Source organism: Sinomonas sp. B1-1, assembly GCF_050474465.1.
GTDB lineage: Bacteria > Actinomycetota > Actinomycetes > Actinomycetales > Micrococcaceae > Sinomonas > Sinomonas flava.
In genome coordinates this window covers 1-184730 of record NZ_JBCHVF010000006.1, presented here as the reverse complement: position 1 = coordinate 184730, position 184730 = coordinate 1, and the positions used below count along the sequence as shown (strand labels likewise).

Genomic DNA, 184730 nt, shown 5'->3' with positions numbered 1-184730 from the left:
GGAACGGACGGCAACCGGACGGCTGGCACCCGCACACCACCGCACCCCTACCGGCACAGCACCTGCACCCCCACCCCCCCCCCCCCCCCCCCCCCCCCCCCCCCCCCCCGCCCCCCCCCCCCCCCCCCCCCCCCCCCCCCCCCCCCCCCCCCCCGCGCGGGGCGGGCGGCCGACGTCGTGCGCGGGTGCGTTCTGCGTGGGCGGGTGCGTGTGCGCGCGGGTGCGTCCCCACTCCATCGACTGCTCCGTAGGTGTCGTTCTGGGGCTCCAGAACGACACTTGTGGAGCAGTCGATGGAACGGGAGGGGAGGATCAGGGCTCGAACTTGTAGCCCAGACCCCGGACGGTGATGAGGTAGCGGGGGCTCGAGGGATCCGGCTCGATCTTGGAGCGGAGGCGCTTGACGTGGACGTCGAGCGTCTTGGTGTCGCCCACGTAGTCCGAGCCCCACACCCGGTCGATGAGCTGGCCCCGGGTGAGCACGCGGCCGGAGTTGCGCAGGAGCATCTCCAGGAGCTCGAACTCCTTCAGCGGCAGCGCGATCTGCTCGCCGTCGACGCTCACCACGTGCCGCTCGACGTCCATCCGCACCGGTCCCGCGTGCACCGTGGAGGAGATGAGCTCCTCCGGCTCGCCGTGGCGGCGCAGGACGGCGCGGACGCGCGCCACGAGCTCGCGCGAGGAGTACGGCTTGGTCACGTAGTCGTCGGCGCCCAGCTCGAGGCCCACGACCTTGTCGATCTCCGAGTCCTTGGCCGTGAGCATGATGACGGGAACGCTCGAGCGCGCGCGCAGCTGCCGGCAGACCTCGGTGCCGGGCGTGCCCGGGAGCTGGAGGTCGAGGAGGACGAGGTCGGCACCGTTGCGGTCGAATTCGACGAGCGCCTCGCTGCCGTTGTCCACCACCTCGACCTCGTACCCCTCCTTCGCGAGGAGGAAGGACAGGGGGTCGCTGAACGACTCCTCGTCCTCGACGATCAGGATCCTGCTCAAGCGATAGCTCCTTGCTCGGGCGGCCGGGCGGCCGCGCTCTCTTCTTCCGGTTCCTTCTCCAGATCCGGCAGCCTCACCGTGAAGGTCGAACCCTTCCCGGGCTGGGACCACACCGTGACCTCGCCGCCGTGGTTCTCGACCACGTGCTTGACGATGCTCAGGCCGAGCCCCGTTCCCCCGGTCTGCCGCGACCGCGCGGCGTCCACGCGGTAGAACCGCTCGAACACCCGCTCCTGGTCTTCGGGCTTGAGGCCCTCGCCCTGGTCCGTGACGGACACGCTCACAAGACCGTCCTTGTGGCGGATGCCGACCCCGACCTTCGTGTTCTCGGGCGAGTAGCGGATCGCGTTGTCGATGAGGTTGCGGAAGGCATTGGCCAGCAGGTCGGCATCGCCGAACACGGGCACGTCCGTGCGCCCGCCCACCCGGACCTCGATGTTCTTGGCCTCGGCGGCGAGCCGGGAGCGGTCGACGGCGTCCGCCACCACGTCGTTGATGTCCACCGGCTTGCCCTGGTGGACGACGTCGGCGCCCTGGAGCCTGGAGAGCTCGATGATGTCCTGGACGAGGGCCGCGAGGCGGCTTGCCTCCTTGTGCATGCGCTGCGCGAAGCGGCGCACGGTGTCCTCGTCGTCCGGGCTGGTCTCGAGCGCCTCGGCGAGCAGGGAGATCGCGCCGACGGGCGTCTTGAGCTCGTGGGAGACGTTTGCGACGAAGTCGTTGCGGATGCGCTCGGTGCGCGTGATCTCGGTGCGGTCGTCCGCGAGCAGCAGGATGTACTCGTCGCCGAGCACGGCGGCGCGGACGCTGACGATGATCGTGCCCTGCCCGAGCGGGCCCCGGGGCAGTTCGAACTGCTTCTCGAGGATGACGCCGTTCCCGCGCACCTTCGCCGTCATCTGCAGCAGCTCCCGGTGCACCACCGTATGGCCGCGCACGAGCCCGTACGCGTACGCCGCGGGGCTCGCGCGGACGACGCCGTCGATCGCGTCCACCACGACGAAGGCCTTGCCGAGCACCGAGAGCACGTCCGCGGCGCCCTCGGGGAATCCTGGCTCCGGGGTAGGGCCCTCCAGGAGCTGGCGCTGGCGCTGGCTGGCCCGGAACGCGAGGACGCCGAAGGCGCCGAATGACAGGCCGAGAAGGCCCGCCACGATGCCGACGACGAGAGGATCCACTCCCCTAGCTTAGGCCCGGCACCACGGGCCTCCGGGCCCGCCAGCTGGCCGCAGACCCCCGGTTCAACTAACGTTCACTTGCAGGCGGGCAACAATTCATCCGCCGCTGACAGTGTGACGGATCGAGCGTCGGGTCGATCGCCCGAATCGGAGCACCCAGTGAAAGGACGTCCTGTGCGCAAGGTATTCCAGGCAGAACTCCAAGAGGTCCGCGAGGAGCTCGCGGAGATCGCCAAGCTTGTCGCGGAAGCACTCAGCAAGGCGGTCACGTCCTTCGAGACGGCGGATGTCGAGCTCGCCCAAGACGTCATCGCGGCGGACGCGCACATCGACTTCAAGCAGACCGCCCTCGACGAGAAGGCCATCGAGATCCTGGCCCTCCAGGGCCCCGTGGCGTCGGACCTGCGCATCATCGTAGGGTCGCTGCGCATGAGCGCCTCGCTCGAGCGCATGGGCGACCTCGCCCGGCACATCGCGCAGCTGGCCCGACTCCGCTACCCCGAGAACGCGGCCCCCGCGGCGGTGCGCCCGACGTTCAGCCGTATGGCCAAACTCGACCAGCTCATCATCGAGTCGGTTGCCGAGCTCCTCGAGACCCACGATATGAGCCTCGTGGCGAAGATCCAGGGCGCCAACGCGGAGATCGACGAGCTCCACGCAAGCGTCTTCCGCTCGGTCGCCGACCCGTCATGGTCGGAGAGCCCCAGCAGCACCGTCGATGCCGCGCTCGCGAGCCGCTACCTCGAGCGCTTCGCCGACCACGGCGTCTCGGTGGCCCGCAAGGTCTCCTACCTCGTCACCGGCGAATGGGACGGCGACAGCGCGGCCAACTGAGGCCACCACGCACGACGGCGGCCGCTCACCTCGCGAGGTGGGCGGCCGCCGTCGTCTGCGCTGCCGTCAGGGGAGGCCGGGGCTGCTACTTGCGGCCCTGGTTCTTGACCGCCTCGATCGAGGCAGCCGCGGCCGCGGGGTCGAGGTAGGTGCCGCCGCGCGTGATGGGCTCGAAGTTCTCGTCGAGCTCGTACACGAGCGGGATGCCGGTGGGGATGTTCAGACCGGCGATGTCGTCGTCGCTGATGCCGTCGAGGTGCTTGACGAGGGCGCGCAGCGAGTTGCCGTGCGCCGTCACGAGGACCTTCTTGCCGGCGGTGAGGTCCGGCTTGATCTCGGACTCCCAGTACGGCATGAGGCGCGTCAGGACGTCCTTGAGGCACTCGGTGCGGGGCATCTCGTCGCCGAGGTCCGCGTAGCGCGGGTCCCCGACCTGGCTGAACTCCGAGTCGTCCGCGAGGGCGGGCGGCGGGGTGTCGTAGGAGCGGCGCCAGACCATGAACTGCTCCTCGCCGAACTCGGCGAGCGTCTGGGCCTTGTCCTTGCCCTGGAGCGCGCCGTAGTGGCGCTCGTTGAGGCGCCAGGAGCGCTTGACGTCGATCCATCCGCGGTCCGCCGCGTCGAGGGCGATGTTCGCGGTGTTGATAGCGCGCTTGAGCCGCGACGTGTGCAGGATGTCGGGCAGGTAGCCCTTCTCCACGAGGAGCTCGCCGCCCCGGCGCGCCTCCTCGCGGCCCTGGTCGTTGAGGTCCACGTCCACCCAGCCGGTGAACAGATTCTTGGCGTTCCACTCGCTGTGCCCATGGCGCAGCAGGATGAGCGTGTAGGTCATGGGCTCATGCTATCGGGCGCCGGGGCGGGGTCCGTTTCCGTGACGAACCCGCACGGGACGGCGTCAGCGCAGGCCGTCGGGGGCGACCGCGCCCCACGTCACCGTGATCTCCCCCAGACGCCAGCGGCTCGGGCGGTGCAGGACGGGCCAGCCCGTCGCCTTGACCGTGTGGCACATCGCGACCCAGCGCTGCCGGGCGCCGAACGCCGCGAGCGGGGCGGCGGCCAGCCACGCGGCGTCGAGCGCGGAGAGGAACGCGTGGATGCGCTCGCCGGGGACGTTGCGGTGGATCAGCGCCTTGGGGAGCCGCTCGGCCACGTCGGAAGGCCGCTCGAAGGACCCGAAGCGGACGGCGAGGGACAGCGCGCGGGGGCCGACGGCGTCGAGCGTCACCCAGGCGGCGCGGCGGCCGATCTCGTCGCACGTGCCCTCGACGAAGATCCCCGTGGGGGCGAGCCGGGAGCGCACGAGGTCCCAGACGGCCGGGACGTCGGCCTCCTCGTACTGGCGCAGCACATTGAAGGCCCGCACGAGGACGGGCGGCTGGTCGACGGGGAGCTCGAATCCGCCCACGCGGAAGTCGAGGCCCTCGCGCTCGAGGGGCTTGGCGGCGGCCACGCGGGTGGGCTCGATTTCGACGCCCGTGAGGCGCACGTCGGGGCGCAGCGCGCGGAGGCGGAGGAACAGCTCGACCGCGGTGATCGGGGAGGCGCCGTAGCCGAGGTCGACGGCGAGCGGTGCTGGCGGCGGGGCGAGGAGCCGCCGCGCTTGGGTGCCGGTGATCCACCGGTCGACGCGGCGCATGCGGTTGGGGTTGGTGGTGCCGCGGGTGACGTTGCCGACGACGCCGCGCACGCGCTGCCCGGGCGCGGTCCGGATCGGCCTCGCCTTCTGCACCACGCAGGCAAGTCTAGGTGCTGCACGGGGTGACCTCGGCGCCACACGGGATGACCTCGCGCCCACACGGGGTGACCTCGGCGGGGGTGGGGGGTGGTTCAGCGGGACATGACCGCGGGGCGCACGTCGGCGAGGTACACCCCGGCCGCCGTCACGGCGGCGATGTTGAACAGGCCGTAACCGCCGAACGCGAAGATGAACCCGCTCCCGGGGAACAGCAGGCCGAGGAGCGTCACGAGCGCCGCTCCGCCGGTGAGCCCCAGCCAGAAGCCCTTGGTGCGCTTGAAGTTCGCCTCGAACGCGGGCCCCCTGCGGATGAGGCAGTCGATGAAGGCCCAGACGGCGATGGCAGCGCAGATGAACCCCGTCACGTAGAACGAGGCGAGAGTGATCAGGTCGATGAGGGCCTTGCCGTCCACAGTCTCAGCCTACAGCCCGGCGTCGAGGGCCTGCTCGAGGTCCGCCCACAGGTCGTCGGCATGTTCGATCCCGACGCTCAGCCGCACGAGCCCCTCGGGCACGCTGAGCGGCTCGGCGGCGTGCCGCCGACGGCGTTCGATCGTGGATTCCACCCCGCCCAGGCTCGTGGCCGGGAGCCAGAGGGCGAGCCGGCCGACGAAGGCGTCGGCGGCCCGGGCCGTGTCCAGCTCGATGCTCACGATCGACCCGAAGCCCTCGAACTGTGCCGCGGCACGCTCGTGGCCCGGGTCGGTGGGGAGGCCCGGGTAGCGCACACGCGTCACCGCCGGGTGCTCGGCCAGGCGCCGGGCCAGCTCCCCCGCGGTGGCCTGGGACCGCTCGACGCGCAGCGCGAGGGTGCGCAGGCCGCGCAGTCCCAGCCATGCCTCGACCGGCCCGGCGATGGCCCCGTGCAGGGTGCGGTGCTGGTGGAGCCGCGCGCGCAGCGTCTCGTTCGCCGTCACGGCCAGGCCGAGGAGCACGTCCGAGTGGCCCGCGAGGTACTTGGTCGCCGAATGCACGACGACGTCAGCGCCCACCGCGAGCGGCTTCTGCCCCAGCGGGGTCGAGAAGGTGTTGTCGACGACGACGAGCACCCCGCGGGCCTTCGCGGCGTCCACGAGCGCGGGCAGGTCCGCGACCTCCATCATCGGGTTCGTGGGGCTCTCCACCCAGAGGACGTCTGAGCCGTCGAGCGCGGCCACCGTGGCGGCGGTGTCCTCGATGTCGACCTCGAGGAGGTCCAGCTCGGCACGCTCGGCCTTGAGCTGCGCGAGCCCGAGCGTGCCGGAGTAGGAATGGCGCGGCGCGACGAGCACGCCGCCCACGGGGACGAGGCTCATGGCCGCGGCGACGGCCCCCATGCCGGAGCTGAACAGCAGCGCGGGCAGCGGCGCTCCCTCGAGCTTGCCCACCGCATCCTCGAACGGTTCCCAGGTCGGGTTGGAGAAGCGCGCGTAGCCGCGGGCCGTCTGGTCGATCCCTCCGAGTCCCACGAACGTCGACGAGAGGACGATGCTCGGGTTCACCGGGCTGTCCGGGCCCCGCTCGGGACGGCCCGCGGCGACGGCAAGCGTCTCCGGGGACAGGTCCGCGAGGGCGGCGTCGTCGAGGTGGGGGTACGCGGGATCAGCGGTCATGCCTCCCAATCTAGGCCACGCACTCACGGCGCCCGCAGCGCCCCGTTGTCCACAGGCCGGGGGACGTCCACCGCACGTCCAGCCTCTCCCGGTACCCTAGGAGAGGTGAGTCCCTCCGTCCTTCCCCCCTCCTCCGCCATGCCCGGCAGCCACAGCGCCCCGGGCCTCTTCGTTGCGTTCGAGGGCGGGGACGGGGCCGGCAAGTCCACCCAGGCCCGCCTCCTGGCCGACTCCCTGCGCGCGCTCGGCCGCGAGGTGCTGCTGACCCGGGAACCGGGCGGGACCGAGATCGGCGAGAAGCTGCGCTCCCTCGTCCTGGACCACGGGCACGGCGAGATCGACGCGCGCACCGAGGCCCTGATCTTCGCCGCCGCCCGCGCCGCCCACGTCGCGCAGGCGATCCGTCCGGCGCTCGCGCGCGGCGCCGTCGTGGTCACGGACCGCTACATCGGCTCGTCGGTGGTGTACCAGGGGGTCGGGCGGCGGCTCGGTCCCGACGACGTGCGGGCCCTCAACGAGTGGGCCACGGACGGGCTCTGGCCAGACCTGACGATCCTGCTCGACGTCGACGAAGGCGAGGGCCGCGCACGGCGTACCGCAGGCGAGGCCGCCGAGGACCGCCTTGAGTCCGAGCCGGACGCGTTCCACCGCAGCGTGCGCCGTGCCTTCCTCGACCTCGCGGCCGCGCGCCCCGAGGCGTACCGCGTCATCGACGGCGCGAGGCCGCCCGCCGAGATCGCCCGCGAGGTCCTCGAGGCCGTCGCAGCCGCACTCGACGAACGGGTCGCCTCATGACCGTGTGGGATGCCCTGCGCGGGCAGGCCCCCGTCGTCGACCAGCTCCGCCGGGCCGCCGCCGGGGACGGGCTCACCCACGCGTGGCTCTTCACTGGCCCACCCGGCTCGGGCCGCTCGACCGCGGCCAAGGCCTTTGCCGCGGCCCTGAACTGCGATGTCGAGAACGTGATGGCGCGCGGCTGCGGCGAGTGCACGGGCTGCCTCACGGTCCTCGCGGAGTCGCACCCTGACGTGGCCTTCGTCCGGACCGAGAAGGTCACGATCACCATCGACGAGGCGCGCGAGATGGTCGCGAAGGCTGGGGACCGCCCGCAGTCCGGCCGGTACCGCATCATCGTGGTCGAGGACGCCGACCGCATGGCGGAGCGGACCACGAACGTGCTCCTGAAGGCCATCGAGGAGCCGACCCCCAGGACCATCTGGATGCTGTGCGCGCCCTCCCCAGCGGACGTGCTCGTCACCATCCGCTCCCGCTGCCGCCCGGTGGGGCTGCGGCTGCCGCCCGTCGCGGACGTCGCCGCCCTCCTCGTCGAGCGCGACGGCGCGGACCCGGCGCTCGCCCTCGAGGCGGCGCGGGCGGCGCAGAGCCACATCGGGATCGCCCGCCGGCTCGCCCACGACGCCGACGCACGCGAGCGGCGCGCCGAGACGGTCCGCGTCCCGCTGACCCTGAAGACCGTCTCGCAGGCCGTGGCCCTCGCGGACCAGCTCGTGCGCATCGCCACCGAGGAGGCCGCCTCCTCCAACGAGGAGCGCGACGCCGCGGAGCGGGCCAAGCTGCTCGCGACCCTGGGCGTGGGCGAGGGGGACAAGCTCCCGCCGTCCCTGCGTGCCCAGGTCCGTGCACTCGAGGAGGACCAGAAGCGCCGGGCGAAGCGCAGCGTCACGGATTCCCTCGACCGCACCCTCACGGACCTGCTCTCGTTCTACCGGGACGTGCTCATGGTCCAGCTCGACGGAGGCGTGGAGCCTGTGAACGCGCACTTGGCCGAGGAGATCGGCCAGTTCGCGGCGGCCTCCACGCCGGAGACCACCCTTGCCCGCATGGACGCCATCAACCTGACCCGCCAACGCATCACGACAACCAACGTCGCCCCGCTCCTCGCGGTCGAGGCGATGGCCGTTGGCCTGATCTAGGAGACCAGTGACGAACCCCGCTTCCCCGCGCCCGGGGCGCCCACGCGCCGTCGTGCGCCGGATCCGCACCGCTCTGGTGGCGCTGCTCGCCGCCGTCCTCACGCTCACGGCGTGCGCGCCGTTCGAGAGCAGCCAGCCCAGCGCGGAGGCTGCCGCAACCGAGGGCGCGCCCGCCGGGCTCGAGCGCTTCTACACGCAGGAGGTCTCCTGGTCCAGCTGCGAGGGCAGCTACGAGTGCGCCACCGTCTCGGTGCCCATGGACTACGCCGACCCCTCCGGTGACACCGTCAAGCTGTCGCTCATCCGCCTCAACGGCCGGAACGCGAAGGCGAGCCTCGTGGTGAACCCGGGCGGCCCGGGCGGCTCCGGCGTGGACATGGTCAAGGACTCCGCGAAGTCCATGTTCGGCCAGAAGCTCCTGGACAACTACTCCGTGATCGGGTTCGACCCGCGCGGCGTCAAGCGCTCTGCCCCGATCACGTGCATCAACGACGCAGAGCGGGACAGGATGCGCCAGTCGACGGTGGACCCGTCAACCGACGCCGGCCTGCAGCAGGCGTTCACCGAACAGAAGGCGCTCATCGACGCGTGCACCGCGAACTCGGGGCCCATCCTCGCGCACACGGACACCGTCAGCGCCGCCAAGGACCTCGACATCATCCGCGCCGCCGCCACCCGCCAGGTGCGTCTCGACTACCTCGGGTACTCCTACGGGACCTTCCTCGGCTCGACCTACGCCTCGCTGTTCCCGGACCGTGTGGGCCGGATGGTGCTCGACGGCGCGCTCGACTCGTCCCTCTCCAACCACGAGATCACCGTGGGCCAGGCCCGCGCCTTCGAGAAGGCCGTCCACTCCTACGTCCGTTCCTGCCTCACGCAGTCCGGGTGCCCGCTGTCGGGCACCGAGGACGACGCCGTCGCGCAGATCCAGGCGCTCATCGCGCGAGTGAAGGACCAGCCGCTGAATACGAGCAGCGGCCGCAGAGTCACCGCGACGGACTTCGTCAACGGATTCATCCTCCCGCTCTACAACGACCGCAACTGGCCCGCGCTCACCCAGGCCCTCGGGCCGGCGCTGCGGGGCGACGGCAGCGGGATGCTGCGGCTCGCGGACCTCGCGGCGGACCGCGAGAGCAATGGGACCTACAGCTCGAACTCGTCGTTCGCGTTCCTCGCGTACAACTGCCTCGACTACTCGACCCAGTCCGACCCCGCAGCGATGCGGGCGGAGGCCGCGCAGCTCGCCGAGGTCTCCCCGACCCTCGGGGAGTCCTTCGCCTACGGCGGCGTGAACTGCCGCGACTGGCCCGCCAAACCGGTCCGCACGCCGGCCCCGGCGGCATACTCGGGCGAGAGCACGATCATGGTCCTCGGCACCACCGGCGACCCGGCGACGCCGGTCGAGTGGGCGGGCTCGCTGCGGAAGCAGCTCGGGAACGCCGCGCTCCTGACGTGGCAGGGCGAGGGCCACACGGCCTACGGGCGCGGCTCGTCCTGCGTCGACAAGGCCGTGGACTCCTACCTCGTTGACGGCTCCGCGCCCACCGACGGCGCCCGCTGCTGACGGTCGGCTAGGACTGGCGGAAGCCGGCCGGCTCGGGCCACAGGAGCGCGGGCAGGTCCGCAATGGAGCGCACGACGTCGGTTGCTCCCGCCGCGCGCAGCTCGGCCTCCGTCTGGGCGCCGGTGAGGACACCGACCGCCGCGCCCGCACCGGAGCGCAGGCCGGAGGCGATGTCCGCCTCGGTGTCCCCGACGACGACCACGTCGCGCACGTCCTCGATGTCCAGCGCCAGGACGGCGGTGAGCACCATGTCCGGGGACGGCCGGCCCCGGCCGGCGTCCTCGGAGCAGAGCGAGAGGTCGGCCAAGCCCATCCAGCCCAGGGCCTCGAGGATGCTGTTCTGGGTGTGCCGGCCGAAGCCCGTCACGAGGCACACCTTGACACCGCGCTCGCGCAGCGCGTGGACGGTCTCCTCAGCACCGGGGACGGGCTCCACCGCCCCCTCGGCGATCATGGCGTCGTAGGCCGCCGAGAACGTGCGCGCCGCTGCGCGGGCCGACTCGCCGTCGTCGGCGAAGACCTGGGCGAAGAGCGCGCTGCGGTCCAGCCCGGCGCTGCGCCTGGACCTCGCGAGGGCGTCGGCGAGCCGCTCGCCGGTGACGCCGCAGGAAGCCAGCGCCTGCTCGACCGCCCGCTCGGCGGCGCCGCCGTCCGTCACGGTGGTACCGTTCATGTCCAGCACGGCCAGACGCATCGCGCGTGTGTGGTCGGCCGCCAGCTGCAGCGTCACAGGTGACCTCGATCCTCTCGTCGGGCCCCTCGTGGGCCTGGTTCTGCCGAGCATCCCAGCCCGCGCGATCGTGCTCCTGAACTCGCCGCGTACTGCGGGTGAACAGGGCCCGGGAAACGCCCCTGACGTCATTTTGACCGGGGCCGCATGGCTCGACTAGAGTATTCACTCGGTGGTTCCGCTTCAGGCGAAGCCCCGGTTGCCTCCTTAGCTCAGACGGTAGAGCGTCTCACTCGTAATGAGAAGGTCAGCAGTTCGATCCTGCTAGGAGGCTCCGACAAGCCCCTTCTGGTCTGCGGAAACGCGGACAGGAGGGGCTTTTTCGTGCCTCTGGGGAGCACAGCTGCTGACGGAGGGGGCCCAGCTGCCGGTCCCCCCATGCAGCGTCGCGGGAGACCAGGTCCGCGGGGGTCGGAGGGGCCTCAGCGGAGGGACGGCAGGTCAAGTCCGCCGACGCCCGGTCCACGCCAGATAGGCCGCCAGCGAGGCAGAGGCGACGATGCCGGCCCCCGTCAGGGCCGTCCGCAGGGCCCGGGGCCGCCCTTGGGACTGGGAGGCGAGGATCTCCCCGAGACTCCGGATCGATGCCGCGGCAAGGGTGGCGACCGCCAGCCGCTGGGCCGCCGCATCCAGGTGTGAGACCAGCTCATCGAGCTCGCCGGGGCGGAGGCTGATCTGAGCTCCGCCGCGCTCCAAGGCATCCTCCAGAGCGCGGAGCTGGCGGGGCAGGCGGCCGGCTGCGTCCACCAGCTCGCTTCCGGCCTGCCCGAGGCGGCGGAGGACGGCAAGCGGGGCGAACCGCTCCAGGGCGAGGGATTCGGCCCAGGGACCGATCACGGCGCCGAACTGGAATCCGGGATCCAGCGTGACCGCCAGGGACTCGACCATCACGAGCATCCGCAGGAGCAGGGCGAGCTCTCGGGGCAGCTGGAGGCGGTAGCGGCGCACGACGACCAGGAGTTCCCGAACGAACGCTCCGAGCGGCACCTCGGACAGCGGCTGCTCGGCATACAGGCGCATGACTGGGGCCAGGTCCTCGCTGAGGCGGCCCAGGTCCGGACGCCTCCTGCCGGTGGAGGCGTCCGAGAGAGCTTGGGCCGCGGCGCGGGGATCCCGGCGCGACACCGCGATCAGCAGACCAGAGAGGTGGTCGCGGAGCTGAGGATCGACAGTGCCGACCATGCCGAAGTCGATCAGCCCGATCCGCCCGCCTGGGAGCGTGGGGTCGGGCTCGACGAACAGGTTGCCCGGGTGCGGGTCGGCGTGGAAGAAGCAGTCCTCGAAGACCATCTTCGCCACCGCATCTGCGCAGCGGGCCGCCAGGGCCCGGCGGTCGATTCCCGCGGCGTCGAGCGCGGCCAGGTCGCTGATCTTGATGCCCCGGATCCGCTCGAGGGTCAGGACCCGGGAGGTAGTACTGTCCCAATAGACCCGGGGTACGTGGATCCCAGGATCTGCTGAGAAGCTGGCACGGAAGCGCTCCGCGTTACGGGCCTCCGCCAGGTAGTCCAGCTCGGCCCGCAGCGTCTGGGCGAGCTCCTCGGCGATCCCAGCCACGTCGTAGTCCGCCGCGGCATCCCAATGCCGTGCGGCCTGAGCGGCAAGGTTGGCGATGATCTCCAGGTCGAGCTCGACTTGCTCGACCACCCCGGGCCGGCGGACCTTGACGACCACCTCGGTCCCGTCGGGCAGAGTGGCGGCGTGCGCCTGGCCCAGTGAGGCACTGGCCAACGGGGAGGGATCGAAGGAGGCGAAGACTTCCTGGGGCGTTCCCCCGAGCTCGCGTTCTATCGTCTCCACCACGGCGGCCGCCGGGACGGGCGGGGCTTGGTCCTGGAGACGGGCCAGCTCCTGCCGGTAGGGGCCCGGAAGGAGGTCCTGCCGGATGGAGAGCGCCTGGCCGAGCTTGATGAATGTCGGGCCGAGCTGTTCCAAGGCCAGCCGCAGGTGCTCGGGGTTGGAGTAGGGCTCACGCCGGGCCGCGTGGCCGAGGAGCCCGCGGTGCAGCGGGACCCACCGCTGCAGGCGGGCCGCCCCGATGGCGAAGCCCAGCCCGTGCCGCGCCAGGGTCTCAGCGATCTGGCGGTAGCGGCCGAGGTGGCTGCCGGCCACCTCCGGGCCTCCGGGCTCGTCTGATCCCACGGCCCCTCCTAAGGACTCTCTCCCGGGTTGCGCGCCCGTTCACCCTCCTCTGACACTGCCGCCCGGAGGGCCTCTGAAGGCACAGTGGGCCGTGCCCCTGGATCCACTCTCGCACTCCCTCAGCCCTTCCCGAAGAGGTCAACGCGGCGGATGTGCTTGAAGGTGGCGAACGCCCCCGCGGACGGTTCCGCCGCCCCCTCGCGCGCCGTAACGTAGGTCCATGCGGGCCTGCCGGGCCGCGGTCGGGCGAGCCCAGGAGGAACTGTGTCGGAGAAGGCCACCGCGCCGGAGCGGGCCACCGCCGGACAGCAGCCCCGCGAGAGGGTGCTCGCCGCGCTCGAGGCGAAGGGCGCCGTCGTCCGCTCAGGACCCGGCTGGGAGTCCTTCCGCCGCCGCTTCGACACCCACTTCCCTGACCTGGAGCGCCTCTTCGAGCAGCTTTACGGTACGCGGGCGGACTGGCAGGACCAGCTCGCGCGGCTTGTCGTCGAATGCGCGGCCTCCTGGCAGGACCGGCCCGAGGACCTCAGGACCCTCGACGCGCGCCGCGAGGCCGAGCCGGACTGGTTCCAGTCCGAGCGCATGCTGGGCGCGGTCTGCTACGTGGACAGGTATGCGGGGACCCTCGAGGGGCTCCGGGAGCGTATCCCCTACTTCAGGGAGCTCGGCCTGACCTATCTGCACCTCATGCCGCTCTTCCTCGCGCCCGAGCCCAATTCCGACGGCGGGTACGCCGTCTCGAGCTACCGCGAGGTGAACCCCAAGCTCGGAACCATGGATCAGCTCCGCGCCCTCGCCGCGGAATTCCGGACGAACGGGATCAGCCTCGTCGTCGACTTCATCTTCAACCACACCTCCGACGAGCACGAGTGGGCCCGGCGCGCCGCGGCGGGCGAGCCCGAATTCGAGGACTACTACTGGATCTTCCCCGACCGGGCCATGCCGGACGCCTACGAGCAGACCGTCCGGGAGATCTTCCCCGACGACCATCCGGGGGCCTTCGTCCCCATGCCGGACGGCCGCTGGGTGTGGGCAACCTTCCACACCTTCCAGTGGGACCTCAACTACTCGAATCCGGCGGTCTTCAGGGCCATGGCCGGGGAGATGCTCTTCCTGGCGAACCAGGGCGTGGAGATCCTGCGGATGGATGCGGTCGCCTTCATCTGGAAGCAGCTCGGCACGGCCTGCGAGAGCCTGCCCGAGGCGCACCTGCTCCTGCGCGCATTCAACGCGGTGTGCCGGCTCGCCGCCCCGTCGCTCGTGTTCAAGTCCGAGGCCATCGTGCACCCGGACGAGGTGGTCAAGTACATCGACCCCGCCGAGTGCCAGATCTCCTACAACCCGCTCGAGATGGCCCTCACGTGGGAGGCGCTGGCCACGCGGGACGTCCGCCTCCTGGCTCAGGCCCTCGAGCGCCGGCACAGCCTCCCCGCGGGCACAGCCTGGGTCAACTACGTGCGCAGCCACGACGACATCGGCTGGACGTTCGCGGACGAGGACGCCGCCGAACTGGGCATCAACGGCTACGACCACCGCCGCTTCCTCAACCGCTTCTACGTCAACCGGTACCCCGGGAGCTTCGCCCGCGGCGTGCCCTTCCAGGACAACCCGAAGACGGGCGACTGCCGCATCTCCGGCACCACGGCGTCCCTGTGCGGACTCGAGGACGGCACGGAGGAGGCCGTCCGGCGCATCCTCCTCGCGCACTCGATCGCGATCAGCACCGGGGGGATTCCCCTGATCTACCTCGGCGACGAGGTGGGCCAGCTCAACGACTACGCCTACGCCGACGAGCCCGGCCACGGCTCCGACTCCCGCTGGGTCCACCGGCCGCACTACCCGGCCGCGCGGTATGCGCACCGCAACGACCCGTGGACCATCGAGGGGAAGATCTACGCGGGCCTCAAGAAGATGCTGGCAGTGCGGGCCCGGACGCCGGAATTGGCCGGGAACCGGCTCATCGACTTCGCCACGGGGAGCGATCACGTCCTCGGCTACCAGCGGCCCGCGTACGACGGCGCCGTGGTCGCCTTCGCGAACTTCTCGGACAGTGCCCAGCACATCGCCGCGGGGACGCTGTCCGGGTTCGCCCCCGCGGCGGAGGACCTCTTCACCGGCCAGACGGTGCTGCTCTCCGACGGCATCACCCTCCCGGCCCAGGAGTTCGTCTGGGTGCGGGCCCGGCACGCCTGACCGTCGCGCGTCGGGGAGACGTGAAAGGGCCGCGGCTCCGGTGACGGGGCCGCGGCCGATCGGAAAGGGAGACTCGCTCAGTGCGAGGGCATCACGCGGTGATGGCGCGCGTCCATGGCGGGCTTGATGGCCGCGGCGGTCACGCCAGCGGCGACAATCCCGGCGATCCAGGACGTCCACGACGCACCTGTGTGAGAGGTGTACGCGCCCATCCACGGGGACAGGAACAGCAGCACTCCGCAGGCGGCCTGCGCGTACTCGAGCCATGGCGTTCCCGGCATCGCGAGGTTCAGGACGCCCGTGGCAATGAGCAGAACGCCGAAGACGAGCATGAGCGTCGTCGACGAAGCCGTCTGTGACGTCCACAGGACGGCGAGCGCCGTGTAGAGACCCGCGACGATCGCCACGTAGTCCTCCCAGCGCATCCATTTCTTCATGGGTTGCTCCTCCCAACTCGACACCCCCGGTCCCCCCGGGGGATCGGTCAGTGGTTGGTAGGTCGGTGCCTTCGCGCCGGCGCCCGAAGCCGCTGGCCTCTACCAGTACACGCCCGGACCCACGGGCTGTAAAGGGTCCCTGTGCCCCGGTGAGGTCACAGAATGGCTACGCAGGCTCCCCTGCCGACGGGGGTGCTGCGGTCTCCTCCCCGTGGAGCACGAGGACCGGGCATTTCGCGTGCTCTGCGCAGGCTCGGCTCACGGAGCCCAGCAGTGTCCCCATGAGGCCGCCGAGGCCGCGTGAACCCACCACGAGCATTCCAGCGTCGTCGCTCTCCTCGACGAGCACCTGCGAGGGCCGGCCTTCGATGGCCTTGGCGATGAGGCCCTCCGGGCGGGTGGGTCCGAACGCCTCCCCGAGGGCGGCATCGAGGACGCCTGCCGCGTCCTGCTCGGGGTTCCAGTCGATCCCCGGGTACCCTGCGAAGGCGGCACCGGAGGTGGGGACGTGCCAGGCGGAGACGGCCGTGATCGGCCCCCCGACCGTCGGTTCCATACGGGCCGCCCACCGCAGCGCCTCGATGGAGAGGGAAGAGCCGTCGACGCCGACGACGATGCCGCGCCGGCCGCTCATCTGGACATTCTGCTCGGTTTCGCTCATGGCCCGAGCCTAGGTGGCGGTTTCCGCGGGATGCTAGGGAACTTGGGCCCGGGCGAAAGCCCTCATCGGCGAACGACTCCGGACGGGCCACCTCGAGGCCCCCCGCACAGCGCCTACTTCTCCCGACGCCCCGGACCGCCCGCGTCCGCCTCGTCCTCCGAGGTACCGCCGTCATGGCGGTCCGTCGCGTCAGACTGGGCCGGTCCGTACGGGTCGTCCGGGCCGTGCCTGATGATCTCGTCCTCGGGCCGCACGGTGGGCTCCGGCGTGCGCGCCACCACAGACGGGACAGCTACGAGCATCACGAGGCACATCACGAGAAGGCATCCGGCCACGACCCAAGACTGCCACCGCCCCAGGGCGACGTCGAACATCAGCGAGGTGGTCCCGGTGAGGAGCAGGGCGGCGAGCCCCAGACCCGCCTTGGCCGCCCAGTCCCCGCTCTGCACCAGCCGGTTCTTGACCTTGCGGCGGAACAGGCGGCGGTGCACGCTCAGCGGCATGAGCACCACGAGCAGCGCCGCGGTCGCGATGACCACGAGGACGAGATAGAGACCGACGCTGTAGGCGTCGAGGCTGCTGAAGCGGTTCTGGAACGGAAGCGTCAGCAGGAATCCGGCGAGGAGCTGGAGGCCGGTCTGGAGGATGCGCAGCTCCTGCAGGATTTCAGACCAGTTCCGGTCCAGCTTCTCGGCATAGGTTTCCCGCCGGTGGTACATGCCGTACCGGGTCTGCCTCCGGTACTCCGTGGTTTCAGATGGCATCGATCAGCTCGGCCTCCTTCTTCACGGGATACTTCCCGTTCGGGCCTTCTTCACACCGGTTCCTCGGGGCGTTCACCGTCCAGGGAGCCCGAGGGCCTCGGCGGCCTCGACGCTGCGGTCCTCGACGGTCGTGGGGCTCTCGAGATGCACGGCGTGCGAGGGCAGGATGCCTGCGCCGCCGTGCCGCTCCATAACCCTCCACTGCACCACGACGTCCTCCCCCGCGTGGCCCGGAGGGAGGTCCCTCCAGAAGCCGAAGCCCCCGCACTCTGCGAGCGCGGCACGGCGGAAGAGGACGCAACCGCCCACCCAGGCCACCCGGTAGGCGGCCCAGGCGCGGTGGTCAAAGGCACCCTCCTCGAGGAGCCCCGCGGCAAGGTGGGCGGGATTCGCCGCGTTGTGGAGGCGCCAGCGGTCGAATCCGGGACCTCGGCGGCTGAGCCTCTCCGGCTCGACCCGGTCCCCCCAGAGCGAGAGTTCCCCATGCTCGTGGGGCCTGACGTCGTCCAGATAGGACAGCCCCTGGACCGCCATGCCGACGAATCCGCAGCCGAGCTTTCCGATGGCCTCGGCCAGAGTCCGCACTGCCTCGGGTCCCAGCCACACGTCGTCGTCCAGGAACAGGACCAGCGGCGCCCCGGACACTCCCAGGAGGAATTCCCGGTGCTCGGCGAGGCCGCGGAGCGGAAGGTGGCGGTGGACGGCGACGCGGCGCCCCTGGGCGTGGAGGACCCGGAGCATGGCAGCCGCGGCGGGGTGTTCCCAGTCCGCGGCGCCTTCGCTCTGGTCGCTGACGACGACCCCGAAGTCCTCGGCATCCTGGGCGGCGAGACCCGCCAGTGTCGTGGCGAGCTCCGCGGGCCGGTTGCGGGTCGGGATGAGGACCTCGAGCGGTGGCGGTGCCGCGGCGTCGGGCCGGTTCCCCCATTCGTGGGGGCTGCGGCGGCTCATCCTCCGGCCCGCCGCACACGTGGGCGGAGCGCGGGCCGCTCCACGTACCCGAGCGTCTCGAGCCGGCCGCCGACCTCGCGCACCGCCTCGGCCTCCGCGAGCATGCCCGGAAGGTAGTCCCCGCCCTTGACGTAGACGTCGGGCCTCAGCTCCCGGATGAGCGGGACGGCGGTCTCGGAGTCGAAGACGACGACGTGGTCGACGGCGGCCAGCGCGGCGACCACGGCAGCGCGGTCCTCCTCGCCCACCGCTGGGGTGCCGCCGCGGAGCTGGCGCACGGAGTCGTCCGAGTTCACCCCGACCACGAGGAGCCCGCCCAGACCGGCGGCCTCCTCGAGGAACGCCGCGTGGCCGCGGTGGAGGCCGTCGAAGACGCCGTTCGTCAGGACGACAGCCCGACCGTGGCTGCGGGCCTCCTCCGATGCCGCGCGCACGGCCTCCCAGGTCGCCACGCCGCCCCGTTTGCCGTGAACCGTCCGGTCCGCGTCGGCTGGGACACTGCCCGGCACCGGGTCCGAGGACGGAAGCTGGGCCGAGCGGAGGGCGGCGTGGAGGCGGTCGGCGGTGCACGTCGTCGTGCCCGGGACCTGCACGACGACGTCCGCGGCTGCCTGGCCGACGTCGGCGGCGTCGTCGACGGGCAGGCCGGCAGCGAGCGCGAACGCCACCCCCGCGACGAAGGTGTCCCCGGCGCCCACGGCGTTCTGCTCGGGGGCGGGGCGGGCGTGGGTCTCGTGCAGCACGCCGGCCCGGCCGAGCAGGACCGTGCCGTCCCGGTCCAGGGTGAGGAGTGTGTGCTCGGCCCCGGTGGCGTTGAGGAGCTCATCCGCGTTCCTGGCCGCCCACGAGTGGCGGTCTCCGTGCGGAGGGGCGCCGCCGACGATGCCTGCCGCCTCGGCGGCGTTCGGGGTCACGACGTCAGCGTGGAGGTCCCGCCAGGCGGCCGGGGTGTGGGCATCGACGATGAGCGCCCGGGCCGCCGTGCGCAGCGCGCTCCGGTCGATGCGGGCCAGGGCGCCGAGGCCGTAGTCGCACAGGACCACTGCGTCCACTCTGCCCGCGAGCTCGAGGGCAGCGGCCGCGACGGCGTCGGCCTCGTCGGCATCCGCGGTCCGGCACGCATCGACGCGCAGCAGGAGCTGCCCTTGGCCCACCACCCGCGACTTCACAGACGTGCTCCTGCCCCGGCTGCGTACCGGCCCGTGGGAGTCCACACCGGCTTCGGCAAGGCGCGCCGCGAGCGCGTGGCCCGGCTCGTCGTCGCCCGCGACGGCCACCAGATGGACACGGGCCCCGAGAGCGGCGAGGTTGACGGCGGTGTTGCCCGCTCCGCCCGGGGCGTCCTCGATGCGCTCCACGTCGACGACCGGGACGGGCCCCTCTCGGCACAGGCGCTCGGCGCTCCCCTCCCAGCGCCGGTCCAGCACGACGTCGCCGACCACGAGGATCGACGGCCGGTTCCCCTGGAGTGCAGCGAGAATGCGCTCGGCGTCCATGCTTCAGTACCCCCCTCTCCCGCGGGCAGCCACGGGCGGCTCGAGATGGATGACCTTCGGTCGGCTCAGCTCGTCGAGCAGCCGCGGGCCGAATCCCGCCGTGCTGCCCGCCTGGGGAAGACCCGGCGCGTCCGTGCCGGTCACGCCCACGGCCAGGCCATTGACGGCGACGTTGGACGCCGGGATCTCGGCGGCCGCCAGCTGCGCATGCCCGATGTCCCGCGTGAGGACGGTCGCCGAGGGGCCGCAGGGCTCCTCCGCCGCTTCCGCGACCGCTTCGTCGAAGGTCTGCACGGACATGACGGCAGCCACCGGTCCGCGGACCTGGTCGCGCATGATGCTCATCGACGGTGCGCACCGTGCGAGGACGGTGGGCGGGTAGAAGGATCCGGGCCCTTCGGCGAACTGGCCGCCGACGAGGAGGACTGCGCCGTCGTCGAGCGCCGAGAGCACGGCGCGGTGGATCTCGCCACGGGCCCACTCGTCGACAACCGGCCCCACCCGCTCCGATGCCGCCCACTGCCGAGCCTGCTCGGCGAGCTCGTCGAGGAAGACCTCTTCGACATCGCGCAGGACGAAGATCCTCCGCGGCGCAGAGAGCAGCTGGCCAGCGTGCCGGAAGGCCGCCTGAGCCGTGCAGGCGGCGGCCCAGCCGAGGTCCACTCCGCGGTCGACGATGAGGGAACTGCTGCCGCCCCTCCCCCTGACAAGGTGGGCCCCGGTGCGGCACGACGCCGCGACCAGGCTGTCCGCCACCGCGGCGGACCCGACGTGGACGATCGCGTTCACCCTGTCGTCGCCCGCGAGCGCGGCGCCCAGTTCGGCGTCGCCCGTGACGGTGCTGAGCACGCCGGGGGGAACGGCCGAGGCGAAGAGCCGCCCCAGCCTCCGGCCGAGGGCGGAACAGCGCTCGCTGGGCTTGAGCAGCACGACATTCCCCGCCGCGAGGCCTGCGCCGGCTATGCCGCACGCCGTGGCGACGGGGTCATCCCAGGACGTCAGCCCCAGAACGAGGCCGCGTGGCTCATAGACGGTGAAGTCGAGGCCCGAGAAGGCTCCGGCGAGGGTGGGGCCGGAGCGGAGGAGGCTCAGCTCGGCGTACCGGCGCAGCGATTCGGCCCCGGACCGCACGCCCGCCAGCGCGTCGTCGAAGAGGCGCCCGGTCTCCCGGCTGTTCAGGTCGGCGAGCTCATGGGCGGCGGACTCGACGGCTCCCGCGAGCTCGCGCAGGGTCCCCGAGCGCTGCGCCTGCGGCACACGCCGCCACATCGTCCAGGCGCTGCGGGCCGCGCGGAGGGCCGCGTCCGCCCGCGCCGGGTCTGGCTGGACGGGCCGTGCGAGCGGCTGTCCCGTGCGGGGATCACGCCGGATCTCCGTGACAACGCTCTGCGCGCGGGCCTCAGGGAGTGTTCGCTGGGAGGGTGCCTTCGCAGCTCCCGGCACTGGGTCCTCGTCGGGGCGGGCCTCGTGGGGCAGGCCGCTCATCATCGTTCCTCCTGACGCTGGGGCACAAGCTTGTTACCCCTCGGGTGTGCGCTCACACAGCGCTCCGTGCGCACGGGGGCCGCGAGCGCGGGACGCGCGGCACACCGGTCGCGGCGCGGCGCCGTTTGCCGCGGCGTGCGCACGGGTACGGCGATGACGACGAGGGCCCGCGCAGCGAGGGCCGCGAGGGGTCGGGAGGGACCATGACAGCAGAAGCCAGCACCGTGGGGGCCGCCGCGCAGACCGACGATTCCCCGTTCGAGGGCGTACGCCGGATCGCGGTGCTCCGGGGCGGCGGGATCGGTGACCTGGTCGCGGCGCTTCCCGCGCTCGAGGCCCTCCGGGCGGCCTACCGGGACGCCGAACTCGTCCTCCTCACGACGCCGAACCTCGCGCCGGTCCTCGAAGGGCGCCCGACGCCCGTGGACCGCATCGTCCGCGTCCCCTTCTTCCCCGACGCCCCGGACGCACAGGGCCGCACCTGGCGGGACGACCCTGCCACCCAGGAGATGGCAGCTGACCTGTGCTCGGAGGGCGTCGACCTGGCCGTCCAGCTCCATGGCGGCGGCGCGAACTCCAACCCCTTCGTGGCCGCTCTGGGCGCACCGCATACGGTCGGGTGCGCTACCAGGGAGGCCCTCCGGCTCGAGCGCGACATGCCCCACGTGTACTACCAGCGCGAGGTGAGCCGTTGGCTCGAGGTGGCCTCCCTCGCCGGCGCGCCCGCCGTAGTGACCGACCCGCGCCTCGCCGTCGTCCCCGCCGACGCCGCCGCGGCGGCCGACTGGCTGCGCCCCGGGCCGGGACTCGTCGTCGTGCATCCGGGGGCGACCGATCCCCGCCGGCGCTGGCCGGCCGACCGCTTCGTCGCCGTCGCTGCGGAACTCGCCGCGGACGGGTGGCAGGTCCTCGTCGTGGGGGACGACGGCGAGCGCGGGCTCGCGGACGGGATCGCGCACGACGCCGCAGGGCTGGCTCCCAGCGCGGCTGGGCGCATCGCCTCCGCAGCCGGGCGCACGTCCCTCCAAGGGCTCCTGGGCCTCCTCGCGACCGCCCGCCTGGTCGTGGCGAATGACAGCGGACCCCGGCATCTGGCCCAGGCGCTGGGAACGCCGACGGCCTCCGTGTACTGGGGACCGAACCTCATCAACGCCGGACCGACGGGCCGCCGCCACCACCGGGTGCAGGTCTCGTGGCGCCAGCTGTGCCCGGTGTGCGGCGCGGACGGCACCGATCCCTTCCTGCAGCCCTGCGAGCACGAGGTTCCCTGGGTAGACGGGGTGGCGACCGAGAGGGTGCTCGCGGACGCCCGCGACCTCCTGGCCGGGCGCTGAGCCTGGGCCAGGAGGTCGGACGGGCCTACGGCCAGGAGTCCTCGAGGGACCCGGCGACGAGGAGCTCGCGGACCTCGCATCCCTGCGGCTGAGAGAGCGCGAAGACGACCGAGCGTGCCACGTCCGAGGGGCGGTTGAGCGTGCTGCGGTCCTGCGGCTTGTACTGGTCCGGGCGGTCGTCGAAGAACGCCGTGTCCATGCCGCCCGGGATGAGCGTCGTGACGCCGACGCGCCCCTTGAGCTCGGCAGCGAGCGCACGGCTGAAGCCGATCACCCCGAACTTCGACGCGCAGTAGGCGCTCGCCCCGGCGGCCCCGCGGAGGCCGAGGGTCGAGGCGACGGTGACGACGCGTCCGTGCGAGCGTATGAGGTGCGGGAGGGCGGCACGGACCACCGCCGCCGTGCCGAGGAGGTTCACGCGGATCACTTTCTCCCACTCGTCGGCGGGGACCTCGGCGAGCTCTCCGCAGCGGTCCACGCCTGCGGCGCAGACCACGGCGTCGAGTCCGCCTGCCTCCTCCGCCGCACGGGCGACGGCGGACTCGGCCGCCTCGCGCTCGGAGAGGTCCACTTGCCAGCCCTTCAGCGGAGCGGCCACGGGTGCGCGGTCGAGGACGAGCGGAACGCCGCCTTCCCCCGAGACGGCCTCCACGACCGCCGCGCCGAGCCCGGAGGCTCCGCCTGTGACGAGGATGCGTGCTCCGCGCAGGGGGCTTCCGGAGATCCTGGTGCGAGAGGCGTCGGTCCGGGTCGTCAGGGTCTCGTTGGTCTGCAGGGCTTCAGTCATGGCGCAGGTTCCTCCTGGTGTCATGTCGTCGGGTTTCGGTCGGACGGGTCGAAGAGTGGGGCTCAGCCGTGGCACACCTCAGCCGAGGGCCGCGATCGCGGAGGCGAGCGACGTCGTCGAGCGCCCGGGCTGGAGGGGAACGGTGACCACTTCGCCGCCCCACCGGCGCAGGAGCGCCGACTCCGGCAGCTGCTCGGCGTCGTAGTCGCTGCCCTTGACCCAGACGTCGGGACGCAGCCCGGCGAGGAGCCGCTCCGGTGTGTCCTCGGAGAAGATCTCCACGGCGTCGACGCAGCTGAGCCCGAGGAGCAGGTCGGCTCGGTCGCGCTCGTCCATCACGGGCCTGCTCTCTCCCTTGAGCCGGCGCACGGACGAGTCCGAGTTCAGGCAGACGATGAGGCAGTCGCCGAGGCCGCGGGCGGCTTCGAGGAGCCGCAGGTGCCCCGCGTGGAGCAGGTCGAAGCAGCCTCCCGCCGCGACCACGCGCCCGCCCTCCGCCCGGACACGGCGCGCGAGGGCGAACGCCGGCGACTCGTCGTCGCCGACGGACTCGGCTGGCCCCTGCCCGTTCGAGGGCTGGGGGGTGGGGTCCAGCGCGGCGACGCCACCGGCAGCGAGGAACCCGACGGAGGCGGCCACGGCCGTCTCGACCGCCTCCTCGAGGCTGCTGCCACCGGCCAGGGACGCCGCGAGGGCCGAAGCGAAGCGGTCGCCCGCGCCGCACGCGTCCTCGATGCGCAGCCCGGCGCTCGGGACACCGATGTGGATGGCGCTTCCGTTGTCGCACAGGAGCGCGCCGCGTTCCGCGAGGGTCACGACCACGGACTGCGCATGCCAGCGGTCCCGCAGCCGGCCTGCCGCGGTCGCGATCGCTCCCAGCCCGCTGACATCGCGTCCGGACAGGTCCAGCAGCTCGGACAGGTTCGGTGTCACTGCCGCCACGCCGCCGGTGGGGCGGGCGCCGTGCGGGTGCGGGTCCCAGACCACCGGGACGCGGCGGGAGGCCGCCTCAAGCGCGGCCCGCAGCGGCGGGGCCTCGAGGAGCCTGCGCCCATAGTCGGCCACCACGATGGCGTCCGCCGCCTCCAGCGGGACGAGCATCGACTCGTCGACCAGGGGGAACGGCTTCTGCCCGCATCCCTCGTCGATCCGGGCGATGCGCTGCCCGTCGGCGGCGACGCGCATCTTGGTCGGCGTGGGGCCGCCAAGCACGCCCTCGTGGATGTGCACGGACTGCAGCAGGGAACGCACGCGGTCGGCGGCGGCGTCGTCGGACAGGGCGGTGACGAGGTCGACGTCGTGCCCGTCCTGGGCGAGCAGCGTCGCCACGAGCCCGGCGCCGCCGGCCCGTTCGCGGCGGCTCTGGACGTCGACGACGGGGGCTGGGCCGTCCGGGCAGAGGCGTCCGGCATGCCCCGCAAGGTCGATATCGAGCAGGGTGTCTCCCACGACGACGATCCTCATGGCCGTCCTCCCTTCATTGATGGCTGGTCGATTCCGAGGGGCGCATCACGTCCTGCGGGCGTCTCCGTGGCCCTGATGAGGGCGTCGAAGCAGGTGCACAGGGCATGGATCGCCACGAGCTGGGACTCCTGGACGTGGCAGCCGGGGCCCTCGAGCGTGAGCGCCTCGTCGACGGCGGATTCGAGCGGATTGGGCGCGGGCCCGGTGAGGGCCCACGAGACGGCCCCGCATTCCCGTGCGGCCTCGGCCGCGCACAGGAGGTTCTGGCTCGCCCCCGAGGTCGAGAGCAGCAGCACGATGTCGCCCGGCCGCGCGTGGGCGCGGACTTGACGGGCGAAGACCTGCTCGTAGCCGTAGTCGTTGCCGATGGCCGTCACGGCGGAGCTGTCGCCGTGGAGGGCGATGGCCGAGAAAGGGCGCCGCTCGCCGTCGTACCGGCCCACGAGCTCCGCGGTGAGGTGCTGGGCCTCCGCCGCAGAGCCGCCGTTCCCGGCGACGAGGAGCCTGCCGCCGTCGGCCAGGCGCACCGCGAGGTGCTGCGCCCACCGTGCCAGCAGCGGGGCATGGCTCTGGAGGCCCTCAAGGGTGCGCGCAGAGCCGCCGAGGTGGTCGGAGATGCGGTCTTCGAGGAACGTCGTACCGTCCACGGGACGGATGGCGCGGCGCCGGGCGCCGATGGCGCGTAGGCCGTCGGAGCGGGAGGTGCCGTTCACGCCGCCGAGTGCGGCCGGCCGGGGAAAAGGGACGCCGTTCATCCTCAGGCCCCCTCCTGCACGCGGCGCAGTCTGCTGCGCGACATCGCGACATCCGCCTCGGGCCGCTCCCAGTGTTCCCGCATGACGCGGTAGATCCGCTCCGTGTCCTCGGCGACCCGGTCCCACGTGTAGCGGTTGCGGGCACGTTCGACGCCGGCCGCCCCCAGGGAGGCGCGCCGCGCCGGATCCTCCGCAAGCACCCTGATCGCCTCGGCGAGCGCCTCGGGTGAGCGCGGCGGCACGTGGAACCCGGTCACCCCGTCGACCACCGTCTCCGCGAGGCCGCCGACCGCCGCGGCGATGACAGGCACGCCGCTCGCCATCGCCTCCAGCGGCACGATGCCGAACGGCTCGTACCAGGGCGTGCACACGACGACGTCGAGGCTGCGCATGAGTGCGGGCATCTCGTCGCGCGGAACCTGACCGGTGAAGATGACCTGATTTCCGACGCCGAGCCAGTCGGCCAGGTCGCGGAGCCGCCGGGCCTCGGGGTCCGCCGCGACGCGGTCCTTGGCGCTGGATCCGCCGACAATGAGCAGCTCGACCCCGCGCGTGCCGGCCTTGGCCAGCTGCGCGAGAGCCTCGATCACGATGTCGATCCCCTTGCGCGGCACGAGCCGGCCGATCACCGCGAGCCGCAGGCGCCCCCCGCGCACCCGTGCCGGTCCATCCGGGGTGAAGCGGAGGGTGTCCACCCCGCAGGGCGCGACTGAGATGCGGCGGCGGTTGACGCCGAGGGTGCGCAGCTCGAAGGCCTCGTCGGGGCAGGTGGCGATCACCCGGTCGACGGAGCGGGCGACCCACGGTTCTAGCGCCTCCCGTTCGGGAGGGCTCGTGTCGTCCGCGCCTTGGTGGCGCCGCTTGACGACTCCGAGCGCGTGGAACGTCTCGGCGACGACCGGGGGTGCGAAGCCGAGGCTCTCGATCTTCCCGACGCCCTCGATGCATGCGATGCCCGACATCCAGAAGTGCCCGTGGACGATGTCCGGCGTGTCGCCGTGCCAGTACTCCGCGAGCCGCTCGGCGAACTCCGGGATGTGCGGCAGGAGCTTGTCCTTGGGGATCGAGCGGGGCGGCCCGGCGTCGACGTTGACGAGGGTCACTCCGGTGGGGAGCATCTGCTCCCAGTGGAGGCGATGGCTGTCCCGCCGGGTGAACACCGTGACTCCGTGGCCGCGGCGCACCAAGGCTGCGGAGAGCTCTGCTACGTGGATGTTCTGGCCGCCTGCATCCTCCCCGCCGATAGCGGCGAGAGGACTCGCGTGCTCCGACACCATCGAGATCTTCATTCCTGCTCCTTCCACATCTGGTCCCGGTGGCTCGGGAAGGCGGTGTGTCCCGGGGGGTCCGATCGGCCCCGCTGGTGCGAGAAGAGTCCCCCGGCCGCCTCATCCAGGACCGCGTCCCAGTCGGCCAGGAACCTCGCAAGCCCATAGCGGGCGAGCGCTGCCTCCCGGGCCGCGAGCCCCGCTTCCCGCGCCGCGGACTCGTCGGCGATGAAGCGCCGCGCCGCGGCGACGAGCTCCGAGGGGTTCGAGCTGACGCGGCCGGCCTCAGGCGGAACGGCGCGCCACACCTCGGTCGCGCCGACGGCGAGGATGGGCATGCCGGCCTGCATGGCCTCGATGAGTGCGAGTCCGAGCGAGGTCCACCGAAAGGGATGGACGTACGCCCGCCGGCGGCCGAGCTCGGTGTGCAGCCGAGGCGGCGGGACGTCGCCGGCCCAGCGCAGCCGGTCGGGGCCCAGCCGCGTAGCGCGCCTCAGGCGGTCACCGCCCATGCCGTAGACATCCAGCGGTGCCGCGGCGGCGAAGCGCGGGAGAAGGTCGGTGCCCGCGGTGCGGCCGCGGCGCACCGGCTCGTTCACGACGACGCCGAGCCGGGGCAGCTCCCCCGTGTACAGCAGGCCCGGGTCGGCCACGCCGTGCTCGATCACGCGCGTGGGCGCGACGCCGCAGTCCCACATCAGCGCGTTGAAGTGGGTGACGTGCACCACCAGGATCTCGCGCTGTCCTGAGAGGGGGTGCCGCGTGTCGGGGACGCGGCCGCGGGGGGTGTTGTGCTCCACGTACACGGCGGGCACGTCGATCCCGGCCGTCAGTCCGGTGAGGCTGCGCAGCCGGTCCGCCTCGGCGGCCCGTTGGAGCACGACGGCATCGATCGTCCCCGCGTCGCGCACGAGCTCGTCCGAGGTTGCCTCCGTCGCCGCGGGCCAGTCGCGTCCGCCGCGGCCAAGCCCCCACTCGCTGCGCTTGCCGTCGACCGGGAGGATGTACTCGTGGGGACCGCGGACGAAGGCGTCGGTCCACCCTCCGTGGACGTGCCAGAGCAGGATGCGCATCAGGCCACCACCCCGCTGTGCTCGGCGAGGAGGCTCTCGACGGCGGCGAGCGCCTCGGCCGGGCCCACTCGGGCCAGACATGGGTGCCCCTCGACCGGACACGTGCGCGCACGGGTCGCCGCGCACGGGGCGTCCTGGTCTCCGAGCACCACGACGGGTGCGCCGCGGGGCGCCCACACGCCGGCATGCACGACCGGTGAGAAGAGGCTCACGACGGGGGTGCCCGCCGCGGCCGCGAGATGCGCCGGTCCGGTGTTGCCCACGACGACGGCCCGCGCTCCCGCGAGCACGTCGGCGAGAGCGGGCAGAGGCGTGCTCCCCCCGAGGTCGATTCCGTGGTCCCCCGCAACCCTGGCCGTGAGAGCCCGTTCACCGGGGGCGCCCGTGACCACCGGCTGGAGGCCCCGCGCGGCGAGCAGCTCGACGAGCTGTTCGGCGTTGGCCGCCGGCCACGCACGCGAGGGGGCGTCCGCGCCAGGATGGACGACCACGTAGTCCCCCTCCGGCCTCAGGCCCGAGGGCTGCGTCGGCCCGAGTGCCGGGAGGCCGGCGTCGTCAGCCGGAAGGGTGAACCCTGCGGCCGCGGCGATGGCGAGGGCCCGGTCCACCTCGTGGACGCTCCAGGGGACATCCCTGCTCGTCACGCGTACGTCGAGGAGGCTGCCCGGGTAGTCCTCCGACAGGCCGGTGATGCGCTGCACGCCGCAGAGGCGCAGCTCGAGCGCGAGGGGCAGCGGCGACTGGTGGAAGGACGTGAGGACGACGGCTTCCTCCACGTGGAGGCCCGCGACAAGCCGCTCGAGGCGGCGCAGGTGGCGTGGGGTGGCCGGAGGCGCGGGGTTGGCAATCCAGGGACAGTCCCATTCCACGACGCGGTCGACCCCGGGAAGCAGCTCTGCGGCAGCGCTCCCGCGTGGACCCGTCAGGAGCACCGGAAGCGCGCTCGACGCGACGGCCCGCACTGCGGGGCCCGCGAGGACGACGTCTCCCAGGCTGTCGAGGCGAGCAACGAGGACTCGCTTCACTGAGCACCTCCGGTGCCGGTGGCCAGTGGCTCGGAAGCCGCCAGCTCCCGGCTGCCGAACGCCAGGATGAGCGCGGAGGTGAGGTCACCGGCCACCGCCGGTGCCTCCAGGACTTCCTGCCGGCGCGTCACGCGTGTGGGCACCAGGACGCCGCGGGCGCCTGCGCGCCGCGCGGCCTCCATGTCCTTGCCGATGTCGCCGATGACGAGGGCGTCCGAGGGAGCAACGCCGAGGGCGGAGCAGGCTGCGAGGATCAGGCCCGGCTGGGGCTTGCGGCAGCGGCAGCGCGCGTCCGGTCCGTGGGGGCAGACCTGCCACGTGTCGAAGGGTCCGAGGAGCTCCTCGACGCGCGCATTCACGGCGTCGAGCTCGTCGGGACTGATGATGCCGAGCCCGACACCGGACTGGTTGGACACGACACCTGTGGGAATCCCCGCCTCGCGCAGCTCGTCCAGCACCCGCGCCGCATCGGGCATGGGGCGTACGAGGCGCCGATCCCGGTTGTACGGGACGTCGTGGACGAGGGTGCCGTCTCGGTCGAACAGGACGGCACGCGGGATCCACGGGCGGCGCGGCCCTCTGGCCCTGGCGTGCCCTGCGGTATTCCGGCGGCGGTTCTCCATGAAGGAGCAGTTCCCGCGAGAAGTTACAATAAACCTCTTAAGGGGGGACGACCCTCATCGACGCTCAGGCCGCGGGCGCTCCTGGAGAACGACCCGGAGGTGCCATGTCCGCTTCAGACGCCAAGCCCGTGCTCCTCGTCCTGCGGGCGCTCAAGCTCGGGGACCTGCTCGTGGCCGTCCCGGCGCTCCGCGGCCTGCGGCGGGCCTTCCCCCAGCACGAGCTCGTGCTCGCGGCGGCTTCCTGGCTCGAGCCCATCGTCCCGCTCATCGGGGGCATCAACAGGCTTCTTCCCACCCCCGGGCTCGACGATCCGCTCCCGCCGCTGGGACCCGTGGATGTCGCCGTGAACCTGCACGGCAAGGGGGTCGAGAGCCGGACCCGCCTCGAGGAGCTCCAGCCTGCGCACCGGCTGGGCCATGAGGCGAAGGGGTGGCCGGGCCCCGTCTGGGATGACACGCTCCACGAACGCGAGCGGTGGGTCCGCCTCCTGCGCTGGCACGGCATCGCGGCCGACGCCGAGGACTATCGGCTGGGCGAGCCTGAGGCGAGCGCCCCGGCGGTCGGCGCCACGATCGTCCATGTGGGGGCCGCCTACGGGAGCCGGCAGTGGCCCGTCGGGAGATTCGCCGCCGTGGCGTGCCAGCTCGCTTCGGACGGGCACGACGTCGTCGTCACCGGCGGGGCGGCCGACCGTCCGCGTGCGCAGGACGTCACGACGGCCGCGGGCCTCCCCGAGAGCGCCTGCGTGGCCGGGGAGTGGGCGCTCGACGAGTTCGCGGCCGCGGTGCGCGCCGCGCGCGTCGTCATCACGGCGGACACCTCCGCGGCACACCTCGCGAGCGCCTACCGCACTCCGTCGGTCGTGCTGTTCGGCCCTGCCGCCCCCGAGCAGTGGGGGCCTCCCGCCGACGGGCCGCACATCGTCCTCACGGATGCTGCCGTAAGGCGCGGCGACCCGTTCTCCGACGAGCCGGACCCGGCGATCCTGGCCGTCCTGCCCGGACACGTGCTCGACGCCGTCGCCCGCGTGGATGCGGCCGACGGCGCCGAGCGCCTTCCCGGCCGTTGAGGGCCGAGGACTTGGAGGAGTGACCCGCTAGGCGGCCATGCGCCTGCGCAGCCGGTCGAGCAGCTTCCGCAGAAGCCGGGAAACCTGCATCTGGCTCACACCGAGCTCTTCGGCAATCGCGTCCTGAGTCATCTCCTCGACGAAGCGGAGGTAGAGGAGACGCTTGTCCGCCTCCGTCGCGCCTTCGAGGGCCCCCGCAAGGGCCTGCATCTGCTCGACTCGTTCGTACCCCGGGTCCTCCGACCCGAAGATGTAGCTGACCCGCCTTTCCTCCGGGTCCTCGGAGGAGTCGCCGTGTTCGATCGGCTGGCCGACCATCGCGGCCTCGGCGATCTGGGCTTCGGCCACCTCCGCGACCGGAACCCCTGATTCGTCGCTCAGCTCAGCCGTCGTGGGATCGTGGCCGAGACGTTGGGCGAGCCCTGGTCGCACGGAGTTTAGCCTCAGCCGAAGCTCTTGGATGGCCCGGGGCGGGCGGACGACCCAGGACTGGTCACGCAGATAGCGCTTGAGCTCGCCAGTGATGGTCGGCACTGCGTACGGAACGAATCCGTGACCGAGCGCGGCGCGGTACCTCTGGGCGGCCTTCATGAGTCCGAGCCGGGCCACCTGGCGGAGGTCGTCGGCGTCGTGCCCGGGGCAGCGGAATCGGCGGGCGAGGGCGTCAGCGACGCCGAGGTATTCGACGGCGAGGCGGCCGGCGGTGAGTGCCTGGGTGGCCAGCGCGGCCGGTGCCACTGCCCGGACGAGCGGGCCAGGCCGGGTCCTCAGGGCAACGACCCCCTTGGCTGCCGCACGGTCAGGTCGAGTGAATGAAGGAGACGTCGTCCGGGTCCCCTGGTGAACGGTCTTCACGGCGAGTTTTTCCTCCTCGCTGGGGTTGGAGCATTGGCTCTCAGAGCTGAGGAGTTCCTCGGCTCCACCTCGCAGGGGTGGAACCGAGAGGGGCCTGCGCCGAGATCAAGGCTCGAAGAAGGAGTGCGCAGCCGATGGCCGCGTGGATGCCGTCGGTGAAGGGGTGGAGAGTCGAGGACATCAGCGCGTTCCGCTGCAGCGGCCCCGCATTCATGATGTACCAAGCTCCACGGTCAGCACCCGCCCTCTTGATGATTTCGGGGCCGGTTGCTTGACTCCATTTCCACAGTCCCACTCTCCTTTGGCCGCCACAACCCTCCAAGGAGAAGCTTCAGCGATTCTCGATCCCGTTTCTTGTGACGTTTCCTGTTGCTCGCTCCGAGCCGCCCACTCTTCGTTTCGCCCTCGGCCTTCGGGGGAAGGAGTTGGGTCAATGCCTATGCCGCGCTCTGCGACGGCCCAGAGGAGAGGACGCACGCTATGACGAACGCCCGCGATCCACATCTCGACCGCGACGGTCTGCGCGACGAGCCGGGAAGGCCGGTCCCCCGCAATCCGCACGACGACGAGGCTGCCCCGGAGACCACGGACGTGACGCCCTCCTCCAAGGGCCTCGGCGCCGTCTGGGGCGACGCCGAGCGGACGCCGAACCCAGGCCCCGTGAAGCCGCCCAACGAGGTGGACCAGGCCGCGATGGACGCCGTCGAGGCGGAGTACGTCGTCGAGCGCACAGAGGAAGGCGAGCGCTACCTCGCCCCGCGCGACGGGGACACCGAGGGGACCACGACCGACCAATTCCCGGAAAGCCCCTGACGGCTTCGGGCAGATGACTGACGGCGGGACGGACGCTGGGGTCCGGCCCGCCGTCTTGGCGTCACGCCGTCCCGGCGTTCTCACGAGTCCCCGACGGCGGGGCTCCCCCGGAGGCCTCTTCCAGGAGGTCCGCCACGGCGGCGTCCGAGGGGCTACGCGCTGTGCGCCCCTCTTCATACGCGACGAGCAGCCTGGGGTCGAGGTACGAGCCACGGGCAACCGTGGGGGTGTTGTTGAGCCACTCCGCGGCCTCGGACACCGCCTTGCGCCACGCGGTCTCCGCATCCAGGCCGGCGTCGTGGCTCCAGGCGAGGGACGCGCCCGCCACGGCAGTCCCACGCCAGGTCCGAAGGTCCTTGGCGCTCACCCCGAGCCCTGAGATCTGCCGGAGGTAGCCGTTGACGCCGGACGGGCCGATCGACTGGAAGCCATGGCCGTCGTCGTAGCCGAGTGCCGCCCGGCGCGAGCGCCCTGCCGCGTGCGGTGCGAGGTAGCGGGCAAGGTCGGGGTCGACGAGGTCGACAGTCCACCGGGCCCCCGACTTGCCGGGGAAGTCAAGGCTGACCCGCTCACCGTCCACGCTGACATGCGCACGGGTGAGCGTGGTCGCGCCGAACGTGCCGTTCTCGCGTGCGTACCGACGGCTTCCCACGCGCAGACCGGCTTTGTCGACGAGTCGCACGGCGGCGGCAAGCGCCTGCTGCCGCGGCCCCCGTTCGCCGCGGAGGTCACGCGTCACGGTCCGGCGGACGGAGGGAAGCCTGCGCGCCAGCTGCAGCGCCCTGGCGAACTTGCGCGCGTCCTGGCGCTCGCGCCACGAAGGGTGGTAGAGGTACTGGCGGCGGCCCGCTGCGTCGATTCCGGTTGCCTGGAGCCGCGCCCCGGGCGCGGCGGAGATGGTCACCCGACGCCACGCAGGCGGAATCGCCAGGGCCTTGATGCGCTCGAGGATCTGCGGGTCGTCGATGCGCGACCCCTCGTCGTCGAGATACACGAAGCCCTTCCCCGCCCGACGGCGGGTCAACACGGCGCCGCGGCGCCTCCTGTTCGCACGCCCCATGACGGCCTCACTACCCTTTTGCGCTCCGCCCAACCCCGCGCCCGCTGCCCGGACCCGGCTCCGCCCGACGCCGGCCGCGGGCGCCTTCCGCGGGGCACGGGTGGCGCGTAGCGTGGGACCCAGGTCAAGCCGAGGCCGTTCAGCGCACACCGATTCAGGAGCAGCAATGACGGAGCAGCTTCCCAGTTCGTCACCGAGCCCCGATCCCCGGTCCGAGCATCCCCAGGTGGACGCTCCCCCGCAGGACCTGGAGGCTCCCGGAACCACAGCAGAGACCACGCCGCAGCCCGACCACGGCGAGCAGACCTACGAGGGCCACGGCCGCCTGCGCGGCAAGGCCGCACTCATCACGGGCGGCGACTCCGGAATCGGCCGGGCTGTGGGGATCGCCTTCGCCCGGGAGGGCGCCGACGTCGCCTTCACGTTCCAGCCCATGGAGAAGGACGACGCCGACGCAACCGTCCGCGAGATCGAGGCAGCTGGCCGCACGGCCGTGGCGATCGAGGGGGACCTCCGCGACGAGGACTTCTCGGCATCGCTCCCGCAGCAGGTGCGCGAGAAGCTCGGACGCCTGGACGTGATCGTCCTCAACGCCGCCTACCAGCAGGCGCGCGACGGCGTGGACACCGTGAGCACCGAGGAATTCGACCGGGTGCTGCGGACGAACCTGTACAGCCAGTTCTGGATCCTCCGGTCGGCGCTGCCCCACCTCGAGTCGGGGGCGTCGATCATCATCACCAGCTCGATCCAGTCGGTGCAGCCCTCGGCGGGGCTGTTCGACTACGCCATGACCAAGGCGGCTCAAGTAGCGCTCGTGAAGGCATTGGCGCCCCAGCTCGGCCAGCAGGGCATCCGCATCAACGCGGTCGCGCCGGGGCCCGTCTGGACCCCGCTCATCCCGTCCACCGGCTGGCCTGAGCATGTGCCGGAGTTCGGGCAGGACACTCCGCTGGGACGCGCAGCGCAGCCCGCGGAACTCGCGCCGGCGTACGTCCTCCTGGCCTCCAATGAGGGCAGCTACATCTCCGGGGCGGTCGTCCCCGTGACAGGCGGCAAGCCGTTCTGAGCGATGGGTGCACAACCACGTCGGGGCCGCGATCCTTGGTGGATCGCGGCCCCGCCGCTGTGTCCGAAGTGCTCGGTCGCGCATAGTCAGGCGCGCGTGGTCAGTCGTGCTTGCGGCCGGCCTCGACGATCGCCTGGCTGACCTCGGTGGGCTTCTCGTAGGACCCCTCGGGGATCCCTTCGATGGCCCGGATGACGTTGTCGTCCGCGTTCTGGCTGCGCGCGGCGTCGAGTAGCGCTGACCGGTCGGCGGGGTAGTCGATGCCTTCGAGGAACTTCTGGATCTGGATCGGGTTCACGCTGTGGGTCACGGCGTCCTCCTGTCCGGCCTCTCGGCAGTGGTGTCGCGGTCCGTCTCGCGGGTGGCACCAGGCGCGTCCCGACCCTCACGGTCCGGAACCCTGTTCGCGTCCTCCCGGCGAGCGTCGTCATGCACTGGGTGGTCGTCCTGCACGGGGTGGCCGTCCTGCACGGTTCGGACGTCGTCCTGGACGTGGCGGCCATCGCCGCGGACCTCGGAGCCGCGGTCGTGCACCGGCTGGTGGTCCGCTGCCGGAGCGTCGTCGTGGCGCGAACCGTCGCCGCGGCCTGACCGGTCCGAACGGTCGGGCACGTTCGGGTCGAGCTTGTCGGCGTGCTGGCGCCGTTCGGCGATGCGCTCGCGTTCTTCACGCGTGGCGCCCTGGGTCTCGTCGGCCTGCTGGCGCAGCCGGGCCGCCTCGACCTCGGCACGCTCGGCGCGGGCCTGCGCCTCCTTGGCCTTGGCCTCGCGCTCGCGGACGTCGAGCTCGTGCTGGGCTGCCTCGGCGCGGATCTCCTCGGCGCGCTCGTGCATCTGCTGCTTGTGCTGTGCGGAGCGTCGTCGCGCGACGACGGCCACGATGATGATGATCACGATCAGGACCGCGATCCCGACTATGAGCCATGCGAGCTGGGTTGAGTCCATGCGGGCACCTCCTGGGGTGGGTCAGCTTGTGGCTGATTACCCCCTTGCCGCCGAATCAATCAAGAGCCCGGTTCGCTCCGGGCCGTCCGGACCGCCGCCGCAATCCGTCCGGCGACGTCGTGCGGGTCCTCATGGCTCCAGAAGCGCAGGACCCGCCAGCCCGCCGAGATGAGCGCTGCGGTTGTCTCCGCGTCCCGCTCCCGGTTGCGCGCGATCTTCGGCCGCCAGTAGTCGACGTTGCGGGCGGGCTCGATGTAGTGCTCGGGACAGCCGTGCCAGTAGCAGCCGTCGATGAACACGGCCACGCGGGCACGGCTGAACACGAGATCCGCTGTGCGGCGCAGGGTCGGAACCGGCCTGACCGCCACTCGGTACCGCAGGCCCATGGCGTGGACGGCGCGCCGCACTCGCAGCTCGGGCGCGGTGTCCCTCGAGCGGTTGCCGAGCATCGTCTTCCGGATCGCGGGCGACGACGCCCACGAGCCGTTCCCCCTGCCGGCCTCCGACGGCGGTGACCCGCCGACGGCGGGCGCGTCGCCGCCGTCGTGCGCCTCCTGAGGCGTCCCGGCGTGGCTCATGCGGCCCAGCGTACGCCTGGCCCAGCCGCCCCCTTGAGGAGACCGGCCCCGTGGATGCGTTTCGGGCCGCCGCCCGGGGGTACAGCGGCAGACGCCGCACCCGAGTGGAGGCGGCGCGTCAACCAGCAAGGGGAGAGAAGCTGACATGGCGTCACAGAACGTTGCAGAGTACCTGCTCGACCGGCTCACGGGGTGGGATGTCGAGACGGTCTTCGGCTATCCGGGCGACGGCATCAACGGCATCGTGACCGCGCTCGGGGCGGGCAAGAGGCCGAAGTTCGTCCAGGCTCGGCACAAGGAGATGAGCGCGTTCGAAGCCGCGATCCATCGTGCGCGCAGTTCCCTCGGCGGCTCCTACCAGCAGGAGGTGGACCTGCCGACGCTCTTCAGACTTGGCGCCGCCTGGGACGAGGCCCTCGGAGCCACCCGACGGACCGTGCTGAACGTCCGGACCGATCCGAACGTGCCGCCCATCCCGCCCCATGCGACGCTCGAACAGGCGATGAATGCCGCCAAGAGCGCGATCAAGGGCGATCCCAACGCGTGGGACTTCATCAAGGAGGGCCTCAAGACCAAGGTCCAGGAGCTGCTGCCCGGGCACCGCTCATGAGCGGGGTGAAGGACCCCGCGACGGGAGCGCCCGTCTCCGGCGCGCCGGTCTCGGAGGTCCGGGCCGCGGCCTACACGGTGCCCACCGACATGCCGGAGGCGGACGGGACGTTCGCATGGGACTCGACGACCATTGTCGTCGTGCAGGTGAAGGCCGGCGGCGTCGAGGGCCTCGGCTACACGTACGGGCCCTCGGCGCTCGTCGGCCTTGTCTCGGACGCGCTCGCGCCCGTGGTCGTGGGATCTGACGCCTTCGCCGTCCCCGCCTGCGCGGAGGCGATGGCCCGCGCCCTGCGGAACATCGGCCAGTCAGGCGCGGGCGCCTACGCGGCGTCGGCCGTCGACTGCGCGCTGTGGGACCTCGCCGCGCGGCTCGCGGGGCTTCCGCTCCACCGGCTCCTCGGAGCGGCGCGGGAGGACGTGCCGGTCTACGGCAGCGGCGGGTTCACCACCTACGCGGACGGGCAGCTGTCGGACCAGCTCGGCGGATGGGTCGCGGACCAGGGCATCCCGCGGGTCAAGATCAAGATCGGCCAGGACCGGGGCTCGGCCGAGCAGCGGGACATCGAACGGATGCTCGTCGCCCGGCAGGCCATCGGTCCCGACGCCGAACTGTTCGTCGACGCGAACGGCGCCTACACGCCCAAGCAGGCCGCGCGTCTGGCGGCGGCTGCCCACGGGGCGGGATTCTCGTGGTTCGAAGAGCCGGTCTCGAGTGAGGACCTCTCGGGCCTGCGCTTCGTGCGGGAGTCCATCTCCGCGGACGTCGCCGCCGGCGAGTACCTCACCCGGCTGGCCGACGTCGAACGCATGTGCGCGGCGGGCGCCGTGGACTGCGTCCAGGCCGACGTGACGCGGTGCGGGGGGATCACGGGCTGGCTCCGGGCTGCCACTGTTGCGCAGGCGCACGCCGTCGGGTTCTCGGGGCACTGCGCCCCGGCAATCTCGGCGGCGCCGGCCGCGGCCGCGCCGGCGCTCCGCCACCTCGAGTGGTTCCATGACCATGTGCGTCTGGAGGCGATGCTGTTCGACGGGGTGCTGGACCCCGCCGGTGGCACGATCACCCCGGACCCGGGCCGGCCGGGGAACGGGCTGACATTCAAGGACTCGGACGCGGAACAGTTCCGGGTGGCCTGACCCTGACCCCCGCACCCCCGTCTGGGGGTCACGTTCTGGGAGTCAGATCCTGGAGGTCACATCACGTGACCCCCAGGAGGTGACCCCCAGACGGGTACAGGGGCGACCAGTCTGACGGTCAGGCGAAGTCGGCCGTGGCGGGGTCGGCGCCGATGCGGCCGGACGCGCCCTTGTCGAGCGCCGAGATCGCCTCCACGTCCCCGGGCTCGAGGTCGAGGGCGACGGCCGTCCAGTTCTGCGCGATGCGCTCCGGCGTCACAGACTTGGGGATCACCACGTTGCCGAGTGCGAGGTGCCAGCCGAGCACGAGGTTCGGGATGCTGACCCCGTACTTCTCGGCGATGCGGCCAAGCACCGGATCGGCAAGGAGATCCTTGCCCTGGCCGAGCGGGGACCAGGCTTCGTGCAGGATCCCCTTGGACTTCTCGAACTCGCGCAGCTCGGCCTGCGGGAAGTAGGGGTGCGTCTCGACCTGGTTGATGACCGGCAGGACGCCGGTCTCCCGCTCGATCTCCTCGAGGGCCTCCACCGTGAAGTTGGAGACGCCGATCGAGCGGACCCGCCCGGACTCCTTGAGCTTCACGAGCTCCTGCCACGTCTCGACGTAGAGGCCTCGCTTGGGCTGGAGCCAGTGGATGAGGTACAGGTCGACATAGTCGAGGCCCAGCTTGTCGAGCGACGCCTCGAACGCGGGCTGCACCTTGCCACGGCCCTGGTCGGCGTTCCACAGCTTGGTGGTGATGAACAGGTCCTCGCGGGGCAGGCCCGACGAGGCGATGGCGCGGCCGACGCCCTCCTCGTTGCCGTAGATGGCGGCGGTGTCGATGTGCCGGTACCCGACGCGGAAGGCCTCGGCCACCACCTTCTCGGCGACGCCGTCCTCGACCTGCCACACGCCGTAGCCGAGCTGGGGGATGGTGTTCCCATCGTGGAACGTGAGCACGGGTGACGTCAGGGTTTCTGCGGAAGTCATGCGCTCCATCCTGCCACCGTGCGTGCCGCCGGCAAGGAGTTTGCCGGGATTGCCCTGCGAGATTCGCGATCCGCGAACGCGGGAATAGAAACCGGTCTCCGACCTCAGCCGCGCAGGAGCCCCTCGGCCTCCTCCACATGCTCGAGGACGGTCGCGGCGCGGCGCTGGACCGAGAGCGCGCCGACAGGGACCGGGCCGACGGCGAGGCGCAGCATCGCAGCTGCTTCAGCCGTGGTCGCCAGGGCGTTGCCCGCCCGGGACAGGGCACGGTGGAGGGCGGCGAAGTCGCCGGGGATCTCGTAGCCCTCGCTCGGGGCCCGCTTCTGCGCCTCGACGCACACCGCCCGCACCCGTGGAAGCAGCTCGGCGAGGGCGTTCGCGATCACCACGAGCTCGCTGTACAGCGTGTCGTCGTCGATCCCTTCGAGCACCTGGTGGAACCTGTCGAGGCCGCGCCGGAAGCGGTCGTGGGCGCGGCGCCAAAGGCCCTTGCCGAGCTCTGCGTCGTCGCGCCGCCCCGACAGGGCGGCCTTGAAGAGACCCACGGCCGCGCTCACAGGTACTGGCCCGGACCGTGGTCCGACCGTTCCCCGGGCCGCACGCCGGCCCCGTGCGGTGAGCGCTGCGGCTCCCCGTTCTCGCCGATGACGACGCCGGGGGCGATCATCGTCCCCGGCGGGAGCTGCCGCAGCTGCACCTGGGCGGCGGCGAGCTGGTGGGCAGCCTGCTGGGCGGCGATCGCGGTCTGGATCCCGTGGAAGAGTCCCTCGAGCCATCCCACCAGCTGGGCCTGGGCAATGCGCAATTCCCCTTCACTGGGGACGGCCTCGTCGGAGAACGGCAGAGTGATGCGGTGCAGCTCCTCGACCAGCTCGGGCGCGAGACCGTCCTCGAGCTCCGCGATCGAGCGCTCGTGGATCTCCGCCAGGCGGTTCCGCGCCGCCTCGTCGAGCGGCGCACCCTTCACTTCCTCGAGCAGCTGGCGGATCATCGTGCCGATCCGCATGACCTTCGCCGGCTCGTCCACGAGCTCCTGGAGGCTCGCCCGCCGCTCGCGGCCCGGGACGGACGACGCCGCGACGCCGGCGGCCGCGGGCCCCTCGACGGGGGTGCCCTCCACCGCCTCCTCCGCCTGGTCGCCGAGGCCGCTGGAAGGCGTGTTCTCGTTCCCGGGTTCAGTCATGGGGCCATACTCTCACGAGCCGCCTCCCCGGCTGGATGGCCACCATCGGCCGGGGCCGGGGCCCAGCCCGCCCGCGGCCGGCCCTGGCCCCGGTCAGCAGCAGCGGCCCTGCGGATTGGCGTCCTGCCGGTCGGCGTGGTCGCGCCAGAACTCGCGCTCGGTCATGGCCGCATGGTCGCACCGGCCGGCGGCCGTCTCCGCGCGGTGGTGCTCGAGGTACTTCTCGTAGGCGTCCGCGCCCATGACGCCGCGCAGGTACGCCCGCGCGGCGGTGAGGGACGAGCGGACGGCGGCGAGCGCCGTCGTCCGTCCCTCACCGCGCGCGGGAGGCGAGCCGCTCATCAGTGGTGCGCCGCCGGGGTGGTGTCGAGGCCGGCGTCCCTCCACTGTGCGAGGACGGCGCGCTCGGCAGGCGTCGGGACCACCCCCGCCGGGGCGAAGACACGCGAGGGCACGGCGGGGTCCTCCTGGTCCGTGTCCACGCCGATGCCGCGGAAGGCCTTCACCGTCGCGATGAGCGCGGTGATGATCACGATGATCGAGAGCACCACGAACACGACGCTCAGGACCCCCTGCACCATGGTGTTGCGGACCACGGCCTCCATCGCGGCGACGGTCTTGGCTGTGCCGAAGGAGGTCTTGCCGTCGGCCAGGGCCTTGGCGAACGCGGCGTTCTGCGCGAAGTACCCCACCGCCGGGACGGGCGAGAAGATCTTGTACGCGCTCGCCGTGATCGTCACGACCGCCGCGAACGCGAGCGGGAGCGCCACGATCCAGAGGTGCCTGAACGACCTGCGCTTGGCCGCGATCGCCAGGCACACCGCCAGGGCGATGGCCGCCAGCAGCTGGTTGGCGATGCCGAACAGCGGGAAGAATGTGTTGATGCCACCGAGCGGATCGGTCACGCCGAGGATGAGGATGTAGCCCCAGCCCGCGACCATGATCGCCGTGCACAGCCACGCCCCCGGACGCCACGAGGTGTCCTTGAACTTCGGGATGAAGTTGCCGAGCGAGTCCTGCAGCATGAAGCGGGCCACACGGGTGCCGGCGTCGACCGCCGTGAGGATGAACAGCGCCTCGAACATGATCGCGAAGTGGTACCAGAACGCCGCCAGCCCTGCACCGCCGATGAACTGCTGCATGATGTGGCTCAGGCCGACGGCGAGGGTCGGGGCGCCGCCGGTACGGGAGACGATGGAGGGCTCACCGACACTCTGCGCCGTGCTCGCGAGGAGGTCCGGGGTCACGTTGACGCCCGCCAGGCCGAGCCCGTTGACCCACGCGGCGGCGGATTCGACCGCACCGCCGGTGAGGTTGGCCGGGGAGTTCATGACGAAGTACAGGCCTCGGTCGATGGACACGGCCGCGACGAGCGCCATGATCGCGACGAACGACTCCATGAGCATGCCGCCATAGCCGATGAAGCGGGTCTGGCGCTCCTTCTCGATGAGCTTGGGCGTGGTGCCGGACGAGATGAGCGCGTGGAATCCGGAGAGGGCGCCGCACGCAATCGTCACGAAGAGGAACGGGAACAGGCCGCCCGCGAACACGGGGCCGTTGTCCTTGAACGCGTACTCGCTGAATGCGGGCACGGTGATCTCGGGGCGGACCACGATGATCGCGATTGCGAGGAGCGCGATGACGCCGATCTTCATGAAGGTCGAGAGGTAGTCGCGCGGGGCGAGCAGGAGCCATACGGGCAGCACCGCAGCGATGAAGCCGTAGACGATGATCCCCCAGGCGATCGGGAGGCGGTCCAGGTGGAAGAGGGCCTGGCCCCAGCCGGTGTTCGCCACGGCCCCGCCGCCGATGATAGCGGCCATGAGCAGCACGAAGCCGATGATCGAGACCTCCATGACCTTGCCCGGGCGGATGAACCGCAGGTACACGCCCATGAAGAGCGCGATCGGGATGGTCATGGCGACCGAGAAGACGCCCCAGGGGCTCTCGCCGAGGGCATTCACGACGACCAGCGCGAGGATCGCGACGATGATGATCATGATCAGCAGGGTGGCGATGAGGGCAGCGGTTCCGCCGACCACGCCGAGTTCCTCGCGGGCCATCTGACCGAGCGATCGGCCGCCGCGGCGCATCGAGAAGAACATCACGAGGTAGTCCTGCACCGCGCCGGCCAGGACCACGCCGACGATGATCCACAGCGTGCCGGGCAGATACCCCATCTGCGCGGCCAGGATCGGTCCGACCAGCGGGCCCGCACCGGCGATCGCCGCGAAGTGGTGCCCGAAGAGCACGTTGCGGTCGGTGCGGACGTAGTCCTTGCCGTCGGCCTTGTACTCTGCCGGAGTCGCGCGGACGTCGTTCGGCTTGAGCAGGTACTTCTCGATGTACTTCGAGTAGAACCGGTAGCCGATGAGGTACGTGCAGACGGCGGCGAACACGAACCAGATGGCGTTCACCGTCTCGCCGCGGACCAGGGCGAGCATGACCCAGGCGAGTCCGCCGACGAGGGCGATCGCAGCCCAGATCGCGATCTTGGTCGGGGTCCACCTGCGATCCTCGGCCTCGAGCGTCGCGGGGTCGACGGCGACCGGCGGCAGGGCCGGGTCCTGGGCCAGTCCTGGCCCCCGTCCGGGTGTGGTCTCCGACGCTCCCCCAGCGTCGCGAGAGACGGAACTCATGGTGCTCCTCCTCGAGCGAAGTGATCAGACGGTCCCGACCATAGCCACACCGAACGTCCGGTGGGAGCCGGGGTTCCGGGCCCTGCCGTCCGGTGCGACGAGCGGTAGCCGAAGCGCGACGAGCGGCGCTAGAGGGTGAGGAGCACCTTGCCGACGTGCTCCCCCGAGTCGAAGTACTCGTGGGCCGCGGCGACCTCCGCGAGGGGGAAGGTCTTGTCGACGAGCGGCTTGATGCGCCCATCCGTCACGAGGGGCCACACGTGCTCCTTGACGGCCGTCATGATGACCCCCTTCTCCTCGACGGGCCGCGGGCGCAGTGCCGTGCCGATCACGGCAGCGCGCTTGTTCAGGAGCATCCCCAGGTTGAGCTCCGCCTTGGCGCCGCCCTGGAGGCCGATGACGACGAGGCGCCCGTACGTGGCGAGCGCCTCGATGTTGCGCTCGAGGTACTTCGCGCCGACGACGTCGAGGATCACGTCCGCGCCGCGCCCCTCGGAGGCATCGCGCACGGCCTGGACGAAGTCCTCCTCGTGGTAGTTGATGGCGACGTCCACGCCGAGGAAGGCCCTGGCCGTCGAGACCTTCTCCTCCGTCCCGGCCGTCGCCGCGACCCGCGCCCCGTACGCCTTGGCGAGTTGGATCGCCATCGTGCCGATCCCGCCGGTCGCACCGTGCACGAGGAGGAGCTCGCCGGGCTGCAGCTGGGCGGTCATGAAGAGGTTCGAGTAGACGGTCGCGGCCGTCTCCGGCAGGCCCGCCGCGGTGACCAGGTCGACGCCCTCAGGAATACGGAGCACCTGCTCCGCGGGCACGGCGACCTGTTCCGCATAGCCCCCGCCGGACAGGAGCGCGACGACCTTGTCGCCCGCCGAGAAGGGCCGCGCCACGTCGGGCCCGAAGCCTGCGATCCGCCCGGAGACCTCCAGCCCCGGGACCTCCGACGCCCCCGGGGGCGGCGGGTAGAAGCCCCGCCGCTGCTGGACGTCCGCCCGGTTGATGCCGGCGGCCACGACGTCGATGAGCACCTCGCCCGGGCCGGGCACCGGCGCGTCGACCTCGCGCACCTGCAGGACGTCGGGCCCTCCGGGCTCGGCGATGAACACGGCCTTCATGCTGGACGCTCCTCTGCGGGTGGAGGGGTCGGTTTCACGAGATTGCTTGCCTGTGAAACACTACTAGGCACAGGGAAGGTTGTCCGAGCGGCCTATGGAGCTGGTCTTGAAAACCAGTGTGCGGTCACCCCGTACCAAGGGTTCAAATCCCTTACCTTCCGCGTGTGCATGGTGGGGAAGCGGTGCCCTCCGGACCAGGTCCGGACGGCGCCGCTTCCCTGTTTCTGTCCGTGCGCAGGAGCGGCTGCCGCCGGACCGGCGTCAGGCTCACGGGAGCCTTGAAAAGTGTCAGACCCCCCGCTTAGCGTCGGAGGCGTTCGGCTAGACACGCGCTCGACCACCTCGAGGAGCCTCCCATGCCCGCACCACAGCTCACTCCCGGCGCACCCTGCTGGGCCGATCTCATGACGAGCGACATCGAACGCTCGAAGGAGTTCTACAGGACGCTCTTCGGCTGGACGTACGAGGCCGGCGACGAGGAGGCGTACGGAGGCTACGTCACGGCGTCGAAGGACGGCCAGGCGGTGGCGGGCCTCATGCGCCGGATGGAGGACCAGCCCGGGATGCCGGACGTATGGACGGTGTACCTGGCGAGCGAGGACCTCAACGCGACAGCAGATGCCGTGGCCGAAGCTGGGGGGCAGGTTTTCCTGGCCCCCATGGAGGTGCCCGAGCAGGGTCACATGGCCGTGTTCGGCGACGCCGGCGGCGCGGCATTCGGCGTGTGGCAGCCCACCGGGATGAGGGGCTTCGGCAAGGTCGCCGAGCCGGGCTCTCCCGTCTGGTTCGAGCTGCACACGCGGGACTATGACAGGAGCGTGGACTTCTACCAGAGGGCGCTCGCCTGGAAGACCTCGGTGATGAGCGACACCCCCGAGTTCCGCTACACGACCCTCGGCGAGGGCCGGAACTCCCAGGCCGGAATCTTCGACGCGGCACGCGACCTGCCGGAGGGCGTGCCGTCGCACTGGACCGTCTACTGGGGCGTCGAGAACACGGACGAGGCCATCGAGAAGGCCATGGCCATGGGGTCCACCGTCCTCATGCCGGCTGTGGACACCCCGTTCGGCCGCATGGCCGCCATCACTGACCCTATGGGCGCACCCTTCCGGATCATGCAGGACCTGGGCCAGGGCGGGGAGCAAGGCGTCGAGGGGTAGACGCTCCAGGGCGTGTCCCCCGCACCCGGACACGCCCCCGCCCGCATCCTGAAAACTTCCGTTCACATTCGGCTGGTTCGCTACGGCGTGTCCCATCACTGCCCATCACTCCTGTGAAAGAGAACTGAATATGGGGAATCCTTTACGGAGAGCGGCCCTTGCCCTCTCCGCGGTGGCTGTTGCGTCGCCGCTAGTCACCGCGCTCCCAGCCGCGGCCGCCGACCTTGCGCCCGGCGTCGTCATCAACGAGGCCTACCTCTCCGGCGGCAGTGCCGGCGCCGCGTTCAAGAACAAGTTCGTCGAGCTGCGCAACACCTCTGCCCAGGATGTCGACCTGAGCACGTGGTCGCTGCAGTACCGCTCGGCGACCGGGACGGGCCCGTCCAACGCCACGGTGAGCCTGAGCGGAAAGACCATCAAGGCTGGCGGCTACCTGCTCGTCGGAGGTGCCACGAACAGTGCCACGTCGACGGCTGCCGACCTCCCGGCACCGGACGTCTCCTCCGCCTCGCTCAACCCCTCCGCCACCACCGGCACGCTCATCCTGGCTCGCACGACCAGCGCACTCACGCTGCCGACCGGGAGCCTCACCGGCAATCCGGACGTCGCCGACCTGCTCGGGTACGGCGCGTCGAACACGTTCGAGACCAAAGCCGCAGCCGCGCCGTCGGCCACCACCGATGTGCGCAGCCTCAACCGCGCCGGCGGCAGGGACACCGACGACAACTCGGCGGACTTCACGCTGAGCACCGCGATCACCCCGCAGAATTCGGGGTCCGCCGGCACGGGCACAACTCCCGACCCCAAGCCGGCTGTCCAGGCCATTGCCGACATCCAGGGCACGGGCTCCGCGAGCCCCCTCGCGGGCCGGACCGTCACAACGCGGGGCAAGGTCACCGCCGCGTACGCGACCGGCGGATTCAACGGCTACTACATCCAGACGCCCGGCACTGGAGGGACCCCGGCGGACGAGCGCACAGGATCGGATGCGATCTTCGTGTACTCCCCGGCGACGGCCGGCAGCGTGCATCGCGGCGACTACGTCGAGGTGACCGGACCGGTGAGCGAGTACTTCAACCTCACCCAGATGAGCGTGGCGGCCTCAGGCCTCAGGGTCCTCTCCGAGGCTGTGCCGGAGGTCAAGGCGACACCGTTCGCCCTCCCCCTGTCCGAATCGGCGAAGGAATCGCTCGAGGGCATGCTCGTCGCCCCCGAGGGCCCCTTCACGGTCACGGACAACTACTCGCTGAACCAGTACGGCGAGATCGGCCTCGCCGCGGGCACGTCCGCGCTCGTGCAGCCGACGGCGCTCGCACCCTTCGGCTCGGACGCGTACAACGCGGCAGTCGCCGACAATGCGGCACGCCGTGTCACGCTCGACGACGGCGCCACGACCAACTTCCTCAGCAACGCCCTGACGAAGGCCCAGCCGCTCCCGTACCTCACCGCCACCGATCCGGTCCGGATCGGCTCGCCCGCGACGTTCTCCGGCGACGCGGTCTTCGACTGGCGCAACAGCACGTGGAAGCTGCAGCCGCTCGAGCAGCTCACGCCGTCGAACGCCGCAACGGCCCAGCCCGCGCACTTCGGCAACACCCGCGCGGACAAGCCGGCCGACGTCGGCGGCACCCTCAAGCTGGCCACGTTCAACGTGCTCAACTACTTCCCCACCACGGGCGACCAGCTCACGGGGTGCACCTACTACACCGACCGCGACGGTAATCCAGTCACCGTCCGCGGTGGCTGCGATGCACGCGGCGCCGCCAACGCGGAGAGCTTCCGGCGGCAGCAGGCCAAGATCGTCGCGGCGGTCAACGACTCCGGCGCGGACGTCGTCTCGCTCGAGGAGATCGAGAACTCGGCGAAGTTCGGCCTGCCGAGGGACGCTGCGGTCGAGAACCTCGTCAACGCCCTCAACGCCGCCACCGGCGCGGCCACGTGGGCCTTTGTCCCGAGCCCCTCGGTGGTGCCGGCGCAGGAGGACGTGATCCGCACGGCCTTCATCTACAAGAAGCACGTGGCGCAGCCGATCGACGAGTCGGTGATCCTCGACGACCCCGCCTACACCGGGCTCGCCCGCCAGCCGCTCGCGCAGGCGTTCAAGCCCGTGGGCGGCAACAACGCGGCCAAATTCGTGGCGATCGTGAATCACTTCAAGTCCAAGGGCTCCGCTGCCACCCCGGAGGACACCGACAAGGGCCAGGGCGCCTCGAACCTCGCCCGCACAGCCCAGGCCCGCGCGCTGGTCGGCTTCGCGGAGCAGATGAAGGCCGCCGCCAACACGGAGAAGGTATTCCTCCTGGGCGACTTCAATTCCTATGCCTTCGAGGATCCGATGGCCGTGCTCGCGGAGGGGGGCTACATCGACCAGGGACCGCGCACCGCCGGCAAGCACTCGTACGCCTTCGGCGGCATGGTCGGCTCGCTCGACCACGTGCTGGCCTCCCCCGCGGCGGACGCGACCGTGAGCGGCGCCGACATCTGGAACATCAACTCGGTCGAGTCGGTGGCCCTCGAGTACAGCCGCTTCAACTACAACGTCACCGACTACTACGCGCCGGGCCCGTTCCGGTCCTCGGACCACGACCCGTTCGTGATCGGCTTCAACCTCACCTCGAAGTCCGACAACGCCGGGAACCCGCCCGGACAGACGAAGTGACCCGCACCCACACTGGAGGAATGACACTGTGAACCACAGATTCCGCCCGCTCTCCGGCGGGCTCGTCGCGGCTGCCGTGGCCGCGAGCCCCCTCGCGGCGATCCCGGTCTCGGCCGCCCTGGCCGCCCCGGCAGCCGCCGCCTCGACGGTGGACGTCCGCCTGATCAACATCAACGATTTCCACGGCCGCATCGACAAGAACACCGTCAAGGTCGCCGGGACCGTCGAGCAGCTCAAGGCCTCCGCGCCGGGCGGCAATGCCGTCCTGCTCTCCGCGGGGGACAACATCGGCGCGTCCCTGTTCGCTTCCGCGAGCCAGGGCGACCAGCCGACCATCGACGTGCTCAACGCGCTCGACCTCAAGGCCAGCGCTGTGGGCAACCACGAGTTCGACAAGGGCTTCGCGGACCTGACGGGCCGCGTCGTCGACGGCGGCGCGATCGCGAGGTTCGACTACCTCGGCGCGAACGTCTACCTCAAGGGCACCCAGACGCCGGCCCTGCCGGAGTACCGGGTCGTCGACGCCAACGGCGTGCGCGTGGCCGTGGTCGGCGTCGTCACCCAGGAAACGCCCATGCTCGTCTCCCCGGGCGGCATCGCCAACCTGGACTTCGGGGATCCGACGGACGCCGTCAACCGTGTCGCGGGCCAGATCAAGGCCTCCAACGCGGCGGACGTGATCGTGGCGGAATACCACGAGGGCGCCGGCGCCGGCACCCCGGAGGGCGCGACCCTCGAGGCCGAGATCGCCGCGGGGGGCGCCTTCTCGAAGCTCGTGACCCAGACGTCGGCCGACGTGGCGGCGATCCTCACCGGCCATACCCACAAGGAATACGCCTGGGACGGCCCCGTTCCCGGGCAGCCGGGCAAGACCCGCCCCGTGCTGCAGACGGGCAGCTACGGCGAGAAGATCGGCAGTATCGACCTGAGCGTCGACACGGCGACCAAGCACGTCGTCGCCTACTCGCAGGGCAACATCAAGCGCACCACCGCGGACGACGCCGGGCTGGCGGCCCAGTTCCCGCGCGTCGCCGCGGTCCAGGGCATCGTCGACAAGGCGCTCAAGGCGGCCGACGCGATCGGCGGGACGCCGGTGGGGGCGGTCACCGCCGACATCACCACCGCGTTCTCCGGGGGCACGCGGGACGACCGCGCGTCGTCGTCCACCCTCAGCGGTCTCGTCGCCGACTCGCTCCTCGACTCTCTCAAGGATCCGACCCTGGGCGGCGCGGAGATCGGCGTCGTGAACCCGGGCGGCCTCCGCTCGGAGCTCTACTACGCGCCGGACGGCGTCGTCACGTACGCCGAGGCGAACGCCGTCCTGCCGTTCGTGAACAACCTCTGGACCACGTCGCTCACCGGTGCCCAGGTCAAGACGATGCTCGAGCAGCAGTGGCAGCGCGACGCGGCGGGCAAGGTCCCGAGCCGTCCGTACCTGCAGCTGGGCACCTCGAAGAACCTCACCTACACCTTCGACTCGACCCGGCCGGAGGGCGACCGCATCACATCCGTCCGCATCAATGGCGCACCGATCGACCCGCAGCGTTCGTACCGCGTCGGCACGTTCAGCTTCCTCGCCCAGGGCGGGGACAACTTCCATGTGTTCGCACAGGGCACGTCCACGCGCGACTCGGGCCTGATCGACCGAGACGCGTGGATCGGCTACCTGTCCGGCCACCAGCCGGTCGCGCCGGACTTCGCCAAGCGCAGCGCCGAGGTGCTGAACGCGCCGGCCACCGTCACCGGCGGCCAGCAGCTCTCCGTCACCGTGCAAGGCCTCGACCTCACCTCGCTCGGCTCGCCGACGAACACGCAGCTCTCGCTCACCTACTACCCGGCGTCCGGCGAGCCGCGGCTCATCGGCACCTTCGCGGTGGCCGGCGGCAAGGCAGCCCTGGACTTCCGCGCTCCGTACGCGCTGCAGGGCGGGACCTTCGTGGCCTCGGCGCTGGAGTCGGGTACCACGGTGACGCTGCCGGTCTCGGTGCCGACGGTGACGGGCTCCTGCCTCGACCTCGGTTCCACCCTCGATCGCCCGGGCGACCGGTCAGCCCAGGCCCTCGAGTCCCTGGCGAAGAACTACGCGAAGGTCTGCGCCCGCTGACCTGACGCGGGTCCTTGACGGGGCCTGAGGCCCGCACGGGGCACGCACGGCGACGGCCGGGCCTTCCCCACGGAAGGCGCCGGCCGTCGCCGTACCCAAGGCCGCCGGCTGGGCTCAGGCGCCGAAGCCGAGGATGTCCCTCGCAATCGCGTCCGCGTCGCGGAGCGTGCGCTGCCCACTCGGGTACGGGGCGCCGTCGTGCGCCTCGCCGGGGGCAGCGAACGCATGGGCCTCGGCCGCGATCGCCGTCCCCCACTGCACCGCCGAAAGCTGGAGCCCGAGGACGTACAGCCCCTCGACGGGCTGCCCGTTCACGTCCAGCGCGCGGTAGGGCGGCGCCGTGACGTCGAGACCGGTCGAGGGGCGCGGGACGCCGTCGGTACCGGCAAGGAATCTGGGGCGCACGAGGCCGTCCGCGAGCAGCCCCGACAGGAGCGCGGAGTCCGACTGCGCGACGACGTTGGCAGGGGCGAGGGCCTCGACGAGGTACCTCGAGCGCACCTCGGGCGCCGCCACCCACGGGGACGACGCCGTGAATGCCGGCTCCGAGCGGTCGATCGAGAAGCGCGGCTCGGGCCCGACCGTTCCCACGACGCCTGCGCGCATGAGCGCCGCCATCTGCCGGATCCGCAGGGCCGGCGGGCCGCTCGCGAGCCCCTCGACGAGGCCCTCGAACCAGGCGCGCAGCCCCGAGACCCAGGACTCCTCGGTGATCCCGCCGTCCGCGACCGCCTCCTTGAGCACGGCGCGGCCGCGGTGCAGCGCGGCGATGGCCATCTTGACCGGGTCGTCCTCGCCGCGCGCGCTCCCCGCGGCGTCCTCGTCGAGGTACGCGAGCACGCGGGCGTCGAGGTCGGACCGGTCCTGCGCGTGCCAGCCGGCCAGCGGTGCGCCGAGCGCGCGGAGGTCGAGCCGCCGAGCCGGGGCGACGCCGTCGCGCGCCACGCGCGCCACGCGCGGCTCCCACGCGGGGCCCTCGACGGCAAGCGCCTCGTCGAGCCGGGCGAGGAACCCCTCGGACACGGACTCGGGCTCGACCCGCGCGAGCGTCGAGTAGTAGGCCCAGAGGGTGTCGCGGTGCAGGAGCGGCCACAGGTCCTGGTCGAAGGACGGCTCGATGCCTGCCCGCCGGGGGGCCAGGGCAGCGGCCCGGGTGAACCAGCGCAGCCGGATGGAAGGGGCGTAGTACGAGTCCAGTTCCGCCTTGCCGCGGTAGGGCACCCCGCGCCGTGACGCCGCGACGATCCGCGGCTCCTGCCCGGAGGCCTCGTACGCGAGGCGCCCGTCGGGCCGTTCCGAGAACCGGCCGCCCCGGCCCTCGGTGAGCTGGACCATGACGTCGAAGAAGTTCAGCCCCATGCCGCGCACCAGGACGGTCTTCCCGGCCGGCAGCCTGTCCCAGTCCACATCCGCCGGAGCCGCCGGCGGAAGGTAGGTCAGGCCGAGCCGTTCGGCGGATTCCGCCAGGACGCGCTGGTCACGGCCGAGCCGCGACTGGACGTGCCCGAGGGCGAGCACGACGGCGTCGGCCTCCCGCGCGCGCCCGCTCGCCGTCGTGACCGCGAACCCGTGCGGAGTGCGCCCGACCCGGGCCACCTCCTGCGGCACGTGGCGCACGACGGCGCCGGACGGCGCAGCGTCGAGGATCGCCTGCCACGTCTCGGCCAGGTAGCGCCCGTAGAGCGCCCTGGGCGGGAACCCGCTCGCGTCGAGGCGGCTGAGCTCGGCCTGCTCCTCGGGGCCGAGGCCGCACTGTCCCGCGCGGATCGCGTCGCGCTGCGCGGCGCGCCACGCGTTGAAGCTGGTCCCGGCGAGGGGCTTGGCCATGCCCGGCTCGCTCGGGATCACAGTGGGATAGAAGGAGGGCGTGTTCATCAGGAACAGTCGCGGCTGCCCTGTGCGCCAGACCTTGCCCGGGCCCGGATCGAAGGGGTCGTAGACGGTGATCTCAAGCGTGGTCCCCGGGGCCCACTGCGCTGCCCGGACGGCGAGCAGCCGCTCCACCGCGGAGAGTCCGCGCGGCCCGCCCCCCACCACGGCTACGCGCTGCACACCTCCCCGGACCATAGGGTTGAGCTTAACCCGCGGCGTGGAAGGATGGGCCCATGACCCCGGACACCACCCCTGCCGAGACAGCGCAGCCCGCCGACACCGAGACGTGGGCCCACCTCCCCGGGGAGCCTGTGGACGAGAACCTGTGGCTCGAGGACATCCACGGCGAGGACCAGCTGGCGTGGGTGCGCGAGCAGAACGCCCGCACCGAGGACCTGCTCGTGGACGCCGAGTACGCGCAGCTCGAGGCCCGCATCCTCGAGGTCATGGACTCGACGGACCGCATTCCGATGGTGGCTAAGCGCGGCCACTGGTACTACAACTTCTGGCGCGACGCCGAGCACCCCAAGGGCGTGTGGCGGCGGACCCGGTGGGACAGCTACGTGACCGAATCGCCCGAGTGGGAGGCGGTGCTCGACCTCGACGCGCTCGCCGCCGCCGAGGGAACCGAGTGGGTGTGGGGCGGGGCAAGCTTCCTCCGCCCGGATGACAACGTCTCATGGCGCCGCTGCATGGTCCGGCTCTCCCCCGACGGGGGAGACGCCGCGGCCCTGCGCGAGTACGACGTCGAGGACCGCGCCTTCGTGGATCCCGCAGCAGGCGGCTTCGAACTGCCGGCCGCCAAGGGCGGGGTGGACTGGATCGACGCCGACACGCTGCTGGTCTCCTCGACCCTCGGCGAGGACGCCTCGACTACGTCCTCGTACCCCCGCATCGTGCGGAAGCTGGCACGCGGCTGCGATCTGGCGGACGCCGAGACCATCTTCGAGGTCCCCGCGGAGCACATGATGGCCTCCGCGGGCTTCGACGACACCCCAGGCTTCGAGCGGCTCCTCGCGAGCGACCGGATCAGCTTCTTCGACGTCCAGCACTCGGTCTGGGTGGACGGGGCCTGGGCGCCGATCCCCGTGCCCACCAATGTCGACGTGGACCTGCACCGCCAGTGGATCCTGTTCCGGCCCCAGCGCGATTGGACCGTCGGCGGAAGCAGCGACGGGCGGGTGTACCCCGGCGGCTCCCTGCTCGTGGCCGGCTTCGACGAGTTCATGGCAGGGTCACGGGACCTCACCGTCCTGTTCACCCCCGATGAGCACACCTCGCTCCAGTCCTGGTCCTGGACGAAGAGCCACCTCATGCTCAACCTGCTCCGCGACGTCTCCTCCGAGATCCGGGTGCTCACGCCGCCGGAGCCCGGGTCCGGAGCGCACGACGCCGAGTGGTCGCCTCGGACGCTCGACGCGTGCCCGCCGCTGCACCTCGTCGAGAGCTTCGCCGTGGACGACGAGGACCCCGAGGCAGGCGACGACTACTGGCTCATCGCGACAGGATTCCTGACGCCCACCACCCTCCTGCGCGGAACCCTCGGCGGGGAGCACGCGGCAGTCAAGCGGGCGCCGTCGTTCTTCGACGAATCCCGGTTCGAAGTGGAGCAGCACTTCGCGGTCTCCGCGGACGGCACGCGGGTGCCATATTTCCAGGTTTCCCCCCTCGGACTCGAGCTGGAGGGAACTGCCCCGACCCAGCTCTCCGGCTACGGCGGGTTCGAGATCGCCAGGACGCCCGCCTACTCCGGCACGGTCGGCAGGGCGTGGCTCGAGAAGGGCGGCGTGTACGTCGTGGCGAACATCCGCGGCGGCGGCGAGTACGGGCCCGCGTGGCACCAGGCGGCGCTCAAGGCGAACCGGCACCGGGCCTACGAGGACTTCGCCGCGGTCGCCCGGGACCTCATCCGGCGCGGCGTCACCTCGCCGCAGCATCTGGGCTGCTCGGGCGGCTCGAACGGCGGCCTGCTCGTCGGGAACATGCTCGTCCACTATCCGGAGCTGTTCGGGGCGATCTCCTGCGGGGTGCCGCTCCTGGACATGCGCCGGTACACGAAGCTCTCCGCGGGCTACTCGTGGATCGCCGAGTACGGCGACCCGGACAAGCCAGAGGAGTGGGAGTTCCTCCGGACCTTCTCGCCGTACCACCTGCTGCGTGACGGGGTGGAGTACCCGGACACCTTCATCTGGACGGCGACCTCCGACGACCGGGTGGGGCCCGTGCAGGCGCGCAAGATGGCCGCACGCATGGAGGCCATGGGGATCCGGAACGTCTGGTTCCACGAGGCCCTCGAGGGCGGCCACGCCGGAGCGAGCGACAACCGGCAGGCGGCTGCGCTCCAGGCCCGCAGCCAGACTTTCCTGTGGCGGGCACTGACCGGGTCCCTGCACTAGCCCCCTTCTGGGGGTCACGTTCTGAGGGTCACCTCCGGTGACTCCCAGAAGGTGACCCCCAGAAGGTGACTCCCAGAAGGTGACCCCCGGAAGGTGACCCCCAGAACGTGACCCCCAGAAGGTGACCCCCGGAAGGTGACCCCCAGAACGTGACCCCCAGACGGAAGGGCGGGGCGCTTTTGCGTCTCCGCCACCGTTCTGGGTACGCTTGTCAGGCTGGCGACAGCAAGGAGACGTGCCAGAGCGGCCGAATGGACTTCACTGCTAATGAAGGGTCCGGGGAAACTTGGACCGGGGGTTCAAATCCCCCCGTCTCCGCCATGTGAATACGAGATGCGCCCCCGGTCTTCGGACCGGGGGCGCTTCTCGCTTGCGCCGGCTGGGGCTCAGTGGCGTGTCTTGGACCAGAAGAGGATCCCGCCCGCGACCGCCAGGGCGATCATGATGCCCCATGCCAGCGGACCCGGTGCCCAGGCGGAGGCAGCGGTCTGGGAAGAATGCTCCGCGGGTGTGCCGGTGGAGGCCTGCCAGTCCCCGCCGGCGGGGTGGTCGGCGGTCGCGGCGGGCGAGGGCGCGGATGGCGGCTGCGGCTCCGCGCTCGGGGGCGCCGGGGGCGGAGCAGGCGCAGCTGCCGTCGGCGGAAGCGGCTGCTGCTGGCTGTCGGGGCACGGCGCCGAGGAGAACTGATGAGTCCACTGCGTCGGCCCGCCCATCGAGTACCCGGGCCGCGCGGAGGCGATAACGGTGACGGTGCCGAACGCTGAGTTGGACCCGGCGGCGAGGAGGGTCTCCCCCACGCGGTAGTCGACTCCGATGATCCGGGGCACGAGGACGGCGTCGCGGTCGGTGCCGCACGGGTCCGAGAACAGCGGGGCATCAGCCGCCACCGCGACGGGGCAGGGTGCGGTGAGGTCCGCAGCGGCGGAGGTCGCAAGCGCAGCACCCTCCGGGGCCTGGCTCACGCTCGCCGTGTAGGCGTGCCCGGTCGAGAGCGGGACGATCATGTCAGCCGACCCGGTGAACCTCCCCGACGCCGCCTCGTGCCCGGCCTCGTCGGTGATGCGGTAGGCGAGCATCGCGCCCTGGTCGGTCTGGGCCGCCAGGCGCACCGAGTCGCAGGCCGAGCGGACGAGGCTCACCTGCGCCTTGGGCGGCGCTGCGGACGGCGTGGGGCTCGGGGTGCTCGTCGGGGACGGCGGCTGGGGAAGCAGCTGTTGGGGATCCGGAGACGGATTCAGCTGGTCCGCAGGGGTCTGGAGGGGCGGTCTCGCGGCTGCAGCCGTGGCCGGGCCGGCCTGGGGGACCATGAGCAGCTGGAGGCCCAGCATGAGGGCACCGAGAACGGCGGCACACAACGCCAGGCGGCGGACAATCGGCGGGGCCTTGCGGCTCACGATCTGGGCCATTCCCTCCTGTGGCTGGCGATCGGTCGGCTCCAGCCTATCGAAATGAGACCATTTCGTGATCATTGTGTGATCTGCGACACGGAGCGTGTCGAGCGATGCCCCGTCGCCCGCCTCCTCGCCCTACCCGGCCTGGGCCAGCGCGAGCGGCAGGACCGCCCCCGCTCCCTCCCGTCGCAGCAGCCTTCCGGCCACTGTCGCGGTCCACCGGCTGTCCACCAGGTCGTCGACGAGCAGCACCGGCTGCCCCGCGACCCGGGCGAGTGCCTCGCGGAGGTGGGGGCCGACGTCGAACGCCTCCCAGACCCCGGCGAGCCGGAATGCGCTGTTGCCGCCGCCCTGCCCGGGCCGAGCGGCACCGGTGCGCTCGAGCGACCCGAGGTACGGGAGCCGCCCCACCTGGGCGATGCCACGCGCGAGCGAGTCCACCAGCCGCGGACGCGTCGCGGAGGGGACGCTCACGACGGCGGCGGGTCGCCCAGCGCCGCTCCACGGGCCCGCCGACGAGTCGCCCTGCGCCCATGCCGCCAGGAGCTCGACACAGGCGCGCGCGAGCGCCGGGGGAACTTCCGCGTCGGGGGCGCCGGCGGCGAACAGCTCGCGGAGCGGTCCCCCATAGCCGAGGTCGGTGAGGCGGGCGAGTGCCCGGCCCTCGGCGAGCTGCTCCTCCGCGGAGATCCTGCCCTTGACCCGCACCCCGAGCTTCTCCATGCCGCTGGGCCACTGGGCCCGCGGCTCGATGGGGACGCCGGCGTGCCGCAGCTTGGCACCGGCGCGCTCGAGCAGCGACGGGTCGACGTCGTCCGGGAACCAGCGGCCGGCGCAGTTGTCGCAGCGTCCGCACGGGGCTGCCGTCTCGTCGTCGAGCACGCTCGTGATGTACTCCATGCGGCACCCGGCGGTCTCCTCGTACACCACCATCGAGTCCTGCTCGGCGACGCGCGCCTCGGCGATGCGGGCGTACCGCTCGCCGTCGTACTGCCACGGGATACCCGTGGCCTGCCATCCGCCGCCAACCCGCTCCACCGCCCCGTCCACGGCGAGGACCTTCAGGAGCAGCTCGAGCTGGGTTCGGCGCAGCTCCACGAGGGACTCGAGCGCCACGGTCGAGAGGGGTCGGCCGGCTTCCGAGAGCGCCGCGATGACCGCGTTGGCCCTGCCCTCGTCGGGCATGGACGCTGTCGCGAAGTAGCGCCAGATGTCGCGGTCCTCAGGGCCGGGCAGGAGGAGCACGTCAGCGTTGGCGGAGCCGCGCCCAGCACGTCCCACCTGCTGGTAGTAGGCGACCGGGCTCGACGGCGCCCCCAGATGCACGACGAAGCCGAGGTCCGGCTTGTCGAACCCCATTCCGAGGGCGCTCGTCGCGACGAGCGCCTTGACCTGGTTGTCCTTGAGGAGCTGCTCGGCCTGCTCGCGCTCCGCCGTGTCGGTCTTGCCCGTGTAGGCCAGCACGCGGTGGCCGGCCTCGGCGAGGATCCGGGCCGTGTCCTCCGCTGCGGAAACCGTGAGCGTGTAGATGATCCCGCTCCCGGGCAGCCCCTCGAGGCGGGCGAGCAGCCACGCGAGGCGGTGCCCGGCGTCGGGCAGCGCCAGGACGCCGAGGCGCAGCGACTCCCGCCCGAGCGGCCCCCTCAGTGTGAGGACGTCCGTGCCGAGCTGCTCCTCGATGTCCCGGACGACGCGGGCGTTGGCGGTGGCCGTCGTCGCGAGGACGGGGACCGACGCCGGGAGCTCGTCGATGAGGGCCGCGATGCGGCGGTAGTCGGGCCGGAAGTCGTGGCCCCAGTCCGAGATGCAGTGGGCCTCGTCCACCACAAGCAGGCCGGTGCGGGCGAGCAGTTCAGGCAGGTGCTGCTCGCGGAACCCCGGGTTCGTGAGCCGCTCCGGGGAGATGAGGACGACGTCGGCCGCGTCGGCCTCGAGCGCGGCGTGCACCTCGTCCCATTCGAGCCGGTTCGCCGAATTGATCGCCACGGCCCGCACGCCGGCGCGTGCGGCGGCCGCGACCTGGTCCCTCATGAGCGCGAGGAGGGGCGAGACGAGGAGTGTGGGCCCGGCGCCCTGCGCGCGCAGGAGCAGGGATGCCACGAAGTACACGGCGGACTTGCCCCAGCCGGTGCGCTGGACCACGAGGGTGCGCCGTCCCTGGGCGACGAGGGCCTCGATGGCTTCGAACTGTCCAGGGTGGAAGTCGGCGTCGTCCCGTCCGACGAGGGTGCGCAGGACCCTGCGGGCGTGGTCGCGGAGACCGTCACCGCGACCGTCCGCCTCGTCACGTTGTGTCATATTTTCCGCTGAATGGGCTGCTTGCTGCGGGCTCGGGACCATGTCTTCCAGTATGGCCGTGACCTCCGACACTTCACGGTGACCCGAGAGTTCCCGTCCCGATACCGTAGTGGCATCTCAGTGCCAACGAGAAGGAACGTGTCATGACGGCGACGGTGCCGCCCCTTTCTGATGCCACCCTGCCGGAGCAGGCAGGCCAGTCCCCCGAGCAGAAGCAGTCCCAGCCGAAGCAGCCCGAGCGGAAGTCCGCGGGCCACGTGATCGTCGATTCCCTCGCCGCCCATGGCGTGAAGCGGACGTATGTGGTTCCCGGCGAGTCGTTCCTGGACGTGCTCGACGGCCTCCACAACGCCTCGATCGAGACGGTCGTGTGCCGCCACGAGGGCGGCGCGGCCTACATGGCCGAGGCCGACGGGAAGATGAACCAGCTCCCCGGCGTGGCCATGGTCACCCGCGGGCCCGGAGCGGCGAACGCGCACGTCGGCCTGCACACCGCGTGGCAGGACTCGACCCCGATGGTGCTGTTCGTCGGGCTGATCCCGTTCGCGCACCGCGACCGCGAGGCGTTCCAGGAGTTCGACATCAAGTCCTGGTTCGACACCGGCGCCAAGCGCGTCATGGTCCTGGACCATGCCGAGCGCGCCTCCGAGATCGTCGCCGAGGCGATGTTCGCCGCGATGAGCGGGCGCCCCGGCCCCGTGGTCGTGGGCCTGCCGGAGGACATCATCCAGCAGGAGATCGACGCCGAGATCCACCCCGTGATCCCCGTGGCCGAGGGCGGCATGACCGTCAGCGACTGGAAGGCGCTCAAGGCGGCCCTGTCCGAGGCGGAGAAGCCGCTGTTCGTCGTCGGCGGCAACGACTGGACCCAGGAGGGCGCCACCGCGCTGACCAACTGGCTCGAGGACCACAGCATCCCGGCCGCGGCCGAGTGGCGCTGCGAGGGCACCATCCCGTTCGACTCCCCCTCCTACGTCGGCCCGATCGGCTACGGCCGCCCGAAGCCGACCTACAACCTGCTCGAGGAGACGGACCTGCTGGTCTTCGTCGGCACCGTCCCCGGGGACGTCATCACCGACGGGTTCCTGGTCCGCCAGGACTGGGCGAAGAAGAACTTCCTCGTCACGATCGACCCCTCCCTGCGCGGGCGCTCCGGCCCGGTCTCGCACCAGATCGTCGCCAAGCCTGACTCGTTCGTGCGCGACCTCGTCCTCATGAACCTCCCCGCGCGCGAGCAGTGGAAGGCCTGGACCGAGCGCATGCGCGGCGAGCAGGAGAAGTTCTCCGCCCTGCCCCCGGCCACGCCCACCGACGGCCAGGCGCGGATGGACACCCTCATGGCCAACCTCTGCGCGTCCCTGCCCGAGGACGCCATGATCACCCTCGGCGCCGGCGAGCACACCAACTGGGCCCACCGCTACTTCCCCACCCAGAAGTACGCGTCGATGATCTCGGCCCGCAACGGCTCCATGGGCTACTCCATCCCCTCGGCCGTCGCCGCCTCCCTGGCCCACCCGGGCCGGCGCGTGGTGACGATCGCCGGCGACGGCGAGTTCCTCATGAACGGCCAGGAGCTCGCCACCGCGGCGCAGTACGGCGCGACTCCGCTCGTGATTGTCATGGACAACCAGGAGTACGGCACGATCCGCTCGCACCAGGAGCGCCACTACCCGCACCGCGTCTCCGGCACGCAGCTGAAGAACCCGGACTTCGCGCTGATGGCGCAGGCGTTCGGCGGATTCGGCGTCCGGGTGGAGAAGGACGCCGACGTTCCGGCCGCCCTCGAGGCCGCGCTCCGCGCGATCGACGAGGACAAGACCTTCGCCCTCGTCCACCTCATCGTCGAGCAGCGCGTCAAGGCCTACTGAGCCGCTGCCCGGCAACCGGCTGACGAGCCCACGCACGACGGCGCGTCCCCCGCTCAGGCGGGCGGCGCGCCGTCGTGCGTCCCGGCCTGGCCGCGATTGTCGGCCAACCGCGGGTGCACGGTGCCGCGACCCGCAGATGGCCGACAATTCCGGGGGCCTGCGGCCGGGGGCGGCGCGTCTCAGTCGGCGCCGAACCGGCCCCGGTGCTCGCGCGGGATGAGCGGCTTCTCGGCGCGGGCGCGGATCTGCTGGACGGCCCACGAGTTGCCGTCGGGGTCGTCGAAGCCGAAGAACGTACCGCCGTCGTCGGGCGAGAAGACCATGAGCTCCGAGCATTCAACGCCACGGCCCGTCAGCTCCGCCCGGGCTGCCTCGGCGTCCGCGACGACGAGCTGGAGGCCCTTGAGCGAGCCGGGCTCCATGGCGCGCTGGGGCGGCAGGTCGCCGAACACGATCGAGCAGCCGGAGCCCTCGGGCGTGAACTGGACGACGTGCATGTGCTCGTTCTTCGTGTCGTGGTCGAGGTGGAAGCCGACCTTGTCGCGGTAGAACTCGACCGAGTGGTCGATGTCGCTGACGGGCAGGATGACAACTTCGAGGGTCCAGTCCATGGGCTCAACCTAGGCGCGGCGTCCGCACGGCTCAAGATCCGGCTCCGGTGTCGGCGCCCCCCAGTAGAATCGAGCCCGTGACCAGCAACGTGAACGCCGCCCCTGACTCGACAAGCACCGCGCCCCTGACCGACCTGTCCGCGTCCTTCAAGGCGTACGACGTGCGCGGGATCGTGGGCGAGACCATCGATGCCCGCATTGTCGAGGCCGTCGGCGCGGCGTTCGTGGACGTGCTGGGCCTGGCCGGGCAGACGGTGCTGGTGGGCGGGGACATGCGTCCGTCGTCGCCGGACTTCATCGCCGCGTTCGCCCGGGGCGCGGCAGCCCGGGGCGGCAGGGTGGAGACGCTGGACCTGATCTCGACCGACGAGCTGTACTACGCCTGCGGCGCACTCAATGCGGCTGGTGCGACCTTCACCGCCAGCCACAACCCCGCGCAGTACAACGGGATCAAGATGGCCAAGCCCGGCGCGCAGCCGGTCTCCTCGGAGACGGGGCTGAAGGAGATCCAGGCGGCCGCCGAGGCGTACCTCGCCGCGGACGCCATCCCGACCGTGGACGAGCCCGGGCAGATCGCCGTCCGCGATGTCCTGCGCGACTACGCGGAGTACCTGCGCGGCCTCGTGGACCTGAGCGGCATCCGCCCGCTGAAGGTGGTCGTGGACGCGGGGAACGGCATGGCCGGCCTCACGACCCCGGCGGTGCTCGGCGACCAGCTCCTGCCGGGCCTGCCGCTGGAGATCGTCCCGCTGTATTTCGAGCTCGACGGCACCTTCCCGAACCACCCGGCCAACCCGCTCGAGCCGGAGAACCTGCGCGACCTGCAGGTTGCGGTCGTGCGGCACGGGGCGGATATCGGCCTCGCGTTCGACGGCGACGCGGACCGCTGCTTCGTCATCGACGAGAAGGGCGAGCCGGTCTCGCCGTCGGCCATCACGGCGCTCGTGGCGCGCCGCGAGATCGCACGGGCCAAGGCCGCCGGCGAGGCCGAGCCGGTCATCATCCACAACCTCATCACCTCCCGCGCGGTGCCGGAGCTGGTCCAGCACGACGGCGGCCGCCCGGTGCGCACGCGCGTGGGCCACTCCTTCATCAAGGCCGTGATGGCCGAGGAGGGCGCCGTGTTCGGCGGCGAGCACTCCGCGCACTACTACTTCCGCGACTTCTGGAACGCCGACACCGGCATGCTCGCCGCGATGCACGTCCTCGCGGCCCTCGGCGGGCAGGAGGAGCCGCTCTCCGAGCTCGCGGCCGAGTACGAGCCGTACGTGGCCTCCGGCGAGATCAACTCGGAGATCGAGGACAAGGCCGCCGCCGTGGCCCGGGTCCGCGAGGAGTACGAGGGCGACGACGTGGCGGTCGACGAGCTCGACGGCACCACCTTCTCCGCCGCGGACGGCACCTGGTGGTTCAACCTCCGCCCCTCGAACACGGAGCCGTTCCTGCGCTTCAACGGCGAGGCGAAGGACCGCGCGACCCTCGAGCAGCTGCGCGACACCGTCCTCGCGATCGTCCGGGCCTGACTGTGCCCGGGGAGAAGCCATTGGCTGAGCAGCAGGCCGAGCTCCGCCAGGTGCTCGGCACCGCGCTCGGCATGGCCCAGGAGCACCTCGAGCAGAACGGCGGCTTCCTGCCGTTCGGCGTCACGCTCGCGCACGACGGCGAGCTGCGGCTCGTGATGGTCACGCCGCCGGAGGCGGGTCCCGACGGGGAGTTCGACGCCGAGGCGATGATGGAGGACGTCCTCGAGCTGCTGCGGCAGGGCCGCGAGGGATACACCGCAGTCGCCTTCGCGTCCGACGTGCACCTGCCGGAGCGCGGCTCCGACGGCATCCACGGCGCGGCCGAGCACGCAGGCGGCGGGGTGATGGCCGCCGTCGTGCCCTACGAGCTCACGGCCGAGGGCTACGTCTTCGGAGCGCTTGAAGCGGATGGGCACGAGGCCGCGGTCTTCACCGCCTGACCCCCGTCGTCGTCACGCCCGGCGGGCACCGGCCGCGGCGGGCGTAGAATACTCGCCATGCGCATGACGGCCTTCGAGGATGTGAGTCTGCGCGCTCTCATGCTGCTGGCTGCCAATGACACCGGCGTCCCGCTGGCCACGCGGACCATCGCCGACGGCGTCGGCACACCCTACAACCACGTCAGCAAGGCCGTCCTCAGGCTCCGCGAGCTCGGGTACGTCGAGGCCACGCGCGGCCGCTCCGGCGGGGTCCAGCTGAGCGAGGCCGGGCGGAAGGCGACGGTCGGCGGCGTCCTGCGCGCGCTCGACACGCGTGAGGACCTGGCCGAGTGCGAAACCCCCAACGGGGACTGCCCCCTGAACTTCCAGTGCGGGCTGCGCGGCGCCCTCCGGCGCGCCCGGGAGGCGTTCTACCGCGAGCTCGACAGCGTGGTGGTGAGCTCGCTGCCGCATGAGCGGCAGATGGGCCCGGTGCTCGTGCGGATCGGGCTGCGCCCGCCTGCCTGAGCCGCCTGCCCTCTGCCGACGGCGAGGCCTCCACAGCGTGTGACGCTGCGTGACGAGCGTCACAGCTTCTCAGATTGCCATTTTCTACGCCCAGTAGAAGACTGTAGGTAATTCAGCATCGCAGATGCGGAATAAGCCAAAGTCCCCGGTCGGGGACCAGCCCCATGCTTGAGGAGTCGCAATGCTCTCGGATACCGCGCGCCCCGTCATCGAAGCCACCCTCCCGCTCGTCGGGAGCCGGATCGGCGAGATCACGCCGCTGTTCTACCAGAAGATGTTCGCCGCGCACCCCGAGCTGCTCAATGGGACCTTCTCCCGCGCCAACCAGGCGAACGGCACCCAGCGCCAGGCCCTCGCCGGCGCCATCGCGGCCTTCGCGAGCCACCTCGTGAACAACCCGGGCACCCTCCCCGAGGCCGTCCTCAGCCGCATCGCCCACAAGCACACGTCCCTCGGCATCACCGAGGACCAGTACCAGATCGTTTACAAGTACCTCTTCGAGGCCATCGTCGAGGACCTCGGCGAGGCCGTCACGCCCGAGGTCGCTGCGGCCTGGACCGAGGTGTACTGGCTCATGGCGGACGCCCTCATCAAGATCGAGAAGGGGCTCTACGCCAAGCAGGCCAACGACAAGATGTGGATGCCCTGGAAGATCGTGGAGAAGACGCCCGCGAGCCCCACGACGATGACGTTCGTGTTCGAGCCCGCCGACGACACCCCCGTGACCCCGGGCGAGCCCGGCCAGTTCGTCTCGGTCCGCATCCCGGTCGCGGACGGCCTCCTGCAGGCCCGCCAGTACACGCTGTCGGCCGACGCCGAGTCCACCGAGCGCCGCGTCATCACCACCAAGTTCAACGACGGCGGCGAGGTCTCGCCGATCATGCACGAGAAGTTCCAGGTGGGCGACGTCGTCGAGCTCTCCAACCCATACGGCGACGTGACGCTCGACGACGGCGACGGCCCCCTCGTCCTCGCGACCGCAGGCATCGGCTGCACCCCGGCCGCCTCCATCCTGCGGGCTCTGGCCACCAACGGCTCGGGCCGCGAGGTCCTCGCCCTGCACGCCGACCGCAGCCTCGACACGTGGGCCCTGTCCGACCAGATGCTCGGCGACGTCCAGAAGATCGACGGCGCGAGCCTGAAGGTGTGGCTCGAGAAGCCCGAACTCGCCGCAGTGGGCGCAGGCGCCGCCGGCGCCGAGACGCACGAGGGCTTCATGAACCTCGCCGACGTGGACCTCCCCGAGAACGCGAACGTCTACCTCTGCGGCCCGCTGCCCTTCATGCAGAAGGTCCGCTCCCAGGCCATCGCCAAGGGCATCCCCGCCACAAAGATCCACTACGAGGTCTTCGGCCCCGACCTCTGGCTCGCCTCGCAGAACTGAACCACACCCAACGTCTGAGGGTCACCTCCTGAGGGTCACGTGATGTGACTCCCAGGAGGTGACCCTCAGACGTTCGGCGGCGCGGAGGTCAGTTCGAGGCGGTGAAGAACGTTCCCCGGAACTGCGGCTGCTCGAGCTCGTCGAGCGCGGCGACGGCATAGTCCTGTGAGGAGATCCTCTCGCCGGCAGCAGGGACGTCGACGGCGGTGACGTACTCCCCCGTGCGCTCGCCCGGGGCGATGACCGCGGCCGGCGCCTGCACGGTCAGGTCGGCGCCGGCGTCGCGCAGGGCCTCGTAGGCGACGTACACGGCGTCCGACTCCCCCTTGTACTCGGCCGGGAACCCGGAGGTGTCCTTGATCGGTGTGCCGTCAGGCGCCTTCAGCCCCCCGAAGCCGCCCACCATGTAGAGCCGCGCCGCCGTGGGGACCGCCGCGATCGCGCGGTGCGCGTCGATGTATGGCTGGCGGGAACCGCCGGTGCGGTCGGGCACCGTGGCCAGCACCACGGCGTCGTGCGCCTGGGCGACCTCGCTGTACGTCTCGACGTCGGCCAGGTCCGCGGCGCGCACGACGGCGGCGCCCTCCACCGGGGCCCCCTTGCGGCTGATGGCGGTCACCTCGTGCCCGCGGCGGGCGGCTTCGGCGACGATCTGGCTTCCCACCATGCCGGTGGCTCCGTAGACGGCGATCTTCATGAGGGCTCCTAAAGATTGAAGTTGCAACCTTAAGCAACCCCCGTCCCCGGGTGGGTATTCCGCCGCCGGGATGTGACTCTCAGGATGTGACCCCAGAAGGTGACCCCTAGAAGAGCTGGCGCCAGTTTGTCTTCGCCAGGTCGAGCACCTCGTCGCCGCGGCCGGAGAGGACGGTCCTGAGGGCGTAGAGTGTGAAGCCGCTGGCCTGCTGCGCGGTGATCGCCGGCGGCATGGCGAGCTCCTGCCGGGCTGTCACGACGTCCACGAGGGCGGGGCCGTCGTGCGCGAGCGCCTCCTTGAGGCCGCGCTCGAGCTCCGAGGACTCGTTGACCCGCACCCCCTTGATGCCCAGGGCCTCCGCCACTGCGGCGAAATTCGGATTGTCCAGCCCGGTGCCGAAGTTCACGAAGCCCGCCGACTTCATCTCGAGCTCGATGAAGTTCAGCGAGCCGTTGTTGAACACGACCAGCTTCACCGGCAGCCGGTTCTGCACGAGCGTGATGAGCTCGCCCATGAGCATCGAGAGGCCGCCGTCCCCGGCGAGCGCCACGACCTGCCGGCCCGGGAAGGCGGCCTGCGCGCCCATCGCGTGCGGCAGTGCGTTCGCCATGGAGCCGTGCGTGAACGAGCCGACCAGGCGCCGTCGCCCGTTCATGGTGAGGTAGCGCGCCGCCCAGATCACCGGGGTGCCGACGTCCGCCGTGAAGACCACGTCGTCGTCGGCGAGCTGGTCGAGGATGCGGGTGATGTGCTGCGGGTGGAGCGGCTGCCCCTTCTTCGTGGGGGTGGCGAGGTCGTCGAGCCGGGACCGGGTCTTGGCGTAGTGCTTGAGGGTCGACTCGAGGTGGGTGCGCCGCTTCTTCCGGCTCAACAGCGGCAGCAGGGCGGACGCGGTGTGCTTGACGTCGCCGACGAGCCCGAGGTCGAGGCGGGTGCGCCGACCCAGCTGGTCGCCGCGGATGTCCACCTGGATGATCTTCGCCCGCTCCGGGTAGAACTGCTGGTAGGGGAAGTCGGTGCCGAGCATGAGGAGCGCGTCGCAGGACTCCATGGCGCGGTAGCCGGAGCTGAACCCGAGCAGGCCGGTCATGCCGACGTCGAACGGGTTGTCGTACTCGATGAACTCCTTCCCGCGGAATGCGTGCACGATCGGCGCCCCGAGCGCGTCGGCGAGCGCGACCACCTCGTCGTGGGCTCCCTCGACGCCCGCGCCTGCGAGGATCGTGACCTTGCCGGCCGCGTTGAGGATATCCGCGGCCTCCCGCAGCTCGCGCCCGCTCGGCACGATCCTCGGCTCGGCCCGGCGCACCACGGCGATCCGGTCCGACGCGACCTGGGCGAGCGCGATGTCCCCGGAGAGGACGACGACGGCGACGCCGCGCTTCTCGACTGCAGTGCGCAGGGCGATCTCGAGGATCCGCGGCATCTGGGCCGGGTCGGTGACCTGCTCGGCGTAGACGCTGCACTCGCGGAAGACCTCCGTGGGATGGGTCTCCTGGAAGTAGTTCGAGCCGATCTCGGTGCTGGGGATGTGGGCGGCGATCGCCAGGACCGGGACGCGGGAGCGGTTCGCGTCGTAGAGCCCGTTGATGAGGTGGAGGTTCCCGGGGCCTGCGGAGCCGGCGCAGACTGCCACCTCCCCGGTGAGCGCCGCCTCCGCGGCCGCGGCGAAGGCGGCGGCTTCCTCGTGGCGCACGTGGACCCACTGGATGCTCGGAGTGCCGCGGAGCGCATCGGTGAACCCGTTGAGGGAGTCCCCGGGGAGGCCGTAGACGCGGCTGACTCCGTTGGCGGCGAGGGTGTCGACGATGTTCTCAGCGATGGTCGTCATGGCCTCCAACCTAGCCGTGTGACGCAGATCCCGGGTACCCCCGGGGAATAACTGGGTAGCACAGACGTTGAACTTGAGCGTAAGTCACTCAACTCTGTATCTATCCTTCGGAGGATTACGAATGCCACTGTTCTTCGGCCCCGCAGCCGGCAACGGCTCCTTCGACGAGTTCCTTGCCCGGTACCTCCAGGGTCAGGGAGCGCGCCGAGTGGGGCGCCCCATCGACATGACGCGGCTCGTGAGCCGCGGGACCCAGAGGGTGCTCAACGTCGCCGGCCGCTACGCGAAGGACCACGGACACCGCGAGGTGGACGCCCTGCACCTGCTCCGCATCCTCGCGGAGACTGAGGCGGTCTCCGACATGGTCCGGCGCGCCGGCGTGGACCCCGCAGGGATCGTGGAGGCCGTCGAACAGCGGCTGCCCGAACCCGCCGAGGGATCCGACGCAGACCCCGCCGCCGCCCCCACGCTGACCGCCGCCGCGCAGCATGTCTTCCTCGACGCGTACAAGGTCGCGCGCTCCCTCGGGTCCACCTACATCGACCCCGAGCACGTGTTCCTCGCGCTCGTGCTGGGCACGGACGCGCCCGCTGGCCAGATCCTCGCGGCCGCCGGCGTCACGCCCCAGTCCCTCCAGGAGGGGGAGTCCGCCCCGGCGGATCCCGCGCACGACGGCGAGGCCTCGCCCCGCGCGCCGAAGCGCACCACCGGCAGCGGCGCACGCAGCGGGAAGGACACCATGCTCGACCAGTTCGGCACGGACCTCACCGAGCTCGCCCGCGAAGGCAGGCTCGATCCCGTGATCGGCCGCGCCGAGGAGATCGAGCAGGCCATCGAGATCCTGGCCCGCCGCACCAAGAACAACCCCGTGCTCATCGGCGAGGCCGGCGTCGGCAAGACGGCGATCGTCGAGGGCCTGGCCCAGGCCATCGCGTCCGGGGAGGTGCCCGCGCAGCTGTCCGGCAAGCGCGTGGTCTCCCTCGACCTGCCCGCCATGGTCGCGGGCACCCGCTACCGCGGCGACTTCGAGGAGCGCATCACCAAGACCCTGGACGAGCTTGCCGAGGACGGGGACGTCATCGCGTTCATCGACGAGCTCCACACCGTCGTCGGCGCCGGCGGCGGCGGCGAGGGCGGCATGGACGCGGGCAACATCCTCAAGCCCCGCCTCGCCCGCGGCGAGCTGCACCTCGTGGGCGCCACCACGCTCGACGAGTACCGCCGCATCGAGAAGGACCCGGCCCTCGAGCGCCGGTTCCAGCCCGTGACGGTCGGCGAGCCGAGCGTCGAGGACGCCGTCGCGATCCTGGCCGGCCTCGCCCCCCGCTACGCGGAGCACCACGACGTGGCGTACTCGGACGAGGCGATCCGCGCCGCAGTCGAGCTCTCCCACCGCTACATCACCGACAGGCACCTGCCAGACAAGGCCATCGACCTCATCGACCAGGCCGGCGCCCGGCTCAGCCTCGCGCGCGGCCCCCGGGCCGTGGACGTCGAGGCCCTGAACGCCGAGGCCACGAGGCTCGAGCAGGAGAAGACCGCCGCCGTCGCCCGCGAGGACTACGAGGAGGCCTCACGGCTGCGCGACGCGATCGAGGCGGTGGCCGTCAGGATCGCCGATGCGGCGGAGGGCGTCGGCACCCAGGCGGGCGACGCCGTCGTGCGCGAGGAGGACATCGCCGCGGTGGTGGCGCGTGCCACGGGCATCCCCGCGGCGCGGGTCACCGAGGGCGAGCGCGAGCGCCTCGCACGCCTCGAGGACGAGCTCCATGGGCGCGTCGTGGGACAGGAGGACGCAGTGACCGCGATCGCGAAGGCGGTGCGCCGCAACCGCACCGGCCTCGGCGACGCCGGGCGACCGGTGGGCAGCTTCCTGTTCCTCGGCCCCACGGGCGTGGGCAAGACCGAGCTCGCGAAGGCCCTCGCGGCGTCGCTGTTCGGTGATGAGTCCGCGATGGTGCGCTTCGACATGAGCGAATTCGGCGAGCGCCACACCGTCTCGCGCCTGGTCGGCGCCCCTCCGGGCTACGTCGGCTACTCGGAGGCTGGGCAGCTGACCGAGCGCGTGCGCCGGCGCCCCTACTCCGTGGTGCTGCTCGACGAGGTCGAGAAGGCGCACCCCGACGTGTTCAACCTGCTCCTGCAGGTGCTCGACGACGGCCGCCTCACCGACGGCCAGGGCCACACCGTGGACTTCCGCAACACCGTGGTGATCATGACCTCCAACCTCGGGTCCGAGTTCCTCGCGACCCGTGGCGCCTCGCTCGGCTTCGCGGCCGGCGGCGCCGAAGGCGGTCCGTCCGAGACCGAGCTGCGCGCGAGGATCATGGGCCGGCTGCGCGAGACGATGCGGCCGGAGTTCCTCAACCGCATCGACGAGATCGTGCTGTTCCGCAAGCTCACCCGCGGGCAGCTGCACGAGATCGTGCGGCTCCAGCTCCGCAGCACCGAGGCTCGGCTCGCGGCGCAGGGCATCGCCCTGGCCGTGGACGACGCCGCCGTGGACTGGATCGCCGAGCGCGGCTACGAGCCCGAGTTCGGTGCCCGCCCGCTGCGCCGGGTGATCCAGCGCGAGCTCGAGGACCGCGTCGCGGACCTGCTCGTGGCGGGCGAGGTCGCCGAGGGCGGCCGGGTCGCCGTGGGCGTCTCGGGTGCGGGTGAGGCTGGGGACGGTCCTCGCGGCGGTCAGACGCACGACGGCGACCGGCTCACCGTCCGCGCGGACGTCGCCGAGGCGGCCCCCGCCGCCTGACTCTGAGGGTCACCTCCTGGGGTTCCTCATCTGAAGGTCACCTCCTGAAGGCCATTGTCTGGACTTTGGCCAACAGGAGGTGACCTTCAGACGCGTCGGGGGTCAGGCCGGGTCGGGGTCAGGCCGGGTCGACGCGGCCGCGGCTGCCGTCGACGCGGACCCGCTGCCCGTCACGCAGCACCGACGTCCCCCTGCCCGTCCCCATGACGGCGGGAACGCCGTACTCCCGCGCCACGATCGCCGCGTGCGAGCCCAGCCCGCCCGTGTCCACGACCACCGCGGCGGCCCGGGCGAAGAGCGGCGTCCAGGACGGGTTCGTGTTCGGGCACACGAGCACCTCCCCCGTCCGCAGGTCGGCGAAGCCCTCCGACCCGAGGACGATGCGCACCGGCCCCTCGGCCACTCCGGCGCTCGCCGGTGTCCCAGCGAGGAGTGCCCCTGCGGCGTCGGCCCCGCTCCCCCGGCGCCCGCCGAACAGGCTCGGGTCTAGCATGGGCACGCCTGCATACTCTCGCCGGAGCCGAGCCCGTCGGGCGGCGAGGCCGCGCACCCGGTCGGCCTCGGCGTCGCCCATCACCGCCGGATCGGCGAGGTCCCGCAGCTCCTCGAGGCGCAGGTGGAAGACGTCCTCCGGCACCACGAGGGCGCCCGCCGCGGCGAGCCGGCGGCCGAGCTCGAGGAACGTGGCGCGCAGCGGAGGCATGAGCGCCGTGATGTAGAAGTGCGTGTCCTCGCGGAAGGCGAGGCCGCGTCGGCACGCCTCGACGATCCCGCGGGCCACCGCTGACGCCCGCTGCGACCGGAGCGCAGGATGCCCGAGGAGCTCGGCGAGGGCGGCGGCTCCCGGGTCGTGCGCGCGATCGGCGGGTGGCATCTCGGCGAGCGTCGTCAGCAGCGCTGCCACGGGCAGCGGGTCGTCGCGCCACGTGGGCGCGGTCGCGATCACGATGCTGACCGACTCCCGGTGACCGTACTCCGCCAGGAAGGCGTCGAGCCGCACGGCGAATGCGGCGAACTCGGGGCGCGTGCGGATCGCCTCGAGGAACCCAGCAGGAGCGAGCTCGCGGGCCGCGCGGGCCAGTTCGGGGTCCGCGCGGACGACCGCGGCGAGGGCCTCGAGCGCGTCGTTCCCGTCCCGCGTCCGGGTCCGGCCGCCGGCCACGAGCCGCGGAGCGAGCCGGCCGAGGCCGAGCACGCCGAGCAGGGCGCGCAGGGGCAGGAACGGGACGAACGACCCTGGCAGGTACCGCACCCGGATCTTCCCGAGCGGCTCCATGGCCGCGTTGCAGCGGTCCACACGGTCGAGGAGCCCCTGCCAGTCGAGCGTCGCGGGGTCCTCAGCGTCGAGCGCGGCGACCTCGGAGCGGAACGCGGCGAACAGAGGGTCCTCAGTCCATCGACCAACGTCGAAGCGCCGCACCCGCCGGGCGACCGAGAGCGGGGCGCCGAGCGTGGACAGGCTCGGGCGTGGGCGGGGCGGCACGAGCTGGAGCGGAACGCCGTCGCGCCCGCGGACCAGCTGGTCCAGCGGGGGGAAGCGCACGCCGACGCTCCCTGCCATGAGGTGGAGCATCCGCACCACGCCGGGTCCGAGCCAGGCCGTGACGTCCAGAGGATAGGGCCGGGTGGCGAACATCTCGAGGAAGAACGGCCCCACCGTGCGCTGGACGAGGTCCAGGTCGGGCGGCTCGAGCGGGAGCGCCGTCATGGGGCGGGCCTGGACGAGGCTGATGCGCCCGTCGGCGAGCGCCCATTCGATGTCCTGCGGCCACACCTCCCCCGCAAGCGCTGAGAAGTGCCGTTCCGCCCGCACCGCGAGGGACGCGAGCTGGGCCGCAGGGGCGTCCGCGAGGACGGGTCGGACGCGGCCGTGCTGGAGCCGCCGCGAGTGGACGGCGCCGTCGCGGCCCAGCACGAGGTGTTCGGGGGTCACCTCGCCGGAAACGACCGCCTCGCCGAGTCCCGGGGCCGCGTCGACGACGAGCTCGCCGCGCCGCCCCGTGAGGGGGTCCGCCGTGAAGAGCACCCCGGCTGCCTCGGCCGGAACCATGCGCTGGACGACGACGGCGATCGCCACCTCGGCGGGGTCGATCCCCTGCCGCGTGCGGTAGTCGGCGGCGCGGTCGGTCCAGAGCGAGGCCCAGCAGCGGCGGACGGCGTCGAGCACCGCGTCGGGGCCGGAGACGTCGAGGAAGGTGTCCTGCTGGCCGGCGAACGCGGCGCCGGGCAGGTCTTCGGCAGTGGCGCTCGAACGGACGGCCACGGCGACGTCCTCGGGACCGAGCTCGATGAGCGCGGCTGTGACCGCGTGCTCGGTGGCGGCGTCGAGGGGTGCCGAGGCCAGGAGGTCCCGGGCGGCGGCCGGGTCGGACGCCGCGCGGGATGGATCGAGGCCGACACGTGCCGCGTGTGCCCGGTAGGCCGCCGTCGTGACGACGAACCCTGCCGGGACGGGGAGGCCCGCGCCGATGAGCTCCCCGAGGTTGGCCGCCTTCCCGCCGACCGCCGGCACGTCGTCCGCCCGCACCGAGGCGAGCGGCAGGACCAGAGGTGGGGCGTCGCCGTCGTCCATGACGCCACAGTACGCCCGATGCGGCCATGCCATGGGCCGCGGGCGGCGAGACCCGGAAAAGGTGGAGGGCCGCCCCGTGTGCAGCGGGGCGACCCTCCGAAAGACCGGCGCCGTCTAAACCGCCGGGGTCATGGTGTGCTCGATCAGCCGAAGGCTACGCGAGGCGCGACTTGAGGCCCTCGAGCTCCGCCGTGATGCTCTTCGGCAGCGAGCCGCCGAAGCGTGCGAACCACTCCTCGAGGCCCGGGAGCTCCGCGTGCCACTCGTCGGCGTCGAAGCGCACGGCTTCCTCGACCTCGGCCTCGGTCATGTCCAGGCCGGTGAGGTCCAGGCTGTCCGCGGTCGGGACGAAGCCGATCGGGGTCTCGACGGCGTCGGCCGTGCCCTCGATGCGCTCGATCGCCCACTTGAGCACGCGCGAGTTGTCGCCGAAGCCCGGCCACGCGAACTTGCCGTCGCGGGTGCGGCGGAACCAGTTCACGAGGAAGATCTTCGGCAGGCGGGCCGGGTTGCCCTTTGCGGAGACGCGGACCCAGTGGTTGAGGTAGTCGCCGGCGTCGTAGCCGATGAACGGCAGCATGGCCATCGGGTCGCGGCGCACGACGCCGACGGCCCCGGCCGCGGCGGCCGTGGTCTCCGAGGAGAGCGTGGCGCCCATGAAGATGCCGTTGGCCCAGCTGCGCGACTGCGTGACGAGCGGAACGGTGGTCTTGCGGCGGCCGCCGAAGAGGATCGCGGAGATCTCCACGCCGTTCGGGGCGAAGTACTCGGGGGCGAGCATGTCGATCTGGTCGATCGGCGTGCAGAAGCGCGAGTTCGGGTGCGCGGCGGGGCGTCCGCCGGCGGCGGAGGAAATCTCGGGCGTCCAGTCGTTGCCCTGCCAGTCGGTGAGGTGGGCCGGGACCTCGTCGGTCATGCCCTCCCACCACACGCCGCCGTCGTCGGTGAGGGCCACATTGGTGAAGATGCTGTTGCCCTTGGCGATGGCGCGCATCGCGTTCGGGTTGGTGCCCCAGCCGGTGCCGGGCGCGACGCCGAACAGGCCCGCCTCGGGGTTGACGGCGCGGAGCTCGCCCTCCTTGCCGAAGCGCATCCAGGAGATGTCGTCGCCGAGGGTCTCGACCTTCCAGCCCTCGATCGTGGGATCGAGGAGCGCGAGGTTGGTCTTGCCGCACGCGGACGGGAAGGCCGCGGCGACGTTGTAGACCTTGTTCTCGGGGCTGGTCAGCTTGAGGATGAGCATGTGCTCGGCGAGCCAGCCCTCGTCGCGGGCCATGACCGAGGCGATGCGCAGGGCGTAGCACTTCTTGCCGAGCAGCGCGTTGCCGCCGTAGCCGGAGCCGTAGGACCAGATGGAGCGCTCCTCGGGGAAGTGCACGATCCACTTCTCCGGGTTGCACGGCCATGCGACGTCCTCCTGGCCCTCCTCGAGCGGGGCGCCGACGGAGTGCAGGGCGGGGACGAAGAACGCGCGCGTCTCCTCGATCTTCGTCAGGACGTCGGAGCCGATGCGCGCCATGATGCGCATTGAGGCGACCACGTAGGCCGAGTCGGTGATCTCGACGCCGAACTTGGGGTCCTCCGCGTCGAGGTGGCCCATGACGAACGGGATCACGTACATGGTGCGGCCGCGCATCGAGCCGTCGAAGAGGCCCGTGAGCTTCTCCTTCATGGCGTCCGGGTCCATCCAGTTGTTGGTGAAGCCGGCGTCGCGCTCGTTCTTCGAGCAGATGAAGGTCTGCTCCTCGACGCGGGCCACATCGGCCGGGTCGGAGAACGCGGCGAAGGAGTTGGGGAAGAGCTCCGGGTTCAGGCGCGTGAGGGTGCCGGCGATGACGAGCTCATCGGTCAGCTGGCGGTACTCCGCCTCGGAACCGTCGACCCAGTGGATGCGCTCGGGCTTGGTCAGCTCGGCGACTTCTTCGACCCAGGAGAGCAGCGGCTCGTACGTGGTGGGGGCTTCCGCGATCAGCGGCAGACGAGTTTCGCCCATGTCGGTCTCCTTTGTTGGGGTCGGCGTGTTCTTCCATGCTAGGGAAGGTGGTCTGTACCACCGGCCCCCAAGACGCTTGAAACGAGAGCGAAACATCCGAAAACTGCGGCTTTTCCGGGGGTTCTGGGCTCGGGGTCGGAGTTTTAAGTGAGGAAGGTCACATAGACCGGTCTAGCTAATATGACTTCACGCGTGGGTGCCGAGCGACACACGTTCCCAATTTGGAGTTGGGGAGGTGTTCGCGTAAAGTTATTCGAGGCCGATCGGGGAGGGAACAAACCGCGCGGCAGGTAAGCGCCCATAGCTCAGCTGGATAGAGCGTCTGTCTACGGAACAGAAGGCCGGGGGTTCGAATCCCTCTGGGCGCACATAGGAGAAGGACCCGGCCGGAAGGCCGGGTCCTTCTGTCGTTTCACCTCCTCCCGGGTGTTCGGGCCGGGGCCTGCCCCGTCGAATAGCATCGTGGGGTGGACAGCGAGTATGACGTCATCGTGATCGGAGCCGGAGCCGCCGGCGAGAATGCAGCGGACCGGGCGGTCAAGGGCGGCCTCACCGCGGCCCTCGTGGAAGGCGACCTGGTGGGCGGCTCCTGCTCGTACTGGGCGTGCGAGCCCTCCAAGGCGCTCCTCCGGCCCGGCGCCGCCCTGCGGGCCGCCCGCTCCGTCGCCGGCTCACGGGAGGCTGTCACAGGAACCCTCGACATTCCCCAGGTCCTCGCCCGGCGCGACGCGGCGGTCAACTCCTGGGACGACACCTCTCAGGCGGAGTGGGTCTCAGGCGCCGGCATCGAGCTCGTCCGCGGGCGCGCCCGGCTCTCCGGCGCGCGGCGCGTCGTCGTGAGCGACAACCGCGGCGACCATTTCACGCTCACGGCGCGGCACGCCGTCGTGCTCGCCACCGGCTCTGCGCCCGCCGTTCCGCGGATCCCCGGCCTCCACGACGTCCCGTTCTGGACCACCAAGGAGGCCACCAGCACGCACGAGGTCCCCGAGAGCCTCATCGTCCTGGGAGGCGGAGTCGCGGGGACTGAGCTGGCGCAGGCCTTCGGCCGGCTCGGCGCGCGCGTCACGATCGTCGCCCGCGGCCCGCTCCTCTCGGCGTTCCCCGTGGACGCGCGCGGCCTGGTCGCCGAGGGCCTCGCTGCCGACGGTGTCGAGGTCATCGAGAACACCTCCGCGGAGCTGGTGGAGAACACGGACGACGGCGCCGTGCGCGTCACGCTTCCGGGCGGGCGCGCGCTCGAGGCGGCTCGCCTGCTCGTCGCAACCGGGCGCCGTCCGGCGCTGGACGGGCTGGGGCTGCCCGCGTTCGGCGTCGAGCCGGTCTCGATGCGGGTCGACGAGACCGGGCGGGTGCAGGGCCTCTCCTGGCTCTACGCCGTGGGCGACTGCTCGGGCGGCCCCAAGCTCACCCATCAGGGCAAGTACCAGGCGCGCATCACGGGTGACGCCATCGCCGCCCGCGCCCGCGGCGAGCTCGCGCGGACCGAGACGGCCCAGCCCTGGAGCCCGTGGGCGCGCACCGCCGATCGGCTCGCCGTCCCCCAGGTCGTCTTCACCGATCCGGAAATCGGGATGGTCGGGCTCAGCGAGGAGGAGGCCTGGGAAGCGGGGCTCCGCGTCCGTCCGATCGCCGTGCCCCTCAATGTCGCCGCCGCGTCGCTGCACGCCGAGGACTACAGCGGATGGGCCCAGCTGCTCATCGACGAGGACCTCCGCACGGTCGTGGGCGCCTGCTTCGCCGGGCCGGACGTCGCCGAGCTCCTCCACGCCGCCACAGTCGCGATCGTGGGCGAGGTTCCGCTGGACCGGCTCTGGCACGCGGTGCCGGCGTTCCCCACGCTCTCCGAGGTGTGGCTGAGACTCCTCGAGGCGTACGGCGTCTAGTCGAACCGGAGGTCGCCCCGGGGGAAGCGCAGGTGCACCGCTCCCGGTTTTGTACTGACCGGTCAGTTTCCTACAATCGAGAGCATGCTTTCAGTTCGTGGTCTGACTGTCGTCGGCCGTCACGGCGACCTCGTGCCCCCGACCTCCTTCGACGCCCGGCCGGGACGCCTCACGCTCGTCCGCGGCGACGGGCAGGACGAGCGCACCGCCCTGGCGCTGGCGGCGAGCGGCCGCTACGCCCCCAACTCGGGGACCGCCGTCTGGGGCGCGCCGAGCACGGCCAGGAAGGACCTGCGCGCCCTCCGCAGGGCCGCGGCCCTCGTGGACTCCCCCGGCATCAACGAGGCCGAGCTGCACCTGAGCGTGCGCGACCTCGTCGCCGAGGACCTGGCCCTCCTCCCCCGGCGCCACCGCGGCGCGACGGACCCCACGGCCTGGCTCACGGTCCACGCCTTCGAGGATGTCGCCGGGGAGTGGGCCCGCAGCCTGCCGCCGCACCGGCGCGTCGAGCTCCTGACCGAGCTCGCCCTCGCGGACCCCGCGGTCCGCCTCCTCGTCGTCGACTCCCCCGACCGACACTCCGACCGCGCCGACGACTGGCTCCCGCGCCTCGAAGCCCTCGCCGGAAACCCGGGCCGGGCGCTCGCCGTCGTGGGCGTGGTCGCGGAGGTGCCACTCGGCTGGGAGGGGGCGGTCGCCGTCGTGGGCAATGCGGAACCAGCCGAGGGCGCGGAGTGCGGGGACCTCGCCCCGCGCGAGCGCGAGGAGGGCCGGGCATGACCGTCCTGCGCCTCGCCGGCTCCGAGCTCAAGCGCATGACCTACGGCCTGCTGCCCAAGCTCACGATCCTGGCCCTCACCATGGTCCCGCTCCTCTACGGCGCCGTCTACCTGTACGCGAACTGGGACCCGTACAAGAACATGGACCGGATCCCCGCCGCCCTCGTCGTGGAGGACCGGGGCACCGACGCGGCCGACGGCACCCGGCTCGACGCCGGGAACGACGTCGCTCAGACCCTCGTCGACGGACACCTCTTCGACTGGCACCGCGTCTCGAGCCGGGTCGAGGCCGACGAGGGCGTCCGCACGGGCACCTACTCCTTCTCGCTGACCCTGCCGGCCGACTTCTCGGCGAACCTCGCCTCCCCCGGCAGCTTCGACTCGGCACAGCAGGCCATGCTCCAGGTCACCACGAACGACGCCAACAACTACCTCCTGTCAACGATCGTGGACAAGGTCACCACTGCGGTGCACGACGCCGTCGCCAAGCAGGTGGGCACGGAGACCGCGGCGAAGCTGCTCACCGGCTACGGGACGATCCATGCCCAGCTCGTGACAGCCTCCGACGGCGCGGCCCAGCTCGCTGAGGGCCTCGACGCACTCAAGGGCGGTTCGGCCCAGCTCGCGGACGGCACGGCGCAGGTGAGCAGCGGCGCCGGCCAGCTCGTCGCAGGCCAGACCCAGCTGCGGGACGGCGCCGTCCGGCTCCGTGACGGTTCCGCACAGCTCGCGGCAGGCCTCGGAACGCTCGAGCAGAAGACGGCGACGCTCCCGGCGGACACGCAGCGGCTTGCCGACGGCGCGGCCCAGGTCGCGGCTGGGAACGCCGCCCTCAATGACAGGGTCCAGTCCGCGGTGGCCGCCGCAGACGCGGCCGACGCGGGCCTGCAGGAGCGCGTCCGGGCGTCCGCCCAGAAGCTCGTGGCCAGCGGCGTCCTGACCCAGGCACAGGCGGACCGGATGGCTGCGGACGTGGCCGGCGCGCAGTCCTCAACGCCGGCCTCCGACGCCCGCGCCCAGCTCCACACCGCGGCGGCCCAGGTCCAGCAGCTCGCCACGGGCTCCCGCCAGGTCGCCGACGGCGCGGCCCAGCTCGCAGCGGGCATGCCCGCCCTCACCTCGGCCATCGGCCAGGCGTCCGACGGCGCGGACTCGCTGTCCGCGGGTGCCGCGCAGCTCGCCTCGGGCGAGCAGGCGGCCCTCGACGGCACCCAGCGGCTCGCCGACGGCGCGGCCCAGGCGTCCGACGGCGCCGCCCAGCTCCGCGAAGGCGCCGGGCGGGCCGACTCCGGCGCGCACGATCTCGCGGACGGCCTTGCCGCAGGGGCGGGGAAGGTCCCGAACCCCTCCGCCCAGCAGACCGAGGACGTCTCGAAGGTCATGGGTGACCCGGTCGCCGTCGACCGCGTCTCGCAGACCGCCGCCGGCTCCTACGGCGCCGGCCTCGCCCCGTTCTTCCTCTCGCTGTCCATGTGGGTCGGGATCTTCATGCTGACCCAGGCGATGCGCCCCGTGACCCTGCGGGCCCTCGCCTCCAACGCCCCCGCGTGGAAGGTCGCCGTGGGCGGCTGGCTCCCGTTCGTCGCGGTGGCCGCCGCGCAGGCCACGCTCCTGACGCTGGTCGTGGACTTCGCACTGGGGCTCCACCCCGCGCACCCCGTGCTGATGTGGCTGTTCCTGCTGCTGGGCGGCATGGCGTTCAGCGCTCTGATCCACGGCATCATCTCGCTTGTGGGGACGGCGGGGAAGTTCGTGGTGCTGGTCCTGCTCATCCTGCAGCTCGTGTCCTCCGGTGGGACCTTCCCCTGGGAGATGACGCCGGAGCCGTTCAGGATCGCCCACCAGGTCCTCCCCATGGGCTACGTGGTCAACGGCATGAGGCACCTCGTCTACGGCGGCGACCTGTCCGGCGTCCTGCCGATCGTCGTCGGCCTGATCGGCTACACGCTGCTCGGGGGCCTGCTCAACGTCCTGGGCACCCGGAAGAACATGACGTGGCGACTCAAGACGCTGCAGCCCGAGATCGCCGTATGAGCGCCCGGAGGACCGGCACGAGGGAACGGCTCTTCGCCGCCGCGATGGAGCTCATCGGGCAGCGCGGGACAGACGCGGTGACGGTGGACGAGATCGCAGCCGCCGCCGGCGTGGCCAAGGGCACCGTCTACTACAACTTCGGCAGCAAGAACGAGCTCGTCGCCCAGCTCCTCGAGTACGGGATGGCGCTGCTCATGGACGCCCTGCGTCCCGGGCACGCGCAGGCACGGGGTGACCTCGGCACCACAGGGGGTGACTTCGGCGCCACACGGGGTGACCTCGGCGCCACACGGGGCGACCTCGACGCCACACGGGGTGACCTCGGCGAGGTGCGGGGGATGGTCGAACGGGCCCTCGGCTTCATCGAGGCGTACCCGGCGTTCGTGCGGCTGTGGATGGGCGAGCAGTGGCGGGCGGACGGCGCCTGGCAGCCGGTTCTCAGCGCGATGCGGGCGCGGGTCCTGGCCGAGATCCGCGCGGCCTTGGAGCGGCTCGCTGCCCGCAGGCGGCCCCGCGAGGGGCAGGACCTCGACATGGTCGCCCTCGCAGTCTTCGGCGCGGCATTCGTGGTCGGCACGGACAGGGCGGCGGACCGGGCGCGCCCGCTGGGACCCTCCGTCGAGGCAGTTGTCGGCGTCGTCGCAGGGGCCTTCGAGGCGCCCGAACAGGCCCGCGCCGCGCCACGAAAATCCACATCACACCAGTAACAGCGGAAACTCTGGTATCCGCTCCACAATGGAAGCATGCCCGCCGCGAAGTCCCGTTTCCTGCCCCTGCGCACCAGCGCCCGGGCGACGCTCTGGAGCGCGGGCGCAGCCGCGGCGCTCGCGGCGGCGGCCGCGCTGACGCTCGACGGCGGGCTGGCTTCGCTGGCTCTGCTGGGCATCGGGGCGTTCATCGCTTCCGCCCTGTACGCGGTGCTCGCGATGTCCCGCTATGTCGTGGCAGGCGTGGCCGCCGCGGGATCCGCCCTCGCGATCGGAGCGGGCCTCGCGTTCCTCCGGCTCATCGGCCTCGCCTGGGACACGGACCCGACCGTGGTCACGTCCGTCTCCAGCCGCGATGCCGACCCGTTCTTCCTGGGCGCGCTGGCTGCCGGCGCAGTCACCCTCACGGTGCTGCTCGGCGGTGCCGTGTGGCCGGAGACCCGCCGTACAGCACGCTCCCCACGCCGGCCCGCGACGCGCCCGCGCGGCACGGCAGCCCGTCCCGGTCCCGGCCGGATCCCGGCCAGGACCGCAGCGCGGCCCGCACCGGTTCGCACCGCCGTCGCCGCGGCTCCGCGCCGCCCGGGCCGCGCGGCGTCGTCCGCGGTCAGCCCCTCTTCTTCGCGCGCGGCGCGGCGAAGTGCGTGAGGCGGGCGTCCTGACCGTCGAGTTCGGCCCACGGCGTCTCGGTCTCGAGCACGGCGAGGCCAGTGGTGGGGAAATGGCTCGCCGCGTCCATGTAGGCCTCGTGCTCCGAGTCCCGGGACGCGAGGCGCAGGACGAGGTCCTGCACACCGGGCATGTGCGAGATGACCAGCAGCGTGCGCACGGTCTCCGGGACGTGGTTCACGACGGCGAGCATGCGGGCGGCGCTGGCGGCGTACAGGCCTGACTCGAGCTTGGGCGTGGGGGCCTTGTCGCCGAGCTCCTCGCACACCCACGTGCACGTCTGCCTCGTGCGGAGCGCCACGGAGCAGAGGATGAAGTCCGGCACGATGTGATGCCTGAGCAGCCACTTCCCCGCCTCGGGGGCATCGGCGTGCCCGCGCTCCGCGAGCGGCCTGTCGGCGTCCGCGACTCCGACCGGCCACGCAGCCTTGGAGTGACGCAGGACGACGAGGCGCTTGAGGTGGTGCTTGCTCACGCCACTAGCCTACGGGGCGCGGTGGAGGGGGCCGGCGTCTGCCGGCTGCCCCGTGGCAGCGACTAGATCGAGTACTCGGGCGCGGCCCAGACGATGACCTCGGGGTGCTCGTAGAACCGGTAGCCCTGCCCGCGCACGGTGCGGACAGTGTTCGCCAGACGGCCGAGCTTGGACCGCAGGCGGCGGATGTGCACGTCGATCGTGCGCTCGTTCGGGATCTCCTCGGCGTTCTTCCAGAGGCCCTCGAGCAGCTCGTCACGGCTCACGGTCCGCGTCCCGTTCTCCACGAGGAAGTTCAGGAGCTCGAACTCCTTGAACGTCAGGTTCAGGGTTTCACCGTCGAGGTGGACCTCGCGGCGGGCGAGGTCGATGAGGACGCCGGCCGGGCGGGCGTCCGACTGCGGGGCCGGACGGGGCTCGGGGCGCTGCTGGCGGGCCGCGATGGTCGGGTCGCCGAAGGTGGAGCGCACGACGTCGAGCGAGGAGCCGGGTGCGGAGGCCGGCGCCACCGCGACGGCCGCGTAGCTCTCGACGCCCTCGACGAGGTTCTGCGCGTACGCGCGGATCTCCTGGGCGATGCGCGCGATCGATGTGCCGGCCGCGGCGGCCTGCTGCTCGGACAGGCCCACGTAGAGGACGAAGCCATGCGCGACGTTGTCCGGGGTGACCGCCCGCACCGGCTCAGGCCCCGCGGGGACGACCGGGGTGGGGGCGGTGATCGGGGCGTAGTCCTCGGCCAGGGAGCGGAAGGGCTGGGCTGCCCGCAGCCCCTGCTGGGCTCCGGGGTGAGCCGGGGCATCGGCCTGGCCGGGGAAGCGCGAGCCGAACGGCTGCCGGTGGCCCGGCTGGGACTTCTGGGCGTTGCGGACAGAGATGTGGACGTAGCCGGAAGCAACAGACATGGATCAGACCTCGAGAGAACTAGCCGTGAAGGCTTCGAATGCGGAGCAGATCGCCCGCGTGGGTAGGTGCTGCCCGACGCTGGGCGGAGGAACGACTGGGGCTAAACGCTGGGGTGGTGCAGTCAGCTCGACATTCGACAACAGCGCGGCTCGAGGCTGGCGGGTGAGCCAGCGAGGGCTACTGCGGCTGCAGGTGCTGTTGAGTCTTTGTTCACACTGAGAGTGTGCGGCGTAACAATGCCTACAGGCAAGTAACAATGCCGCTTTCGTCTCACATGTTGAGATCAGCGAGGCCTTTGTGATCAGCATCACGATTCGGCGCAGGCCTGTTATGAATCAAGATTTTCACAGTTTCGGGAGATGGTCGAGTTTTCATCGAAGGATCTTCGGCGAAAGGACTCCTTCCGTTCATCTTCCGTTGAACTAGGCGGAATCTCACAATGTGGACGGCTGTGGACGCGCGCCGGAGACCCGGCCGCGTCAGGTAGACAACCGACCCTTCGGTCAGCTAGTGCGACGCCAAATCTGCCGTTACCCAAATGTGACAATGACGGAAGCTTCCCGTACGGTGTATGGGTGCCCGCAGAACGGCGGGTGCCCACGGGACCCGCTCGCCGAACTCTGCCGGCGGCCCGTTGCGTTCAGTTCAAGGCAGAGACGGAGGACCCACCTGGCGGCCGCGCCCGCTCTCCCGAGCGGAGGTGCGCCCTTGGGGTGAAGCCCATGCCCATCGGCAGGGCCGGATGGCTCGCATCCGAACCCGACAGCTAACTTCGCAGGCGCCAACGAGAGGCCCATCCGCTTTGAGCAAGTCCCCCTTCCGCGCTGCCCCGCGCCCTCATGGCCGCCGCCGCGCCTTCGACCACTCCTCCCCCCTCGCCCGCATTGCCGCGTCCTCGGGCGCCAAGTCCGGCAGCGCGTTCGACAAGCTCGGCCACCGCAGCGCCGTCGTCGCACTGTCCCTCGGCCTGCTCGCGGTCGCCGGAGGCGGCGCGGCAGCCACGGCCAACGTGAACGGCCTGGCCCGCACCTCGTCTGTCGAGGCCAGCATTCCCGAAGCCTCGGGCGATTCGATCGCCCAGTCGATCGCCGCCGGCCCCACCGAGCAGGCGGCCCTCCGCGCTGACGCCGCTGCTTCCAAGACCGCGGCGGAGCAGGCGGCTGCGGACCAGGCAGCTGCCGAGAAGGCCGCCGCGGACCAGGCTGCCGCTGCCAAGGCTGCCGCCGACCAGGCAGCGGCGGACCAGGCGGCGGCCGCAAAGGCCGCCGCCGACAAGGCTGCCGCTGACAAGGCAGCGGCGGACAAGGCAGCCGCCGCGCTCGCCGCCCAGCCCGTCGATGACCCCGCGGGCGCCAAGGCGTACGCCGCGAGCCGCCTCGCCGCCTTCGGCTGGGGCCAGGACCAGATGAGCGCCCTCGAGACCCTCTGGACCAAGGAGTCGGGCTGGAGGACCACCGCGACGAACGCCTCGAGCGGCGCGTACGGCATCGTCCAGTCGCTCCCGGGCTCGAAGATGGCGAGCGTCGGCGCCGACTGGCAGACCAACTACCGCACCCAGATCGACTGGGGCCTGAACTACATCAAGTCCCGGTACGGCTCCCCCGCCAACGCCCTCGCCTTCCACCTCGCCAACAACTGGTACTGATCACCAGCTGGCAGTGACCGGCCGCCCGAACGGCGGCAGCAGGGGGACAGAGCACGACGGCGCCGCCCACCTCAGCGCGAGGTGGGCGGCGCCGTCGTGCTCGGCAGGACGTCGGGGGTCAGCTGCTCGAGCCGGCCGATGCCGAAGTCTCGCTGACGGTGAGCGCCGAGAGTCCATCCTTGAGGGCCGTGATGCTCACGGTCTGGCCGATGGCGAGGCTCGACGACGACCCGGACGATGACCCTGACTGGGACCCCCGCTGGCTGCGGCCCGCCGTCCGGCTCAGGTACTCGGTCTGAGCGGTCAGTGCGTAGGTCTGCTGGAACCCGTCGGTGCTCTTCACGGTCACGGATCCCGACGACACCGCGGTGATGGTGCCGGTCTGCATGACCATCGTCACGTTCTGGCTGTCCCGCAGCACCACGTACTCGCCGTGCAGCACCTGTCCCATGGTGCCGGCGCCCATGCCGGCGGGGCCGAAGCCGTCCGGCGCCACGCCGTCCTGAGCACCGCCGTCCTGGCCGAAGCGGGACTGGCCGCCTGTGCCGGGCTGACCGTTCGCACCCGGCTGGCCCACGCCGCCCTGCGCGGTTCCTGCGCCGCTGGTGGAGCCGGTCGCCGCATACACGGCGGCCCCGGCGCCCGCCGCGAGCACGACGGCGATGCCGGCGGCGGCAGCCCCCTTCTGGGTGCGGGACATCCCGCGCCGGCCCGGCCCCTGGGGAGGAGCGGCGCCCCAGCCGGCGGCGGGCTGGCCCTGCTGCGGGGCCGGGGCACCCCATCCGGCGGCGGGCTGGGCGCCCTGCTGCCACGCGGCGTCGTGCGTCCCTCCCGGCACGCTCGGCTCGACGGAGGGCCGGGCCTGCTGGCCTGGCCGGTTCGGGTTCTGGCCTGGCTGGGCGTGGCCGGGTTCGTGGGGCCTCTGCTGGTCTTCGCCGGACATTGAATCCTCCTGGGGTCGCGGTGTCCTGCTCCCAAGAGTTGGTTCCGTCCCTGTGGCGACGCTGTGCCACCCTGCAGGACTGGCTGTGACCGGGGATAGTCTGGTCACCGCGGGCGTCCACAGCTCGCTCAAAGCTGAGGCTCAGGCTGGGACTAAACCGTCACGGGAGGCTGGAACCATGGCAAGCCCCTTCTCCGTCAACAATCTGCCCGCCCTCACACACCCCGATGGGACCCCGATCCGCGCCCTCGTGGTGGACGACGAGCCGAGCCTCGCGGACCTCATGAGCATGGGGCTGCGCATGGCCGGCTGGAGCGTGCAGATCGCCGGGGACGGGCCCTCGGCTGTCGCCGCCGCGCGGGACTTCCGCCCGGACGTGCTGGTGCTGGACGTCATGATGCCCGGCTTCGACGGCGTCGAGGTGCTCGGCCGGATCCGCCAGTTCATGCCGGAGGTCCCCGCGCTGTTCCTGACCGCGAAGGACGCGGTCGAGGACAGGATCACGGGCCTCGCCGCGGGCGGCGACGACTATGTGACGAAGCCGTTCAGCATGGAGGAGGTCATGCTCCGCCTGCACCGACTCGTGCAGCGCTCGGGCGTGGCCGCGCAGGACGACGCCGAACTCGTGGTCGGAGACCTCGTCCTGAACACGGACACCCGGGAGGTGACCCGCGGCGGCGAGGACATCCAGCTCACCGCCACCCAGTTCGAACTCCTGCGCTACCTGATGGAGAACCCGAAGCGAGTGATCAGCAAGGCCCAGATCCTCGACCGGGTGTGGCAGTACGACTTCGGCGGCCAGGCGAACATCGTCGAGCTGTACATCTCCTACCTGCGCAAGAAGATCGACGTCGACCGGCCCCCGATGATCCACACCGTGCGCGGCGCCGGCTACGTCATCAAACCAGCCGACGGGTGATGGCCTCCGTGGGATCCCTCTCCGCCGCCGAGCCGCGTCCCGGGCACAGCTGGCGCAACCCGGACACGTGGCACCTGCGGACCAAGCTGGTCCTGGCCACGATGCTCCTGCTCGTGGTGATCTGCTCCGTGGTGGGCACGCTCCTCTACGCCTCCATGGACCGCGTGCTCACACAGCAGCTCGACGCGCAGCTCGCCCAGGCGAGCCACCGCGCCGCCGAGTTCGGCTCCCCGAGCGGCTCCGCGGGCACCCGCCCCGACCCGCTCGAGGCCCGAGGACAGGGCGCCGGCACCCTCAACGCGCGCGTCGCCGAGGGCAATGTGGCCGTCGGAGGCCTCATCTCCGCAGACGGCAAGCGGCTCTCGCTCCAGCAGTCCGACGCCATGAAGCTCGCCTCGCTGCCCGTCTCGTCCCAGCCTCCGGGCGACAACAGCGGACTCGGCGCCACGACCGCCGTCGACCGCACCCTCAGCGTGGGCGAATACCGCCTCGTCGCGGTCCAGACCGCGTACGGCGACGTGGTGGTGACCGGGCTGCCGCTCGCCCAGAAGCAGGCCACCCTCGGCTCCCTCGTCCTGACAACGCTTCTCGTCTCGCTCGGCGGGCTCGTGCTCGTCGGGCTGCTGGGGACGTGGATCATCCGCCGCACCATGAAGCCGCTCGAGGAGCTCTCCCGCGTCGCGGGGCAGGTCGCCCAGCTCCCGCTCGACGCCGGCGAGGTCGCCCTCGCGGTGCGGGTGCCGGCGTCGGCCGCCCACCCCGGGACCGAGGTGGGGCAGGTGGGGAACGCCCTCAACCGGATGCTCGACAACGTCGCGGGTGCGCTCGAGGCGCGGCAGGCCTCGGAGACGCGTGTCCGCCAGTTCGTGGCCGATGCGTCCCATGAGCTGCGCACCCCGCTCACGGCGATCCGCGGGTACACGGACATGCTGAAGATGACCGAGCCCCTCACGGAGCAGGGGACCGAGTCGCTCGGGCGGGTCGAGTCCCAGTCGCAGCGCATGACCCGGCTGGTCGAGGACCTCCTCACGCTCGCCCGGCTCGACGAGGGCCAGGCCCTCAAGCTCGGCCCGGTGGATCTCACGCAGCTGCTCGTCGAGACCGTCACGGACCAGAAGGTCATCGCCCCGGACCACATCTGGCGGCTCGAGCTGCCCGAGGAGCCGCTCGAGATCAGGGCGGACGGGGCGAAGCTCCACCAGGTCTTCGTGAACCTGCTCTCCAACGCGCGCAAGCACACCCCGGCCGGGACGACCGTGACCGCTTCGGTCGGAAGATCCGCCCGCGGCGAGGCCGTCATCACGGTCGTCGACGACGGCCCGGGAATCCCGGCGGAGCTGCAGGAGCGTGTGTTCTCGCGGTTTGCCCGGGCCGACCAGGCGCGCACGACAGGCGGCGGCGAGGGGTCAACGGGGCTCGGCCTCTCGATCGTGGAGGCGATCGTTGCCGCGCACGGGGGGACAGTGGAGCTGACGTCGCGTCCTGGGCGGACGGAATTCGCCGTGTACCTGCCTGCGGCGTAGGCGGGTCAGCCCGAAGCCTGGGCGGACTCCGGCTGGGACGCGTCCGCGCGGGGCGCGGCCTCGCGGACGCTCGGCCGGGTCGCCATGAAGGTGCCGGCGAGGACCAGGAGGGCCCCGATGACGATGGGCACGGTCAGGGGGTCCCCGTGCAGGCTCACCCCGAGCGCGAGTGCCACGACCGGGTTGACGTACGCGATCGCGGTGGCGCGCGCCGGGCCAGCCTCCGCGATGAGCCGGAAGAACAGCAGGAACGCGACCGCCGTGCACAGCAGGCCCAGGAGGGCCAGCGAGCCGACGGCGTTCGCGGACGGCACTCGGGCCGGCCAGGTCAGGGCGGCGAACGGCGCCGAGATCACGGCGGCGACGCTCAGGCACACCGCGGTCATCGGCAGCGCGGGCACGTCGCGCAGCTTCACCGCGGCGATCTGCGGCGCGACGGCGTAGCCGACGGCGACCAACAGCATCTCGGCGATGGGCCACGGCCCGGACGCCTGCATCCCGCCTCCTCCGAGGAGCGCGACTCCGCCGACCGCCACGACGAGGCCGATGATCCGCAGGCCCCCGATCCGCTTCTCGAGGCCGATCCCCCGCGCCACGACGAGGGCGAGCACCGGCGCGAACGCGATGAGGAGCCCGGCCAGCGAGCTCGTGATCGACCGCTCCGCGTCGCTGAGCAGGAACCACGGCCCCACCATCTCGAGCAGCGCGAAGGCGAGCACGGGCCAGCGGTGCTCCCACACCGTCCGCAGTCCCCTCCACGCGAACGGCAGGAGCACGACGGCGCCGATCGCCGTCCGCGCGAACACGACGACGGCGGGGCTCACCTCGGCGACGGCCTCGCGGATGAGGAGGTACGGGACGCCCCAGATCAGGCTCATGGCGGCGAAGAGCGCCCAGGTGCGGCGGGTCATGCCGGGGCCCCGGCGCGTCGGATGGTGCTGGTCACCCGACCACGATAGGACCCGCCACCGACAGCCGTAACCATTCGGGCCTGCCCGAATCCGAGCGGTGTCGGGACGCGGGTGCCGGCGCTCACAGTTCCGGCACAGGATGACGCTAAGGCGGTCACAAGCGCGCCCGCGAAAGTCGTAGGCATGACGCTCACGGACCCCACCACGACGGCCTCCGCCGCTGACCCAGCCCCCGGAGCAGGCGAGCCGACCGCGCAGGCGGCCGGCGGCGTCGTCCTCCCGTCCGCCGCCGGGCTCCGCCCCGGCACCGCGGTCGCGACGGCCGCGCTCGACGCCGCCGGCATCCCGGTCCTCGACGTGACGGTCCCGGTCTACAACGAGGAGAAGGACCTCGAGGAGTGCGTGCGGCGGCTCCACGCACACCTGGGCGCGACGTTCCCGCACGGCTTCCGCATCACCGTTGCGGACAACGCCTCGACCGACGGCACGCTCCGCGTCGCCGAGCGGCTCGCCCGCGAGCTGCCCGAGGTCCGCGCCGTCCACCTGGCCGAGAAGGGCCGCGGCAACGCACTCCGGACGGTGTGGCTCGCCTCGGACGCCCCGATCCTGGCGTACATGGACGTGGACCTCTCGACCGACCTCAACGCGCTGAGCCCACTCGTCGCCCCGCTCCTGTCCGGCCACTCCGACCTTGCGATCGGCACGCGGCTGGCCCGGACGTCCCGCGTGGTGCGCGGCCCCAAGCGCGAGTTCGTCTCGCGCTCCTACAACTTCCTGCTCCACTCCCTCATGGGCGCCGAGTTCTCCGACGCGCAGTGCGGCTTCAAGGCCATCCGTTCCGACGTGGCCCAGCAGCTCCTCCCCCACACTCTGGACACGGCGTGGTTCTTCGACACCGAGCTCCTGGTCCTCGCCCAGCGCTGCGGGCTGCGGTGCCACGAGGTCCCCGTGGACTGGACGGACGACCCCGACTCGAAAGTCGACGTCGTCCGGACGGCCCTCGACGACCTCCGCGGGATGTACCGGCTCACGAAGGACACGGCCCGGGGACGCATCCCCCTCGCCCAGCTCCGCGGGGCCCTCGCGCGCGGGCCCCTGCCTGCCACCGTCCCTGCGCCCGACCCGGGCGGGCAGGGCGGACTCCTCGGCCAGCTCGTGCGTTTCGGCGCGGTCGGAGCCTTCTCCACACTCGCCTACATGGCCCTGTACCTCCTGGGCCGCACGTTCCTCGACCCGCAGTGGGCCAACTTCGCCGCCCTCCTGATCAGCGCCATCGCGAACACGGCCGCCAACCGGCGCTTCACCTTCGGCGTGCTCGGCCGGGCGCGCCTCGCGACCCACCACCTCGCGGGCCTCGCCGTCTTCGCCCTCGGCTGGGCCCTCACCTCAGGCTCCCTCGCCGGGCTGCACGCGCTCACGACGCCGGGGCGCTGGCTCGAGCTCGCGGTCGTCACCGCCGCGAACCTCGCCGCAACCGCCCTCAAGTTCCTCCTCTTCCGCCAGTGGCTGTTCCGCCGCCGCGCCTGACCCGCGGGATCTGACCCCCAGGACGTGACTCCCAGAAGGTGACTCCCAGAAGGTGACCTCCAGAAAGACCGAAAGGCTTCTCCCCATGACCGCATCCCTCACCCCCGACGCCCCGGCGACCACGCCGTCCGGCGAGCGGACGGCGCCGGGTTCCTCCCGCCGTCGTGCGCGCACCCGGCCCGACTGGCGCCGCGCAGCCTTCGGCGCCGACCAGCCGCGCTGGGTCCGCCCGTCCGCCGCGGCGCTCCTCATCGCAACGGCCGTCACCTACCTCTGGAACCTCACCAACTCGGGCTGGGCCAACGAGTTCTACGCGGCCGCGGTCCAGGCCGGCAGCAAGGACTGGACCGCCTGGTTCTTCGGCTCGATCGACGCCGGCAATGCCATCACCGTGGACAAGCCGCCCGCGGCGTTCTGGCTCCCCGGGCTCCTGGGCCGGATCTTCGGCTTCAGCTCCTTCACCATGCTCCTGCCCGAGGCGCTCATGGGCGTCGCGGCCGTGGCCCTGCTGTACGCCGCGGTCAAGCGGGTGAGCGGGCCGGCCGCGGGCCTCATCGCCGGCGCGGCGCTCGCGGCCACCCCCGTCGCGGCGCTCATGTTCCGGTTCAACAACCCGGACGCGGCGCTCACGTTCTGCCTCGTCGCAGCGGCCTACATGACCATCCGCGCGATCGAGAAGGCCGGGTGGAAGTGGCTCGTGGGCGCGGGCGCGCTGATCGGCCTGGCGTTCCTGACCAAGATGCTCCAGGGCGTCATCATCGTCCCGGCGCTCGGCCTGGCCTACCTGTGGGCAGCGCCGACCACGCTGCGGCGCCGCCTGCTGCACCTGATCGGAGCGCTCGGCGGGATCGTCGCCGTCGCCGGCGCCTACGTCCTCGCCTTCACGCTCACGCCCGCGAGCGCGCGCCCCTACATGGCCGGCTCGCAGACCAACAGCTTCCTCGAGCTCACCTTCGGGTACAACGGGCTCGCGCGCATCTTCGGCAACCGCGCGGGTGGCGGACAGGGCGGGTTCGCGGGCGGCGCCCCCGCCGGCGGCCCGGGCGGCGGCAACGCGGGCTTCGGGGGGACCGCGGGGATCCTGCGCATGTTCGGCACGAGCTTCGGCACCGAGATCTCCTGGCTCCTCCCCGCGGCGCTCATCCTGCTGGTCGCCGGCCTCTGGTTCACCCGCCGCGCCGTCCGGACGGACCGCGTCCGCGCCTCCCTCATCGTCTGGGGCGGGTGGACGCTGCTGACCGCGGCCGTCTTCAGCTTCATGACCGGCACTGTCCACCCCTACTACGCGATCGCCCTCGCCCCCGGGATCGCCGGCGTCGTCGGCATCGGCTCCGCCGAGCTGTGGCGCGGCCGGGCCTACTGGCCCTCCCGGATCATGCTCGCGGTCACCGTGCTCGCCACGAGCATCTGGACCGCAGTGCTCCTCGGCCGAGACGCTTCGTGGCTGCCCTGGCTGCGGGTCGTCATCGTGGTCATGGGCGTCCTCGCTGCTGTGGGCCTCCTGGTCCGCGTCGACCGGATCAAGGTCGGCGCGATCACCGTCGCCGTCGCGGCCCTGCTGGCCGGCGGCCTGGGCACCGCCGCATTCACGGTCGCCACGGCCTCGGTGGGCCACAGTGGAGCGATCCCCACCTCCGGCCCGTCCGGCGGCGAGGGCTTCGGCGCCGCACGCGCCGGCTTCGGCCAGGCTCGCGACCGCATAGGCACCGACGGCGCGGCGGCGGACGCCAGCGGCCAGGCGGAAGCCGGTGTCGGCAACCCCGGCGGCGGCCCCGGCGGCACGTCCGCTTCGAGCGAGGTCGTCGCGCTCCTGCAGCAGACCACCACCGAGTGGTCGGCCGCGACCAACGGCTCCAACTCGGCGGCCGCCCTCGAACTCGCGTCCAACACGAATGTGATCGCGATGGGCGGCTTCACCGGCAGCGACCCGTACCCGAGCCTCGACGAGTTCAAGGCGCTCGTCGCCGACGGCGAGGTCACCTACTACATCGCCGGCGGCGGCATGGGCGGCGGCTTCGGAGGCCGCGGCGGCGGCACCGACACCTCGGCGATCGCCCAGTGGGTCGAGGCGAACTTCCAGGCCCAGACGGTCGGCAGCACCACCGTGTACAGGCTGGTGGGCTGATGGCCGTCGATTCCTCCTCCCATCTGGGGGTCATCTCCTGGAGGTCACATCCCGCGGGTGCGCACGACGGCGCCCGGCCGGCCGCCGCGGCCGGCGCCGCGAGGCGGCGCGCCGAGCTCGGCGTCGTGCTCGCCGCGATCACCGCCCTCTACCTGTGGGACCTGGGGGCGAGCGGGTGGGCCAACGCGTTCTACTCCGCGGCGGCCCAGGCCGGCAGCCAGAGCTGGGAGGCGTTCTTCTTCGGTTCCTCGGATGCGGCGAACTCGATCACGGTCGACAAGCCGCCCGCCGCGCTCTGGATCATGGGCCTCTCGGTCCGGCTCTTCGGGCTCAGCCCGTGGTCGATCCTCGTCCCCGAGGCCCTCATGGGTGTGGCCACGGCGTGGATCCTGTACCTCGCGGTGCGGCGTGCCGCCCGCCCGGCGACCGGGAGCGACGGTGCGGCGCACGCGGCGGGGCTCCTCGCCGCCGTCGTGCTCGCCGTGACTCCCGTCGCGGCGCTGATGTTCCGCTTCAACAACCCCGACGCGCTCCTCGTCCTGCTCATGACGGTCGCCGGGTACGCGACGGTCCGGGCCATCCAGGGCGGCCACGCCCGGTGGCTTCTGGCGGCGGGCGCCCTGCTGGGCCTCGGCTTCCTCACCAAGCAGCTGCAGGTGCTCCTCGTGGTGCCCGGCTTCGCACTGGCGTACCTGTGGGCGGCGCCGCAAGGCCTCGGGAAGCGGCTTCTCCATCTGGGCGGAGCGCTCGCGGCGATGGCAGTCGCCGCCGGATGGTGGATCGCAGCGGTCGAACTCGTCCCCGCGAGCGCACGGCCCTACATCGGCGGGTCCCAGACCAACTCGATCCTCGAGCTCACCTTCGGGTACAACGGCCTCGGGCGGCTCAGCGGCAACGAGGTCGGCTCGGTGGGCGGAGGCAACGGGTGGGGCCAGAGCGGGCTGCTGCGTCTGTTCTCGTCCTCGTTCGGCGGGCAGATCGCCTGGCTCCTGCCCGCGGCCCTCATCCTGGGTGCTGCCCTCCTCTGGGCCGGGCGCCGGGCGCCGCGCACTGACGCGGTGCGCGCCTCGGTGATCATCTGGGGCGGCTGGGTCCTCGTGACGGGGCTCACGTTCAGCCTCATGGAGGGCATCATCCACGAGTACTACAGCGTGGCCCTGGCCCCCGGGATCGCAGCCCTCGTGGGCCTCGGCGGTGGGGTGCTGTGGCAGCGGCGGCGCGGTGCGATCGACGGCGCGGCCCTCGCCGCGGCCATCGCGACCGCCGGCCTCATGGGCGCGACGCTCCTGGGCCGGGCCAGCGGCTTCGTGCCGTGGCTCGCGTGGGTGGTCGCTGCCGCGGGTCTCGCCGCGGCCGCCGCGGTGCTCGCGGGGGCCGTCGGGCTGCGGCTCCCGGGGTGGGCCGGACGCACGACGGCGGCACTCGCCGTCGTGGGCGCCCTCGCCGGGCCGCTCGCATTCACACTCCAGACGGTCGGCACGCCCCACTCGGGGGCGATCGTGACGGCGGGGCCCTCCTCCGGGTTCGGGCCAGGCGGCGGCCAGCGCGGAACAGCGGCCGGCGCGTTCCCCGGGCGCGCCCAGGGCGCGCCCACCGCCGGGCAGGGCGCATCCGGCGGTGCCCCAGCCGGCTTCGGTGGAGGCCGCGGAGGCGCCGGCGGGCTCCTGGGCGCGACCACGCCGTCGTCCGAGCTGGTCGCCGCCCTGACGGCCGACGCGTCCGGCTACACGTGGGCGGCAGCCGTCGTGGGCTCCAACAACGCGGCCGGGTACCAGCTCGCCACCCAGCTGCCCGTCATGGCCCTTGGCGGGTTCAACGGCACGGACCCGAGCCCCAGCCTCGCCCAATTCCAGCAGCTCGTCGCGGACGGGAAGGTCCACTGGTTCATCGCCGCGAACATGATGCAGGGCAGCTCGGGTTCCGATGCCGCCCGCGAGATCGCGGCATGGGTCGAGGCGGACTTCCCGGCCCAGACGATCGGGGGGACGACCGTGTACCGGCTCGGCTGAGCTCTGCCGCAACGGCGGCAGTGGCGGCTACGGTGGGCCCATGGCGGATTCCGAGATCCTGCACGTGGACGGGCCCGACGGTGTTCGGGAAGTCAAGCTGAGCAGCCCCGACAAGGTGCTCTGGCCCGGCGTCGAGGGCGGTGAGCCCCTGACCAAGCGCGACCTCGCCGGGTACCTCGTCGCGGTGGCCCCGGAGTTCCTGCGGCTCAACGGCGACCGGCCGATGACGCTGCAGCGCTTCCCCGAAGGGATCGACGGCGAGGAGTTCTTCTCCAAGCGGCCGCCGCGGGGCGCGCCGTCGTACCTTCGGACGGTGACGTGCACGTACCCGTCGCACCGGCGCCACGACCAGCTCGTGTTCGACGAGGCCGCCGCGCTCGCGTGGGCGGCGCAGATGGGAACGATCACCTTCCACCCGTGGCCGGTGCGCACGGCGAACCTGGACAACCCCGACGAGCTGCGGATCGACCTCGACCCGCAGCCCGGACGGGGATTCGGCGATGCGGTCACCGCGGCGCTCGCGCTCCGGGAAGTCATGGCGGAGGCCGGGCTCACCGCCTACGCGAAGACCTCGGGCAACAGGGGCGTCCACGTCTACGCGCGCATCCGGCCCACGCACGAGTTCCAGCACGTGCGGCACGGAGTGATCGGGATCGCGCGCGAACTCGAGCGGCGCATGCCGGACCTCGTGACCACGTCCTGGTGGAAGGAGGAACGCGGCGAACGAGTCTTCGTCGACTTCAACCAGGCCAACCGCGACCGCACGATCGCCGCGGCCTATTCCCCCCGGCCCCTGCCGCATGCGCCCGTCTCGACCCCGCTGGCCTGGGACGAGCTCCCCGACGCCGACCCGCGCGCCTTCACCGTCCGCACGGTTCCCGGGCTCCTGGCCGCACGGGCCTGCCCCTGGGCCGACATCGACGCGACGCCGGGCGACATTGCGGGCGCACTCGCCCTGTGGGACGCAGACCTCGAGCGCGGGCTCGGCGAGCTCAACTTCCCGCCGGACTACCCCAAGATGCCCGGCGAGCCGCCGCGGGTGCCGCCGAGCAAGCGCAAGGCAGACCGCGCCGACGAGGACTACTCGGCGCCCAAGGCCGAGCGCGACGCCGAATGGGGCACCGCGATCGCTCCCCCGTACGGGCCGATGCTGGCCAAGCCGGTCAAGAAGCTCCCGACCGGCGAGTACCTCTACGAGCCCAAGTGGGACGGATTCCGCTCGATCGTCTGGCGCTCCGGAGACCGGGTGGAGATCGGATCGCGCAACGGCCTGCCCATGACGCGCTACTTCCCCGAACTCGTGCAGGCCCTCGTGGCGAACCTGCCCGACCACTCGGTCGTCGACGGCGAGATCATCCTCGTGGACCCGGACACCGGCGACCGGCTCAGCTTCGACGCCCTCCAGCAGCGCATCCACCCCGCGGCCTCGCGCATCGCCAAGCTCAGCGCCGCGACGCCGGCGAGCTTCGTGGCCTTCGACCTGCTCGCCCTGGGCCAGGCCAACTACGTGGAGCGCCCGTTCCGGGAACGGCGCGCGGCCCTCGAGGAGGCGCTCAAGAACGCGGCGCCCCCGGTCTACCTCACCCAGGCGACCGCCGATCCGGAGACCGCGCTGGAGTGGTTCCGCGCCTTCGAGGGCGCCGGCCTGGACGGCGTCATCGCCAAGCCGCTCGGGGAGCCCTATGCCGAGGACAAGCGGGTCATGGCCAAGCTCAAGCACGAGCGCACGGCGGACTGCGTCGTGGCCGGCTACCGGCTCTACAGGAACGAGCCCGACGCGATCGGGTCCCTGCTCCTGGGACTGCACGACGCCGAGGGCCGGCTCCATTCAGTGGGGGTCATCGGGGCGTTCCCGATGGCCCGCCGCAAGGAGCTGTTCGAGGAGCTGCAGCCCCTCGTGACCACGTTCGAGGGGCATCCCTGGGCGTGGGCGCAGCCGGCCGAGGTCCTGCCCGACAACCGCGACCAGTCGATCCCCCGCACCCCCACAGCGGCGGCGCACTCGCGCTGGAACGCGAACAAGGACCTCTCGTTCACCCCGCTCCGGCCGGAACGCGTCGTCGAGGTCAAGTACGACCACATGGAGGGCGACCGCTTCCGCCACACGGCGCAGTGGGTCCGGTGGCGCGAGGACCGCTCGCCGGAGTCGTGCACCTATGACCAGCTCGAGGAGCCGGTCAGCTACGACCTCTCCTCGGTCCTCTCTCCGAACCAGCCGGCGTAGGCAGGATTCACCCGTTGGGCCGATTCGGCAGGTACTGGATGGCCCAGTGGTTGCCGTCAGGGTCATCGAACGTCGTGAAGTGGCCCCATTCGAGCACCTGGACGTCCGTGACATCGACCCCGCGGGACGCGAGCTCGTCGTGGGCCTTCTGGATGTCGGCCACCACGATCTGCAGCGAGGACGTGCCCGGCGGGTTCTCCGACAGTCCTTCCCCGAAGGCGATCGAGCAGGCAGACCCGGGCGGTGTGATCTGCACGAAGCGCAGCTCGTCGCTGACCCGCTGGTCGTAGTCGAGGTGGAAGCCGACCTTGTTGACGTAGAAGTCGATCGCTCGATCGACGTCGGTGACGGGGATGAAGGCCAGTTCGAGTTTCCAGTCCATGCGCTCACCGTAGGCGCGCACGACGGCGGCGGGAACCCTCGCGCGGGGCCCTTGCGGACAGGCCGTGTCCGCACCCGTGGAAGGCATCGAAAAAAAGTTCCTGCAGCGCGTGACCTTCTGCGCGGGGGTGTCGGTTGGACAGGTGAAGGCCCGCTGATCGGGCCTCGTCCTTGGTCTCGATCCCCCAGGAGTTTTCCGCATGTCGCTGTTCACTGTCCTCGCCTCGAGCAAGATCGCCGCGAGCGCCGCCGCCGTCGGTGCCCTCACCGTCGCGGGCGTCGGTTCCGCCGCCTACACCGGCTCCCTGCCCACGCCGGCACAGCAGGTGGCCCACAACGTCCTCGGCGCTCCCGCCCCCGCGCTCGATGAGGCCAAGGGTGCCGCCACCGCCGCGAAGTCCGCCGTGACGGACGAGGCCTCCAAGGCCACGGCCGCCGCGACCGAGGCCGCCGACAAGGCCACCGGCGCCGCGAAGTCCGCCGTCGCCGACGCCCAGACTGCCGCGGCCGACGCGGCTGCGAAGGCCGCCGCCACGAAGGCCGGCGCCTCCGCCTCCGTCGACGCCGCCGGCATCGACCTCCCCGGCCTCTGCACGGCGCGCGCCCATGGCGGCCTCGACGCGGCGTCGTCGGCCTACAAGTCCCTGACCCTCGCGGCGAACGGCGAGGCGAACGTCAACGTGTTCTGCGCTGACGTGCTCAAGGCTTCGGCCACCGGCTCCGCCGGCGCGAACGGCGCCGTCGCGGCTCCCGCTGCCCCGGCCGTCCCTGCGGTCCCGACCCTTCCCGCCGCCCCGGCGCTCCCGTCGGCCCCGGCGCTGTCGGATGTCGCCAACACGCCGTCCGCCCCGGCGCTCCCGAGCGATGCCGCTTCGGCCCTGACGCGATAGTTCGGTAGGCTCATGCACCGTGCCGTGGAGTCCGCCCCTCGGGCTCCGCGGCACGAGGCATAGGCCGGCGCGGACAGCGCCGCAAGGAGGAAGACCGGTTGACAACCCAGAAGCTGCCCGGCCACACGGCGCCCGATGCGGGCCCCGCCGACCTGGCGAGCCTCTTCACGGCTGCCTACCGGACCTACTCGGCATCCGTTCGCGGGTACCTCCGGGCCCGCGGCGTGGACGACCCGGATGGGGCAACCCATGACGTCTTCCTCGCCCTGTACACCCGCATGACTCCCCCCGAGGGCGACGCCGGGCCCGGCACCCCACCGCGCGTGACCGGCGGCCTCGACGGGGCGAAGGCGCTGGCCTTCACCATCGCGCACGGCCGCGCGGTCGACCATCACCGCCGCCGCTCCCGCACCCCGCTCCTCGTCGCCCACGAGCAGGACGAGGACCCGCGGCCCTCACCCCCCACCCCCGAGGACGAGGTCCTCGCCGCGTCGGGGGTGCTCCGCCTCCTGGGCGGCCTCAGCGAAGACCACCGCGAGGTCCTCCTGCTGAGGGTCGTCGCCGACCTGTCCATCGAGCAGACGGCAGAGATCATGGGACGAACCACCGGCGCCGTGAAGCAGCTCCAGCGCCGAGCACTCGATGCCCTCCGAGCCACCGCGAAGACCGAAGAACTGAGCACACGATGAACGCCACCCAGGATCCGGACGATCTCCTCATCGTCGACCAGCTCCTCGCCGACCTGGCTGCCGACGAGGCCGAGGACCTCCGCCCCCTGCTCGACGAGCTCCGGGCCGTGGCCCACGAGGGGCCCGTCCAGCCGAACCGCGCGCTGGCCGCACTCCTCGTCGACGAGGGCGACCTCGCTGGCGCGCCCACCGCGGCGCTGCCCACAGCCCCCCTCTCCGCGGTCACGAGCCCCGCCGCGGCCGCGCTCCTGGGCCACACCGCCGACGAGACCGCGGACGTCGTCGACCTTTCCCGCGAGAGGGAGCGACGGGCCGCCCGCCGACGGCGCCCGGTCGCCGCCGCCGTCATCATCGCCGCCGCTGCGCTCGGCACCGCGGCAGTCGGCGTCGCCGACTCCAGCCTCCGCGGCGGCCTCGGCGGAGGAGTCGGGACGATCATCGGGACGGTGACGGGACAGCAGACCGAATCCCCCGCCCCGGAGCGGACCGCCCCCGCCGCGCCCACGGCGGGCACGCCAGCCGCACCGCCGTCGCCGGAGGTCCAGCTCACGACGCCGGCCGCGACCTCAGCCGCTCGGCCCACCGAGACGCCGTCCCCGACGCAGACCGCGGCACCGAGCGTGATCCACCCGAACCTCGCCCCGTCCGTGCCGACGGTTCCGCTGCCGCCCGGCGTCGAGCCCAGCGCACTGCCGAGCGCGCCAGCAGACAGCCTGCTGCCGAAGGTTCCGCTGCTGCCGCTGCCCGCCAGCCCGGACCTGCTGCCCGGAACCCGCTGAGATGCAGGGCGCCGGGCAGCCGGCGTCGCGCTACTTCGCGAGACCGTAGAGACGGTCTCCGGCGTCGCCGAGCCCGGGGACGATGTAGGCCTTCTCGTTGAGCCGCTCGTCGATCGAGGCGAGGACTACCGTGACCTTCGCGTCCCCGACGCCCTCCTCGACCCGCTGGAGCCCTTCCGGGGCGGCGAGGAGGCAGATGCACGTCACGTCGCTCGCGCCCCGCTTGAACAGGAACCTGATGGCCTCGCTCAGCGTGCCGCCGGTGGCGAGCATCGGGTCGAGGACGAAGACCTGGCGGCCCGTGAGGTTCTCGGGGAGCCGCTCGGCGTACGTGACGATGTCCAGTGTCTCCTCGTCGCGTGCCATGCCGAGGAACCCGACCTCGGCGGTGGGCACGAGCTTGACCATGCCCTCGAGCATGCCGAGGCCGGCCCGGAGGATGGGGACGACGAGGGGGGTCGGCTTGGTGAAGGCGGTGCCGACGGTCGTGGCGACCGGGGTCTCGATCGTGACGGGCTCGGTGCGGACCTCGCGGGTCGCCTCGTAGGCGAGCAGGGTCACGAGCTCTTCGGCCAGCTGCCGGAAGACCGGGCTCGGGGTGTTCTTGTCCCTCAGGACAGTGAGCTTGTGGGCAACGAGCGGGTGGTCCACCACGAGTGTGCGCATGCGGACAAGCTACCGCATCTCACGATGCGGACTCATCCCCCCGCCCAGCGGCCTGCACCCTGGCCCGCGCAGCGGCCCTGCGGAGCCGCATGAGGTGGAAGACGCGGTGGGCGAAGATCACGACGCTCAGCCACGCGAGCCCGAGGAACCAGGCCGCGATGACGTCGGTGAGCCAGTGGTGGCCCAGGTAGACCCGGGACAGCCCGATCGCGAGCGCGTACAGTCCCCCGGCGGCGATCGCGGCCACCCGGGACCACAGGGCCTTCAGCTTCAGGCACGCCAGGTACACCACGATGCCCGCGATGACGGTGGCGTTGAGGGTGTGGCCGCTGGGGAACGACGCCGAGTACTCGTAGGGCGGAACGGCGAGCGCGAGCGGGGGCCGGGCGCGGCCGGTGAGCTCCTTGCCGAAGATCGTCACGAGCAGCGACCCCGCGGCAGCGGCGGGGACGAGGACGAGCGGACGCCAATGGCGCATCCAGATCGCGAGGAGGACCATCGCGGCGGCCGCCGTGATGGGTGCGATCACGCCGCCCCCGACGTTCGTGAAGGCGGTGACCCCGGCCATGAGCGCCGGGGTGCGGGAGGCGACAGCCCAGTCCAGCACCGGCTGGTCCATGGCGGCGAGGGCGCCCTTCTCCACGACCGACTCGTAGACCTCTCCCCCGGCCCAGCTGAACCCGAGCGCGAGCGCCGCGCCGATCGCGAGCAGCGTCCACATCGAGCCGTTGGGCCCCATCAGCTTCCAGAGGGCATCGATCAGGCGGTGCATGGCTCTTCCCTCCTCGGGTGGGGCCTCGAACCTATCATTGGAGCCATGCCCGCCCCCGAACCCCTGAACCAGGACGCGCGCCACGAGCAGTGGATGCGGCTCGCGCTCGCGGAGGCCAGGGCCGCGGAGCAGACCGGCGACGTCCCGATCGGCGCGGTCGTCGTCGGCCCCGGCGGCGAGGTGCTCGCCGTCGGGCGCAACGAGCGCGAAGCGGTGGGCGACCCGACTGCGCACGCCGAGGTCCAGGCGATCCGGGCAGCCGCGGCGCGTCTCGCGCACGACGGCGGCGGCGACGGCTGGCGTCTGGCCGACTGCACGCTCGTGGTCACCCTCGAGCCGTGCGCCATGTGCGCGGGGGCGATCGTGCTCGCCCGGATTCCCCGGGTGGTCTTCGGCGCGTGGGACGAGAAGGCGGGGGCTGCAGGCAGCGTGTTCGACATCCTGCGCGAGCGAAGGCTCAACCACTGGGTCGAGGTCTACGGGGGCGTGCTCGAGGACGAGTGCGGCGCACTCCTGCGGTCGTTCTTCGCGGCGCACCGCTGAGCGCCTGGGCATCGTCGGGACGTTGATCGGCGCGAACATGAACCTGCACCTCACATTTCCGGTCCCTGCGGCGTCTGCATGGTGATGGACACGAAACAGCCCTTCGAGAAGCTCGTCGAACTCCACGGCGCCACGGTGCTGCGCGTGTGCCGCGCGGTCGTCGGACCCGTGGAGGCCGAGGACGTGTGGCAGGAGACGTTCCTGTCCGCGCTGCGCGCCTACTGCGATCTTCCCGCGGGCGCCAACGCGGAGGCCTGGCTCGTGACCATCGCCCATCGGCGCTCGCTCGACTCGGTCCGCGCGGCGGGCAGGCGGGCCGTGCCCATCGCTGACCTCCCCGAGGGCCGTTCACGGCTCGGGAATCCGGGCCCACCCGGGGATGGCGTGTGGGAGCACGTGGCGCTCCTCCCCGACAAGCAGCGCAGGGTGATCGCGTACCGGTATCTCGCAGACCTGCCTTTCGGGGAGATCGCCGAGATCGTCGGGGGGACGCCTGCGGCGGCACGGAGGGCTGCCTCCGATGGGCTCAGGAAGCTGCGGGGCCTCGTGGCTGCCGCATCACCGAAAGGAGACCCGCATGACTGACCAGACAGGGGCTGGGCCGGGCTCGGATCAGACCGGTCCGGTCGACCTCGCCTTCGCCCCGTACCTGACCGAGATCGATCCGGCTGTGCTCGTCCGCCTCCGCGCGTCCCTCGCCGAGAGGGCTACGGGCGAGGGCGTCCTGGATGTCGCCTACCGCATCGTCGACTCCCCCGTGGGCCCGCTCCTCATCGCGGCCACGAACAGGGGCCTCGTGCGGGTGGCCTACGAGCGCGAGGGCCATGACCTGATCCTCCAGCAGCTCTCCGACCGGCTCAGCCCGCGGGTCCTCGAAGCCCCCGGCCGGCTGGGGTCGGCCGCCCGGCAGATCGAGGAGTACTTCGCCGGCCGGCGCCGCCGATTCGATGTGCCCCTGGATCTGAGCCTCTCCGCGGGATTCCGCCGCACCGTTCTGCAGCATCTCGGCGAGATCCCGTTCGGCGTCACCGAGAGCTACACCGAGGTGGCGCGGGCCGTGGGGAACCCCAAGGCAGTGCGGGCCGTGGGGACGGCGTGTGCCACGAACCCGCTGCCGGTCGTGGTCCCCTGCCATCGGGTCCTGCGCTCGGACGGCAGCCTGGGCGGGTACATCGGCGGGCTGGAGGCAAAGTCCCTCCTCCTGCAGCTCGAGGCGGCTGCCGCATGACGAGTGCCCTGTTCGGCGACGACCTGCTCGAGCGCCCCCGCCGGATCGTGTCCCCCGGCGCTGTCCACGTGCCCGGGTGGCTGCGCCCCGAGCAGCAGTCATGGATCGCCGACCGGTTCCGCGAGTGGGCCGCCGGCCCGGTCCCCCTCCGTGCAGCGTCCGTGCGCGGCCACGAGATGTCGGTGAAGACTGTCTGCCTGGGCTGGCACTGGCAGCCCTACCGCTACAGCCGGGAAGCCACGGATGTGAACGGGGCGCGCGTCCTCGGCTTCCCGGACTGGCTGGTGCGCGTGGGACGCCTCGCGCTGGCCGAGGCGTACGGCGAGGGAGAGCAGGCGGAACGCTACACCCCGGACACAGCCCTGGTGAACCTCTACGACGACCAGGCCCGCATGGGAATGCACCAGGACCGCGACGAGGCATCCCGTGAGCCGGTCGTCTCGCTGTCCATCGGGGACAGCTGCCTCTTCCGGTTCGGCAACACCGAGACGCGCTCCAAGCCCTACGAAGACCTCGTCCTCGCGTCCGGGGACCTGTTCGTGTTCGGCGGCCCGTCCCGGCTCGCCTTCCACGGGGTGCAGAAGACGTTCCCCGGGACGGCGCCCCCGGACTGCGGGATCCGTTCCGGGCGCATCAACATCACACTCCGCGTCACCGGAATCGATGACGCGTCGACCCGCACGGCTGGAAGGGGAACACCATGAGCGAGACGTCACTCATCACGGGCGAGGACGGTCTGGCGCGGCCCTCATGGGCCAGCTCCGATGCCCTCATGCAGCAGTACTACGACACCGAGTGGGGCCTGCCCGTGCGGGACGAACAGGGCATGTACGAGCGCATCTGCCTCGAGGGGTTCCAGGCCGGGCTCTCGTGGGCGACCATCCTGCGGAAGCGGCCCGCCTTCCGGGAGGCGTTCGCGGACTTCGACCCCGACACCGTCGCGCGCTTCACGGACGACGACATCGAACGCCTCATGCTCAACGAGGGCATCGTCCGGAACCGGGCCAAGATCAACGCAGCCGTCACCAACGCGAGGGCCACCATCGCCCTGCGCGACGAAGGGGGTCTGGCCGAGTTCGTGTGGTCCTTCCAGCCGGCAGAGACCCCGGCTCCGGTGACCTACGCGGACGTTCCCTCGACTTCCCCCGAGTCTCTGGCCCTGTCGAAGGCGCTGCGCAAGCGCGGCTTCTCGTTCGTCGGGCCGACCACGATGTTCGCGCTGATGGAGGCAGTCGGCATCATCGACACGCATCTGGTGGGCAGCCACCGCCGGGGCAGCTCGGGGATCTGGCCCCTTCCTGGGGCCTGACGGGTGGCCGCACACGTCGAGCCGCAGCCCACGCGTGTCCGGCTCGATGCGCGGGGCGGGATGGAACCCGAGGCCATCGTCGCCAGCCTCGCAGCGCATACCGTGCCGGGGGCCGAGCGGACGGACGTCGAGGCGTTCGCCCACGAACGCCTAGTGCCCACGGCACTCGGGCCCGTGGCGGTCAGGGTGTGGTTCGATCGGGACGGGGCGGAGGTGGCCCTCGGCACGGAGGACCCGGCAGCGGTCGCCGCGGTGCTGGCCTCCATCGAGCGCTGGCTCGACCTCTCGGCCGACCTGGAGCCCGTGCGCCAGGCGCTGGGAGGCGATCCCGACCTGGGACCGTGCGTCCGAGCCCGCCCGGCTCTGCGCGTCATCGGCACGACCGACCCCTTCCAGACCGCGGTGACCACCGTGCTGGGCCAACAGGTCTCGCTCAGCGCTGGGCGGACCTTCGCCGGCCGGCTGGTCGCCGCCTTCGGCACGCCCGGTCCCGCGGGGCTGGTCTCCTTCCCGACCGCCGAGGCGCTCGCGGACCAGGACACCGCGATCCTGAGGGCGGCCATCGGGCTCACCGCTGCGCGGGCGCGGACCGTGAGTGCCCTAGCCGGGGCGGTCGCGGCCGCACAGGACCATGGGCAGCAGTCCGCGGACAGCAGAGGGGCCGGGGGCAGCGCGCGAGCAGCCCTGTCCGGCAACCTTCCCCTCAGCCGCGCTGAGCTCCTGGCCCTGCCGGGGATCGGACCGTGGACCGCGGACTACCTCGAGGTGCGGTACGGCCATCGCGATGCGTTCACCCCGGGTGATCTGGTGCTGCGCCGGGCGCTCGGCGGTCTCAGTGCCAGTGAGGCGGCGGAGCGTGCCCGGGCGTGGAGCCCCTTCCGGGCCTACGCGCTCACCCACCTTTGGACCGCGTCGGCGTACGCGGTGCACGTCCCCGTCAGGCCCGGGCTCGGCGCCCGTGGGAGCGGACCCGGGCCCCTCCCATCCTGAGCCCCCGAGCGGGTTCAGTTTTGACCTGCGCGCAGCAGCCGGTAGAGTAAATGCCTGCTGGTGGTGTGTCCGAGCGGCCGAAGGTGCATCACTCGAAATGATGTTTGGTGTAAAAGCCAACGGGGGTTCAAATCCCTCCACCACCGCCCAGCACGAAGGCCCCGGGAACCGCCGAATCAGGCGGAACCCGGGGCCTTCGTCATTCCCGGACGGCCTCAGCCCAGCAAGGTCTCCCCGATGTAGCCGCCTTCGCGGCACCCCGGTGGGATCGCGAACACGGCCGAGCCGATCGGCGTCGTCCACCGGTTGAGGAGGTCCAGCTCGTCGAGCCGCCGCTGGATGGGCACGAACTGGCGGTCCACGTCGGCCTGGAACGACACGAAGAGCAGCCCCGAGTTCGAGACGTCGTCGCCGACCGGGGTGTCGTCGTAGTTGTATCCGCGTCGGAAGATGCGCTCGGTCGGCACCGCCGGCTGTTCGCCCCGGGCCCGCCTCACGTGTGAGTAGTCGGCGATCACAGGGAAGCCGAGCGGGGTCGTGGCGGAGAAGTCCGGCTCGTCGTGCTCGCTGCCCCCGGTCAGCGGCGCCCCGTCCGCCAGCCGTCGGCCCACAGAGGCCTCCTTCCCCGTCGGATCGAGTGCGTCCCACCCGTCGAGGTCCATGCGGATGCGGCGGACCACCGCCCCCGTCCCCCCGGCCATCCACCCCTGCCCGGACCACACGACGTCATCGAAGTCCGGTGTCCCCGGGACGGGGTTCGCCGTGCCGTCGACCTGGCCGAAGAGGTTCCGCATGGTGGTGCCCGCAGGGGTGGACCCATAGGCCCGGCGGAAGCCGCGCTGCACCCACCGGACGGCGCCGAAGCTCCGCGCGTCCTTCAGCAGCATCCGGGACGCGTGGGCGACCGTGACCGGGTCGTCCGCGGCGATCTGCAGGAGCAGGTCGCCGTCGGAGAACTCCGGCCGCAGCCGGTCGATGCCGAATGCGGGCAGCGGCCTCAGCCACGCCGGGGTCTGGCCGCCGGCACGCTGCACGAAGCGGGGCCCGACGCCGAACGTCACGGTGAGCCCGGCCGGGACGACGGCGAGCTCAGGCTCGGTGTCCGCGAGGGCCGGAGCGCCCTGGGTGAGCCGGGCGGCGTCGTCGGAGAGGAGCCGCATCATGCGGCGCAGGCCGTCCCGGTCGACCCCGTCCCGCAGGTCCAGGCCCACGAAGGCGGCGTGGGCCTGCGGGCTCGTGTCCACCCCGGCCTGGTGCTCCCCGAAGAACGGCACCGTGTGGCCGCCGTTCAGCGGCGCCTCACCCTGGGCCGCCGGCGCGTGGTCGAGCGCGCGGACCGTGCCGAGCGCCGCGGCCGCTCCGACCCCGGCGGCGGCCCCGCCGATGAGGAACTGCCTCCTGCTCTGGCGCGGCCGCATCGGTGCGGCGGCCGCCGAGCGCGTCAATGCCCCGCCCCGGCGGAGGGCGAAGGGGTTCCCACGTAGGACTCGTTGGCGCCCGAGAAGTCCTTGACCCGCGCGGTGACGTCGAGGGTCGAGTGGTCCGAGAACGTCAGCGTGAAGGTGACGTCGTCGCCGGCCCTGAGCGGGGCGGCGAGGTCCATGAGCATGATGTGGTCCGCGCCCGGCCGGAGTGTGAGCGAGCCTCCGGCGGGGATCGTGAAGCCGCCGTCCTTGGCGCGCATCGCCGGCTGGCCGGATGAGCCGGCCACGGTCTCGTGGAGTTCGGCGCGGTGCGCGGCGTCGGTGCTCGCGGCAACGAGCGTGACGTCCTTCGGCGCCGTGCTGGCGATGGTCCCGAACGCACCGGTCATCCCGGTCGGGGCGGCCTTGACCCAGGCGTCGGACACGGTCACGGCAGAGCTGGCCGGGCCCGACGGGGTTCCGGCCGAAGCGGTCTGGGCCGAAGCGGTCTGGGCGGGCGCACTCGCAGAAGGACCGCCGGCACATCCGGTCAGGGCGAATGCAGCGGCGAGGACGGGGGCGCCGAGGCGCAGGAGGGCAGAGGTGTTCACGGTGTTGTCCCTTCGTGGGGCTCCGGCGGCCGGGCCATCGGGCGCAGGCCACCGGCGCCGCCCGCGCCAGGCGCGGCGGCGTCATGCAGTGGATGGATGCCGGAAGGCCCGCGCGGCCCGAAGGCGCGCGTCAGGCCGGGAAGGGACGCGGTGGTCCGCGGCGCTGGACCGCGCACCGCTGCGGCGCGGAGCAGGGGATGGCCTCGCGGTGCCGCGCTGCCGTCGGATGGGCAGGGCGGACGGGGACGACGACGGGAAGGTCGAGGCGCAGGCTCTCCCGGGCCCAGGCCAGGACCTCGACAGCGAGCTCGCGCAGGCGCGCGATCGCCCGCTCGCCGCGGTGAAACGCGGCGATCGTCAGGAGGGCGGCCACGGCGTGCGCGAGCCACATCGACGGCTCGCCGCCCATGGCGTCCGCCATCATGCCGTCCGCCGGCAGGGCGGTTCCGGGCGCGGCGGCACCGTGCAGGTGGCGCGCCGACGACGGCAGCGGGGCGTGCGGCGTCGTGCCCAGGACGAACAGGGTGTGGAAGAGCAGCTGGCTCGCCGAGATCCCGAGCGCCAGACGCCAGAAGGAGAGCCTGCGCCCGGCCAGCCCCGTGCAGACGAAGACCGAGAGGACCCAGGGGACGGCGATGCCGAGAAGCCCCGGGACGGCGCCCCCGCCTGCAAGGTGCGAGGCGAGCGCCCCGAGCGTCGCAACCGTGGCCGCGGACAGCCCGCGCAGCAGGCGGGACGGCCTCGACGACGGGTGCATGCCTCCATTATCGCAAGGCACGCTGCGTCTCCCGCCCGGAAAGCGCACCCCGGCGTATGATGCGGCTCACACGGCAGCCGAAGGGAGCGCCCATGTCCGCCACGGGGCCCGACCGCCCAGGTGGGCGCTAGTGTCCTTCGTCGAGCTGTCCCTCATCTGCGTCATAGCGCTCCTCGGCCCGGCGCTCGCGGCGAAGCGGTCATGGCATCTGCCCCTCGTCCTCGGGGAACTCCTCGCCGGAGTGGGCTTCGGCGTCTCGCTCCTGGGGTGGGTGGATGCCGGCAACGAGACGCTCTCCTTTCTCGCCGACATCGGGTTCGCGCTCATGATGTTCGTCGCCGGCACCCACGTGCCCATGCGGGACAGCACCATTCGGTCCGCCGCGGGCAAGGGCGCACTCCGGGCCGCGGTCGCGGCGGTCCTCGCAGGGGCGCTCGGCGTGGGCGTCGCCCTCGGCTTCGGGTCCGCCAACGCCCCGCTCTACGCCGTGCTCATGGCGTCATCGTCCGCGGCACTGGTCCTGCCGGTCGTGGACTCGCTCAGGCTCAAGGGCCCCAGCGTGCTCGAGCTCACGGCGCAGGTCGCCATCGCCGATGTCGCGGCCATCGTCGCCCTCCCACTCGCCATCGACCCGGCCAACGCCGGGCCCAAGGCCCTGGGGGCGCTCGCGGTGGCCGCGTGCGCCGTGCTCCTGTGGGCCGTCCTGAGGCACTTCGAGCGCGACGGCTCGCGCCAGCGCCTCCACGACGTCTCGGAGGAGCGGAAGTTCGCGCTCGAGCTGCGCATCCAGCTCTCGATCCTGTTCGCCCTCGCTGGCCTCGCCGTGGCCGCCCACGTCTCGATCATGCTCGCGGGGTTCGCGTTCGGGCTCGCGGTCTCCGCCGTCGGGGAGCCGCGCCGGCTCGCGCGACAGCTGTTCGCGCTCAACGACGGCTTCCTCGGCCCGGTGTTCTTCGTGTGGCTCGGGGCGTCGATCGACCTGCGTCAGCTGGCGGGGCATCCCCAGATGATCCTCCTCGGCCTCCTGCTGGGCGTCGGGGCGGTGGCGGCCCATGCGGCCAACCGGCTCACGGGCCTGCCGCTGCCGTTCGCCTCGACCTCGGCCGCCCAGCTCGGTGTTCCCGTCGCGGCGGCCACGATCGGGCGCGGCGTCGGCGTCCTCGCGCCAGGCGAGGACGCCGCCCTGCTCCTGGGCGCTCTCATCACCATCGGGGTGACGACGGCGGCCGCCGCCTGGGCGGCACGCCGCGCCGTCGGGGACCTCAAGCCGCCGGACAGGCCTTCGGAAGGCGCATCCCCAGCGCAGCCGTGAGACCGCGGCCGAATGCCACCCAGGGGCGGGGGCCCGGCCCGTCGCTAGACTGGGTGCCGCGGCCGAGGCGGCCGCAGCCCTGATCCCCGGGAGGTGCCGCGTGCGAGGACAGCGTGCGGTGCCGACCGTGCCGCCCGCGGCACGGGCCATGCGCACGACGGCGATCGCCGGCACCGTCACCGCTCTCGCCGCCGGGGCGCACGCCTGGGCGGGAGGCTCGCTGCCCCACCCCTTCATCGTTCTGGCGCTCGTCGCGCTTGTTGCCCTGGCCTCGACAGTCGCCGGTCGGTACCGGCTGCGCGTCCCGGCGCTGATCGCGGTCCTCGGCGCGGGCCAGCTCGCGCTCCACGAGGCGTTCACGGCCTTCGCCGCACCGGCCAGCGCTCCCTCCGCCGCAGCCGCCGTGCTCGCCCGCGGGCGGCATCAGCACTCCGGCGACGCGGCCGCATCCCTGGCCTCGCTCCCGTCGGGCGCCGCGGTGAGCAGCGGCGACGTGCTCACCGCCCACGCGCACGCCTCCCCGCTGATGCTGGCCCTGCATGCCGCTGCAACGGTCGCGTGCGCCGTCGTGCTCCGCCGGGCCGAGCTTGCCCTGACCGCCGTGGCCGACTGGCTCCGGCCGCTCACCCGCCTTTCCCGGCCCGCCGCCGTCATGCCTGCCACGACGGACCTGCCGGTCATCCCGCGCCCCGCCCGCCGCGTGCTCCCGTGGCGCCAGCTCGCACCCCCGCCGCTGCGCGGCCCACCCCCGGCACCCGCCTTCGCCTGAGCGCCCCCGATCCCGGAGGCGCCGTCACCTGTACCCTCCGTACTGGCGCGCGCCCGAGGGCCGCGCCGCGAAAGGCCCTGCCATGAACGACTCCCCCGCCCGCCGCACGGTGCGCACGCTCGCTCCCGCCGCCGTCGCCGGCGGCCTCCTCCTGGCCGGCGCCGGCGCTGCCGCCGCGCACGTGGGCATCACGCCCTCCGCGACCGACGCCGGTTCCTCCTCGCTCCTGACCGTCGCCATCCCGCACGGGTGCGGTGAGAGCCCCACGACGAAGGTCGCGATCTCGCTCCCCGCCGAACTGGTCGACGCGCAGCCCACCGTCAACCCGAACTGGACCGTGGAGAAGGTGACCCAGAAGCTCGGGGCACCCCAGAAGCTCGCCGACGGCTCGAGCGTCACCGAGCGGACAGCCCAGGTCGTCTACACCGCCAAGGCCCCGCTCGAGGCGCACCTGCGCGACACCCTCGTCCTGAGCGTCAGACTGCCCGTCGACGCGGCCGGGAAGACCCTGTACTTCCCGACCCTGCAGACCTGCGGGGCCGGCCAGACCGACTGGAAGGAGATCCCGGCCGAGGGCCAGGACCCGCACGGGCTCCAGGCCCCCGCTCCCTCCGTGACGGTGACGGCCCCTGCCGCGGCAACGGCCTCCGGACACGACGCGCATGCCAGCGGCAGCGGCCTGAATGCAGCGCCTGCGTCCGTGACCTCCGACGCCGCCGGGGACTCTGTCTCCGGCGCGGCGGGCTGGGCAGGGCTCGTCGCAGGGCTCCTCGGCCTCGTGATGGGAGGCCTCGCACTCCTGCGCACACGCTCCCGCGCCTCGTGACGCCTGCGGGCCCTTGACGCGGATGTGACTGGAGTGAATGGTGGGACTATGACTCGCCGCCGCGCCGCAGCGCTCCTCCTCCCCTTCGGACTGGCCGCCGCCCTCGCGGGCTGCGGCTCCGGCACCAGCGCCTCCCCCACCTCGTCCGCGACCGGCAACGCCGCAAGCCCGACGACGGCGGCCGCCTCGCCGTCGTCGGGCGCGGCGGCGCCGTCCGCCTCGCAGCCCTCTGCCCCTGCTCCCAGCGACAGCGGGACCGCAACCGCCCAGGGCGGGCAGGGGCAGGCGGGCGTCGCGCGGTGCCTGTCGACGCAGCTCGAGGGCAGCATCCAGCCGGGCCAGGGCGGAGCGGCGGGCACGGTGTACCAGAACCTCGCCCTGAAGAACGTCTCGCAGACCCCGTGCCTGCTGGAGGGGTTCGCGGGCGTCTCGCTCACCAACGGCCCGCAGGGGGAACCGATCGGCGCTCCCGCGGACCGGGACACCTCGACCCCCGTGACGCCGATCATCCTCGAGCCGGGACAGAGCGGCGCCGCGGAATTCGGGCTGGGCCAGGCGGGGAAATACACGAACTGCGCTGTGGTCGACTCGGCCGGCTACCGGGTGTACCCGCCGGAAGACTACGGCTCGCTGTTCATTCCCGCGCAGGTCATGGCGTGCAGCAATGCGGATATCCACCTGCTCACGCTGCGCGCTTTCCGCCCATTCTGAGAAAGACCCTGCGGAGCAGAGAAGGACGGCCGGAGCGCAGTGCGCCCCGGCCGTCCGGGCCAGCGCCTCTGGACTCGACTCGACGCGTCAGATCCGCGGAGTCAGGACCGCTGGCCGGCCCTCCGAGCTTCCGCCCGCATCAGCGGCCGGGCAGTGTCAGAGGGCGTCTTTGCGCCGCCGCGGGAGGAATTGCTCCGTCGCGGCCTTGGCGCGCTTCTCGGCACGCTTCTCCTTGATGGATTTACCCTGCTTCGCATTCTTTGAATTTCGCGGCGACTTCCCCGACATTTCAGCTCCTTTTCGGTGAACTGCAATAACGCGTATTCACGACCATACCCGAGAAAAAAATAAAAGCCAGTCGGCCCGGAAATGCCCCCCGCCTTCCCCCCGGGGGCGGCAGGCCATGACTGTCGGAGGCGTGCGCGATGATGGTGCCGTGGCAGATGCAGGCTCGGCCCTCGGCACCGCCGCGGTGATGGAACGCTTCGGCGCGGCCACCCGCGCGTGGTTCCTCGGTGCCTTCCGGGAGCCCACCCCCGCCCAGACTGGCGCGTGGGAGGCCATCTCCTCCGGCCGGCACGCCCTCGTCGTCGCGCCCACGGGCTCCGGCAAGACCCTCGCGGCCTTCCTGTGGTCCCTCGACCGCCTCATGGCGCACGACGGCGGCCGCGCACCTGCCGCGGATGCCCTCCCGGGGCTCGAGGCGGCGGGCGGGACGAGCGGGGGCGGGACGAGCGCGGGCGCTGCGCGGCGGCGTCGTGCGCCGAAGAACAAGACCAAGGTCCTGTACATCTCGCCCCTGAAGGCGCTCGGGGTCGACGTCGAACGGAACCTGCGCGCCCCGCTCATCGGCATCTCGCAGACGGCCGCGCGGCTCGGCTCGCCCGTGCCCGAGGTGAGCGTGGGCGTGCGCAGCGGGGACACCTCGGCGTCCGACCGCCGGGCGCTCCTGTCCAGCCCCCCGGACATCCTCATCACGACCCCCGAGTCGCTCTACCTCATGCTGACCTCGCAGGCGCGCGAGACCCTCGCCGAGGTCGAGACCGTGATCGTGGACGAGGTGCACGCCGTCGCCGGGACGAAGCGGGGGGCCCACCTCGCGGTCTCGCTCGAGCGGCTGGACGCGATCCTCCCCAGGCCGGCGCAGAGGATCGGCCTCTCCGCGACGGTCGAGCCCCGCGACCTCGTGGCGCAGTTCCTCGCGGGCCAGGCGCCGTGCGAGATCGTCGCACCCCCGGCGAAGAAGACGTGGGAGCTGACCGTGACGGTGCCCGTCGAGGACATGAGCGACCTCGCGGGCGCCGCAGCGGCGCACGACAGCGGGCCTGCCTCGGGCCTGCAGCCGCAGGCCTCGATCTGGCCGCATGTCGAGGAGAAGATCGTCGACCTCATCCTCGCCAACCGCTCCACGATTGTCTTCTCGAACTCGCGCCGTCTGGCCGAGCGGCTCACGGGACGGCTCAACGAGATCTACACCGAGCGCCTCCAGCCCAGCGTCTGGGATGAGCCGCTTCCGGTGGTTGAGCGAAGCGAAGCGGAGTCGAAACCCGGTGGCAGCTCCGCTCGCCAGCCGGGGGTTTCGACTGCGCTCAACCACCGGGTGCAGGCCCGGACCCCCGCCGAGATGATGGCGCAGGCGGGCCAGACCGCAGGTGCCGACCCGGTGCTCGCCCGCGCCCACCACGGCTCCGTCTCGAAAGAGCAGCGCGCCCAGATCGAGGACGACCTCAAGTCCGGCCGGCTGCGGTGCGTCGTGGCGACCAGCAGCCTCGAGCTCGGCATCGACATGGGCCTCGTGGACCTCGTGGTCCAGGTGGAGTCCCCGCCGTCGGTCGCCTCCGGCCTCCAGCGCGTGGGCCGGGCCGGCCACCAGGTCGGCGAGGTCTCCCAGGGCGTCCTCTTCCCCAAGCACCGGGCAGACCTCGTCCACACCGCCATCACGGTTGAGCGCATGCTCTCCGGCCAGATCGAGGCCCTGCGGATCCCAGCGAACCCGCTCGACATCCTCGCCCAGCAGACCGTTGCGGCCACGGCGCTGGGGCCGATCGACGTGGAGGAGTGGTTCGACGTCGTGCGCCGCTCCGCGCCGTTCGCGACGCTCCCGCGCTCGGCCTTCGACGCGACGCTCGACCTCCTGTCCGGCAAGTACCCCTCGGACGAGTTCGCGGAGCTGCGCCCGAGGATCGTGTGGGACCGCACCGAGGGCACGATCGAGGGGCGCCCGGGCGCCCAGCGGCTGGCCGTCACGTCGGGCGGCACCATCCCGGACCGCGGGCTGTTCGGCGTCTACATCGTGGGCAGCGAGGAAGAGGGCTCGGCCCGGGAGGCGGCTCGCGGGGGCCGGCGCGTGGGCGAGCTCGACGAGGAGATGGTCTACGAGTCCCGCGTGGGCGACATCTTCGCCCTCGGCGCCACGAGCTGGAAGATCGAGGACATCACGCACGACCGCGTGCTCGTCTCGCCGGCCTTCGGCCAGCCCGGCAAGCTCCCGTTCTGGAAGGGCGACGGCCTGGGTCGCCCCGTCGAGCTCGGCCGCGCCCTGGGGGCGTTCCAGCGCGAGGTCGCAGGAGCGGACCGGGAACGGGCGACGGCGCGCATCGAGGCCGCGGGCCTCGACGCCTTCGCGGCAAACAACCTCCTGCAGTACCTCGATGAGCAGAAGCAGGCCACGACCGTGGTGCCCAGCGACCGGACGCTGGTCGTCGAGCGCTTCCAGGACGAGCTGGGCGACTGGCGCGTCGTGCTGCACTCCCCCTTCGGGATGCCCGTCCACGCGCCGTGGGCCCTCGCCGTCGGTCGGCGGCTGAGCGAGCGGTACGGTCTCGACGGGTCCGCGATGGCTGCCGACGACGGGATCGTGCTGCGTGTGCCCATGATGGAGGACGAGCCGCCCGGCGCCGAACTGTTCGTGTTCGAGCCCGAAGAGCTCGACGGCATCGTGACCGAGGAGGTCGGAGGCTCCGCACTGTTCGCCGCGCGCTTCCGCGAGTGCGCGGCGCGCGCCCTCCTGCTCCCCCGGCAGAACCCGGCCAAGCGGCAGCCCCTGTGGCAGCAGCGGCAGCGCGCGTCCCAGCTGCTCGACGTCGCCAAGAAGTACCCGCAGTTCCCGATCATCCTCGAGGCCGTGCGCGAATGCCTCCAGGACGTCTACGACCTCCCCGCGCTCCGCGACGTCGCCGCCGCCGTCCAGCGCCGCGAGCTCCGGCTCGTCGAGACCACCACCCAGCAGCCCTCCCCCTTCGCCCGCTCGCTGCTCTTCGGCTACGTCGCCCAGTTCCTCTACGAGGGCGACTCGCCCCTCGCCGAGCGCCGCGCCGCCGCCCTCTCCCTCGACGCGACCCTGCTCAACGAGCTCCTCGGCCGCGCCGAGCTGAGCGAACTGCTCGATGAGAAGGTCATCGAGCAGACCGAACGGGAGCTGCAGCGGCTCACCGAGGAGAGGAAGCTCAAGGGCCTCGAGGGCGCCGCCGACCTGCTGCGGCTGCTGGGTCCGCTCGGCGTCGAGGAGGCTGCCGCCCGAACGGTTGTTGAGCGAAGCGAAGCGGAGTCGAAACCCCATCTGGAGGTCGTCCGGGCGGACCTGCAGGAGCTGGTCGCGGCCCGGCGCGCCCTGCTCGTGAACGTCGGCGGCGCCGAACGGTATGCCGCGATCGAGGACGCCTCCCGGCTCCGTGACGCGCTCGGGGTCCCGCTGCCCATCGGGGTCCCGCTCGCGTTCATCGAGCCCGTGGCCGATCCGCTCGCCGATCTCGTCGGCCGGTACGCGCGCACGCACGGCCCCTTCACGGCCGGGGAGGCTGCGGCGCGGCTCGGGCTCGGCGTAGCGGTCGTTCACACGACGCTCAGGCGCCTCTCCGCCGATGGCCGCGTCATCGAGGGAAGCTTCCGGCCAGCGGCCGCGCCGGCCCAAGGCGAGCCCCTATCCGGAGCGGCCACGGAGGCGCTCGCCGCCCGGGAGGAGTGGTGCGACGCCGAGGTGCTGCGGAAGATCCGCCGACGCTCGCTCGCGGCGCTGCGGGCCGACGTCGAGCCCGTGGACCAGGCCGCGTTCGCCCGCTTCCTCGCAGCCTGGCAGCACATCGGGGACCCCCAGGACGGCCGCCCCCGCGGCTCGCTGCGGAAGCACGACGGCGTCCTGACCGTCATCGACCAGCTCGCGGGCGTGCCGATCCCGGCCAGCGCCTGGGAACCCCTAGTCCTGCGCAGCCGGGTCGCGGACTACACGCCGGCCCTCCTCGACGAGCTCATGGCCGCCGGCGAGGTCGTGTGGACGGGCGCGGGGGCGATCCCCGGCAATGACGGCTGGATCAGCCTGCACGTCGCCGACTCGGCCGCGCTCACCCTCGCACCGGACCCGGACTTCACGCCCGACGCCGCCCACGAACGCGTCCTCGAGTTCCTGGCCGGCGGCGGGGGCTACTTCTTCCGCCAGGTCGCGGAGGCTGCCGGCGGGATGGATTCCGTCCTCACGGACCAGGCCGCTCTCCAGGTCCTGTGGGACCTCGTGTGGGCCGGGCGGGTCACCGGCGACACGTTCGCACCCGTGCGGGCCCTGCTCGACTCCGGCCACACCGCACACCGGCAGCCCTCGCGGACGCCGCGGGCCCGCTCGTACGGCGGCTACGGCGGCGCGGTGCGCGGCGGGCGCCTCCCGCGGCTCGGCCGGCTTGGCGCCGTCGGCCGCCAGGGCCTCGAGGCTCCCTCCGCGGCCACGCCGCCCACGGCCGTGGGCCGCTGGTCGGCGGTGCCCGCGGCGGACCTCGACACGACCGTGAAGCTGCACGCCCTCGCCGAGCTCCTCATGGACCGCTACGGCGTCCTCACGCGCGGCTCCGTGATGGCCGAGAGCGTGCCGGGCGGATTCGGCCTCCTGTACAAGGTGCTCTCGCGGCTCGAGGAATCCGGGACGTGCCGCCGCGGCTACTTCGTCGACCGGCTCGGCGCGGCACAGTTCGCTGTCCCGGCCACCGTGGACCGGCTGCGGCAGTTCTCCCGCGACGACACGCTCGCCGCCGGCCCGGACGCCGCGCCCGCTCGGGCGGCGCTCGCGCTCGCCGCCACCGACCCGGCCAACCCGTACGGCGCGGCCCTCGCGTGGCCGGAGGTGCCGGGCGCCGCGACCGGCCACCGCCCCGGCCGGAAGGCAGGGGCGCTCGTCGTGACGGTCGACGGCGCGCTCGCCCTCTACGTGGAGCGCGGCGGCAAGACCCTGCTCGCCTTCACGGACGACGACGCCGTGCTGGCCCCGGCCGCGGCGGCACTCGTCGGCGTCGTACGATCCGGGGCCGTGGACCGGCTCGCGATGGAGAAGGTCAACGGGCACGACCTCCTCGACACGCCCCTCGCTCGGGCCCTGACAGCGGCCGGGGCGTACTCGACCCCCCGCGGGGTGCGGATCCGTGCCTGAAGGCGACAACGTCTACCAGGCCGCGAGGCGCATGCACGCGGCCCTCGCCGGCAAGAGGCTCGCCGCGAGCGACTTCCGCGTGCCCGCCTTCGCCACGCTCGACCTTGCCGGGTGGACGGTCCTCGAGGTGGTCTCCCGCGGGAAGCACCTGCTCCACCGCCTCGCCCCGCCGGGCAGCACGCGCGACGGCGACGGGCGGCTGAGCATCCACTCGCACCTGTCGATGGAGGGCAGTTGGCAGGTCTACGGGCCGGGCGAACGGTGGCGCAAGCCGGGGCACACCGCGCGGGCTGCGCTCACCGCCGACGACGGCACGAGCGCGGTCGGGTTCTCCCTCGGCCTGCTCGAGGTGATCGCGACCGCGGAGGAGGACGCCGCCGTCGGGCATCTGGGGCCCGACCTCCTGGGCCTCGACTGGGACCCCGCGCTCGCCGAGGCGAACCTTCGGGCGCTTCCCGAGCGGGCCGTCGGCACGGCGCTGCTCGACCAGCGCAATCTGGCAGGGATCGGGAACATCTACCGCTGCGAGCTGTGCTTCCTTGGCCGCGTGCACCCCGCGACCCCCGTGGGCGCCGTCCCGGACCTGCCCGGCATGGTCGCGATGGCCAAGCGGCTCCTCGAGGCGAACAAGTCCCGGTCCAGGAACACCGTGGGCGGATTCGGACCGCGCAACGCCACCTGGGTGTACGGGCGCACGGGCCAGCCCTGCCTCCGGTGCCGGACCAGAATCGTGCACGGCAGCCTCGCGGAGCCACTTCCCGGGACGGGGCCGCTGCTCGGGGAGACGCGGGAGCGCGACATCTACTGGTGCCCGAACTGCCAGCCCCTCCGCTGAGCCTGCCCACGTCTCCCGCAATTGTCGGCTTGCGGCGGGTCGCAGGCCCGGCACCCACGGGTACTCGACAATTGCGGCTCGTGGCGTAGGCGTGGCGGGCGCCGGGCTGCGCGGCTACCGGCGGCCGGCCGCGACCCCGTGGCCCGGCGGACGCCGCACCTTCGCCTTGCCGGTGTGCACGAGGAACGGCGCGGCACGGCGGTGCACCCGGGCGCGCCCGTGGTGCAGGCCCACCGCGACCCGCGCCTCGGCCCGCTCCTGGGCACGTGAGGGCGCCTCCCGCACCGCCCTGGCATCTGCCGCGCGGTAGTAGAAGTGCTTGGCGGTCTCGACGAGCACGAGGTACAGGATCACCATCCCGACCAGCGCCAGGAAGAAGTCGGCCGGGAGGGGCCAGAACCCGATGACCTCCCCGATCGGGGTGTACGCGATGACCGCACCGATGGCCACGATGGCAAGGACGCTCGCGGTCAGCGCGACGGAGGCACGGCTGCGCAGGAACGGGATGCGCCGGGTACGGATCGCGAAGACGATGAGCGTCTGCGTTGCGAGCGACTCGACGAACCAGCCGGCCCGGAACTCTTCCGGAGCGGCCTGGAAGACCCACAGCATGAGCCCGAAGGTCGCGAAGTCGAACAGGGACGAGATGGGCCCGAACACGAGCATGAAGCGACGGATCGCCCGGATGTCCCAGTGAGCCGGCTTCCGCAGCTGCTCCTTGTCGACCCGGTCGGTGGGGATGGCGAGCTGGCTAGAGTCGTAGAGCAGGTTGTTGAGAAGGATCTGCCCGGGCAGCATCGGCAGGAACGCGAGGAAGGCGCTCGCGGCCGCGGCGGAGAACATGTTGCCGAAGTTGCTGCTCGTACCCATGAGCAGGTACTTGATGGTGTTGGCGAAGATGCGCCGGCCGCCCATCACCCCGTCTGCGAGCACGCCGAGGTCCTTCTCGAGGAGCACGACGTCGGCGGCATCCTTCGCGACGTCCGTCGCCGAGTCGACGGAGATCCCGACGTCGGCCCGGTTGAGCGCGAGCGCGTCGTTGACGCCGTCGCCGAGGAACCCCACCGAATGCGTGCGGCGCAGGACCTTGACGATGCGGGCCTTCTGCTCGGGCGAGACCCGCGCGAAGGTCCGGGCGCCGGCGGCGGCGGCCGCGAGCGCGTCGTCATCCATCGCCTCGACCTCCGCCCCGGTGAGCACGGTCCCCGGGGACATGCGGAGCACTGAGGTCACGTGCTCGGCCACCAGGGCGTTGTCCCCCGTGGCGATCTTGACCTCGACCCCGAGGCCGGCGAGCCGGGCGAGGGACGCCCGCGCGTCTACCTTGGGCCGGTCGATGAAGCTCAGGTACCCGGCGAGCGCGAGCTGCCCCGCGGCGTCGTGCGGGTAGCCGGCCCCGGGCACCTGGGCGGGGCCGCTTGCGACAGCGACCACGCGCGCGCCGCGCCGGAACAGGGACTCGAGCGCCGCGCGGTCGGCGTCGGTGACGCCCGCGCAGGCCTCCAGGACGGCCTCGGGCGCGCCCTTGACAATGTGCACGGCCCCCTCGGGTAAGGCGACGGCCGTCTCCATGGTCCGGGTCTCGTGGTCGAAGGGCCGCAGGGACAGCCGCCGGTGCCCCGCCAAACGCGCGGGGAGGTCCGGGAAGGCCTCCCAGAGTGCCGCGTCCACCGGGTTCTGGCCGGCACCTGTCGCGCCCGGCTCGGCCGGGTCCACCTCGCAGCACAGGAGCGCGAGCTCGGCGAGCCGCCGCGCGCCGTCGTCCGAGCCGAGCCCCGCGGACGGGACGGCCTCCTCGAAGCCGATCCGTCCCTCGGTGAGCGTGCCGGTCTTGTCGGTGATGAGGACGTCCAGGTTGCCCAGGTCCTCGATCGCGAGGAGCCGCTTGACGAGCACGCCCCGCTTCGCCAGCAGCCGCGAGCCCGCGGCGAGCGAGGTGCTCACGACGGCGGGCAGCAGCTGCGGCGTGATGCCCACCGCGATCGCGAGCGAGAACAGGACGGACTCGAGGAATGGCCGCTGCAGGAGCAGGTTGATGACGAGGATCCCCACGGTCAGGGACAGCCCGACCCACAGGAGCATGAGCGAGAACTCCTTGAGACCCCGCTGGAACGAAGTCTCGGGCAGGCCCTGCGCGAGACCCGCCGCGATCCGCCCGAACTCGGTGCGCCGGCCGGTCGCGACCACGACGGCGCGGCACGACCCTGCGTGGACCACCGTGCCCATGAGGATGCACGAGGACAGCTCGGCGAGGTTCGTCCCCTCGGGAACGGGGTCCACGGCCTTGTCGACTGCGGCGGACTCGCCGGTCAGCACGCCCTCGTCCGCTTCGAGCCCCTCGGCTTCGAGGAGCCGGGCGTCCGCGGGGACGATGGCCCCGAGGCCCACGCGGATCACGTCGCCGGGCACGAGCTCGCGCACCGGCACCGGCCGTTCCGTTCCGCCGCGCAGCACGACGGCGGTGTGGGAGATGCGGCCGTGGAGGTCCGCGGCGGTCTTCTCCGCGCGGTACTCGTTGACGAAGCCGAGGAGCGCGCTGCCGAGCAGGATCGCGAGGATGATGAGGGCGTTGACGCGGTCTCCGGTGGCGAAGGACAGCGCGGCGGCCGCGACGAGGAGCCCCTGGAGGGGGCTCGCGAACTGGCGGACCAGCACGTGGAACCAGCTCACCCGCCGCGCCTCGAGGACATTCGCCCCCTGCGCGAGGCGGCGCGTGGCCTCCTCCTCGGAGAGGCCGGTGGGGCCGGAAGCGAGGTCGGCGAGGACGGCGTCGGCAGGCCGGGCAGCGGCCGCGACGGCGGTCAGGTCTGGGCGCCCGGAGGCGACAGTCACGCTCACGGGCCACACTCTACGCGCGCAGTCCGAACGGTTGCCGCGTCATGGAATGTCGACCGCCTGTCGCCGGCACCGGCCGTTTCCTTCGCCGGGGTACACTCTCGCTGCAGCCCAGCCAGGAGATCACCCGTGTCCACCGAAGTACCGCGCGGCTTCCGCATGCCCAGCCCGTCCCGTCGGACGGTCCTCGCGGCCGCCCTCGGCCTCGCCGTCCCCTCCCTCGCGGCCTGCGACGCGACGCCGGACGCCGCGCTCCCCCCGGAGCCGCCGGCCACCGACACCGCCCCACCCACGGCCGCCGGCACGGCGACCGCCACGCCCACGCGCCCGGCCGCGCCGTCGGCGGCCGAGATGCAGGCGCGGTACGGCGCCGACGTCCCGCGCGAGTGGGGCCTCGAGGTCACCGGGACGGTGCTGCGCACGGGAACCCCCGGCACCGCCCTCACCTTCGACGCGTGCGGCGGCCCCCAGGGGGCGGGGATCGACTCGCAGCTCATCGCGGCGCTGCGCTCCGCCAAGGTCCCCGCGACCCTGTTCCTCAACACGCGCTGGGTGGCCGCGAACAGGGCCCTCGCGCACGAGCTGGCCGCGGACCCGCTCTTCGCGATCGGCAACCACGGGTCGCGGCACCTGCCCCTGTCGGTGAAGGGGCGCGCGGCCTACGGCATCCCGGGCACGGCGAACATCGCCGAGGTCGTCGAGGAGGTGCGCACCAGCCGGGACGCGCTCGAGCAGGAGCTCCAGCGCGACATCCCCTGGTTCCGCGCCGGGACGGCACACATGGACGACGTCGCGGTGCGGATCTGCCGCTCCCTCGGGAACATCCCGGTGAACTTCAGCGTCAACGCCGACGCCGGCGCGACCTTCACGGCGGTTCAGGTCGCCACCCAGCTCGCGGGCCTCAAGGCCGGCGACATCGCGATCGGCCACATGAACCGCCCCGGCTCGGGGACGGCCGCCGGCTTCGGGAAGTCGCTGCCGGCCCTCGTGGCGCGCGGCCTCCGGTTCGAGACGCTCGCCGCGCTGAAGACGGCCTGACGGCAGGGACATGACGCCTGGGCCCGGGGACAGGACCCCGCAACGGGGCTAGGAGTAGAGCGTCCCGAGGTACTCGCCCCACGCCTGGGCGTGCTGCTCGGCCCGGGCCGAGCGCGCGGCGTCGGACGCGGCGTCGGACGCGGTGCCGAGCGAGAAGTCGTGGACCGTGAGGCCCAGACGGTCCCCGAAGAGGTTGCGGCCGAAGACGCGCACCATCGCGTCGTCGGTGCGCAGCCCGAGGAAATACTCGTTCGCGTAGTCCACGGTGGCCTCGACCGGCCCGAGCCCGGGGAGGTCCAGGTCCTTCTTCTCGCCCTGGATCACGCCCGTGAGGGCGAACGCTGCGAGGAAGCGGTCGAACGCGTCGGGGGCGGTCGCCCCGTCGGGTCCCTGGACGTCCACGAATGCGACCGGGCGCCCCTCGAAGTGCGCGAGGTACTCGCCGAGCGTGTGGAGGTAGAACGCGGTGTGCCTGAGGGCGCCGTCGTACTCCTGCTCCCAGTTGTCGGTGAGCACGCTCGAGTGCACGTAGTGCAGGTGCGTCCCGTCCGGCCCAGGCGTGAGGACATGCTCGAGCTGGTTGTACCAGCCGTCGGGGCCCTCCATGCGCTGCACGAGGTGCTTCGGATAGTCCTCTGCGAGCCGTTCGTGGGGGTACAGGTCCTGGAAAGGGAACATCCAGGCGGCAGTGTCCTCGGTGACGGCCTTCCAGATCTGCTCGGGCGAGGCGCTGAGCACCACGTCCTGCACGATCTCGAAGGGATGCTGCTCGGTCATGGCTGCACTTCCTTGGCTGGTGGGGGCTGATGGGGTTCCGGGCCCGCGGGAGGGCGGTCTTCCCTGAGCGCGGGATGGAGGGCGACGACGAGGCGGTGCCGCCGCCCCCCGGGCGCCGACGGCTCGTGGTACTTCGCGGCGAGGCGCGCCACCTCGGCGCCCAGCTCGGCCGCGAACGCCGCCCGGGACGCCGCCGACGCGAAGGTGATCTCGCCGTCGACCGCGTAGGTGGACAGCTGCTGCTTCGCCGCGACAGCCCCGGCGAGGAGCCGGCCGACCTCCCGCACCATGCGGGAGGCGAGGGCCAGCAGCCAGTAGGCACTGAAGCGGTCCCGCACGTGGGCCGGGTCCGGCTGGACCGCCGAGAGCGCGGCGGGCGAGATGACGTACGACGCGGCGGTGGCCTGGAGCACGCGCTCCATGACGTTGCCCTTGCGCCGCTCCTCCACGAGGGCCACGAGCCCGTGCTCCTCGAGGGAGCGCAGGTGGTAGTTGACCTTCTGCCGCGGCAGGCCCACCTTCGCCGCGAGCCCGGCGGCCGACGACGGCGAGGCCAGCTCCCGCAGGAGCCTCGCCCTCAGGGGGTCCAGACTGGCCGCGGCTGCGGCAGCGTCCTCGATCACCACGATGTCCTGCACCCTTCCAGCGTGCATCCGACAAATTATCTTGTCAAGGAAAATCTTTCCGCCCGTACAGCAGGTCAGCCCGGCGTACCCTTGGATCAGCTACCGGCTGGGAGGCAGCAGCCCCTCGGGGCCCAGACCAGTCAAGGAGCAGCCATGTCGACGACACCACTTCCCCCGGCGCCCGCCCCGCTCGGGAGCCTCCCCGGCGACGCGTCCGCGGGTCTCGCCGGCTACACCGCCGCGGGGCTGGGCGCACTCGCAGCGGCCGCCCTCGGAGTGATGTATGCCGTCGAGGTCCCCCGCGGCGGGCCGTACGTCTTCGGTGCCGTGAACGACTTCACCGGCGGCCTGTTCTTCGCCGCCTCCATCCCCGTCATCGTCCAGGTCCACCGACGGCTCACTCCCGCGCCGTGGAGCAGGGCGGCTCTCGGGGCAACGGTGACGGCTTCCGCAGGGGCCGCCGCGAGCGGGGTGCTGCTGTCGCTCGGCCTGATCGGCTTCGCTCCGTCGACGGTGGTCTCGGTCGCGGGCATCGTCACCCAGGCCGTCTGGACCATGCTCGCGAACCACAGGCTGTCCGGCCGGCCCCCGTACCCGCGGCGCCTGGCCCTGGCAGGCCGGGCGGTCGGGGCCGGCATGCTCGTGGCCGTGCCCGTGGTCGGGGCGGGCCTCGCGGCGTCAGGCGCCCCGGCCCTGCAGACGGCCCTGTTCGCACTCGGCGGGGCGGTCGGAGGCGCCGCCTACCTCGCCTGGCCCGTCTGGCTCGCGTTCGCCGGGCGCAGGCTCACGGGCGCCGCGGCGCACCGGCGCCCGGCGAGGGGAGCCGCCGCCACGCCTGCCTGAGTCCCCGACACGCACGGCACTAAGTCCCTAGCCGCCCTCCTCGACGTAGCCCAGAATGGATCATCTGGGGACATCCGATCAGGGAGGAGCACTCCGTGCACCACGAGACAGCGAGTGGGGGCGCCGCCGCGAAACCGCTCACAGTCTTCATCCTCGACGACCACGAACTGGTCCGCCGGGGCCTCCAGGAGCTTCTGGAGGGCGAGGGATTCGAGGTGGTCGGCACCTCCGCGACCGCGGCCGAGGCCACCCGCCGCATCCCGGCGCTGCACCCGGACGTGTCGGTGCTCGACGTCCGCCTCCCCGACGGGACCGGGATCGAGGTCTGCCGCGACGTCCACACGGTCGATCCCACCCTCTCGTGCGTCATGCTCACGAGCTACGACGACGAGCAGTCGCTCCGCGGGGCGATCCTGGCCGGGGCCAACGGCTACGTCCTCAAGGAGATCCGCGGCACGGAGCTCGTCACCGCCCTCCGGCGGGCCGCCCGGGGAGAGTCCCTCTTCGAGCCCGCGGTGAAGGAGAAGGCCCTCGCTGGCCTGTCCACCATCGAGAAGCCGACCGACCCCCGGCTGGACCTGCTGAGCCCGCAGGAACGCCGGGTCCTGGAGCTCATCGGGCAGGGCATGACGAACCGCGAGATCGGCGAGCACCTCTTCCTGGCCGAGAAGACGGTCAAGAACTATGTGTCGTCGCTGCTGGCCAAGCTCGGCTACGAGCGCCGCACCCAGGCCGCGCTGTTCATCGCCCGCAACCGCTCGGGCAGCTAGCCCGAGAGGGGCACTGCCCAGCGGAGGCGGGTCCCGCCGTCGTCCGAGGGCCCGACCTCGCAGGTCCCTCCGAGCGCCTCCGCGCGCTGCTCGACGTTCTTCAGCCCGCTCCGGCGCGTCACGTCGCCCAGGCCGTCGCCGTCGTCGGCCACCACGAGCTCGAACCGCCCTCCGGCCACCGCGGCGCTGACCCACAGCGAGTCGGCGTTCGCGTGCCGCACCACGTTGGAGACGCCCTCTGTGAGCACGGCGAGCGCCTGGTCGGCCACCTCCGCGGGCACGGCCGTGTCGATGGGGCCGTAGAGCTCGACCTTCGGCGCCGTGGGGAAGGACCCCGTCCCGTCCTGGACCACCTGGACGAGCCGCGCGCTCAGGCTGTCCTTGCGCCGGGCCTCGTTGAGCGAGTAGATCGTGGTGCGCACTGCAGCGATGGTCTCGTCGAGCTCGGCGGTAATCGAGTCGATCTTCTCGTGCGCCGAGCCGACGGGCATGAAGCGCCTCAGTCCCTGGAGGCTCAGACCGGCGGCGAAGAGCCGCTGGATGACCACGTCGTGGAGGTCCCTGGCGATCCGGTCCCGGTCGGTGAAGACGAGCAGTTCCTCGCGGAGCTTGTGCGACCGGGCCACCTGCAGGGCCAGGGACGTGTACGCGCAGTAGACGGAGGCCATCTCGACGTCGGCGGCCGGGAAGGGCGGCGCATCGGCGGCCCTGCCCAGGACCATCGCGGCGACGTCCTGGCTCCCGGGCACCACGAGGACCTGACGAATGCCGCTGTCGGCGACCCCGAACACCCCCTGCCCCTCGGACAGGATCGGCTTGCCGCTCGCGAGGGCCTCCGCCGCGAGCGCGACCGCGCCCGCACGGGCCACGTCGCCGAAGGCACCGGACGCCGGGCCCGCCACGACCGCCCACTCGACCTCCGCGCCCTCGCGCCACGGGCGGGCGATGGCCACGAGAGCCGAGTCGGACAGCTCGAGCGCCTGCTCGGCCACGAGGTCCAGGCCCGCGCGCGGATTGTCCATCCCCAGCACCTCGCCGGCCACGTCCATGCTCGCCTCGCGCCACCGCTGCCGCCGCTCCGTGTCGGCGAAGAGCCGCGCGTTCTCGATGGCAACGCCGGCGGCGGCGGCGAGCGCCACGACGAGGTCCTCGTCCTCGGCGTTGAAGTCCTCCCCATCGGCCTTCTCGGTCAGGTAGAGGTTGCCGAACACCTCGTCGCGCACGCGGATGGGCACGCCCAGGAAGGTCCTCATGGGCGGGTGGTGGAGGGGGAAGCCGTACGAATCCGAGTGGGTTCCGAGGTCGTGGAGGCGGATGGGGTGGGGCTCGTGGATCAGGAGCCCCAGGACGCCGTGCCCGGTGGGACGGGGCCCGATCCTCTCGACCGTCTCCGGATCCATGCCGACGGTCACGAAGTGGCTCAGCGACGTCCGGTCCGGGGCGAGGACCCCGAGGGCCGCGTACTTCGCCCCGACCAGCTCCCGGGCGGAGTTCACCACCCGGTCCAGGACCGCCTCGAGGGTGAGGTCCTCGGCGATGGACACGACGGCGGAGAGCAGGCCGCGCATGCGCTCCTGCGTCTCGAGCAGTTCGTGGGCCCGCGACACGAACTGCTTGAGCAGGTCCTCGATCCTGCTCGCAGCGGTCGCCGGGAAAATCGAGCCCGGCTCACCGTCAGCAGCTGCGTCCACGTTGCCTCCCACGTCTCAGTATGCCTACGCCGGCACCCTCCAACCACTCTCAAACACACACGTTTGCTCTTTCAAGCGAACACTCCGGGGACCAAAGACTCTCCCGCTGTTCCTCAGGGGCCGAAAGGATGGGTTAAGTGGGCGGGATCACTGCCGAGTGCGCCTCTGCCCCGTCCCGGATCAGGAGGCCCCTCATGTCCCATTCCCGTCAGGCACTCGTTGTGCACCCCGCCGCACCGGACATGGAGGAGTCCCACCGCACGGCCCTGAGCGAGTGCATCGACGCCGCGCTCACGTGCGCCCAGGCATGCACCACGGGAGCCGACGCGTGCCTTGAGGAGCCCGAGGTCGCCGCCCTGCGCCAGGCGATGCGGGCTCAGCAGAACTGCGCGGCGATCTGTTCGGCGAGCGCACAGATCCTCTCACGCTTCGGTTCCGACTTCGGCCCCACTCCGGCATCGGTCCTGCGCGCGCTCGACGACCTCAGCGCCCTGTGCGAGGACGCCTGCCGCGTCCACGCCGGCGCCTACCCACACTGCCGCGTCACCGCCGAGGCGTGCGCGCGGGTGCGGACCGCCGTCGTCGCCCTCCTCGCGGCGGTCTGAGCGCGATGAGCGCCCCGGCCCGCCCCGAGACGGAACTGGTCCTGGACTTCGAGGACGTCGGCATCGGCGACGTCCCCCGCGTGGGCGGGAAGAACGCCTCGCTCGGCGAACTCACCCGCCACCTGCTGGCCGCCGGGGTCGCAGTCCCCGAGGGCTTCGCGACGACCTCGGCCGCCTACCGCCTGTATGTCGAGGCCAACGGGATCGGCGGCTCGCTCTCGACCCTCCTCGCCGCCTTCCGGGCGGGCGAGGCGAGCCTGTCGCAGACCGGCTCGGCCGTCCGCGAGCTCTTCCTCTCGGGATCGTTCCCCGAGCGGCTCAAGACGGCGATCACCTCCTCCTACCGCCGGCTCGCCGAACGCCTCGGCCAGGACGCGCCCGCGGTGGCCGTGCGCAGCAGCGCAACGGCCGAGGACCTGCCCGAGGCGAGCTTCGCGGGACAGCAGGAGACCTTCCTGAACGTCACCGGTGAGCGGGCGCTGCTCGACGCGTGCCGGCGCTGCTTCGCCTCCCTCTTCACGGACCGGGCCATCAGCTACCGGGAGCTCCGGGGGATCGACCACCTCGACGTCGCCCTCTCCATCGGCGTCCAGCGCATGGTGCGCTCGGATCTGGCCGGCTCGGGGGTCATGTTCACCCTGGACACCGAGTCCGGGTTCCCCCGGGTGGTGGAGATCAGCGCCGCGTGGGGGCTCGGCGAGACGGTCGTGCAGGGGTCGGTGAACCCGGACGCGTACGAGGTGTTCTCTCCCCTGCTCGCCGAACCCGGGCTGCGGCCCATCATCGGCAAGAGCGCCGGCGCGAAGGAGCGCAAGCTCGTCTTCGCCCGCAGCGGCTCCGGGACACGCCTGCTGCAGACGTCCCGCCGGGAACGCGAATCCTTCGTGCTCGGCGACGACGAGATCCTCACGCTCGCCCGCTGGGCCGTCGCCGTGCAGGAGCACTACGGGCGGCCCATGGACATGGAGTGGGCCAAGGACGGCCTGACGGGCGAGCTGTTCATGGTCCAGGCGCGCCCCGAGACCGTCCAGGCCCGCCGCAGCGCCTCGGCCTTCCAGATCCACCACCTCACGGGCACGGGTCCGGTCCTGGCCCGCGGCGCGGCCATCGGGGACGCCATCGCCTCCGGCGAGGCATGCGTCATCTCCGACCCCTCCGAGATCGGGTCCTTCCGGGACGGTGCCGTCCTGGTCACCACCATGACCGATCCCGACTGGGTGCCCATCATGAAGCGCGCATCCGGAATCGTCACGGACCACGGTGGCCCCACGAGCCACGCGGCGATCGTGAGCCGCGAACTCGGCGTGCCCGCCGTCGTGGGCACGGTCCACGGCACGGCGGCGATCACCGACGGCGAGCCGGTCACCGTCTCGTGCGCGCAGGGGGCCGAGGGGCTCGTCCTCGGCGGCCTCATCCCGTTCACCGTCGAGGAGGCGGACACGGGGGCCCTGTCCGAAACGCGGACCCGGATCATGGTGAACCTCGCGGATCCCTCCGCCGCGTTCCGCTGGTGGCGCCTGCCCGCCGCCGGCGTGGGGCTCGCGCGGATGGAGTTCATCATCAGCAACCTCATCCGCGTGCACCCGATGGCGCTCGTGCACCCGGAGCGCGTCGCGGATCCGGCCGACCGCGAGGCCATCGCGGAGCTCACGCGGGGCTACGCCGACCCGACGGAGTATTTCGTGGACCGGCTCGCGACGGGCATCGCGAAGATCGCCGCGCCGTTCCATCCCGGGCCGGCCATCGTGCGCCTGAGCGACTTCAAGACCAACGAGTATGCGAACCTGCTCGGCGGCGCCGCGTTCGAGGAGGCCGAGGAGAACCCCATGCTCGGGTTCCGCGGCGCCTCGCGCTACCACGACGACCGCTACCGGGAGGGCTTCGCCCTCGAGTGCCGGGCCCTGAAGAAGGCGCGCGAGGAGCTCGGGTTCGCCAACGTCGTCGTGATGGTGCCGTTCTGCCGGACGCCGGCGGAGGCGGACGCCGTGCTCGCCGCGATGGCCGAGCACGGCCTGGCCCGGGGGGAGAACGGGCTCAAGGTCTACATGATGTGCGAGATCCCCTCCAACGTGGTGCTGGCCGAGCAGTTCGCCGAGCGCTTCGACGGGTTCTCCATCGGCTCCAACGACCTCACGCAGCTCGTCCTCGGCGTGGACCGCGACTCGGAGCGGCTGGCCGCACTCTTCGACGAGCGCGAGGAGGCCGTGACCGTCATGATCGCCGAGGCCATCCGCAAGGCCCACGCCTCCGGCATCCCCATCGGGATCTGCGGTCAGGGGCCGAGCAACCACCCGGACTTCGCCGAGTTCCTCGTGGGCGAGGGCATCGACTCGATCTCCCTCAACCCCGACAGCTTCCTGAGGACCGTGCCCATCATCGCCGCGGCGGAGGGCAGCGCCGAAGGTGACGCAGGCGGCGCGGAGCACCCCTGAGGGAGGGGCAGCAGAGGCCAGCGCCGCCAGGCGGGGAGCCAGGTGTCAGGTGGGGGATCTGGCTCCCCCCACCCATCTCGGGTACGCCAAACACGCCCCCACACCCATCTCGGGTACGCACGACGGCGGGTGCCCCACGGCGGCGCCCGGCCCGCCGGCGTCGTGCGTGCGGTCCCGCAGGCAGGGACAGGGGTCCGAGGCGGCTGCGCCGCGTACCCGGAACGCCCCACACCGGATTTTGGCGCACCCGAGACGTTGGGCGGCGACTTTTGGCGTACCCGAGAACGCGGGAGGGGGACTTGTCTGTACCCGAGACAAGTCCCCCTCCAGCGGCTGCTGCCCTGGCGTCAGCCCCGCGTGACCTGGATCTTGGACGGCGGCGGGGTCGGCGGCTGGGACGGGACCGGCACCCTTACCTCGAGGACGCCGTCCTTGTACGAGGCGGTGACGTCGTCCGCCGTCGCGCCCTCCGGCAGGGGCAGGGTCCGCGAGAAGGAGCCGTAGCGGAATTCGGAGCGGTAGGAGTCCTTCTCCTTCTGCTCGGACCTCTCCTCCCGGAACGCGCGGATGTGGAGTGCGCCGTCCCTGATGCTCACGTCGACGTCCTTCTCCGGGTCGATCCCGGGAAGCTCGGCCCGGACCACGAGCGAGTCGCCGTCGCGGACCTCCTCGACCTTGATGCCACCAGCCTGGGCGGCATCGCCCTCGAAGAGCCTCTCGATCAGCTCGAACGGCGTCCTGCGATTGTCGAACCACCTGGCCAGCTCTGACATTGCGTTTCCCCTTTCTCGCGGCGGGCCCGGTCGGTCCGCCCCTTCCAGCATGCCGCGTACCGCTGGCCGAGGTGAAGGCCCTTGGTCCCCGCGCCGCGGACGGCATCCGGAGCGGCGCCGGCGCGCCACCTAGCCGGTGTTGCGCAGGCCCGCCGCGACCCCGTTGATCGTGATCAGGAGGGCGCGCTGCAGCTTGTCCGCGGCCTCGCCGTCCGGGACGTCCCTGCCCCGGACGTCCCTGCCCCGCGCGCCCGAGCGGATGCGGCGCAGCAGCTCGACCTGGAGGTAGCTGATCGGGTCGAGGTACTGGTCGCGGATCTCGAGGGTCCGCTTGAGGGTCGGCGCCGTGTCGAGCAGCTCGGTCTCCCGCGCGAGGCGGCGGACCTCCGCCACGGTGAGCTCGTACTCGGCCCGGATCGCGTCGAAGAACCGGTGCAGCTTCGCCGGGACGAGGGTCGAGACGTAGTGGGACGCGATTTCGAGGTCGGTCTTGGCCAGCGTCATCTCGACGTTCGAGATCACTGAGCCGAAGATCGGCCAGCGCTCGAACATCTCCCGCAGCTCGCTGCCCTTCCCGGCCTCCCGCGCGGCCCGCAGCCCCGAGCCGACCCCGAACCAGCCCGGGACGATCTGCCTCGACTGCGTCCACCCGAACACCCAGGTGATGGCCCGCATCCCCTCGAGCCCGGGCAGCCCGTCCGACGCCGTGTCCGAGTCGGGCCGGCGGGCGGGCCGCGAGCCGATGTTGAGCTGCTCGAGAAGCTCGACCGGCGTCGAGGCCATGAAGTAGGCCGGAAGGTCGGGATCGTCGATCAGGGTCCGGTAGCGCGCGAACGCCGCCTCGGAGACGAGGTCCATGAGGGCGCTGAACCGCTCGCGGTCCCCGAGGGCGGTGTGCGGGTCCCGGTGGAGCGCGGTGGCGCGCATGACGGCGGCGAGGGAGAGCGCGAGGTTGTCGCGCGCGAGCCCCGGCAGCGAGTACTTGTCGCTGATCACCTCGCCCTGCTCGGTGAACTTGATCTCCCCCTCGAGCACGCCGTTGGGCTGGGCCATGATCGCCTCGTGGGTCGGGCCGCCGCCCCGGCCCACGGAGCCGCCGCGCCCGTGGAAGAGCCGCAGCCGCACGCCGTGCCGGGCCGCCACGTCGCGCAGGGCCCGCTGCGCCTTGTGGATCTCCCACTGGCTCGTGAACACGCCGGACTCCATGTTCGAGTCCGAGTAGCCGAGCATGACCTCCTGGAGGTCCCCCCGCAGCCGCACGAGCTCCCGGTACGCCGGGTCGTCGAGGAGGGCGTCCACGATCTGGGCGGCCCCGCGCAGCTCGTCGAGCGTCTCCAGCAGCGGCGCGAACCCGATGTGCGCGTACGGCTCCTCCCCGAAGATGCGCACGAGCCCGGCCTCCCGCGCCAGGAGCGCGGCGGCCAGCACGTCGTCGGGCCCCCGCGTCACCGACACGATGTAGGTCTCGATGACGTCCGGCCCCAGACGCCTCCGGGCCTGCCGGATCACGCGCATCGTCTCGTAGACCCGGCCCGCGTGGCCGGGGAGCATCACGGGGTGCCCCGTGAGCGGGCGCCGCGAGGCCAGCTCCCGGCTCAGCACGCGCCGGCGCTCCTCGCGCGCGAGCTCGAGGTACGGGCGCGGCAGCTCGGCCAGGGGATCGAGCAGCAGGCCCACAGCCTCGTGGTGGTAGTCGGCATGCTCACGGATGTCCAGGGTCGCGAGGTGCAGCCCGCACGAGGCGAGGACCCGGCGCGCGCTGCCCAGCACGCCGTCGGCCGCGAGCGGCGAGTGGGCACGCAGCGAGCGCTCGATCACGTCGAAGTCGGCCGCGAGCTGCTCGGTGTTGACGTAGTCGCGGCCGGGCTCGTGCGCGGAGCCCGAGGCGACGCGCCGGCCAGTGTTGAGCAGCTTGGCCTTGATGCACGTGAGCTTGAGCCGGTAGGGCTCGTGCGCGTTGAGCTCGAGGACGCGCGGATCCAGCGACGGCAGCCGGGCCAGATCGGCCCGGATCGACTCTTCGAGCTCCGGTCCCACCGAGGTGAGGTCGGTGGAGTTGGACAGGGAGCTGATGAGCTCGTCGACGATCCCGACCGCGATCCGGACCGCCGTCTGGTTCTGCAGCCCCAGGATCTCCCGGGTGACGTCCGGGGTGACGTTGGGGTTGCCGTCCCGGTCGCCGCCGATCCAGGAGCCGAACCGCAGAGTCGCCCGGCCAGGAGGGAGGGTGACGCCGTGCTCGGCGAGGAGGTCGGCAAGGTCGTCGAGGACCTCGGGCAGGGCGCGGGCGAAGATCTCGCCGAGGTAGTAGACGGCGTTGCGCGCCTCGTCCAGGGGCGCGGGGCTGACCAGGCGCACCTCGTCGGTCTGCCACATCTGGTCGATGATCTCCGCGAGGTGGCGGTCCTGGCGGCGCCGCAGGGCGGTTCCCTCCTCGGAAGGGACCTCGAGGATGCGGTCGATCGCGCGCAGCTTGTCCAGGACGGATCGGCGGGTCGCCTCCGTCGGGTGCGCCGTGAAGACGGGACGCACGTCGAGGGAGTCGACGGTCCGCTGCAGGGCCTCCGCCCCGCCCTGGGCCGCGATGTCGCGGACAGCAGCTGCCAGCCAGCCGGCGTCGTCCGCGACGTCCCTGAGCTCGCGCACGCGGTGCAGCTGCTCCGCGGCGTTGGCGAGGTGGAAGTAGAACGCGAAGGCGCGGACCAGCTCGGTCGCCTCGTCGAGCGGCAAGGAGGCGAGGAGCTCGCGGACCTGGGCGGCGACGTCGGCCGCGTTCCACGGCCCGAGCGCCCCCGCGCCGCCCCGCGCGGCCTCCTTGGACTCCTTGGTCAGGAGCCGCACCTCCTCCACGAGCCGCAGGAGTCCGGGGCCGTGCTGGCGCACGAGCGATTCGCCCAGCAGCGTCGAGACGCGGCGGACGTCGGCTCGGAGCTCCGCCGCCGGCTCCGCGGCGGGGGCTGTGTCTGCCGCGGAGGCGGCATCAAGGGCATCGGCGGGCGCAGGCATGGCACTCCAGAAGCTAGGGTTCCAGCGCGAGGATACCCTTGAATGGTGATGAAATCCCCCCTGCCCGTGCGCGACGGCGTGAACGCCACCCGGCTGCGGCTGCCCGCGGAGGGGCCGTGGGAGACCGCCCTGGACTACATGCTCCACCGGTGGGGCCACATCGACCCCGAGGGCATCCTCGAGAGGTTCGACGGCGGGGAGATCGTCGGGATGGACGGCTCGCCCCTGCACCGGGGCACCCCGCTCGAGGAGCACACGTTCATCTGGTACTACCGCACCCTCCCCGCCGAGGAGCGCCTCCCGGTGGAGATCTCGGTGCTCCACCGCGACGAGCACGTGCTCGTCGCAGACAAGCCCCACTTCCTGCCGACCACCCCGGGCGGGACCTACATCCAGGAGTCCGCGCTCGTGCGGCTGCGGAACCAGCTCGGGCTGCCGGACCTCATCCCCATGCACCGCCTCGACCGCATGACCGCCGGGGTGCTGCTGTTCTCCGTGAACCCCGAGACGCGCGGGAAGTACCAGGTGCTGTTCGAGCGGCGCGCCGTCAGCAAGGAATACGAGTGCGTCTCCGCGTTGGAACCTTCCGCACTCTCCCCTGCGGCTGGTGCGCACGACGCCGCGTGGGCGGCCGAGCGGTTCGCCGCGCCCGCCGTCGTGCGCAACAGGATGGTGAAGAGCCGCGACTACCTCCTGGCCTCGGTGGTGGACGGCGAGCCGAATGCCGAGACGCGCGTGACGCTCGAGCGGGTCGGCGGGCCGGACGAGTCGCCGCGGGCGCTGTTCCGGCTCGAGCCGCACACGGGCAAGACGCACCAGCTGCGGGTGCACATGGCCGGCCTCGGGGCTGGGATCATGCATGACCCCTTCTATCCGGTGCTCCTGGACAAGGCGCCCGACGACTACACGCGGCCGCTGCAGCTGCTGGCCCGCGGCATCAGCTTCCGGGACCCGATCTCCGGGCAGGACGTGGAGTTCCGCAGCCGGCTGACCCTCCAGGAGGCCCCCGCCTGACCGTTGTGGGGTCCCTGCCACCGCGTTGCGGGGTCCCTGCCGTCCGGTTGCGGGGTCCCTGCCGTCCGGTTGCGGGGTCCCTGGCGCACACTGGACCTATGCGGATCCAGATCGTCGAGGGCGACATCACGACGCGGGACGTCGACGCGATCGTCAACGCAGCGAACTCCTCGCTGCTCGGCGGCGGCGGGGTGGACGGCGCCATCCACCGTGCGGCCGGGCCGGAGCTCCTCGAGGCCTGCCGGGAGCTGCGCCGCGACCGGCTGCCGCAAGGCCTCCCGGTCGGGGCCGCCGTCGCCACGCCGGGGTACCGGCTCGCAGCCCGGTGGGTCATCCACACCGTGGGGCCGAACTGGCACGCCGGCGAGCGCGACCAGGCCCTCCTCGCTTCCTGCTTCTCCGAGAGCCTCGCGGTGGCAGCTGACCTGGGCGCCGGATCGGTGGCCTTCCCCGCAATCTCGGCGGGCATCTACGGGTGGGACCGCCGGGTGGTCGCCTCGACGGCTGTGGGAAGCGTCCTGACGGCGGACGCCGGGGGCGTTGACGTCGTCGAATTCGTCCTGTTCGGGCCGGAGATGGCGGCCGCGTTCCGGACAGCGCTGCGCGAGGTCGGCTGAGTGGACCCGGCTCTCGCCGACGGACTCTCGGGCCCCTGGGTGCTCGTATGGCTCACCGTGATGGTGGTGCTGGACGGCTTCATCCCGCCGGTCCCGTCGGAGGTCGCGCTCGTCGCGGCGGGGAGCCTGGCCGTGGAGGGGCGGATGAGCGCGGTCGTGCTCGTGCTGCTCGGCACCCTGGGCTCGTGGCTGTCCGACATCGGCGTGTACCTGCTCTTCCGGCACCGCATGACCGGCTTCCTCGACCGCACCGGCTGGGGCCGGCAGACGCACCGGACGGTGCGGCGCGTGGTCGAGAGGTTCGGGGCGTCGTCGACCTACGGGGCGATCATCGGCGTCCGCTTCCTCGCCGGGGGCCGCCTCGCCGCAAGTGCGACAGCGGGCGTGGGCGAGGTTCCGATCCGGCGGTTCGCGGGCGCCGCAGCCATCGGAGGGTTCCTGTGGTCGCTGTGGCACGTCGCGCTCGGATACGTGACCGGACGTGCCACGGGGCTCCCCTTCTGGACGAGCGCCGTGATCGGCACAGGAGTGGGCGTCGCGGTGGGCCTCACGGTCGCCGCGATCGTGGCGGCGCGGCATCGGCGGGGCAAGCACCGTGCAGAACCGCATCACCCAGAGTCGATTCCGCCCGAGAACGGCCCCGAAGCGCCGTGAGTTGTGTCGAAATGCGCGGCTGACGGTCCAGCGCGGCCCTAGAGGCCGAGTGGCACCCAGCGCCCCCGCGACCGGCGCAGGACCTGGAGGCGTCCGGTCGTCGCGACGTCCTCGACCGCGTCCTGCACTGCGAGAGCGGCCCGGCGGGCGGCGGCGACCTCGTCACTATCATTCTCGGCCTCGACGAGGAAGCGGAGGGTGATCTGCGGCACGCCGCGGACGATGTCGATCTGGTCGGCCTCCACGTGGTGCATCGAGGCCAGCGCCTCGCGCGCCGCGTCCATGACCCGCTCCGGCGCGTTCCCCGGGCGCAGGCCCGTGATCTGCAGGACGGCGCGGTAGGAGGGCATGCGCCCACGCTACCGCGCCGCCGACGGCCCCTGCCCGTTGGCCGGTCCCCTGCCCAGGTCGGGCCCCGGGTCAGCCGAAGAGGGCCGAGGCCTTCATGAGGGTCGTGGCGATCCCGTAGAGCAGCGGCACTCCGACGAGGATCCAGCCCAGGGCGAGTCGTGCGGTCTTCATGTCAGCTCTCCTTCTCCGCGCCGGCGGCGACGGGTTCACTGGACTCGTGGAACTTCGGATCGACCGGGCGGATGAGGAGGTTCGCGATGAACCCGACCACCAGCAGGACGACCATGATGAGCAGGGCCGGCTGGTACGCCGCCGCGGTGAGCTTCCCGGGTGTGCCCTGGGCGTCGAGCACCGCGTTGACGATGAGCGGGCCCACGACGCCGGCCGCGGACCACGCCGTGAGGAGCCGGCCGTGGATGGCGCCCACCTCGAGGGTGCCGAAGAGGTCGCGCAGGTAGGCCGGGGCGGTCGAGAAGCCGCCGCCGTAGAACGAGATGATGACGAACGCGAACAGCACGAAGAGCGCTGTGGCCGTGTGGCCCGCGAACGCCAGGAGCAGGTACAGGACCGTTCCGACGCCGAGGTAGCCCATATAAATGCGCTTGCGGCCGATCACATCCGAGGTCGCGGACCAGGCGAAGCGGCCGGCCATGTTGCCGATCGAGAGGAGACCCACGAACCCGCCCGCCACGGACGCGGCGACGAGCGACTTCCCGTCCGGCTGGCGGAAGAAGTCCTGGATCATCGGCGCGGCCTGCTCGAGGATGCCGATGCCCGCGGTCACGTTGCAGAACAGGGCGGTCCAGAGCAGCCAGAACTGGCGGGTCTTGATCGCGTTCGCTGCCGTGACGTTGGCGGTCGTGATGAGCTCGTGGGACCGCACGGTCGCCGGGTCGAAGCCGGCAGGAGCCCACCCCGGCGGCGGCACCTTGATGGTGAACGCGCCGAAGAGCATGTAGGCGAAGTACACGGCCGCGAGGGTCAGGAACAGCATCCCGACCGCCTCGCCGCTCGCCACCGCCCCCGGGGCCGAGGACGCCGGATCGTAGGCCGTCAGCAGCGCCGTCGAGAGCGGGCTCGCGATCAGCGCCCCGCCGCCGAAGCCCATGATCGCCATGCCTGTCGCGAGGCCGGGCCGGTCGGGGAACCACTTGATGAGGGTCGAGACGGGCGAGATGTAGCCGATGCCCAGCCCGATCCCGCCGATCACCCCGTAGCCGAGGTACACGAGCCACAGCTGGCGCGTGAAGATGCCCGCCGCGCCGACCAGGAAGCCGCCCGCCCAGAAGACCGCGGCGACGAACATCGCCTTGCGGGGTCCGTTGCGGTCCACCCACGTGCCCATGACCGCGGCCGAGAGGCCGAGCATGACGATGGCCACCGAGAAGATGACGCCGATCTCCGTCAGGCTGGCCCCGAAGTGCTTCACGAGTGCCGTCTTGTAGACGCTCGTGGCGTAGGCCTGTCCGATGCACAGGTGCACGGCGAGGGCCGCGGGAGGGATGAGCCATCGGTTGAATCCTGGCTGCGCAACGCTGTGCGCACGGTCGAGCCACGCCATGCGGGTCCTCCTGAAATGGCGGCCGGGCCGAGCCCCAGCCGTTTGCCGACCAGTATTCACGCACCCTGTGACCGGCGTTACACGCCGTGCGCCGAGCGGTAGCCGCCGCGCGACGAGCGGCGGCGGGAGCCCCGCCGTCGTGCGCGGGCGCCCCCACGTATCCTTGACCGGTGACCCTCACCGAATCCCTGCTCGGCTTCGCGGCGATCGCCGCCCTCATCACGGTCCTGCCCGGCACGGACACGGCGCTCGTGCTGCGCTACACGCTCAGCCAGGGCCGCCGCCATGCCTACACGGCGGCGCTGGGGATGATCTCGGGGGCCTTCGTGTGGGGCGCCGCGGCGGCGACGGGGGTCTCGGCGCTGCTGACCGTGTCGATGGTCGCGTACGACGTCCTGCGGCTCGCCGGCGCCGCGTACATGCTGTGGCTCGCGGTGGGCCTCTGGCGCGCCTCGTTCGCGAGGCACGACGCCGAGCTGCCGCCGGGCGCTCTCCCGCAGCACAGCCTCGAGCCGCTGCGGCGCACGTGGGCGAAGGGCTTCGTGTCCAACATCCTGAACCCCAAGTACGGCATGTTCTGCATTGCCGTGATCCCGCAGTTCCTCGTCCCGGGCGTGCCGACGGTGTGGATGGGGCTGCTGCTCTCCGTCGTGGCGAACATCGAGGCGATCCTGTGGTTCGTCGCGATCGTCGCAGCCGCACAGTTCTTCAGCAGGTGGCTCAACGGGGCCCGGTTCCGCAAGTGGATCGACCGGGTGACTGGCACGGCGCTGGGGGCCTTCGGCGTCGTCGCCATCCTCGAGACCCGCCACGCGTAGGGCCGGTCTGGAAGCATGCCGGTTCCCGTGGCATTGTCGGGACCATGACTGAGACCCCCGACGACGCCCAGCTGGCCCGTTGGCAGCGCTTCCGCGACAACCGCAACGCGGCGCTCGCCGAGGAGCACGGCTGGCTCACCCTGACCTCGTTCCAGTGGCTCACTCCGGAGCCCTCAGCGGTCGAGCTCGTGCCCGGCCTCTGGCACACGGACGAGTCCACCGGCGTCGAGGCGGCGGTCCTCACCGCCCGCGCGGACGAGGGCCTCGTGTTCGACGAGGAAGGCATTCCCGTGGACGGGACCTTCAGCGCGCACCTGAGCGAGGACGAGTCGCTGAACTGGGTGCGCTACGGGACGATCGTCGTCGAGCTCGCGATGCGCGGCGGCCGGTACGCGATCAGGACGCGCGACTCGGCGGCGCCCGCCCGCACCGGATTCCGCGGGGTCCCGGTGTTCCCGTACGCGCCGGAGTGGGTCATCGAGGCGCGGTGGGAACCGTACCCCGAGCCGCGCGAGGTCCCGATCTCCACCGCCAACCCGCTCGTGGACGGGGTTCATGTCTCCGCCGGGGAGCTGGTCTTCAGCCAGCACGGGCACGAGTACCGGCTCCAGGCCGAGCAGGGCCGCCTCAAGGACCTGACCATCACGTTCCACGACGAGACCAACGGCCGGACCACCGACGACTGGCGCAAGGTCACCACCGCGGCGCCCCGCCCCGACGGGACGGTCATCGTGGACTTCAACCGCGCCATCAACTACCCGAGCGCCTTCACCCCGTACGGGACGTGCCCGATGCCGGTGCGGGGCAACTCGCTGGACCTGGCGGTCGAGGCCGGTGAGAAAATGCCCGACGGAGCGTGAGCGGAGCGGCGAGCCCCGCCGAAGTCAGCTCCTGTGGCGCCGAGGTCGTCCTACTTGGGCGCCATCCGGATCGCGCCGTCGAGCCGGATCGTCTCACCGTTGAGCATGGCGTTGTCCACGATGTGGGCCACCAGGTTCGCGTACTCGGCGGGCCGCCCAAGCCGGGCCGGGTGCGGGACCTGCTTCCCGAGCGAATCCTGGGCCTCCTGCGAGAGCCCGGCCATCATGGGAGTCTCGAAGATGCCCGGGGCGATCGTGACGACCCGGATGAGGTGCCGTGCCAGCTCCCGCGCGATCGGCAGCGTCATGGCATGCACAGCCCCCTTCGACGCGGAGTACGCGGGCTGGCCGATCTGCCCGTCGAACGCCGCGACGGACGCGGTGTTCACAATGACGCCGCGCTCCGGGCCGCCCAGCTCGGTCTCCACCAGCTCGGTGGCCACCATCGCATCGGCCGCGAGCCGGATGACGTTGAACGTTCCGATCAGGTTCACCCGCACGACGCGCTCGAACTGCGCCAGCGGCAGCACGCCGTCGCGCCCCAGCACCTTGCCGGGCGTCGCAATCCCCGCGCAGTTCACCACGACCCGCAGCGGCCCCAGCTCACCCGCACGCACGACGGCGGCGCGCACCTGATCCTCGTCGGTCACGTCGGCGGGCACGAAGGCGGCGCGGTCGCCGAGTTCGGCGGCAAGGGCCTCGCCGGCGCTTCCCGGGAGGTCGAGGAGCACGACGGCGGCCCCTGAGGCGTGCAGGCGCCGCGCCGTCGCGGCCCCGAGACCCGAGGCCCCGCCGGTGATGAGCGCGCTCGCTCCCTGAAGCTCCATGGGCCCTCCGCATCGATGCATCGAGTTAATCGTGGCTAACCGGACGCCATCCTAGCCGAGCGCGTGAGGCGGGTCACGCTCCTGCGCCGGCCCGACCCGCCTCGCTAGGGTGATCGCATGGACCAGGCGCCTGGAGACCCGACAAGTGCAGCCGAATGGGCCCGCCGCGCCCAAACCGCTGCAGACAGTGTCAACGAGGGATTCGGCCATCGCCTCCTGGGCTTCGTCCCGGGAACGTGGATCGGATCCATTGTCCGGCCGCGGCGCGTCACGCTCCCCTGGGATCCCTGGCACTACTGGTGGCAGGCCCACTATCTGGACTGCCTCGTGGACGCCTCCTGGCGGAAGCTCGGGGGCCCTGCGCCTCAAGGCGGCGGCCCTGTTCGGCAGGGACAGGACCCCGCAATACAGGGACAGGACCCCGCAACAGGAGCAGGGCCGTCGGAGCCCCGGGAACTCCGCCTCGCCCGGGCGCTCCTGCGCACCATCAGGATCAGGAACTTCCTCCAGTACCGCAACGCGTACTACGACGACATGGCCTGGCTCGCCCTCGCCGCCGGGCGCGCCGAGTTCCTCACCCAGAAGGTCGACGAGCGGGGCATCCGGTCCGCCCGCAACGCCGCTCGCGTCCTCGGCGCCCAGCTCGTCTCGGCCAACACCGACGATCTCGACGGCGGCCTCTTCTGGAACATGAAGCGGGACTTCAAGAACACGCCCGCGACCGCGCCGGCAGCGCTGCACTTCGCCCGAGCAGGGGACCGCGAGCGCGCCCAGCGCCTCGTCGACTGGCTCAACGCCCGCCTTCTGGACCCCGAACAGGGCCTGTACCTCGACGGCCTGCGGATGTCCCGCGACGGGTCCACCACCCTCGTGAAGGACGTGTGGACCTACAGCCAGGGGCCCGTGCTGGGGGCCCTCCTCGAGCTCGGCGGCGGCGCGAACCTTGGGAGGGCGGCCAGCCTCGTCGAGGCCGTGGACCGGCGGCTCACGCTCCCCCTCGGCGACACCCGCGTCCTCCAGGCCAACGGCGACGGCGACGGGGGCCTCTTCATGGGCATCCTCGCCCGCTACCTGACGGTCGCCGCGGTCAGCAGCGGGCTTCCGGCCGAGACCCGCTCGACGGCGCGGCGGCTCGTCACCGATACAGCGCAGGCGGTGTGGGCCGGCTCCGAGAAGCGGACCGACGGACGGGGGCGCACTGGGCGGACGTTTCCGATGCACCCCGGCCGGCCGGCGTCGGACGCGTATCCCGAGGGCCGCGGAGTGGAGCTCTCGACCCAGCTGCAGGCCTGGATGCTCCTCGAGTTCGCGCACCAGCTCGCGCGGGGCTGAAACCCGCTCCGCACTCTGTGCCCCCACCAGACCCCCGGACCGCGATCGACACGGAGGACGCCACGCTCGGAGGTTCTCGCTGGGGTGGACGACTCGCCGCTCGACCTGGTGCTGCGCAAGCCCCGCGCCGCGCCTCAGGAGCTGGCGCATTAGCGAACGCCACATTTGCGTAATTGACGTGATTTCAACCACAATGGTGGCTGATTCGCCCCGCTCTTAGGCTTGGCTAACCTACAGTCGATCACGAAGAACCCGTGACCGCAGGAAAGAGAACCTCATGACGTTCCGCCCCCGCGCGCTTGCCGGCCTCGCGCTGGCCGCCGTCGCCGCCCTCGGCCTCTCGGCCTGCGGCGGCTCCTCCGCGAACCAGTCGTCCCAGGATCCCAACACGCTCGTGGTCTACAACGCCCAGCACGAGACGCTCACGAAGGAGTGGATCGACCAGTTCACCGCGGAGACCGGCATCAAGGTCGACTACCGCCAGGGCGACGACAGCGAGATGTCGAACCAGATCATCCAGGAGGGCGCGAACTCCCCCGCGGACGTCTTCCTCACGGAGAACTCCCCGGCGATGACGCAGGTGGAGAACGCCGGCCTCTTCGCGGACATCGATGCCGCGACCGCCGCGCAGGTCCCGGCCCAGTACCGTCCCTCGACCAACAAGTGGACGGGCATCGCCGCCCGGTCCACCGTGTTCGTCTACAACAAGGACAAGGTCTCGGAGGCGCAGCTTCCCAAGTCGCTGCTCGACCTCCAGAACCCCGAATGGAAGGGCCGGTGGGCCGCCTCGCCGTCGGGCGCCGACTTCCAGGCCATCGTGTCCGCGCTGCTGGAGACCAAGGGCGAGGACGCCACCAAGGCGTGGCTCGCGGGCATGAAGGAGAACGCGAAGGCCTACAAGGGCAACGTCACCGCGATGAAGGCCGTCAACACCGGCGAGATCGACGGCGCGGTCATCTACCACTACTACTACTACGGCGACCAGGCCAAGACCGGCGAGAACTCGAACAAGGTCGGCCTGCACTACTTCAAGAACCAGGACCCGGGCGCGTTCGTCTCGATCTCCGGCGGCGGCGTCCTGAAGTCCTCGAAGCACCAGGAGCAGGCCCAGGCCTTCCTGAAGTTCATCACCGGCAAGAAGGGCCAGGAGGTCCTGCAGAAGGGCACCTCGTTCGAGTACGCCGTCGGCTCCGGCGTCCCGTCGAACGAGAAGCTCGTCCCGCTCGCCGACCTCCAGGCGCCGGTCGTCGACCCCGCCAAGCTCAACTCCAAGAAGGTCGCCGAGCTCATGACCCAGGCAGGCCTGCTCTAGGCCTTGGCAACGCTCCCAGCCCCCTTGATCCCCGCCGCACCTGCGGCGGCGGGCGGGGCGCGCACGACGGCGGGTGAGGGCAAGCGCTCTCGCCCGCCTCTCGGCGTCGTCCTGCTCTGCTGCCTCATCGCCGCGGCCTCACTTATCCCGCTCGGATTCGTCGTCGTCATGACGGTCGCGACTGGGTGGGACACGGCGGTCGCGCTCATCGTCCGCCCGCGCACCCTCGAGCTGCTGGGCAACACGCTCCTGCTCGCCGCGATCACAGTCCCGCTGTGCGTCGTGATCGGCGTGGGCGGAGCGTGGCTCGTGGAGCGGACGAGGCTGCGGGGGAACCGGATCTGGGCCGTGCTGCTCGCGGCACCGCTCGCGATCCCGGCGTTCGTCAACTCCTACGCGTGGGTCTCCGCGGTGCCGGGCCTCGAAGGCATCTTCTCGGGCGTGCTCATCGCAACGCTCTCGTACTACCCGCTCGTGTACATCCCGGCCGCGGCGACACTCTCGCGGCTCGACCCGGCGATCGAGCAGTCGGCGGCCTCGCTGGGGCTCGGGGCGTGGCGCGTGTTCTTCCGCGTGGTGCTCCCACAGCTGCGGATCGCCGTCGCGGGCGGCGCGCTGCTCGTGGCGCTGCACCTGCTGGCGGAGTACGGTGCGTTCGCGATGATCCGGTTCGACACCTTCACGACCGCGATCATGGAGCAGTACCGCTCCACGTTCAACGGCACCGCCGGGAACATGCTCGCGTCCGTGCTCGTGGCCGTCTGCCTGGTCTTCCTGCTCGCCGAGGCGCGGCTGCGCGGCAACGCGCGGTACGCGCGGATCGGCTCGGGGGCGCAGGCCACGCCCACCCGCTTGCCGCTCGGCACGTGGCAGCCGCTCGCGCAGGCGGCGCTTGCGGCGGTGGCCGTGCTCGCCGTCGGGGTCCCGCTGTGGATCGTCGGCCGCTGGGCGCTTGCCGGCGGGGCGCGGATCTGGGAGACGTCGGAACTGGCGGGGGCGCTCGGCTCGAGCCTGTGGCTCGGGCTGCTCGGCGCTATCGTGACCACGGTCGCCGCGTTCCCGCTCGCGTTCCTCGCCGTCCGGTTCCCGGGCTGGCTCTCCCGCGCACTCGAGCTGTCCAACTACGTGACGAGCTCGATGCCGGGGATCGTCCTCGCCCTCGCGTTCGTCACCGTCGCGCTGCGCGCGGTCCCCGGCGTCTACCAGAGCACGGGACTCCTCATCGCCGCCTACGTGCTCCTGTTCCTCCCACGGGCGCTGGTCAACCTCCGCGCCGGGCTCGCGCAGGCGCCCAAGGAGCTCGAGGAAGCGGCGCAGGCGCTCGGCAGGCCGCCCATCATGGCGTTCGTGCGCGTGACGCTGCGCCTGGCCGCTCCGGCGGCCGCCGGCGGTGCAGCGCTGGTGTTCCTCGCCGTCGTCAACGAGCTGACCGCGACCCTCCTCCTCTCCCCGATCGGCACCAAGACCCTGGCCACGGAGTTCTGGAGCCTCTCGAGCGAGATCGACTACATGGGCGCGGCGCCGTACGCGCTCCTCATGATCGCCCTCTCGGCGCCCATGACGTACCTGTTGTTCCAGCAGTCCAAGAAAGCAGCCGGACAGTGACCGAACAGATCCCCACCCCCACCGCCGCGGCCCGGCTCCCCGAGCCCCGCATCGCGCCGCAGATCGCGGAGACGGCGGACCACCACCTCGACATCGAGGCGGTGACGAAGAACTTCGGCCACCAGCCGGTCCTCAAGGGGATCAACCTGTGGGTGGCGCGCGGGGGCACGACGGCGATCGTGGGCCCGAGCGGGTCCGGCAAGACGACCCTCCTGCGGCTCATCGCCGGCTTCGAGGCGCCCGACACGGGGCGCATCCTGCTGGGCGGCCGTGAAGTGGCCGGCGACACGTGGGTCCCCGCGCACCGGCGCAATATCGGCTACGTGGCCCAGGACGGCGCCCTGTTCCCGCACTTGTCCGTCGGGCAGAACATCGCGTTCGGGCTGGACCGCGAGAAGTTCCGCGGACGGGCGGCCGTGACGCAGCGGATCGAGGAGCTCCTGGAGATGGTGGCGCTCGACCCCTCCTATGCCAAGCGGCGTCCCCACCAGCTCTCGGGCGGCCAGCAGCAGCGCATCGCGCTCGCCCGGGCCATGGCGTGCGAGCCGGAGATCATGCTCCTCGACGAGCCGTTCTCGGCGCTCGACGCCGGCCTGCGCGTCGCCACGCGCCGCGCGATCGGCAAGGTCCTGCACGAGGCCGGCGTGACCACGATCCTCGTGACCCATGACCAGGCCGAGGCGCTCTCGTTCGCCGACCAGGTCGCCGTCATGCGCGGGGGGAAGCTCGCGCAGATCGGCAACCCTTTCGTCGTGTACACGCGGCCCGCGGACCGGGCCACCGCCGAGTTCCTCGGGGACGCGGTGATCCTGGACGCGTGGCTCGAGGGGTCGCTCGCGATGTGCTCGCTCGGGGCCATCCCCGTCCGGCGGCCGCCGGCCCAGGGCCGCGTGCAGATCATGCTGCGTCCCGAGCAGATCCGCATCGCGGCGGACTCACGGATCCACGGCACCGTGCTGGACTGGGACTACTTCGGCCCCGAGTCCTCGGTGCGGATCAAGCTCCCCGAGCGCCCCGCCGACCCGCGCATCCCCGGCGGCGGAGAGATCATCACGATCCGCCACTGGAACGCGGCGATGGCCCGCTCCGGGATGGACCTCGCCCTCAAGGTCATCGGCGAGGGCGTGGCCTTCCCCGTCGAGTAGCTAGGCTGGGCGCATGGCCGACGACGTCTCCCCCTCCCCCGGCACCCCCGCTCCGGCAGCGCGCTGGGTCGAGAGCTCCGCGCTGACCCGGTACCGCCTCGCCCCGAACCCGGGACCGATGAGCCTGGACGGGACCAATTCGTACGTGGTGTCGGCTCCGGGCTCGGAGTCGGTGGTCGTGGTGGACCCGGGCCCGCTGGACGGGACGCACCTGGACGAGCTCGCCGCAGCCGGCCGGGTCGAGCTCATCGTCCTGACCCACCACCACCCCGACCACACGGAGGCCGCAGAGGAGTTCCACCGCCGCACGGGCGCACCGGTCCGCGCCCGTGATGCCTCGCTCTGCATCGGCGCCCCGGCGCTCGACGACGGCGAACGGCTCGACGCCGCGGGCGTGCGGATCGAGGTCCTTGCCACCCCCGGGCACACCGCGGACTCGATCTGCCTCCACCTCCCGGACGACGGCGTGCACGGCTCCGTGCTCACGGGCGACACCATCCTGGGCCGTGGGACCACGGTGATCGTGTTCCCCGACGGCCGGCTCGGGGACTACCTCGCGTCCCTGGCCCGCCTCGAGGCCCTCGGCCCCGCGACCGTCCTCCCCGCCCACGGTCCCGTGCTCCCGGACGTGTCCGAAATTGCCCGCGCCTACCTCGCCCACCGCGAGGAGCGGCTCGGCCAGATCCGCTCCGCGCTCGCGCAGCTGGGCCAGGACGCGCCGATCGCCGCCGTCACCGACGCCGTCTACAGCGAGGTCGACCCCAGCGTGCGCCCTGCCGCGGAGAACTCCGTCGCGGCGCAGCTCGACTACCTGCGCGGCTGGGCGTAGCCAGGCAGAGCCGGCGGCCACACGGCGGCCGCAGGGTCAGAACACGCGGAACCGGGAAAATTCGCCGGTCCCGGGGCCGATGGAGGCATCAACCGCATCGACGCGTCCCGGGGCGTCCTCCGATCGGAGCCAGGCCAGAAGGGCTTCGACGTCCTCGCGGGACCCTTCGGCCGTGACCTCGACAGTCCCGTCCGGCAGGTTGGCCGCCGAGCCGACGAGCCCGAGCCGGTCGGCCTCGCCGAGCGTGGAGTAGCGGAAGCCCACCCCCTGCACCATCCCGGAGACGGTCGCGTGCAGGCGTGCCTCGGGGGCCCCGCCCTCCCCCGGCGGTGACTGGCTGGCGTCGTGCTCGCCGCGGTGGCGTCGGAAGATCGACATGCCCCCAGTCTCCGACGCTCCCACGAGCGCGCGCCACCCTCGGGCCTGTTGGAGTGTCGGACCGCGGCGGTAGCGTGGCGGCATGAGCGCCCCCCTCCAGCCCTCACTCCACCGGCAGCACGTGGCCCTCGCCGCGCCCACGCAGATCTGGCTCGGGCCGGACGGCCGCCTTGCGCCCGAGCCACCCGGAGGCGGTGTCACGGGGGTCTTCCACGCGGACACGCGCTTCCTGGACCGGGCCCTCGTCATGGTCGACGGCGCCGAGCCGCAGCCGGTGGGCGTCACCGGCCGCGGGCCCCGGCTCACGGTCGACGGCCTCGCAAGGAACATCCCGGGCCCCACCCTCGACCCGGCCGTGCGGGTCCGGCAGCACTGGAGCGTCGAACCCGGCAGGGTCCGGCACCGGATCGAGCTGAGCACGTCGCTGCCCCGGCTCGAATGCACCCTCACGGTTCACCTCAGCGCCGACTTCGCGCCCATGGACGCCGTGCGAGTGGGGCGCGCCGCCGACACCGTCCCGCCCGAGGGGCCCGGCCCGCAGGGCAGCGGGATGCACGACGGCGGCGGGCTGGCCTGGGCGCACGGCGAACACCGGGCGGTGCTCACGGCGGGTCCGGGGCTGCCCGGAGGCGGGGCCGCGAACGTCACGACGGCCCTCGACAGCGACGGCGACGACACTGACGGCTTCCCCACCGGCCACCCGGCCCTCTCCTGGCGCGCCGTCCTCGGGCAGGGCGAGCCGTTCCGCGCGGAGTGGAGCGTGGCGCTCGAGGACGCCGGCGCCGTCGTGCGCGCTGCCCCGGACGGCGGGGTCGAGGCGGAAGCGCGGCAGGACGCTGTCGGGCGGCTGGTCGCCGGATCGCTGGCGGAGCTGGCCGGGCTGCGCCTGGCCACCGCGAAGGTGCCGGACGCGCCGTTCCTCGCGGCGGGCGCACCGTGGTATTTCACCCTGTTCGGGCGCGACTCGCTGTGGGCCGCACGGCTCCTGCTCCCCCTCGACACGGCGCTCGCCGCGGGGACCCTGCGCACGCTCGCGGCCTATCAGGGCCAGCGGCACGATCCCTCCTCCGCCGAGGACCCGGGGAAGATCCCCCACGAGGTCAGGGCGCGCGAGCTTGTGATCGACGGCGGCCCGGGCGGGGACCAGCTGCGCCTCCCGCCGGTGTACTACGGATCAGTGGACTCCACTCTGCTGTGGCTGTGCCTCCTCGGCGAGCTGTGGCGCACGGGCCGGGCGCCCGAGGTCGTGCGGGCGCTGCTGCCTGCCGCGCGCGGTGCCGCGGACTGGCTGCTCGCGGCCGGCGCGGACGGCTTCCTCGCCTACCGGGATGAGTCCGGGCACGGGCTAAGCAACCAGGGCTGGAAGGACTCCGCGGATGCCATGCAGTTCCTCGACGGGCGCCGGGCAGAGGGGCCGATCGCACTGGCTGAGGTCCAGGCCTACGCATTCCAGGCGGCGCACGAGGCCGCGGCGCTGTTCGAGGAGCTGCGCGAGCCCGGGGGTGGCGCTGGCCTGCGCGAGCAGGCCACGGCCCTGCGCGACTTCGCCGCAGGGCTCCGGCGGCGGTTCCGCGAGCAGTTCTGGGTGGACGACGGTGCGGGCCACTTCCCGGCCATGGCTCTCGACGGCGCCGGGACGCCCTTGGACCCGCCCGGCTCCAACATGGGGCACCTGCTGGGCACGGGACTCCTCGACGCCCACGAAGCCGAGCGGGTGGTGGAACGGCTCACGGGTCCCGAGCTGTTCAGCGGCTTCGGGATCCGGACGCTCTCCACGGCGGCGGCGGGCTACTGGCCGCTGAGCTACCACTGCGGCTCGGTCTGGAGCCACGACACCGGCATCGCGATCCGCGGCCTGCTGGCCGACGGGTTCCGGACCGAGGCGGCGGCCGTGGCGCGCGGGCTCGTGCGGGCCTCGGAGTCGTTCGGGCACTCCCTCCCCGAAGTGTTCTCCGGGGAGGGATCGGAGGAGGCGGACCGGGCGCTGCCCTACCCCTCCTCGTGCCGGCCGCAGGCGTGGAGCGCCGCCGCGGCGCTCGTGGCGGCACAGGCCCTGGGGCGCTGAAGCGAGCGCCCGTCCCGCCCGCCGCGAAGGCCGCGGAGCCTTGCCTGACCAGTTCGTGCCGCTCATGATGGGGGCAGCCGCGCTCGCCCCCACGTCCTCCCGGGAGTCCGCTCATGCCTCACAGAATGCCCCGCAGGGCCCAAGAGCTGCTGAACGAGTTCATCGAGCGTGCCCATGAGCTGGTGCGCGTGCAGGGCCACATGAACGGCCTCATGACCGCGATCGTGTCGATGGCGGAGGACCTGAGCCTGCAGTCGGTCCTCGAGCAGCTGGCCCAGTCCGCGGCGGAACTCCTAAATTCGCGCTACGCGGCCATCGGCGTGTTGGGCCCCGACGACACGCTCACCCACTTCATCACCGTGGGCATCGACGAGGATCAGCAGCGGGTCATGGGGGACGTGCCCACGGGGCACGGGGTTCTGGGGCAGCTGATCCGCGAGCCGAAGCCCCTGCGGCTCCACGACCTGCACGAGCACCCCCTTTCGGTCGGGTTCCCGGAGAACCATCCTCCGATGACGACCTTCCTCGGCGTACCGATCAGGGTGCGGGAGGCGGTCTTCGGCAACCTGTACCTGACCGAGAAGGCGGGCGGGGAGGACTACACGGCGGAGGACGAGGAGCTGGCGGCCGCGTTGGCGGCGGCGGCCGGCGTCGCGATCCAGAACGCCAGGCTGTACGAGGACAGCCGCCGGCGGCAGCGGTGGCTCGAGGCGGGCATGGAGGCCAGCACCTCCCTCATCGTCGAGGACTCCCCCTCGCCCGACGCTGATCTGGACCTCGTGGCGGAGCACGCGCTGCGGGCCTCGGACGCCGTACTCGCAGTCGTCGCCGCCCCGGACGGGGAGTCGATGGAGGTGTACACCGCGGTCGGTGCGCTCGCCGTCGTGGCCGGCCAGGAAGTCCTCTGCCCGCCGTCCCTGAGGGAGGCGGACGTGGAGCGCAGGCCGCTGGTGCTGCGGAACCCCGAGGAGGTGTTCGGCCCGGGCAGCGGGGAGAAGCTCGGACACGTCCTGGCGATTCCGATCGGGCACGGCACGTCCGGCGACCGGCTCCTGCTGCTCGCACGCCAGGCCGGCGGCAGCCAGTTCACGCAGGCGGACCTCGAGTCCGGGGCTGCGTTTGGCTCCCACGTGGGGCTGGCCCTCGACCTGAACATCGCCCACCGGCAGCGCGAAGAGGCGCTCATCTCGGTGGACCGGGACCGCATCGCCCAGGACCTGCATGACCTGGTGATCCAGCGTCTGTTCGCTGCGGGCCTCGGCATCCAGAACCTCCGGCGCTTCGCCACGGACCCGGCCGCGGAGGCGCGCATCACGAAGCTCACCGAGGAGCTGGACGAGAGCATCCGGGAGCTGAGGAACACCATCTACTCGCTCCGCGCCAAGCAGACGGACCGCGAGGGCCTCTCACGGTCGCTGTTCGACGCGGTCCACGAGTGCCTCCGCAGCACGGGCATCATCCCCAAGATCACGGTCGAGGGCAGGCTGGAGGACCTGCCGTCTCCGCTGGCCCGGCAGGTCCTGGCAGTGGTGACCGAGACGGTCAGCAACGCTGCGCGGCATTCGGGCGCCACCAGCATCACGGTCGCGTTGACCGCCCTCGCGGATGCCGTGGAAGTGCTCGTGGAGGACGACGGGAAGGGATTCGCCAGCCCGGCCCGGGCGAGCGGGCTGGCCAACATCCGGCGCCGGGCCCGCTCGCTGGACGGGACGAGCAGCGTCGACAGCATCCCGGGTGCGGGAACCCGGGTCTCGTGGCGGGTGCCCCTGACGGCCGGCTAAGCAGGGAGAACAGCGGGCCACGCGCCATCGAGCGGCGGCGCCGCCGGATACCCGAGCTTGGCCAGCGCCCGCTGCAGCGCCGCCTCGAAGGCGGGCCTGGCGACTCCCATGCGGCGGGTCATCTCGGTGTCGCTGCACCCTCGGGCACAGTCGAGCAGGATGCGCCGCTCGGTGGAGGTGAGGGCGGGCGAGGGCTGTGAGAGGCGCAGCTCGGAGAGGACGGCCTCGCGTTCACCGGCGCTGAAGAGGTCCCTCCCGGCGGCAACCGCTCTGATGCGCCGGACCAGGTCTCCCCCGCGGACCATCCTGACGGCGTGGCCCCGCGCCCCGGCGAGGATGGAGCCCCGCAGCTCCTCGCGGGTTCCGAGGCTGCCCAGCGTCAGGCAGGGAACGGCCGGGCTCGCATCCCAGATCCTGCGGCAGACCCGGATCCAGGAAGCGTCCCGCAGGGCCGTGTCCACGAGGGCCAGCTGCGGGAGGAGGACCGGGATCGTGGACAGCGCTTCAGCTGCCGAGCCGGTCGCGCCGGCGACCTCCAACGCCTCCCCCGCGAGCATCTCGCGCAGCGCCTGCCGTTCCATCCGGTGGCCGCAGACAAGGAAGACCCGGGCGGGCCTGTCCCGTGCCGTCCCGGGAGAGAAGGAGTCGTGTCCTGCCATCGCGCACCTCGGGTGTTGCCGTGTTGTCCCAAGGACCACGCTCCTCCCAGCGTCGTCCGGCCAGTAGAGGCGAAGGGCGCAGGCACGGGGGCGGGATGTCAGGGCCGTCGCTTCTGCGGGTAGACCGTTTCGTGCCGAGCGAGCATCGCCACGAACTCGGCGATCTTCCGTGCCCTGGTCTCCGGCCGCTTCACATCGGTGACGCGGTACACCAGGGCGAACCGGTTGGTGGAGGTGAGGACGTCGAACATCGCCTGCGCCTCGGGGACGGCGGCGATCGCAGCAGCGAGGTCTTCGGGCACCTCGGCGGTCGCGGCCCCGCCGTAGGCCGCCTCCCAGCGCCCGTCCGCCTTGGCGGCGTCGACCACGGCCCGGCCCGCCGCCGTCATCCGTCCCTCGGCCTCGAGCCGGGCCACGCGCTCGACGTTCGACCGCGACCACCGGCTCCCCTTGCGGCGGGGCGTGAAGCGGATCGCCGAGCTGGCGGCGTCGCGGGCGCGCAGCTGGCCGTCGATCCAGCCGTAGCAGAGCGCCTCCAGGACCGCGTCTTCATACTGCAGGGCCGTGACCGTTCCGCCCTTCTTGGTCAGGACGAGCCACACTCCTGGGCTCTCGGCGTGGTGGGCGGCGAGCCATCCGTGCCACGCGGCGGCATCGGCGACGAGGAGTTCGGGCAGTTCCGGGGCCATGCGCCAAGCCTCCATGCGAGCGGCCCGGAGGCGCAAGGAGACAGGCCGCGGTGGGAGGATGGGAACGACCGAAAGGAAGCCTGATGCTGCGCGTCCGCCCCACCCGCTACACGTCCGCCATGCCCGAGCTCCGGAGGCTCCTGGAGGACGTGGGCCTCGTCGTCACCGAGGAGGGCAGGGGCTGGGCCGTGCTCGACGCCGGGAGCGGCCGCGTCCGGCTCCGGGCCGTCCCCGCAGGCTCCCCCGGCGACGGGATGACGTCGTTCGGGGTAGAGATCCGTGAGCCGGAGGCCTTCACCCGCCGCACCCGGCAGGACGGGGGGCGCGCGAGCATCGAGGACGCGATCGGCGGTGTGCGCGTGCGGATCACCGGGCCGGACGGGTTCAGCTTCCTGGCCGAGCCGTCCGCCCACGGTGCCACGTGCGCCGACGCGGACCGCGCCCTCGCGGTCCGGATGGAGTGGCTCACCCCTGACCTTCCGGGGGCCGCGCTCGCGCTCTCCGCGATCGGCGCCAGACCCCGCACGGCGGGAGCCCCCGCCCCGGCTACCGAGTTCACCGCGAAGAACGGCGGCGTGCTGGCCCTGCGCGAGGCGCCGGTGCTGCGCGGCGGAGACCTGGTCCTCGAGTACGACGGCGACGTGGGCGCCCTCGCCTCACGGCTCGCGCGGGCCGGGTGGTCACCCGAGGTGGGCGAGGCGCAGGGGCGGCAGGGCGCCGTCGTCCGCATCCCGACGCCGGATGGCGGTGAGGTCACGATCCTCACAGCTCCGCCCGGTCATGGGGTAGAACAGTAGGCATGGCTCTGCGCACTCCCGACCCGTATCCCGGCTGGCTCTCACCCGAGGACCTCTACGAGGCGCGGAATCGCCTGCCGATGCTGTACGTCGAGGCCCTGCCGGTGCGCCTCGACCCGCTCGGCTACGTCAACGAGGTCGGGCTCCTGCTCCAGGCCGACGACGAGGGCAACATGATGCGCAGCCTCGTCTCCGGACGCGTGCTGTACAAGGAGACGATCCGCGGCGCCCTCCTGCGCCACCTCGAGAAGGACCTCGGACCGCTCGCCCTCCCGCAGCTGCCCGTCAGCCCAGTGCCGTTCACGGTCGTGGAGTACTTCCCGTCACCCTCGCAGACCGGCTTCACGGACGAGCGCCAGCACGCCGTCGCACTCGCGTACGTCATCCCGGTGGCCGGCGAGTGCCAGCCCCGGCAGGACGCCCTCGAGCTGACCTGGATGTCGCCGGCCGAGGTGCTCAGCGGGCCGGTGCAGATGGAGTTCGTGGGCGGACGGGGCGAGCTCGTGCGCCAGGCGCTCGCGTTCGCGGGCCTTCCGGCGTAGGGTCGGGGGTTCGGGCCAGCGCGCCTGAAACACCCCGTTACCAATCCTTTATATGGTGGTCACTGGACCGACAGCCACCACGGAGGACCCATGCAGCACAGCTCGGGACCGCACGAGCGGCCCGGAACCACCGAGTTCCACGCTATCGATGCCCACGATCTGAGGGCCGGCCAGCGGCTGCTCCTGCCCGACGGCAAGGAGAGCGCGGAGATCCTCGAAGTGGACACGGTCCTCGACGACTACGGCCAGCCCGCCCTGTACTTCGCGGTCCTCGACAACCACACCAACCTGCGCGTCGCCCACGGCACGCGGGTCCGCGCGGCCCGCGGCAAGGCGGTGCGGCCCGCCGACCTCCTCTTCTCCGGCCCCGCCGCGAGCGCGGGGGCTTCGGCTGCCGAGCCAGAGGCCCCAGACGCCGCGGTGACTGCCCCGGCCGCCGAGGCGGCCGCGCCGGCCGCTGCGCCCCCTAAGATCGAGACGGTTCCGGCGGCGCCCCTCCGCGGCCCCTCGGACATCGCCCTGGACACGGGCGAGGTGGTCCACGTCCCCGGCGCGGCGTCGGCACGTCCCGAGCGCGCGAACGCGTCGATCCTCGCGCGCCTCCCCGCTCCCGAGGACAAGCCCGAGGACCTCATGCGCGCCATCGACGCCGCCCACCCGGGGCGCCACGCGGTCCACGAGCTCGCCGCCCGTCTGGCCAGGGGCGTCAACGTCAAGTCGGGCGCCTGCCTGGCCGACCTGCGTGCCCTCGCCTACGAGCTGTACATCGGCCAGCGCGACGCCGAGGGGGCGCTCAAGGTCGCGGACCTGCTCGCCGTGCTGCCCTACGACGGGAACCCCGCGCGCTGGGCTTCGATCGAGTCCGCGCTCGGCCTCGCCGCGCACCTGGCGAGGGAGGCCGGGCAGGAGGACCGCGCGGCCGCCTACGGCGAGCTGCTGCGCACCCCCGAGGACGCCGAGACCGACCCGTTCCGGGCACGCATGGCACAGCGCGTGCGGCAGCGGGCCCTCAACGAGCCGAACCTGTACGACAAGGAGATCACGCGGGCCGCCGGCGCGAAGGACCACGCCGAGGAGCGCGGCTGGCGGATGCTGCGGCTGGGCAGTCTCCTGCACCTGCGCGCCCATGGCGGGTCCACGGCCTTCGAGCAGGACGAGCTGGACCGGCGGATCGAGGTCGAGCTCGACGCCGTCCGCGCCTGACGCCCGTCGCGCTTGGTGACCGTCGCGCTTGGTGACCCCCAGAAGGTGACCCCCAGACGTGCTCGTCTGGGGGTCACCTCCTGGGTGTCACCTCCTGGGGGTCACCTCCTGGGGTCACCTCCTACGCGATCGGGCCCATCTGGTTCGTGGCCTCGATCTGCTTCACCTTCGGGTCCGTCTCGTCTGCCCCGAAGTCGGACGGCCGGGTCTCGTCGAGCCCCTGCGGGACCTTGAACGCCCGCAGGATGAGGGTGAGCACGACGGCGACGATCAGGTTGAGCGCGAACGCGGTCACCGCGATGTACACGGTGAAGTTCGTGCCCGGGATCGCGGCCGTCGAGCCGCCGAAGTGGGCGTGGGTGACGGGGTTGACCACGTTGTACGCCGAGATGGTCCCGAAGGCGATGCCGACGGCCCAGCCCACCAGGAGCGCCCACCGGTCGAACCACCTCGTGTACAGGCCTCCGACCACGGCCGGGAAGGTCTGCAGGATCCAGATGCCGCCGAGGAGCTGCATGTTGATCGCCGCGGACTGGTCCATGCCGATCACGAAGACGAGCGCCCCGACCTTGACCACGAGCGAGACGATCTTGGACACGTTCGCCTCGGTCTTCGGGTCCGCATCCGGACGGAAGAAGTCCCGGTAGACGTTGCGGGTGAACAGGTTGGCCGCCGCGATGGACATGATGGCCGCCGGCACGAGCGCACCGATCGCGATGGCCGCGAGCGCGATCCCGGCGAACCACGAGGGGAAGTGGTCGAGGAACAGCTGCGGCACCACGAGCTGCGGGTTGGTCGACCCGTCGAGGTCGATCGGCTTGGTCCCGGCCTTGATCGCCACGAAGCCCAGGAGCGCGAGGAACCCGAGCATGAGCGAGTACAGGGGCAGGATCGCGGCGTTGCGGCGGATCGTGTTGCGCGCCTTCGAGGCCAGCACGCCCGTGACGGAGTGCGGGTACATGAACAGCGCCATGGCGGAGCCGAGCGCGAGGGTCCAGTACGCCGAGTAGCTGCCCTCGGTCGGGATGAACACGCCGGCCGGCTTGCCCGTGGCCTGGCTGACGGTGCCGAGCTTGGTCTGCGCTGCGCCGAAGATGCTGTCCCAGCCGCCGAACTTGATCGGCAGGTAGATCACGGCGACGATCACCGCGAGGTAGATCAGCAGGTCCTTGACGACGGCGATCATCGCCGGCGCGCGGAGGCCGGACGTGTAGGTGTACGCGGCGAGCACGACGAACGCGAGGATGAGCGGCAGGTCGGTCAGGAGCGCGTTGTCGGGGCTCCCGAGGCCGAGCACGGTGAGGACGGCCTTGATGCCCACGAGCTGCAGGGCGATGTACGGCATGGTCGCGACGATGCCCGTGACGGCGACGGCGAGGGACAGCCAGCGGCTCCCGTAGCGGCCGCCCACGAAGTCCGCGCTCGTGACGTACCCGTGCCGGTGCGACACCGACCAGAGCCGGCTCATGATGATGAAGATGATCGGGTACAGCACGATCGTGTAGGGCACGGCGAAGAACCCGCTGACGGCGCCCGTGGCCCACATCGCGGCCGGGACGGCCACGAACGTGTACGCCGTGTAGAGGTCGCCGCCAAGCAGGAACCAGGTGATCCACGTGCCGAACCCGCGTCCGCCGAGGCCCCATTCGTCGAGGCTGTGCAGGCCCGTCTCCTCCTTGGACCGGCGCCAGCGCGCGGCCAGGAACCCCATGACGGCCACGATCGCGAACAGCAGGATGACGATGATCAGCGCGACCCAGTCGATCGGGCGCCCGTTCACCGCCGCTCACCCCGGTCCCGGGTCGCTCGGCCGGACGACGGCGCCCTGCCGCCGCCCGCTCCCGGCGCGCCCGGCGCGCGGGCGGCCACGCGCCGTCGTCGGTCCTCGCTGGTGACGAGCCAGTACGCGATGCCGCTCAGGGCCGCTGAGATGGGAACCCAGAGCAGCTGGTACCAGTAGAAGAACGGCATGCCGCCCCAGCGCGGCTGGTCGTAGGAGTACAGCTGCGGCATGAGCGGGAGAAGGATTGCCGCCGCGAGAAGGATTGCCGCGACGATGTACGGCAGGGGCCTGGCCGGCGCGCGGGTCGGGGTGTCGCGCGTGGGCCCGTTGAGATCGGACAACGAAACCTCCTGGTCGTCCCGTCCGGCCTCTGGCCCCCCAGTGGGTCAGGGACTGGGCGAAGGTTTATATGTCCCCCATAGTTTTTGTACTCCGGTACAGCCCGTTGCGGAAGATGCGGAGCTACCCGAGGTCCGCGAGCAGGCCCTCGAGGCGGTCGAAGAGGATGGCCGGCCCGTTCGGGTTCGGCAGCTGGGTGTTGATCAGGATCGCCACGGTGGTTCCGGTTGCCGGGTTGTAGAGCGTGAGGGCCTCGTAGCCCAGGCCCGTCCCGGAGTGGCCCCACCAGCCGTCGATCTCACCGGCCGCCAGTCCGTACGCCGTGTAGTAGGGGCTGCCCGGATTGTCCGCGCCCGGGTCGGAGACGGCGGTGAGCCGCTGCGACTGGAGCCCGGGCGGCAGGAGCTGCCCGGATCCGAGCGCGCGTCCCCACGTGAGCAGGTCTGCGATGGTTCCGAAGTAGCCGCCCGATGCGCCGTAGAGCGACGGGCTGACCTGGGCGAGGCTCTCGAGACCGGAATCGCCGGTCTGGTACGGGGTCGCGACGGGACCGGCCGGGTCCTGCGCCCCCGAGTAGGCCACGGAGGTGAGCCCGAGCGGCGCGAGGATGCGCGCCTGAACTTCCTGGTCCCAGGGTGTGCCGGTGACCGCGCGGATGACCTCGCCGAGGAGCACGTAGTTCGTGTTGCTGTACTCGTACTGGCTGCCCGGGGCGAAGTCGAGGGGCTCGTCGAAGGCGTAGCCCAGGAGCTCGCTGTCCGAGAAGGAGCGGGTGTAGTCGGCGTCGAGCTTGTCCGAGAACTCCTGCGTGCCGGAGAACTCGGCGAGGCCGGTGCGCATCTCGAGGGCCTCCCGCACGGTGATCCGGTCCCCGGCGGCCGTGCCGTCGAGCTCGACGTCGGCGACGTCGGGCACGTACTTGGCGACCGGGTCGCCGAGCCCGAGCCGGCCCTCCCCCACCAGCTGGAGCACCACCGTGCCCACGAAGCTCTTGGTGATGCTCCGGTACGCGGACCGGGTGTCCTCAGTCCACGCGGTGCCCGCGGCGGCCTGGCCCGCCGTCGTCAGGTAGCGCGCGGACGCCGTCCCGCCGCTCCCGGTCGATACCGCGACCGCGAGTCCCGCGGCGCCCTGCTCGTCGAGGAAGTCGGCGGCGATGGCTGCGATGTCCGCGGGCATGTCCTGCCAGGCCGGCTGCGGGTTCGCGGGCGTCGGCGTCTGGCTGGGTGGGGCGGGGGCGGTGGGTGCCGCTGGGGCCGGCGAGGGCGTGACGCCGACGGCCGAGGGCGGCGGAGTGGGGCCCTTGCCCCGGGACGCGGAAGCGGCACGGTTCCGGTCCGTGCCCTGCCCGGCCACCGCCCCGACCGCAGCCCCGCTGAAGAGCACGGCGACGATGACGACGAGGATGAGGCGGCGGCGTCGTGCGCGTGCCGAGCCGCCCCGAAGGTGGCGGAACCATCCTGGCCGTCGCCTGCCCGGCATGTGCACCGCCTTCCCCGCGCCCCAGAGGCGGTCCCTGTTCTTTCCAGACAGGGTACGGGCGCCGGCTGTGCCATCGCTGTGGCGCGGCATAGGCGGTGCACAGCCTGGGCCGTGGCTGGCACCGGTGCCGCATCACGCCATCAGTGCCGCCTCGCTGAGCCGGCCGTCGGTCATCTCGAGGACGCGGTCGCAGTGCGAGAGCACGTCGTGGTCGTGGGTGACCATGACGACCGCGACGCCGGCGGCGTGCGCCTGCTGGGCAAGGAGCTCGACGACCTCGTGGCTTCGGCGCCGGTCCAGCGCTGCCGTGGGCTCGTCGACGAGGAGGAGGGACGGGCGGTTCACGAGCGCCCGGGCGATCCCTACCCGCTGCCGCTCGCCGCCCGAGAGCTGGCCGGGACGGTGCCCGGCGCGGTGGCCCATGCCGACGGCCTCGAGCAGCGGCTGCGGGTCGACGCGCCATCCGGCGAGCTTCGCCGCGAGCCGCAGCTGGTCCGCGGCGCTGAGCGCCGGGATGAGGTTGCCCGACTGGAACACGAACCCGACGGTCTCACGGCGGAACTTCGCGGCCGCGCTCATGCCGAGGGCGGTCACGTCGGTGCCGTGGACCCGCACGACACCGCTCGTCGGCTTCCCGAGCAGGCCGGCCATTGCGAGGAGCGAGGACTTCCCGGAGCCGGAGGGGCCGACGACGGCGGTGAATTCGCCCGGCTGTACGGCCAGGGACACGGAGTCGAGGGCGCGGACGGTGGCGTCGCCGTCCCCGAGCTCCAGGACTGCGTCGACGATCTCCAGGGCGGGTACGGCGTTGGCTGGCGCGGTCATCGGGCTCCTCCGAGGGCGTTGATGGGGTCGATGCGGGCGATGCGCAGGATGGCCACTCCCGCGCCGATGAGCCCGAGGACGAGGGTGAGGGCCGTGGCGAGCGCGATCGGCGCGGCCTCGAGGGCGAACGGGACGGCATCCGGGATCATGGCACCGAAGCCGACGCCCACGGCCACGCCGAGCGCCGTGAAGCCGACCAGGAGGATCGCGGCCTGGGCGAGGCCGTCGCGCAGGAGGTAGCGGGCGGAGGCGCCCATGGCGCGGAGGACGGCGAGCTCGTGCGTGCGCTGGATGGTCCAGACGGTGAAGAACGCACCGACCACGAGGGCGCAGATCGCGTAGAGGAAGGCCTGGATCATGCTCAGGGTCATGGTCTCGGCCTCGTAGCCCGGGGAGGCGTTGAAGGCCTTCGCCTTGGTCATGGTCATGGTGCCGGCGGTGGCGTCGGAGCCCGCGAAGTCGGGGGACGCGCCGTCGGCGGCGCGGAGCGCCACAACGCTCGAGTAGGCGTAGTCCGCGGCGTCGAGCTGCGCCTGGGTGGGCGCGCCCGGCTTGGCGGTGTTCGAGGCGAGGAGCCTCCACGTGCCGATCGGCAGGTAGGCGACGTCGACATGCCCGAAGGTTGCCTGGCCGTCGGTGAATCCGACCACGGTCAGCTCCGTGCCGACCCGGTCCAGGGTGATCTTGGTGCCGAGCTCGACGCCGGCGGACTTCGCCGTCTCCGACACGACGATGCCGTCCGGGGCGTTCAGCCCGGTACCGCTGGACACCGCGGGGGCGAGGAATCCGGCCGGCTCGATGCCGAACAGGGTCAGGTCGACCTGCTTGCCGGACCCGGTGGTCCCGTTGACGATGCTGACGCCCATCGGCTCGGCGTCGGCCACTCCGGGGGCCTTCGTCCACGCGTCGAGCTGCTTGGGATCGACGAGGGAGCGGCTGAAGGCGTTGTCGGTGATGGTGCCCTTGTCGAAGGCGAAGGCCGTGGCCGGCATGGCTTTCAGGCCCGAGACGCCGTCGTTGACGAGGCCGGAGGACAGGCCGGAGAGCAGCACGACGAGCACGGCGATCAGCGCGATCACGGCGCCCATGAGCGTGAACCGGCCGCGGGCGAATCTGAGTTCGCGCAGCGCGAGGAACATGTGGGGTCCTTGGGGGCGGAGGAGGAACACGATTTTTTTTCCGACACGCTGTCGGAAACATTCCGACACTACGTCGGAATCATGGGTGCGCACAAATCAACCCGGGTGTCCCTGCCTCGGGCGTCAGCGGGGCAGGCCCTCCAGGACAAAGGTCTGCACGGCAGCAGAGACCGCTTCGTGGTCCGCCCCGTGGTCGATGAGCCTGAGGGCGCCGTTGAGGGTCCCCTCGATGAGGGCGGCCCACGAATGGCTGTCGGTGAGGCCGAGTTCGGCGAGCGTGGCGGCGAGCGGCGCGAAGAGCGCGTCATGGAGGGCGCGGATGTCCTCATGCCGGCTCGGGGTGAGCTCGGCCTGCTGGAGGACCGCGGCGAGGTCGTGCTTGCCGTCGGCGGCCATCCGCAGCGTCGTGGCGATGTACGCCTTGAGCCGCTCCGTCCCCGGAGCCCACCGCGCCAGCTCAGCCTCGATCTCCCGGCGCCACTGCTCGAAGGCCTTGGTGGCGACGGCGACCAGGAGTTCGTTCTTCGAGGGGAAGTAGTCGTAGAAGCTGGACCGGGCCAGTCCGGCACGTTCGGTGACGCTGCGGGCGCCCACCCCGGCGACGCCCTCGGCGAGGAGGATCGCCTCGGCGGCCCCGATGAGCGCCGCTCGCTGGGCCTCGCGGTGCTCCGGGACGGAGGGGGCGGAGATCTTCGGCATCCACCCATTATCGGGCGGGTGGCAGACTGGACGGGTGCCAGATTCCGCTCCCGTCGCCCCCGAGGCCGCCCCGGCGCCGTCGTCCGCCGCAGCCCATCCGCGCCAGTCCGAGTTCTCCTTCGCGGTCGGCACCCGCCTCGAGGGTGGGGACGGCGCGCCGGCACTCGGCCGCACCGGCACCATCACGACCCCCCACGGGACCATCCAGACGCCGGCGTTCATCGCCGTCGGCACCAAGGCCACGGTCAAGGCCGTCCTGCCGGAGTCCATGGCGGAGCTCGGCGCGCAGGCGCTCCTCGCGAACGCCTACCACCTGTACCTGCAGCCGGGCGCGGACATCCTCGACGAGGCCGGCGGGCTCGGCCGCTTCATGAACTGGCCCGGGCCCACCTTCACAGACTCGGGCGGGTTCCAGGTCATGAGCCTGGGGTCGGGGTTCAAGAAGGTCATCGACATGAAAGGGCCAGGTGCTCCGGGGGGCGCCAGCTCCGACGACGCGGTGGCACCCGGCAAGGAGCGCCTCGCCCACATCGACGACGACGGCGTGTGGTTCAAGAGCCACCTCAACGGGGACAGGCACCGGTTCACCCCCGAGATCTCCATGCAGGTCCAGCACCAGATCGGCGCGGACATCATGTTCGCGTTCGACGAGCTCACCACCCTGCACAACTCGCGCCGGTACCAGGAGGAGGCGCTCGAGCGCACGCGGAAGTGGGCCGGGCGCTGCGTCGCCGAGCACTTCCGGCTGACCGACGAGCGCGTCGGCAAGCCGTACCAGGCGCTCTTCGGGGTCATCCAGGGCGCGCAGTACGAGGACCTGCGCCGCAAGGCGTGCGGCGACCTGGGCGCGATGCCGTTCGACGGCTTCGGGATCGGCGGCGCGCTCGAGAAGGAGAACCTCGGCACGATCGTGGGCTGGTGCTCCGAGGCGCTCCCCGAGGACAAGCCGCGCCACCTGCTGGGCATCTCCGAGCCGGACGACATCTTCGTCGCCATCGAGGCCGGCGCCGACACGTTCGACTGCGTCTCCCCCACCCGCGTGGCCCGCAACTCCGCGTTCTACACCGCCGAGGGACGGCTCAACCTCTCCGGGGCCAAGTACAAGCGGGACTGGGGCCCTCTGCAGGACGGCTGCGACTGCTACACGTGCGCCAACTACTCCCGCGCCTACATCCGGCACCTCTTCAAGGCTTCCGAGATGCTCTCGCACACCCTCATCTCGATCCACAACGAGCGGTTCGTGGTCCGGATGGTCGACGACGCGCGACGGGCGATCGAGGACGGCACCTTCCAGGACTTCAAGGCCGAGACGCTCGGCCGCTACTACGGCCCCTGACGCACGACGGCGCGTGCCCGGCTCAGCCTCGCCGGTGGGCGGCCATCCGCAGGCCCGCGAACGTCCCGACGGCGAAGCACAGGACCGACCCGAGCACCATGAGCAGCGGCGGCGTCCACGACCCTGCAGCGGCGTGGACGGACCCGATGAGCGTTGGCGCCACCGCCCCGAACCCGTAGCCGACCCCCTGCACGATCGCGGACATGCGTCCCGCGGAGGCCTGGTCCCGGGCGATCGCGAGGATCGCGCTGAAGATCAGGGTGATGCCACCGCCCTGCGCGGCCCCGCCCAGCGAGGACCACACCGCCCACAGGCCTGGCGCGGCCAGAAGACCCACCGGCACGGCGAGCCACAGCACACCGAGCGTCACGACGGCGGCCATGGTCCCGGCACGCCGGGCCAGGAGCGGCGTGCCGAGCGCGCCGACGATGGCGAGGATCTGGAACAGCGACGCCCCGGCGCCGGCCGACGTCGAGGAGAGCCCGAGCTCGTCGGACAGGAGGCTCGGAAGCCATGCGGTGACGCCGTAGTAGGAGAAGGCCTGGCCGCCGAAGCCGACCACCAGCGCAACGGTGACGGCGACGCCCCGGCGGCGGCCGCCGTCGTGCGTCCTGCCTCCCTCGGCGGCGACGGGTTCTGGAACGGCGGCGCGGCGCACCCCCACGGCCGCCGCCCAGAACACGAGGGCGACGACGGCGAAGAGGGCGCTGGCGGCGAGCGACAGGCGCCAGCCCCACGCATCCGCGAGGGGTGCCGACGCCACGGACGTCACGAACGAGCCGACGTTGAGCGCGGCCGTGTAGACGCCCATCGCCATGCCCTGGCGGGCGGGGGTGAAGTCGCGCCGGATGATGAGCGGGACGGCGATGTTGCCGACCGTGATGGCGACGCCGAGGAGGACCGTGCCGAGCATCGTCACGACCGTGCCGTCCAGCGAGCGGAGCACGACGCCGGCCAGCACGCCGAGGAGGTTCAGCGTCACCGCCACCTCCGCCCCGAGGCGCCGGGCGGAGAGGGAGGCGAGCGGTGAGGCGAGGGCGAAGCAGAGTACGGGGATGCCCGTCAGCAGCCCAAGCTCCCACGCCGAGAGGCCCAGTTCGTCCTCGAGGTGGCGCACCACGGGCGCCACTGCGACGAAGGGGCCGCGCATGGTCAGGGCGATCAGGCCGATCGAGACCAGGAGCAGCCCGACTCCGGCGGTCCGGCGGGGTGGGCGGGCGGCAGCGGAGGCGGGGCTGGGACGGGGGGTCATCCCCATGTTCGTATCACGCGGACCGTCGGTGGCCGAAAGGGCGTACTAGGCGTGGACACCTTCGGCGGCGACGGCGTAGCTCGGCTCGAGGCGCTTCACCCACCGGATCACGAGGGAGGTGACCGGGACGAAGAGGAACTCGACCCCGGTCTTGTAGACGAACCCGACCAGGACGTAGTTGACGAACGCGCCGGCGTCCGCGATCCCGATGACGGGGGCCGCAACCGCGCAGAAGATGAGCGTGTCGATGAACTCGCCGGCCACGGAGGAGCCCATGAGGCGGGCCCACAGCGTGCGCTCGCCCACCCGCGCCTTCATCTTCACGAGGATCCAGGAGTTGGTCATCTGGCCCGCGAGGAACGCGAGGAGGGAGCCGACGACGATCTGCGGCACCGGGCCCAGCGCGCCCTCGAGGGCGGCCTGCTTCGCGGCGCCGAACTCGTCGTCGAACCCGGGCAGGGCGATGATGGCCCAGTAGCAGGCCGAGGCGAAGAGCGAGAGGGAGAAGGTCGTCACGATGGCGGTCCGCGCGGCTCGGAAGCCGTACACCTCGCTCACCACGTCGCCGAGGATGTACGCGAGCGGGAACAGGAAGAAGCCGCCGTCGGTGATGATCGGGCCGAGCTGGACGCCCTTCGAGGCTCCGATGTTGCTCAGGATGAGGATCACGGCCATGGCCGCGAGGAAGACGGCGAAGAAGGGGCTGCCGATGGACGCGTAGCGTGCGGGGGACTTCACGGCGAGTATTCTCCCACCTCTCCCCGTCTCCTCCTCTCCCCCTCTCCCCCGTCTAAGGGTCACGTCCTGTTGGTCAATGACAGGACATAGACCAACAGGACGTGACCCCCAGGACGTGACCCCCAGGAGGTGACCCCCAGACGGCGCACGGGGCGGGAGCGCCGGGTCAGCTGACGCGAGAAGGTTCGCGGCCGTCGTCGTCCGCGGTGGCGGAGGTGCCGAACGCGGCACCGAACTCGGTGTCGAGCGGGGTGTGCTTCTTGTTCGGCAGGAAGAAGATGTACACCACGAGCGAGATCACGATGGTGATGGTCACGTAGGTGAACAGCCACTCCTTGTGCCCGGCGCTGGAGAGCCACTCGCCGATGAACGGCACCGTGCCGCCGAACAGCGAGTTCGCCACGGCGTAGCCCAGACCCACGCCGAGGGCGCGGACGGAGGACGGGAAGAGCTCGGCCTTCACGAGGGCGCTGATCGAGGTGTAGTTCACCACGATGACGAGGCCCGCGAGCATGAGCAGGAACGCGATCATCGGGTCCTTGACCCCGGCGAGGGTGGACATGATGGGCCAGGTGAAGATGGCGCCGAGGACGCCGAACACAATCAGCTGCGGGCGGCGGCCGAGCTTGTCCGAGAGCAGCCCGAACACCGGCTGCAGGAGCATGAACACGAACAGCGCCCAGAAGTTGATCACCGAGGTCTGCGTCTTCGGGATGCCCGAGACGTTGTTCATGAAGCTCAGGATGTAGGTCGTGTAGAGGTAGAACGCGCAGGTGCCGCCCATGGTCAGGAACACGACGACGGCGAACGGCTTCCAGTGCTTCGTGAAGAGGAGCTTGAGCGTTCCGGGCTGGACGGCCTCGAACTCGCCCCCCTCGCCGGACCCGGAGCCGTGGCTCTTCGCAGCGGCGACCTGCTCCTGGGAGATGGTCTCGTCCATCGTGCGGCGCAGCCACAGGACGATCAGGGCGGCGACGGCGCCGATCGCGAACGGGATGCGCCAGCCCCACGCCTTGAGGTCGGCCTCGCCGAGCGTGGACTGCAGGATCACGAGCGAGAGGAGCGCGAGGACCTGCCCGCCCACGAGCGTCACGTACTGGAAGCTCGAGAAGAAGCCGCGGCGCTTCGCGGTGGCGACCTCGGACATGTAGGTGGCGCTCGTGCCGTACTCGCCGCCCACGGAGAAGCCCTGCAGCAGGCGCGACGCGTACATGAGGACGGTGGACCACACGCCGATCTGGGCGGTGCCGGGCAGCACCGCGACGAGCAGCGAGCCGACGCCCATGAGGCTCACGCTGAGCGTCAGGGCGGCGCGGCGGCCGTGGCGGTCCGCGTAGCGGCCGAAGAACCACGAGCCGACGGGACGCATGAGGAAGGTGAGCGCGAACGTGAGGTACGCATCGATCTGCGCCTGGGCAGGATCCTTCGCGTTGAAGAAGTAGCTCGCGAAGTACGCCGAGAACGCCGCATAGACGTAGAGGTCGTACCACTCGATGAGGTTCCCTGCGGAGCCCTTGAGGGTGTTGGCGATGGCTCGCCTGGTCTGAGCAGCGCTGCTCGAAGACCCGGGGTGTGTGATGCTCATGGACACCGACGCTAGGGTGACGCGGGACACGGCCCCAAGCTGGCGGGCGCATTCCTAACAGTTCCTTAAGTCTTCGGCTCGGGTAGTCTCGGGCGGGGATGCGGAGGGAATGCCAATGCGGGTGCTGATCGTCGAGGACGACGACGCGATGGCCTCCGCGCTGCTGGCTTCCGCCCGGTCCGCGGGCCATCAGGCGGCCCGCGTGGGCCGCGGGGCGGACGCCCTCCTCGCGCACCGCGAGCACGACATGATCCTGCTCGACCTCGGCCTGCCCGACATGGACGGCCTCGAAGTGCTCCGCAAACTGCGCCAGGTCACCGACGCGCCCATCCTCATCCTCACCGCGCGCGACGACGAGCGCAGCGTGGTCCTCGGCCTCCGCTCCGGCGCGGACGACTACCTCGTCAAGCCGGTCAAGCTCATCGAGCTGCTCGCCCGCATCGAGGCGGTGGCCCGGCGCGCGGCGCGCGGCGGCGCCACCGAGCCGCACCGGCTCCAGGCCGGCGAGGTGAGCGTCGACCTCGACCGGCGAGTGGCCGCCGTCGGGCCCCGGGAGCTGAACCTCACCGCGACCGAGTTCGAGCTCCTCGCGCTCCTGGCCAGGCACGCCGGCTCGGTCGTGACACGGGAGCAGATCCTCGACGCGCTCTGGGGGGACGCGTTCCTCGCCAGTTCCCGCTCCCTCGACGTCCACCTGAGCGGACTGCGGTCCAAGCTCGGGCTGCCGGGGTTCATCATCAACGTCCGCGGCGTGGGGTACCGGATCGAGGGCGGCGCCCCGGGCCAGGGGACGACCGCGTGAGGCTGCGGGTGCTGGGCATCCTGAGCCTTTTCTCGATCCTCATTGTCGCCGTGGTCTCCGCCTCGATCCTCGCCTCCGTCAGCCGCGAGCTGACCCAGGAGCTGCAGATCAACCGCGTCGCGGCGCTCAACCGGTTCGCGCAGGTCGCGGATGACGCGGTGGCTTCTGGGGAGACGTCCCAGCTGCAGCGCGAGATGGACCGGTACTCGGCGCTCTACGGCGAGGGGATCGTCATCCGCACCCCGCAGGCCACGCTGGCCTCCGGCGGCCTCAGCCCCGACCGCCCGGACGTGCGCGATGCGCTCGGCCGTGCCCGGCTCAACCTCAGCGACATGACACTCGCGCCTGTGCAGCCGTTCGGCCCGCGGTCCGAGGTGGTCGCCCGCTCCTTCGGGACGGCGAGCCAGGTGCTCGGCGAGGCGGTGCTGGACGTCGATCTGGGCGCGGCCGAGCAGAAGCTGCGCGAGCGCTGGCTCCTCGTGGGCCTCGGGGCGCTGGCGGGGTGGGCGCTCCTCATCGTCGGCGCCGAGCGGGCCACCGGCTGGGTGCTGCGGCCCGTGCACCGGCTCACGGCCGCCGTCGCCGACTTCGAGGAGTCCGGGCGGGCCACCCGGCTGCGCGGAGAGGGCCCTCCCGAGCTGCAGGAACTCAGCCGGGCCTTCTCGGCCATGGCAGAGCACGTCGGAGCGAGCATGGAGGCCCAGCGGCAGCTCATCGCGGATGCCTCCCACCAGCTCCGCAACCCCATCGGCGCGCTGCGCCTGCGGGCGGACCTCCTCGCGCTCGAGCTCACGACCCCGTCCCAGCGGGCCGCGGCCGCGGGCGTGACGAACGAGCTCGAGCACGTCGAGGAGATCCTGGACGGGCTGCTGCGCCTCGCCGCCGCCGAGCACAGGGTCCACGAGGGCTCCGGGCCCGGCGGCGCGGGCGCCTCGTTGGGCGAGCGCGCAGCGCTCCTGGATCCCTGGACGGTGCTCCAGGAGGCCGTCGAGCGGGCCGCGCCCGCCGCGGCCCGCTCCGGGGGACGGCTCGTGCTCGCGGACGCCCCCGTCCCGCCGCTGCGGCTCGTGTGCAACAGCTCGGACCTCGCGGACATGGTCGGCGAGCTGCTCGAGAACGCCGTCAAGTACGCCCCCGGCGCCCGCATCCGGGTCAGCGCGGCACCCGGGGACGGCGCGGTGGCCATCGAGGTGGCCGACGACGGCCCAGGCCTCTCCCCCGAGGAGCTCGCCTCCTCGACGACCCGCTTCTGGCGGTCGCCACGCAACCGGGACACCCGCGGCACCGGGCTCGGGCTCACCATCGTGGAGCGGCTCGCCGGTGCGAACGGCGGGCGGCTCGCCCTCGCCGCCGCTGAGCCGCACGGCCTCGTCGCCCGGCTGGAGTTCCCCGCCGCGCCCACCGCCGCGCCGGCTGCCGCGCACGACGGCGCCCTCCCGCACGACGGCGTGGAGGCCACCGATGCCTGATCCCGCCTCAGGAGGCTTCCCGAGCCGCCGGACTGCCCTCCGCGCGGGTCTCGCGGCGGCCCTCGCCGGCGCCGTGCTCCCGGTCGCCGCCTGCGGCCCGACCCCGCCGGGAGGGGCGATGACCGTCGCCGGCGGCGAGCCCGGCGGCTTCTACCTCGAGTTCGCGACCCTCCTCGCGGGCTCCCTCCGCCGCCACGGCGTGGCGGCGGACGCGTCAGCCCTCGAGACCGGCGGCAGCCTGGACAACATGGACCGGCTCGCCCGCGGCGAGGCCACGCTGGCCATCGCGCTCGCGGACGCCGCGGTCCAGCGCGGCGGAGGGATGGCCGCCCTCGGCAAGGTGTACGAGAACTACGTCCACTGCGTGGTGCGCACCGACAGCGGCATCGCGGCGGTGGCCGATCTCGCGGGGCATGCGGTCGCCGTCGGCGATCCGCGCTCTGGGACGTCACTCACGGCCCACCGCCTGCTCGACGCCGCGGGAATCACCGTCCGCGCGATGCCGCTCGGGCTGAACCAGGGGCTCGCCGCGCTGCGGAGCGGAAGCGTCGAGGCGCTCTTCTGGTCCGGCGGCGTCCCCACCGCCGCGATCGCCGCGGCGACGAAGGAGGTGAGCCTGCGCCTGCTGGACCTCTCCCCGCTCATCCCGGCGATCCGGGCAGCCTACGGCGGCTTCTACGACCGGGTGCTGGTCCAGGACGACAGCTACCAGGGCATTCCGGCCGCGTGGACGGTGGGAGTCGCCAACCTTCTGCTCTGCCGCGAGGACCTGGGCGCGGACGTGGTCCGCGCGACCGTTGACCTGCTGCTTCAGCACGCGAACGAGCTCGTTCCGGCCTCGAGCCTCGGCGTGCAGTTCCTGAGCCCGGAGACCCTCATCAACACCAGCGGCATCCCCCTGCACCCGGCGGCGGAAGAGGCGTACCGCGCGTTCCACGGCTGAGACTGCGGCTGCCCACGCCGTGGGACGGCGGCGCCCGGGGCATCACGGCCATGCTCCCCTAGACTTCCCAGTCCCCCGGCGTATCGTGAAAAAGGTGATGCTATCCACCTACGGGAGGTCAGGATGAGCCTGTTCAAGAAGCGCACGGATTCCGAGCACGAAGCCCGGCCCATGGCGGAGGCGGGTGCGACCGCCGAGGCAAGGGAGAAGCCCGGCAAGCGCGAGGTCCATGCGTTCCGGCAGGTTCCGCCGTACGAGATGAACGAGGAGCTCGCCGAGCGCATCGCCATGCGGGCCTACGGCGACGACGACCACGACGGCAAGGCGGACATCCCGGCCGCGCCCTTCCCCGGCTGAGTCGCGGGACCCGGCCCGGGAGCCCCGCGCGGTCCGCTCAGGCGCCCGAATGGGCCTCGAGGAACGAGTAGACCTCGGTCTCGTCCACGCCGGGGAACGCCCCCGGCGGCATGGCCGCGAGCAGGTGCGAGTGCGCCCGTGCGGACGGCCAGGCGTAGCCGGCCCAGTGGTCGCTGAGCTCCATGGGCGGGCGGCGGCAGCAGTCCGGGTCGGGGCAGCGTGAGACGGCGCGCGCCGTCGTCTCCCTCCCCCGGAACCACTTCACGTGCTGGTACGGGACGCCGATGCTCAGGGAGAACTCGCCGCTCGCGCTGCGCTCTGTCCGGGCGGTGCACCAGAACGTGCCTGTGACCGTGTCGGTGTACTGGCTGTAGGAGCTGAACTTGTCCGGCACGTCGAAGACCGCCCGGCTCGTCCAGGCCTTGCACGAGGGCTGTCCCTCGATCGCGCCGGTGTGGTCCATCGGGAAGTTGACGCCGTCGTTCTCGTAGGCCTTGTAGATGATCCCGGACTGGTGCGTCTTCTGGAAGTGCGTGGTGAGGCCGAGGTGCTGGGTGGCCAGGTTCGTGAACCGGTGCGCGGCCGTCTCGTAGCTCACCGCGAACGAGTCGCGCAGGTCCTCCACCGAGATCTCCTTGGCGGCCTTGGCCCGCTGCAGGAACTCGACCGTGGCCTTCTCGGGGAGGAGGAGCGCCGCGGCGAAGTAGTTGGTCGCGACGCGCTGGGCGAGGAAGTCCCCGTAGGAGCGCGGGGTCTCGTGCCCGAGGACGTAGTGCCCGAGGGCCTGGAGGAGCACCGAACGGGGGTCGTGGTCGGACCGCTGGTTGTGCGTCAGGTAAATCCTGCGGTTCTTCAGGTCGGTGACGGACCTCGTCGAGTGAGGCAGGTCCCCCACGTGGTACAGGGTGAAGCCCAGGTGCGTGGCGATGTCCGAGATCGTGTGCTGGCTCAGCGGCCCGGACGTGTAGCCCACCTGGGCGAGGACCTTCTGCGCCTCCGCCTCGTACTCGGGGAAGTAGTTCCCGCGCTCGCGCATCATCCTGCGCAGCTCGCCGTTCGCCCGTCGGGCCTCCTCCGGCGTGGCGACCTGCTCGTTCATCTTGCGCTCGAGCTCGCGCAGCAGCCCCAGCTGGGACTCGAGCACGTCCAGCGGCAGGCGTGAGGAAACGCGGATCTTGGGCAGGTTGAGGTTCTCGTAGAGGGGACTGCGCTGGTAGCGCTCGAGCTCGATCTCGAGGGCGGCGCGGCGGCTCGGCGGCTCGGCGCCGAGGAGCGCGTCGACTCCCACGCCGAGAGCGCCCGCGAGCTGCTGCAGCAGGCTGAGCTTGGGCTCGCGCTTGCCGTTCTCGATGAGGCTGAGCTGGCTCGCGGCCGCACCCACCGCGGAGCCCAGGTCGTCGAGCGTGAGCCCGGCGGCCTTCCTCAGGTGGCGCACTCGACGGCCGAGCGCAATGACGTCGACGCCCGCCTCGGGCGCGGTCGTCCCGGTCCGGCGCACGACGGCGGCGGGCTGCTCTGTGGGGCGGCCCCACCCCGCGAGGGGCTGGGTGCGGGCGGGGGCGGACGACGTCGAACGCGGCATTTCTTGAGAATACGTGAAGATCCGCATTTCTTTCCAGCATTTTTCCCTGTTGCTGGGGTTGCAGACACGGAAAAGTTGTTCCCACGAAGAACAGCGCGGTGGTTGAGCGAAGCCCACGGTGGTTGAGCGAAGCCGAAACCACCACCGCACCATCACCGCACCGAGTCGAAGGAGACCCGCCATGACCGCAGAGTTCGAGCCCCAGAGCCAGTCCCTCGAGCAGCAGGCCGAGGCACTGAAGCTCGAGTGGTCCGCCGACCCCCGCTGGGAAGGCCTCACCCGCGACTACTCGGCCGAGGACGTCATCCGCCTCCGCGGCCGCGTGCCGGAGGAGAACACGCTGGCCCGCCGCGGCGCCGAGAAGCTGTGGAAGGCCGTGACGGAGGGCCGCGAGAACGGCACCGGCTACATCAACGCCCTCGGTGCCCTCACCGGCAACCAGGCCGTCCAGCAGGTCAAGGCCGGCCTCAAGGCCATCTACCTCTCGGGCTGGCAGGTCGCGGCGGACGCGAACCTCTCGGGCAACACCTACCCCGACCAGTCGCTCTACCCCGCGAACTCCGTGCCCGCCGTCGTGCGGCGCATCAACAACGCGCTCCAGCGCGCTGACCAGATCGAGTTCTCCGAGGGCAAGCAGACGGTCGAGGACTGGCTGGTCCCGATCGTCGCCGACGCGGAGGCCGGCTTCGGCGGCCCGCTCAACGCCTACGAGCTCATGAAGTCCATGATCCAGGCCGGCGCAGCGGGCGTGCATTGGGAGGACCAGCTCGCCTCGGAGAAGAAGTGCGGCCACCTCGGCGGCAAGGTGCTCATCCCGACCCAGCAGCACATCCGCACCCTCAATGCTGCTCGGCTCGCCGCCGACGTTGCCGGCGCGCCGAGCGTCATCATCGCCCGCACCGATGCCGAGGCCGCGACGCTCATCACGACGGATGTGGACGAGCGGGACCGCGAGTTCATCCTCCGCGAAGAGGGACAGCCGGTGCGCACGGCCGAGGGCTTCTACCGGGTCAAGAACGGCATCGAGCCGTGCATCGCCCGCGCCAAGGCCTACGCCCCGTACTCCGACCTCATCTGGATGGAGACCGGCACCCCGGACCTCGCTCTGGCCCGCAAGTTCGCCGAGGCCGTCAAGGCCGAGTACCCGGACCAGATGCTCGCCTACAACTGCTCGCCGTCGTTCAACTGGAAGAAGCACCTGGACGACGACACCATCGCCAAGTTCCAGCGCGAGCTCGGCGCGATGGGCTTCAAGTTCCAGTTCATCACCCTGGCTGGCTTCCACGCCCTCAACTACTCGATGTTCGACCTCGCCCACGGCTACGCCCGCAACGGCATGAGCGCGTACGTCGACCTCCAGGAGCGCGAGTTCGCCTCCGAAGACCGCGGCTACACCGCAACCAAGCACCAGCGCGAAGTGGGCACCGGCTACTTCGACCTGGTCTCCACGGCGCTGAACCCGAACGCCAGCACTCTCGCCCTCGTGGGATCCACCGAAGAGGGCCAGTTCCACTAACGATTCGGCGCAGGCCGACGACGCCGGTGGGCTGGGACCGCTTCCCGGCCCACCCGGTGTCGTACATCACCCAGGAGACCTCCCATGAACACGTTCACCGACAACTTCACGATCAACGGCGTGACCCTCACGGCCCAGCCGATGGCCCGCCAGAACGAGATCCTCACCCCGGACGCCCTCGAGTTCGTCGCGCGCCTCCACCGGGCCACGGCCGAGCGCCGCCAGGAGCTCCTCGAAGCGCGCCATGCGCGGCGCGCCGAGATCGCGAAGGGTGTCGACCCGCGCTTCCCCGCCGAGACCGCCGAGATCCGCAACGACCCGAACTGGCGCGTTGCCCCGCCGGCACCCGGCCTCACGGACCGCCGCGTCGAGATCACCGGCCCGGTGGACCGGAAGATGACCATCAATGCCCTCAACTCGGGCGCGAAGGTCTGGCTGGCTGACATGGAGGACTCCCAGACGCCGTCGTGGCGCAACGTGATCCGCGGGCAGATCAACCTCATCGACGCGCTCGAGGACCGCATCGACTTCACGAGCCCCGAGGGTAAGGAGTACCGGCTCCGCCCGTTCGCCGAGCGCCCCACCATCGTGGTGCGTCCCCGCGGCTGGCACCTGCCGGAGAAGAACATGCTCGTGGACGGCAAGCCGATCGCGGGCGGGATCGTGGACTTCGGCCTGTTCTTCTTCCACAACGCCAAGCGCCTGCTCTCCCTCGGCCACGGCCCGTACTTCTACCTGCCCAAGATCGAGAACCGCTTCGAGGCCCGGCTCTGGAACGACATCTTCGTCCTGGCCCAGGACCTGCTCGGCATCCCGCAGGGCACCATCCGCGCCACGGTGCTCATCGAGACGATCACCGCCGCCTTCGAGATGGAGGAGATCCTCTTCGAGCTGCGCGACCATGCCGCGGGCCTCAACGCGGGCCGCTGGGATTACATCTTCTCGATCATCAAGAACTTCCGCACCCGCGGGCCGCGCTTCGTGACCCCGGACCGCTCCCAGGTGACCATGACGCAGCCGTTCATGCGGGCCTACACCGAGCAGCTCGTGCGGGCGTGCCACCGCCGCGGCGCCATGGCGATCGGCGGCATGGCCGCCTTCGTGCCCAACCGCAAGGACCCGCAGATCAACGCGTCCGCCTTCGAGAAGGTCCGCGCCGACAAGCAGCGGGAGGCCCACGACGGCTTCGACGGCTCGTGGGTCGCGCACCCGGACCTGGTGCCCGTGGCCCGCGAGGTGTTCGACTCCGTGCTGGGCGACAGGCCGAACCAGATCGACCGGCTCCGCGAGGACGTCACACCGGACGACCGCGCGCTCATCGACCTGAGCACGTGCCAGGGCACCATCACCGAGGGCGGGATCCGCAACAACATCGAGGTCGGCATCCGCTACATCGAGGCGTGGCTGCGGGGCTCCGGCGCGGTCGCGATCCACAACCTCATGGAGGACGCCGCGACCGCGGAGATCTCCCGCTCGCAGATCTGGCAGTGGATCTACTCCCGGGCCATCACGGACCAGGGCGAGATCGTGACCCGCCAGTGGGTCGAGGAGATCCTCGACGAGGAGTTCGCCAAGCTCGAGCGCTTCGACGGCGACCGCTTCCGCGACGCCCGTGAGCTGTTCGAGGAGTGCGCCCTCGGCGCCGAGTTCCCGACCTTCCTGACCATGCCGGCCTACGCGCGCTTCCTGTGCGAGACCGCGGGCAAGGAGGACGAGTTCGAGGCCGGCCTGCCCGAGCGGCAGTTCGCCGCGGCATAGCCCGCGCCCGCTGGGGCCCGCTGGTTGAGCGAAGTCGAAACCCGGGCCCAATGAATCTCCCGGATCCCGCGCGCTTCCATCGCAACAGGCACCCCGAAGGCCGGGGGCGGGACATCCGGGGACACCGTTGAGGGGCCTCCCGCGTAGTGGTGCTGCGCGGACACGGGGCCCCTCAACTCATCCCACCTGCAGCGCACGACGGCGCCGCCCCCCCGAGAGGCGGGCGGCGCCGTCGTGCGTGGGCTGCTAGTGCGGGAAGACGAACTCGCCGACCATGAAGTAGAGCGCGAAGAGCGCGGGGACGATCGTCAGCAGCACCAGCAGGGACCGCTCGGCGCGGCGGAACCACGCAGTCGCGGCCACGATCCCCGCGGCGAGCATGGCCCCCAGGGCCAGGAGCGCCGGGGAGGCGGGCACGAACCCCGTCTCGGTCGCCGCGACGAAGAGGCGCATGAGCAGCGGGCCGCCGACGAGCAGGACCGCTCCCCCGGCGGCGAGCCCCACGGCCCACCATCCGAGCCGGGTGAGGGGCCTGAGCGTCGGCCTCTCCCGGTGCTCCCGGAGCCGCGCGGCCGCCGCGAGGACCACGGCGCCCAGTGCCACGAGGAAGCCGGCCGTGTAGACCCAGGCCCGCGTCGCTTCGGCTGCCACGAAGAAGACCGCCACGAAGACGCCGAGGGCGGCAAGGCCCGCGACTGCAGCGGCCCGCCCCAGCCAGTTCCTCGTCAGGGTTGTCATGGCCCTCATCTCCTTCGATGCCCTTCCGGGCAGCACCATTCTCCCACTTTTCTACAAGACGTAGAAGAGTTGGAATACTCTGGGCCGAGGAGAACTTGAAGCTTTCATGAACGTTGACATCTGGTCCGACATTGCCTGCCCCTGGTGCTTCATCGGCAAGCGCCGCTTCGAGAAGGCCCTGGCCGCCTTCCCCCACAAGGACCAGATCACGGTCACCTGGCACAGCTACCAGCTCGACCCCACGCTCCCCGAGCACTACGACGGCACCGAGCTCGACTACCTGAGCACCCGCAAGGGCATGCCGGCCGCACGCGTGAAGCAGATGTTCGACCACGTTGCCGAGGTCGCCTCCGGGGAGGGCCTCCACTACGACTTCGACCGGGTCGTGGTTGCCAACTCGTTCTCCGGCCACGAGCTCATCCACCTCGCCAAGGCCCGCGGCGGGAACGCCATGGCCGACTCGGCCAAGGAGGCCCTGCTCTCGGCCCACTTCGAGCACGGCCTCGACATCGGCTCCCGCGAGGTCCTGCTAGCGGTCGGGACCGAGGCCGGGCTCGAGAGTGCGGAGATCTCCGCGGCCCTCGACGCCGGCACGTACCGCGACGCTGTCCGCGCAGACATCAGCCAGGCCCGCGCGCTGGGCATCCAGGGCGTGCCCTTCTTCGTCCTGGACAGCACGTACGGCGTCTCCGGCGCCCAGCCCGCCGAGCTCTTCACCCAGGCCCTCGAGACCGCGTGGCGCGAGGCGAACCCGCTCGTGATGGTCGGCCAGCCCGCAGGCCCGGGCGCCGGGGACGACGCCGAGAGCCTCGGCGGAGAGGTGTGCGGCCCGGACGGCTGCCTCTGAGGCTGAGCCGGTTCCCGCTAGGACTGGCGGCCCTGGGCCGCGAGGAGGGCCCGGATCCGCTCGGTGGCGTCCACGAGCGACGCGTTGTTCACCGACGCCGCGGCGGCCGGGTCCTGGCTCCGCGCCGCGGCGATGAGCTCCTGCTGGTAGCGCCACAGCGAGTCGTCGCCGGCCGTGTCCAGCGTGCCCTGAGCGCCCACGAGCTTGTAGGGGCGGCACTGCTGCCAGAGGTTCTGGACCATCCGGACGAGGAGCGGGTTCCCGGAGGCGCGGTACAGGATCGTGAGCAGTGCCTCGTCGTGGTCCAGGAGGTCCGGCACGCGGTGCTCGCGGATTGCGGCGAGCATGAGGTCGTACTCCTCCTGCATCCGGTCGCAGTCCTCGGCGCTGATGCCCTGGGCCCCCAGGCGCGCCGCCTCGACCTCGAGCAGCTTGCGGATGTCGTAGACGTGCACGAGCTCCTGGAGCGTGAGGGCCTTGACCACCGCACCCTTGTGCGGCTCCCGCTCGACCATGCCCGACTCTTCGAGCCGGCGGATCGCCTCGCGCACCGGCATCGCGCTCGTGCCGACCTGTTCGGCCAGCTCCCGGACGGTCAGCCGCGACCCCGCAGGCAGGTCTCCGCTCAGGATCGCAGCGTGGATCGTCGCGTAGACCTGATCGGTCAGCAGCGTAGGCTCAACCCGCTTGGTGATCGGCATAGATCAAATATACCGAGGCACGGATCGGCGGCCGGGGCGCACGACGCCGCGCCCTCCTAGAGCGCGACGGCCCGGCGTTCGCGCGCCGAACGGTAGGCGGCCTCGACCACGCCCAGGGTGAGCAGCGCGGCGTCTACCGTCACGGCCGGCGCACGCTTGGCGCGGATGGCGCCGACCACGTCCGCGTACTGGCGGGCGAGGCCCGCGGGCGACTCGGTGGGGTCCGCCCGCGGGGCCGCGGCCGCCACGGCGAGCTGGTTCCCGGCGCCGTACAGGCCGTAATCCGGGGCGTTCGGCGCGGAGTCGGTGTGCAGGTAGACGAGGGTCTCGTTCTCGATCACCGCCGATCCCAGGCTCCCCGAGACCTGGAGGCGGGACGAGAGGCCGGGGTAGGCCGCCGTGCTCGCGTGGACGGTCGCGATCGCGCCCGACTCGAAGCGGAGCAGCACTCCCGCCGTGTCCTCGGCCTCGATGGCGTGCACCGTCCGCGCCGTCATCGCCATGACCTCCACCGGGCGGCCGAGGAGGGCCACGACGAGGTCGAGCGTGTGGATGCCCTGGTTCATGAGTGCGCCGCCGCCGTCGCCGGCGAAGGTGCCGCGCCACGGGGAGGCCTGGAAGTACGCCGCGCTGCGCCACCACGGGACGGTCGCGACCGCGGAGGCCACGGCCCCGAGCCGGCCCGCGCGGACAGCGTCGCGCACGGCGAGGCTCGCGGCGTCGAAGCGGTGCTGGCTCACGACGGAGACCACGCGGCCCTCCCCCGCCTCACGCGCATCACGGGCGAAGGCCCGCGCCGCGTCCAGGTCGACGTCGAGCGGCTTCTCGATGAGCACGTGGGCACCTGCGGCCAGCGCCTCGGCGGCCACGGCGAGGTGGGACGAGGTGGGGGTCGCGACGACGACGAGCGGCGCCGCGCCGCCCGACGTCCCGGCGGCCCGGCCCCGGCCGAGCGCCTCGCCGATGCTCCCCGCAGCCTGCGGCCGGAGGGAGCCGGACGCCGCGACCTCGTCGGCCAAGACTCGTGCGCCCGATGCCCCGCGGCTCACGATCGCGGCCAGCTCCACGCCTGGGGTAGCCGCGATGGCCCTCGCGTGGGAGCGGGCAATGGCTCCTGCGCCGACGAGGACGGCGCGGACCGAGGCAGGATCAGCGGACACGCCTTCCATTGTCCGGTGGATGGGGCCGCTGTGGCAATCGCTTGCCATAACGTGCCAAAAGTTTGCCGTCTGTGGCCGTCAGCTCCCCGCCTTCTCGACCGAGAAGTCCCCGCCGGGGAAGACGACGGATTCGTGGCCGTCGTCGAACTTCACGAGGTACGGCGGCTCCCCGTTCGCTCCACGGACCTCGAGGATCTCCCCGTGGCGGTCTGCGGAGTCCACCGTGCGGCCCCGGATGACGATGCGGTCGCCCTGCACTGCGTTCATGCTTCACACCTCCTTGCCCCGAGGGTACGTAGCGCCACCGGCAGCGGGAAGGCCTCGCGACGGCCGCCGGGCCGCAGGCCCCTTGTGCCACACGCGGGCGCCGGATAGGAGTGGTCCATGACGAACGAGCCGAAGCCCACGACGGGCGAATTCTGGGACGGGTTCTACCGCGAGCGCGACGCCGTGTGGAGCGGGAAGCCGAACGCCGCGCTGGTGCGGGAAGTCGGGATGCTCGCGCCCGGGCGGGCGCTGGACCTGGGCTGCGGTGAAGGCGCCGACGCGATCTGGCTGGCCGAGCGCGGGTGGGTGGTGACCGGCGTCGACGTCTCCTCGGTCGCGCTCGGCCGGGCCGCCAAGCACGCCCTCGACGCCGGCGTCTCCGACCGCATCACCTGGGAGCGCCACGACCTCGCGACGTGGGAGCCCGTGGGCGACTACACCCTCGTCACCGCGGCCTTCCTGCACTCGCCCGTCGACCTGCCGCGCGAGCACATCCTGCTCGCGGCCTCCCGTGCGGTCGCGCCGGGCGGGGTGCTGCTCGTGGTCGGCCACACGGCCTTCCCGCCATGGTCCCAGCACGCGCACGACGGCGAGGCGCCGCTGCCCTCGGCGGACGAGCTCGCCGCCGCACTCGGGCTGCGTCCGCACGAGTGGAGGGTGGAGACGCGCGAGACCGAGGGCCGCACGACGACGGGGCCGGAGGGGCAGACGGCCGTGCTGACCGACACCGTCCTCACGGCCCGCCGCGCCGCCGACTGACACCGGGGCCGCCGCGAGGCGCGGTCGCCTCGGGAGGCGCTGCTACCAGCGCAGCAGCGAGGCGGCCTCGCCGCCGTCGAGCACGTCCGAGGGGACCAGCAGCGTGTCCGCGTCGGTGAGCACGGCCGCGCGCAGGAGCGTCGCCGACGGATCCGCCTGGCCCAGCACGCCCGCACCGACGGCCTCGGCTTCCGTGGACGCCACCCAGGGCGCGTCGTCGAGGGCGAGGACGCGCCGCTGGACGACGGCATTCGGGGCGAGGAGCAGCGTGTCGACCCGAGCGCCCTGCAGCGCGTGGATGACCGCGCCCCAGCCGTGGGCCGCGAGCGCCCCGCGGCCCTCGGCCATCCGCTCGAGGAGCCGGGCCTGCCGTCCCGCGGCGACCTCGTCCACGATGGTGCCGACCTGCTCCTCGTAGCGTTCGCGGTCGGCTCCGGGGGCGGCGGAGTTCATCGGCACCACGCGGACGAGCTTCGCCGCACGCTCGCCGAGCGACTCGCGGATCTTCTCGAGGGCTCGCTCGTCGCCGGAGAGGATGACGAGGTCGACGCCCCCGGCCTCGACGAGCCGGTCCACCTCCGCTGCCACCTCGGCGCCGTTCCTGCGCCAGACTTCTTCGGTGCGCCGCTGGTAGCGGCCTTGGGACCAGCCGCCCGAGGGCACCTTCTTGAGGTTCTCGGTGTCGCCGTGGACCTCCTGCTCCGCGAGCGCCGCGTGCGCGGAGGCTCGCCGCCGCCGGATCTCGGCGTCGGCCCGCTCGGCCTCGACCTCGAGGTAGGCCAGGTCCGTGCCCCGGTGCTCGGCGAGCGGGACCAGGTTCGGGATCGGCCCCACGTCAACCAGCGGCGTGCTCGGAGCGCCCGGCAGGACCTCGTTGACCACCACCTCGCCACCGCGGATGAGCACGAACCGCGAGATCGGGGCGGGAAGGCCCTTGGCGGCCCAGTCGAGCCTCTCGGCCGCGGTCCGGCAGCTCCTGTCCGCTCCGGCGGCCGCGAGCATCCGCCCGATGTTCTCGCCCAGCACGTCCGTGGCCTCGAGCGTGTCGACCGTCCCGGTGCTGACATCGACGTGGATGGTGCACCACGGTCCGCCTTCCTTCAGCAGGCCGGCATATTCCTGCAGCGCGCGCATGAGTCCTCCTCGTACAGATAGCCTCACTGTCTCGGTGAGGGCTGTATACCCTCTCGGAGGGGCCTCACGCGCCGGATCGGGGCCCTTCCCCCACCGGATAGCCGACGTACGCGAACCAGCTGCTGTCGGGCGCCCAGCTGTTGACGTTCATGGTCCCCTGACCGCCGGACACCTCGATCCTGCGACGCTCTGCGGCCCAGTCGGCAGGGTCTGCCAGGACCACGTGCACCGGGACGTCGGCGGGGTGGCCGAGGGTCCCGGGCGGGAAGCTCACGTAGGCTCCGTGCTTCCCGTCGGGGGAGAGGTGCGGGAACCAGTCCACGCGGCCGCTCTCGTGGAGCCGCTCGAGGGATCCCTGCCCGTGAGCGGGGACGCGCGCGAGCTGGGCATGGCCTGCGACCCCGCCGAAGGACTCGGTGTTGAGGACGATCCACGCCCCGTCGGGGGTGAACTCGGGGCCGTCGCAGTGCCCGTCCCCCACGTCGGGGCGGGCCACCGCGCCGTCTGCCAGGTCGAGGACTGCGAGGCGCCCCCGCCGGCGGACGTCGCCGTCGTGGATCTCGACGTACGCGAGCTGCCCGCCGTCCGGGCTGACCCCGTGGAGGAAGTGGCGCGCGCCGTCGTCGTGCGTGACGCGCTCCGCCGCGCCGCCGGCGAGCGGGACGCGGTAGATGTGGCCGTCGTCGGCGGAGCAGAAGGCGGCGGTGCCGTCGGGGGCCGGGACGTGGTCGTTGTTGACCGGCGGCAGGCCGGCCGCGGGCAGCGGCTCGGGGCCGCCGCCGTCGGGCGCGAGGAACCAGAGGCGTCCTACGCCGTTGAGCAGGAGGCGCCCGTCGGCGAGCCAGTTGGGCGCCTCGAACAGCGTCTCCGCCGTCGCGAAGGCAAGCTCGGGCTCACCGCCGTCGGCCGGCGCGGTCCAGACCTCGCAGCGCTGGCCGACCCGCAGGGCGCGGGGGGTCATCCGGCGTTCGCCGTCGCGGCCAGGGCAGCCTCCACACCCGCGGGCGAGAGCACGTGCTGGGAGACGAGCTGGCTCGCGCCCATCACGGCGGCCCGCTCGCCGGCGCGGGAGAGCACGATGCGCAGGTTCGTCGTGGCGAGCGGGGGCGAGCGGTGGTAGACGACCTCCCGCACGCCCGCCATGATGTGGTCGCCGGCCGCGGCCATCGACCCCCCGAGCACGATCACGCTGGGGTTGAGCAGGTTCACGCACGTCGCGAGGACCTCGCCGATGTCCCGCCCCGCCTGCCGCAGCGCCTGGATCGCGGCGAGGTTGCCGTTCGCGGCGAGGCCGACGACGTCGGCCCCCGCCTGGGCCTCGACGCCCTGCTCCGCGAGGAAACGGGCGACGGCGCCGCCGGACGCGAGCGCCTCGAGGCACCCCACGTTGCCGCACCGGCACACCACGTCGGAGCCGCGCGCCACCCGGACATGCCCGAGGTCGCCGGCCGTGCCATCCGCACCGCGCTGGAGCTGGCCGCTCGAGATGATGCCCGATCCGATGCCGGTGGCCACCTTGATGAAGAGCAGGTCATCGACCTCCGGCCAGTACGCGGCGCGCTCGCCGAGCGCCATGATGTTGACGTCGTTGTCCACGAGGACGGGGACCGGGAGCGTGCGCTGGACGAAACCGACGACGTCGAACCCGTCCCAGCCGGGCATGATCGGCGGCTTCACCGGCCTGCCGGTGGCGTGCTCGACCGGACCGGGGAGGCCGATGCCCACGCCTGCGAGCCGGCTCTCGGGGCGGCCGCTCTCGGCGAGCAGCTTCTTGCCCGACTCCACGACATAGCCGAGGACCGCCTCGGGGCCCTCCGCGACCGGCTTCTCTGCCCGGCGCTCCGAGAGGACCTCTCCGTTGAGGTCGGTGAGGGCCACGCGAACGTGGCTCGCGCCGACGTCGGCCGCGAGCACGGTGCGCGCCTGGGCGTGGAACGCGAAGCGGGACGGCGGGCGGCCCCCGCTCGAGAGCGCCTCGCCCACGGACACGACGAGGCCCGAGGTGAGCAGGAGGTCGACTTTGCCGGCGACGGTGGACCGCGCGAGGCCCGTCATCATGGCCAGCTCGGCCCGCGTCCAGGGCTTTCCGTCCCGCAGGAGCTGGAACAGGTCGCCGGCACGCGCGAGGCTGCCGCTGGCCTCGAGGGCCGCGGAGGGGGCGTTGGATGGCGACGTCATGCATCAGTGATAGCACGCACCCCTTCTGCACGCTACGAATTCAGAAGATTGACGATGAACCGAACTCTTTTGCTTGACGTTCGTCAAAAGCGCTCCTAGGTTTGCTGTGAGGCAGCTCACTCGCCGCGCACCTCCTACCGCGACGACTGCCCGGCGTCCACCCACGAGGAGAGACAGTGTCACTTTCGATCCAGCTCTACACCGTGCGGAAATCCCTCGAAGAGGATCTTCCCGGCACCATCAGGCGTCTGGCCGAGATCGGCTTCACGCAGGTAGAGCCCTACCGCTTCGTCGCGAAGGCCGCGGAGCTGCGCGCCGCGCTGGCGGAGAACGGACTGACTGCGCCGTCGGGCCACGCTCCGCTGCTGCAGGAAGACCAGGACGAGATCCTCGCCGCCGCCCGTGACCTCGGGATCGGCACGGTCATCGACCCCCACGTCCCCGCCGAGCGGTGGAAGGACCTCGAGAGCATCAAGGAGACCGCGCGGCAGCTCAACGAGGCTGCGAAGAAGGCCTCGGAGTACGGCCTCCGCGTCGGCTACCACAACCACTGGTGGGAGATCGAGGACCTGATCGAGGGCCGCACTCCCCTCGAGCACCTCGCAGACCACCTTGACCCGGAGGTCGTCCTGGAGCTGGACACCTACTGGGCAGCTGTCGGCGGCCAGGACCCGGTGGAGCTGCTGGGCCGGCTCGGCGACCGCGTGAAGTTCATCCACATCAAGGACGGCCCTGTGACCCGCGAGCCCTCGGACCAGCTCCCGCTCGGCCAGGGCAGCATCCCCGTGTTCGAGGTGATCGGCGCGGCGACCGCGCTGGAGGCAGCCGTCGTCGAGCTCGACGACTTCAGGGGAGACATGTTCGACGCCGTCGAGCAGAGCTTCGGGTTCGTCTCGGCCGGGAAGGTCCAGGCATGAGCGCGCGGGGGCCCGTCGGCGTCGGCGTCATCGGCGCGGGATTCATCAGCAAGCAGTACCTGGACAACCTCACGAGCTTCCCCGACGTGAAGGTGCTGGCCATTGGCGACATCTTCCCGGAGGCGGCCAAGGCGCGCGCCGAGGAGTACGGCATCCCGGTGCACGGGGGCGTGGATACTGTGATCGGCCACCCCGAGGTGGAGATCGTCGTGAACCTCACGGTCCCCGCGGCCCACGTGGAGGTGGGCACCCTCGCCGTCGAGGCCGGGAAGCACGTGTGGAGCGAGAAGCCCTTCTCCCTGGACCGGGAGAGCGGGAAGGCGCTCCTCAAGGCGGCCGACGCCGCGGGCGTCCGCCTTGGATGCGCTCCGGACACGTTCCTCGGCGCAGGCCTGCAGACCGCGTTCCGCATGATCCAGCGCGGCGACATCGGAACCCCGCTGACCGCGCTGACCCTCATGCAGTCCCCCGGACCGGAGTCGTGGCACCCCAACCCCGCCTTCCTCTTCCAGGAGGGAGCGGGCCCGCTCTTCGACATCGGCCCCTACTACCTCACGACGCTCGTCCAGGTCTTCGGCTCGATCAAGCGCGTCGCCGCCCTCGGCTCCAGGTCGCGGGACATCCGCGTGATCGGCTCCGGCCCCAAGGCCGGCGAGGAGTTCTCCGTGACGGTTCCCACGCACGTGAGCGCCATGGCGGAGTTCGAAGGCGCGACGTCGTCCCAGAGCGTGTTCAGCTTCGACTCGGCACTGAAGCGGGCGGGCTTCGTCGAGATTGCGGGCACGGAGGCCACGATCGCGCTCCCCGACCCGAACATGTTCGACGGCGACATCCGCATCTGCCGCCTCGGGGAGGAGGACTGGACCACGGTCCCGAGCGTCGGCTCGACCGCCAGCCGCGGAGCCGGCGTCCTCGAGATGGCCCGCGCGATCCGCGAGGGACGCGCACACCGCGCCCAGGGCGAGCTCGCGTTCCATGTGCTCGATGCCATGGTGGCCATCGCCGAATCGATCGAGACGCGCAGCTTCGTCGACGTCGAGAGCACCGCCCTTGCGGCCTCGGCCCTCCCCGAGGACTGGGACCCGACGGCCCCGACGCTCGGCGCCTAGTGCGGCCGGAAGCCCACTCCCCACTGACTCAACGACGAGAACCGGAGCAACGATGAAGAAACCACTCAAGTTCCTCTCCGCCGTCGCAGCCGCGGCCGCCATGACCATGGGCCTCGCGGCCTGCGGCTCGGGCGGAACCGGCGGAGGCGGAAACGCCTCTGGCGACACCATCACCTACTGGGCGTCGAACCAGGGCAACAGCATCGAGGACACGGCGGCGAAGCTCAAGCCGTCCCTCGACCGGTTCACGGAGAAGACCGGCGTCAAGGTCAAGCTCGAGGTCATCGGCTGGCCGGACCTGTACAACCGCATTCTCACGGCCGTGACCAGCGGCGACGGCCCCGACGTCCTCAACATCGGCAACACGTGGGCCGTGACCCTCCAGGAGACCGGGGCGTTCGAGCCGGTCGAGGGCAAGCTCCTTGAGGCGGTCGGCGGCAAGGACCGCTTCGTCCAGTCCAGCTGGTCCACCGGCGGCGCCCCCGGCAAGACGCCCACCTCGGTGCCGATCTACGGCCTCGCCTACAACCTGTACTACAACACCAAGCTCTTCAAGGCCGCGGGGATCGACAAGGCCCCTGCCACCTGGGACGAGTTCGTGACCGACGCGAAGAAGCTCACGAAGGACACCAACGGGGACGGCAAGCCGGACCAGTGGGGTTTCACCGTTGCCGGCGCCTCGGTGCAGCAGAACGCGCACCAGGCGTTCGTCCGCGGCCTCCAGAACGGCGGCGAGCTCTTCGACTCCTCCGGCAAGCCGACGTTCGACAGTGCCGAGCAGCTCAAGGGTGTCAAGCAGTTCATCGACCTCATGGCCACGGACAAGGTCATCGCACCCTCCGACGCCGAGATCGTCGACGGCGCCCAGAAGGTGGACAACCTCATCAACGGCAAGGCCGCGATGATGTTCGACCAGAGCCCGATCAAGAACTTCACCGCCCGCGACTTCAAGGACTGGGGCGTTGCGGCGGTCCCGATGATGACCGCCGGGGCAACGGGTGACGAGGGCACGCAGAGCCACGTCGCCGGCATCAACATCAGCGTGTTCAAGAACAGCAAGAACAAGGACAACGCGTTCAAGCTCGCAGGCTGGCTCACGAGCGACGACGAGCAGGCCTACCTCAACAAGGCCTTCTCGTCCCTGCCGGTGGTCAATGGCGTGACCGACAAGGACCCGGCCTTCCAGACGGAAGATGTCAAGGCGAAGCAGGACGCCCTGGCCAACCACGCCAAGCCGATGCCGCTCATCGCCAAGGAAGGCCAGATGGAGACCCTGAACGGCACGGCGATGAAGGGCCTCTTCGCCAAGGCGGCGACTGGGTCTGTCAGCGAGGCGGACATCAAGTCCGCCCTGACCGACGCCAACAACCAGATGGCTGCTGCCCAGTAGCCATGAGCGCAGGTGCGGGGCCGCCAGGCCCCGCACCCCGCCCGAGGAGTCTCCATGTCGCAGACCACCATGCCCTCCACGAAGCGGGGCAGCGAGCGCGAGCCGGCGCCGTCGCCCGCCCACGCTCCCCGCCGCCGTCGCCGGTCGTTCCTGCCGTACGGCCTCGTCGCCCCGGCAGCGCTGCTCGAGCTGCTCATCCACATCGGCCCCATGCTCCTGGGCGTGTGGATCGCGTTCATCTCCCTCAACCAGCTCAACCTCACGAACTGGCTCGCGGCCCCGTTCATGGGCCTGCAGAACTTCGTCAACGGCCTCAACCCCGACAGCACCATCGGCCAGGCCTTCTTCTCGACCCTGGGCCGGACCCTCCTGTACACCGTGCTCGTGGTGGGCTGCTCGTGGGCCCTCGGCATGGCCGGAGCGGTGTTCCTGACCTCCAACTTCAAGGGCCGCGGCCTCCTGCGGACCTTCTTCCTGGTCCCCTACGCCCTGCCGGCCTACGTCGGCACCATCGCCTGGGCCTTCATGTTCAACCAGCGCGACGGCGCGGTGAACCAGATCCTCGTCGACACCCTCCACCTCTTCGGGGACGAGCGGCCGTTCTGGCTCCTCGGCCAGAACTCCTTCGGCGCGATGGTGGTCGTGAACATCTGGCAGCTGTGGCCCTTCGCGTTCCTGATGCTCCTGGCAGCCCTGCAGAACGTCCCCAACGACGTCTACGAGGCGGCCTCGATCGACGGCGCGACGCTGTGGCAGCAGTTCCGCACCATCACGCTCCCGATGGTCCGGCCGGCCAACGGCGTCCTCCTGCTCGTGATGTCGCTGTGGACGTTCAACCAGTTCAACATCCCCTTCGTGCTCTTCGGGGCGGCGTCGCCCAAGGAAGCCACGCTGGTCTCGCCGCTCATCTACCAGAACTCGTTCGGAAGCTGGAACTTCGGCCTCGGCGGGGCCATGAGCGTCCTCCTCCTCATCGCCCTGTTCATCGCCTCCGTGTTCTACATCCGCATGGTCCTTCCCAAGGGGAACGAGAATGATTGAGACCCGCAACTTCCGCATCCTGCGCACCGTCGTCCTGACGTTCCTCTCGCTGTGGGTGGCGATCCCGCTCTACGTGGTGGTCTCGACCTCGCTGAAGCCCCTCAAGGACGTCTCCGGGCTGTTCCAGTGGATCCCGCGCGAGGTCACGCTCGCGCCGTTCATCGACATCTGGTCCACGGTCCCCCTGGCCAAGTACTTCCAGAACAGCCTGATCATCACGATCTGCGCGACGCTCTTCTCCGTCACCGTCGCGGTCCTCGCCGCCTACGCCATTGCACGCCTGCAGTTCAAGGGCAAGCGGCCGTTCAGCCTCGTGGTCCTCTCGACCCAGATGTTCCCCGGCATCCTCTTCCTGCTGCCGCTGTACCTGATCTTCACGCAGATCCGGAACATCACGGGGATCCAGCTCCAGGGCTCGTACCTGGGACTGATCATCACCTACATGACGTTCACCCTGCCGTTCGCGATCTGGATGCTCACCGGCTACTTCGCCTCGATCCCGAAGGAACTCGAGGAGGCCGCCATGATCGACGGCACGGGACGGATGGGCGCCCTGGTCAGGGTCATCCTCCCCGTCGCGAAGCCGGGCATCATCGCAGTGGCGGTCTACTCGTTCATCTCAGCCTGGGGAGAGGTGCTCTTCGCCTCCGTCCTGACGAACGAGTCGACCAAGACGCTGTCCCTGGGGCTCAAGTCCTACGCGAGCGAGTCGGATGTGTTCTGGAACCAGCTCATGGCCGCGTCCGTCGTGGTCTCGCTTCCCGTCCTCATCGGATTCATTCTGGTGCAGAAGCACCTTGTCGCGGGCCTGTCCGCCGGCGCCGTCAAGTAGGCCGCGGACACCCGAACTGAAGGAGTACATGTGAAATCGGAGCAGGCCATGGCCCAGCCCCAGCCGACCCTGGGTGTGGCGGTGATCGGGTATGCGTTCATGGGCAGGGCCCACTCTCAGGCGTGGCGGAACGTGGGGGCGTTCTTCGATGTCCCGGCCGTGGAGCAGAAGGTCCTCGTGGGCCGCCACGCCGGGGAGGTCGCCGAGGCCGCCGCACGGTACGGGTGGGCCGAGTCCGCCACCGACTGGCGGGCGGTGATCGCCCGGGACGATGTGCACATCGTGGACATCTGCGCCCCCGGCTGGCTCCACGCCGAGATCGCCGTGGCCGCCCTCGAGGCCGG

161 protein-coding genes, 5 tRNA genes, 2 pseudogenes and 1 riboswitch are annotated in these 184730 nt (G+C 71.9%); of the genes and pseudogenes, 88 read left to right on the top strand and 80 right to left on the bottom strand.

Annotated elements, in window-relative coordinates; genetic code table 11:
- Nucleotides 1–312 precede the first annotated feature (312 nt).
- The gene (locus ACQ5BE_RS11310; RefSeq protein WP_344300880.1) at nt 313–993 is read right to left on the bottom strand and encodes a response regulator transcription factor; all 681 of its coding nucleotides are present in this window, start codon (nt 991–993) and stop codon (nt 313–315) included.
- A complete protein-coding gene (locus ACQ5BE_RS11305) occupies nt 990–2171 on the bottom strand; it encodes a sensor histidine kinase (protein ID WP_430297116.1) in 1182 nt (393 codons plus the stop codon). Before ACQ5BE_RS11305 ends, ACQ5BE_RS11310 begins: the two co-directional genes overlap by 4 nt.
- 174 nt (nt 2172–2345) lie before the next feature.
- Between ACQ5BE_RS11305 and phoU the strand changes: the two genes are divergently transcribed.
- A complete protein-coding gene (gene phoU / locus ACQ5BE_RS11300; protein ID WP_430297115.1) occupies nt 2346–3005 on the top strand; it encodes a phosphate signaling complex protein PhoU in 660 nt (219 codons plus the stop codon).
- A gap of 85 nt (nt 3006–3090) precedes the next feature.
- Here phoU and ACQ5BE_RS11295 read toward each other — a convergent pair whose 3' ends face one another.
- From ACQ5BE_RS11295 to ACQ5BE_RS11280, 4 genes are all read right to left on the bottom strand, one after another.
- Nucleotides 3091–3837, bottom strand: a complete 747-nt coding sequence (locus ACQ5BE_RS11295) for a phosphoglyceromutase (protein ID WP_430297114.1) — start codon at nt 3835–3837, stop codon at nt 3091–3093.
- Nucleotides 3838–3900: 63 nt separating this feature from the next.
- On the bottom strand, nt 3901–4737 hold the full coding sequence (locus tag ACQ5BE_RS11290; protein WP_430297113.1) for a class I SAM-dependent methyltransferase: 837 nt from the start codon (nt 4735–4737) through the stop codon (nt 3901–3903).
- Between the two features lie 95 nt (nt 4738–4832).
- Entirely contained in the window at nt 4833–5153 is a 321-nt protein-coding gene (locus ACQ5BE_RS11285; protein WP_208711628.1) for a DUF2516 family protein, read from the bottom strand.
- Between the two features lie 9 nt (nt 5154–5162).
- Nucleotides 5163–6332 (bottom strand): trans-sulfuration enzyme family protein, encoded by a 1170-nt coding sequence (locus ACQ5BE_RS11280; RefSeq protein WP_430297112.1) that lies wholly within the window; start codon nt 6330–6332, stop codon nt 5163–5165.
- A gap of 138 nt (nt 6333–6470) precedes the next feature.
- Here ACQ5BE_RS11280 and tmk point away from each other — a divergent pair, with 138 nt between their 5' ends.
- Genes tmk through ACQ5BE_RS11265 form a run of 3 tightly spaced genes read left to right on the top strand, consistent with a single transcriptional unit; the run spans nt 6471 to nt 9830 of the window.
- Entirely contained in the window at nt 6471–7127 is a 657-nt protein-coding gene (gene tmk, locus ACQ5BE_RS11275) for a dTMP kinase (RefSeq protein ID WP_430297123.1), read from the top strand.
- Complete coding sequence (locus ACQ5BE_RS11270) at nt 7124–8266, top strand: DNA polymerase III subunit delta' (RefSeq protein WP_430297111.1); 1143 nt, start codon at nt 7124–7126, stop codon at nt 8264–8266. The genes tmk and ACQ5BE_RS11270 overlap by 4 nt, the downstream gene beginning before the upstream one ends.
- Before the next feature lie 7 nt (nt 8267–8273).
- Nucleotides 8274–9830, top strand: a complete 1557-nt coding sequence (locus ACQ5BE_RS11265; RefSeq protein ID WP_430297110.1) for an alpha/beta hydrolase — start codon at nt 8274–8276, stop codon at nt 9828–9830.
- A 7-nt stretch (nt 9831–9837) separates the two neighbouring features.
- Here the strand turns inward: ACQ5BE_RS11265 and ACQ5BE_RS11260 are convergent, their stop codons facing one another.
- On the bottom strand, nt 9838–10560 hold the full coding sequence (locus ACQ5BE_RS11260; protein WP_430297109.1) for an HAD-IA family hydrolase: 723 nt from the start codon (nt 10558–10560) through the stop codon (nt 9838–9840).
- Nucleotides 10561–10761: 201 nt separating this feature from the next.
- On the opposite strand from ACQ5BE_RS11260, the gene ACQ5BE_RS11255 reads away from it, so the two are divergent.
- Nucleotides 10762–10834, top strand: a tRNA-Thr gene (locus ACQ5BE_RS11255).
- 167 nt (nt 10835–11001) lie between these two features.
- Here the strand turns inward: ACQ5BE_RS11255 and ACQ5BE_RS11250 are convergent.
- A complete protein-coding gene (locus ACQ5BE_RS11250) occupies nt 11002–12702 on the bottom strand; it encodes an ABC1 kinase family protein (RefSeq protein WP_430297108.1) in 1701 nt (566 codons plus the stop codon).
- A gap of 264 nt (nt 12703–12966) precedes the next feature.
- Between ACQ5BE_RS11250 and ACQ5BE_RS11245 the strand changes: the two genes are divergently transcribed.
- Nucleotides 12967–14895: an alpha-amylase family protein gene (locus ACQ5BE_RS11245; protein WP_430297107.1), complete on the top strand. Its 1929-nt coding sequence runs from the start codon at nt 12967–12969 to the stop codon at nt 14893–14895.
- Nucleotides 14896–14972: 77 nt separating this feature from the next.
- On the opposite strand, the gene ACQ5BE_RS11240 is transcribed toward ACQ5BE_RS11245, so the two are convergent.
- From ACQ5BE_RS11240 to ACQ5BE_RS11215, 6 genes are all read right to left on the bottom strand, one after another.
- Nucleotides 14973–15332 carry an SPW repeat domain-containing protein gene (locus tag ACQ5BE_RS11240; RefSeq protein WP_430297106.1) on the bottom strand — a complete coding sequence of 120 codons (360 nt, stop codon included), beginning with the start codon at nt 15330–15332 and terminating at the stop codon, nt 14973–14975.
- A 166-nt stretch (nt 15333–15498) separates the two neighbouring features.
- Complete coding sequence (locus ACQ5BE_RS11235; protein WP_430297105.1) at nt 15499–15993, bottom strand: universal stress protein; 495 nt, start codon at nt 15991–15993, stop codon at nt 15499–15501.
- Between the two features lie 113 nt (nt 15994–16106).
- The gene (locus tag ACQ5BE_RS11230; RefSeq protein WP_430297104.1) at nt 16107–16757 is read right to left on the bottom strand and encodes a DUF6328 family protein; all 651 of its coding nucleotides are present in this window, start codon (nt 16755–16757) and stop codon (nt 16107–16109) included.
- A gap of 72 nt (nt 16758–16829) precedes the next feature.
- On the bottom strand, nt 16830–17708 hold the full coding sequence (locus tag ACQ5BE_RS11225) for a glycosyltransferase family 2 protein (protein ID WP_430297103.1): 879 nt from the start codon (nt 17706–17708) through the stop codon (nt 16830–16832).
- A complete protein-coding gene (locus tag ACQ5BE_RS11220; protein WP_430297102.1) occupies nt 17705–19204 on the bottom strand; it encodes a PfkB family carbohydrate kinase in 1500 nt (499 codons plus the stop codon). The genes ACQ5BE_RS11225 and ACQ5BE_RS11220 overlap by 4 nt, the downstream gene beginning before the upstream one ends.
- A gap of 3 nt (nt 19205–19207) precedes the next feature.
- On the bottom strand, nt 19208–20689 hold the full coding sequence (locus tag ACQ5BE_RS11215; RefSeq protein ID WP_430297101.1) for an aldehyde dehydrogenase family protein: 1482 nt from the start codon (nt 20687–20689) through the stop codon (nt 19208–19210).
- Nucleotides 20690–20892: 203 nt separating this feature from the next.
- On the opposite strand from ACQ5BE_RS11215, the gene ACQ5BE_RS11210 reads away from it, so the two are divergent.
- Nucleotides 20893–22023: a glycosyltransferase family 9 protein gene (locus ACQ5BE_RS11210; RefSeq protein ID WP_430297100.1), complete on the top strand. Its 1131-nt coding sequence runs from the start codon at nt 20893–20895 to the stop codon at nt 22021–22023.
- 25 nt (nt 22024–22048) lie between these two features.
- Here the strand turns inward: ACQ5BE_RS11210 and ACQ5BE_RS11205 are convergent, their stop codons facing one another.
- The 7 genes from ACQ5BE_RS11205 to ACQ5BE_RS11175 form a co-directional block, all read right to left on the bottom strand.
- Nucleotides 22049–22747, bottom strand: coding sequence for an SDR family oxidoreductase (locus tag ACQ5BE_RS11205; protein ID WP_430297122.1), 699 nt, complete (start codon nt 22745–22747; stop codon nt 22049–22051).
- Nucleotides 22748–22888: 141 nt separating this feature from the next.
- A complete protein-coding gene (rfaE2, locus tag ACQ5BE_RS11200; RefSeq protein WP_430297099.1) occupies nt 22889–24274 on the bottom strand; it encodes a D-glycero-beta-D-manno-heptose 1-phosphate adenylyltransferase in 1386 nt (461 codons plus the stop codon).
- Complete coding sequence (locus ACQ5BE_RS11195) at nt 24271–25029, bottom strand: D-sedoheptulose-7-phosphate isomerase (RefSeq protein WP_430297098.1); 759 nt, start codon at nt 25027–25029, stop codon at nt 24271–24273. The genes rfaE2 and ACQ5BE_RS11195 overlap by 4 nt, the downstream gene beginning before the upstream one ends.
- A 2-nt stretch (nt 25030–25031) precedes the next feature.
- Entirely contained in the window at nt 25032–26318 is a 1287-nt protein-coding gene (locus ACQ5BE_RS11190) for a glycosyltransferase (protein ID WP_430297097.1), read from the bottom strand.
- Nucleotides 26315–27370: a glycosyltransferase gene (locus tag ACQ5BE_RS11185; RefSeq protein WP_430297096.1), complete on the bottom strand. Its 1056-nt coding sequence runs from the start codon at nt 27368–27370 to the stop codon at nt 26315–26317. Before ACQ5BE_RS11185 ends, ACQ5BE_RS11190 begins: the two co-directional genes overlap by 4 nt.
- Nucleotides 27370–28395 carry a glycosyltransferase family 9 protein gene (locus ACQ5BE_RS11180; RefSeq protein ID WP_430297095.1) on the bottom strand — a complete coding sequence of 342 codons (1026 nt, stop codon included), beginning with the start codon at nt 28393–28395 and terminating at the stop codon, nt 27370–27372. Before ACQ5BE_RS11180 ends, ACQ5BE_RS11185 begins: the two co-directional genes overlap by 1 nt.
- The gene (locus tag ACQ5BE_RS11175; protein WP_430297094.1) at nt 28392–29018 is read right to left on the bottom strand and encodes a D-glycero-alpha-D-manno-heptose-1,7-bisphosphate 7-phosphatase; all 627 of its coding nucleotides are present in this window, start codon (nt 29016–29018) and stop codon (nt 28392–28394) included. Before ACQ5BE_RS11175 ends, ACQ5BE_RS11180 begins: the two co-directional genes overlap by 4 nt.
- Before the next feature lie 104 nt (nt 29019–29122).
- Between ACQ5BE_RS11175 and ACQ5BE_RS11170 the strand changes: the two genes are divergently transcribed.
- Nucleotides 29123–30088 carry a glycosyltransferase family 9 protein gene (locus tag ACQ5BE_RS11170; protein WP_430297093.1) on the top strand — a complete coding sequence of 322 codons (966 nt, stop codon included), beginning with the start codon at nt 29123–29125 and terminating at the stop codon, nt 30086–30088.
- Between the two features lie 27 nt (nt 30089–30115).
- On the opposite strand, the gene ACQ5BE_RS11165 is transcribed toward ACQ5BE_RS11170, so the two are convergent.
- Nucleotides 30116–30826, bottom strand: a complete 711-nt coding sequence (locus ACQ5BE_RS11165) for a sigma-70 family RNA polymerase sigma factor (protein WP_430297092.1) — start codon at nt 30824–30826, stop codon at nt 30116–30118.
- A gap of 597 nt (nt 30827–31423) precedes the next feature.
- On the opposite strand from ACQ5BE_RS11165, the gene ACQ5BE_RS11160 reads away from it, so the two are divergent.
- The gene (locus ACQ5BE_RS11160; RefSeq protein ID WP_430297091.1) at nt 31424–31756 is read left to right on the top strand and encodes a hypothetical protein; all 333 of its coding nucleotides are present in this window, start codon (nt 31424–31426) and stop codon (nt 31754–31756) included.
- Nucleotides 31757–31817: 61 nt separating this feature from the next.
- On the opposite strand, the gene ACQ5BE_RS11155 is transcribed toward ACQ5BE_RS11160, so the two are convergent.
- A complete protein-coding gene (locus tag ACQ5BE_RS11155) occupies nt 31818–32783 on the bottom strand; it encodes a DNA topoisomerase IB (protein ID WP_430297090.1) in 966 nt (321 codons plus the stop codon).
- A gap of 199 nt (nt 32784–32982) precedes the next feature.
- Here ACQ5BE_RS11155 and ACQ5BE_RS11150 point away from each other — a divergent pair, with 199 nt between their 5' ends.
- Nucleotides 32983–33882: an SDR family oxidoreductase gene (locus ACQ5BE_RS11150; RefSeq protein WP_430297089.1), complete on the top strand. Its 900-nt coding sequence runs from the start codon at nt 32983–32985 to the stop codon at nt 33880–33882.
- A gap of 100 nt (nt 33883–33982) precedes the next feature.
- On the opposite strand, the gene ACQ5BE_RS11145 is transcribed toward ACQ5BE_RS11150, so the two are convergent.
- Genes ACQ5BE_RS11145 through ACQ5BE_RS11135 form a run of 3 tightly spaced genes read right to left on the bottom strand, consistent with a single transcriptional unit; the run spans nt 33983 to nt 35405 of the window.
- Nucleotides 33983–34192, bottom strand: coding sequence for a DUF2795 domain-containing protein (locus ACQ5BE_RS11145; protein ID WP_430297088.1), 210 nt, complete (start codon nt 34190–34192; stop codon nt 33983–33985).
- Nucleotides 34189–34827 (bottom strand): hypothetical protein, encoded by a 639-nt coding sequence (locus tag ACQ5BE_RS11140; RefSeq protein ID WP_430297087.1) that lies wholly within the window; start codon nt 34825–34827, stop codon nt 34189–34191. The genes ACQ5BE_RS11145 and ACQ5BE_RS11140 overlap by 4 nt, the downstream gene beginning before the upstream one ends.
- A gap of 59 nt (nt 34828–34886) precedes the next feature.
- Nucleotides 34887–35405: a very short patch repair endonuclease gene (locus ACQ5BE_RS11135; protein ID WP_430297086.1), complete on the bottom strand. Its 519-nt coding sequence runs from the start codon at nt 35403–35405 to the stop codon at nt 34887–34889.
- A 145-nt stretch (nt 35406–35550) separates the two neighbouring features.
- Between ACQ5BE_RS11135 and ACQ5BE_RS11130 the strand changes: the two genes are divergently transcribed.
- Nucleotides 35551–36015, top strand: coding sequence for a thiamine pyrophosphate-binding protein (locus ACQ5BE_RS11130; RefSeq protein ID WP_430297085.1), 465 nt, complete (start codon nt 35551–35553; stop codon nt 36013–36015).
- Entirely contained in the window at nt 36012–37151 is a 1140-nt protein-coding gene (locus ACQ5BE_RS11125) for an enolase C-terminal domain-like protein (RefSeq protein ID WP_430297084.1), read from the top strand. Before ACQ5BE_RS11130 ends, ACQ5BE_RS11125 begins: the two co-directional genes overlap by 4 nt.
- 118 nt (nt 37152–37269) lie before the next feature.
- On the opposite strand, the gene ACQ5BE_RS11120 is transcribed toward ACQ5BE_RS11125, so the two are convergent.
- The 6 genes from ACQ5BE_RS11120 to ACQ5BE_RS11095 all read right to left on the bottom strand — a co-directional run bounded on the left by ACQ5BE_RS11120 (nt 37270) and on the right by ACQ5BE_RS11095 (nt 43058).
- Nucleotides 37270–38124 carry an aldo/keto reductase gene (locus ACQ5BE_RS11120; protein WP_430297083.1) on the bottom strand — a complete coding sequence of 285 codons (855 nt, stop codon included), beginning with the start codon at nt 38122–38124 and terminating at the stop codon, nt 37270–37272.
- A gap of 104 nt (nt 38125–38228) precedes the next feature.
- Nucleotides 38229–38669 (bottom strand): hypothetical protein, encoded by a 441-nt coding sequence (locus tag ACQ5BE_RS11115; protein ID WP_208712821.1) that lies wholly within the window; start codon nt 38667–38669, stop codon nt 38229–38231.
- Nucleotides 38670–38677: 8 nt separating this feature from the next.
- Entirely contained in the window at nt 38678–39307 is a 630-nt protein-coding gene (locus ACQ5BE_RS11110; protein ID WP_430297082.1) for a bacterial proteasome activator family protein, read from the bottom strand.
- Nucleotides 39308–39400: 93 nt separating this feature from the next.
- Nucleotides 39401–39649, bottom strand: a complete 249-nt coding sequence (locus ACQ5BE_RS11105; RefSeq protein WP_430297081.1) for a YbdD/YjiX family protein — start codon at nt 39647–39649, stop codon at nt 39401–39403.
- Nucleotides 39649–41946: a carbon starvation CstA family protein gene (locus ACQ5BE_RS11100; RefSeq protein WP_430297080.1), complete on the bottom strand. Its 2298-nt coding sequence runs from the start codon at nt 41944–41946 to the stop codon at nt 39649–39651. Before ACQ5BE_RS11100 ends, ACQ5BE_RS11105 begins: the two co-directional genes overlap by 1 nt.
- Nucleotides 41947–42074: 128 nt before the next feature.
- Nucleotides 42075–43058 (bottom strand): NAD(P)H-quinone oxidoreductase, encoded by a 984-nt coding sequence (locus ACQ5BE_RS11095; protein ID WP_430297079.1) that lies wholly within the window; start codon nt 43056–43058, stop codon nt 42075–42077.
- A gap of 73 nt (nt 43059–43131) precedes the next feature.
- Here ACQ5BE_RS11095 and ACQ5BE_RS11090 point away from each other — a divergent pair.
- The 4 genes and pseudogenes from ACQ5BE_RS11090 to ACQ5BE_RS11075 all read left to right on the top strand — a co-directional run.
- Nucleotides 43132–43219 (top strand) — tRNA-Ser (locus ACQ5BE_RS11090).
- Nucleotides 43220–43414: 195 nt separating this feature from the next.
- Nucleotides 43415–44218 carry a VOC family protein gene (locus ACQ5BE_RS11085; RefSeq protein ID WP_430297078.1) on the top strand — a complete coding sequence of 268 codons (804 nt, stop codon included), beginning with the start codon at nt 43415–43417 and terminating at the stop codon, nt 44216–44218.
- Nucleotides 44219–44348: 130 nt separating this feature from the next.
- A pseudogene (locus ACQ5BE_RS11080) lies at nt 44349–46842 on the top strand (ExeM/NucH family extracellular endonuclease); the annotation flags it as partial.
- A 177-nt stretch (nt 46843–47019) separates the two neighbouring features.
- Nucleotides 47020–48981 (top strand): annotated as a pseudogene (locus ACQ5BE_RS11075) (bifunctional metallophosphatase/5'-nucleotidase); the annotation flags it as partial.
- A 114-nt stretch (nt 48982–49095) separates the two neighbouring features.
- Here the strand turns inward: ACQ5BE_RS11075 and ACQ5BE_RS11070 are convergent.
- Nucleotides 49096–51048 carry an FAD/NAD(P)-binding protein gene (locus ACQ5BE_RS11070; protein ID WP_430297077.1) on the bottom strand — a complete coding sequence of 651 codons (1953 nt, stop codon included), beginning with the start codon at nt 51046–51048 and terminating at the stop codon, nt 49096–49098.
- A gap of 38 nt (nt 51049–51086) precedes the next feature.
- On the opposite strand from ACQ5BE_RS11070, the gene ACQ5BE_RS11065 reads away from it, so the two are divergent.
- Together ACQ5BE_RS11065 and ACQ5BE_RS11060 are read left to right on the top strand one after the other, a co-directional pair.
- Nucleotides 51087–53249, top strand: a complete 2163-nt coding sequence (locus tag ACQ5BE_RS11065; RefSeq protein ID WP_430297076.1) for a prolyl oligopeptidase family serine peptidase — start codon at nt 51087–51089, stop codon at nt 53247–53249.
- Nucleotides 53250–53478: 229 nt separating this feature from the next.
- Nucleotides 53479–53570, top strand: a tRNA-Ser gene (locus tag ACQ5BE_RS11060).
- A 65-nt stretch (nt 53571–53635) separates the two neighbouring features.
- Here the strand turns inward: ACQ5BE_RS11060 and ACQ5BE_RS11055 are convergent.
- Both ACQ5BE_RS11055 and ACQ5BE_RS11050 read right to left on the bottom strand, forming a co-directional pair.
- Nucleotides 53636–54655: a hypothetical protein gene (locus ACQ5BE_RS11055; RefSeq protein WP_430297075.1), complete on the bottom strand. Its 1020-nt coding sequence runs from the start codon at nt 54653–54655 to the stop codon at nt 53636–53638.
- Between the two features lie 120 nt (nt 54656–54775).
- Entirely contained in the window at nt 54776–56938 is a 2163-nt protein-coding gene (locus ACQ5BE_RS11050) for a RecQ family ATP-dependent DNA helicase (protein ID WP_430297074.1), read from the bottom strand.
- Nucleotides 56939–57081: 143 nt separating this feature from the next.
- Here ACQ5BE_RS11050 and ACQ5BE_RS11045 point away from each other — a divergent pair, with 143 nt between their 5' ends.
- Nucleotides 57082–58806: a thiamine pyrophosphate-dependent enzyme gene (locus ACQ5BE_RS11045; RefSeq protein ID WP_430297073.1), complete on the top strand. Its 1725-nt coding sequence runs from the start codon at nt 57082–57084 to the stop codon at nt 58804–58806.
- 179 nt (nt 58807–58985) lie between these two features.
- On the opposite strand, the gene ACQ5BE_RS11040 is transcribed toward ACQ5BE_RS11045, so the two are convergent.
- A complete protein-coding gene (locus tag ACQ5BE_RS11040) occupies nt 58986–59417 on the bottom strand; it encodes a VOC family protein (RefSeq protein ID WP_430297072.1) in 432 nt (143 codons plus the stop codon).
- Nucleotides 59418–59494: 77 nt separating this feature from the next.
- Here ACQ5BE_RS11040 and ACQ5BE_RS11035 point away from each other — a divergent pair, with 77 nt between their 5' ends.
- The 4 genes from ACQ5BE_RS11035 (at nt 59495) to ACQ5BE_RS11020 (ending at nt 63271) form a co-directional block, all read left to right on the top strand.
- Nucleotides 59495–60940, top strand: a complete 1446-nt coding sequence (locus ACQ5BE_RS11035; protein ID WP_430297071.1) for a phosphomannomutase/phosphoglucomutase — start codon at nt 59495–59497, stop codon at nt 60938–60940.
- Between the two features lie 20 nt (nt 60941–60960).
- A complete protein-coding gene (locus tag ACQ5BE_RS11030) occupies nt 60961–61380 on the top strand; it encodes a hypothetical protein (RefSeq protein WP_430297070.1) in 420 nt (139 codons plus the stop codon).
- A 57-nt stretch (nt 61381–61437) separates the two neighbouring features.
- Complete coding sequence (locus ACQ5BE_RS11025; RefSeq protein ID WP_430297069.1) at nt 61438–61887, top strand: RrF2 family transcriptional regulator; 450 nt, start codon at nt 61438–61440, stop codon at nt 61885–61887.
- Between the two features lie 181 nt (nt 61888–62068).
- A complete protein-coding gene (locus tag ACQ5BE_RS11020; protein WP_430297068.1) occupies nt 62069–63271 on the top strand; it encodes a globin domain-containing protein in 1203 nt (400 codons plus the stop codon).
- An 88-nt stretch (nt 63272–63359) separates the two neighbouring features.
- Here ACQ5BE_RS11020 and ACQ5BE_RS11015 read toward each other — a convergent pair whose 3' ends face one another.
- Together ACQ5BE_RS11015 and poxB are read right to left on the bottom strand one after the other, a co-directional pair.
- Nucleotides 63360–63968, bottom strand: coding sequence for an NAD(P)-dependent oxidoreductase (locus tag ACQ5BE_RS11015; RefSeq protein ID WP_430297067.1), 609 nt, complete (start codon nt 63966–63968; stop codon nt 63360–63362).
- A 106-nt stretch (nt 63969–64074) separates the two neighbouring features.
- Nucleotides 64075–65799 (bottom strand): ubiquinone-dependent pyruvate dehydrogenase, encoded by a 1725-nt coding sequence (poxB, locus tag ACQ5BE_RS11010; protein ID WP_430297066.1) that lies wholly within the window; start codon nt 65797–65799, stop codon nt 64075–64077.
- Nucleotides 65800–65920: 121 nt separating this feature from the next.
- Between poxB and ACQ5BE_RS11005 the strand changes: the two genes are divergently transcribed.
- Nucleotides 65921–68551, top strand: coding sequence for an ATP-dependent Clp protease ATP-binding subunit (locus ACQ5BE_RS11005; RefSeq protein ID WP_430297065.1), 2631 nt, complete (start codon nt 65921–65923; stop codon nt 68549–68551).
- Between the two features lie 118 nt (nt 68552–68669).
- Here ACQ5BE_RS11005 and ACQ5BE_RS11000 read toward each other — a convergent pair whose 3' ends face one another.
- Both ACQ5BE_RS11000 and ACQ5BE_RS10995 read right to left on the bottom strand, forming a co-directional pair.
- Entirely contained in the window at nt 68670–71123 is a 2454-nt protein-coding gene (locus ACQ5BE_RS11000; RefSeq protein ID WP_430297064.1) for a PEP/pyruvate-binding domain-containing protein, read from the bottom strand.
- Between the two features lie 154 nt (nt 71124–71277).
- Nucleotides 71278–73116, bottom strand: coding sequence for a phosphoenolpyruvate carboxykinase (GTP) (locus ACQ5BE_RS10995; protein WP_430297063.1), 1839 nt, complete (start codon nt 73114–73116; stop codon nt 71278–71280).
- Between the two features lie 294 nt (nt 73117–73410).
- On the opposite strand from ACQ5BE_RS10995, the gene ACQ5BE_RS10990 reads away from it, so the two are divergent.
- The 6 genes from ACQ5BE_RS10990 (at nt 73411) to ACQ5BE_RS10965 (ending at nt 79170) form a co-directional block, all read left to right on the top strand.
- Nucleotides 73411–73484: transfer RNA gene (locus ACQ5BE_RS10990), tRNA-Arg, on the top strand.
- A 99-nt stretch (nt 73485–73583) separates the two neighbouring features.
- Nucleotides 73584–75002 carry a dihydrolipoyl dehydrogenase family protein gene (locus ACQ5BE_RS10985; RefSeq protein ID WP_430297062.1) on the top strand — a complete coding sequence of 473 codons (1419 nt, stop codon included), beginning with the start codon at nt 73584–73586 and terminating at the stop codon, nt 75000–75002.
- 84 nt (nt 75003–75086) lie between these two features.
- Nucleotides 75087–75782 carry an ABC transporter ATP-binding protein gene (locus ACQ5BE_RS10980; protein WP_430297061.1) on the top strand — a complete coding sequence of 232 codons (696 nt, stop codon included), beginning with the start codon at nt 75087–75089 and terminating at the stop codon, nt 75780–75782.
- Nucleotides 75779–77815 carry a YhgE/Pip family protein gene (locus tag ACQ5BE_RS10975; protein ID WP_430297060.1) on the top strand — a complete coding sequence of 679 codons (2037 nt, stop codon included), beginning with the start codon at nt 75779–75781 and terminating at the stop codon, nt 77813–77815. The genes ACQ5BE_RS10980 and ACQ5BE_RS10975 overlap by 4 nt, the downstream gene beginning before the upstream one ends.
- Nucleotides 77812–78522 (top strand): TetR/AcrR family transcriptional regulator, encoded by a 711-nt coding sequence (locus ACQ5BE_RS10970; protein ID WP_430297059.1) that lies wholly within the window; start codon nt 77812–77814, stop codon nt 78520–78522. The genes ACQ5BE_RS10975 and ACQ5BE_RS10970 overlap by 4 nt, the downstream gene beginning before the upstream one ends.
- 36 nt (nt 78523–78558) lie before the next feature.
- Complete coding sequence (locus ACQ5BE_RS10965) at nt 78559–79170, top strand: hypothetical protein (protein WP_430297058.1); 612 nt, start codon at nt 78559–78561, stop codon at nt 79168–79170.
- Here the strand turns inward: ACQ5BE_RS10965 and ACQ5BE_RS10960 are convergent.
- Nucleotides 79130–79666: a SixA phosphatase family protein gene (locus tag ACQ5BE_RS10960; RefSeq protein WP_430297057.1), complete on the bottom strand. Its 537-nt coding sequence runs from the start codon at nt 79664–79666 to the stop codon at nt 79130–79132. The genes ACQ5BE_RS10965 and ACQ5BE_RS10960 overlap by 41 nt on opposite strands.
- A gap of 62 nt (nt 79667–79728) precedes the next feature.
- A complete protein-coding gene (locus tag ACQ5BE_RS10955) occupies nt 79729–80568 on the bottom strand; it encodes a winged helix-turn-helix domain-containing protein (RefSeq protein WP_430297056.1) in 840 nt (279 codons plus the stop codon).
- Nucleotides 80569–81170: 602 nt separating this feature from the next.
- Nucleotides 81171–81365: riboswitch (cyclic di-AMP (ydaO/yuaA leader) on the top strand.
- A 6-nt stretch (nt 81366–81371) separates the two neighbouring features.
- Between ACQ5BE_RS10955 and ACQ5BE_RS10950 the strand changes: the two genes are divergently transcribed.
- A complete protein-coding gene (locus tag ACQ5BE_RS10950; protein ID WP_430297055.1) occupies nt 81372–82214 on the top strand; it encodes a hypothetical protein in 843 nt (280 codons plus the stop codon).
- A 118-nt stretch (nt 82215–82332) separates the two neighbouring features.
- Here ACQ5BE_RS10950 and ACQ5BE_RS10945 read toward each other — a convergent pair whose 3' ends face one another.
- A complete protein-coding gene (locus ACQ5BE_RS10945; protein WP_430297054.1) occupies nt 82333–83157 on the bottom strand; it encodes a hypothetical protein in 825 nt (274 codons plus the stop codon).
- Between the two features lie 178 nt (nt 83158–83335).
- On the opposite strand from ACQ5BE_RS10945, the gene ACQ5BE_RS10940 reads away from it, so the two are divergent.
- Nucleotides 83336–84076 carry a response regulator transcription factor gene (locus ACQ5BE_RS10940; protein WP_344300958.1) on the top strand — a complete coding sequence of 247 codons (741 nt, stop codon included), beginning with the start codon at nt 83336–83338 and terminating at the stop codon, nt 84074–84076.
- Between the two features lie 8 nt (nt 84077–84084).
- Nucleotides 84085–85599, top strand: a complete 1515-nt coding sequence (locus tag ACQ5BE_RS10935) for a HAMP domain-containing sensor histidine kinase (protein WP_430297053.1) — start codon at nt 84085–84087, stop codon at nt 85597–85599.
- Nucleotides 85600–85604: 5 nt separating this feature from the next.
- Here ACQ5BE_RS10935 and ACQ5BE_RS10930 read toward each other — a convergent pair whose 3' ends face one another.
- Entirely contained in the window at nt 85605–86510 is a 906-nt protein-coding gene (locus ACQ5BE_RS10930; RefSeq protein ID WP_430297052.1) for a DMT family transporter, read from the bottom strand.
- A 183-nt stretch (nt 86511–86693) separates the two neighbouring features.
- Here ACQ5BE_RS10930 and ACQ5BE_RS10925 point away from each other — a divergent pair, with 183 nt between their 5' ends.
- The 4 genes from ACQ5BE_RS10925 to ACQ5BE_RS10910 all read left to right on the top strand — a co-directional run bounded on the left by ACQ5BE_RS10925 (nt 86694) and on the right by ACQ5BE_RS10910 (nt 94395).
- Nucleotides 86694–88037 carry a glycosyltransferase gene (locus ACQ5BE_RS10925; protein ID WP_430297051.1) on the top strand — a complete coding sequence of 448 codons (1344 nt, stop codon included), beginning with the start codon at nt 86694–86696 and terminating at the stop codon, nt 88035–88037.
- Between the two features lie 85 nt (nt 88038–88122).
- On the top strand, nt 88123–90162 hold the full coding sequence (locus tag ACQ5BE_RS10920) for an ArnT family glycosyltransferase (protein ID WP_430297050.1): 2040 nt from the start codon (nt 88123–88125) through the stop codon (nt 90160–90162).
- Nucleotides 90162–92171 carry an ArnT family glycosyltransferase gene (locus ACQ5BE_RS10915; RefSeq protein WP_430297049.1) on the top strand — a complete coding sequence of 670 codons (2010 nt, stop codon included), beginning with the start codon at nt 90162–90164 and terminating at the stop codon, nt 92169–92171. Before ACQ5BE_RS10920 ends, ACQ5BE_RS10915 begins: the two co-directional genes overlap by 1 nt.
- Before the next feature lie 40 nt (nt 92172–92211).
- A complete protein-coding gene (locus ACQ5BE_RS10910; RefSeq protein WP_430297048.1) occupies nt 92212–94395 on the top strand; it encodes an ATP-dependent DNA ligase in 2184 nt (727 codons plus the stop codon).
- 7 nt (nt 94396–94402) lie between these two features.
- On the opposite strand, the gene ACQ5BE_RS10905 is transcribed toward ACQ5BE_RS10910, so the two are convergent.
- Nucleotides 94403–94777, bottom strand: coding sequence for a VOC family protein (locus ACQ5BE_RS10905; RefSeq protein ID WP_430297047.1), 375 nt, complete (start codon nt 94775–94777; stop codon nt 94403–94405).
- Nucleotides 94778–94976: 199 nt separating this feature from the next.
- Between ACQ5BE_RS10905 and ACQ5BE_RS10900 the strand changes: the two genes are divergently transcribed.
- The 3 genes from ACQ5BE_RS10900 to ACQ5BE_RS10890 all read left to right on the top strand — a co-directional run bounded on the left by ACQ5BE_RS10900 (nt 94977) and on the right by ACQ5BE_RS10890 (nt 97134).
- Nucleotides 94977–95666, top strand: a complete 690-nt coding sequence (locus ACQ5BE_RS10900) for a protein tyrosine phosphatase (RefSeq protein ID WP_430297046.1) — start codon at nt 94977–94979, stop codon at nt 95664–95666.
- A 98-nt stretch (nt 95667–95764) separates the two neighbouring features.
- A complete protein-coding gene (locus ACQ5BE_RS10895; protein ID WP_430297045.1) occupies nt 95765–96355 on the top strand; it encodes an RNA polymerase sigma factor in 591 nt (196 codons plus the stop codon).
- Entirely contained in the window at nt 96352–97134 is a 783-nt protein-coding gene (locus tag ACQ5BE_RS10890; RefSeq protein ID WP_430297044.1) for a hypothetical protein, read from the top strand. Before ACQ5BE_RS10895 ends, ACQ5BE_RS10890 begins: the two co-directional genes overlap by 4 nt.
- A gap of 30 nt (nt 97135–97164) precedes the next feature.
- Here ACQ5BE_RS10890 and upp read toward each other — a convergent pair whose 3' ends face one another.
- A complete protein-coding gene (gene upp / locus ACQ5BE_RS10885; RefSeq protein WP_430297043.1) occupies nt 97165–97800 on the bottom strand; it encodes a uracil phosphoribosyltransferase in 636 nt (211 codons plus the stop codon).
- A 19-nt stretch (nt 97801–97819) separates the two neighbouring features.
- Nucleotides 97820–98572 carry a phosphatase PAP2 family protein gene (locus ACQ5BE_RS10880; RefSeq protein ID WP_430297042.1) on the bottom strand — a complete coding sequence of 251 codons (753 nt, stop codon included), beginning with the start codon at nt 98570–98572 and terminating at the stop codon, nt 97820–97822.
- Nucleotides 98573–98617: 45 nt separating this feature from the next.
- On the opposite strand from ACQ5BE_RS10880, the gene tadA reads away from it, so the two are divergent.
- From tadA to ACQ5BE_RS10845, 7 genes are all read left to right on the top strand, one after another.
- Nucleotides 98618–99115: a tRNA adenosine(34) deaminase TadA gene (gene tadA, locus ACQ5BE_RS10875; RefSeq protein WP_413249886.1), complete on the top strand. Its 498-nt coding sequence runs from the start codon at nt 98618–98620 to the stop codon at nt 99113–99115.
- An 84-nt stretch (nt 99116–99199) separates the two neighbouring features.
- Nucleotides 99200–99700, top strand: a complete 501-nt coding sequence (locus ACQ5BE_RS10870) for an RNA polymerase sigma factor (protein WP_430297041.1) — start codon at nt 99200–99202, stop codon at nt 99698–99700.
- Entirely contained in the window at nt 99693–100343 is a 651-nt protein-coding gene (locus ACQ5BE_RS10865; RefSeq protein WP_430297040.1) for a methylated-DNA--[protein]-cysteine S-methyltransferase, read from the top strand. Before ACQ5BE_RS10870 ends, ACQ5BE_RS10865 begins: the two co-directional genes overlap by 8 nt.
- Nucleotides 100340–101047 carry an alpha-ketoglutarate-dependent dioxygenase AlkB family protein gene (locus tag ACQ5BE_RS10860; RefSeq protein ID WP_430297039.1) on the top strand — a complete coding sequence of 236 codons (708 nt, stop codon included), beginning with the start codon at nt 100340–100342 and terminating at the stop codon, nt 101045–101047. Before ACQ5BE_RS10865 ends, ACQ5BE_RS10860 begins: the two co-directional genes overlap by 4 nt.
- Nucleotides 101044–101652, top strand: coding sequence for a DNA-3-methyladenine glycosylase I (locus tag ACQ5BE_RS10855; protein ID WP_430297038.1), 609 nt, complete (start codon nt 101044–101046; stop codon nt 101650–101652). Before ACQ5BE_RS10860 ends, ACQ5BE_RS10855 begins: the two co-directional genes overlap by 4 nt.
- 3 nt (nt 101653–101655) lie before the next feature.
- Nucleotides 101656–102642 carry a DNA-3-methyladenine glycosylase family protein gene (locus tag ACQ5BE_RS10850; protein ID WP_430297037.1) on the top strand — a complete coding sequence of 329 codons (987 nt, stop codon included), beginning with the start codon at nt 101656–101658 and terminating at the stop codon, nt 102640–102642.
- Between the two features lie 59 nt (nt 102643–102701).
- Nucleotides 102702–102788 (top strand) — tRNA-Ser (locus tag ACQ5BE_RS10845).
- A gap of 69 nt (nt 102789–102857) precedes the next feature.
- Here ACQ5BE_RS10845 and ACQ5BE_RS10840 read toward each other — a convergent pair.
- From ACQ5BE_RS10840 to ACQ5BE_RS10830, 3 genes are all read right to left on the bottom strand, one after another.
- A complete protein-coding gene (locus ACQ5BE_RS10840) occupies nt 102858–104060 on the bottom strand; it encodes a Dyp-type peroxidase (RefSeq protein WP_430297121.1) in 1203 nt (400 codons plus the stop codon).
- Nucleotides 104061–104083: 23 nt separating this feature from the next.
- Entirely contained in the window at nt 104084–104656 is a 573-nt protein-coding gene (locus ACQ5BE_RS10835) for a copper chaperone PCu(A)C (RefSeq protein ID WP_430297036.1), read from the bottom strand.
- Nucleotides 104657–104786: 130 nt separating this feature from the next.
- Nucleotides 104787–105413, bottom strand: a complete 627-nt coding sequence (locus ACQ5BE_RS10830) for a hypothetical protein (RefSeq protein ID WP_430297035.1) — start codon at nt 105411–105413, stop codon at nt 104787–104789.
- A 130-nt stretch (nt 105414–105543) separates the two neighbouring features.
- Here ACQ5BE_RS10830 and ACQ5BE_RS10825 point away from each other — a divergent pair, with 130 nt between their 5' ends.
- The 6 genes from ACQ5BE_RS10825 (at nt 105544) to ACQ5BE_RS10800 (ending at nt 115273) form a co-directional block, all read left to right on the top strand.
- A complete protein-coding gene (locus tag ACQ5BE_RS10825) occupies nt 105544–106725 on the top strand; it encodes a cation:proton antiporter (protein WP_430297034.1) in 1182 nt (393 codons plus the stop codon).
- 100 nt (nt 106726–106825) lie between these two features.
- Nucleotides 106826–107494 carry a hypothetical protein gene (locus ACQ5BE_RS10820; RefSeq protein WP_430297033.1) on the top strand — a complete coding sequence of 223 codons (669 nt, stop codon included), beginning with the start codon at nt 106826–106828 and terminating at the stop codon, nt 107492–107494.
- An 82-nt stretch (nt 107495–107576) separates the two neighbouring features.
- Complete coding sequence (locus tag ACQ5BE_RS10815; RefSeq protein ID WP_430297032.1) at nt 107577–108320, top strand: YcnI family protein; 744 nt, start codon at nt 107577–107579, stop codon at nt 108318–108320.
- A 48-nt stretch (nt 108321–108368) separates the two neighbouring features.
- A complete protein-coding gene (locus tag ACQ5BE_RS10810) occupies nt 108369–109031 on the top strand; it encodes a DUF4232 domain-containing protein (RefSeq protein WP_430297031.1) in 663 nt (220 codons plus the stop codon).
- Nucleotides 109032–109506: 475 nt separating this feature from the next.
- A complete protein-coding gene (locus ACQ5BE_RS10805; protein ID WP_430297120.1) occupies nt 109507–114438 on the top strand; it encodes an ATP-dependent helicase in 4932 nt (1643 codons plus the stop codon).
- Nucleotides 114431–115273 carry a DNA-formamidopyrimidine glycosylase family protein gene (locus tag ACQ5BE_RS10800; protein ID WP_430297030.1) on the top strand — a complete coding sequence of 281 codons (843 nt, stop codon included), beginning with the start codon at nt 114431–114433 and terminating at the stop codon, nt 115271–115273. Before ACQ5BE_RS10805 ends, ACQ5BE_RS10800 begins: the two co-directional genes overlap by 8 nt.
- A 114-nt stretch (nt 115274–115387) precedes the next feature.
- Here the strand turns inward: ACQ5BE_RS10800 and mgtA are convergent, their stop codons facing one another.
- A complete protein-coding gene (gene mgtA / locus ACQ5BE_RS10795; protein ID WP_430297029.1) occupies nt 115388–118111 on the bottom strand; it encodes a magnesium-translocating P-type ATPase in 2724 nt (907 codons plus the stop codon).
- A 126-nt stretch (nt 118112–118237) separates the two neighbouring features.
- Here mgtA and ACQ5BE_RS10790 point away from each other — a divergent pair, with 126 nt between their 5' ends.
- Nucleotides 118238–119146 carry a polysaccharide deacetylase family protein gene (locus ACQ5BE_RS10790; protein WP_430297028.1) on the top strand — a complete coding sequence of 303 codons (909 nt, stop codon included), beginning with the start codon at nt 118238–118240 and terminating at the stop codon, nt 119144–119146.
- Between the two features lie 48 nt (nt 119147–119194).
- On the opposite strand, the gene ACQ5BE_RS10785 is transcribed toward ACQ5BE_RS10790, so the two are convergent.
- Nucleotides 119195–119923: an SRPBCC domain-containing protein gene (locus tag ACQ5BE_RS10785; RefSeq protein WP_430297027.1), complete on the bottom strand. Its 729-nt coding sequence runs from the start codon at nt 119921–119923 to the stop codon at nt 119195–119197.
- A complete protein-coding gene (locus tag ACQ5BE_RS10780) occupies nt 119920–120561 on the bottom strand; it encodes a winged helix-turn-helix domain-containing protein (RefSeq protein WP_430297119.1) in 642 nt (213 codons plus the stop codon). The genes ACQ5BE_RS10785 and ACQ5BE_RS10780 overlap by 4 nt, the downstream gene beginning before the upstream one ends.
- Nucleotides 120562–120702: 141 nt before the next feature.
- Between ACQ5BE_RS10780 and ACQ5BE_RS10775 the strand changes: the two genes are divergently transcribed.
- Together ACQ5BE_RS10775 and ACQ5BE_RS10770 are read left to right on the top strand one after the other, a co-directional pair.
- Nucleotides 120703–121392 (top strand): hypothetical protein, encoded by a 690-nt coding sequence (locus ACQ5BE_RS10775; protein WP_430297026.1) that lies wholly within the window; start codon nt 120703–120705, stop codon nt 121390–121392.
- Between the two features lie 95 nt (nt 121393–121487).
- Nucleotides 121488–122162 (top strand): response regulator, encoded by a 675-nt coding sequence (locus ACQ5BE_RS10770; protein ID WP_430297025.1) that lies wholly within the window; start codon nt 121488–121490, stop codon nt 122160–122162.
- Here ACQ5BE_RS10770 and ACQ5BE_RS10765 read toward each other — a convergent pair.
- Nucleotides 122159–123853, bottom strand: a complete 1695-nt coding sequence (locus ACQ5BE_RS10765) for a GAF domain-containing protein (RefSeq protein WP_430297024.1) — start codon at nt 123851–123853, stop codon at nt 122159–122161. The genes ACQ5BE_RS10770 and ACQ5BE_RS10765 overlap by 4 nt on opposite strands.
- Before the next feature lie 194 nt (nt 123854–124047).
- On the opposite strand from ACQ5BE_RS10765, the gene ACQ5BE_RS10760 reads away from it, so the two are divergent.
- Both ACQ5BE_RS10760 and ppsA read left to right on the top strand, forming a co-directional pair.
- The gene (locus tag ACQ5BE_RS10760; protein ID WP_430297023.1) at nt 124048–124458 is read left to right on the top strand and encodes a four-helix bundle copper-binding protein; all 411 of its coding nucleotides are present in this window, start codon (nt 124048–124050) and stop codon (nt 124456–124458) included.
- A 5-nt stretch (nt 124459–124463) separates the two neighbouring features.
- Nucleotides 124464–126890 (top strand): phosphoenolpyruvate synthase, encoded by a 2427-nt coding sequence (gene ppsA, locus ACQ5BE_RS10755; protein ID WP_430297022.1) that lies wholly within the window; start codon nt 124464–124466, stop codon nt 126888–126890.
- 347 nt (nt 126891–127237) lie between these two features.
- Here the strand turns inward: ppsA and ACQ5BE_RS10750 are convergent, their stop codons facing one another.
- Nucleotides 127238–127663, bottom strand: coding sequence for an Hsp20/alpha crystallin family protein (locus ACQ5BE_RS10750; protein ID WP_344300995.1), 426 nt, complete (start codon nt 127661–127663; stop codon nt 127238–127240).
- A gap of 129 nt (nt 127664–127792) precedes the next feature.
- On the bottom strand, nt 127793–130669 hold the full coding sequence (gene ppc / locus ACQ5BE_RS10745; protein ID WP_430297021.1) for a phosphoenolpyruvate carboxylase: 2877 nt from the start codon (nt 130667–130669) through the stop codon (nt 127793–127795).
- Between the two features lie 48 nt (nt 130670–130717).
- On the opposite strand from ppc, the gene ACQ5BE_RS10740 reads away from it, so the two are divergent.
- The 3 genes from ACQ5BE_RS10740 to ACQ5BE_RS10730 all read left to right on the top strand — a co-directional run bounded on the left by ACQ5BE_RS10740 (nt 130718) and on the right by ACQ5BE_RS10730 (nt 132954).
- Nucleotides 130718–131683 carry a pseudouridine synthase gene (locus ACQ5BE_RS10740; RefSeq protein WP_430297118.1) on the top strand — a complete coding sequence of 322 codons (966 nt, stop codon included), beginning with the start codon at nt 130718–130720 and terminating at the stop codon, nt 131681–131683.
- 98 nt (nt 131684–131781) lie between these two features.
- Nucleotides 131782–132300 carry an O-acetyl-ADP-ribose deacetylase gene (locus ACQ5BE_RS10735; protein ID WP_430297020.1) on the top strand — a complete coding sequence of 173 codons (519 nt, stop codon included), beginning with the start codon at nt 131782–131784 and terminating at the stop codon, nt 132298–132300.
- Nucleotides 132301–132954: a DedA family protein gene (locus tag ACQ5BE_RS10730; protein WP_430297019.1), complete on the top strand. Its 654-nt coding sequence runs from the start codon at nt 132301–132303 to the stop codon at nt 132952–132954.
- A gap of 38 nt (nt 132955–132992) precedes the next feature.
- Here ACQ5BE_RS10730 and ACQ5BE_RS10725 read toward each other — a convergent pair whose 3' ends face one another.
- The 3 genes from ACQ5BE_RS10725 to ACQ5BE_RS10715 all read right to left on the bottom strand — a co-directional run bounded on the left by ACQ5BE_RS10725 (nt 132993) and on the right by ACQ5BE_RS10715 (nt 134866).
- Nucleotides 132993–133304 carry a hypothetical protein gene (locus ACQ5BE_RS10725; protein WP_344300215.1) on the bottom strand — a complete coding sequence of 104 codons (312 nt, stop codon included), beginning with the start codon at nt 133302–133304 and terminating at the stop codon, nt 132993–132995.
- A 70-nt stretch (nt 133305–133374) separates the two neighbouring features.
- On the bottom strand, nt 133375–133476 hold the full coding sequence (locus ACQ5BE_RS10720) for an MFS transporter small subunit (protein ID WP_413249860.1): 102 nt from the start codon (nt 133474–133476) through the stop codon (nt 133375–133377).
- Between the two features lies 1 nt (nt 133477).
- On the bottom strand, nt 133478–134866 hold the full coding sequence (locus ACQ5BE_RS10715; protein WP_430297018.1) for an OFA family MFS transporter: 1389 nt from the start codon (nt 134864–134866) through the stop codon (nt 133478–133480).
- 170 nt (nt 134867–135036) lie between these two features.
- Between ACQ5BE_RS10715 and ACQ5BE_RS10710 the strand changes: the two genes are divergently transcribed.
- Nucleotides 135037–135684 carry a LysE family translocator gene (locus ACQ5BE_RS10710; protein ID WP_430297017.1) on the top strand — a complete coding sequence of 216 codons (648 nt, stop codon included), beginning with the start codon at nt 135037–135039 and terminating at the stop codon, nt 135682–135684.
- Between the two features lie 44 nt (nt 135685–135728).
- Nucleotides 135729–136544, top strand: coding sequence for a DUF1684 domain-containing protein (locus tag ACQ5BE_RS10705; protein ID WP_430297016.1), 816 nt, complete (start codon nt 135729–135731; stop codon nt 136542–136544).
- A 50-nt stretch (nt 136545–136594) separates the two neighbouring features.
- Here the strand turns inward: ACQ5BE_RS10705 and ACQ5BE_RS10700 are convergent, their stop codons facing one another.
- Nucleotides 136595–137371, bottom strand: coding sequence for a 3-hydroxyacyl-CoA dehydrogenase (locus tag ACQ5BE_RS10700; RefSeq protein ID WP_430297015.1), 777 nt, complete (start codon nt 137369–137371; stop codon nt 136595–136597).
- 117 nt (nt 137372–137488) lie between these two features.
- Here ACQ5BE_RS10700 and ACQ5BE_RS10695 point away from each other — a divergent pair, with 117 nt between their 5' ends.
- The 5 genes from ACQ5BE_RS10695 to ACQ5BE_RS10675 all read left to right on the top strand — a co-directional run bounded on the left by ACQ5BE_RS10695 (nt 137489) and on the right by ACQ5BE_RS10675 (nt 143594).
- Nucleotides 137489–138703, top strand: coding sequence for a glycoside hydrolase family 76 protein (locus tag ACQ5BE_RS10695; protein WP_430297014.1), 1215 nt, complete (start codon nt 137489–137491; stop codon nt 138701–138703).
- A 277-nt stretch (nt 138704–138980) separates the two neighbouring features.
- A complete protein-coding gene (locus ACQ5BE_RS10690) occupies nt 138981–140015 on the top strand; it encodes an iron ABC transporter substrate-binding protein (protein ID WP_430297013.1) in 1035 nt (344 codons plus the stop codon).
- Between the two features lie 24 nt (nt 140016–140039).
- Complete coding sequence (locus ACQ5BE_RS10685; RefSeq protein ID WP_430297012.1) at nt 140040–141620, top strand: ABC transporter permease; 1581 nt, start codon at nt 140040–140042, stop codon at nt 141618–141620.
- Nucleotides 141617–142765, top strand: coding sequence for an ABC transporter ATP-binding protein (locus ACQ5BE_RS10680; RefSeq protein WP_430297011.1), 1149 nt, complete (start codon nt 141617–141619; stop codon nt 142763–142765). Before ACQ5BE_RS10685 ends, ACQ5BE_RS10680 begins: the two co-directional genes overlap by 4 nt.
- Before the next feature lie 13 nt (nt 142766–142778).
- Nucleotides 142779–143594, top strand: coding sequence for an MBL fold metallo-hydrolase (locus ACQ5BE_RS10675; protein ID WP_344300228.1), 816 nt, complete (start codon nt 142779–142781; stop codon nt 143592–143594).
- Nucleotides 143595–143630: 36 nt separating this feature from the next.
- On the opposite strand, the gene ACQ5BE_RS10670 is transcribed toward ACQ5BE_RS10675, so the two are convergent.
- Nucleotides 143631–143972, bottom strand: coding sequence for an acylphosphatase (locus ACQ5BE_RS10670; RefSeq protein ID WP_344300229.1), 342 nt, complete (start codon nt 143970–143972; stop codon nt 143631–143633).
- Between the two features lie 82 nt (nt 143973–144054).
- Here ACQ5BE_RS10670 and ACQ5BE_RS10665 point away from each other — a divergent pair, with 82 nt between their 5' ends.
- Together ACQ5BE_RS10665 and ACQ5BE_RS10660 are read left to right on the top strand one after the other, a co-directional pair.
- The gene (locus ACQ5BE_RS10665; protein WP_430297010.1) at nt 144055–146037 is read left to right on the top strand and encodes a glycogen debranching N-terminal domain-containing protein; all 1983 of its coding nucleotides are present in this window, start codon (nt 144055–144057) and stop codon (nt 146035–146037) included.
- 125 nt (nt 146038–146162) lie between these two features.
- Nucleotides 146163–147818 carry a GAF domain-containing protein gene (locus ACQ5BE_RS10660; protein ID WP_430297009.1) on the top strand — a complete coding sequence of 552 codons (1656 nt, stop codon included), beginning with the start codon at nt 146163–146165 and terminating at the stop codon, nt 147816–147818.
- Here ACQ5BE_RS10660 and ACQ5BE_RS10655 read toward each other — a convergent pair.
- On the bottom strand, nt 147815–148477 hold the full coding sequence (locus ACQ5BE_RS10655; RefSeq protein ID WP_430297008.1) for a hypothetical protein: 663 nt from the start codon (nt 148475–148477) through the stop codon (nt 147815–147817). The genes ACQ5BE_RS10660 and ACQ5BE_RS10655 overlap by 4 nt on opposite strands.
- Nucleotides 148478–148575: 98 nt before the next feature.
- Nucleotides 148576–149166 (bottom strand): YdeI/OmpD-associated family protein, encoded by a 591-nt coding sequence (locus ACQ5BE_RS10650; protein WP_430297007.1) that lies wholly within the window; start codon nt 149164–149166, stop codon nt 148576–148578.
- A gap of 83 nt (nt 149167–149249) precedes the next feature.
- Here ACQ5BE_RS10650 and ACQ5BE_RS10645 point away from each other — a divergent pair, with 83 nt between their 5' ends.
- The 3 genes from ACQ5BE_RS10645 (at nt 149250) to ACQ5BE_RS10635 (ending at nt 151708) form a co-directional block, all read left to right on the top strand.
- Complete coding sequence (locus ACQ5BE_RS10645; RefSeq protein WP_430297006.1) at nt 149250–149963, top strand: VOC family protein; 714 nt, start codon at nt 149250–149252, stop codon at nt 149961–149963.
- 2 nt (nt 149964–149965) lie between these two features.
- A complete protein-coding gene (locus tag ACQ5BE_RS10640) occupies nt 149966–150505 on the top strand; it encodes an NUDIX hydrolase family protein (RefSeq protein ID WP_208711517.1) in 540 nt (179 codons plus the stop codon).
- Nucleotides 150506–150595: 90 nt separating this feature from the next.
- Complete coding sequence (locus ACQ5BE_RS10635; RefSeq protein WP_430297005.1) at nt 150596–151708, top strand: DUF6707 family protein; 1113 nt, start codon at nt 150596–150598, stop codon at nt 151706–151708.
- A 121-nt stretch (nt 151709–151829) separates the two neighbouring features.
- Here the strand turns inward: ACQ5BE_RS10635 and mctP are convergent, their stop codons facing one another.
- The 6 genes from mctP to ACQ5BE_RS10605 all read right to left on the bottom strand — a co-directional run bounded on the left by mctP (nt 151830) and on the right by ACQ5BE_RS10605 (nt 157975).
- Entirely contained in the window at nt 151830–153488 is a 1659-nt protein-coding gene (gene mctP / locus ACQ5BE_RS10630; RefSeq protein WP_430297004.1) for a monocarboxylate uptake permease MctP, read from the bottom strand.
- Nucleotides 153485–153832 (bottom strand): DUF3311 domain-containing protein, encoded by a 348-nt coding sequence (locus ACQ5BE_RS10625; protein ID WP_430297003.1) that lies wholly within the window; start codon nt 153830–153832, stop codon nt 153485–153487. Before ACQ5BE_RS10625 ends, mctP begins: the two co-directional genes overlap by 4 nt.
- Before the next feature lie 121 nt (nt 153833–153953).
- The gene (locus ACQ5BE_RS10620; RefSeq protein WP_430297002.1) at nt 153954–155312 is read right to left on the bottom strand and encodes a serine hydrolase domain-containing protein; all 1359 of its coding nucleotides are present in this window, start codon (nt 155310–155312) and stop codon (nt 153954–153956) included.
- 132 nt (nt 155313–155444) lie between these two features.
- Nucleotides 155445–156137, bottom strand: a complete 693-nt coding sequence (locus ACQ5BE_RS10615; RefSeq protein WP_430297001.1) for an ABC transporter ATP-binding protein — start codon at nt 156135–156137, stop codon at nt 155445–155447.
- Nucleotides 156134–157276 (bottom strand): ABC transporter permease, encoded by a 1143-nt coding sequence (locus ACQ5BE_RS10610; RefSeq protein WP_430297000.1) that lies wholly within the window; start codon nt 157274–157276, stop codon nt 156134–156136. The genes ACQ5BE_RS10615 and ACQ5BE_RS10610 overlap by 4 nt, the downstream gene beginning before the upstream one ends.
- A 123-nt stretch (nt 157277–157399) precedes the next feature.
- Nucleotides 157400–157975 carry a TetR/AcrR family transcriptional regulator gene (locus ACQ5BE_RS10605; RefSeq protein ID WP_430296999.1) on the bottom strand — a complete coding sequence of 192 codons (576 nt, stop codon included), beginning with the start codon at nt 157973–157975 and terminating at the stop codon, nt 157400–157402.
- Nucleotides 157976–158009: 34 nt separating this feature from the next.
- Here ACQ5BE_RS10605 and tgt point away from each other — a divergent pair, with 34 nt between their 5' ends.
- Complete coding sequence (gene tgt, locus ACQ5BE_RS10600) at nt 158010–159311, top strand: tRNA guanosine(34) transglycosylase Tgt (protein ID WP_430296998.1); 1302 nt, start codon at nt 158010–158012, stop codon at nt 159309–159311.
- Nucleotides 159312–159333: 22 nt separating this feature from the next.
- Here tgt and ACQ5BE_RS10595 read toward each other — a convergent pair whose 3' ends face one another.
- From ACQ5BE_RS10595 to ACQ5BE_RS10585, 3 genes are all read right to left on the bottom strand, one after another.
- Complete coding sequence (locus ACQ5BE_RS10595; protein WP_430296997.1) at nt 159334–160563, bottom strand: CynX/NimT family MFS transporter; 1230 nt, start codon at nt 160561–160563, stop codon at nt 159334–159336.
- A gap of 45 nt (nt 160564–160608) precedes the next feature.
- Nucleotides 160609–161301 (bottom strand): queuosine precursor transporter, encoded by a 693-nt coding sequence (locus ACQ5BE_RS10590; RefSeq protein WP_430296996.1) that lies wholly within the window; start codon nt 161299–161301, stop codon nt 160609–160611.
- 166 nt (nt 161302–161467) lie between these two features.
- Complete coding sequence (locus tag ACQ5BE_RS10585; protein ID WP_430296995.1) at nt 161468–162886, bottom strand: MFS transporter; 1419 nt, start codon at nt 162884–162886, stop codon at nt 161468–161470.
- Between the two features lie 115 nt (nt 162887–163001).
- Between ACQ5BE_RS10585 and ACQ5BE_RS10580 the strand changes: the two genes are divergently transcribed.
- From ACQ5BE_RS10580 to ACQ5BE_RS10565, 4 genes are all read left to right on the top strand, one after another.
- Nucleotides 163002–163688: a response regulator transcription factor gene (locus tag ACQ5BE_RS10580; RefSeq protein WP_430296994.1), complete on the top strand. Its 687-nt coding sequence runs from the start codon at nt 163002–163004 to the stop codon at nt 163686–163688.
- Nucleotides 163685–165157: a sensor histidine kinase gene (locus ACQ5BE_RS10575; protein ID WP_430296993.1), complete on the top strand. Its 1473-nt coding sequence runs from the start codon at nt 163685–163687 to the stop codon at nt 165155–165157. The genes ACQ5BE_RS10580 and ACQ5BE_RS10575 overlap by 4 nt, the downstream gene beginning before the upstream one ends.
- Complete coding sequence (locus ACQ5BE_RS10570) at nt 165150–166100, top strand: TAXI family TRAP transporter solute-binding subunit (protein WP_430296992.1); 951 nt, start codon at nt 165150–165152, stop codon at nt 166098–166100. The genes ACQ5BE_RS10575 and ACQ5BE_RS10570 overlap by 8 nt, the downstream gene beginning before the upstream one ends.
- Nucleotides 166101–166223: 123 nt before the next feature.
- Nucleotides 166224–166457 (top strand): hypothetical protein, encoded by a 234-nt coding sequence (locus ACQ5BE_RS10565; protein ID WP_430296991.1) that lies wholly within the window; start codon nt 166224–166226, stop codon nt 166455–166457.
- 37 nt (nt 166458–166494) lie between these two features.
- Here ACQ5BE_RS10565 and ACQ5BE_RS10560 read toward each other — a convergent pair whose 3' ends face one another.
- Nucleotides 166495–168066, bottom strand: a complete 1572-nt coding sequence (locus ACQ5BE_RS10560; RefSeq protein WP_430296990.1) for a helix-turn-helix domain-containing protein — start codon at nt 168064–168066, stop codon at nt 166495–166497.
- 154 nt (nt 168067–168220) lie between these two features.
- On the opposite strand from ACQ5BE_RS10560, the gene aceA reads away from it, so the two are divergent.
- Together aceA and aceB are read left to right on the top strand one after the other, a co-directional pair.
- On the top strand, nt 168221–169555 hold the full coding sequence (gene aceA, locus ACQ5BE_RS10555; RefSeq protein ID WP_430296989.1) for an isocitrate lyase: 1335 nt from the start codon (nt 168221–168223) through the stop codon (nt 169553–169555).
- Nucleotides 169556–169639: 84 nt separating this feature from the next.
- Nucleotides 169640–171313, top strand: a complete 1674-nt coding sequence (aceB, locus tag ACQ5BE_RS10550) for a malate synthase A (protein WP_430296988.1) — start codon at nt 169640–169642, stop codon at nt 171311–171313.
- Between the two features lie 246 nt (nt 171314–171559).
- Here aceB and ACQ5BE_RS10545 read toward each other — a convergent pair whose 3' ends face one another.
- On the bottom strand, nt 171560–172051 hold the full coding sequence (locus ACQ5BE_RS10545; protein WP_430296987.1) for a hypothetical protein: 492 nt from the start codon (nt 172049–172051) through the stop codon (nt 171560–171562).
- 106 nt (nt 172052–172157) lie between these two features.
- Here ACQ5BE_RS10545 and ACQ5BE_RS10540 point away from each other — a divergent pair, with 106 nt between their 5' ends.
- Entirely contained in the window at nt 172158–172898 is a 741-nt protein-coding gene (locus ACQ5BE_RS10540; protein WP_430296986.1) for a DsbA family oxidoreductase, read from the top strand.
- Nucleotides 172899–172915: 17 nt separating this feature from the next.
- Here the strand turns inward: ACQ5BE_RS10540 and ACQ5BE_RS10535 are convergent, their stop codons facing one another.
- The 3 genes from ACQ5BE_RS10535 to ACQ5BE_RS10525 all read right to left on the bottom strand — a co-directional run bounded on the left by ACQ5BE_RS10535 (nt 172916) and on the right by ACQ5BE_RS10525 (nt 175026).
- The gene (locus ACQ5BE_RS10535; protein ID WP_430296985.1) at nt 172916–173599 is read right to left on the bottom strand and encodes a GntR family transcriptional regulator; all 684 of its coding nucleotides are present in this window, start codon (nt 173597–173599) and stop codon (nt 172916–172918) included.
- Between the two features lie 56 nt (nt 173600–173655).
- Nucleotides 173656–174759: a Gfo/Idh/MocA family protein gene (locus ACQ5BE_RS10530; RefSeq protein ID WP_430296984.1), complete on the bottom strand. Its 1104-nt coding sequence runs from the start codon at nt 174757–174759 to the stop codon at nt 173656–173658.
- Between the two features lie 78 nt (nt 174760–174837).
- Entirely contained in the window at nt 174838–175026 is a 189-nt protein-coding gene (locus ACQ5BE_RS10525) for a DUF1918 domain-containing protein (RefSeq protein WP_344300261.1), read from the bottom strand.
- A gap of 117 nt (nt 175027–175143) precedes the next feature.
- On the opposite strand from ACQ5BE_RS10525, the gene ACQ5BE_RS10520 reads away from it, so the two are divergent.
- Nucleotides 175144–175785: an SAM-dependent methyltransferase gene (locus ACQ5BE_RS10520; RefSeq protein WP_430296983.1), complete on the top strand. Its 642-nt coding sequence runs from the start codon at nt 175144–175146 to the stop codon at nt 175783–175785.
- 42 nt (nt 175786–175827) lie between these two features.
- Here ACQ5BE_RS10520 and ACQ5BE_RS10515 read toward each other — a convergent pair whose 3' ends face one another.
- The 3 genes from ACQ5BE_RS10515 to ACQ5BE_RS10505 form a co-directional block, all read right to left on the bottom strand.
- Nucleotides 175828–176919 carry a Vms1/Ankzf1 family peptidyl-tRNA hydrolase gene (locus ACQ5BE_RS10515; RefSeq protein ID WP_430296982.1) on the bottom strand — a complete coding sequence of 364 codons (1092 nt, stop codon included), beginning with the start codon at nt 176917–176919 and terminating at the stop codon, nt 175828–175830.
- Nucleotides 176920–176983: 64 nt separating this feature from the next.
- A complete protein-coding gene (locus tag ACQ5BE_RS10510; RefSeq protein WP_430296981.1) occupies nt 176984–177880 on the bottom strand; it encodes a biopolymer transporter Tol in 897 nt (298 codons plus the stop codon).
- Entirely contained in the window at nt 177877–179097 is a 1221-nt protein-coding gene (locus ACQ5BE_RS10505; protein WP_430296980.1) for an ROK family protein, read from the bottom strand. The genes ACQ5BE_RS10510 and ACQ5BE_RS10505 overlap by 4 nt, the downstream gene beginning before the upstream one ends.
- A 176-nt stretch (nt 179098–179273) precedes the next feature.
- Between ACQ5BE_RS10505 and ACQ5BE_RS10500 the strand changes: the two genes are divergently transcribed.
- The 6 genes from ACQ5BE_RS10500 to ACQ5BE_RS10475 all read left to right on the top strand — a co-directional run.
- A complete protein-coding gene (locus ACQ5BE_RS10500) occupies nt 179274–180014 on the top strand; it encodes a sugar phosphate isomerase/epimerase family protein (protein ID WP_430296979.1) in 741 nt (246 codons plus the stop codon).
- Nucleotides 180011–181123, top strand: a complete 1113-nt coding sequence (locus ACQ5BE_RS10495) for a Gfo/Idh/MocA family protein (RefSeq protein WP_430296978.1) — start codon at nt 180011–180013, stop codon at nt 181121–181123. The genes ACQ5BE_RS10500 and ACQ5BE_RS10495 overlap by 4 nt, the downstream gene beginning before the upstream one ends.
- 52 nt (nt 181124–181175) lie before the next feature.
- Nucleotides 181176–182513: an extracellular solute-binding protein gene (locus tag ACQ5BE_RS10490; protein WP_430296977.1), complete on the top strand. Its 1338-nt coding sequence runs from the start codon at nt 181176–181178 to the stop codon at nt 182511–182513.
- 54 nt (nt 182514–182567) lie between these two features.
- A complete protein-coding gene (locus ACQ5BE_RS10485; protein WP_430296976.1) occupies nt 182568–183554 on the top strand; it encodes a carbohydrate ABC transporter permease in 987 nt (328 codons plus the stop codon).
- A complete protein-coding gene (locus ACQ5BE_RS10480) occupies nt 183547–184386 on the top strand; it encodes a carbohydrate ABC transporter permease (protein WP_430296975.1) in 840 nt (279 codons plus the stop codon). The genes ACQ5BE_RS10485 and ACQ5BE_RS10480 overlap by 8 nt, the downstream gene beginning before the upstream one ends.
- A 48-nt stretch (nt 184387–184434) precedes the next feature.
- Nucleotides 184435–184730 (top strand): Gfo/Idh/MocA family oxidoreductase (locus tag ACQ5BE_RS10475; RefSeq protein WP_430297117.1); only part of this gene is annotated, 296 nt, incomplete at its 3' end.

Bases quoted from the DNA above. Each gene is read 5' to 3' on its own strand.
- ACQ5BE_RS11295 (WP_430297114.1), bottom strand. From the start codon at position 3,837: ATGACCTACACGCTCATCCTGCTGCGCCATGGGCACAGCGAGTGGAAC.
- ACQ5BE_RS11280 (WP_430297112.1), bottom strand. From the start codon at position 6,332: ATGACCGCTGATCCCGCGTACCCCCACCTCGACGACGCCGCCCTCGCG.
- tmk (WP_430297123.1), top strand. From the start codon at position 6,471: ATGCCCGGCAGCCACAGCGCCCCGGGCCTCTTCGTTGCGTTCGAGGGC.
- ACQ5BE_RS11270 (WP_430297111.1), top strand. From the start codon at position 7,124: ATGACCGTGTGGGATGCCCTGCGCGGGCAGGCCCCCGTCGTCGACCAG.
- ACQ5BE_RS11240 (WP_430297106.1), bottom strand. From the start codon at position 15,332: ATGAAGAAATGGATGCGCTGGGAGGACTACGTGGCGATCGTCGCGGGT.
- ACQ5BE_RS11235 (WP_430297105.1), bottom strand. From the start codon at position 15,993: ATGAGCGAAACCGAGCAGAATGTCCAGATGAGCGGCCGGCGCGGCATC.
- ACQ5BE_RS11230 (WP_430297104.1), bottom strand. From the start codon at position 16,757: ATGCCATCTGAAACCACGGAGTACCGGAGGCAGACCCGGTACGGCATG.
- ACQ5BE_RS11225 (WP_430297103.1), bottom strand. From the start codon at position 17,708: ATGAGCCGCCGCAGCCCCCACGAATGGGGGAACCGGCCCGACGCCGCG.
- ACQ5BE_RS11220 (WP_430297102.1), bottom strand. From the start codon at position 19,204: ATGGACGCCGAGCGCATTCTCGCTGCACTCCAGGGGAACCGGCCGTCG.
- ACQ5BE_RS11215 (WP_430297101.1), bottom strand. From the start codon at position 20,689: ATGAGCGGCCTGCCCCACGAGGCCCGCCCCGACGAGGACCCAGTGCCG.
- ACQ5BE_RS11210 (WP_430297100.1), top strand. From the start codon at position 20,893: ATGACAGCAGAAGCCAGCACCGTGGGGGCCGCCGCGCAGACCGACGAT.
- rfaE2 (WP_430297099.1), bottom strand. From the start codon at position 24,274: ATGAGGATCGTCGTCGTGGGAGACACCCTGCTCGATATCGACCTTGCG.
- ACQ5BE_RS11195 (WP_430297098.1), bottom strand. From the start codon at position 25,029: ATGAACGGCGTCCCTTTTCCCCGGCCGGCCGCACTCGGCGGCGTGAAC.
- ACQ5BE_RS11190 (WP_430297097.1), bottom strand. From the start codon at position 26,318: ATGAAGATCTCGATGGTGTCGGAGCACGCGAGTCCTCTCGCCGCTATC.
- ACQ5BE_RS11185 (WP_430297096.1), bottom strand. From the start codon at position 27,370: ATGCGCATCCTGCTCTGGCACGTCCACGGAGGGTGGACCGACGCCTTC.
- ACQ5BE_RS11175 (WP_430297094.1), bottom strand. From the start codon at position 29,018: ATGGAGAACCGCCGCCGGAATACCGCAGGGCACGCCAGGGCCAGAGGG.
- ACQ5BE_RS11170 (WP_430297093.1), top strand. From the start codon at position 29,123: ATGTCCGCTTCAGACGCCAAGCCCGTGCTCCTCGTCCTGCGGGCGCTC.
- ACQ5BE_RS11160 (WP_430297091.1), top strand. From the start codon at position 31,424: ATGACGAACGCCCGCGATCCACATCTCGACCGCGACGGTCTGCGCGAC.
- ACQ5BE_RS11150 (WP_430297089.1), top strand. From the start codon at position 32,983: ATGACGGAGCAGCTTCCCAGTTCGTCACCGAGCCCCGATCCCCGGTCC.
- ACQ5BE_RS11140 (WP_430297087.1), bottom strand. From the start codon at position 34,827: ATGGACTCAACCCAGCTCGCATGGCTCATAGTCGGGATCGCGGTCCTG.
- ACQ5BE_RS11135 (WP_430297086.1), bottom strand. From the start codon at position 35,405: ATGAGCCACGCCGGGACGCCTCAGGAGGCGCACGACGGCGGCGACGCG.
- ACQ5BE_RS11130 (WP_430297085.1), top strand. From the start codon at position 35,551: ATGGCGTCACAGAACGTTGCAGAGTACCTGCTCGACCGGCTCACGGGG.
- ACQ5BE_RS11125 (WP_430297084.1), top strand. From the start codon at position 36,012: ATGAGCGGGGTGAAGGACCCCGCGACGGGAGCGCCCGTCTCCGGCGCG.
- ACQ5BE_RS11120 (WP_430297083.1), bottom strand. From the start codon at position 38,124: ATGACTTCCGCAGAAACCCTGACGTCACCCGTGCTCACGTTCCACGAT.
- ACQ5BE_RS11110 (WP_430297082.1), bottom strand. From the start codon at position 39,307: ATGACTGAACCCGGGAACGAGAACACGCCTTCCAGCGGCCTCGGCGAC.
- ACQ5BE_RS11105 (WP_430297081.1), bottom strand. From the start codon at position 39,649: ATGAGCGGCTCGCCTCCCGCGCGCGGTGAGGGACGGACGACGGCGCTC.
- ACQ5BE_RS11100 (WP_430297080.1), bottom strand. From the start codon at position 41,946: ATGAGTTCCGTCTCTCGCGACGCTGGGGGAGCGTCGGAGACCACACCC.
- ACQ5BE_RS11095 (WP_430297079.1), bottom strand. From the start codon at position 43,058: ATGAAGGCCGTGTTCATCGCCGAGCCCGGAGGGCCCGACGTCCTGCAG.
- ACQ5BE_RS11085 (WP_430297078.1), top strand. From the start codon at position 43,415: ATGCCCGCACCACAGCTCACTCCCGGCGCACCCTGCTGGGCCGATCTC.
- ACQ5BE_RS11070 (WP_430297077.1), bottom strand. From the start codon at position 51,048: ATGGTCCGGGGAGGTGTGCAGCGCGTAGCCGTGGTGGGGGGCGGGCCG.
- ACQ5BE_RS11065 (WP_430297076.1), top strand. From the start codon at position 51,087: ATGACCCCGGACACCACCCCTGCCGAGACAGCGCAGCCCGCCGACACC.
- ACQ5BE_RS11055 (WP_430297075.1), bottom strand. From the start codon at position 54,655: ATGGCCCAGATCGTGAGCCGCAAGGCCCCGCCGATTGTCCGCCGCCTG.
- ACQ5BE_RS11050 (WP_430297074.1), bottom strand. From the start codon at position 56,938: ATGACACAACGTGACGAGGCGGACGGTCGCGGTGACGGTCTCCGCGAC.
- ACQ5BE_RS11045 (WP_430297073.1), top strand. From the start codon at position 57,082: ATGACGGCGACGGTGCCGCCCCTTTCTGATGCCACCCTGCCGGAGCAG.
- ACQ5BE_RS11040 (WP_430297072.1), bottom strand. From the start codon at position 59,417: ATGGACTGGACCCTCGAAGTTGTCATCCTGCCCGTCAGCGACATCGAC.
- ACQ5BE_RS11025 (WP_430297069.1), top strand. From the start codon at position 61,438: ATGCGCATGACGGCCTTCGAGGATGTGAGTCTGCGCGCTCTCATGCTG.
- ACQ5BE_RS11020 (WP_430297068.1), top strand. From the start codon at position 62,069: ATGCTCTCGGATACCGCGCGCCCCGTCATCGAAGCCACCCTCCCGCTC.
- ACQ5BE_RS11015 (WP_430297067.1), bottom strand. From the start codon at position 63,968: ATGAAGATCGCCGTCTACGGAGCCACCGGCATGGTGGGAAGCCAGATC.
- poxB (WP_430297066.1), bottom strand. From the start codon at position 65,799: ATGACGACCATCGCTGAGAACATCGTCGACACCCTCGCCGCCAACGGA.
- ACQ5BE_RS11005 (WP_430297065.1), top strand. From the start codon at position 65,921: ATGCCACTGTTCTTCGGCCCCGCAGCCGGCAACGGCTCCTTCGACGAG.
- ACQ5BE_RS11000 (WP_430297064.1), bottom strand. From the start codon at position 71,123: ATGGACGACGGCGACGCCCCACCTCTGGTCCTGCCGCTCGCCTCGGTG.
- ACQ5BE_RS10995 (WP_430297063.1), bottom strand. From the start codon at position 73,116: ATGGGCGAAACTCGTCTGCCGCTGATCGCGGAAGCCCCCACCACGTAC.
- ACQ5BE_RS10980 (WP_430297061.1), top strand. From the start codon at position 75,087: ATGCTTTCAGTTCGTGGTCTGACTGTCGTCGGCCGTCACGGCGACCTC.
- ACQ5BE_RS10975 (WP_430297060.1), top strand. From the start codon at position 75,779: ATGACCGTCCTGCGCCTCGCCGGCTCCGAGCTCAAGCGCATGACCTAC.
- ACQ5BE_RS10970 (WP_430297059.1), top strand. From the start codon at position 77,812: ATGAGCGCCCGGAGGACCGGCACGAGGGAACGGCTCTTCGCCGCCGCG.
- ACQ5BE_RS10965 (WP_430297058.1), top strand. From the start codon at position 78,559: ATGCCCGCCGCGAAGTCCCGTTTCCTGCCCCTGCGCACCAGCGCCCGG.
- ACQ5BE_RS10955 (WP_430297056.1), bottom strand. From the start codon at position 80,568: ATGTCTGTTGCTTCCGGCTACGTCCACATCTCTGTCCGCAACGCCCAG.
- ACQ5BE_RS10945 (WP_430297054.1), bottom strand. From the start codon at position 83,157: ATGTCCGGCGAAGACCAGCAGAGGCCCCACGAACCCGGCCACGCCCAG.
- ACQ5BE_RS10940 (WP_344300958.1), top strand. From the start codon at position 83,336: ATGGCAAGCCCCTTCTCCGTCAACAATCTGCCCGCCCTCACACACCCC.
- ACQ5BE_RS10930 (WP_430297052.1), bottom strand. From the start codon at position 86,510: ATGACCCGCCGCACCTGGGCGCTCTTCGCCGCCATGAGCCTGATCTGG.
- ACQ5BE_RS10925 (WP_430297051.1), top strand. From the start codon at position 86,694: ATGACGCTCACGGACCCCACCACGACGGCCTCCGCCGCTGACCCAGCC.
- ACQ5BE_RS10920 (WP_430297050.1), top strand. From the start codon at position 88,123: ATGACCGCATCCCTCACCCCCGACGCCCCGGCGACCACGCCGTCCGGC.
- ACQ5BE_RS10915 (WP_430297049.1), top strand. From the start codon at position 90,162: ATGGCCGTCGATTCCTCCTCCCATCTGGGGGTCATCTCCTGGAGGTCA.
- ACQ5BE_RS10910 (WP_430297048.1), top strand. From the start codon at position 92,212: ATGGCGGATTCCGAGATCCTGCACGTGGACGGGCCCGACGGTGTTCGG.
- ACQ5BE_RS10905 (WP_430297047.1), bottom strand. From the start codon at position 94,777: ATGGACTGGAAACTCGAACTGGCCTTCATCCCCGTCACCGACGTCGAT.
- ACQ5BE_RS10900 (WP_430297046.1), top strand. From the start codon at position 94,977: ATGTCGCTGTTCACTGTCCTCGCCTCGAGCAAGATCGCCGCGAGCGCC.
- ACQ5BE_RS10890 (WP_430297044.1), top strand. From the start codon at position 96,352: ATGAACGCCACCCAGGATCCGGACGATCTCCTCATCGTCGACCAGCTC.
- upp (WP_430297043.1), bottom strand. From the start codon at position 97,800: ATGCGCACACTCGTGGTGGACCACCCGCTCGTTGCCCACAAGCTCACT.
- ACQ5BE_RS10880 (WP_430297042.1), bottom strand. From the start codon at position 98,572: ATGCACCGCCTGATCGATGCCCTCTGGAAGCTGATGGGGCCCAACGGC.
- tadA (WP_413249886.1), top strand. From the start codon at position 98,618: ATGCCCGCCCCCGAACCCCTGAACCAGGACGCGCGCCACGAGCAGTGG.
- ACQ5BE_RS10870 (WP_430297041.1), top strand. From the start codon at position 99,200: ATGGACACGAAACAGCCCTTCGAGAAGCTCGTCGAACTCCACGGCGCC.
- ACQ5BE_RS10865 (WP_430297040.1), top strand. From the start codon at position 99,693: ATGACTGACCAGACAGGGGCTGGGCCGGGCTCGGATCAGACCGGTCCG.
- ACQ5BE_RS10860 (WP_430297039.1), top strand. From the start codon at position 100,340: ATGACGAGTGCCCTGTTCGGCGACGACCTGCTCGAGCGCCCCCGCCGG.
- ACQ5BE_RS10855 (WP_430297038.1), top strand. From the start codon at position 101,044: ATGAGCGAGACGTCACTCATCACGGGCGAGGACGGTCTGGCGCGGCCC.
- ACQ5BE_RS10840 (WP_430297121.1), bottom strand. From the start codon at position 104,060: ATGCGGCCGCGCCAGAGCAGGAGGCAGTTCCTCATCGGCGGGGCCGCC.
- ACQ5BE_RS10830 (WP_430297035.1), bottom strand. From the start codon at position 105,413: ATGCACCCGTCGTCGAGGCCGTCCCGCCTGCTGCGCGGGCTGTCCGCG.
- ACQ5BE_RS10815 (WP_430297032.1), top strand. From the start codon at position 107,577: ATGAACGACTCCCCCGCCCGCCGCACGGTGCGCACGCTCGCTCCCGCC.
- ACQ5BE_RS10810 (WP_430297031.1), top strand. From the start codon at position 108,369: ATGACTCGCCGCCGCGCCGCAGCGCTCCTCCTCCCCTTCGGACTGGCC.
- ACQ5BE_RS10805 (WP_430297120.1), top strand. From the start codon at position 109,507: ATGGAACGCTTCGGCGCGGCCACCCGCGCGTGGTTCCTCGGTGCCTTC.
- ACQ5BE_RS10785 (WP_430297027.1), bottom strand. From the start codon at position 119,923: ATGACCGAGCAGCATCCCTTCGAGATCGTGCAGGACGTGGTGCTCAGC.
- ACQ5BE_RS10775 (WP_430297026.1), top strand. From the start codon at position 120,703: ATGTCGACGACACCACTTCCCCCGGCGCCCGCCCCGCTCGGGAGCCTC.
- ACQ5BE_RS10760 (WP_430297023.1), top strand. From the start codon at position 124,048: ATGTCCCATTCCCGTCAGGCACTCGTTGTGCACCCCGCCGCACCGGAC.
- ppsA (WP_430297022.1), top strand. From the start codon at position 124,464: ATGAGCGCCCCGGCCCGCCCCGAGACGGAACTGGTCCTGGACTTCGAG.
- ACQ5BE_RS10750 (WP_344300995.1), bottom strand. From the start codon at position 127,663: ATGTCAGAGCTGGCCAGGTGGTTCGACAATCGCAGGACGCCGTTCGAG.
- ppc (WP_430297021.1), bottom strand. From the start codon at position 130,669: ATGCCTGCGCCCGCCGATGCCCTTGATGCCGCCTCCGCGGCAGACACA.
- ACQ5BE_RS10740 (WP_430297118.1), top strand. From the start codon at position 130,718: ATGAAATCCCCCCTGCCCGTGCGCGACGGCGTGAACGCCACCCGGCTG.
- ACQ5BE_RS10735 (WP_430297020.1), top strand. From the start codon at position 131,782: ATGCGGATCCAGATCGTCGAGGGCGACATCACGACGCGGGACGTCGAC.
- ACQ5BE_RS10725 (WP_344300215.1), bottom strand. From the start codon at position 133,304: ATGCCCTCCTACCGCGCCGTCCTGCAGATCACGGGCCTGCGCCCGGGG.
- ACQ5BE_RS10720 (WP_413249860.1), bottom strand. From the start codon at position 133,476: ATGAAGACCGCACGACTCGCCCTGGGCTGGATCCTCGTCGGAGTGCCG.
- ACQ5BE_RS10715 (WP_430297018.1), bottom strand. From the start codon at position 134,866: ATGGCGTGGCTCGACCGTGCGCACAGCGTTGCGCAGCCAGGATTCAAC.
- ACQ5BE_RS10705 (WP_430297016.1), top strand. From the start codon at position 135,729: ATGACTGAGACCCCCGACGACGCCCAGCTGGCCCGTTGGCAGCGCTTC.
- ACQ5BE_RS10700 (WP_430297015.1), bottom strand. From the start codon at position 137,371: ATGGAGCTTCAGGGAGCGAGCGCGCTCATCACCGGCGGGGCCTCGGGT.
- ACQ5BE_RS10695 (WP_430297014.1), top strand. From the start codon at position 137,489: ATGGACCAGGCGCCTGGAGACCCGACAAGTGCAGCCGAATGGGCCCGC.
- ACQ5BE_RS10690 (WP_430297013.1), top strand. From the start codon at position 138,981: ATGACGTTCCGCCCCCGCGCGCTTGCCGGCCTCGCGCTGGCCGCCGTC.
- ACQ5BE_RS10675 (WP_344300228.1), top strand. From the start codon at position 142,779: ATGGCCGACGACGTCTCCCCCTCCCCCGGCACCCCCGCTCCGGCAGCG.
- ACQ5BE_RS10670 (WP_344300229.1), bottom strand. From the start codon at position 143,972: ATGTCGATCTTCCGACGCCACCGCGGCGAGCACGACGCCAGCCAGTCA.
- ACQ5BE_RS10665 (WP_430297010.1), top strand. From the start codon at position 144,055: ATGAGCGCCCCCCTCCAGCCCTCACTCCACCGGCAGCACGTGGCCCTC.
- ACQ5BE_RS10660 (WP_430297009.1), top strand. From the start codon at position 146,163: ATGCCCCGCAGGGCCCAAGAGCTGCTGAACGAGTTCATCGAGCGTGCC.
- ACQ5BE_RS10655 (WP_430297008.1), bottom strand. From the start codon at position 148,477: ATGGCAGGACACGACTCCTTCTCTCCCGGGACGGCACGGGACAGGCCC.
- ACQ5BE_RS10650 (WP_430297007.1), bottom strand. From the start codon at position 149,166: ATGGCCCCGGAACTGCCCGAACTCCTCGTCGCCGATGCCGCCGCGTGG.
- ACQ5BE_RS10645 (WP_430297006.1), top strand. From the start codon at position 149,250: ATGCTGCGCGTCCGCCCCACCCGCTACACGTCCGCCATGCCCGAGCTC.
- ACQ5BE_RS10640 (WP_208711517.1), top strand. From the start codon at position 149,966: ATGGCTCTGCGCACTCCCGACCCGTATCCCGGCTGGCTCTCACCCGAG.
- ACQ5BE_RS10635 (WP_430297005.1), top strand. From the start codon at position 150,596: ATGCAGCACAGCTCGGGACCGCACGAGCGGCCCGGAACCACCGAGTTC.
- ACQ5BE_RS10620 (WP_430297002.1), bottom strand. From the start codon at position 155,312: ATGCCGGGCAGGCGACGGCCAGGATGGTTCCGCCACCTTCGGGGCGGC.
- ACQ5BE_RS10615 (WP_430297001.1), bottom strand. From the start codon at position 156,137: ATGACCGCGCCAGCCAACGCCGTACCCGCCCTGGAGATCGTCGACGCA.
- ACQ5BE_RS10610 (WP_430297000.1), bottom strand. From the start codon at position 157,276: ATGTTCCTCGCGCTGCGCGAACTCAGATTCGCCCGCGGCCGGTTCACG.
- ACQ5BE_RS10605 (WP_430296999.1), bottom strand. From the start codon at position 157,975: ATGCCGAAGATCTCCGCCCCCTCCGTCCCGGAGCACCGCGAGGCCCAG.
- ACQ5BE_RS10595 (WP_430296997.1), bottom strand. From the start codon at position 160,563: ATGACCCCCCGTCCCAGCCCCGCCTCCGCTGCCGCCCGCCCACCCCGC.
- ACQ5BE_RS10585 (WP_430296995.1), bottom strand. From the start codon at position 162,886: ATGAGCATCACACACCCCGGGTCTTCGAGCAGCGCTGCTCAGACCAGG.
- ACQ5BE_RS10580 (WP_430296994.1), top strand. From the start codon at position 163,002: ATGCGGGTGCTGATCGTCGAGGACGACGACGCGATGGCCTCCGCGCTG.
- ACQ5BE_RS10570 (WP_430296992.1), top strand. From the start codon at position 165,150: ATGCCTGATCCCGCCTCAGGAGGCTTCCCGAGCCGCCGGACTGCCCTC.
- ACQ5BE_RS10565 (WP_430296991.1), top strand. From the start codon at position 166,224: ATGAGCCTGTTCAAGAAGCGCACGGATTCCGAGCACGAAGCCCGGCCC.
- ACQ5BE_RS10560 (WP_430296990.1), bottom strand. From the start codon at position 168,066: ATGCGGATCTTCACGTATTCTCAAGAAATGCCGCGTTCGACGTCGTCC.
- aceA (WP_430296989.1), top strand. From the start codon at position 168,221: ATGACCGCAGAGTTCGAGCCCCAGAGCCAGTCCCTCGAGCAGCAGGCC.
- aceB (WP_430296988.1), top strand. From the start codon at position 169,640: ATGAACACGTTCACCGACAACTTCACGATCAACGGCGTGACCCTCACG.
- ACQ5BE_RS10545 (WP_430296987.1), bottom strand. From the start codon at position 172,051: ATGACAACCCTGACGAGGAACTGGCTGGGGCGGGCCGCTGCAGTCGCG.
- ACQ5BE_RS10540 (WP_430296986.1), top strand. From the start codon at position 172,158: ATGAACGTTGACATCTGGTCCGACATTGCCTGCCCCTGGTGCTTCATC.
- ACQ5BE_RS10535 (WP_430296985.1), bottom strand. From the start codon at position 173,599: ATGCCGATCACCAAGCGGGTTGAGCCTACGCTGCTGACCGATCAGGTC.
- ACQ5BE_RS10525 (WP_344300261.1), bottom strand. From the start codon at position 175,026: ATGAACGCAGTGCAGGGCGACCGCATCGTCATCCGGGGCCGCACGGTG.
- ACQ5BE_RS10520 (WP_430296983.1), top strand. From the start codon at position 175,144: ATGACGAACGAGCCGAAGCCCACGACGGGCGAATTCTGGGACGGGTTC.
- ACQ5BE_RS10515 (WP_430296982.1), bottom strand. From the start codon at position 176,919: ATGCGCGCGCTGCAGGAATATGCCGGCCTGCTGAAGGAAGGCGGACCG.
- ACQ5BE_RS10510 (WP_430296981.1), bottom strand. From the start codon at position 177,880: ATGACCCCCCGCGCCCTGCGGGTCGGCCAGCGCTGCGAGGTCTGGACC.
- ACQ5BE_RS10505 (WP_430296980.1), bottom strand. From the start codon at position 179,097: ATGACGTCGCCATCCAACGCCCCCTCCGCGGCCCTCGAGGCCAGCGGC.
- ACQ5BE_RS10495 (WP_430296978.1), top strand. From the start codon at position 180,011: ATGAGCGCGCGGGGGCCCGTCGGCGTCGGCGTCATCGGCGCGGGATTC.
- ACQ5BE_RS10490 (WP_430296977.1), top strand. From the start codon at position 181,176: ATGAAGAAACCACTCAAGTTCCTCTCCGCCGTCGCAGCCGCGGCCGCC.
- ACQ5BE_RS10485 (WP_430296976.1), top strand. From the start codon at position 182,568: ATGTCGCAGACCACCATGCCCTCCACGAAGCGGGGCAGCGAGCGCGAG.
- ACQ5BE_RS10480 (WP_430296975.1), top strand. From the start codon at position 183,547: ATGATTGAGACCCGCAACTTCCGCATCCTGCGCACCGTCGTCCTGACG.